Annotated in this window: 135 protein-coding genes, 1 tRNA gene, 14 pseudogenes and 2 riboswitches (1 of these 152 only partly in view); of the genes and pseudogenes, 76 read left to right on the forward strand and 74 right to left on the reverse strand. The window is 68.9% G+C overall.

The features are described from left to right. Positions 1–446, forward strand: the 3' portion of a protein-coding gene (locus ABZ808_RS07980) for a hypothetical protein (protein ID WP_357002422.1). It extends 19 nt beyond the left edge of the window; 446 of the gene's 465 nt are visible here — the last part of the coding sequence; its start codon lies beyond the left edge, outside the window; the stop codon is at positions 444–446. Between the two features lie 20 nt (positions 447–466). Here ABZ808_RS07980 and ABZ808_RS07985 read toward each other — a convergent pair whose 3' ends face one another. The 4 genes from ABZ808_RS07985 to ABZ808_RS08000 form a co-directional block, all read right to left on the reverse strand. Further along, a complete protein-coding gene (locus ABZ808_RS07985) occupies positions 467–1,183 on the reverse strand; it encodes an alpha/beta hydrolase (protein ID WP_357002424.1) in 717 nt (238 codons plus the stop codon). Between the two features lie 147 nt (positions 1,184–1,330). Continuing rightward, positions 1,331–2,398, reverse strand: a complete 1,068-nt coding sequence (locus ABZ808_RS07990; protein ID WP_357002426.1) for a glycosyltransferase family 2 protein — start codon at positions 2,396–2,398, stop codon at positions 1,331–1,333. A gap of 48 nt (positions 2,399–2,446) precedes the next feature. Continuing rightward, positions 2,447–4,291, reverse strand: coding sequence for a hypothetical protein (locus ABZ808_RS07995; protein WP_357002428.1), 1,845 nt, complete (start codon positions 4,289–4,291; stop codon positions 2,447–2,449). Further along, positions 4,254–4,640: a hypothetical protein gene (locus tag ABZ808_RS08000; RefSeq protein ID WP_357002430.1), complete on the reverse strand. Its 387-nt coding sequence runs from the start codon at positions 4,638–4,640 to the stop codon at positions 4,254–4,256. Before ABZ808_RS08000 ends, ABZ808_RS07995 begins: the two co-directional genes overlap by 38 nt. Between ABZ808_RS08000 and ABZ808_RS08005 the strand changes: the two genes are divergently transcribed. After that, complete coding sequence (locus tag ABZ808_RS08005) at positions 4,623–5,459, forward strand: MBL fold metallo-hydrolase (protein ID WP_357002432.1); 837 nt, start codon at positions 4,623–4,625, stop codon at positions 5,457–5,459. The genes ABZ808_RS08000 and ABZ808_RS08005 overlap by 18 nt on opposite strands. Positions 5,460–5,491: 32 nt before the next feature. Here ABZ808_RS08005 and ABZ808_RS08010 read toward each other — a convergent pair whose 3' ends face one another. The 6 genes from ABZ808_RS08010 to ABZ808_RS08035 form a co-directional block, all read right to left on the reverse strand. Next, entirely contained in the window at positions 5,492–6,499 is a 1,008-nt protein-coding gene (locus ABZ808_RS08010) for a 1-aminocyclopropane-1-carboxylate deaminase (RefSeq protein WP_357002435.1), read from the reverse strand. 265 nt (positions 6,500–6,764) lie between these two features. After that, positions 6,765–7,445, reverse strand: coding sequence for a GntR family transcriptional regulator (locus tag ABZ808_RS08015; RefSeq protein WP_357002437.1), 681 nt, complete (start codon positions 7,443–7,445; stop codon positions 6,765–6,767). A gap of 101 nt (positions 7,446–7,546) precedes the next feature. After that, a complete protein-coding gene (locus ABZ808_RS08020; RefSeq protein WP_357002440.1) occupies positions 7,547–7,912 on the reverse strand; it encodes a nuclear transport factor 2 family protein in 366 nt (121 codons plus the stop codon). 82 nt (positions 7,913–7,994) lie between these two features. Beyond that, a complete protein-coding gene (locus tag ABZ808_RS08025; protein WP_357002824.1) occupies positions 7,995–8,318 on the reverse strand; it encodes a GyrI-like domain-containing protein in 324 nt (107 codons plus the stop codon). Further along, positions 8,315–8,902: a TetR/AcrR family transcriptional regulator gene (locus ABZ808_RS08030; protein WP_357002442.1), complete on the reverse strand. Its 588-nt coding sequence runs from the start codon at positions 8,900–8,902 to the stop codon at positions 8,315–8,317. The genes ABZ808_RS08025 and ABZ808_RS08030 overlap by 4 nt, the downstream gene beginning before the upstream one ends. 13 nt (positions 8,903–8,915) lie before the next feature. After that, a complete protein-coding gene (locus ABZ808_RS08035; RefSeq protein ID WP_357002444.1) occupies positions 8,916–10,424 on the reverse strand; it encodes an MFS transporter in 1,509 nt (502 codons plus the stop codon). 204 nt (positions 10,425–10,628) lie between these two features. On the opposite strand from ABZ808_RS08035, the gene ABZ808_RS08040 reads away from it, so the two are divergent. Further along, entirely contained in the window at positions 10,629–11,498 is an 870-nt protein-coding gene (locus tag ABZ808_RS08040; RefSeq protein ID WP_357002447.1) for a DUF6745 domain-containing protein, read from the forward strand. Between the two features lie 170 nt (positions 11,499–11,668). Here the strand turns inward: ABZ808_RS08040 and ABZ808_RS08045 are convergent, their stop codons facing one another. The 5 genes from ABZ808_RS08045 to ABZ808_RS08065 all read right to left on the reverse strand — a co-directional run bounded on the left by ABZ808_RS08045 (position 11,669) and on the right by ABZ808_RS08065 (position 18,716). Then, on the reverse strand, positions 11,669–12,175 hold the full coding sequence (locus ABZ808_RS08045) for a CGNR zinc finger domain-containing protein (RefSeq protein WP_357002449.1): 507 nt from the start codon (positions 12,173–12,175) through the stop codon (positions 11,669–11,671). 616 nt (positions 12,176–12,791) lie between these two features. Further along, on the reverse strand, positions 12,792–13,775 hold the full coding sequence (locus ABZ808_RS08050) for an alpha/beta hydrolase (RefSeq protein ID WP_357002451.1): 984 nt from the start codon (positions 13,773–13,775) through the stop codon (positions 12,792–12,794). Next, complete coding sequence (locus tag ABZ808_RS08055) at positions 13,775–14,182, reverse strand: RidA family protein (RefSeq protein WP_357002453.1); 408 nt, start codon at positions 14,180–14,182, stop codon at positions 13,775–13,777. Before ABZ808_RS08055 ends, ABZ808_RS08050 begins: the two co-directional genes overlap by 1 nt. A gap of 47 nt (positions 14,183–14,229) precedes the next feature. Next, positions 14,230–15,474 carry a cytochrome P450 gene (locus ABZ808_RS08060; RefSeq protein WP_357002456.1) on the reverse strand — a complete coding sequence of 415 codons (1,245 nt, stop codon included), beginning with the start codon at positions 15,472–15,474 and terminating at the stop codon, positions 14,230–14,232. Then, the gene (locus tag ABZ808_RS08065) at positions 15,471–18,716 is read right to left on the reverse strand and encodes an AMP-binding protein (RefSeq protein ID WP_357002458.1); all 3,246 of its coding nucleotides are present in this window, start codon (positions 18,714–18,716) and stop codon (positions 15,471–15,473) included. The genes ABZ808_RS08060 and ABZ808_RS08065 overlap by 4 nt, the downstream gene beginning before the upstream one ends. A 174-nt stretch (positions 18,717–18,890) precedes the next feature. Here ABZ808_RS08065 and ABZ808_RS08070 point away from each other — a divergent pair, with 174 nt between their 5' ends. From ABZ808_RS08070 to ABZ808_RS08090, 5 genes are all read left to right on the forward strand, one after another. Continuing rightward, a complete protein-coding gene (locus ABZ808_RS08070; protein WP_357002460.1) occupies positions 18,891–21,899 on the forward strand; it encodes a beta-ketoacyl synthase N-terminal-like domain-containing protein in 3,009 nt (1,002 codons plus the stop codon). Between the two features lie 79 nt (positions 21,900–21,978). After that, entirely contained in the window at positions 21,979–23,928 is a 1,950-nt protein-coding gene (locus ABZ808_RS08075; RefSeq protein ID WP_357002462.1) for a non-ribosomal peptide synthetase, read from the forward strand. After that, positions 23,928–24,680 carry an alpha/beta fold hydrolase gene (locus ABZ808_RS08080; RefSeq protein WP_357002464.1) on the forward strand — a complete coding sequence of 251 codons (753 nt, stop codon included), beginning with the start codon at positions 23,928–23,930 and terminating at the stop codon, positions 24,678–24,680. Before ABZ808_RS08075 ends, ABZ808_RS08080 begins: the two co-directional genes overlap by 1 nt. Continuing rightward, positions 24,677–26,071 (forward strand): glutamine synthetase family protein, encoded by a 1,395-nt coding sequence (locus tag ABZ808_RS08085; RefSeq protein WP_357002466.1) that lies wholly within the window; start codon positions 24,677–24,679, stop codon positions 26,069–26,071. Before ABZ808_RS08080 ends, ABZ808_RS08085 begins: the two co-directional genes overlap by 4 nt. Before the next feature lie 207 nt (positions 26,072–26,278). Continuing rightward, positions 26,279–27,547, forward strand: coding sequence for a helix-turn-helix domain-containing protein (locus ABZ808_RS08090; protein WP_357002468.1), 1,269 nt, complete (start codon positions 26,279–26,281; stop codon positions 27,545–27,547). A gap of 187 nt (positions 27,548–27,734) precedes the next feature. On the opposite strand, the gene ABZ808_RS08095 is transcribed toward ABZ808_RS08090, so the two are convergent. Both ABZ808_RS08095 and ABZ808_RS08100 read right to left on the reverse strand, forming a co-directional pair. Beyond that, positions 27,735–28,871, reverse strand: coding sequence for an aminotransferase class V-fold PLP-dependent enzyme (locus ABZ808_RS08095; protein WP_357002470.1), 1,137 nt, complete (start codon positions 28,869–28,871; stop codon positions 27,735–27,737). Beyond that, entirely contained in the window at positions 28,868–30,061 is a 1,194-nt protein-coding gene (locus tag ABZ808_RS08100) for a fatty acid desaturase family protein (RefSeq protein WP_357002473.1), read from the reverse strand. Before ABZ808_RS08100 ends, ABZ808_RS08095 begins: the two co-directional genes overlap by 4 nt. A gap of 360 nt (positions 30,062–30,421) precedes the next feature. On the opposite strand from ABZ808_RS08100, the gene ABZ808_RS08105 reads away from it, so the two are divergent. Next, entirely contained in the window at positions 30,422–31,675 is a 1,254-nt protein-coding gene (locus tag ABZ808_RS08105) for a helix-turn-helix domain-containing protein (RefSeq protein WP_357002475.1), read from the forward strand. A 4-nt stretch (positions 31,676–31,679) separates the two neighbouring features. Beyond that, positions 31,680–32,561, forward strand: a complete 882-nt coding sequence (locus tag ABZ808_RS08110; RefSeq protein ID WP_357002477.1) for a GNAT family N-acetyltransferase — start codon at positions 31,680–31,682, stop codon at positions 32,559–32,561. 60 nt (positions 32,562–32,621) lie between these two features. Here ABZ808_RS08110 and ABZ808_RS08115 read toward each other — a convergent pair whose 3' ends face one another. Beyond that, positions 32,622–33,899 carry an amino acid deaminase gene (locus tag ABZ808_RS08115; protein WP_357002479.1) on the reverse strand — a complete coding sequence of 426 codons (1,278 nt, stop codon included), beginning with the start codon at positions 33,897–33,899 and terminating at the stop codon, positions 32,622–32,624. A gap of 259 nt (positions 33,900–34,158) precedes the next feature. Here ABZ808_RS08115 and ABZ808_RS08120 point away from each other — a divergent pair, with 259 nt between their 5' ends. Next, on the forward strand, positions 34,159–35,070 hold the full coding sequence (locus ABZ808_RS08120) for a TauD/TfdA family dioxygenase (RefSeq protein ID WP_357002481.1): 912 nt from the start codon (positions 34,159–34,161) through the stop codon (positions 35,068–35,070). A 207-nt stretch (positions 35,071–35,277) separates the two neighbouring features. Here ABZ808_RS08120 and ABZ808_RS08125 read toward each other — a convergent pair whose 3' ends face one another. The 3 genes from ABZ808_RS08125 to ABZ808_RS08135 are packed head-to-tail and all read right to left on the reverse strand — an operon-like array spanning position 35,278 to position 38,375. Continuing rightward, entirely contained in the window at positions 35,278–36,216 is a 939-nt protein-coding gene (locus ABZ808_RS08125; protein ID WP_357002483.1) for a GNAT family N-acetyltransferase, read from the reverse strand. Between the two features lie 4 nt (positions 36,217–36,220). Beyond that, entirely contained in the window at positions 36,221–37,474 is a 1,254-nt protein-coding gene (locus tag ABZ808_RS08130; protein WP_357002485.1) for a hypothetical protein, read from the reverse strand. 40 nt (positions 37,475–37,514) lie between these two features. Beyond that, positions 37,515–38,375, reverse strand: coding sequence for a TauD/TfdA family dioxygenase (locus ABZ808_RS08135; RefSeq protein WP_357002487.1), 861 nt, complete (start codon positions 38,373–38,375; stop codon positions 37,515–37,517). A 59-nt stretch (positions 38,376–38,434) separates the two neighbouring features. On the opposite strand from ABZ808_RS08135, the gene ABZ808_RS08140 reads away from it, so the two are divergent. The 5 genes and pseudogenes from ABZ808_RS08140 to ABZ808_RS08160 form a co-directional block, all read left to right on the forward strand. Further along, positions 38,435–39,928, forward strand: a complete 1,494-nt coding sequence (locus tag ABZ808_RS08140) for an MFS transporter (protein ID WP_357002489.1) — start codon at positions 38,435–38,437, stop codon at positions 39,926–39,928. A 2-nt stretch (positions 39,929–39,930) separates the two neighbouring features. Further along, a complete protein-coding gene (locus ABZ808_RS08145; protein WP_357002826.1) occupies positions 39,931–41,163 on the forward strand; it encodes an ATP-grasp domain-containing protein in 1,233 nt (410 codons plus the stop codon). A 275-nt stretch (positions 41,164–41,438) separates the two neighbouring features. Beyond that, complete coding sequence (locus ABZ808_RS08150) at positions 41,439–42,557, forward strand: IS630 family transposase (protein ID WP_357002491.1); 1,119 nt, start codon at positions 41,439–41,441, stop codon at positions 42,555–42,557. Between the two features lie 35 nt (positions 42,558–42,592). Then, positions 42,593–42,715: transfer RNA gene (locus tag ABZ808_RS08155), tRNA-OTHER, on the forward strand. 55 nt (positions 42,716–42,770) lie between these two features. Beyond that, positions 42,771–44,113, forward strand: a pseudogene (locus ABZ808_RS08160) (hypothetical protein); the annotation flags it as partial. 7 nt (positions 44,114–44,120) lie between these two features. On the opposite strand, the pseudogene ABZ808_RS08165 reads toward ABZ808_RS08160, so the two are convergent. Continuing rightward, a pseudogene (locus ABZ808_RS08165) lies at positions 44,121–44,810 on the reverse strand (transposase); the annotation flags it as partial. Between the two features lie 109 nt (positions 44,811–44,919). On the opposite strand from ABZ808_RS08165, the gene ABZ808_RS08170 reads away from it, so the two are divergent. The 5 genes and pseudogenes from ABZ808_RS08170 to ABZ808_RS08190 form a co-directional block, all read left to right on the forward strand. Continuing rightward, positions 44,920–45,408 carry a histidine phosphatase family protein gene (locus tag ABZ808_RS08170; RefSeq protein WP_357002828.1) on the forward strand — a complete coding sequence of 163 codons (489 nt, stop codon included), beginning with the start codon at positions 44,920–44,922 and terminating at the stop codon, positions 45,406–45,408. A gap of 112 nt (positions 45,409–45,520) precedes the next feature. Further along, positions 45,521–46,048, forward strand: coding sequence for a DUF6244 family protein (locus tag ABZ808_RS08175; protein ID WP_357002493.1), 528 nt, complete (start codon positions 45,521–45,523; stop codon positions 46,046–46,048). Between the two features lie 185 nt (positions 46,049–46,233). Next, complete coding sequence (locus ABZ808_RS08180; RefSeq protein WP_357002495.1) at positions 46,234–46,644, forward strand: hypothetical protein; 411 nt, start codon at positions 46,234–46,236, stop codon at positions 46,642–46,644. Positions 46,645–46,658: 14 nt separating this feature from the next. Continuing rightward, complete coding sequence (locus tag ABZ808_RS08185) at positions 46,659–47,114, forward strand: SitI3 family protein (protein WP_357002497.1); 456 nt, start codon at positions 46,659–46,661, stop codon at positions 47,112–47,114. Positions 47,115–48,354: 1,240 nt separating this feature from the next. Further along, positions 48,355–49,116: pseudogene (locus tag ABZ808_RS08190) on the forward strand (transposase family protein); the annotation flags it as partial. Positions 49,117–49,222: 106 nt separating this feature from the next. On the opposite strand, the gene galT reads toward ABZ808_RS08190, so the two are convergent. Then, positions 49,223–50,302: a galactose-1-phosphate uridylyltransferase gene (galT, locus tag ABZ808_RS08195; RefSeq protein ID WP_357002499.1), complete on the reverse strand. Its 1,080-nt coding sequence runs from the start codon at positions 50,300–50,302 to the stop codon at positions 49,223–49,225. Positions 50,303–50,528: 226 nt separating this feature from the next. Between galT and ABZ808_RS08200 the strand changes: the two genes are divergently transcribed. Then, the gene (locus ABZ808_RS08200) at positions 50,529–51,740 is read left to right on the forward strand and encodes an ISAs1 family transposase (protein WP_357002501.1); all 1,212 of its coding nucleotides are present in this window, start codon (positions 50,529–50,531) and stop codon (positions 51,738–51,740) included. A 109-nt stretch (positions 51,741–51,849) separates the two neighbouring features. Continuing rightward, the gene (locus ABZ808_RS08205; protein WP_357002503.1) at positions 51,850–55,110 is read left to right on the forward strand and encodes a toll/interleukin-1 receptor domain-containing protein; all 3,261 of its coding nucleotides are present in this window, start codon (positions 51,850–51,852) and stop codon (positions 55,108–55,110) included. A 1-nt stretch (position 55,111) separates the two neighbouring features. Here ABZ808_RS08205 and ABZ808_RS08210 read toward each other — a convergent pair whose 3' ends face one another. Together ABZ808_RS08210 and ABZ808_RS08215 are read right to left on the reverse strand one after the other, a co-directional pair. Then, entirely contained in the window at positions 55,112–56,377 is a 1,266-nt protein-coding gene (locus ABZ808_RS08210; RefSeq protein ID WP_357002505.1) for a hypothetical protein, read from the reverse strand. 37 nt (positions 56,378–56,414) lie between these two features. Next, positions 56,415–57,515, reverse strand: coding sequence for a hypothetical protein (locus ABZ808_RS08215; protein ID WP_357002507.1), 1,101 nt, complete (start codon positions 57,513–57,515; stop codon positions 56,415–56,417). Between the two features lie 187 nt (positions 57,516–57,702). Here ABZ808_RS08215 and ABZ808_RS08220 point away from each other — a divergent pair. Both ABZ808_RS08220 and ABZ808_RS08225 read left to right on the forward strand, forming a co-directional pair. Continuing rightward, a pseudogene (locus ABZ808_RS08220) lies at positions 57,703–57,967 on the forward strand (transposase family protein); the annotation flags it as partial. 94 nt (positions 57,968–58,061) lie between these two features. Beyond that, the gene (locus ABZ808_RS08225; RefSeq protein WP_357002509.1) at positions 58,062–60,179 is read left to right on the forward strand and encodes a restriction endonuclease; all 2,118 of its coding nucleotides are present in this window, start codon (positions 58,062–58,064) and stop codon (positions 60,177–60,179) included. Between the two features lie 81 nt (positions 60,180–60,260). On the opposite strand, the gene ABZ808_RS08230 is transcribed toward ABZ808_RS08225, so the two are convergent. From ABZ808_RS08230 to ABZ808_RS08240, 3 genes are all read right to left on the reverse strand, one after another. Further along, the gene (locus tag ABZ808_RS08230; RefSeq protein ID WP_357002830.1) at positions 60,261–61,004 is read right to left on the reverse strand and encodes an alpha/beta hydrolase; all 744 of its coding nucleotides are present in this window, start codon (positions 61,002–61,004) and stop codon (positions 60,261–60,263) included. 97 nt (positions 61,005–61,101) lie between these two features. Then, positions 61,102–61,671 (reverse strand): DJ-1/PfpI family protein, encoded by a 570-nt coding sequence (locus ABZ808_RS08235; RefSeq protein ID WP_357002511.1) that lies wholly within the window; start codon positions 61,669–61,671, stop codon positions 61,102–61,104. 88 nt (positions 61,672–61,759) lie between these two features. Then, on the reverse strand, positions 61,760–62,503 hold the full coding sequence (locus ABZ808_RS08240; protein WP_357002513.1) for a GntR family transcriptional regulator: 744 nt from the start codon (positions 62,501–62,503) through the stop codon (positions 61,760–61,762). Positions 62,504–62,806: 303 nt separating this feature from the next. Between ABZ808_RS08240 and ABZ808_RS08245 the strand changes: the two genes are divergently transcribed. From ABZ808_RS08245 to ABZ808_RS08280, 8 genes are all read left to right on the forward strand, one after another. Beyond that, the gene (locus tag ABZ808_RS08245; protein ID WP_357002515.1) at positions 62,807–64,192 is read left to right on the forward strand and encodes an extracellular solute-binding protein; all 1,386 of its coding nucleotides are present in this window, start codon (positions 62,807–62,809) and stop codon (positions 64,190–64,192) included. After that, positions 64,189–65,136 (forward strand): sugar ABC transporter permease, encoded by a 948-nt coding sequence (locus ABZ808_RS08250; RefSeq protein WP_357002517.1) that lies wholly within the window; start codon positions 64,189–64,191, stop codon positions 65,134–65,136. Before ABZ808_RS08245 ends, ABZ808_RS08250 begins: the two co-directional genes overlap by 4 nt. Beyond that, complete coding sequence (locus ABZ808_RS08255) at positions 65,136–66,047, forward strand: carbohydrate ABC transporter permease (protein ID WP_357002519.1); 912 nt, start codon at positions 65,136–65,138, stop codon at positions 66,045–66,047. The genes ABZ808_RS08250 and ABZ808_RS08255 overlap by 1 nt, the downstream gene beginning before the upstream one ends. Then, positions 66,047–67,114 carry an ABC transporter ATP-binding protein gene (locus tag ABZ808_RS08260; protein WP_357002521.1) on the forward strand — a complete coding sequence of 356 codons (1,068 nt, stop codon included), beginning with the start codon at positions 66,047–66,049 and terminating at the stop codon, positions 67,112–67,114. Before ABZ808_RS08255 ends, ABZ808_RS08260 begins: the two co-directional genes overlap by 1 nt. Further along, complete coding sequence (locus ABZ808_RS08265; RefSeq protein ID WP_357002523.1) at positions 67,114–68,190, forward strand: ABC transporter ATP-binding protein; 1,077 nt, start codon at positions 67,114–67,116, stop codon at positions 68,188–68,190. Before ABZ808_RS08260 ends, ABZ808_RS08265 begins: the two co-directional genes overlap by 1 nt. Before the next feature lie 252 nt (positions 68,191–68,442). After that, positions 68,443–69,903 carry an NAD-dependent succinate-semialdehyde dehydrogenase gene (locus ABZ808_RS08270; protein WP_357002525.1) on the forward strand — a complete coding sequence of 487 codons (1,461 nt, stop codon included), beginning with the start codon at positions 68,443–68,445 and terminating at the stop codon, positions 69,901–69,903. Beyond that, entirely contained in the window at positions 69,900–70,088 is a 189-nt protein-coding gene (locus ABZ808_RS08275) for a hypothetical protein (protein ID WP_357002527.1), read from the forward strand. Before ABZ808_RS08270 ends, ABZ808_RS08275 begins: the two co-directional genes overlap by 4 nt. Before the next feature lies 1 nt (position 70,089). Continuing rightward, a complete protein-coding gene (locus ABZ808_RS08280) occupies positions 70,090–71,298 on the forward strand; it encodes an iron-containing alcohol dehydrogenase (protein ID WP_357002529.1) in 1,209 nt (402 codons plus the stop codon). Between the two features lie 102 nt (positions 71,299–71,400). Here the strand turns inward: ABZ808_RS08280 and ABZ808_RS08285 are convergent. From ABZ808_RS08285 to ABZ808_RS08295, 3 genes and pseudogenes are all read right to left on the reverse strand, one after another. Beyond that, positions 71,401–71,598: pseudogene (locus tag ABZ808_RS08285) on the reverse strand (IS5/IS1182 family transposase); the annotation flags it as partial. Positions 71,599–71,694: 96 nt separating this feature from the next. Continuing rightward, positions 71,695–72,459: an SDR family oxidoreductase gene (locus ABZ808_RS08290; RefSeq protein WP_357002531.1), complete on the reverse strand. Its 765-nt coding sequence runs from the start codon at positions 72,457–72,459 to the stop codon at positions 71,695–71,697. An 82-nt stretch (positions 72,460–72,541) separates the two neighbouring features. Further along, positions 72,542–73,516 (reverse strand): NADP-dependent oxidoreductase, encoded by a 975-nt coding sequence (locus tag ABZ808_RS08295; protein ID WP_357002533.1) that lies wholly within the window; start codon positions 73,514–73,516, stop codon positions 72,542–72,544. Positions 73,517–73,715: 199 nt separating this feature from the next. Between ABZ808_RS08295 and ABZ808_RS08300 the strand changes: the two genes are divergently transcribed. The 5 genes from ABZ808_RS08300 to ABZ808_RS08320 all read left to right on the forward strand — a co-directional run bounded on the left by ABZ808_RS08300 (position 73,716) and on the right by ABZ808_RS08320 (position 77,903). Then, the gene (locus ABZ808_RS08300; protein ID WP_357002535.1) at positions 73,716–74,102 is read left to right on the forward strand and encodes a helix-turn-helix domain-containing protein; all 387 of its coding nucleotides are present in this window, start codon (positions 73,716–73,718) and stop codon (positions 74,100–74,102) included. Between the two features lie 30 nt (positions 74,103–74,132). Further along, complete coding sequence (locus tag ABZ808_RS08305; RefSeq protein ID WP_357002537.1) at positions 74,133–74,375, forward strand: hypothetical protein; 243 nt, start codon at positions 74,133–74,135, stop codon at positions 74,373–74,375. Between the two features lie 113 nt (positions 74,376–74,488). Further along, the gene (locus ABZ808_RS08310; RefSeq protein ID WP_357002539.1) at positions 74,489–76,894 is read left to right on the forward strand and encodes a nitrate reductase; all 2,406 of its coding nucleotides are present in this window, start codon (positions 74,489–74,491) and stop codon (positions 76,892–76,894) included. Then, positions 76,894–77,352, forward strand: a complete 459-nt coding sequence (locus ABZ808_RS08315) for a hypothetical protein (RefSeq protein WP_357002541.1) — start codon at positions 76,894–76,896, stop codon at positions 77,350–77,352. Before ABZ808_RS08310 ends, ABZ808_RS08315 begins: the two co-directional genes overlap by 1 nt. A 47-nt stretch (positions 77,353–77,399) precedes the next feature. After that, a complete protein-coding gene (locus tag ABZ808_RS08320; protein ID WP_357002543.1) occupies positions 77,400–77,903 on the forward strand; it encodes an HPP family protein in 504 nt (167 codons plus the stop codon). Between the two features lie 431 nt (positions 77,904–78,334). Here ABZ808_RS08320 and ABZ808_RS08325 read toward each other — a convergent pair whose 3' ends face one another. Then, a complete protein-coding gene (locus tag ABZ808_RS08325; RefSeq protein ID WP_357002545.1) occupies positions 78,335–78,658 on the reverse strand; it encodes a hypothetical protein in 324 nt (107 codons plus the stop codon). A gap of 162 nt (positions 78,659–78,820) precedes the next feature. Here ABZ808_RS08325 and ABZ808_RS08330 point away from each other — a divergent pair. Together ABZ808_RS08330 and ABZ808_RS08335 are read left to right on the forward strand one after the other, a co-directional pair. After that, positions 78,821–78,970 (forward strand): annotated as a pseudogene (locus ABZ808_RS08330) (IS5/IS1182 family transposase); the annotation flags it as partial. A 39-nt stretch (positions 78,971–79,009) separates the two neighbouring features. Beyond that, positions 79,010–79,993, forward strand: a complete 984-nt coding sequence (locus ABZ808_RS08335) for a S41 family peptidase (RefSeq protein WP_357002547.1) — start codon at positions 79,010–79,012, stop codon at positions 79,991–79,993. A gap of 426 nt (positions 79,994–80,419) precedes the next feature. On the opposite strand, the gene ABZ808_RS08340 is transcribed toward ABZ808_RS08335, so the two are convergent. From ABZ808_RS08340 to ABZ808_RS08350, 3 genes are all read right to left on the reverse strand, one after another. Further along, positions 80,420–81,685 carry a PHB depolymerase family esterase gene (locus tag ABZ808_RS08340; RefSeq protein WP_357002549.1) on the reverse strand — a complete coding sequence of 422 codons (1,266 nt, stop codon included), beginning with the start codon at positions 81,683–81,685 and terminating at the stop codon, positions 80,420–80,422. A gap of 312 nt (positions 81,686–81,997) precedes the next feature. After that, entirely contained in the window at positions 81,998–82,501 is a 504-nt protein-coding gene (locus ABZ808_RS08345) for an anthrone oxygenase family protein (RefSeq protein WP_357002551.1), read from the reverse strand. After that, positions 82,498–83,355, reverse strand: coding sequence for an NAD(P)H-binding protein (locus ABZ808_RS08350; RefSeq protein ID WP_357002553.1), 858 nt, complete (start codon positions 83,353–83,355; stop codon positions 82,498–82,500). Before ABZ808_RS08350 ends, ABZ808_RS08345 begins: the two co-directional genes overlap by 4 nt. Before the next feature lie 103 nt (positions 83,356–83,458). Here ABZ808_RS08350 and ABZ808_RS08355 point away from each other — a divergent pair, with 103 nt between their 5' ends. The 3 genes and pseudogenes from ABZ808_RS08355 (at position 83,459) to ABZ808_RS08365 (ending at position 85,007) form a co-directional block, all read left to right on the forward strand. After that, the gene (locus tag ABZ808_RS08355; RefSeq protein ID WP_357002555.1) at positions 83,459–84,418 is read left to right on the forward strand and encodes an AraC family transcriptional regulator; all 960 of its coding nucleotides are present in this window, start codon (positions 83,459–83,461) and stop codon (positions 84,416–84,418) included. Positions 84,419–84,550: 132 nt separating this feature from the next. Continuing rightward, positions 84,551–84,682: pseudogene (locus ABZ808_RS08360) on the forward strand (IS5/IS1182 family transposase); the annotation flags it as partial. Between the two features lie 91 nt (positions 84,683–84,773). Continuing rightward, entirely contained in the window at positions 84,774–85,007 is a 234-nt protein-coding gene (locus ABZ808_RS08365; protein ID WP_357002557.1) for a hypothetical protein, read from the forward strand. 146 nt (positions 85,008–85,153) lie between these two features. Here the strand turns inward: ABZ808_RS08365 and ABZ808_RS08370 are convergent, their stop codons facing one another. Together ABZ808_RS08370 and ABZ808_RS08375 are read right to left on the reverse strand one after the other, a co-directional pair. Beyond that, positions 85,154–85,636 (reverse strand): hypothetical protein, encoded by a 483-nt coding sequence (locus ABZ808_RS08370; protein ID WP_357002559.1) that lies wholly within the window; start codon positions 85,634–85,636, stop codon positions 85,154–85,156. Between the two features lie 891 nt (positions 85,637–86,527). Next, entirely contained in the window at positions 86,528–86,656 is a 129-nt protein-coding gene (locus ABZ808_RS08375) for a hypothetical protein (protein ID WP_357002561.1), read from the reverse strand. 187 nt (positions 86,657–86,843) lie between these two features. On the opposite strand from ABZ808_RS08375, the gene ABZ808_RS08380 reads away from it, so the two are divergent. Together ABZ808_RS08380 and ABZ808_RS08385 are read left to right on the forward strand one after the other, a co-directional pair. Continuing rightward, positions 86,844–87,320, forward strand: a complete 477-nt coding sequence (locus ABZ808_RS08380; RefSeq protein WP_357002563.1) for a hypothetical protein — start codon at positions 86,844–86,846, stop codon at positions 87,318–87,320. 33 nt (positions 87,321–87,353) lie between these two features. Continuing rightward, positions 87,354–89,216: a glycoside hydrolase family 15 protein gene (locus ABZ808_RS08385; RefSeq protein WP_357002565.1), complete on the forward strand. Its 1,863-nt coding sequence runs from the start codon at positions 87,354–87,356 to the stop codon at positions 89,214–89,216. Positions 89,217–89,263: 47 nt separating this feature from the next. Here the strand turns inward: ABZ808_RS08385 and ABZ808_RS08390 are convergent, their stop codons facing one another. From ABZ808_RS08390 to ABZ808_RS08420, 7 genes are all read right to left on the reverse strand, one after another. Continuing rightward, positions 89,264–90,865, reverse strand: a complete 1,602-nt coding sequence (locus tag ABZ808_RS08390) for a Fic family protein (RefSeq protein WP_357002567.1) — start codon at positions 90,863–90,865, stop codon at positions 89,264–89,266. A gap of 272 nt (positions 90,866–91,137) precedes the next feature. After that, positions 91,138–92,175: a DUF808 domain-containing protein gene (locus ABZ808_RS08395; RefSeq protein ID WP_357002569.1), complete on the reverse strand. Its 1,038-nt coding sequence runs from the start codon at positions 92,173–92,175 to the stop codon at positions 91,138–91,140. A gap of 623 nt (positions 92,176–92,798) precedes the next feature. Next, the gene (locus ABZ808_RS08400; protein ID WP_357002571.1) at positions 92,799–93,266 is read right to left on the reverse strand and encodes a hypothetical protein; all 468 of its coding nucleotides are present in this window, start codon (positions 93,264–93,266) and stop codon (positions 92,799–92,801) included. A gap of 424 nt (positions 93,267–93,690) precedes the next feature. Then, positions 93,691–94,470 carry an SDR family oxidoreductase gene (locus ABZ808_RS08405; RefSeq protein WP_357002573.1) on the reverse strand — a complete coding sequence of 260 codons (780 nt, stop codon included), beginning with the start codon at positions 94,468–94,470 and terminating at the stop codon, positions 93,691–93,693. 134 nt (positions 94,471–94,604) lie between these two features. After that, the gene (locus tag ABZ808_RS08410) at positions 94,605–96,404 is read right to left on the reverse strand and encodes a glycoside hydrolase family 15 protein (RefSeq protein WP_357002575.1); all 1,800 of its coding nucleotides are present in this window, start codon (positions 96,402–96,404) and stop codon (positions 94,605–94,607) included. 290 nt (positions 96,405–96,694) lie between these two features. Further along, positions 96,695–97,759: an aldo/keto reductase gene (locus ABZ808_RS08415; RefSeq protein WP_357002577.1), complete on the reverse strand. Its 1,065-nt coding sequence runs from the start codon at positions 97,757–97,759 to the stop codon at positions 96,695–96,697. Positions 97,760–97,835: 76 nt separating this feature from the next. Next, complete coding sequence (locus tag ABZ808_RS08420; RefSeq protein ID WP_357002579.1) at positions 97,836–98,561, reverse strand: SDR family oxidoreductase; 726 nt, start codon at positions 98,559–98,561, stop codon at positions 97,836–97,838. A gap of 114 nt (positions 98,562–98,675) precedes the next feature. Between ABZ808_RS08420 and ABZ808_RS08425 the strand changes: the two genes are divergently transcribed. Beyond that, positions 98,676–99,248 carry a TetR/AcrR family transcriptional regulator gene (locus tag ABZ808_RS08425; protein ID WP_357002581.1) on the forward strand — a complete coding sequence of 191 codons (573 nt, stop codon included), beginning with the start codon at positions 98,676–98,678 and terminating at the stop codon, positions 99,246–99,248. 75 nt (positions 99,249–99,323) lie between these two features. On the opposite strand, the pseudogene ABZ808_RS08430 reads toward ABZ808_RS08425, so the two are convergent. Both ABZ808_RS08430 and ABZ808_RS08435 read right to left on the reverse strand, forming a co-directional pair. After that, positions 99,324–99,751, reverse strand: a pseudogene (locus tag ABZ808_RS08430) (IS5/IS1182 family transposase); the annotation flags it as partial. Between the two features lie 111 nt (positions 99,752–99,862). Beyond that, positions 99,863–102,598 carry a S8 family serine peptidase gene (locus tag ABZ808_RS08435; protein WP_357002583.1) on the reverse strand — a complete coding sequence of 912 codons (2,736 nt, stop codon included), beginning with the start codon at positions 102,596–102,598 and terminating at the stop codon, positions 99,863–99,865. A gap of 276 nt (positions 102,599–102,874) precedes the next feature. Here ABZ808_RS08435 and ABZ808_RS08440 point away from each other — a divergent pair. Next, positions 102,875–103,033, forward strand: a pseudogene (locus ABZ808_RS08440) (IS3 family transposase); the annotation flags it as partial. Between the two features lie 89 nt (positions 103,034–103,122). Here the strand turns inward: ABZ808_RS08440 and ABZ808_RS08445 are convergent. Beyond that, a pseudogene (locus ABZ808_RS08445) lies at positions 103,123–103,332 on the reverse strand (integrase core domain-containing protein); the annotation flags it as partial. Positions 103,333–103,502: 170 nt separating this feature from the next. Here ABZ808_RS08445 and ABZ808_RS08450 point away from each other — a divergent pair. Then, on the forward strand, positions 103,503–104,606 hold the full coding sequence (locus ABZ808_RS08450; RefSeq protein WP_357002585.1) for a peptidoglycan recognition family protein: 1,104 nt from the start codon (positions 103,503–103,505) through the stop codon (positions 104,604–104,606). Positions 104,607–104,625: 19 nt separating this feature from the next. On the opposite strand, the gene ABZ808_RS08455 is transcribed toward ABZ808_RS08450, so the two are convergent. Continuing rightward, entirely contained in the window at positions 104,626–105,360 is a 735-nt protein-coding gene (locus ABZ808_RS08455; protein WP_357002832.1) for an IS5 family transposase, read from the reverse strand. Positions 105,361–106,092: 732 nt separating this feature from the next. Between ABZ808_RS08455 and ABZ808_RS08460 the strand changes: the two genes are divergently transcribed. Both ABZ808_RS08460 and ABZ808_RS08465 read left to right on the forward strand, forming a co-directional pair. Next, positions 106,093–106,578: a GNAT family N-acetyltransferase gene (locus tag ABZ808_RS08460; RefSeq protein WP_357002587.1), complete on the forward strand. Its 486-nt coding sequence runs from the start codon at positions 106,093–106,095 to the stop codon at positions 106,576–106,578. A gap of 390 nt (positions 106,579–106,968) precedes the next feature. After that, a complete protein-coding gene (locus ABZ808_RS08465) occupies positions 106,969–107,163 on the forward strand; it encodes a hypothetical protein (RefSeq protein WP_357002589.1) in 195 nt (64 codons plus the stop codon). A 45-nt stretch (positions 107,164–107,208) separates the two neighbouring features. On the opposite strand, the gene ABZ808_RS08470 is transcribed toward ABZ808_RS08465, so the two are convergent. Beyond that, positions 107,209–107,643 (reverse strand): glutaredoxin domain-containing protein, encoded by a 435-nt coding sequence (locus ABZ808_RS08470; RefSeq protein ID WP_357002591.1) that lies wholly within the window; start codon positions 107,641–107,643, stop codon positions 107,209–107,211. Positions 107,644–107,874: 231 nt separating this feature from the next. Here ABZ808_RS08470 and ABZ808_RS08475 point away from each other — a divergent pair, with 231 nt between their 5' ends. From ABZ808_RS08475 to ABZ808_RS08490, 4 genes and pseudogenes are all read left to right on the forward strand, one after another. Next, the gene (locus tag ABZ808_RS08475) at positions 107,875–108,198 is read left to right on the forward strand and encodes a hypothetical protein (protein WP_357002593.1); all 324 of its coding nucleotides are present in this window, start codon (positions 107,875–107,877) and stop codon (positions 108,196–108,198) included. Positions 108,199–108,361: 163 nt separating this feature from the next. Then, positions 108,362–108,625: a hypothetical protein gene (locus tag ABZ808_RS08480; protein WP_357002595.1), complete on the forward strand. Its 264-nt coding sequence runs from the start codon at positions 108,362–108,364 to the stop codon at positions 108,623–108,625. Between the two features lie 63 nt (positions 108,626–108,688). Further along, positions 108,689–108,851 (forward strand): annotated as a pseudogene (locus ABZ808_RS08485) (IS701 family transposase); the annotation flags it as partial. 309 nt (positions 108,852–109,160) lie between these two features. Beyond that, positions 109,161–110,207, forward strand: coding sequence for a hypothetical protein (locus ABZ808_RS08490; protein ID WP_357002597.1), 1,047 nt, complete (start codon positions 109,161–109,163; stop codon positions 110,205–110,207). A gap of 1,361 nt (positions 110,208–111,568) precedes the next feature. Here ABZ808_RS08490 and ABZ808_RS08495 read toward each other — a convergent pair. After that, positions 111,569–112,783: a low temperature requirement protein A gene (locus tag ABZ808_RS08495; RefSeq protein ID WP_357002598.1), complete on the reverse strand. Its 1,215-nt coding sequence runs from the start codon at positions 112,781–112,783 to the stop codon at positions 111,569–111,571. A 118-nt stretch (positions 112,784–112,901) separates the two neighbouring features. On the opposite strand from ABZ808_RS08495, the gene ABZ808_RS08500 reads away from it, so the two are divergent. From ABZ808_RS08500 to ABZ808_RS08510, 3 genes are all read left to right on the forward strand, one after another. After that, the gene (locus tag ABZ808_RS08500) at positions 112,902–113,477 is read left to right on the forward strand and encodes a hypothetical protein (RefSeq protein WP_357002600.1); all 576 of its coding nucleotides are present in this window, start codon (positions 112,902–112,904) and stop codon (positions 113,475–113,477) included. Positions 113,478–114,094: 617 nt separating this feature from the next. Then, the gene (locus tag ABZ808_RS08505; RefSeq protein ID WP_357002602.1) at positions 114,095–114,292 is read left to right on the forward strand and encodes a hypothetical protein; all 198 of its coding nucleotides are present in this window, start codon (positions 114,095–114,097) and stop codon (positions 114,290–114,292) included. A gap of 270 nt (positions 114,293–114,562) precedes the next feature. Further along, positions 114,563–114,766 carry a cold-shock protein gene (locus ABZ808_RS08510; protein ID WP_013283833.1) on the forward strand — a complete coding sequence of 68 codons (204 nt, stop codon included), beginning with the start codon at positions 114,563–114,565 and terminating at the stop codon, positions 114,764–114,766. 489 nt (positions 114,767–115,255) lie between these two features. On the opposite strand, the gene ABZ808_RS08515 is transcribed toward ABZ808_RS08510, so the two are convergent. After that, entirely contained in the window at positions 115,256–116,125 is an 870-nt protein-coding gene (locus ABZ808_RS08515) for a helix-turn-helix transcriptional regulator (protein WP_357002604.1), read from the reverse strand. A 311-nt stretch (positions 116,126–116,436) separates the two neighbouring features. On the opposite strand from ABZ808_RS08515, the gene ABZ808_RS08520 reads away from it, so the two are divergent. Next, positions 116,437–117,300 carry an SDR family oxidoreductase gene (locus tag ABZ808_RS08520; protein WP_357002606.1) on the forward strand — a complete coding sequence of 288 codons (864 nt, stop codon included), beginning with the start codon at positions 116,437–116,439 and terminating at the stop codon, positions 117,298–117,300. Here the strand turns inward: ABZ808_RS08520 and ABZ808_RS08525 are convergent. Further along, positions 117,297–118,469, reverse strand: coding sequence for a helix-turn-helix domain-containing protein (locus tag ABZ808_RS08525; protein WP_357002608.1), 1,173 nt, complete (start codon positions 118,467–118,469; stop codon positions 117,297–117,299). The genes ABZ808_RS08520 and ABZ808_RS08525 overlap by 4 nt on opposite strands. 205 nt (positions 118,470–118,674) lie before the next feature. Here ABZ808_RS08525 and ABZ808_RS08530 point away from each other — a divergent pair, with 205 nt between their 5' ends. From ABZ808_RS08530 to ABZ808_RS08540, 3 genes are read left to right on the forward strand one after another with little or no spacing between them, the layout of a single operon-like run. Beyond that, entirely contained in the window at positions 118,675–119,991 is a 1,317-nt protein-coding gene (locus ABZ808_RS08530) for an MFS transporter (protein ID WP_357002610.1), read from the forward strand. Further along, positions 119,988–121,457 (forward strand): NAD(P)/FAD-dependent oxidoreductase, encoded by a 1,470-nt coding sequence (locus ABZ808_RS08535; protein ID WP_357002612.1) that lies wholly within the window; start codon positions 119,988–119,990, stop codon positions 121,455–121,457. Before ABZ808_RS08530 ends, ABZ808_RS08535 begins: the two co-directional genes overlap by 4 nt. Further along, positions 121,454–122,632, forward strand: a complete 1,179-nt coding sequence (locus tag ABZ808_RS08540) for a zinc-binding dehydrogenase (RefSeq protein WP_357002614.1) — start codon at positions 121,454–121,456, stop codon at positions 122,630–122,632. Before ABZ808_RS08535 ends, ABZ808_RS08540 begins: the two co-directional genes overlap by 4 nt. Positions 122,633–122,984: 352 nt before the next feature. On the opposite strand, the gene ABZ808_RS08545 is transcribed toward ABZ808_RS08540, so the two are convergent. After that, positions 122,985–125,945: a hypothetical protein gene (locus tag ABZ808_RS08545; RefSeq protein ID WP_357002617.1), complete on the reverse strand. Its 2,961-nt coding sequence runs from the start codon at positions 125,943–125,945 to the stop codon at positions 122,985–122,987. Between the two features lie 169 nt (positions 125,946–126,114). After that, positions 126,115–126,468 carry a cupin domain-containing protein gene (locus tag ABZ808_RS08550; RefSeq protein ID WP_357002619.1) on the reverse strand — a complete coding sequence of 118 codons (354 nt, stop codon included), beginning with the start codon at positions 126,466–126,468 and terminating at the stop codon, positions 126,115–126,117. A 41-nt stretch (positions 126,469–126,509) separates the two neighbouring features. On the opposite strand from ABZ808_RS08550, the gene ABZ808_RS08555 reads away from it, so the two are divergent. Both ABZ808_RS08555 and ABZ808_RS08560 read left to right on the forward strand, forming a co-directional pair. Beyond that, on the forward strand, positions 126,510–127,469 hold the full coding sequence (locus ABZ808_RS08555; protein WP_357002621.1) for a helix-turn-helix domain-containing protein: 960 nt from the start codon (positions 126,510–126,512) through the stop codon (positions 127,467–127,469). Beyond that, a complete protein-coding gene (locus tag ABZ808_RS08560) occupies positions 127,456–128,064 on the forward strand; it encodes a zinc ribbon domain-containing protein (RefSeq protein ID WP_357002623.1) in 609 nt (202 codons plus the stop codon). The genes ABZ808_RS08555 and ABZ808_RS08560 overlap by 14 nt, the downstream gene beginning before the upstream one ends. Here ABZ808_RS08560 and ABZ808_RS08565 read toward each other — a convergent pair. Continuing rightward, positions 128,057–128,923 (reverse strand): NAD(P)-dependent alcohol dehydrogenase, encoded by an 867-nt coding sequence (locus ABZ808_RS08565; RefSeq protein WP_357002625.1) that lies wholly within the window; start codon positions 128,921–128,923, stop codon positions 128,057–128,059. The two genes, ABZ808_RS08560 and ABZ808_RS08565, sit on opposite strands and share 8 nt — an antisense overlap. Positions 128,924–129,080: 157 nt before the next feature. Between ABZ808_RS08565 and ABZ808_RS08570 the strand changes: the two are divergent. Next, positions 129,081–129,370: pseudogene (locus ABZ808_RS08570) on the forward strand (IS5/IS1182 family transposase); the annotation flags it as partial. A 189-nt stretch (positions 129,371–129,559) separates the two neighbouring features. On the opposite strand, the gene ABZ808_RS08575 reads toward ABZ808_RS08570, so the two are convergent. Beyond that, positions 129,560–132,466, reverse strand: a complete 2,907-nt coding sequence (locus ABZ808_RS08575) for an immunoglobulin-like domain-containing protein (protein WP_357002627.1) — start codon at positions 132,464–132,466, stop codon at positions 129,560–129,562. A gap of 390 nt (positions 132,467–132,856) precedes the next feature. On the opposite strand from ABZ808_RS08575, the gene ABZ808_RS08580 reads away from it, so the two are divergent. The 4 genes from ABZ808_RS08580 to ABZ808_RS08595 all read left to right on the forward strand — a co-directional run bounded on the left by ABZ808_RS08580 (position 132,857) and on the right by ABZ808_RS08595 (position 135,051). Further along, positions 132,857–133,189, forward strand: a complete 333-nt coding sequence (locus ABZ808_RS08580; protein WP_357002629.1) for a hypothetical protein — start codon at positions 132,857–132,859, stop codon at positions 133,187–133,189. Positions 133,190–133,448: 259 nt separating this feature from the next. After that, positions 133,449–133,970: a hypothetical protein gene (locus ABZ808_RS08585; protein ID WP_357002631.1), complete on the forward strand. Its 522-nt coding sequence runs from the start codon at positions 133,449–133,451 to the stop codon at positions 133,968–133,970. Between the two features lie 29 nt (positions 133,971–133,999). Then, positions 134,000–134,452 carry a hypothetical protein gene (locus ABZ808_RS08590; protein WP_357002633.1) on the forward strand — a complete coding sequence of 151 codons (453 nt, stop codon included), beginning with the start codon at positions 134,000–134,002 and terminating at the stop codon, positions 134,450–134,452. Positions 134,453–134,595: 143 nt separating this feature from the next. Next, the gene (locus ABZ808_RS08595) at positions 134,596–135,051 is read left to right on the forward strand and encodes a hypothetical protein (RefSeq protein ID WP_357002635.1); all 456 of its coding nucleotides are present in this window, start codon (positions 134,596–134,598) and stop codon (positions 135,049–135,051) included. Positions 135,052–135,114: 63 nt separating this feature from the next. Here ABZ808_RS08595 and ABZ808_RS08600 read toward each other — a convergent pair whose 3' ends face one another. From ABZ808_RS08600 to ABZ808_RS08615, 4 genes and pseudogenes are all read right to left on the reverse strand, one after another. Beyond that, entirely contained in the window at positions 135,115–135,969 is an 855-nt protein-coding gene (locus tag ABZ808_RS08600; protein ID WP_357002637.1) for an ABC transporter substrate-binding protein, read from the reverse strand. Between the two features lie 121 nt (positions 135,970–136,090). After that, complete coding sequence (locus ABZ808_RS08605) at positions 136,091–136,501, reverse strand: LysE family translocator (protein WP_357002639.1); 411 nt, start codon at positions 136,499–136,501, stop codon at positions 136,091–136,093. A 58-nt stretch (positions 136,502–136,559) separates the two neighbouring features. After that, a pseudogene (locus ABZ808_RS08610) lies at positions 136,560–136,661 on the reverse strand (LysE family translocator); the annotation flags it as partial. Positions 136,662–136,721: 60 nt separating this feature from the next. Further along, positions 136,722–137,168: an acyl-CoA thioesterase gene (locus ABZ808_RS08615; protein WP_357002834.1), complete on the reverse strand. Its 447-nt coding sequence runs from the start codon at positions 137,166–137,168 to the stop codon at positions 136,722–136,724. A gap of 193 nt (positions 137,169–137,361) precedes the next feature. Continuing rightward, positions 137,362–137,577, reverse strand: a riboswitch (cobalamin riboswitch). 133 nt (positions 137,578–137,710) lie between these two features. Here ABZ808_RS08615 and ABZ808_RS08620 point away from each other — a divergent pair. Then, a pseudogene (locus tag ABZ808_RS08620) lies at positions 137,711–138,051 on the forward strand (hypothetical protein); the annotation flags it as partial. A gap of 223 nt (positions 138,052–138,274) precedes the next feature. Here the strand turns inward: ABZ808_RS08620 and metE are convergent. Next, positions 138,275–140,524 carry a 5-methyltetrahydropteroyltriglutamate--homocysteine S-methyltransferase gene (metE, locus tag ABZ808_RS08625; protein WP_357002641.1) on the reverse strand — a complete coding sequence of 750 codons (2,250 nt, stop codon included), beginning with the start codon at positions 140,522–140,524 and terminating at the stop codon, positions 138,275–138,277. A gap of 115 nt (positions 140,525–140,639) precedes the next feature. After that, positions 140,640–140,853: riboswitch (cobalamin riboswitch) on the reverse strand. Positions 140,854–141,086: 233 nt separating this feature from the next. Here metE and ABZ808_RS08630 point away from each other — a divergent pair. Beyond that, a complete protein-coding gene (locus ABZ808_RS08630) occupies positions 141,087–143,150 on the forward strand; it encodes a copper resistance protein CopC (RefSeq protein WP_357002644.1) in 2,064 nt (687 codons plus the stop codon). A gap of 119 nt (positions 143,151–143,269) precedes the next feature. Here ABZ808_RS08630 and ABZ808_RS08635 read toward each other — a convergent pair whose 3' ends face one another. The 7 genes from ABZ808_RS08635 to ABZ808_RS08665 form a co-directional block, all read right to left on the reverse strand. Then, positions 143,270–143,959 carry an IS6 family transposase gene (locus ABZ808_RS08635; protein WP_357002836.1) on the reverse strand — a complete coding sequence of 230 codons (690 nt, stop codon included), beginning with the start codon at positions 143,957–143,959 and terminating at the stop codon, positions 143,270–143,272. Between the two features lie 211 nt (positions 143,960–144,170). Next, positions 144,171–144,566 carry an AtzH-like domain-containing protein gene (locus ABZ808_RS08640; protein ID WP_357002646.1) on the reverse strand — a complete coding sequence of 132 codons (396 nt, stop codon included), beginning with the start codon at positions 144,564–144,566 and terminating at the stop codon, positions 144,171–144,173. An 81-nt stretch (positions 144,567–144,647) separates the two neighbouring features. Next, entirely contained in the window at positions 144,648–146,276 is a 1,629-nt protein-coding gene (locus ABZ808_RS08645) for a regulator (RefSeq protein ID WP_357002648.1), read from the reverse strand. Between the two features lie 12 nt (positions 146,277–146,288). After that, a complete protein-coding gene (locus ABZ808_RS08650; protein ID WP_357002650.1) occupies positions 146,289–146,981 on the reverse strand; it encodes a cysteine hydrolase in 693 nt (230 codons plus the stop codon). Positions 146,982–146,990: 9 nt separating this feature from the next. Beyond that, complete coding sequence (locus tag ABZ808_RS08655) at positions 146,991–147,680, reverse strand: isochorismatase family cysteine hydrolase (RefSeq protein WP_334550611.1); 690 nt, start codon at positions 147,678–147,680, stop codon at positions 146,991–146,993. A gap of 39 nt (positions 147,681–147,719) precedes the next feature. Continuing rightward, positions 147,720–149,510, reverse strand: coding sequence for an allophanate hydrolase (gene atzF / locus ABZ808_RS08660; RefSeq protein ID WP_357002652.1), 1,791 nt, complete (start codon positions 149,508–149,510; stop codon positions 147,720–147,722). A 104-nt stretch (positions 149,511–149,614) separates the two neighbouring features. Continuing rightward, the gene (locus ABZ808_RS08665; RefSeq protein ID WP_357002654.1) at positions 149,615–150,280 is read right to left on the reverse strand and encodes a GntR family transcriptional regulator; all 666 of its coding nucleotides are present in this window, start codon (positions 150,278–150,280) and stop codon (positions 149,615–149,617) included. Positions 150,281–151,108: 828 nt separating this feature from the next. On the opposite strand from ABZ808_RS08665, the gene ABZ808_RS08670 reads away from it, so the two are divergent. Both ABZ808_RS08670 and ABZ808_RS08675 read left to right on the forward strand, forming a co-directional pair. Then, the gene (locus ABZ808_RS08670; protein WP_357002656.1) at positions 151,109–151,783 is read left to right on the forward strand and encodes a response regulator transcription factor; all 675 of its coding nucleotides are present in this window, start codon (positions 151,109–151,111) and stop codon (positions 151,781–151,783) included. Continuing rightward, the gene (locus tag ABZ808_RS08675; protein WP_357002658.1) at positions 151,780–153,216 is read left to right on the forward strand and encodes a HAMP domain-containing sensor histidine kinase; all 1,437 of its coding nucleotides are present in this window, start codon (positions 151,780–151,782) and stop codon (positions 153,214–153,216) included. Before ABZ808_RS08670 ends, ABZ808_RS08675 begins: the two co-directional genes overlap by 4 nt. A gap of 56 nt (positions 153,217–153,272) precedes the next feature. Here ABZ808_RS08675 and ABZ808_RS08680 read toward each other — a convergent pair whose 3' ends face one another. Together ABZ808_RS08680 and ABZ808_RS08685 are read right to left on the reverse strand one after the other, a co-directional pair. Beyond that, positions 153,273–155,420: an MMPL family transporter gene (locus ABZ808_RS08680; RefSeq protein ID WP_357002660.1), complete on the reverse strand. Its 2,148-nt coding sequence runs from the start codon at positions 155,418–155,420 to the stop codon at positions 153,273–153,275. A gap of 590 nt (positions 155,421–156,010) precedes the next feature. Then, a complete protein-coding gene (locus tag ABZ808_RS08685; protein ID WP_357002662.1) occupies positions 156,011–156,898 on the reverse strand; it encodes a LysR family transcriptional regulator in 888 nt (295 codons plus the stop codon). Between the two features lie 84 nt (positions 156,899–156,982). Between ABZ808_RS08685 and ABZ808_RS08690 the strand changes: the two genes are divergently transcribed. Then, positions 156,983–158,296 carry an aspartate aminotransferase family protein gene (locus ABZ808_RS08690; RefSeq protein ID WP_053652634.1) on the forward strand — a complete coding sequence of 438 codons (1,314 nt, stop codon included), beginning with the start codon at positions 156,983–156,985 and terminating at the stop codon, positions 158,294–158,296. A gap of 527 nt (positions 158,297–158,823) precedes the next feature. Here ABZ808_RS08690 and ABZ808_RS08695 read toward each other — a convergent pair. Further along, on the reverse strand, positions 158,824–159,546 hold the full coding sequence (locus ABZ808_RS08695; protein WP_357002664.1) for a hypothetical protein: 723 nt from the start codon (positions 159,544–159,546) through the stop codon (positions 158,824–158,826). 202 nt (positions 159,547–159,748) lie between these two features. Here ABZ808_RS08695 and ABZ808_RS08700 point away from each other — a divergent pair, with 202 nt between their 5' ends. After that, complete coding sequence (locus ABZ808_RS08700) at positions 159,749–160,432, forward strand: hypothetical protein (protein ID WP_357002666.1); 684 nt, start codon at positions 159,749–159,751, stop codon at positions 160,430–160,432. A 127-nt stretch (positions 160,433–160,559) separates the two neighbouring features. On the opposite strand, the gene ABZ808_RS08705 is transcribed toward ABZ808_RS08700, so the two are convergent. Next, a complete protein-coding gene (locus ABZ808_RS08705) occupies positions 160,560–161,036 on the reverse strand; it encodes a DUF6326 family protein (protein ID WP_357002668.1) in 477 nt (158 codons plus the stop codon). Positions 161,037–161,223: 187 nt separating this feature from the next. On the opposite strand from ABZ808_RS08705, the gene ABZ808_RS08710 reads away from it, so the two are divergent. Next, positions 161,224–162,357: a sensor histidine kinase gene (locus ABZ808_RS08710; protein ID WP_357002670.1), complete on the forward strand. Its 1,134-nt coding sequence runs from the start codon at positions 161,224–161,226 to the stop codon at positions 162,355–162,357. Beyond that, positions 162,354–163,010, forward strand: a complete 657-nt coding sequence (locus tag ABZ808_RS08715; protein ID WP_357002672.1) for a response regulator transcription factor — start codon at positions 162,354–162,356, stop codon at positions 163,008–163,010. The genes ABZ808_RS08710 and ABZ808_RS08715 overlap by 4 nt, the downstream gene beginning before the upstream one ends. 104 nt (positions 163,011–163,114) lie before the next feature. Here ABZ808_RS08715 and ABZ808_RS08720 read toward each other — a convergent pair whose 3' ends face one another. Next, a complete protein-coding gene (locus ABZ808_RS08720) occupies positions 163,115–163,324 on the reverse strand; it encodes a hypothetical protein (protein ID WP_357002674.1) in 210 nt (69 codons plus the stop codon). Positions 163,325–163,404: 80 nt separating this feature from the next. Next, positions 163,405–163,558 (reverse strand): transposase (locus ABZ808_RS08725; protein WP_357002838.1); only part of this gene is annotated, 154 nt, incomplete at its 5' end.

The following is a 163,558-nucleotide window of genomic DNA, read 5'->3' on the forward strand; positions in this document are numbered from 1 at the left end:
GCGCCCTCGTGCCCGTCGCCCTGCTGGCGGGCCTGGCGGCCTGCACCAGCGCCTCCCCCACTCCCGAGGCCGAGGGAAGCACCGCACCAGCCTCGGGTGCGGCGCTCCCCTCGGCCTCGAACGACACGGCGGCGACCCGCAGCGCCACGTCACCGACGCCCCGCACCACCGAGAAGGGCTGTCCGGTCAGCGCAGCGACCCTACAGAGGGCATCGGGGCTGACGAGCACCACCCACCGGATCGACCCCGATCACATCAAGTGCGCCGGGCGGTGGGCCACCGCCGGGGTGATCGCCGTCGACCCCGCAACCCAGGGCGACGGAGTGTTCCTGTTCGAGTACGTCGACAGCAGGTGGAAGAAGCTGGATGAGGGCAGCGCGCTCGAATGCAGCCCGTACGGCATCCCGAACGAGATCGGCGACCAGATCGGCTGCCACGACCGCTGAGGTCTCCGCTCGTCGGGGCGTCAGCCACCCACGCCACGGACCGCCTCGATGATCGTCTCGGCGACCTCGCTCGACCGGACCACCGCCATCGCGTGCGAGCCGCCGGCGATCTCACGCTGGCCCCGCGGGTTCGCCCGCTCGGCCATGAACCGATGCGCGGCGACCGGGATGTTCATGTCGGCGTCCCCGAACACGAACCAACTGGGCAGCGATCGCCAGGCGGGGTCGCCGGAGAGCCCGTCACCGAGGGCCGTTTCGGTGATCGGCCGCTGGGTTCGGGCCATCAGCACGGCCAGGTCGGCGGGCACGTCCGCGGCGAACTGCGCGTGGTAGGCGTCCTGGCCGATCGCCACCTCGTTGCCACCCGTGGACAGCGGATACTGCACCAGCGTGTCGGCGAGCGTGCTGCCGGGGAACTGCCCGGACAGCCCCAGCGCCGATTCGCCGGTGTCCGGGCAGAGGGCGTTGACGTACACGAGGGCGCGCACCGTTGGATCGCCCGCGGCGGCCTGCGTGATGACCATGCCGCCGTACGAGTGGCCGACGAGGATGACCGGGCCGCCGATCCCGCCCATCACATCCCGGACGTACGCGGCGTCGGCCGCGACGCTCCGCAGCGGGTTCGCGACGGCGACCACGTCGTACGCGGCACCCAGGCGATCGATCACACCGTTCCAGCTCGCCGACTCGGCGAACGCACCGTGGACGAGGACGATGGTGGGCTGCGGATCGGGCATCGCACGCACTCCTTACTCCGTGGCTGTTGACCCACCGGCCGCGGCGGTCCGCATGAATACCCGACACACGAGCGTGAAACATCCACCTGCCTCTGTAGGGCACGCCAGGTCAGCGCCGGCAACACCCCTTCGCGCCGCGTCGCCCCGTCAGGGATTTCCCGGCCGTCGACCGTCGGGAGGACGGCGGGACGGATCCTCCGGGACCGGGACCACCCGCTGGTCCCGGTCGGTCGACCGCGCCGAGGGCTGGTGCGGCAGCCGTGACGCGTCGCCGGTCTCGGCGACCAGACGCTCGGTCTCCTGCACCAGATAGTGCGGTCGGCGCTTGGTCTCGTAGTAAATCCGGCCGATGTACTCGCCGATCACGCCCAGGATCATCATCTGGATGCCGCCGAGCCCGATCACGCTGACGATGATGGTGGTGTAACCGGGAACGTCGATGCCCTTTTCGATGGCGTCCGCGACCACCCAGGCCATGTAGCCCACCGCGATGAGGGTGAGAAACAGGCCCCCGTAGATCGCCAGACGCAGCGGGCGGTTGTTGAACGACAGCAGGCCGTCGAAGGCGTAGTTGAAGAGCTTGCTGAACGTCCACCTGCTCTTGCCCGTCTGCCGGGTCTCGTTGTGATGCGCCACCACCACCGTCCGGAACCCGATCCAGGAGAACATTCCCTTGGAGAACCGGTTGTATTCGGGCATCGCGAGGATCGCGTCCACCGCGAGTCGGGACAGCAGCCGGAAGTCACCCGCCCCGTCCTGCAGGCGCACGTCGATCCACCAGTTGACCACGCGGTAGAAGGACCGCGAGGCGACCATGCGTATGAACCGGTCGCCGCGCCGGTCCCGGCGGGCGATCACCTGGTCGAAGCCCTGCCGGTACAGCGTGACCATCTCGGGCAGCAGCCGTGGCGGGTGCTGGAGGTCGGCGTCCATGATGACGACCGCATCACCGGTGGCCCGCTGCAGGCCGGCGAGCATCGCCGCCTCCTTGCCGAAGTTGCGGCTCAGCGACGTGTAGCAGACAGCGGGGTCGGCGGCGGCGAGTCGACGCAGCGCCGCGAGGGTGCCGTCCTCGCTGCCGTCGTCGACGTACACCACCTCGACGTCCACGTCGGACAACTCGGCGAGCGCGGCTGTCACGCTCTCGTGCAGCCGCTCGACCGACGCTTCCTCGTTGAAGCAGGGAACCACGACGGACAGGCGCATCGTCGTCACCCCGCCCGGCCCGTGCCCAGGCGCCCACCGGCGCCGGCACGCCCTTGCTCAGAGGCGATAGACCAACACACCATCAAGATCCTCTCGGGTGATGCCCAGTCCGTCGACCGGCCGGGCCTCGATGCCCTCCCACGGCGTCCCCGCTGCGCGGCTCGGCACGGCGACGACCGACCGCACGCCGATCCCCCGCAGGTACGCCACGCTGCCCGCGTCGGGGAACGACTCCACCGCGATCCGGGTCTGCGCCTGGGTGACCGGCTCGAATCCTGCCAGCCCGTTGGTCACCCGTGGGAACCCGTCGGTCGTCCACAACATGTACGTCAGGTCGCCGACGCCGCCGGCGGGGAGCACCAGCATCGGTTCCTGCGCTGACCGCATCGCGGCCGGCGGCTGCGGCACGGTCGGGTGGGGTGTCCGGTTGACGCCCTCCAGGGTGACCAGTGCCAGCGGCACGAGCAGGACCAGCGGCATGACGATCCGCGTCCAGCGGCGCGGCGACGTCTGGCCCGACGGCTCAGCCAGCTCCGTCTGGCCCGACGGCTCGGTCAACGCCGCCTGGCCCGACGGCTGGGCCAGCGCCGTCACCAGGCCGGCGGCCAGCACCGCCAGCAGAAGGCTGATCCAATGCATCATCCGGCCCGGTGTGCGCAACGCGTCCCAGCCGGGCAGGTGCACGGACAGGGTCAGATAGCCGGGATCCCCGTCCCCACCAAGGGTGGCGCCCAGGCCCAGCAGCACCGCGCCGAGCACGCCGAGCCCCAGCGCGACCCGGTGCCAGGGCCGGTAGACCGAGACGAACAGCCCCGCCGCCGCCAGCCCGATCAGCGTCATCCCCGGCAGCAGCGCCATCTCCGGTGGCCAGGACAACTGCTCCCGTGCGGCGGCGTGCGCCTCGCCCCACACCCACGAGTCGGCCGGCGCGGTGACGAACCCGATCAGCGGAGGGGAGAACATCTTCGTCCAGTCCAGCGTCCGCTCGGCCTGCGGGTTGATGTCGACAACGCGCAGGTAGACCAGACCGAGCAGCAGCGTCACCGCGCCGAACGCGGCACCGCCGGCCAGATCCGCGAGCAGCAGCCGCCGGCCGAACGGCGGGCGTTCCCGCTTGCGCCACCAGGACCAGCCGTAGCAGCCGGCCGCCACGAGCACTGCGCCCAGCAGGAAGTAGACAAGCGGCAGCCCGATGCCGAAGCCGAGGGTGACCTGCCAGGCAGCGACCAGCCACCCGGCCAACGCCCAGCCGGGCCGTCGTCGCTCCGGCCGGTATCCGTGGCGCAGCGACCAGCCGTGGCCACGGGCCAGCATCGCCAGGGCCAGCGCGATTCCCCCGCTGGACAGGATGTTCAGGTGGCCGGAGTGCGCCAACCGCCAGGGCGCGTACGCCCACGCGATGCCGGCGACTGCCCCGCCCCACCGGCTCGCTCCGAGCTGCCGGGTCAGCGCGTACGCCCCGAGGAACGCCAGTGCGTGCAGCAACACGTACAGCACGTTGTACCGGATCACGGCGGCCTCGAAGCCGGAACCGATCATCCCGAACGGGGCGTAGCCGAGCAGGGTGTCGCTGTAAACGTACGTGTATCTCTCGGGGTAGAACGTGTTCGAGTGCCAGAGGTCGGCCGGGCTGTTCACGAGGGCGTGGCCCGCCCAGGCGACCTGCCACGCCTGCAACGTCGGGTCGCCGAGGTCACCGGGGATCGTGCTCGCCGGATGCCGCAGTGTCGGCCAGGTCAGCACCACGGCCAGCAGCAGGCTGCCCAGTGTCGCCAAGGTCCATTCGTGGCGGGGCCAGCGCCAGCGCCATCGGCTCCGTCCGCCCGGAACCTGGTCGTCTGACGTCTGTTCGGGGCTCGCACTCTCAACTGTTGGCCGAGCGCCGGTGGACCGGATATTCACAAGATGGATGTTCTCCAATATTTTTGGCGTTGTCCACCGACTGCCCGATCCGTGGATCTACGCGCGGTGACGTGACCCGCCACAGGCCGCGATGTTTGCCCTGCGGCCGGGCCGGACGAACGTCGGCGTGCTCGGCCTGGACAACGGCAGCTACGAGCTGGCCGACGATTGTCACGCATAGGTGCCGCCGGGTCGGGAAGTGCCGGTAGCGAGTGCCGAAGCCCACGCCGGCGCGCCGGACGACCTCGTCGAACGGCGCGTCGGTCCTGCGGTCGATGGTGATCAGCGACGAGGACGCGTCGAGCCCGGACCACGAAACTGGGGAGCTGCGATGGAGTACGCCGTTCATCACGTACGCCGGCCGAGTATGACCCGTGACCTGCCGTACGGTCCGCAGGACCTGCTGTGGGTCGCCAACACCGCCACGCTCCTGGTGGGCGAGAGCGACGCGGTGCTCGTCGACACCTACGTCACGGTGGAGCAGAATCAGCAGTTGATCGACTGGGTACGGTCGTTCGGGCGGAGGCTGACCCACGTCTACGTCACCCACGGCCACGGCGACCACTTCTTCGGGCTCGGCCAGATAGCGGAGGCGTTCCCGGGTGTGCGGGCGGTCGCCACCGAGGCGACCGCGGCGGCGGCCGAGGTCCAGGCCGGGCCCGACATGGTCAGTTCGTTCTGGGAACGGCTGTTCCCCGGTCAGATCCCGGCCCAGCTGGCGACTCCGCAGCCGCTGGCCGACGATCACCTCGACCTCGAAGGTCAGAGGTTGGAGATCGTTGAGACCGGCTTCAGCGACACGGCGGGGAGCACGGTCGTGTGGGTGCCCGATCTCCGGTTGATCGTGGGCGGCGACGTCGTCTACAACGACACCCATCCGTACCAGTCTGAGAGCACCATCGCGACACGCCAGGAGTGGGCCGCGACGCTCGATCGGCTGCGGGAGCGCGACCCCGCCGCCGTGGTGGCCGGGCACAAGAACCCGGCCCAGCCCGACGATCCGCGAATCCTCGCCGACACGGCCGCCTACCTGCGGGAGTTCGCCGAGCTCGACGCCCGTACCGCCACCGCCGAAGAGTTGTACGCCGCGATGCTCGATCGGCATCCCCGGCGGCTCAACCCCGGCTCCCTCTGGGGTGCCGCGAAGCAGGCGAAGCAGGCGCCCTAGTGCTCGACGTGGTGGGCTCGGTGGGGTGACAGCTACTCGAACACGCTGCTGTAGGCGTTGATGGCCGGCTGGCCGCCGAGGTGGGCGTACAGGACGTTCGAGTCGCGGGGAATGTCGCCGTTGCGAACGAGGTCGATCAGCCCGGCCATCGACTTCCCCTCGTACACCGGGTCGATGATCATGCCTTCCAGCCGGCCGGTGAGCCGGATGGCGTCCAGGGTGGACTCCACGGGAATGCCGTAGAGGTCGCCGGCCCAGCCTTCCAGCACGGTGATCTCGTCGTCGCGCAGATCACGGCCGAGCCCGATGAGCGCGGCGGTGTTGTGGGCGATCTTCGCCACCTGGGTCCGGGTCGCGTCGATCGTGGCGGACGCGTCGATGCCGAGCACCCGCCGCGGCCGGTCCTGACCGGCGAACCCGGCGATCATGCCGGCGTGGGTGCTGCCGGTCACGCTGCACACGATGATCGTGTCGAAGAAGACACCGAGCTCCTGTTCCTGCCGCTGCACCTCGTAGGCCCAGTTCGCGAAGCCGAGGCCGCCGAGCGGGTGGTCGGACGCGCCAGCCGGGATCGCGTACGGCGTACCGCCGGCGGCACGGACATCGTCGAGCGCCTGATGCCAGCTCTGTTTGAAGCCGATGCCGAACCCGTCCCGCACGAGGCGTACGTCGGCGCCCATGATCCGCGACAGCAGGATGTTGCCGACCTTGTCGTTGACCGGGTCCGGCCAGTCCACCCAGCTCTCCTGCACGAGGACGGCCTTGAGCCCGGCCCGGGCGGCGACCGCGGCCACCTGACGGGTGTGGTTCGACTGGATGCCGCCGATGCTGACCAGGGTGTCGGCGCCCTGCTTCAGCGCGTCCGGCAGCAGGTACTCCAGCTTGCGGGTCTTGTTACCGCCGAAGGCCAGACCGCTGTTGCAGTCCTCCCGCTTCGCCCAGATCCGGGCACCGCCGAGGTGGTCACTGAGCCGGTCCAACGGATGGATCGGGCTGGGGCCGAACAGCAGCGGGTAACGCTCGAACGCGTCGAGGGGCATGGGCATTCCTTCCTCAGAGGGTCTCGAGCAGGAACTGCGCGCGAGGGCCGGCGCCGCCCCTCCGTCGATGTCACCAGCCTGGCCAGCGCCATCGACATGCAATATATTGCGTACTGCTCGCGCAGCTGTCAAGGAGAAGTCGACCCGGCCGAGGTGGACGGGACCACGGAATGACCACGATGGAGAGGAATCGTCAACGGTGCGCCGCGATGGCGGGCGCTACGAGCAGCGGGCGTGCCTCAGCGACGCCGAGGCGACGGATGCCTCATCGCGCGGGCGCGTCGTCAGACGCCCCGAAATCGAAGAGCGGATCCAGGCTCAACCAATTGTCCCGGGCGGCCAACGCGGCTCGCTCGGCATCGCCGGCCTCGCACAGAACGATGATGCGTTCATGCAGAGCGACCGAATCACGCCCGTTCAGCGAGGAGAAGCGCAGTCGTTCGAGCCGTCGCAGAATCGGCGTGAACTGCTCCAGCACCGACCTGATCGCCGAATTGGCGGAGGCCGTCACCGCTACGCGGTGGAATTCGTCGTCCGAGGCGATCGCCGCGTCGACATCGCCCGTCCGCAGAGCTGCCGCGAACCGCCGGTTGGCCGCCCGCATGGACTCGATCTCCTCGGCGGACAGATTGGGCACAGCCTGACGCACGGCCAACTCGTGCATCGCCGCAGTGACCGACTGCGCTGCCCGCGCGGCCTGGACGTCCAGCGGAGTGACCATCGTGTAGCGGCCGGGCTTGGTCTGGACCAGGCCCGCCTCCTCAAGCCGGGCCAGAGCCTCCCGCACCGGGGTGCGACTCACGCCCAGCCACTGCGCCAGATCCGCATCGTTGAGCCGCTCCCCCGGCGCCAGGGTGCCATCGACAATCGCGTCCCGGATGGTCCGGTACGCGTTGTCCCGCAGCAGGGCACGCGGGATCACACCCTGACGCTCGGGGATCGGCATGCAACATATCCCACACCGCGTCGGACCAGCCGTCAACGAGTGACGCGCCACTACCGATGCAGCTCTCCTCGGAAGAGAGTCAAGGGACGTGACGGCGTCGACTACGGTTCGATCACCAGCCGGGTGATCAGGGCGCCTTCCAGGGCGAACCGATAGTGAAGGTCGACCGACCCGCCCGGGAAGTTCCCTTCCAGGTGCTGAACGACATCGATGTGCGCCTCTCCGGTCCTGGCGGCACCAACGAACTCCGTGGTGTACGTGTACTCGCTGGCCCCGCTGTCCAGCCACGCCCGGATCTCGTCCCGGCCCCGGTAGGTACGGCCCTCGTCGGTCACCGCGGCGTCGGCGGCGAAGACGCTGATGGCTGCCTCCGTGTCGCGAGCCTGGTGCGCGGGGAGGTACGCCCTGATCGGGGCCGGCAGGTCCTCCCAGGAGATGACGGTGCCTCGGCCTGCGTTCGTTTCCATCCCTGCACGGTCCGGTCTCCCCCGGCGGGAGAGTCAAGAGGGCAGACGGGCTCCTCGTTCCGCAGCCCCGTGGCGGAGGCCGTCAGCCGGAGGTGAGACGGAAGACCGGCCAACCGAGCTCGGTCCGCCACCGCGTGGGGTCCCCGGTGTCCCGGGGGCCAACGAGGTATGTCTCGTCAACGGGCCCGGCGACGCCCAGCGCGTGGGAGACCACCCAGGCGCCCAGGCGGCCGTACGTGACGTCGATGTCGTCGTGTGGCCCCACGTGGACCACCACGGCGAGATCGACCGGCGGCAGGTCGACAACCTCGATCCGGCCAGGTTCCGCACGCTCAGATGACTCAGCGTGGCGAACTCGCCGATGGTCAAGCCCTTTCGCATGGTCACAGTGTCGCCGGTTCCTCAGGCCTCAGGGGTGAGCGTCTCCCACAGGTGTGGGTGCCGTGTCAGGTGTAGCAGCCGCTGCGCAAGCCGTCGGTTGGCGGACGTCCGCGTCGAGGCGCCCCACAGCGGTGCGGTGCTCATCCCGTCCACTGCTGCCACCACCAGCGCCAGCACGTCGGCGGGCAGCCCGTCAGCGGCAAGTGCCGCCTCCAGCCGTTCCGCGTCGGCCCGGGCGAGTTCGGCGACCGCGGGCAGGGTCATGAGCTGAGTAATCAGGGCAAGAGATTCGCGGGCCGCTGCTTCGTCACCGTCCGGCGCCAGTGCCGCCCGGACGTAGGCCCGGGTCAACCGTCCAGGCGCGGTGTCCGACGGGTCCAGTGCGGCGTCGACGCTGGCCTGGAAGGCGGCGAGCTGATCACGGGCCAATTCCAGGATCAACTCGTCCTTGCTGGCGAAGTGGTAGATCAGCCCGCCCTTCGACACGCCGGCGAAGCGGGCGATCTCGTCCAGCGACGCGTGGATCCCACGGACACGGACGGCGTCGGCGGCCGCGTCCAGCAACGCCCGTCGGGTGTCGTGCGGTGACCGCCCAGCTGTGCGTCCCACGGCGACACCGTACCTACGGCCGCGGCGTGCGCGGCGACGGGATCAGCACCCATGCCAGCACCGCCGCTACGAGGGTCAGCGCCGCCGCGACCAGCGAAGTGACCTGCATGCCGGTGATGAACGCGTCCCGCGCGCCGGCAGCGGCTTGCGGCGGCAGCACCTGCAGCGCCGAGCCCAACGAGTCACGTACCCGCGCCGCGTCCTCGGCCGGCAGCCCGGACGGCACGCTCACGTTGTTGCGGTACAGCAGCGACAGAAGGGAGCCCAGCACCGCGATGCCCAGCACCACGCCGAGTTCGTTGGCGGTCTCGGTGATCGCGGAGACGGAGCCGGCCTTGCGTGGTGGTGCGGCCGAGATGATGGCGTCGCCGGTCAGCGTCATCGCCAGCCCGATGCCGAGGCCGATGGGCACGAGCGCCAGACCGAGCCACAGGTACGGCCCGTGCGCCGCCGCCGCCACCGCTGCCAGCCCCACGGCGGCCAGGCCCAGGCCGAGCGCGATGGCCCGACCCCGGCCGAGCCGGGCCACGACCAGCGCGATGATCGCGATGACGACGATCGAGGCCAACGTCGCGGGCATCTCGGCGAGGCCAGCCTGCAATGGGCCGAACCCGCGGGCGAACTGCAGATACTGCGAGAAGAAGAACAGCAGCCCGACCAACGCGAAGATGGAGATGACGTTGGCGACGACCGCCCCGGAGAACGCCGCGTTGCGGAACAGGTCGACGTCGAGCATGGGCTGCTCCAGCCGCCGCTGGCGCCGCACGAACAGCACACCGGCTGCCAGTCCGGCGAGCAGGCAGGACACTGTCACGCCGTCGACGCCGGCCCCGACCACATGCTTGATGGCGTACACCAGGGGCACGATCGCCGCCATGGACAGCACCGCCGAGAGCACGTCGAAGCGGCCCGGTTGCGGATCGCGCGACTCCGGCAGCAGAAGAAGGCCGGAGACCACCACCAGGATCATCACGGGCACGTTGATGAGGAACACCGAACCCCACCAGAAGTGCTCCAGCAGGAACCCGCCGACGAGCGGCCCGATCGCCGACCCCGCCCCGAAGGCGGTGGACCAGATCGCGATCGCCCGGGTGCGTTCGCCGCTGTCGGTGAAGATGTTGCGGATCAGCGACAGCGTGGACGGCATCAGTGTCGCCCCTGCCACACCGAGCAGCAGACGCGCCCCGATCAGCGCCTGCGCGCTGGGAGCGAACGCGGCCAGCAGCGACGCCGCACCGAACGCCACCGAACCGATCAGCAGGATCCGCTTACGCCCGAACCGGTCGGCCAGATTGCCCATCAGCACCAGCAGACCCGCCAACGTCAGCGAGTAGATGTCACCGATCCAGAGGATCTGTTCCGCGCTCGGCGCCAGGCTCGCGGTCAGCGCCGGCACCGCCAGCGAGAGCACCGTCCCGTCGATGGCGAGCAACAGCACAGCCGCGGCCAGCACAGCGAGCGCCGCCCACCGCCGACGGGCCGACAGCGCCGGCTCTGGAGCCGACGTCACCAAGGAGGTCATCCCGAAACTGTACCGACCAGTCGGTTCGGTTCGTCAGGATGATCCTGGCCACACGGGGAGCGGCAGCGGTCCTGCGTCGGTCGTGGCGTCGACGTCGAGGACCAGGCGGCGTGGCAGGCGGGCAATCGCCTTGCGCCGGCGTCGCGTTGTGGGCCATAGTCGTTCCATGATCTCTTACCGGAAGGGCGGCGACGCCCTGGCGCTGTGAGCGCCCCCGCGCGGCGCGACGACGCCGCGAAACCCCCACAGGCCGTTCGCAGCGGCAACCCGCGCGACCTGTGGCAGCAGGCCATTCGAATCCGTCAGGAATGGCTCGACCACGCACTGTCCACCCAGCCGGCTGACAGGTCGGCCGCCGAGCGCTGCCTGACCGCCATCTACGCCAGGGCATCGCGGCCCCGACCCCGGTTCGAATGGGTCGACTCGCCAGCCAAGGCACTCCCCCTGATCACCGGCTGGCCCACCCTCGATCAACTCTACGAGCGCATCCGGGACCCCCGGCCGCGCGGAACACCGCCGTTGGCAAGCGGTATTGCCATGATCGCCTCCCAGTTGCGCGGCGCGCTGAGTGCGGGCGTCACCCACACCGATCCCGAACTGTCACCCGTGCGTGCGAGCAAGACCAAGGAACCATGGCCGGAACTGGCGCCGCCACACGCGCTCGACAGTGGCGTTCCGCTCGCTGTCGTGCTGCACCAAGGCGTACGCACGGCATTGCACCGAAGCCTCGCGCACGGGTGCTACCTGCCCGTGCGCGCGGTCCTCGCGGACGAAGCTCCAGTGCCCGTGTGCTGGTACGGGCAGCAGGACGCGTCATGGATCGCCTACTACGACGTGCTGCATCGGCTCGGCCTTGCCAGGTACGGGCCGGACGAGGCCGAACATCTCGACGCCTGGGCCGGCCTGGCCCGCTCCTGCGGCTGGTGGTGGCCCGGCGAGGACGTCTGCGTCGTGGTGGACCGGCCGCAGGCGATACGAACCGAGCCGGTCTCCGGAACAGCGCACGACCAGATTCGGCTCCACCCTCGCGGTCTGCGCTACCGCGACGGCTGGCAGCCGCTCCTGACCGGGTGACCTGACGAGGGCCGGCCGGGGCGGGCACTCGCCAGTCCCGGCCGGCCCGCCCGAGGTCGCACTCGACACCGACGACAACATCCCGCACGCGCTGTGCGCCGGGCCAGCGGCTTGCCGCTCAAGGGCACCCCGCCGGGCCGGATCGCCGAGGCGGTCCGGTCCCGGCGCTGTCAGCCGCTGGTCGACATACGGGCGCGGTACGCGGCGACGGCGGCACGATTTCCGCAACGACCGTCGCAGTACCTCTTGGATCTGTTCTTGGAGAGGTCCACCATCACGTTGTGGCATTCGGGGTGGGCGCACGCCCGTAGCCGGCGAAGCTCTCCCTGACGAAGCAGGTCGGCAACGGCGATCGATGTTCTGATGGCGAAGCGGGTCGCGAGTGGCGCATCCGCTGGAGCGACCTCCCAGCGGTAACCCCAGGTGCCGCGTTTCACCAGTTGCGGAAGCGCGTTGAACTCGTGGAGCAGTTGATTGACCACCTGTGCCGCGGCATCTCCGGTTGCCTGCCAGAGTTCACGGAGTCGAGGGTGGAGACTGCGGAGCGTCTGCAGATCGTTCCTGCCACAGGTCGACCCCTCGTCCCAGGCCAGGATCTGCACAATGCGTCTGAGCGCGGCATCATCGGGCTGGGCACCGTCTCCTCCGCTCGTGTTGACCAGCGCCGCGGCGGCCACCAGTGCCCGTGCCGCGTCCTGCGGGAGGACCAGGCTGGCCCCCTCGTGCCCGCCGATATCCGGTCCTGCCCGCCATCGGTGCGGACCGTACCCACCCGCCCGCGACGGCTGGCTCCCCGCGGGACCGGCGAGCCGAGACGTCATCGCGCGCTGGAGGGCGGGGCCACCGGCCAGTCGATGTCGGTGGCCGAGGCGGCGCTTGTCGTGCACAGCACGGAGACGAGGACGGCAACGGCGATCATGAGGAACCTACGCACAGTCAACTCCAGATGTGAGGGATGCGGGTGAGGGCAAAGCCGGCGGTCGTACCGCGTCGGGTTGTCCTCCCTGGTACGACCAACCTATCTGGGGCACCAGTGCTTGGCAATAAGTTGCCAGAAGATGGCATGAGTGAATATCCGTTTAGGCAACCGCGCTTTAGGTGCGGAAATACGCCGCAGATCGGGATAGGCCGGCACGGCACGGGCACGCGAGCACGCGTTCGTCGACCAGGGCGCAGCCACGGTAGCCCAGCCGTGTTGTCTCGCATGTGCCAAGTTGGTTGTCTCCCACGCGTCGAGCCGGGGCCGCCACACGGCGGTGACCCGGCTCCCCGGCGGCTGCTGACCGGCCTCGGTCAGCCGAGCACCCGCCTCAGCCAGCCGATGCGGGCCTGCTGGGCGTTTCGCGAGACCGTGGCGGTAGGCACCCACTCGTCGAAACTGTGGAACGCACCCGACCAGACGTGCAGCTCGGCCTGCCCGCCGGCACGCCAGATCCGGCTCGCGTACTCGATGCCCTCGTCGCGCAGCGCCTCGACCGAGCCCACCTCGATGAAGGCCGGCGGCAGACCGGACAGGTCCGTCGCCCGCGCCGGAGCGGCATAACAGGACACCGACGGCGTGCCTCGGCGCTCGCCCAGCAGCGCGGTCCAGCCCGCCTCATTGGACAGCCCGTCCCACAGGCCGACCCGGCTGAGCTGACGGCAGGAGTCCGAGGCGCACCGGTCGTCCAGCATCGGGAACTGCAGCAGTTGTCCCTTGGGCCGGAGGCCACTGCGGTCCCGCGCGAGCAGGGCCAGGCCGGCGGCCAGGGCACCACCGGCACTGTTGCCGCTCAACACGATCCGGTCAGGATCGAGGCCGAGGGAGCCGGCATGATCGGCGAGCCACAGCAGACCCGCGTGACAGTCCTCCACGGGTGCCGGATCGGGGTGCTCGGGCGCGAGCCGGTATTCGACCGACACCACCGCGAGGGAGAGCGCCTGAGCTCGGTCGAGCTCGCCGATCAGCTCGGTGCTGCGGTGGCTGCCGGCCACCATGCCGCCGCCGTGGGTGTGGTAAACCACCGGGACCGGCGTCGTGACGCCCACCGGCCGGCAGATCAGCAGGCTGATGTCAGGGGCGCCGGCCGGGCCGGGGACCTTCCGTTCCTCGATCTCGAACGCCCCATCGCGGCGGATCTGCGCGTCGGTCAAACGGCCGGTCCGGGAGCGTTGCCGTCGGTCGGCGATCAGGTCGGCGGTGAGCGGCATCGGCAGCTGGGACAGGATCTCCGCCAGCGGACCGGCCAGCTCGGGGTCGAACGGTGGTGGGGCTGCGGCGGTCACGGTCCCGGTCATCACGCCTCCTCCAACAGTGCCAGAGCGTCCACTTCGAGCAGCAGGTCCGGGCGGTAGAGCGCGACCACCTGCACCACGGTGCTGGCCGGCGGCCGGGAGGTGTCGATGAACTCGTCGCGTACCGCCAGCACCGCCGGCACGAACGCGACGTCGGTGACGAAACAGGTGAGCTTGACGACGTCGTCGAAGCCGCCGCCGGCTGCTGCCAGGCAGCGACCCATGTTGGTGAAGACCTGCCGCGCCTGCGCCTCGGGGTCGCCCGGGCCGACCAGCTCCCCATCGGCGTCGAACGCCATCTGCCCGGCGATCGCGGCGAGCCGGCCCCGCCCGAGCACGACATGGGTGTAACCGGAGCTTGGCTGCACGCCGGCGGGCTCGGCCAGGTGCGTGATACGTGGTGTTGGCACAGGTGTCCTCCCGAGGGGTTCGGTGATGGTGCGGGCGTACCCGCCGGTTAGCGCGCCCGCAGCCGGACCGGCAGGCTCTCCGTGCCGTTGACCGCGATCGAGCTGACCCGGCGGACCGGGCCGTCCAACTCGATCGCGTACGCCCCGTCGAGCAACTCGGAGAAGAGCACCCGCATCTGGGCCCGGGCCAGCGTGGCACCGATGCAGAAGTGCTCACCGACGGCGAGGGCGATGTGCCGATTGGGCGTACGCGTGATGTCGAACTCGTACGGGTCGGTGAACACGTCCTCGTCACGGTTGGCGGAGGGAAGCCAGAGCACGACCTTGTCGCCGGCGGCGATGCGCTGCCCGCGCAGCTCGTACGGGCGCGTGGCGGTCCGCACGCTGTGGGTGGCGCTCGACGTCCACCGCATGATCTCCTCGATCGCGCTGGGCAACAGCGTCCGGTCAGAGGCGAGGCGGTGCCACTGCTGCGGGTGTTCGAGTAACGCCTGCGCCCCGCCGATGAGGGCCAGCCGGCCGTTCTCGGTGGCGCCGATGAGGTTCTCGCAGTTGAGCACGACCTCGATCTCGGTGAGCAGGTCACCGCCCACGGTGCCGTGCAGCAGCGCGCTCACCAGGTCTTCGGTCGGTTCCTCCATCCGGCGGTACAGCAGGTCCATGAAGTAGTCGACGATGTCGGGGTGGGAGACGAGCGAGCTGTGGGCCGCGAAAGCCTCGTCGGTCCATCGGTACAGCTTGTCGTGGTCGGCTTCGGGCACCCCGAGGATGTGCGCGATCACCGTCAGGGACAGCCGTCCCGCCACGTCGGTGGCGAAGTCGCAGGTGTCCTGCTCCGCCGCGCGGTCCAGGACGCCTCGGACACTGGCGCGCACGTAGCCCTCCAACGCCCGCACCGCGCGGGTGTTGAACCAACCGGCCATCAGCGCCCGCAGCTGCTTGTGACGGGGGGCGTCGGTGAGCGCGAGCGTGAGGTTGCCGCCCGGATCGGGGCCGGCCGCGGCTGGCCGCAGCAGCACGCCCTGCGCCGAGCTGAACGTGGCGCTGTCCTGGTAGACGGCGCGGATGTCCGCATGCCTGGTCAGTGACCAGAACCCTGGCAGCTCGGTCGCGGGCTGCCAGTGCACCGGCGCTTGCGCGCGCATCCACGCCCACAGTGGGTGCGGATCGCCGGTGGCGTACAGGTCCGAGTCGGTGAGCCGGGACAGCGACGGCGTGCCGGCCACGGCCCGGCCGGGCGCGTCGGTCTCCGCTGGCTCGGTGGTGGTGGCCGGAACGGTGCTGATGGTCATGGCCGGACTCCCGTCGCCTGGCTGTACACGTACTCGGAAAAGTGCTTGGCGAGGTCGGCCGCGGTTTTCTCGGTGACCGCCGTGGGGTTGTAGGTGACCTCCAGCCGCAGGCCGTCGCCGTCGGGCCACAGCTCGGCGTGCAACTGGAGGGGCAGGTCGAGATACGGCTGTCGGACGAAGGTGACGCGGGCGTCCGGAATCCGCAGCTCGGGGACGGCATTGTTCTGGTAGGCGAACAGCGTCTGGTACGCCGGTGGCCGCCCGGCCTCGCCGAGCAGCTGGAACCCGGCCAGGCTCTGGGCCGCGAGCATCTGCTGGACGGTACGGCCCACGATCCGGACGGCAGCGGTGTCGCCGGCGCACGCGGCACCGCGCAGTGGCAGGCAGAGCATGGTGATGTGGCAGCCGATCGCGCGTTCCAGGGCGGGGTCGTCGCGGCGGGCCACCGGCACCCCGAAGGCGACGTCCCGCTGGCCGGTGACGTCGGCGACGCTGGCCGCCCAGAGGGCGAGCAGCACGACGAAGCGGGTGACGTTGGCAGCGGCAGCGGTGGCGTCAACGGCCGCGAGGGCGTCCGCGGCCAGCGTCGCCTCGACCCGCTCGGGTTGCCGGCGCCACCCGAGCGGCACGATCGCGGACGGTGCCGTCGTGCTGGTCGCGGCCTCGAACGCTGTCACGCCGTCGGCTGCGGGGCGCTCGGCGGATGCGACGCGGTCGTCGGATCCCGTGTCGTCGCCGTCGAGGGTTGACGGATCGGACGACCACCGCAACGGCGGCACACCGGCCAGGGCAGCGCGTACCTCGACGAGGCGGCGTTCGGGCTCGGCCAGCCGGCAGCGGGCCAGTTCGGCGTGGGCCAGGTCGGCCAGGGCCGGGCCGGGTCCGAGCGCGACCGCGAGCCGGTCGGGGTCGACATCGGCCAGGGCGATCCGGTAGGCGGTGCCGAGATCGTTGGCAAGGACGGCCTCGGACCACCCGTCGAAGGCGACGTGGTGCACCGCGCATCCGAACACGGCCGTGGGCGGTGCCGGCTCCGGCATGTCGACAGGCACGAGGACGGTCTGCCACACCTGGGCGTCGTGTGGCGCCAACGGCGCGGCGAGCGCCTCGCGGGCGGCGGCCAGGGCCGCGTCGACGTCGGCCCGCGGCGGCAGCACGGTCAGCGTGGGCGCCGGCACGTCGTCGGGATACGCCGCCGGTTCCGGGTCGAGCAGGTATGCCGCGCGCAGCGACTCGTGCCGCAGGTGTACGGCAGCGATCGCGGCGGACAGGGCCGACCGGTCGAGTTCGCCCTCGACGACCCAACTGAGCAGGCAGTGCCCGGTACGGTCGGCCGGGTTCAGCACTTCCCGGGTCAGTTGCATGACCTGGACGGCGGTCAACGGGGCGGCGTCGTCGTCGGGGACCGGCACGGCGGTCTCCCGCCCTGAGTCCGGGACGTCCGCCGCGTCGGACAGCCGGCGAGCGAGGCCGGTGACGGTCGGGTACTCGTACAGCCAGGACACCGGCACCGGAATGCCGGTGCGCGCCGAGAGTCGGGCACACACCCGGCCGGCGTCGAGCGAGGTCAGACCCATGTCGGGGAACGGCGTGTCCAGCCGGATCGTGCCGACACCGAGGACGGCGGCGACGCACTCCGCGACGTCGCGCAGCACCGGGTCGTCGAGGGTGGCCGGGTCGCGGCCAGCGGCCGGGTCGGAGGTGACAGCGGGGGGTTTCAGCAGCGCCAGCAGCGCCCGCTCGTCCAGCTTGCCCTGGGCGGTGAGCGGAAACGCGGCGACGCTGACCACCGCGGCCGGGCGGTGGTAGGCGACGAGCGCGTCGCGGATCCGAGACGTCGCCTCGGGCAGCGGGTCACCGTCGCGGACGGGCACGCAGAACGCGACCAGCTCCCGGTCGCCACGGCCGGTGGCGCGGGCCACCACTCGGCAGTGCCGTACGTCGACGAGCAGTTCCTCGATCTGGCGTTCGACCTCGGCCGGCTCCACCCGGTTGCCACGGATCTTGAGCTGACGGTCGGCGCGACCGGTCAGGTGCAGCAGACCGTCTTCGTCCCAGGTGCCGAGGTCGCCGGTGCGGTAGACGCGGACGTCCCGATCGCCGACGCGGATCCGGGTGAACTTGACGGCGGTGAGGGCGGGGTCGCCGAGGTACTCGATCGCCAGTCCATCGCCGGCCAGGCAGATCTCGCCGGTCTCGCCGACGGCGCAGGGGCGCTGACCGTCCAACACGTACACCTCGGTGCCGGGCACGGGTCGGCCGAGCGGGATGCCGCCGGGCCGCTCGCAGTCGTCGGCGCGGATGCGGTGGGTGGTGGCGAAGACCGTGCACTCGACCGGGCCGTACCCGTTGAGCAGGACGGTGTCGGGATGCAGCGCCAGGAATCGGCGTACGTGCGGCACGGACAGCCGCTCCCCGCCGATCATCACCTGGCCCAGGCCCTCGAACGCGTCGGGTGCCTCGTCCATGATCAGGTTGAACAGGCTCGCGGTGCACCACGCGGTGTTCGCACCATGCCGGGCCACCCCGTGGCGCAGGGCCGACGCCGACAGGTAGGGATCGGACACGATCACCGAGGTGCCGCCGTTGAGCAGGGCGGACCACAGTTCGAGGGAGAACGCGTCCCAGGGGGTGGCGGCGGCGAGCGGGATCACCGTCCGGTGGTCGAAGCGGGCGAAGCCGCCGGGCCGCAACAGGCGGGCGGTGGCCCCGTGCGGGCTGACCACCCCCTTCGGCCGACCAGTCGTGCCGGAGGTGAAGAAGACGCAGCACGGGTCGGTGGCGGCGACGGCCACCGACCGGAAGCCGGGGCCCGCATCTACCGGGGCGGCCGAGATCGGCCAGGCCGGCACCGCGAGGTCCCCGGCCGGCTCGGTGCCGGTGACCACCAGTGGGGGTCGCAGGTCGGTGAGCACGGCGTCGAGTCGCGGCGCGGGCCAGTCCGGCGGCAGCAGGCAGTAGGCGGCTCCGGTCTTGAGTACGGCCAGTAGCGCGACGACCAGGTTGGCGCTGCGCGGCAGCAGGATCGGCACCCGGTCACCGGGCCGCACCCCGGCGTCGACCAGGCCGGCCGCCCAGGCATCCGCGGCGGCGTCGAGCTGCGCGTACGTGATGGTGCAAGGGCCCTCGACGACGGCGGCGGCGTCGGGTCGATGCCGCGCCTGCCGGGCCACGGTCTGGTGGAGCCCTTCCGCCGGAGCGGTGTTGGGCGGGCCGACCGACCATCGCGGGTCTGCGTGCACGCTGTTTCCCCTCGTCGGTACCTCTCGGGGTGACCAGGCGACGTGCGCCGCCATGTTCGACACGAACGTTGCCATGACATTGCCTAGTCTGGCAACCTACTGGCAAGCCCGGGCAGGTAGACCGCATCGATCCACGCCGGACGGTGCTCCTGGTGACTGATCAAAGGTGGGTGCATGGCACGCGACCATTCCCTCGACATCGCCGTATCCGGCATGGCCGGCAGGTTTCCCGGCGCACCGGAGCTGACCCAGTGGTGGGACGCTCTCACTGCCGGCCGGGTGCTCACCCGGCGTTACCAGCGGCAGGAACTCGCCGCCGAAGGGGTGCCCCCGGACCTGCTCGACGACCCGGACTACGTGGCGGTCCACGGCCACCTCGCCGACGCCGACCGGTTCGACCACGTGCTGTTTCGGATGAGCCCGCGCGAGGCCGAGATGCTCGACCCGCAGCACCGGCTGATGCTGGAGTGCGCCTGGTCGGCCCTTGAGGACGCCGGTGCCAACCCGCTCGACACCGGGTTCACCACCGGCGTGTTCGCCAGCGCCAGCAGCAGCGACTACCTGCGGCGGATGGTGGCCGGCGGCCAGCTCACGCCGCTGACGCTGGAGGACGCGCTGCACGGCACCGAGCCCGACTTCCTGGCCAGCCTCCTGTCCTACCGGCTGAACCTGAACGGCCCCGCGCTGGCGGTGCAGACCGCCTGCTCGTCGTCGCTGGTGGCGGTACACCTCGCCGTGCAGGCGCTGCTTAACGGCGACTGCGACCAGGCGCTCGTGGTCGCCGCCGGGATGGCCTTCCCACAGGCGGGGCACCTGCACGTGCCCGGTGGTATCCACTCCCCCACCGGCCACTGCCGCCCGTTCGACGCGAGCGCCGACGGCATCGTCGCCGGGTCCGGCGTCGCCTGCGTGGTGCTGCGGCGCCTCGCCGACGCCCTCGACGACGGCCCCGCCCCGCACGGGGTCATCCTGGGTACCGCCATCAACAACGACGGATCCGCGAAGGCCGGCTACTACGCGCCGTCCGTCGAGGGCCAGCAGGCCGTCATCCGCGCTGCCCTGCGGGCCGCCGACGTCGACGGCGAGTCCATCGGATACCTGGAGAGCCACGGCACCGGCACCCGCATCGGCGACCCCATCGAGTGGACCGCCGCGTCCGCGGCCCTGCGCGCGAGTGGCGCCCGCCCCGGGCAGGTCGCGGTGGGTGCGCTGAAGGCGAACACCGGCCACCTCGACAACGCCGCGGGTGTGGCCGGCCTGATCAAGGCGATCCTGGTGGTCCGGGAAGGGGTGATCCCTCCGGTCGCCGGGCACACCACGCTCAACCCGCTCCTCGACCACGACGGGTCGCCGCTGTACGTACCGGATCAGGCTCGGCCATGGCCCGGCACGGAACCTCGGCGCGCCGGGGTCAGCTCGTTCGGCGTCGGTGGCACCAACGCCCACGTGGTCGTGGAGCAGCCCTCGGTCGAGAGCACCGCCCCTCGCAGCGCCCGCCCGGGCCGCCACCTGGTCGTGCTGTCCGCCGCCGACGGTGCCGCGCTCGACCGCGCCGCCACCCGGCTCGCCGCGCACCTGCGCACCCACGACGTCCTGCCGCAGGACGTCGTGCGGACCCTGGCTGCCGGCAGGGCACACCTGGCCGAGCGACTCGCCGTCGTCGGAACCGACACCGACGAACTCGCCGAGCGGCTGGCGTCCCGTCACACCGCCGTGCACGGCCGCGTGCCCGCGACCGGCCCGGCGCCACTCGTGTTCGCCTTTCCCGGGCAGGGCACCCAGTACCCCGGCATGGCCCGGCCACTGGCCGCTGACCTGCCCGGCTTCAGCGCCGCGCTGGCGACCGTGCTCGACGAGTACGACCCCACCACCGCTGAGCTGGTCGGCCGCGCGCTGCTCGACCCCGGGTTCCCCGCCGACGACCTGGCCGAGACCGCCCTGGCCCAGCCCGCCCTGTTCGCGGTGGAGTACGCCGCCGCGATGGCGCTGCGTGAGCTCGGCCTGCGCCCGGCGGCCGTCACCGGGCACAGCCTCGGCGAGATCACCGCCGCGTGCGTGGCCGGTGTGCTCGACCTGGCCGACGCCGCCCGGCTGGTGACCGTCCGCGGGGCGGCCATGCAGCAGTGCCCACCCGGTGCCATGCTCGCCCTGACCTGCGGCGAACAGGAAACCGCTGACCTGGTACGCGCATCCGGCCTTGCGCTGGAGACCGCTGCCGTCAACTCTCCCGAGCACACCGTGGTGGCCGGCCCGCCGGACGTCGTCGACGCCTTTGCGGCCTGGCTGAACGGCCGGGTGCGTGCGCGGCGGCTGCGCACCCGACGCGCATTCCACACCGCGCTCGTCGACGCCGTGGACGCCCCACTGCGGGAGGCACTGGCCGGGATGCGACTGCGACCGCCCACGCTGCCGTGGGCCGCGAACAGCGGCGAACTGCTCCTCCCGGGAGCCCCCGTCGGCGCGGCCCGGTTCACCGCACAGGCGCGCCACACGGTGCGGTTCGGACCAGCACTGCGGCGGCTGGCCGACCGGTTCGCCGATGCGGTGGTGGTCGAGGTCGGGCCAGGCCACGCGCTGTCCACTCTGGTGGAGAGCGGCGGCCTCACCGCCGTGCCGCTGTGCGGCGGTCGGCCCGGTGCCGACGACGAGGCGGTGCCCACTGCCCTCGGGCGTTTGTGGACGATCGGTCAGCCGGTGGCGATCGAGGCGACGTGCCCCACCGGGCGCCGCGTCCACCTGCCCGGCTACGCCTTCCACGGGCCACGCCACCTGGCCGCCGAGGCCAGACCCGCACCCGCCGCGCACCACCCGTCGGCTGCCGTCCCGCTGCCCGTCACCGCCCCGGCGCCGGATGCGACCGCACTCGCGACCGGGCGCGACAGCGGCATCGGCGCGACGCCCGGCGCCGACCACCCGGCTGGGGCTTGCGAGCAGGACGTGCCGGCGCTGCTCGGCCGGCTGTGGAGCGATCTGCTCGGTCGGGACCAGTTGCCCGATGACGCCGACTTCTTCGCGCTGGGCGGCGACTCGCTGGGCATCACCCACCTGGCTCGCCGGCTACGTACCGAACTCGGCATCCGGGTGCCGATCCGCGACCTCATGACCCGCCCGACGCTCGGCGATCACACGTCGATGTGCCGAGCCCTGGTCGACGGCGTCCGCGCACCTGTCGCGGTTGGCTGATCGACGCCGGGGCGACCGCCGTCCGCCGCTACCGCACCTCCGTCCGCACCCTTGTCACCAGGGAAGAAGGAGCTCGTCCATGACCACCCTGTCGATAACCCCACCGCTGGGTACGCCGGCCGAACTGCCGTACCTCGGCGGTCCCCTGCCGGACGGCCCGCTGCCGCCGGTGCCGGACCTGGTGACCGCGGTGGCCGCGCGCACGCCGTCGCGGCCGGCGGTGCGCTGCGGCACCGACGAGATGAGCTACGCCGAACTCGCCACACGCAGCTCCCGGATCGCCGCCGCGCTGACGAACGCCGGGGTGGGCCGCGGCGACCGGGTGGCGGTCCTCGCCGAGGCCAGCACGGCCACCGTCGCCGCCATCCTCGCCGTGCTGCGCTGCGGCGCGGCGTACGTGCCTCTGGACCCCGGCCAGCCCGACCAGCGGTTGGCCGAGATCCTCGCCGATGCCCAGGTCAGCGCGGCCCTGGTCAGTGACGGCACAGGCGACCGTCTGGCGGGCACGGGCCTGCCCGTGGTGCCGGTCACGGCGGGCGACACCGCCGCCGGCGACGACGGGGCACCGGTCGACGTCCCGGTGCTGCTCACCGACCCGGCGTACCTCATCTACACCTCCGGCAGCACCGGGGAGCCCAAGGGCGTGGTGGTCGAGCACGGGCAGTTGGCCGCCTCGACGCTGGCCCGGCGCATGGTCTACCCGGGCGAACCCACGTTCCTGCTGGTCTCCCCGCTCAGCTTCGACTCCTCGGTGGCCGGCCTGTGGGGCACGCTGACCGCGGGTGGCTGCCTGATCGTGGCCACCGGCGCGCAGGTACGCGACCCGGAGCAGTTGGTCGGCCTCGTCGACGACCACAGGGCCACCCATCTGCTGTGCATCCCGTCGCTGTACAGCTACCTGCTCGATGCCGCCGCGCGCCTGGGCGCGGGCCGCCTGGAGTCGCTGCGGACCGCGATCGTGGCCGGTGAGGCCCTGCCGCAGGAGCTGGTGGAGCGGCACTTCGTCCAGTCCTCCGGTCGCTGCGAGCTGGTGAACGAGTACGGCCCGACGGAGGCGACCGTGTGGGCGACCTACCAGCGCTTCACCGCACCAGCCCCGGTGACCATCGGCCGTCCCATCCCCGGCGCCCGGGTGTACGTCCTGGACGAGCAACTGTGCCCGGTCCCGGTCGGCCAGTCGGGCGAGCTGTACGTGGCCGGCGCCGGTGTGGCCCGCGGCTACCACGGGCGCCCCGAGGCCACGGCCCGGGCGTTCCGCGACGATCCGTTCGCGGCCGATCCCGGCGGGCGGATGTACCGCACCGGTGACCTGTGCCGGTGGACCTGCGACGGCACCCTGGAGTTCCTCGGTCGCCGGGACCATCAGGTCAAGGTACGCGGACATCGGGTCGAGCTCTCGGCCGTCGAGGCACAGCTGTGCGCGCTGCCCGGCGTCCGCGAGGCCGTGGCCGTCCCCGCCGCCGGTGACACCGAGCTGGTCGGCTTCGTCCTCTCCCCCGCCGGAGCTGCTCCGGAGTCCCTGCGACGGCAGTTGGCCGACCGGGTTCCGGCGGTCATGGTGCCGAGCCGGATCGTGGTCCTGGACCACTTCCCGCGCACCGCCAACGGCAAGACCGATCGGGCCGCACTGCGCGGCCTCGCCGACGCCGGCCCCGCGACCGCCGAGGCGGCGACGCCGGCCGGACCGGCCACAGCGGACCCGGCCGATCTGGCCGTGCAGGTGAGTGCGGCGTGGACCGATGTGCTGCAGCGCGACGACGTCCCCGCCGACGTCAACTTCTTCGACCTGGGCGGTCACTCGCTGGCGATGTTCCGGCTACGAGACACGCTGGAGCGGCGTACCGGGCGTCGACTGTCGGTGGTCGCCCTGTTCCAGCACACCACGGTGGCCGCGCAGGTGGCGTTGCTGCGCGACGGCGGCGACGCGGCCGACGCCGACGCGGCCAACGGCGCGGCCCGCTCCGCCCGTGCCCAGCGGGCCCGCGCGCTGCGTGCCCGCCGTACCGGCCTGATGCAGGAGGCAGAGTGATGACGATGCGCGAAACCACCACCTGGTTGCAATGCCCGGTCCCGCTCACCGACCCGAACGCGCGTCTGGTGTGCTTCCCCCACGCGGGCGGCTCCGCCGCCATGTTCCATTCGTGGGGCGGGCGTCTGCCCGGCGTCGAGGTGCACGCGGTCTGCTATCCCGGCCGCGCGCACCGGATCGCCGAACCGCCGCCCACCGACCTTCGCCGGCTCGCCACGCAGATCACCGACGCGCTGGTGCCGCTGGCGGACCGCCCGCTGATCCTGTTCGGTCACAGCATGGGCGCGGCCATCGCCCTGGAGACCGCTGTCGCGCTGCAGGACCGCGGGATCGAGCCGTTCCACCTGTTCGCGTCGGGATCGCGCGACGCGCCGTACCCAGGGCCGGAGCAGTTGTCGGACCCGGACGACCTGAACGACGCGGCGGTCGTGCAGCGCCTGCTGACGCTCGGCGGCACCGACCCGGAGTTGGCCGCCGACCCCGAGTTCCAGGAGTTGGTCCTGCCGTACGTGCGCGCCGACGGCCGGATGTTCCACGCGTACGAGCCGGGCGCGGGGCCGATGCTGCGGTGTCCGGTGACGACGATCGTGGGCGACGCCGACGACGACGCCGACTGCCGCCCGTGGTCGACGCTGACCACCGGGACGGTCCGCGCGTACGGCACCCGTGGCGACCACTTCTACCTGGTGGCCGAGCCACCGCTGGCGCTGCTGGGCGACTGCCTGCCCGCGCCGGTGAGGAGCGGGCCGTGACGATCACCTCCACCGACCTGCCCCGTTCTCCCGCCGTCGATGTCGGTCCCGTGGGCCGTTCGCCGCGCCGGACCGCGGCGGACGTCCTGGCGCTGGTCGAGCGGCACGACGTGGAGATCGTCCGCTTCCTGTGGGTGGACCACAACGGAATCCTTCGCGGCAAGGGCGTTGCCCGGGACATGCTGCCCGGCCGGCTACGGTCCGGGGTGCCGCTGTCGGTGGGTCGCCAGGCGGCGAGCCTGCTGGACCAGGCCCAGCCGGTGCCGGGGTTCGCGGTCATGGACGAGGTTCGCATCTCCGCCGACCCGGACACCCTGGCGCTGCTGCCGCACGCGCCGGGTTCCGCAGCCATGCTCGGTGACCTGCTCACCAGGGACGGCACCCCGTGGGGAGCGTGTCCGCGGGCGTTCCTCCGCGACGCCGTGGCCGCGGCCGACCAGGAGGGGTACGCCGTCGTGGCCGCGTTCGAACCGGAGTTCACCCTGCTGCGCGACGGGGTGCCGTTCGACGACGGACTCACGCTCGACAACGAGGCGTTCGACATCACCAACGGCTACGTGATCGCGCTGATCCGCGCCCTGCGCTCGGTCGGCGTGGCGGTGGAGCAGTACCACCCGGAGACCTCGCCGGGCCAGCACGAGGTCACGGTCCGGCCCGCCCCGGCGCTGCGGGCCGCCGACAACCACGTGTGGCAGCGGATACTCACCCGGGGTCTGGCCCGGCAGCACGGGCTGCGCGCCACGTTCGCCCCGGTGCCGCTGCCGGGGCTGCGCGGCAACGGCAACCACCTGCACGTGTCCCTCTGGCGTGACGGCAACGCGTTCGCCGCGCCCGGCGCGGGGCTGTCGGACGTCGCGCACCACTTCATCGCCGGGGTGCTGACGCACCTGCCAGCGCTCAGTGCCCTGCTGTGCCCCAGCGTCAACAGCTACGCGCGGCTGGTGCGGGGCAAGTGGGCCGGCGCCTACGGGTGTTACGGCTTCGACAACCGCGAGGCCGCGGTACGGGTCCCGTCGGTGCTGGGCGGCGACGAGTCCGGCACCACCAACGTCGAGATCAAGCCGTGCGACGGCACCGCCAACCCGTACCTGGCCCTGGGCGCCGTGATCCATGCCGGCTTGGACGGGGTACGGCGGCGGCTCGATCCGGGCCCGCCGCTGACCGTCGACCCGAACACCCTGTCCGACGCGGAACTGCGTTGCCGCGGGGTCACCGTCCTGCCCGGCAGCCTGGCCGAGGCGGTGGCCGCGTTGGAACGCGACGAGCTGTTGATGTCGGTGCTGGGCTCGCCCCGCCGGGACCTCTACACCGCGATCAAGCGCGCCGACGTTCGCGACCTGGCGGCGATGCCCGAGTCGGAGGTGTACGCCATACACCACACCCGGTTCTGACCCAGATACGCAGGGTTGCCGGCGCGGCAATGTGTCGGCAACCCGCCGAGGCAACGCCTGTGCCGCCACGCTGTCACAGCGCCTGTCGGCGTGGCTATACTCCTTTTCAGTCACATACCGTCGATGGCAACGCCGAATCATTACCGGCGGTCAGACCCGCGGCGCTTGATGTCGGTTGTCGGTGACCTTGGCCTTGGGGGTTTGGAGATGCTGCAGCAGTCCGAGTTCGGGCCCCGGCTCCGTGCACTGCGCGAGAAGCGCGGCCTTTCCCAGGCGGCACTGGCAAAGGGTGGAATCTCCACCGGCTACCTCTCCCGCCTCGAGTCCGGGGCCCGGCGGCCGACCCCCCGGGTGGTGGCGTACCTCGCGCAGCGCCTCGGCGTGCCGCCCTCGGTCCTGGAAGACCCGAATGCCGACCCGGTAGACGCCGTGCAAGCTTCTCCGTTCACCCAGATCCTGGCCGCGATGATCTCCGCGAGCGGTGACGACCGTGTCGCCGAGCCACTGGCCGAGGCGCTGCGCACCGACGGCCAGCGAGACCCTGCCGAGCGTTGGCAGGCGCTCTGGCTGCTCGCGGAGATCCGCGGTGACGCCGGCGAGCGCGACGAGCAGCGCCACCTGTTGGAGGAGCTGGTCAAGCTGAGCACGCAACTCGGCGTCGCGCCGCTGCTGGCCCGCGCGCAGACCCAACTGTCGCGGTGCCTGCGCACCCTCGGTGACACCACCGGCGCCCGGGAGTACGCGCAGCAGGCGCACAGCATCGCCGACGAGCTGTCGCTCACCGACCGCGCGGCGACCCTGCAGGCCCTCGTCTCCGCGCTGGCCGAGGCGGGCCAACTCGACGAGGCCCGTACCCACGCCGACGAGTTGTGCCGCCTCACCAAGCCCGCCGGGGGGACCCTGCACGTCGAGGCGCTCTGGTCGGCCGCGACGGTCCGCACGCGGCAGGGTGACCACGCCGGCGCCATCGCCTATCTGGAGGACGCGCTGTCCGGCGCGACCAGCCGCGACGACCTGCAACTGTGGATCCGGCTGCACCTGGCCGCCGCCTCGCTGTACCTACAGATCACTCCGGCGCGGCCGACGCAGGCCCGCACCGCGCTCGACGCCGTCGGCCCGGTCCTGAACCTGATCGGCACCGAGCGCCACCACCAGGAGTTGCAGAGCCTGCAGGCTCACCTGGCGTTCGCCGAGGGGCGCCTCGACGACGCACGCGTTCTGTGCGAGGCGGCCGCCGCCCAGCGTTCGCTGCTGTCGTTCCGCGACCGGCTCAAGCTCGCCGCCCTGCACGCGCGTCTGTCCATTCTGGGCGGCGACGCCGACGGCGGCATCCGGGCCCTGCAGGACGTCGCCCGCCAGGCCGAGGAGGCCCACAACGTCGAGCTCGCCGCCGAGCTGTGGCGCAACCTCGCGGAGACCCTCGCCAAGCCGTACGGTGACGGCCCTGCCCTCGCCGGCCGAGCCGCAACCGGCTGAACCGGGGCCAGCCGAACCGGCGGCCGGCCGGGCCGCCACCGGCTGAGTCGGGGCCGGCCGAGTCGGGGCCGGCTGAGTCGGGGCCGGCTGAGTCGGGGCCGGCTGAGTCGGGGCCGGCTGAACCGGGACCCGCGACCGCTCGCCCCTCGGTGGCACGCGCGTCGGGAGCGGCCCGGTCCCGTACCGGTCAGGCGGCGCAGACACGGCGCAGCGAACGGCCGAGCGCCTCGATGTCGGCGAGGCTGTTGTAGTGGTGCACCGACGTGCGCACGAACCGTTCGATCCCGGCCGTGGCCAGGTAGAGCGGGGTGTGTGCGCCGACGCCGACCCAGGTGTTGAGCCCGTCCTCGGCAAGGGCGTCACGGATCCGTTCCGGCGGCAGCCGGTCGTGCGTGAAGGACGCGATGCCGCCGTGTCGGCTGCCGGGCATCAATGGGCGGGCACCGGGCGTTTGCCGAATGGTGGCGGTCAGTGCCGCGTACACCTCGGCCGACGGCGCCGGCGACGTGGTGCGGGCGTACTCGGCGGCGGCGAGCAGGCCGAGTACCGCGGCGTTGCCACGCTCGGCGGTCTCGAATTGGGCCGCCGTGGCCACGTCGAGCCGGTGCTCGTGCAGCGAGAGCGCCTGCGCGACGTGCAGGTCGTAGAACACGGGGTCGATCCGTTCCCACAGGTCGGGGCGCAGGTAGGCGAAGCCGGTGCCGCGCGGGCCGCGCAGAAACTTGCGGCCCGCCGCGGTGAGCGCGTGGCAGCCGATCGCGTCGACGTCGACGCGGATCTGGCCCACCGTCTGGCACGCGTCCACCACGTACACGGCCGCGGAGCCGGCCAGCAGCGCGCCGATCTGCTCGACCGGCTGGATCAGCCCGACCGCCGACGGCATGTGGACCACGGACACCAGCGCCACCCGATCGTCGAGGTGGGCGCGCATCCACTCCAGGTCGAGGTCGCCGGCGCCGTCCACCGGGATCACCTCAAGGGCGCACCTGCGGCGAGCGGCAAGCCGCTGCAGGGCGATGAGGTTGCCCGCGTACTCGTACGGGGTCGTCCAGATCCGGCTTCCCTGGGGCAGGGTGAGATGGCACGCGATCCGGCACCACGCGTCGGTGGCACTGGCGAACAGGGCGATGTGCTCTGCTCGCGCACCGACGAGGTCCGCGAGCACGGCGTACACCCTGCTGGTGAGGTCGACGGCGCGGGCCTGCTCGGCTTCGTACGGCCCGGCTGTGGCCTCCGCGTCGAGGTAGCCGGTCATCGCGGCCGTGACGCCGGGGGCCGGCAGGCCCGCGCCGGCGGTGTTGAGGTGGATCATGCCAGCCGTCATCGCCGGGCTCTGGCCGGTACGGGCGACTCCGCAGGCTCCGGCGGCGCCACCGGTGGTGCCGGCGCTGGCACCGGCTCCGCTGGCGGCGTCCACGACTGCCTGGCCAACGCGGCGATCTCGGCGAAACTGCGCTGACCCGGGTCGCCGGGCTCGCCGCCGGTGCGACGCCACTCGCGGTATTTCCCCGCGTAACTGATCAGGGTCTCCTTGTCCCGGCGGCCCGGCGAGCGGGTCATGATGCCAGCCCACATCCCGTCCCACAACGCGTACGCCGGATCGCCAAGCAGGATCCGGTGGGCCTTCTTCATATTCCAGAAGGGCACGCCGGTGTTGAGGTGGTGAACCAGGTGGTAGTTGTCGTTGTGGCGCCCCAGCAGGAATCGTTCGATGGCCCAGCCGTGCCGGTTGCGGGTCATCAGGATCTGCCTGTTCTCGCTCTCCGGCAACGGGAAGTGCTCGGCGAGTTCGGACAGCCAACCGATGGCAACCGCGGTGGTGAACAGCGGCACAATCCAGAACAGGACGAATTCGAGCAGGTAGCCGCCGGACACGATCGGGGTCAGCAGCACCGTCCATACTCCGAGCAGCAGCCAGCGCTCCGCCCGCAGGCTGATCGGCATGGAGACGGCAATCTGGTCCTCACGGAACAGCAGTCGGTCCTCCACCACGTAGCGGACGTACTCGAAGGTTCGCAGACCCAGAGCCGCGAGAAGAATGTTGCGCAGAAAGAAGGCCCGGTTGGAGCCGCCCGGATCGTAGATGCCGCACTCCACGTGGAAGCTGTAGTCGGGGTCCTTGTCTCGGTCCCCGAGGTAGCGGTGGTGGAGGCCGATGTGTGAGCTGCGGTAGGGGTTGTGCATGTGGAACACCAGGTGCCCGGTGAAGACCGTGCTGAGGACCAGGTTCAGGGTCTGATTGCGGGCCAGCACCTTGTGCGACGCTTCGTGCAGGAGGTTGACCAGGGCACGCTGGGTGGACCCGATGAGCACCAGGGACACGGGGTAGAACCAGTACGACACGCCCACGCTCAGGTATACGGCGAACGCCACGACCGCGTAGTCGAAGAGGACGCCGAGTATTCCGTGGTGGTTGTCCAGCCGGCACAGCTTGCGCAGCTCGCGCCGGATCTCGGGAGACAGCTTGCTGAAGTCGAGGTCGGTGGGCGGGCTGAGGGTGTTCACCGAGGCCATTCGAGACTCCTCGCAGAGGGCACGCGCCGGAATGTGCACGTGGCAAAAAGCCGCCAGCAGTGGCGAACCCAGCGCCCGCTGACGACCGGCCGCGGGACCAGCCGGCGACTGGCGGAATGGATGGCGGGCGGGGACAGGGTGGCGCTCAGCGACGACGGTAGAGGACGGCAACGTCTTTGACAATGCTGTTGCCTGGCGTTGACAAGGCCGCTATTCCACGACTACCGTCAAGCGCACCAAGAGGCGCGGGGGGTCGCATACGTGACGCCGCAACCGTCTGCATTCTGTCGTGATTCCGTGTCTCGGCAGATATGAGTCGATGCCGAGTGGCGCCGCCTCCCACACCTCAGGGATGAGACATTGGATCAGCCGCAGTTCGGTCAACGCTTGAGGGCCCTCCGATTGGGACGCGGGCTGTCGCAGGCTGCGCTCGCGGGGGATTACATCTCCACCGGCTACCTGTCGCGGCTGGAGTCGGGCGCCCGGCAACCCACGCCACGTGTGGTGGCATACCTGGCAGAGCGGCTCGGGGTCGAGGAGGCCGCGTTCCTCTCCCAGGCGAGGTCGGCAACATTGGCAATCGTGCTCGCCTCGGTCACATCGGGTGTGCAGCCCGACAGCGCCGAACGCGTGGCCGAGGCGCTCCGCCTCGACGACGGGCGCGCGCCGGAGTTGCGCTGGCAGGCCCTGTGGCTGCTGGCCGGGCTGCGCAGTGATGAGGGCGCGCACGAGGCGGCGTACGCGTTGCTGACCGAACTGCTCGCGCTGGCCGAGGAACTCGACGTGCCCGAACTGCTGGTGCGAACGTGCACCCGGATGTCGCGCTGCCTGCGGGTCCTCGGCGACATCATGAGAGCCCGCGAGTACGCCGAGCGGGCCGTCAAACTGTCCACCGCGCTCGCGCTGCCGGACCGGACGGCCGCGCTGCACGTGCTGATCCCCACCGAGGCCGAGGCGGGCCGGCTGAGCGAGGCACGCCGGCACGCCGACCTGCTGTGCGCCCTCACCGAAGGCGCTCCGGGCACCGCGTACGTGGAGGCGCTGTGGGCCTCGGCGACGGTCAGCATGCGCCAGGGTGACTACCGTGCCTCGCAGGAGATGCTGGAACAGGCGCTGCGGCTGCTGGACAGCCACGAAGATCTCAAGCTGTGGATGCGGCTGAGGCTCGCCGCGGCTTCGCTGTACCTGCAGAGCACCCCGGCCCAGGTTGCGGCGGCACGTGCCCGCCTGGAGGAGGTCGCCCCCGTGCTGCGGATGATCGGCTCCGAGCTGCACCAGCAGGAGATGCTCTCCCTGCAGGCACACCTGGCGTTCGAGGAGGGGCGGTTCGCCGAGGCGCAGGAGCTGGCTGGCAGGATCGACGATTCGGGCGGGCGCCTGTCGTTCCGGGACCGGCTGCGGATCGAGGTGCTGCGCGGCCGCCTGTCCATCGTCGAGGGCGACACCGAGGCCGGCATCGCGCACCTGCAGCGGCTGGCGCACAACGCGACCGCGGCGCACAACCTGGAGTTGGCGGCGGAGGCCTGGCGCAGTCTGGCCGAGACGCTGTCGGCGCCGGCCAGGCTACGGGGTATGAGCGCGCGACCACCGGCGAGCAGCGGAACGGACGGGTGAGATCATGGGAGAGACGCAGATCAGGCCGATGCGGGTCGAGGACGTGCCCGCCGCCGAGCGTGCCTCGGCGGTGACCTTCTTCGACGGCGACCGGCTCAGCCGCCGGGTGAGCGAACCGGAGGTCCAGCCCCGGTCCGCCGCGGTGGGCAAGCAGTGGATCGATCGGATGTCGTACCTCGTGGAGACCGATCCGGGCGGCTGTTGGGCGGCCATGGACGGCGACGACATGGTCGGCTTCGCCATCTCGCAGAACCGGGAGCAGGTCTGGTTCCTCGCCACCTACGGCGTGCTGCCCCAGCACCAGGGGCGCGGGCTGGGCCGGCAGCTGATGGACGCCGTCCTCGCCCATGCCGATGGGCGGCCGGGGCTGTTCTCGTCGACAGTGCACCCGGGGGCCACCCGCCGCTACCGGTTGGCGGGTTTCCTGCTCTATCCGCAGATGCGAATGGTGGGCACCGTGGACCGGTCCACGCTGCCGGCGGTCTCCGGCCTGAGCGAGGGCGACGAGAACGACATCGAGTGGATGGATCGGCTGGACGAGAGCCGGCGCGGCGCCGGGCACGGCCCGGACCACGAATACATGATTCGCCGGATGCGTCTGGTGGTGTCCCGGCAGCCGGGTCGGCACGGGTACGTGTTCATCGACGAGGACCTCGGGCAGGCGAAGCTGCTGGCGGCCCAGGACCCGCAGACGGCGTCCTCGCTGCTGTGGGAGGCGCTGGCCTCGTCGCGCGGGTCGACCCTGATCAACTGCATCACCACGGCCAACCACTGGGCGATCGACGTGGGGCTCGCCGCCCGGCTGGACATCGGCCAGGAGGGCTACCTGGCGCTGCGGGGCATGGCGGAACCCGCGCCGTACCTGGCCAGCGGCCACTTCCTCTAGTCAGCGGGCCGTCCGGTGTGGGCGGCGTCGCCACGGCGGCGCCGCCCACGGGCAGCATCGTCAGAAGTAGGTCCGGACGAAGTCGACAACGGTTTCGTCCCGCACGACCGGGATCAGCTGCCACTTGTCGAAGGCCGTGCACGGGTAGGACAGTCCGAGCATGACCCAGTCCCCCACCGCGAGCCCGTGCCCGGCGGGCAGCGTGAGGAAGGCGTGCTGGTCGTTTACCGCGCGGATGGCGCAGTCGGCCAGCTCACGGATCTCGCCGTCGACGCCGCGGACCAGCTGCGGTTCCGGCGGCCAGGCATCGAACGACAGGTCCCGCTTGCCGGCGGTCAGCAGGGCCAACCCGGGCTCCGGCATCGAGGTGACCCGTGCCCACAGCTTCAGGGCCGGCCGTAGCGAGCCGTTGACGGCCTCACCCCGGGAGAACGGCGACATCCAGCGGTAGAAGCCGTCGTCGTGGGTGACATAGCACCCGCTGCGCAGCACGGTGGTCACCGACATGCCCGGCCACGGCCCGCCGAACACCTCGGCGACCTGGTCGAAGAAGCAGCTACCCCCTGCGGTGAGCAGGATCTCGTCGGTCTCGAACAGTCCCTCGTGATGCAGGGCGATGGTCAGTTCGCGCATGCGGTGCAGGAATTCGTTGACCACCGAGATGCTGTGTGGCGACGGGTCGTTGACCAGCACACCCTCGTAGCCGCCCACCCCGACGAGACGCAGCAGTGGGCTGGCCGCGGCCGCGCGGGCCACCGCCGTCGCTTCGGCCACCGAACGCGCCCCGGCCCGTCCGGCGGTGCGGCCGACCTCGACCAGGACATCCACCGGCGCGGCGCCCACCTGACGCAGCGAGGCTTCCATCTGGGCCACCACGTCGACGGAGTCGACGAAGCAGACGAACTCGAACGCGGGGTCCGCGGACCGTTCCTCGTCGATCCAGCGCAGCCCGGCAGGGTCGACCAGTTCGTTGGCGAAGATGACCCGGGACACCCCGAAGGCGCGGTACACCCGCAGCTGGGCGGTGTTGGCCGCGGTCAGCCCGTACGCCCCCGCCTCGATCTGACGAGCCCAGAGCTGCGGCGCCATCGTCGTCTTCGCGTGTGGGGCGAGCTGCATTCCCCGGTCGGCGCACCACTTCGCCATCGTCGTGAGGTTGTGGGTCAGGGCGTCGTCGTCGAGCACGAGCATCGGCCCGAGGAATCCGTCCTCGAACAGGTTGAGCCCACGTTCCGCGGCCTGCGCGACGGTGCAGCCGTCCAGCGCCACCGGCAGTCCCTTGTACCTCCAGGTGATCAGCTCCTGGCGGATCGCCTCCACGGCCTCGGTATCGATCATGTTTAGCCCTCCCACGAGACGACACGCTTTGCCAAAGCCTGCCAGACTTGGCAACAGCCAGCAAACGCCAGATCCGAGTCGACGTCGGCGAGGAGTTCTTATACTGCGGATTTAGGCATTGCCAGCACTGGCAAGACTTGGCAATATGGCTCTCAAGACCGGCGGCGTTGGCCATGCGCCCAGACGTGGAGTGTGTGCACCCCTCCCCAGGCTCCACGCGGGCAGAGCCGTCGACTCCGACAAGGAAGGGCAGGACCAGGTGACTCACACCATCGAGACCCCCGTCAACACCCGGGTCCGGATCCGGCAGGTGGCGGGCAACATCGGCGCTGAGATCCTCGGCGTGGACGCCGCCGAGGACCTCAGTGACGATGTGATCCGCGAACTGCGGCAGGCGCTACTGACCCACAAGGTGATCTTCATCCGGCGTCAGAATCTGGACTACGACCGTTTGGTGGCGTTCGGCAAGCGGTTCGGCACCCTGACGCTGGGGCACCCGATCTACGGCGGCCCGGAGGGCAAGCCGCTGCTGCGGGAGATGGACTCCCGCGGCGAGGGCACCCGCGCGAACTACTGGCACGCCGACTTCACCTACATGGACAACCCGCCGGCCTTCGCCTTCCTGCACAACGTAGTCTGCCCCGAGGTGGGCGGCGACACGATCTGGGCCAACACCGGTGCGGCGTACCAGGACCTGCCGGAGGGACTGCGCACGCTGGCCGACGGGCTGCGGGTCATCCACTCCAACGATTCGGACTTCACCGACGCCACCTACGACGGTGACGTGCGGACCAAGTACCTCAAGAACCGCTTCGCGGCCGAACACCCGGCCGTCCGGGTGCACCCGGAGACCGGTGAGCGCTGCCTGTTGCTGGGCGGGTTCGCGCGGGCTGTCACCGGCTACACCCCGCAGGCCGGCCGCGACCTGCTCCGGATCCTGACGGAGTACGCCACCAAGCCCGAGTACACGGTGCGCTGGAAGTGGCAGAAGGGCGACCTGGTGATCTGGGACAACCAGGCGACCCTGCACTACGCGATCAAGGACTACACCGAGCACCGCCGCGGTGAGCGGGTCACCGTCGCCGGCACCACCACGGTCGGTGTCGACGGCGCTCCCGCTGTCACGTTGCAGGGCAACACCTCCGACTTCGTGGCGGGCACGGGCATGTAGCCCACCGTCGACGTGAGCGGACCCGCTCCCCGGGCGTGCGCCGATCCACTGGCGCACACCCGGGGTTCGCCGCGTCACCCCCCATCCCGGCGAGCCACTGCGGGATCCATCAGGCAGCGGGGCTGGTGGAACACGACGACGGCTCCCGGCGGGACCGGGAGCCGTCGTGTCAGCCGAGGAGTCAGGCCGGGGAACAGACAGCGCCGCTCAGGGCGGCGGAGCCGGGCGCTCACCGGGCGGCACCTGGACCACCGCGTCCAGGAAGGGCGCGGCGATCCGCTTCACGTCCACCGGCTCGTCGCTGATGACGTACCCGGTCAGCTGCCGCTCGTGCCGACGGCCTGGCACATACCCGAGCATCAGCCCGGGCCCGCTCAGGTGCGTGCCGGTCAGGATCAGGTCCGCGAGGTCGCGGCCCTCGGGGTCGTGGTTGTCCTGCGACGGCACCGGGTGGAAGCCCATGGAGACCTTGAAGGGGAACAGGCCCATCTTGGTCAGGTGGCCGTACAGGTTGGGTTCATCGCCCAGCGTCACCCACTTGAAGCCCTTGTCGCGGGCCACCCGCATCGCGCCGAAGTAGAGGGTGCGGGCCAGGCTGGCCCGGCGCCATTCCTCGGTCACGGCGGAGAAACGGATACGCACCATCTCCTCGTCCGGGCACTCGCGGACCAGGCACCCGCCGGCGATCTCCGCACCGTCCATCGCGAAGACGCCGTAGTACTTGTCCGGGCCGTCCAGCATCGCGTCCCGGTACCGGCACGCGATCGTGATTCCGTAGGTCATCTCCGCCACACGCGAGCGGTACAGGTCCAGGAACCGGTCGAGCAGCGGCGCCGGCAGGGTGTCATGGACAGTCAGCGTCAGCGCGGCCTCGGCCCGGTGGATGGAGCGCCGGATGTCCTGGCGTGGCTTCGTGGCCAGCCGGGCCAGGAACTCCTCCTCGTCCGGGCCGAGCTCGGCGCGCCACGACAGCAGTTCCGGCTTGTGGACGAAGCCGAGCCCGGCGAGCTCGGGCAGGAGGCCGTCCGGGGGGTCTGGCAGGCGTACCACGTCGATGTGCTGGTCGCTGCCGCGCCACGGCCGCCGCGCCACCTCCTCCGGGGCGAGGTCAGCGACAGCCAGGCCGTGGTGGTCGGTGATCCGCACAGTGTCACCCCCTCGTCTCGGCCAGGACGGCCGTCGCCGGGGCGCCGACCGGCTCCGCGGCCACGTCGATGCGGTACCGGCGCGCGATCTCGGCGCATCGCTTCGCCACCTGCGCCTGGGTCTCGGCCCGGATCAGCACGATGCCGGCGTAGACCGAGGAGTCCACCGGGCCGGCAAGGTGATCGCCGACCTTCGTGGTGATCTCGGCGTACTCCACACCCGGCGCGGCGCGCAGGTCGGCGGCGGCACTGATCGCGGTGACGGTGCCCACCGGCCGGGGCAGCATGTACTGGATCAGGTAGTCGGATCGGGACGGGACGTCCAACTCGACCGGGTCGCCGATGGAGGTGGCGATGAGGGCGTCGGTCGTGTCCACGCCGTACTGGTGTTCGAGCTGGAGAGGGATGCCGCCGCCGGCGGTCCGGCAGGCGATCTCGCCGACCAGGTAGCCGCGCGATGACTTGAGAACCTCCAGGTGGGTGACGCCGTCGGGGAGCCCGAGTGCGGTGATCACCCGATCGTGCAGGTCGCAGATCAGGCGGGCGTCGGTGTCGTCGTCCGGCAGCGTGTACGAGCCGATCACGCCGCCGAGGCTGTCGAGGACCGGGGCGAGGTACCGGGAGGCGGCGGCAAACACGACCTTGCCGTCGACGACGACCCCATCGCAGTGGAACTCGGTGTCGATGTCGACGAACTCCTCGGCCAGCAGCGGGCTGTCCAGGTCGCCCAGTCGGGCCAGGGTCTCCCCCGCCATGATCGACCGGGCGTGTTCGGCGTCGCGGACGACGAACACGTTCTCCGAGCCGCCGCCGAAGGCGGATTTGAGCACGTACGGCCAGCCCAGCTCGTCACCGACGGCGACGAGCTGGCCGAGCGTGTCCACCCGACGGAACGTCGCCACCGGTAGCCCGGCCGCGGCGACCTTCTGCTTCATCACGAACTTGTTGGAGAACGCGTTCGCCACGTCATAGCTCGGCCCGGGGATGCCGAAGTAGGAACGGATGAAGCCGCCGGCAGGGACGCTCCACTCCGACGGGGCGACCACGTAGTCGAAGGGATTACGCTCCCGGATCCGCAGGGCGGCCGCGCGGACCAGATTCAGGTTCTCGATGGTGTCGACGACCTCCAGGTCGGTGTCCGCGTCGTACCAGTCGAGGTAGCCGGGCATGGAGATGACCGACAGCCGGATGTCGTCCCGTTCCTGGAGTGCGCAGCCGACGGCCTTGCGACCCGAGTTGATCAGCAGCACGTTCTTCATGTCACAGCCTCTTCCTCACGGTCCGACAGGGGCCGTGGCGTCAGCGCAGTCCGGCGCTGTATGCGGAGGTGTCACCGGCGATGGTGACGCTGGCCTGCCCGTCGATGCCGACCGGGGTCTGGCCGATGGTCGTCAGCCGCTCGCCACGACGGCGCTCCCGGCCGTAGTCGTAGATCGCGTAGTGCATGGTCGCCTGGTTGTCCCAGATGACGAGGTCACCGACGCGCCACTGCCAGCGGACGGTCTGCTCGGGCTGCGTCACGTACTCCTGCAGCAGCCGGATGAGGTCACGGCCGGCGGCCGGGGTCATCCCCACGACGCTGCGGGCGAAGCCGCCGAGCAGCAGCGCGCGCTCGCCGGTCTCCGGGTGCACCCGCACGGCCGGGTGCTCCGCGACGTAGGCGGTGGACACGTAGTCGTCGCGGTGGTCCACCGTGTCGTCGGTGAAGTCGGAGTCGTTGCTGTGCAGGATGCGCAGCTCGTCGGCGAGCGCGCGCAGCGGAGCGGGCAGCGACTGGTACGCGGTGACGCAGTTCGCCCACATCGTGTCCCCGCCCACCGGCGGAATGATTTTGGCGTGCAGGAGGCAGAACGCGGGTGGGCGTTCGATGAAGGTCAGGTCGGTGTGCCAGTGGTTGGCCTTCGTGCCGTGGGCGGAGTCCATCTCGCGCAACGCGGGACGGCGTTCCGGTGCGGCGTAGATGGGGTGGCTGAGCGTGAGCTCGCCCAGCCGCTCGGCAAACGCCTGCTGGCCGTCGTAGTCGAGGTTCTGGTCGCGGAGGAACACCACCTTGTGCGCGAGCAGGGCGGCACGGACGGCGGCGACGGCGGCGTCGCTGAGCGGTCCGCTGGTGTCGACACCACCGATCTCGGCGCCGATGTTTCCCGCGAGCCGGGTCACGGTGACGGACGATGGGGCCACGAGGGTATGCGCCACGGTACTGCCTCTCTCTCCGATGAGTGTGGGCGTGGATTGCGCCTGGCTCGCCTGGCACGTACAAGGCCTTGCCATTATTGCCAATCCTGCGACGCGGGAGCACCCCTCATCGCGCCATCATCGTGACCGCATTGCCAAGATTTGGCAAGGCATGGCAACATGACAGCCGGTGGATAGCCGCGCCGGACGATTTCCCCCACGGAGTCCGCCGCACCGACAAGGCCCTGCCCGACACAGCGAGAGCCGCACCCGGCCGCGACGGCGATGGGAAGATCATGAGAAAGTTCTGGTTGTACACCGGAGCCACGGCCATCTCCATGGCCGGAAACACGTTCCTCTACCTGGCCGTGCCCTGGGCGCTGCTCGAATCCACCGGCTCCAGCCTGCTCGCCGTCACGAGCATGGCCGCCCAGACCGCGCCCTTCCTGCTCGCCCCGCTCCTCGGCGCGTTCATCGATCGGCACGACCGGCGCACCCTGTTCATCGCCGGCGAGATCGTCCAATGCGCCTCCGTGGCGATGATCCCGTTGCTGCTCCTGTTCCAACAGGTCGCCCTGGTCTTCGTCATGCTCGCCGTCATGGGCCTGGCCAAGGTCGTCTCCGACGTGGCCGGCGACTACGGCCTGATCCCCGCCCTCGTCCCCCGCGAACGACTCGACCAGGCAGCCAGTTGGTTCAACTCCACGCAGCTCGTCGCCCGGTTCGCCGGCCCTGCCCTGGCCGGCCTGACCATCGCCGCAGCCGGCGTCACATGGGCCCTCATCATCGACGCCAGCAGCTTCCTCGTCACCGCCATCGCCGCCCTGTTCCTCCCCAAGGTGCGCAGCGTCATCGAACGCCACGGCCCCACCATGCGAGAGCAGATCCGCGAAGGGATCGCCTACTTCCGGGCCCGACCAGACCTGCGCCGGCTCACCGCAGCCGTCGCGCTCTACAACCTCGGAGCCGGCGCCGTCGAACCCACCATCCTCACGATCGGCACCAGCCAGTGGAACTGGTCCCCTGGTGCGCTCGGCATCGCCGTCTCCTTCGGTGCCGTCGCCGCTGCCATCGGCTCCTGGGTCAGCCCACTCGCACCGAACGGGCCGCACCGCCGCCACCTGCGCATCGGCGTGTGGCTCGGCGTCGCAGCCCTCGGCTCCCTCGGCCTGCTGCTCGTCGCGCCTATCCTCGTCGTCATCGCGTTCTGCCTGCTCTGCTTCGGCGAAGGCGGTGTCAACGCCACGACCATGGCCTACCGCCAAGCCGAGATTCCCGCCGAACTGTCCGGCCGGGTCAACGCCGTCATCCGTACCTTCATTACCGGCACCGTGCCGCTGTCGTCACTGCTGCTCGGCCTCACCGTCGGCCTCACCGGCTCCGCATTCGTCTTTCTGCCCGCCGCGGCCACCGCCGTGCTGGCCGTTGTCATCTGGACCAGGTCGCCCACCCGTGACAGCCGGCCCACCGACCCCCGACCCGTCCGGACGGAAACCCCCGCCATGGCCCACGCCGTGCCTCAGGAAACGGTGGGGTGACCATGCCCAACGTGCTGCTCATCAACTCCAACTGCCGCACCGGAGCCCGGCTCCTGCAGGACCGCCCCGACGTCCGGCTCTCCGTCATCACCATCGACAAGTACCGGCACTTCTACGACCCGGGCACCGACGTCGAACTCGTCGACTCCGTGGCCGACCTCACCGGCGTACGGCTCGCCGCCCTGCGAATCCGCGAGAGGCACCCCTTCGACTGGGTTGTCGCACCCTCCGAATGGAGCGTCCAGGCCGGCGGCTACCTGCGCTCCTACCTGGGCCTGCCCGGGCCCGGGTACGACGTCGCCAACGCGTTCTCCAACAAGTTCGTGATGAAGCAGAAACTCGCGGCGGCCGGTTTGCCCGTCACCGCGTTCCGGCGGATGGAATCCCTCGACGACACGGTCGAGGCCGCCCGGCACCTCGGCTGGCCCGTCGTCGTCAAACGCGCGTGCGGCGGCGGCGCCGGTTACGTCGTCGTCATCCGCGACCCCGACCACCTGCACGATGTCTTCGCCGACGACAGCCGCGCCGCCATGCGCTCCGCACCGTTCCCCCTGCTGGCCGAACAGATGGTCGACATCGAAGCCGAATACCACTGCGACGGCGTGGTCATCGACGGTCAGGTGCGGTTCGCGCCCGTGTCCCGCTACTTCGCCCCCGTCCTCGACAGCGTCGGCGGCGTCATCGGCTCGTACACCCTGCCCGACGACGACCCCGAAACCCACCTCATCGCCGACCTACACACCCAGGTCGTCGACGCCCTCGGGCTCCACGACGGCGTCACCCACCTCGAAGTCTTCAAGAGCCCGGACGGCTACCTCATCGGTGAGATCGCCTGCCGCCCCGGCGGCGGCGGCATCACCGCGCAGATCCGCCACCAGTACGGCATCGACCTGTGGGACACCTTCCTCGACCTCGCCACCGGCACCGGCGTCGACATCGCCCCCGCACCCCGCGACGACCACATGATCCAGTACATGCTGCCCCGCCCCACCGGCACCGTCACCGCCATCACCAGCCGAGAGGAACTCCTGCGCCTCGACTGCGTCGTCGACGCCACCATCACCACGCGCGTCGGCGACACCGTCAGTGGCCTGCTCGACTCCTCCGTCTACGCCGGCATCGTCATCATGCGGGCCGCCACCCCCGGCGACATCACCCGCAACGTCGCCGCTATCGACGCCGCCTTCCAGATCGACGTCACCGACGGTCGCACCAGCCAGGCTTGGTCGAGGTGACCCGCGAGTCAGCTCTTGTTGCGGCCGCCAGATGCGAACCCTGGCCGTCGCCGCCGGGGAGCGGCACTCCCATGTCCGCCGCGTCCGGTAGCGACCTCGAAACGGGATAGCCATGTCGGCCCGGCCGGTGCGATGATCGACATCTGGGTCGCTAGTGCGTTGTCCATGAACGTTGACCGGGTCGGGGACACGCCGGGCGGCGTGCGTTCGGATGAGGTGGTGAGGGCTCACTCTCGACGGCGGTGATGTAGATCGTTGAGAGTGAGGTGGGTGGATTGGCCGAGCCGGTACGGGCACGGCGGTTGACGCAGGACGAGGGCCGCAAGCTGCAACAACTCGTGCGACGGGGCAAGCACGACTCGGTGCGGGTCCGACGGGCGTTGATCGTCATGGCGTCGGCGTCCGGGACACCTGTCGCGTCGATCGCTCGGCTGGTCGCCGCGCATGAGGACACCGTCCGCGACGTGATCCACCTGTTCAACGAGATCGGACTACGCGCGCTGGACCCTCAATGGGCGGGAGGTCGTCCCCGCCGGATCAATGACGACGATGAAGCGTTCATCGTCGCGACGGCCACCACGCGTCCGAGCAAGCTCGGGCGTCCGTTCACCCGCTGGAGCCTGCGCAAACTCGCCGACTATCTCGCCACCGACGCCAGCCGGCAGGTAATCATCGGCCGGGAGCGGCTACGGCAGGTGCTGCGCGATAACCAGGTCAGCTGGCAACGCACGCGAACGTGGAAGGAATCATCGGATCCGAACTTCGACGCCAAACTCGACCGGATCGATGAGGTGACCAGGCGGTTTCCGCAGCGGTGTTTCGCCTTCGACCAGTTCGGGCCGCTGTCGATCCGCCCGCACCACGGTGGCGGGTGGGCGCCGCGATCGCATCCGGACCGGCTGCCCGCAACCTACAAACGCACGCACGGCATCCGCTACTTCCACGGCTGTTACAGCTTCGCCGATGACCAACTCTGGGGCGTGATGCGCCGCCGCAAAGGCGGCGACCACACCCTGTCCGCCCTGAAATCGATCCGGGCCGCACGCCCGGACGGCGCGCCGATCTACGTCATCCTGGACAACCTGTCGGCGAACAAAACCCCGGCCATCCGTCGATGGGCGGCCCGGAACAAGGTCGAACTCTGCCTGACCCCGACCAGCGCGTCGTGGGCGAACCCGATCGAGGCCCAGTTCGGGCCGCTACGCACCTTCACCATGGCGAACTCGAGCCATCCCAACCACACCATCCTGGCCCGTCAGATGCAGAAATACCTGCGCTGGCGTAACGCCAACGCCCGTCACCCCGACGTCCTGGCCGCCCAACGCCGAGAACGCGCCCGCGTCCGCAGCGAACGCCAACACCGCTGGGGCCGACCCCACACCAACGCCGCCTGACGACTCAGACCCGGTGAACGTTCATGGACGGCGCACTAGCTCAACTGGATAGAGCATTCGACTGAGTAGCGCGTCCGCTCTCCGCTCGCGCGGCGATGGGTGCGCTTCCTTCTCCTAGTTGGATCGAAGGGTTCGGGGTTCGAGTCCCCGGCGACCCACTGTGCCGCGCCTGCGGGCCGGCATCTACCGGAGTTGACCGGAACGGGGAACCACGTGCTCGAAAAGCTGATCATCCAGAAAACCCCGCGCGTGCCGGCCAGCACCGGCGCGGCTGGCGATGGCACGCCGGTAGCCCGGCAACTGGACGTGGCGCTGCTCGATGTCGGGTTCTCGGCGTCTCGGGCCCTGCTGGAGCACATCGGCACCCTGGCCCCCGCGCCGGCGATGGACCTGGCCGCCACGGTCGTCTCGGCGGTACGCGAACTGGTGGGCGACCATGTCCGGCACAACGCCTATTTCATCGGCTTCCCGGATGACGTGCCGGACACTGCCGAGTTCTGGACGGATCGGCTGCGGGCGGCCGTTTTCACCGGCGGAGGCACGGCAACCGACGAGCAACTGCGGGGCATCGTCGCCTCGGGTGCGGTGAACCTGCTGGATCTGCCGGCTTATGGGACCTACCAGCACACCCATGCCGAACTGTTGGCCGCGCACGACGAGCTGATCACCGCAGCCGGTGACCGGGTGACCGTGCTGCGCCTCGATGACGCCGTCGACGTGGAGGCAACGCGGCTGTATCTGGCCCTGGCCGGTAGCTCAACGCCGCATGGCGAGGCGGACCCTCGCGATTCTCAGCGAGCTCGCGGTCGCCTGCGTGGACGGCGCGCAGCCGGCCGAGATCCCGGTACGGGAGAACCGTGCCGTGCTCAACGGGATCCGGCTCGCCCTCGGCCGGCCGCTGGTCGGCGTGGACACGATGACCGACGTGCTGCGTCTTGCCTGCCAGGTCTCCGGCGGGGATGCCTCGCTCCGGACACCCACGCGATTCCGCGCCTTCCCGGCGCCCGGAGCGGCGGATGCTGCTGGCCGCGCTGAACGATGTCGTCGGCGCGAGTCCGGGCAAGCTCGGTGACGTCGTGCGCTACGCGGAGCGGTGGAAGCGGCTCGGGGAACGGCTGCACCCGCACGAGTACGACCAGTGGCCGCACGCACAGGCGGTGTTCGAGGTCGCGCGTGGCGAGCGGCGGGTACGCAACCTCGCCGGTCGCGCGGAGGCGGAGATCCGCGCCGGAGCCATCGGTTCGGCCGCGTCGGTGCTGTCGGCGGCGCCGGGCCTGCTCCTGCGATCCGCGGACCGGCTGCTGCGGCTGGCGTCGGAGCCGCAGCGAAGCGGTGTTGTCGAAGCGGTCGCTGGCGCGCTCGGCTCAGCGTCGGGCCGGGTGGTGCTCTCGCTGCGGGAGCATATGGACAACCGGCTGACGCCCATGTCTGCCCGGTTGTACGCGAGCCGCTCGCGCAGCGCGTGGGTGGGTCCCGACGAGCGGCCACCGCTGCCGGCCGAGCTGGTAGCCGAGCTGTCGTCGCTGCTCGACGCCGAGATCAGCGCCCGGCTGCCGCAGCCGGATCGTCGAGCATCTCCAGGGCCATCAGCCACTTTGGCCGATACCGCTCGGTGTCGGGGACCTTCGACGCCGCTCGCCGCCGGCGGATCTGCTCGATCTGCTCGGCGGGCGGCAGCCGCACACGCGAGTGTGGTTTCTTCGCCCCGGCCTGATCGAGGGTGACCGGCTGCTGGCGCAGCCTGCGAGCGTGCGCGTTCGCGGGCTTGCCGTCCGGGCCGGGGACGCAGGTGTCGTCCCAGGACTCCGGCACGAACAGTCGCCAGTTCAGCACCGCCGACGCCGTGTCGGTCGCCGCGTGGACGCTGACCGCGATCTGGCAGTTGGCGACCTTGCCGAGGGTGCCGGAGTACTGCCGGGCCACACACGCCGAGGCTTTGCCGCCCTTGGGAAATCCGGTGTCGTCCACCACCCACACCTGAGGTGTCACCAGGTCGACCGCGGCCGTGGCCAGCCGCCGACGCACACCGGCGACGTCCCAAGTGGAGGAGGTCAAGAACTGCTGCAACTGCTGGTGATCGACCCCGAGCCGTTCGGCCATCGGCTGCATCGACTTACGCCGACCGTCCAGCATCAGCCCACGCAGATACCGCAGACCGGTCGCCCGCTGGTCCGAACGCCGCAACCCCGCGAAGACCCCGGCCGCGAAGTCCTCCAGTTGGGCCCGCACCCGCACGAGATCCCGCTCATCCACGCACCGCAGCCAAACATCGCCACAACGCTAATACAAGCGACACGCCACAAAGACCTAACAAAGCACTACTAGCCCAACGACTCGGTCAAGAGCACCACGAGCGCCGCCGCTGCGCCGAGCCCAGGAAAGCGCCGCGATCATCGGGGCGTACCTCAGCTTGGACGCTGAGACCGTCGTCGACCTCACCGAGCAGGACTACGGCAGCGCCGACGGCCGGTCGTGGACCGACGTCGTCGCTGAGTACGGGGACATCCCTGCCCTCGATGCGGACCGTCCGCTCGCAGCCGGCGGCGAAACCTGGCGGGACTACCTGCATCGGTCCAGCGTCGCCATCGGCGAGATCACGACCCGGCATTTAGGTGAGCGCGTCCTCGTCGTCGGCCACGGCGAAACCATCGATGCCGCCTTCCACCACTTCCTGGCCGTGCCCATCGCCGGTCGGGCCACTGCGGCTGTCGCGGCGTACCACGCGAGCATCACGACCTGGGTACAGCAACCGCTCTCCTGGACCCTGCCCTCCGCTGGTTGGCGATGGACCTTGACCAGCCACAACGACACCCGGCATCTGTTCGCAGATGCAGAGATGACCGAAAGTTAGCGGGTCTGTCTGCGGTACCGACCGCCTCGCCGGTGTCTAGTGGCCTCGCGAGTAGCCCGGTAGTTTCAGCTGTCGAGCACTTTCGCTTTCATCGATTGGGGATGCCGGCCACGTGTCGCAGATCGAGAAGATCACCAGTGAGCTCCGCGCGTCGATGACCGGGGTCGAACGTGCGCAGGGGTTGGCAGCCGCTGCTGACAGGCAGGCACAGGAGGTGGCGTTGCGGGCTGCCAGCGCGGGCTTCGTCGCCGTGGCGGCGGGTGTGGCGCGAGTGCGTAACGCGATCACGGGCATCCACGGCGGCCTGGGAAGTCTTGCCGGTTCGATCGGTGAGGCGACGAAGGCCGCCGCGGCGGTGCCGAACGGAGCCACCCCGCAGGAGACGATCGCCGGGCTGGCGCCCGTGCAGAGCGCCGTGGACGCCGCCCGTGACGCGGCGACCGGGGCCATCACCGGAGTCGGTGAGGCGCAGCAACTCGTCGCCATGGTCCTGCAGGGCGGGCAGCCCGGGCCGCTGCTGCAGGCCCTGGACGGCATCAAGCAGGCCCTGGTGCTGGTCGTTGCGCGCACCGGCGAGACCCGGCAGGCCATCGAAGCGGCGATCGCGCAGGCCCGGCAGTTGGGCTCGTCGGGAAACTGACAGGGGCTGGCGGTCACCCACCGGCCAGCCCCACCCCTTCCCAGCACGGTGGCCCGCCGCCGACACCTCATGCCGCCGGCGACACCCCATCAGCTGACCATGACCACGGCACGCCCTGGACCAGACAGCCAACCGGTGTCCCGGGCGGGACGCCGACCGGTCCGAGAACCAGAATTCCGCCCCGGTTGGACGACGAAGGGCGGCGTCCGTTGGAGCTCGAGAACGAATGCGCCGATATAGTCGCCAGCAAGAGCTACCGGGTCCACCAGAACCCCACCAGGCAGGAGATCGCCGACGCCCGGCTCTGCACCGGCGACTCCGGCAACCCGAACAAAGACCCGGACTACCTGATCGAGGGTCACGTATTCGACTGCTATTCGCCCACTCTCGGCAAGCCGGTACGGGGCGTCTGGAGCGAGGTCCGCGCCAAGGTCGACAAGGAGCAGACCCAACGCGTGGTGCTGAACCTGCACGACTGGCACGGAGACCTCGCGGCCCTGCGGACACAGTTCGACACCTGGCCCGTCGAGAGGCTGAAAGAACTCGTCGCGGTAACGCCTAGCGGCGCGATCGTGCAGATCGTCCGTCGAGACTGAGGAGAGGCGCAGAGATGGCTGTCGAGTTCAGGTTGACCCTCTCCGGTGACCTGCCCCTAGACCACGTGGCTGATCTCGTGGCAGCCGAACCCGCCGAGAAGCCTAGGCCGAGCGGCACCAATGCACGGCTGCTCAGTGCCCGCCTCTACGACACCCGCGGGTACGCGCTGACCGTTTCCTCAGGCAGCCAGGGCTATTTCGATGCCGAGGCCGACGACGGTGCCCGCTGGGAGTGGGAGCCGGAGACGTACGTCGACATCGACTTCTCCATGCGGGCAGACGACCTGGTCGACAAGGGGATCCCGAACATGATGAAGGCCGTGGCCCGGGTGTTGGCCGCCCGGCAGGAGGACGCGGCGCTGGTCCAGAACGGCAACTGGCTCCTGCTGACCCGCGTCGGGGGCACACTCCGCAGACACCGGCCTACCTGGTGGAGCCACTACGGCATAGACGACCTCGTCACCCCATGAGCCAGCCGAGCGCGGTGATCCGCTGACGAACGAAGCGGCTTCGACCCGTCATCCGTGGGCGACGTCGACGTCGACTTCCTCGACCCGACGGACCTGACCCGCGACAACGACGACCAGCCGCCGCGCGGCTGATGGCGACCTAGCCGGATCTCCCGTGGGAGGCGGCGCCCAGCCGGGGAGCGGGCAGCCTCACGTGATCTTCGATGATGTGCGCGGTGTGTGCTCTCCAGCGGATACCAACCTGGGTGAACCGGTGCCAACGCGGGTCACCGCGGCCAACCGCCGGTCGTAAACGGGGGTTCGTGTGCTCCGGGTGTGGTCCTGGGCTGGGAGAACGGCGGTCCGGGGAACGTGGGTGAACGTGGGCCACTCCCTGCCACCCCAGGTGAACCCCCAGGTCGCGAGACTAGGCCCTCGCGCCCCCGTAGCTCAGGGGATAGAGCATCGGTTTCCTAAGACGATGCTCTATCTGTACCCATAGGCCCGCTACCTGCGGGTTCCTATTCTGCTTTCGCGTTAGCGGGTCGCGCACGCGCGTTGCTGTGCTCGCTTGCTGAAGATCAGCAGAACAGGCGTAAGCCCTGCTCAGGCCGTGCTTGGGTCGGTTCGATGCGTCCTTGCCGGGATCCGGCGAAGTTGCCGTGCCGTGTCAGTCTAGGGTGCCGCGAGAGCTTGGGCTAGCAGCGTGGCGCGTTTCGCTGTGCGTGCCGGTTGGTGGCGACCGACCCAGAAAACTTCTCCGATGAGGTATTGAGCGACGTCGGGGTAGCCGGTCCGGTTCTGCACGGCGAGGCCGATGCGGGCTGCGTTGTGGAGGATGGCGCGGAGCCGGTCGTACTGGTCGCGGGGTGTGGCGGGGTGTTGGTTGACGACGAGTCCGGCGAGGGGACTGCCCTTAACGAAGGGCCGAGGCTGGCCTACCCTCACCGGTCAGCTTCAACCCGTCACCACGAGCCCGATCGACCAGCATCGCGATCAACTGCTCATCCGTGACCGCACCCACCGAACCTCATGTGAGGCGCAGTCCGAGTTCTCGGTACAGCTCCGCCTTGAGCTTGACCCGGATTCCCGGACACCGATCCTGCCTTGGTGGGGCCCGACCCGACGGTGATCCCTGAGCCTTTTCCAAGCTGATCTTGCAGCTCGGGGCGGGTGCGGCGGGCCCGGTGATCGATGGGTGCGAGGCTCCAGGTAGGACAGCTGTCGACCAAGACTCGAAGCCCCGACCGGGAGCCTCGCCATGCTGTCCTACCCCGCCACGATTCCGTTGTCCAGCCGCACCCTGAACCACCTGGCCGAACGCATCCGCGGCCACCGTAAGCAGCGCCGATCCCGGTGGCGGCGCCTCGAACCCGGCCGGCAGGCGCTGCTCGCTCTCGCCCATCTGCGTAACGGCGACACCTACACCCAACTCGCTGCCGGGTTCGAGATCGGCGTCGCCACCGCCTGGCGCTACGTCCAGGAGGCGATAGCGCTGCTCAGTTCGGCAGCCGACGACCTGGACACCGCGATGCGACGCATCCGGCTGCTGGCGTACGCGATCCTGGACGGCACGCTGATCCCGATCGACCGGGTCGCCGAGCAGAAGCCCTACTACAGCGGCAAGCACAAACGCCACGGCGTGAACGTGCAGGTCATCGCGGACGCCGCCGGCCGGCTCGTGTGGGCATCACCGGCACTGCCCGGTTCGACACACGACCTGACCGCCGCCCGCAGTCACGGCATCATCGATGCCCTGACCAGCGCAGACGTGATGACCTTCGCCGACAAGGGCTACCAGGGCGCCCACGGCAGCGTGCGCACCCCGTTCAAACGGCGCCGCTTCCGGCCGAAGCTCTCACCCAGGCAAAAGGCAGTGAACCGGACCCACGCGAAGATCCGAGCCCGCGGAGAACGAGCGATCGCCACACTCAAGACCTGGAAAATCCTGGCCAAGCTGCGCTGCTGCCCACGCCGAGCCACCGCGATCGTCCAAACCATCCTCGTCCTGCACCAGGTCGAACCAACCGCTACCCAGGATGAAAATGGCTCACTTCATCCCGCCCCGTCATGCCACAGCCATCGACAGCCGCTACCTGAATAACGCTCTGAGTCAGCCGCGACCGTGATCACGAGGGTTGAGTTGGCGAGCGCGAGGCCGATGAACCGTGGTCCGTAGTCCGTTGATGTCCCGGTCCGGCATGTCGAAGCATGCTTGCTGCCTCAGCAGGGAGCACCTCGTTCACGAACGCGCCCATCGCCAGCTCCGAGCCGCCGAGATATTTCAGGCGTTCGGCACCGCTTCGAATGCTGATCAGTTGCAGGTGAAGGTAGCCGTATTCTCGGAGCGCCCGTACAGGCGCTTGATGCCAGGCCGACACATACGGCATCGCGATGCCGAAAATGCGATCAAGGCGATGTAGAACATTCTGATACATTGCGCAGAATTCATCCAATTCCGGATCCGTCAGGGATCGCAGATCCGGGACCTGTCGATGGGGGACGAGCAGTATCTCGAACGGCCATCTAGCGGCTGGTGGGACGAAGGCTGTCCAGTGCTGCCCGGCAGCCACCAGAAGCTCCCCGCGCTCGCGTTCCGTCCTGACCAGATCACCGAGTAGAGGGCGACCAGTGGTTTCGGCGTAGCGTCGAGCGGTGTCGAGCATGAGCTGGCTCCGGCCCGGAATGAAGGGGTAGGCGTAGATCTGTCCGTGTGGGTGATCCAGGGTCACCCCGATCTCGGCACCACGGTCCTCGAAGCAGAAGACCTGCTCGACCCCTGGCATGGCAGCAAGCGCATCCGTCCGATCCGCCAGGACGTTGACGACCAAGCGTGCGCGACGACTCGTGAGCGTTCCGAAAGACTCGGTATGTGAAGGTGAATAAGACACCACCTCGCAACGCGTGCCCAGTGAAGCGAACCGGTTTTCGAACACGACAACTTCGTAGTCGGACTCCGGCACCTCAGTGAGGCGAAAGGGCGTCGACGGACAGAGGGGGCACTGCTCGGTCCCAGGGCGAACGCCCCGATGGCGGCGGTGCGGCGCCATGATGACCACCTCGCCCGTCAGCGGGTCGACGCGGGTATGGCCGGGGGTTGCGCGCGCGGGTAGCACACGGACGTCACTGGACACTCGGGCGTAATTCGACGACTCGTCGAAGTAGATGATCTCACGGCCGTCCGCCAGTCGAGCGTGGGTCTGCCGCATGGGAACACGTTACGCGATGCACTCTGTAAGGACGTCTCATCGGTGGCCGCCCGCGACGGCGACAGCCGTGATGACCGCAGGGCGATTGCGTAGTCGGCCGGCGGGCCGTTGAACAGGGATTTCGAGACGAGTTCGGCCTCTGTTGAGGCGTAAGAAGCGGGTGAGGCCGCATCGGTGATCATGGAGTTGCGACGCTTCACGACTCCGAGGAAGACCCCACCCGCCGATGGCATCATCTCTCATCCCTGCACTGGCCGTAGCAACACCCACCTCCACCGCCGACGCCGCGCCGGTCACCGATGGTGAGCACGGCGGGCTGCTGCAGGCGCTCGCTGCGGTTCCTGATCCACGCGATCCACGGGGCGTGCGTTACCCGCTGACCGCGCTGCTGGCGGTGGCGGTCTGTGCCGTCATGGCCGGGGCGTCGTCGTTCGCCGCGATCACGGATTGGCTGCACGACCTGGACGAACAAGCTCAGGAACGGCTCGGGTTCACCGCAGGAGTGCCGGTCGGCAGCACTGTCTGGCGGCTCCTGACGCGCATCGACGACACGCTGCTCGGCACCGTCCTGGCCGGCTGGCTGCGCACCCGCACTCCCGTCGCGGTGAGCAGGCAGAGGCGGTACCGCACGGTGATCGCCATCGACGGCAAGACACTGCGCGGCGCCCGAAGAGGTGACGGCCGCCAGGTGCATCTACTGTCCGCGCTGGACACCACCACCGGGATCGTGCTCGCCCAGGTCACCGTGGACGCCAAGAGCAATGAGATCCCTGCGTTCGCGCCGCTGCTCAACGCCGTCGAACAGGTGCTCGGTTCTCTGGCCGGGGTGCTGTTCATCGCCGATGCCCTGCACACCCAGACCGGGCACGCCGACGAGGTCACCACCCGCCGGGCGCACCTGCTCGTCCAGGTGAAGGCCAACCAACCGACCCTGTTCAAACAGCTCAAACAGCTGCCCTGGGCACAGATCCCGGTCGGTGACCGGACCCGCAACCGCGGCCACGGCCGCCGCGAGACCCGCACCGTCAAAGCCGTCACCGTCGCCACGCCCGGCGGCATCGCCTTCCCGCACGCCCAGCAAGCCGTGAGGATCACCCGCACCCGCATCGTCACTGGAAGGACCAGCCGCGAGACCACCTACCTGACCGCGTCACTACCCGCAGGCCAGGCTCTGCCCCGTGACCTGCAGACCTGGATCCGCCGGCACTGGCACATCGAGAACCGGCCCCACCACGTACGCGACGTGACGTTCCGTGAAGACCTCCACCAGGCCCGGACAGGCAACGGACCCGCCGTCATCGCAACACTACGTAACACCGCGATCGGCTGGCACCGCACCACCGGCGCGACCAACATCGCCCGCGCCACCCGCCAAGCCAACCGCCGCTCACACGACCTGATCACCGCCGTGACCAGCAGCTACCCGACAACGCAATGACCCTGGTGATGACCGCAGTCTGTATAGCCCAATGCCTACCTTGCGTCTGCACGGCATGATAGTGGGGCCTGCGACGACGACGCGCTATCGGCACGGAGGACGAGCTGACATGGCCGACAGAGGCGATGCCTACGTGTTCATCAGCTACAGCCGTGAAGACATCGATTATTTGCGCCGACTCGTTCAGTTCCTCGAGGACAATGCCGTTCCGACGTGGTATGACGAGCACATCTCGATCGGAGCGCAGTGGCGGCGAATGCTGGCATCGAGGATCGAGGACGCATCGGCGCTCATGCTTGTCGACTCCCCTGCCGCCCAGAACTCGCGCTGGGTCGACGAGGAGCTCCAGTATGCGCAGCGCCTTGGCAAGACGATACTGCCGATCCTGGTCGCCGGAAAGCCGCGTTTCGGCCTTCTCGGAACTCAGTACGAAAAGGTGGTCCGCGAAGCGATGCCCGGCCCGCGGTTCCTTCAGCTCACCCAGGTGCTCATCACCGACCATCGAGCCACATGGGCTGGGACTCCCGAACCACGCGACAGGCGCCGGCCGCTCCTGTCCTGGTTGCGGCGCACCCGAAGCGGTGCGCCAGAAGCCCGCGAGCCCGGGCGTCTGCTGCTGGAGCCCTACTCCGAATTCCCACCCCGTTGGCCGGCGCCCTGGCTCCTGAGTGCCGAATTCGGAGTGGTCCCATTCATCGACGAAGCCAACCGACTCCGCGACCTGAAGAAATGGTGCCTGTCACCATCATTATTGAGTATTTGCTCCATCGCCGGTGAAAGCGGGACGGGGAAGTCGCGCCTAGGCCGCGAACTGTGTAGCCGCATGAGATCGCAGGGCTGGAGTGCGGGACCGGCCGCGACGACTTCAGCGGTGGACTGGGAGGAGTTCGTTCCGCAGGCACCCACCATCGTAATCTTCGATTACGCGGAACGAGCTGTCGACTGCGTCATCTCCATCGTCAACCGGATGGCTTTTCGGCAGAACGGGCCTCCCGTGCGTCTGCTGATGGTCGCGCGAAAGCCGACCCTGTGGCAGGACGAACTTCGGCTTGGGACGAACGGCCTGTCGAAATACCTGACGGATCTTCACATTAACCTGGAAGGCGACGTCTCTGCGACAGCGGGCGCGTCGCACGTGGCGCATGCATACGATGTGTTCCGCCGCCACCTCAACTTGCCGATGCAATCGATCAAGGTCGAGGAGGCCCAGGTGGAGGGAACACCTCTGGTACTCCACGCGGCAGCGCTCTTGAAGCTCCAGGGAGAAGACATGGACGACGACTCGACGGATGACCCTGCCGCCGACACGCTACGTGCGCTTCTTGATCGTGAAGAACGGATCTGGCTCTCTCTGTTGTCGACCCGCGGTGTCGATCTCGACCGCCAGGAAGCGCTTCGCCTGATTGCCGCGATGTCCCTCGTGAAACCGTCAGGAGCGTTCGTCGGAGCGGTCACTGACGTCGTCATCGGCTCGGCGCTGCCCGGTAGACATCGCAACCGAGTCCGCAGGTGGCTTGGCGACCTGTCGCCGGGTGAAGCTGTGGATCCGCTCAAGACTGATCTGCTGGTGGAAGAGCTGCTAGACCGCACGCCCGACCTGGCTGATCTAGTCGAGAATCTGTTCCTCGCCGTGGCCCCGGAGGACACCGACCTGCTCGCCAGGTTTCTGGAACGACTGGCGCTGAACAGCGGCCGCAAGCGGGTACTCGAAGCTCTGGGATCGTGCCTCGCAGGACACCTCCGCGAGCTTCTGCACGTGGTTCGCGAACCATCGAGTCGCGCTCTCGTGTTGGCCGTTGAAAGTGCCCTCAGGGCCTGCGCCGGACTTCAGGGAGTTCAAGACGCATGTCTCGACCAAGTCTGGGATCTCCCCGAAGAGAGCGTCGCACTCATTTCGCTGTCGGTTACGGTGGCCGAGGTCGCGCTGCCCGCGCTGGAGCGTGGCACCCGCGAGAATCAGGAGCGGGCGGTCGTGGTCGGAACTCTCGCATCTCGCCTCGCCTCGGCTGGACGCCTCGCTGAGTCACTCCAGTACACACGCACGGCAGTGGCCGCCGCTAGGGAACTCACACCGTCTGATTCGACTCGGTCGGAGCAAATTCTCGCAGCGAACGTCGGCAACCTCGGACATCGACTGTCAGCTGTCGGTGACGTTGCCGGCGCATACGAGACCTCCCGAGAGGCCGTCAGCCTGTACGGGTCCCTCAACCACCGCCATGCCGGCCGCTACTTGACCGAGCTCGCAGCAAGCACGAGCAACATGGCGTCCTACCTCGCCGCGCAGGGGCGTCAACGCGAGGCGCTCGAACCGGCCGCGCGCGCGGTCGAGATGTACCGGACGCTCTACGCCGGCAGAGGCCAGGCCTACCTCCCCGAACTCGCCCGGAGTCTACACAACTACGCGTACCAGTTACTTGTGGCGTACGAGGTTGTTGCGGCTACCGAAGTCGCGCAGGAGTCGGTCCAGCTCTATCGGCACTTGGCCGCGGAGCACGACGAACTGGCCGTGCCCGACCTGGTACGCGGGTTGTCGAACCTGGCTGCGATGCTGTCCGAACAATGTCTGCATGCCGAAGCATTGCCCTTGACGCTGGAAGCGGTGGAACGCAGGAGAGAGTTGGCCGCCGCAGTGCCGAATCGCTATGAGCAGGGGCTGGCCGCGAGCTTGGACAACCTGGGCATTCAGTATCGGCGGCTCGGCAGGGTCGAACTCGGCACGGCGGCGGCTCGCGAGGCTCTGACCAGCTATGAGCGGCTTGCCGGGCGCTACAGCCAACGGTTCACGTCCGATGTCGCCCGGGTCAAGGGCAACCTCGCCACGCTCTGCGCCCTATCCGGATCAACTGACGAGGCACTCGCGCACGCTGAGAACTCGGTTGAACTGCTTGAAGGGCTGGCGCACACCAACGAGCGCTACGTCGCTGACATGGTGAAGGCGACGGTTAACCTGGGGATTCTTCTCACCGCGACGAATCGAACCTCGGCGGCGGTGTTGCTTCTTGACAAGGCGATTTCGATGCGGCGGTCATTGCATGCGAGCGACCCCGAACTGCACACCCTGCCGCTGCACACGGAGGTCCGCATAACCGACGTCTGTCGATCGCTGGCCGGTGTGCCCGCTTTGGCAACGGAACAGGACACCGCGCTGAGGCTTCACCAACACTCGGCCACGTCGCACGCGCAGTGTGAGCTTCGCACCGTGCGCATGGCGCTGGGCGAGCCCGCGCTCGAACTGTCGCTGGAGTCCTTCCCCGGCAGAGGGGCTCCCTTCTGCGACATCGAGGGATCGAGCCCGTTCCAGCTTCTTCGGATGTCGCTCTGCGCTGCCCCGGCACTCGTGACCGTGCCCCAGCCGCAGCCTCGGCAGTGAGTCACGCCCGCGTCGAGCAGGCGATGTCGATGACTGCGGCAGGACCTGGTAGTTCGCTGAACCTAGCGGCCAACCCCGAGGCGCGCTCGGCGAACGACGGAGAATTTCGCAAGCGCTCGATGGATCCACCAAGGACCCGGGCGTCGAGGTCGGTATCCCAGTACCCGAATCTGCGGACCTGTGGTCCAAGCTCAGGTGCGTCCATTGCTTGGAGCGGACCGTCGGAGTGGTTCAGTATCAGACCAGCTCCCGCGCGGCTCACCATCGTGGCCGTCGTGGAGCAGCAGGTCTGATAGGGGCCGACACACAACACCGGCTTGCCTAGGGCAATCGCCAGGGTGACCGTGCCATGGCCGCCGTGTGTCACCACTAAATCACTTGTTGCGATCATGGTTGCCGCCGGCAGGTGGCGTTCCACAAGAAGACGACCGGAGTGACGCGCGGCCTTGAACGTCTCCTCTTCATAGTGGGCCGGATCATCCACCACGCGCCACGAGAACTCGGGGTTGCTCGCGACCAGCGACTTGAGCCATTCACGGTAACCGTATTCGGGTCTTCGGCCTGCTCCTATGTAGCTGTAGATCGTGTACTGTGCCCCTTGCGGAATGGCGGGACCAGGGGCCCGGCCGCGCTGCCAGCCAGACAGAAGCCCGACGTAGCTCGAGCGATCCGAAGGCGCGGCCAGGGGATCTATCTCAGGCACGCTGGGAATGACGCTCACGTCTCCGCTGAACATCTCACGCTCGTCGTCGACTGGATCGAGGCCATGATGAATTCGTACGTCGTTGAAACTGTCCCGGCAGTCTGCCAGAGCCGTGCCAGGGGCCGGAGGCAGCCACCAGCCCAACGTGTACCCGTCGACATTGCCCGTTGAGTGGGTGATCCCCACAACTGGGACGGAGCGCACCTGCGCCGCGGTCCAAATCGTGTCCCGGTAGTCGTTGACCAGCACCCATGGACGAAAGTCATCGATAGCACTAATTTCTTCCTGAGTGATTCGCAATAGCCATGGAACGTCGTGGAAGCCTAGTGCTCGCAGGCGTTGAGCGTGTCGGTAAGCGTGGTTGTACAAAGGCATGCGGTGCTGCGGCTGCTTGAACGGGGGGCGATTGTCGATCTCGTAGACCTTCAGGCCGTAGCCCCTCAGCTCGGGAGCGTATGTCGCTGAGGAGATGAACGCCACCTCGTGGCCACGTTGCGTTGCCGCCTGGGCGACCGCCAGCACGCGTGTCAGATGACAACGTCCACCGTCCCAGAAGGAGAACATGATCCGCCGCCGTCGGTCGGACATCCTGGCTCGGGCTCTAGGCACGGGATCGTAACCCCATTCGTTCTAGTAGTTCGTCGAGTAGTTGCACGCCCCGAAGAAACAGGGCCAGAGCTTCGTCGGGAATCCTGCTGTGGTGTCCTGCCATCGATAGGAAGTGGACTGCCTCGGCAAGTCGCACACGCAGGTGAGTGCCCTCCGAAATCCGGGAGTCAAGCTGCCTCAGGGCGCTCTGGTAGGCCTTCGGCTGGTGTATCCGGAGCTCATACCGGCGATATCCCTCGCTTGCTACGGCGTACTCGCCGTGCATGATCGATCCGTAGCCGCCGCGGATTGACTGGAACACCTTCCCAAGGTCGTATTCAATGGGAATTTCTTCAGATCCTCTGGGGTCTATAGGGTGTGCGTGAGTGCCGTTGCTGAGAATGTTCCCGCAGTGAAGGTCGCCGTGTGACAGCCCGGCAGTTGTCGGCACCAGATCCCTCCACAGCACGTTCTGTCGACGAAGGGTCGTGAGGCCGGCGTCGGGGCCGAGATGTGGTTTGTCGTTGATCACGATGCGCGGGGCACTGTACAAGGACCTGAGCCAATGAGGGACGTCGCGGGAAGACTTGCGTGCCTCGTAGCGCCCCACGTACAACCGGTCGGCGGCAGCGGCGCTCATCTCGGTCGTTGAGGAAGCGTAGGCGACGTCGTTGACCTGCAGCGCCTTCTCGATCAGGACTGTCGCACCGGGTCCGTCGACTGCTCCGGCAAGCACGAGACTGTCAAGATCTTGGCAGTCCCTCAGATAGTCGGTGGCGAATACCGTGAACCGGGGCCCGCGCACCAGGAAGAGCGGGCGGATCTGGTCAACCAATGCCTCTGATATTACGGAATGCCATCGCAGTTCCTTCGTGCTCGACGTCGTGGGCTCGAACTCCGCTTTGAGGGCCATGCGAAACGGCTCGTCGTCGACCAGAAGCACCACCGACGGGGTGTTGTGAGAATCGACGATTCTGAACCGTGAACCTGCGAATGCGTTGCTGACTTGAAAGACCAGATCGGCCCGGGACCGCGGCCTGATGCGCGTAAACTGGAATAGCAATGATCGGAGCGCCGTGCAGTCACCGGAGCCGAATTGGGTAGGGGTGACCATGCTCCTCCCTCTCCGGTCCTGAATGGTTACTCTCATGGTGCATGTCGTCGTCGACTCTGTCAATCGCCGCGATTCGCCCGTTTATTGAGGTGATCTCAACAAGGAGCCTTTTCCAACCTGACCTTGCAGCTCATGGCGGGTGTGGCAGGCCCAGTGATCGATGGGTGCGAGGCTCCAGGTAGGACAGCTGTCGACCAAGACTCGAAGCCCCGACCGGGAGCCTCGCCACGCTGTAGTACCCCGCACGATCCCGTTGTCCAGCCGCACCCTGAACCACCTCGCCGAATGCATCCGCGGCCACCGCAAGTAGCGTCGTTCCCGGTGGCGGCGCCTCGATCCCGGGCCGGCAGGCGCTGCTGGCTCTGGCCCATCTGCGCAACGGCGACACTTACGCCCGACTCGCGGCCGGCTTCGAGATCGGCGTCACTACCGCCTGGCGCTACGTGCAGGACGTCGCGGGTGGGGACTCACACTGCTCCCTAGCCGGGTTGACGCCGCCCTTGATGGCATTGAGTATTTCTTTGAGTGTCTCTAGGATTGGCGTCCATGACGCAAGGTGATACGTCCGACCGGTCCCAGGATCTCGCCGAACAAAGGGCGCTCTGGCGCAAGCAGGCTAGCGCGATCCCGGGTCTGCTCGGTGGTAAGGCGGTGTGGCTCCCGCTAGTCCTTGAGCTCGTCAAGCAGGTTGGCGAGGGCCACGCTGTCGGCCTCGACACAAGGCCTAGGTTGTCGTTCGACATTGAGAGCTTCGAACGACGCCAAGGTGGCGCAGCCCCCAAGTTGGAGCCCGCGACATGGCGTGACTACTACGGCTTCCTTCGCGGGCTCCAACTCGTCGAAAACACCGCCGACGAGCTTCGCCTGACCGCGACGGGGCTGCAGCTCCACTCCGATCCGACACCTGCCCGTCTCGCCGCGATCTTGGCCGATCGCATCAGGTTGTTCGCAGAGGTCCTGTCGCTGATCGTGGCGGAGCCGCTCACCGTCGACGAGGTTGATGAGCGTATTCGAGCGCGTTACAAGCAGTCCTGGAAGAGTAAGGGGAACACTCGCATCCGGATGGACTGGCAGGAGGTCCTCGACCTGATCGAGGCAGTCGGCAACCGGCGGTGGGGCATCACGCAGGCTGGACGGACTGTGCTTGCGAGTCGTGTGCTGGTGGAACCGGATGCTTTCGACGAAGCACCTGTGAGCGTGGTCGAACTTCCTGAGGCTCCGGCCGAGATTGCTGCTCTTCTGGAGGAATTTTCGACATCGGCCCGCACGCACGAGTCGCGCAACACATACAACATCTGGGTTCCGAGTCCGCCGTCGAATCCCAACAAGGTTGAGAATCTCAGAACCGTCATGAATGCGGCTCTGGGAAGGATCGAGCGGAAAGAGCTCTTCTCGTTCATCAGCGAGACGTTCGACCTGAGGAGCAGCAGCGTGGAGTCGATGCTGCCGTTTCTGCGGGCGTCAGGGCTTCTCGTCGAGGTCGGTCGAGGGGTTTTCGAGGCCACGCCAGCGGCGAGAGCCTGGGTCGAGTCGGGCGAAGATCTAAACTTCGTGCGAATCCTGCACGCGAACATGCGGTTCGTCGGCGAAATGATCCATGCGGTCGAAAGCGATGTCACCCGGAGCACCTTGTACTCCGAAGCTGCCAAATTTGGTCTAAATACCGAAAAGTGCCGATGGATTGCCAGCTTTCTGCTCAACACGGGGCTGATTGAGGAGCCGCGCTACGGGAGTCTCCGGGCCACGCCACGGGGAACTGCGCTTTTGGCGGAGTTGCCCTTGGCTGACACGCCTAATCCTCCGGAGGAGCGTTCAGCTCATACCCAGGACGCTCCGTCGGCACCGGGAGGACCCCAGCCGCTTCAGGTGAAGCAGGACCTGATCCGCTTCTCCAGAGAACCTCTGACCGGAAGCGAGGGCGCCGGTCGGGCTTTCGAGAGAGTCGTCTGTGACGCCTTTCTCGCTATGGGCTTCGAGGCCCGGGAGATCGGCGGATCCGGCGACACGGACATCCTTGTCCGGTGGCGCAACGCCGACGGCTCACACTCGACGGCGATCATCGAAGCGAAGGCGCGATCGTCTGGCCATATCACCCACACCGACGTCAGCGATGTCGCGATCGAGACCCACAAAGGGCGCCATCATGCCAGTTTCACCGCGATCGTTGGCCCCGGTTTCAGCGGCGACACCATTAAGAACATGGCGTCGCAGAAGAAGTGGGTGCTGCTGGACGCCGACCGGTTGGGAACGCTGGCGGAGGCCTCGATCGCCTTGGGGCTCCGGCCGTACGAGATAGGACAGTTGTTCCTCGTTCCGAACGGGCTCTCGGATCTCGACGACCTGATCGCAAATCGCCGGCGGGAGCTGGACATCGTGTCGTTCCTCCTCACCAAGCTTGTCGAGGAGGAGAGCGAGGCGGGCGAGGCGATTTCCGCCCGAGACATTTCCCGGGACGGGCGCAGAACGGAACTCCGCCCTAGCGTTGAAGAGGTCGTTAATGCGATCGATGTCATGTCAGGCCTGCACGTCGGCGCCCTGCGGTTGGTCGACGCGGCCGACGACCCGAAGTTCGCTACGTACGTTCTCGGCGATGCTCTAGCGGGAGCGAGGCACCTCCGGGCACTAGCCGACGCCATCGACCGCCATCCGAGCGAAGGCCAGTAGGCCCGTTGCCCCTACAAGTCCGCACAGCTCGGGTCTCGGGGAGGACGTTGGATTCTGCGTGCTGCGGACCTGCCGCAGCAGTTAGCGACCTCGGTCCGGGCGGAGGAAGCACGACAGCAGTTGCCTGAACTCGTGTGGGTGCTCGATCGCCGGCACGTGCCCGCATCGACCGAGCGCGTGCAGACGGACGTCGGCCAGGTGTTCGAGCAGGGGCTGGGCTGCCGTCTCGAGCGGGGTGACCCGGTCCTGGGCGCCGTGGACGAGCAGCACGGGCGCGCGGATCGTTGCCAGCGTCTGCGCCGAGAGTGTGAGTTCGTTGGCCCATCGTGCCCTGGGTGGAGGGAACAACGACGCGAATGCGGCCTCCCCCGCGCGCATCGCAGCCGCACGGGCATCGACGGCCGAATCGGTCACGAGCGCCTGGTCGAGGACGAGGCGACTCAGCATGTCCCGTGCCCCGAGCGGGCCGGCGGGGGCGGCCCAGATCGCGTCGAGCTCGGCGGACAGCGGTGCCCCGGGGGCGCCCATCGTCGAGACCGCCACGACACGGGTGACCTGCTGGGGGCGCGCGGCCGCCAACGCCAGCGCCACGGCACCGCCCATGGAGTGACCCACCACGGCGTAGTGCTCGATACCGAGAGCATCCATCAGGCCCGCGGCCTGCTCCGTCCACAGCCGGAGCCCGCCCTTGGAGCCCTCCGGGACAGGTGTACGGCCGAACCCCGCCTGGTCAGGAGCCACCACGTGCAGGGACGTACCCAGCGCCTGCGCCGTCGTTGCCCAGGCGCCGGACCCGGTCGTGCCGGGTCCGGAGCCGTGCAGCATCAGCACCGAGGGCCCGGTGCCGCTCTCCAGGACGTGTACGGGAGACCCGTCGACTGTGACGGTCCGAAGTGCCGTCACCGGGGCAGGCCAGGTGCGCTCATGCCGGGGCGGAGCCGACGGACTTCGAGAAGAGCTCCATCATGGCCCGGCCGAATTGCGGCATGTCGGGCCACCCCCGGCAGGAGACGAGGTTGCCGTCCACGACGTCGGGAGCGTCGATGACCGTCGCGCCCGCGTTCTCCATGTCACCGGTGATGGGCGGGAAGCACGCCGTCTTTCGGCCCTTCAGCAGCCCGTACACCGCAGGGACCTGCGCGCCGTGGCACACCAGCGCGATGGGGAGGTTGCGGGCGAAGAAGTGCTCGGTGATGCGCCTGACATCGGCGTCGACCCGGATCCACTCGGGGGCACGGCCCCCGGGAATGATGAGGGCGTCATAGCGCTCGACGTCGACCTCGGCCCAGGGCACGTCGACAGGCAGCTTCCGACCGTTCTTCTCCACGTAGGCGTCGGAGTTGGGGTCGAACTCGTGGATGACCAGTTGCACGTCACGCATCGTCCGGGACGAGACGTCGACGTCCCAGCCGCCCTCCTGCACGCGGTAGTAGGGATACATGGTGTCGAGTTCCTCGGCGGCGTCGCCGGTCAGGAGCAGCGCTCTGGGCACCTGCTTCTCCTCGCATCTGGTGGTGGGTGAGGTAGATCCAATCCGATCCGATCCGGTTGAGCAAGCATTCCCCGGCCCATCTCCACCGTCAAGCCTCTACCGCCATCGCGTCCGCGTCCTTGACCTCGTCGAACAATCGTCGGAAACGCTCACCGGAACGCAAGATGTGCCGTCGCATCGCGTAGGCGGCGCCGTCGGGGTCGCGCGCGGCGATCGCGGCCACCACTTCCTCGTGCTCGGCCATCGCCAAGTGAGTGACCTGGGCGTCGCGGTGTAGCCGGAAGAGGTGCACGTGGCTGTGCAGGCGAGCGAGCGCTTCACGGATGACCTGGTTCTCCGCGCTCAGGGCGACGAGATCGTGGAGAGCGGCGTCGCGCAACCCGAAGGCGCCGTAGGCCATGGGCCCCTTGCCCCCCTCCAACTCCGCCATCTCCTCCAGCATTCGTCGCAGATCGGCCACCTGCTCCGAGGATGCGCGTTCGGCGGATCTGCGCGCCGCTGCCGGCTCGAGGAGCAGGCGGACCTCGATCATGTCCTCGAACCGGTGACGGGTGATCTGGGGCGGAATCCGGTAGCCGGCATGCGGCACACGCACGACCAGGCCCTCGGCCTCCATGCGGTTCAGAGCGTCTCGGATCGGCGTCTGCGAGACCCCCAACTCTCGCGCCAGGACGTCGATCGTGACGCGAGAGTCAGGCTCGATCCGTAGCGACATCAGCTGTTCGAGCAGCGTGTCGTACACCTCGTCAGCAAGCCGGCCGCGAGCTCTTCCCGACGGCATTCCGTCCGTCGCGGCCCTACGGCCCCGCGTGATCATCGCTTCGTCGTCCATCGTGACCTGAGGTCCTCTCGTGCGCCTTCGGGAGCCTATTGACATCAGTCACGACGCTGCGGCATGCTGACGCCCCCAACCGGATCGTATAGGAAAAGTGGCGGATGATCCTCCTCCACATCGCGGCGTACTCGTGACGCCGGGCCGCAGGTCGGCCCTCGCGACCGCCCGGCAACACGCCTTGGCAACCCAGCAACTGCTCGGCGAAGCACATAGCGAGGCCTAGAAGTCCCCATCCAGAAAGCAGGCCAGGATATGCGATACCCGAAGCGATTAGGACGATCGGCTACTCCCCGGCGAAAGGTGCAGTTGGCGGCGGCGGCCATGCTGCTGCTGGCCACGACCGTGGCGGCGTGCGGCGGTGGCGAGGACGACGGCGGCAAGACCAGCGCCCCCAAGGCGCCCGCGACGATCCCGGAACTCACCACCGACCCGCTGACCCTCAGCTTCATCTGGTTCGACTGGCCGCCCGCCCACGCCCTGGAAGACTTCGCGAACGCGGAGTACAAGAAGGAGCGCCCGAACGCGACCATCAAGGTCAACACCGTGCCGAACGCGAACTGGCACGACGCGATGTTCACCCAGTTCGCCGCGCGCAAGACCGACTTCGACATCGCGATCCTGGACTCGCAGCACATCGGTGAGGCCGTGACGAACGGCAACATCCTCGACCTCACCGACTACGTCAAGGGCAACATCGACGTCAACGCCTACAACCCGTACCTCCTGGCGGCCTACGGCCAGTTCCCGCAGGCGGAGACCGGTAAGCGTGACGAGAACGCAAGCCTGTACGGGCTGCCGCTGCTCGGCGACACCTGGACGATGATCTACCGCAAGGATCTGATCGGCGACAAGCCGCCGCAGACCTGGGACGAGATGATCTCCGTGGCCGCGAAGTGTCAGGCGGACAACCCCGGCGTCAGCGGGCTGGCCTTCCACCAGGCCAACGGCTCCGACGCGGCGGCCGTCACCTACAACACGGTCAACGGCGTCTACGGCGGCAACCTCTGGGACGCCAAGACGCGCAAGATCGATGGCGTCCTCAACGACGCCGCCGGCCACGAGGCCATGGACGTCCTGGTCAACAAGATGAAGCCGCTGACCGCCAAGGGCTCCGGCAACTGGTTCATCGACGAGGTGAACGCGGCGGTCGCCCAGGGCAAGGCCTGCATCGCGTTCAACTGGATCGCCGCGAGCGGCGGCCTGCTCGATCCGAAGCAGTCGACGCTCGGCACTTCTCGTGAGCAGATTCTCGACAAGCTGGGTTTCGCCACCCTCCCGAGCCAGAAGACGAACCTGGTCCCTCTCGGCGGCATGGGAATGCACGTGTCGGCCTACTCGGCGAAGGCGAACCAGGCGGAGGCCCTGAACTTCATGAAGTGGTTCCAGCGGGCCGATGTCCAGAAGAAGTGGGCCGCGGCCGGTGGGGTGCCGTCGCGTACGGACGCCCTGCAGTCGCCTGAGTTCCTCAACGCCGGGCCGTTCAACCAGGTGTACGCCGACTCGGTTCCGCGGATGCGGGACATGTGGAACGTGCCTGAGTACGCACGCCTTGTCGACATCGAGAACACCAACGTGAACGCGGCGCTCAACGGCGCGAAGGACCCGAAGGCGGCGCTGAACGACATCGCCAAGGAACAGCAGGGCGTGCTCGACTCCAGCGGCCGCAAGGGCGGCGGCGGACTGTGAGCGACGTCCCTCTGACGACCGACCAGCCCGGGCAGGTGGCGTCCACGACGCCGCCTGCACCGGGCCGGTCCCGCCGGTTGACCGACCGAGGGCTCGCCGTGGCCTTCATCTCCCCCGCGCTGCTGCTGTTGCTCGGCATGTCGGTGTTCCCGTTGCTGTGGGCGTTGTACCTGTCCTTCACCGACTACTCGGCCACCCGCGGTGGGCCCGCCAACTTCGTCGGATTCGGGAACTACACGGCCATCCTGACGTCGGCGCAGGTCCACCAGCGGGCCCTCACGACGTTGATCTACGTGATCGGCGCGGTCGGGCTTCAGACCGTGCTCGGTTTCGGCATCGCCTACCTGATCTCACGGCGTACGCGCGGACGAGGAGCGCTGACCACCCTGTTCCTGGTGCCGATGATGCTGTCACCGGTCGTGGTCGGGCTGTTCTGGAAGTTCATGCTCGACGCGCAGTTCGGCGTGGTCAACAGCATGCTCGGCTCGCTCGGCCTAGGGCAGGTGGAGTGGCTCACCCGGCAGCGAACGGCGTTGCTCTCACTGATCGTGGTCGACACCTGGCAGTGGACGCCGTTCATCATGCTCATCGCACTCGCGGGCCTCACCGCGGTGCCGAAGTACCTGTACGAGGCCGCCTCGATCGACCGGGCGTCCGAGTGGTTCAAGTTCCGCACCATCACTCTTCCGCTGGTGTGGCCGTTGCTGCTCATCGCCGTGATGTTCCGGGCCATCGAAGCGTTCCGGCTGTTCGACCTTGTCTACATCCTCACCAGCGGCGGCCCGGGTGTCTCCACCGAGACGTTGTCGTTCCACGTCTACAAGGTCGCGTTCCTGGGCTTCAACACCGGAACCGCTTCGGCGTACGGGATTCTCATGGTCCTCGTCGTCATCGTCCTCACGCAGTTCTACCTGCGCTACCTGAACAAGCTCAAGGAGGACTGATGGCCGTCTCCGTCGACGAGACCGTGTCCACGGGTCCTACCCCGGATCGCACGCGGCCCGCGCGCCGCAGTGGCGGCCGAGGCCGCTCCGCGCTGGAGATCCTGCTGCTGATCGTCCTGGCCGTCGTGATGCTCTTTCCGGTGCTCTGGATGATCGAGACATCCATCAAGGAGAACCGGGACGTCTACGCCATCCCGGCCAAGTTCTTCGGCTTCACGGTCACCATGGACCACTTCAAGGATGTGTTCGTCGCCCCCGGCGGCGGTCGCTCGGCCCTGTCCGTCGCGTTCCTCAACTCCGTCGTGGTCGCCGGGGTCTCCACGGTGCTGGCCACGGTGCTTGGGGTTCCGGCGGCCTGGGCCTACTCGCGCTTCGCTGTGAAGGCCAAGAAGGACCAACTGTTCTTCATCCTGTCCACCCGCTTCATGCCGCCCGTGGTGGTCGTGGTCCCGATCTTCCTCATGTACCGCCAGGTCGGACTCATCGACAGCAAGATCGGCCTGATCCTCATCTACACCGCGTTCAACGTCCCGTTCACGATCTGGATGATGAAGGGATTCGTCGACGAGGTGCCAGCCGAGTACGAGGACGCCGCCATGCTCGACGGCTACACCCGCTTGCAGGCGTTCTGGAAATACACCCTTCCCCTGCTCCTACCCGGCATCGCCGCGACAGCGGTCTTCGCACTCATCTTCTCGTGGAACGAGTTCGTGTTCGCCATCTTCCTCACCTCCAGCGACAACGTCCGGACGGCCCCACCCGCCATCGCCGGCCTCATCGGTGGCACCACAGTGGACTGGGGTCTCGTGGCCGCAGCCTCCGTGGTGTTCGCCCTACCAGTGCTCGTCTTCGCGTACCTGGTGCGCAAGCACCTCGTCGCCGGCGTGACGCTCGGGGCGGTGCGACGCTGATGGCGGGCATCGAGGTAACCGCCCTGCACAAGCGCTACCCCGACGGGACGGTCGCGGTTGATCGCGTGGACCTGTCCATCGACGACGGCGAGCTGTTCGTGATGCTCGGCCCTTCGGGTTGCGGCAAGACGACGACGTTGCGGGCCATAGCCGGTCTGGAGAGGCAGACGACGGGCGACATCCGCATCGGCGACACGCTGGTAAACGACCTGCCGCCCGCCGAGCGCGACATCGCCATGGTGTTCCAGTTCTACGCGCTCTATCCGCACTTGAGGACCCGCGACAACCTGGCGTTCCCACTGCGGGCCGAGGGACTGCCCAAGTCGGAGGTGCACAAGCGGGTCGACGAGGCCGCCCGGCTGATGCGGCTCGGACCGCTGCTGAACCGGCGACCGCGCCAGCTGTCCGGCGGGGAGCAGCAGCGCGTCGCGCTCGCTCGTGCCCTGGTGCGACGGCCGCGCGCCTTCCTCATGGACGAACCTCTCACCAATCTGGACGCGGAGCTGCGGGCGGACATGCGCACGGAGATCAAGCACCTGCAGGGGGAACTGGGAGCGACGATGGTCTACGTCACCCACGACCAGGTCGAGGCGATGTCGCTCGGTCACCGGATCGCCATCCTCAACAAGGGTCGCGTCGAGCAGATCGGCACGCCGCTGGAGGTCTACGACCGTCCGGCGAGTCTTTTCTGCGCCGCGTTCATCGGCTCCCCGCCGATGAATCTGATCGATGTGGAGGTGGACGACGGGAAGCTGCGCGGTCAGGGCGGACTGGTCCTCACGCCACCGCCGGGCGTACCGCGTGACCGTCGCCTGGTGGCGGGCGTCCGGCCGGAGGCGCTGGAAGTCACCGCACCCGGGGCGGACCGTTCGGTCCCGGCCCGCGTGGTCTCGGCGGAGTGGCTGGGCGACGAAATCATCTACGTGGTCGACCACAGCGGCCAGCGCGACGTACGGGTTCGGATGCCACCGACTGTCCGCTTCGCCACTGACGCACAGGTCGGGCTGCGGCACACCGGCGGGACCCCGGCGGTCTACGACGTGAGCACGGAAGAGCTGGTGGCCTGATGGGAACCGTGGCAGTGCAAGGGCTGCGCAAGTCCTTCGGAAAAGTCCAGGCCCTGGACGGGGTGACGTTCGATGTGCCGGACGGCTCGTTCTTCGTCGTGCTCGGGCCCTCCGGGGCAGGCAAGACGACGACCCTGCGAGCGATCGCCGGCCTCGAAAAGCTCGACGCTGGGTCGGTGCATCTGGACGGCAGGGACGCGACAGGTGACGCCCCTGCCGCACGCGACCTGGCCATGGTCTTCCAGAGCTACGCCCTCTACCCGCGACACACGGTGTACGAGAACATCGCCTCGCCGCTGCGGGCACGCCGCTGTTCCTCGAGCGAGATCGCCGCTGCCGTCGAGCAGATGTCGAGCCTGCTGCACATCGAACGTCTGCTGCAGCGTCGTCCCGCGCAGTTGTCGGGCGGCGAGATGCAGCGTGTCGCCCTGGCCCGGGCGCTGGTCCGTCGCCCGCGCGCGTTCCTCATGGACGAGCCGCTGACGAACCTCGACCTCAAGCTCCGCGTCGAGATGCGCACCGAGCTGACCCGCATTCACCGGAGCCTCGGAGCAACCTTCATCTACGTGACGAACGATCAGGTCGAGGCCCTGTCCATGGCCGACCAGGTCGCAGTCCTCAAGGAGGGGAAGGTGCAACAGGTCGGAACGCCGACCGAGGTGTACGAGCGTCCCGCCAACAAGTGGGTCGCAGGGTTCGTCGGGAGCCCGCCGATCAGCCTGCTCCCCTGCCACGCCGAGGGGGATCGTCTGGTCGGCGCGGGAGGCTGGACGCTGCCACGGCCCCGCTGGACCACTGCCGAGGACGGTCGTGCGCTGCTGCTGGGCCTGCGCGCGGAGGATCTGTCCGTCGAGCAGCGTGGGAACGCGTCGTTGTCGGGGGAACTCTACGGGCTCGAACCGCTCGGTGACCGAACGGTGGTCGACGTCCGAGTGGGGACGGCGATCCTCAAGGTCAAGGCACGACCTACCGTCGCCGGTACGCCGGGCGAGCGGCTGTCCGTGACTGTCGACCTGGACCGCGCGCACCTGTTCGATGCGGACACCGGGCTGTCGCTGTCCGAGGCCGGGCGGTAACCACGCCGGGCGGCGACGGCACCATGCGCCCGGACGTGACCACCGTGCCTCGACAGACCGTCACCGGTGAGGACGGCCTGACGACGCTGAGACGGCCCCGTGCCCGAGAGGGCGATCAGTGGCGCGGGGCGTCGCCCTGCGGACAGGGCCAACCTCGCCCCCGACGAGGGCGTGGGACCCGTCCGTCTACGCGCACAGCGCGATCACTGAGGCGCACCGGACATCACCACGTAGATCACAGGAGGCGACGCAATGAGTGACCCGACGACCGTCCTGGCCCCCGAGCACCGGCGGCTCCGGATCGGCGATGCCTGGCGCGACGCCGCAAGCGGAGCCACCTTTGCCGTCGAGGACCCGGCCACCGGCAAGACCATCGCCGAGGTGGCGGACGCCGACGTCGTTGACGGGCTCGCCGCTCTGGACGTGGCGAGCAGTGCAATGGCGGAGTGGGCGGCGACCCCACCGCGGAAACGGTCAGAGTTGTTGACCGCGACGTACCGGGCGCTGACCGAGCGATCCGAGGAGGTCGCCCGGCTGATAACGGTCGAGATGGGCAAGCCGCTCGCCGAGGCTCGGGCAGAGGTGGCCTACGGCGCCGAGTTCTTCCGGTGGTTCGCCGAGGAGGCAGTGCGCGTCGAGGGGCGCTACAGCACCGCTCCCACAGGTGGATACCGCATCCTCACCGTGCCGAAGCCAGTCGGACCGTGCGTCTTCGTGACGCCCTGGAACTTTCCGTTGGCCATGGGTGCCCGCAAGATCGCTCCTGCGTTGGCTGCGGGCTGCACGACGATCACCAAGCCGGCAGCCCAGACGCCACTCACCATGCTGTTCCTGGCCCGCATCATGGAGGAGGTCGGCGTTCCCCCGGGCGTCGTCAACGTGGTGACCACCAAGCGTGCCGGCGAGGTGGTGTCCGCACTGCTAGCCGACAGTCGGACCCGCAAGCTTTCGTTCACCGGGTCGACCGAGGTCGGGCGCGTGCTGCTACGACAGGCTGCGGACAACGTGCTGCGTACCTCCATGGAACTGGGCGGCAACGCGGCCTTGATCGTGTGTGCCGACGCCGACCTGGACGTCGCGGTCAACGGCGCCATGGTGGCCAAGATGCGCAACATCGGGGAGTCCTGCATCGCGGCCAACCGGATCTACGTCGAGGAGCCGGTACGCGAGGAGTTCACGGCGCGCTTCGCCGAGCGGATGGGCGCGCTCTCGGTGGGCCATGGTCTCGACGACGGCGTGGACGTCGGGGCGTTGATCGACGAGGATTCGGTCACCAAGATCGACGCGCTCGTCGCCGACGCGGTCGACCGCGGCGCCCGGGTCGTGGTGGGCGGCGAGCGTCCGGATGGGCCGGGCCACTTCTACCCGCCTACGGTCCTCGTCGACGTGCCCGACGACGCGCGGATGCTGAAGACGGAGATCTTCGGCCCAGTGGCGCCGATCATCTCGTTCACGTCCGACGACGAGGTGCTGGCGAAGGCCAACGACACCGAGCACGGCCTGGTCGGATACGTCTTCACCCGTGACCTCCAGCGGGCGCTCCGGTTCACCGAGGGGCTGGACACAGGGATGATCGGCGTCAACCGGGGCCTCATATCGGACCCGTCAGCTCCGTTCGGAGGCGTGAAGCAGTCCGGCATCGGCAAGGAGGGGTCGCACGAGGGCATCCGTGAGTACCTCGACCTCACCTACGCGGCGATCGACCTACCGTGACCGGCCTGCCGCCCCGGGCGTCCACCGAGGATCGCCGCGCCCTGTGCACACGTGACCTGACCGGCCTCAGCCCGGGAGACGCCCGCGCCACCCGGACGGCCAACCTCGCCGACGCCGTCCCAGTCCCGCAGGTGACCTGGACGTCCGCCCAGCACATCGCCGCCGACGTTCCGGAGAGGCACTGACATGCTTGAGACCGTCCGCGGACCACGCCAGTTGATAGTGGGCGAAGGTGTCGCGCAGAACATCCCACGGGTGGTGGCCGAGAGCGGTTCGCGGGTCCTCGTCGTGACCGACCGGGTTCTCCTGGGGCAGCCGGGCGTGGCCGAGATCGTGGCCGCCGTGCGGGAGAAGGTCGAGGCCGTCGAGGTGTTTTCCGACGCGACCCCGGACGTGCCACTCACCGATGTCGCACTGGCCGTCTCGGTCGCCGCCGAGGTGGACGCCGACGTCATCCTCGCCATCGGGGGTGGCACAGTGATCGACCTCGCCAAGATCGTCGGCGTCATCCGCCGCCACGGTGGGACGCCGCGCGACTTCTACGGCGAGTCCCGGGTGCCGGGGCCGACATTCCCTCTCATCGCGGTCCCGACGACGTCCGGAACCGGCTCGGAGCTCACGCCCGTCTCGGTGTTGACCGACCCGGACCGCGCGCTGAAGGTGGGGGTTTCCAGCGTCCACATCGTGCCTGACTTCGCCATCGTCGACCCCGAACTCACCTACACCTGCCCTGCGAACGTCACCGCCCACTCTGGCATCGACGCGTTCTGTCACGCGGTGGAGAGCTACACCGCGCGACCCCGGGCCCACGGACCGCGCGACCCGGTGGAGCAGGTCTTCCTCGGCCGCAACCCGATCACCGACCACTACGCGCTCCTGGCCGCGGAGCGGATCGCCCGTAGCTTGCGTCGTGCTGTCAGGGACGGAGGCGACACGGACGCCCGCGCGGACATGTCCTACGGGTCCGTGCTCGCCGGGCTCGCGTTCTCCCACGCGGGCAACGCGGCTCCGCACGCCCTCCAGTACCCCATCGGCGCAGCCACGCATACGCCGCACGGCCTGGGAGTCGGGCTGCTACTGCCCTACGCGCTGGACGCGGCCAGGGATGCCATCGGCGACCGGTTGGCCATCCTCGCCGGGGTGTGCGGGCTCGACGTGGCCGACGCCTCGGATACCGAGGCCGCAGACACCTTCCTCACCTGGCTCGACGAACTCCTTGCCGACATCGGCATCCCTCCTACCTTGGCGGACATCGGCGTGGCACGCGCCGACCTCCCCCGCTTCGCGGAAATGGCCAGTGGCGTCACCCGCTTGATCCAGAACCATCCAGGCCCGGCCGACACCGCCAGCCTGACCGCGATCCTCGAAGCGGCCTGGGCCGGGGACCGGACCTGACACGTCCTGACTCCGAACAGAGACAGTGACCGGCCTTCCACGTGACGACGAGTTCCCTCCCCCACCCTGGGTGTCGGGATGCTCGGCTACGCGATCGCGAGCGCCCTCAGACGGCTTGCGGTACGGCGTGATCACCTCGGGGTTGCCGCGGTAGCCGCCGCCGGTCATCACCGGCCGCCCGTGAAGCTTCTCCCGGATGCCAGAGCTGCGGTAAACGATGGTGTCGTTGCGGTTGCCCGGCTGCGGGTCGCCGACGGCGATGACCAGGCGGGTACTGGCGTCGATCGCAACCTGCAGGTTGACGCCCAAGCCGTCGCTGAGCGTTGAGGGGCGGAACCCGCCTCTCGGCGGGAGCCCAGGCGGCCTCGAGACTCGGACCGCCTGGGCTCGACGGGCTCAGGCGGCGGTCATGCCGCCGTCGATCGCCAGCGCCGCGCCGGTGATGAACTTGGCCTCGTCGCTGAGCAGGAACGCGACGAACGCTGCGATCTCCTCGGGCTGCGCGATCCGTCCGACCGGGTGCATGGCGCCTGCGGCCTTGATGGCCTCGTCCGGGTTGGGGCCCATCGCGCCGCGCAGCAGCGGGGTGTCGACCCCACCGGTTACGAGCGCGTTGACCCGGACCCCCGTCGCGGCCGTGTCGAGCGCGGCCGAGCGGGTGAGCCCGACGACGCCGTGCTTGGCGGCGCTGTAGGAGGCCATGCCGGGCGCGCCGGTGACGCCGAGGTTGGACGAGTTGTTGACGATCGAGCCGCCCCCGGACGCCTGGATCGCAGGGATCTCGTACTTCAGCCCGTAGAAGACGCTGTCGAGGTTGAGCGCCTGGTCGGCACGCCAGGCGTCTTCGTCGATGTCGGTGACCGGGGCGTACGCGGTGGCGGCGCCGACGTTGTTGAACGCGCCGTCGAGACGGCCGTAGTGGTCGACGGCTTGGCGGATCAGCTGCGCGACCTCGGCTGCGACCGTCACATCGGTCGGCGCGAACAGCGCGTCATGCCCGGCGGCGCGCAGCTGCGCGGCGAAGGCGTCTCCGGTGTCCTTGCCGCGGGCGGCCAGGACGACCTTGGCGCCCTCGGCGGTGACCCGCTCGGCGACGGCCCGGCCCATGCCGGAGGTGGCGCCGGTGATCAGGATGACTTTGTCGGTGAAGCGTGCGGGCACGGTTGTTCCTCCTTCGGATGTGTCTTTCGGTTGCGGCGAACTGTCACCAGACGGTGAGCTTCTGACAGAAGGTGAGTTCTTGTCAGAAGGTGAGTACGAACCGTCCGCGCACGCCGCCCGCCTCGAGCCGGCGGTGGGCGTCGGATGCCTGGTCTGCGGGCAGCACTTCGGCGATCCGGGGCGTGAGCACACCGGAGCCGGCCAGGCGGCGGATCTCGTCGAGCCTGTCGGTGCGTCCGTCGTATTCGGGCACGAACGGCGACAGCACCTTGATCCCGCGGGCGATGTCGGCGGGGTAGCCGCCGGGCTCCTCGGCCTGGCGGAACCGGATGAAGGTGCCGCCATCGCGGACGGCGTCGAGCAGCTGCGGCCCGACCAGCGCCGGGTCGGCGACCGCGTCCACGCCCCCGGGGTAGCGCGCCCGGATGCTGTCGACGACGTCGGGACCCCTCGGCACGACCTCGGTCGCGCCGAGCTCGCGGACGAGCTGCTCGTCGGCCGGGGCGGCGTCGGCGATCACGGTCAGGCCGGCGTGGGCGGCCAACTGGACCAGGTAGCCGCCGAGCGCTCCGGCGGCCCCGATCACGGCCAGGGTCGAGCCGGGCGGCAGCGCCAGCTGGTCGAAAGCCAGCAGCGCGGTCAGGCCGTTCATCGGCAGCGTCGCCGCGGCCTCGTGGCCGAACCCGTCCGGCGCGCGGACCACTGACGTGGCAGGCAGGACCGCGTACTGCACGTAACCGCCGCCGCGGTAGGCCACTGATCCGTCGTCGGCGGGCAGGAAGGGCAGCAGCATCGCCATCACCGGATCGCCGGTTCCAAGGCTGGTGTCGGTATCGGGGCCGATCTCGTCGACCACGCCCGCGACGTCCATTCCCGGCACGTACGGCGAGGGCACCCCGGCCAGCGCCCATTCCTGCGTGCCGTTGCGCATCAGCACGTCCGCCGGGTTCACAGCGGCAGCGCGCACCCGGATCCGGACCTGGCCAGGGCCGGCATGCGGTTCCGGGACGTCGACGACCCGCAGCACCTCGGGACCGCCGAACTCGCGTAGACCCACAGCTTTCATGATCTTCCCCCGTCTATCTGGCTCAATCTGTGTGGTTTCTGTCACGTACCTGGTACCGGACCCGTACCGTCCTTCGAGTGTGCGCAATACCGGCAAGTCCGACAAGAAGGCACTTCAAAGTGCCCTGGTATAGCCAGAGGTACCGACTGGACCCCAGGCCAGCACCCGGTATACGTCATATACTGGGTGCATGACGCACCCGACCACCTCTGCGAGCGAACAGGAACTGGTGCTCTGCGGTCAGGGCCGCGAACTGGTGCGCGACGTGCTGGAGCGCATCGGCGACAAATGGTCCGTCGTGGTCATCTGCCAACTGGGGCACTCCACGAAGCGCTTCAACGAGCTCCGCCGGCTCAGCGAGCCGATCACCCAACGCATGCTCAGCGCCACCCTGCGAAGCATGGAGCGCGACGGACTCGTCACCCGAACCCTGCACGACACCAAACCTCTGCGCGTCGACTACGCACTCACCCCGCGCGGCCTCAGCCTGCTTGCCGTCGCACGAGACCTCGCCCGTTGGGCGATCGACAACGCCGCCGGCATCCAGCAATCGCGGGAGGTCTTTGACGCCCCGTAGCCCGCGCGGCATGGGTGGTCGCGGCGCGGTTTGGCCGACCAGGACGATGCGCGCGAACCGTCCACTGATGCCACCAGCCTCGCGACGGTCATCCCTGTCCCCTACGAACCCGCCACCGGGGCAGTCGCTGAGGCCGTTGAGGACCGGCTCGAACCGCATGCCCTCGGCCATCACCGGCGCACCCCGGCCCAGATCGACGTGCGTGCCCGGGACGCGCCGGGTGCCCCGGCCGGGTTCGACGAGTTGCCTATCGCCTGGCTCGTCGCGCACTAGCGTTACTGCTCGACACATGTGCCGGGGCAAGCGTGAAGTAGCCGACCGCCAGCAGAAACTCTCAATCGTGAGATGTGCTGCCTGACGGCGGCTCGCCGATGGGGGGGCGCGAGATGACCGATCGCATCGCGGACATCTGGGGGGTCCGCACGCCGCATGCCCCGCAGCAGCCGTGGCCGGTTCGGGTCGACACGATGCTGGACGCGGGCGTCAGCGAGGCCACCGTGAGCTGGGTGCCGTCGGTATGCGTGCTGTGCAGCAACGGCTGCGGGTGCGAGATCGCGGTGGCCGACGGCCGGATGGTCGGTATCCGCGGCCGTGACGTGGACCGGGTCAACCACGGCCGCCTCGGGCCCAAGGGCCTCTACGGCTGGCAGGCCGCGAACTCCCCAGACCGGCTCACCCGGCCCCTGGTCCGCCGCGACGGCGTGTTGACCGAAAGCACCTGGGATGAGGCCATGGCTCTCATCACCGACACGTCGCGCCGCCTGCTGGCCGAAAGCGGCCCGCTGTCGCACGGCTTCTACAGCACCGGGCAGATGTTCATCGAGGAGTACTACACCCTTGGCGTGATCGGCAAGGCCGGGCTGGGCACCCCGCACATGGACGGCAACACCCGGCTGTGCACCGCCACCGCAGCGGCGGCGTTCAAGGAGAACTTCGGCAGCGACGGCCAACCCGGCAGCTACACCGACCTCGACGTCACCGACGCGATCTTCCTGTACGGCCACAACATGGCCGAGACACAGACCGTGCTGTGGGCCCGCATCCTCGACCGGCTGGCCGCCCCCAACCCGCCGGTCCTGGTCTGCGTCGACCCACGCCGCAGCAACGTCGCCGACGCCGCCGAAGTCCACCTGCCCATCCGCCCAGGCACGAACATGGCGCTGCTCAACGGCCTCATCCAGCAGCTGATCGAACTCGACGCCGTCGACCATGACTGGGTCGCGGCGCATACGATCGGCTACGACGACCTGGCTCGCACCGTTGCGGCCTATCCGCTGGACAAGGTCGCCGACATATGCGGCGTGCCCGCCGCCGACATTCGCCGCGCTGCGGAGATCTTCGCCACGGCCCCAAGTGTCATGTCGACCGTGCTGCAGGGCGTCTACCAATCGAATCAGGCCACCGCGTCAGCGTGCCAGGTCAACAACCTGCACCTGCTGCGCGGCCTGATCGGCCGACCCGGCAGCGGGTTGCTGCAGATGAACGGCCAGCCCACCGCGCAGAACAACCGCGAGACCGGCGCCGGCGGAGACCTGCCCGGCTTCCGCAACTGGGACAACCCCGAGCACATCGAGCAGCTGGCGCGGCTGTGGAACGTCGACCCGCTGAAGATCCCACACTGGGCCGAGTCCACCCACGCCATGCAGATCTTCCGCTACGCCGAGCAGGGCTCCATCCGGCTGCTGTGGATCGTCGGCACCAACCCCGCGGTCAGCATGCCCGACCTGGCCCGCATCCGGCGCATCCTGGCCGACGAGCGGCTGTTCGTGATCGTGCAGGACTGCTTCCCGACCGAGACCACCGCGCTGGCCGACGTCGTGCTGCCCGCCGCGATGTGGGGCGAGAGGACCGGCACCTGCACCAACGTCGACCGCACCGTGCACCTGAGTGACAAGGCCGTCGACCCGCCCGGTCAGGCCCGCTCCGACCTCGACATCTTCTGCGACTACGCCAAGCGCATGGACCTGCGTGACCGCGACGGCAACCCGCTGATCGGCTGGCACGACGCGGAGGGCGCATTCGCGGCCTGGCGCGAGTGCACCCGCGGCCGGCCCTGCGACTACACCGGTATCAGCTACGAGCAGCTGCGCGGCGGCGGCGTGCAGTGGCCCTGCAACGACGCCCACCCCGACGGCACCGAACGCCTCTACACCGACGGCGTGTTCCCGACCGCCGCCGATGAGTGCGAGACCTACGGCCATGACCTGCTCACCGGCGCGGGGGTCAGCCCACAGCAGTACGCACTGCTCGACCCGGCCGGTCGCGCGATCCTGAAGACGGCCCACTACCAGCCCGTCGATCCCACCAGCGGCGACTATCCGCTGGCCCTGACCACCGGACGCACCGTTTACCACTTCCACACCCGCACCAAGACCGGCCGCGCCCGGCAGCTCAACGACGCCGCGCCCGGGCCCTGGATCGAGGTCAGCACCGCCGACGCGACACAGCTGGGGCTTGCCGAAGGAGACCTGGCACTGGTGGAGACCGAAAACGGCGCAGTACGCCTGCCCGTGCGCGTCGGCCGCGGTCGACCCGGCACGGTGTTCATCCCGTTCCACTACGGCACCTGGGACGACTCCGACGAGCTACCACGCGCCGCCAACGAGCTCACCGACACCGTTTGGGACCCGGTGTCCAAACAGCCCCAGTTCAAGCTCGCCGCCGCCCGCATCACCCGCCTCGGCCCCGGCGCCCAGCCGACACCCGCACCGGCGAACACCGCCTCGGCCCCGGCGAAACCGGAGCCCTCCCTGGCCGCCGGCGCAGGCGGGCCGCGCAACGGTGGTGCGTGATGCATCTGGCGACCTACGTCGGGCTGCTGCACGGCGGCGAGGGCACCCTCGCCGACGCCTACGACATGATCCGCGCCGGGCACGCCGAGGAGAAGGAGGTCGCCCGCACCTGCCGCCTGCTCGCGGCCCAGTGCCGCGAACACGTCGCCATGCTCGCCCCGATCGTCGAACGCTACGGCGAGCACCACGAAACCGCACCGGAGCGCCTGCACGCGGACACCCTGCCCAGCACCCGCACCGGCGGTGTCGGACTGCTGCGCGACCTGCAGGACCTGCTGCTGCTGGCGACCCTGGTCGACTGCACGTGGACCGCCGTGTACCAGGCCGCGCAGGCGTTACGCGACCACGGCCTGATCGCCGCGGTCCGCAGCTGCCAGCCCGAGACGAAGATCCAGCTGGCGTGGTTGACCACCCAGCTGAAGGCCGCTGCACCGCAGGCGCTGCTGGTGGCGAAGTGACCCATGCGGGCAGCGGTGACGGTGCGCAGCCCACGAGCAGGGGCAAGGTGGGCACCGAGACGGGCAAGGCGTTCTCCGGCAGCGTCGTGGCAATAGCGGTCGCTGGCACCGCCGCACTTGTGACGCAGCAACCGTGGCTGTTCCCCAGCCTCGGACCGACGGTCATGCTGCACGTCGAACAGCCGCGCGTGCCGCAGTCCACACCCCGCAGTACCTTCTATGGCCACGGCATCGCCCTGCTCGTCGGCTATGCGGCCCTGGTCGTCTTCGGGCTGACAGATGAGCCGTCGGCGCTGCAGGCCGGCGTCAGCGTCCCCCGGATCGCCGCAGCCGCCGGGTCGCTCGGCCTGACCGCAGCGTTACTGGTGCCACTGCGGGCGACACACCCGCCCGCAGGCGCCACCACGCTCATCGTGAGTCTCGGTCTGCTGCACACTCCGTCCGAGCTGCTCGTGGCGTTCGCCGCCGTGGTGCTGGTAACCGTGGTGGACGGCCTGTTCTGCCGCGTCACCGGACTCCCCATGCCGCTGTGGCGTGTCAAAGACCGATGACCGAATACCGTCGCCGGGACCATCCGATCCGCTGACCAGCGCTACAGCATGGCACTCCGCGACATTCTTCGCGGCACTGCGCATACGTTCACGTACCGGCTACCGTGACCGCGGCGTCATTGCCATGCAGCCCTCAGGGGGACGAGTCACCGCTCGCGAGTGTCCTGACAGCACCTTCGGGGGTAAACGGGGGGGGCGGCGTCGGACCGTTCACGCCCCACCGCACCCCACCACTGCGCACTCCGGCGCACAAACGAGGGCCGACCCTCACCTCAGCGACGCCGGCACCGACGGCTCACCATCCAACACGGCCAAAACCTACGAGCCCACCGCCGATCGACCTCTACAACCGGAGCCGCCCGGCACTCGTCTGCGACTCACGCCCGTCGCCACCGCTGCGGTCGCCGCGCGATGCGGCGGGCGCACCGAATTCACGGGGTCGTCGAGCTCGCCGAGGTCAGGTCTCGTTCGAATTCCACGAGGAGGTCCGCCGGCGCCTCCAGGAACGCGTGGTGGCCGCCGTCGATCAGGACGAGCCGGTAGTCGTCGGCAACGTCCTTCCAGCCGGCCATCGTCGTCACCGGGATCTCGTGATCGTCGCCCCAGCCGATCGCCGTCACCCCGCACGGCAGCGTCGGCGCATGGTCGAACCGGTACTGCCGGTTGGCCTCCAGATCGGCTGCCAAGAGGCCCAGCCCGAGCATCCAGGCCCTCGAAGCCGACATCCGATCCTGGATCGCCAACTGGAACAGCAACCCCCGACCGTTCATCTGGACCAAGACCGCCGAAGAGATCCTCGAATCACTCGCCCGATTTTGTAGGCGAACTTCCGGCGCGGCACACTAGAAGGTCGCGGCCATCGGTTCGTTCCGAGCCGATCAGGGGTGCTCTACAAGATCCGGGGCGGTTCAACCCGACGCTGGGTCGTGGAGCAAACCATCGCTCTGCTTCACTGGTTCCGCCGCCTGCGGACCCGTTGGGAGATCCGTGACGACCTCCACGAAGCGTTCCTCACCCTTGCCTGCGCCATTGTCTGCTGGCGCCGGCTGCAGCGCTCAAAGAGTTAGGAGTGCCGAATAGCGCCTGCGCCCGGCCATCATGGCGGGTTGCCGGCGGGCGGGGCGGCTGCGGCCACGCCTTGTGCCACCCGGGCCTGCGCGAAATTCGGTGGTCGTGAGGCTGTTTGCGGCCTACCGTGGCCCGCCGTGCTCTCAAACGAACAGATCATCGAACAGGCCCTGGATCGGATCGAGGCAGGGTACGTCTTTCCTGCGAAGGTCGAGGACATCGACGCCGCGATCCGGCGTCGTCTCGCAGCAGGCGAGTACGACGACCTGGACGGGCCGGTGCTCTGCGAGACGGTGACCGCCCACCTTCAGGAGGTGTGCCCGGACAAGCATCTGCGGCTGCTGTGGTCGGACCAGCCGCAGTCGCTGGATCCAGCGGACGAAGACGGAGGGCGGGCGGCGTTCCTCGCGCTGCTCAGGACAGAAAACCAGGGAATCCGCCGTGTCGAGCACCTGGACGGAAACGTCGGGCTCATCGACGTGCGGCGCATCGCGTACGCCGACGAAGGCGCCGTCGCGATCGGCGCGGCCATGCAACTGGTCGCCCTCAGCTCCGCCCTCATCCTGGACTTGCGGGCATGCGCCGGCGGCGCACCGGAGGGAGCCGCGATGTGGTGCAGCTACTTCTTCCCCGACGATCAGGTGCACCTCAACGACTTCTACGAGCGGTCCACCGGCGCCACACGCCAGTTCTGGACGACCGCGCACCTTCCCGCGCCGCGCTATGCGGACCGCCCGGTCTATGTGCTCACCAGCGCGATGACGTTCTCCGGGGGCGAGGACGTGGCATACACCCTTCAGGCGCACGGCCGAACCGTCGTCGTCGGTGAGACGACACGTGGCGGCGCGCATCCGACGGCCCGCCACGCGGTCACCGAACACATCCTCGTGACCGTGCCGACCGCCCGTTCCATCAACAGCGTCACCGGCACCAACTGGGAAGGCGTTGGAGTGGTCCCCGATGTACCCGTACCGGCAGACCAGGCACTCGACACGGCTCTCAAGGCCATCTCGGGCGCATAGGCGCGGCTGCGTCGGCGGCCGTTCGCTCGAACGCGGGGCTCGGGGCGACCCGAGGACTGTCACCCAACAACGTCCGCCGTCAGTGGCGAGAGGCCGCGCCGACATCGACCTCGCCTGGGTCAATCCCCACACCTCCCGCACGACCGTGGCCACCCTCATCCCACGGCGCTAACGCGTCCCCCCGTTCCCGCTATAGGGCACGCCGCCGCCGGATGAGGCGCTGCTGCGTCGGGTCCGTGGCCAGTTTCACGATCACGGGTTGACGGTGTACTGACCGCTTACTGGCCTGGTCTGGCCGGGACGGGAGGCGACAGGAACCGCATGCTCTTCTCCCGTCGGGCACACGCACCCCTACCGCGTCGCGCCGATCTCGTACGAGAATCCCAGCACGAGGTGGAGACCTAAGCTGGTACCGCAGGCGGCGGATTATCGATGACGGCGGGCCATCCACTGCCAGACGTGGGTGCCGTTGCGGCTCGTCTCGTTGCGGGCCACGTAGATCCAGGACCAGTGACCGGGGAACTGGTAGCCGTTCCATACGACGTGGTCGTACAGGGTGATCAGTGATCCCGGGATGAGGTCGTGGGCGTGGATCGTGTTGGTCTCGGGTGGCACGGTGTCGTCGTCGCGTGAGGTGACCAGCCAGGTCGGAGTATGGATCTTCGTCAGCTCCGCGTCGGTGATCAGGGGCGGGCCCTCCCCGCCGAGCGGCTCGATAACGCCGCAGATCGGTACCGACGCGGCGAACAGGTCGGGATAGGCAACGGTCATCTCCAGGGACATGTAGCCGCCGTTGCTGCAACCGGCCACGTAGATCCGGTCGGGGTCGACACGCTTGCGGCGTACGAGGTCCTGGACGATTTCGCGGATCAGCGGGGCGAACCGGGGGCCGTCCTCCATCCAGTAGGAGGTGCTCTGCGGAGCGACGACGTACGCGTCGGAGAAGATCCGTTGAGCCTGCGGGGTGGCGAAGCCAAGCGCGCCGCGGTTGGCGCGCAGCGTGGTCTCGTTGTCGTAGTAGTCGTCGGGCAGGGAGGCGCCCTCGCCGCCGCCGTGCAGCCAGAGGATCAGCGGCAGCCGACCGTGGCGGGGCGAACGCTCCGGGGAGTACAACCGGTACTTCAGGCCCGAGCCCGAGACGTGGTGGCTGAAGGCATCCACCTCGGGGTTCGACAGCCGCCCCTGCACGAAGCGCGTGATGGTGACCGGCGAGCCGTGACGCCGGACGAGCGGGGTGTTCTGCCTGATGGTGTAGACGAGGTCCAGCCGGACGTTGCGGCCCCTGCTCACGATGTAGCCGAGGGTGCCACCGCCTGGTTGACCTTCGGCGTGGCTCAGCTCCAGCACGATGTTTCCGTGCCGGTCGAGCCGGGCCGCGGTCACCGTGCGGTCCAGGTCGTACTCGCTGAAGATCAGATCGCCGGGAGCGATCGGGATCGGGCTGGTGGCCTTGGCATGCACGGTGAACGTGTCGGAGGTGAGCCCGGCGGCGTCGATCGGCCCCAGCCGGCCGGTGTGGAGAGTGACCGAGGTGACCTGCTCACCACCGTCGAGCGTTGTCGCGTCGAGGGTGAAGCTCACGCTTGTGGGGTGGTGGCCACCGGCATGGGCGGCGGGGCCGGGCAGCGCTAGGCCGATGGCGGCACCGGCGCCACCGGCCAGGACGGTGCGGCGAGTGACAGACGTTGACATGCGGGCCCCCGGGCACCTTGTGATGTAGACGTTCGTCGATGATTTTCAACCTAGTGTTGCCGAGATCCGCTGGCAACCGGTGCCGCCACGGGAGATCAGGGCGCCCAAGGCGCCCTGCCCTGATCGCCGTCGCCGCGTTCATTCCGTTCCAGCGGCTACCGATCAACAGCGAAGTCGCCAGGCGCTGGCCTCGGACGACGGCCTCCAGGGCGAACTGCCGAGGGCGGCTGACGGAACTCCCAGAGCGGGGACGACGTTGGGCATCGCCTTGATCGACGGGCCGCGCCGGATCGCACCCGCCGGACGGCGACGTCATCGGGACGTGCCCGAGAGGTAGACCCCGAGACCAGCCAGCAACAGGCTGATCAGGCTGGCACCGGCGCGTACGGAGTTCCACCACGTCCAGGCGGACGAGTAGGAAGCCCACACCCGGACCGCCTCCGCAGGATCGGTCGGCACGCCTGCGGTGTCGAGCGTCTCGTTCATCGGCACGTTGACGACCACCGTCGGGATGAACGCGCCCACCAGGTACACCCCCGCGGCCACCAGGAACAGGACACCCGCCGACCGCTTCCCGAGGATCAGCAGGAACACACCGGTCGCCGTGGCGGCGACGAGCGGGCCGAAGAACGTGACAAAGAACAGCGGATTCTGGATCCTCTGGTTGATGCTCGTCATGGCCCGGATCGCGGTGCCAGCGTCGGCGGCGTTCAGACCGGGCATCACCGCCACCGAAAAGGCGTAGTAGACACCGGTGATCGCACCCGTCACCACCAGGGTCACCGCCGCCGACCAGGCAGCCAGGGTGGCGTTCATGCCCAGTCTCCACCGGGTGACGTGTCCCATGCACCAGCGGCGGCGGCGTCCCGGGCATAGTCGGTGAAGTCGCGCGGCCTGCGGCCCAGCGCCCGTTGCACACCATCGGCGAGCTGTGCATTGCGGCCGTCCAACACCTTGCCGAACAGCTCGGTCAGCACCGCCGTGAGCTCCGCCGGCACGTCGTACCCGGCCATCACGGTGGCGTACTCCTCGGGCGATACCGACCGGTAGCGGATCTCCCGCCCGAGCGCGTTGCCGATCTCCGAGGTCGCCTCGGCGAAGGTGAGAAGCCGCGGGCCGGTCACCTCGTAAAGCTGCCCCGCGTGCCCGTCGTCGGTCAGCGCAGCGACCACGATGTCGGCGATGTCGAGGGCGTCGACGAACGGCTCCGGCACGTTCCCGGCCGGGAGGGTGACCTCGCCGCCGCGTATCCAATCGGTCAGGAAGTCCTCGCTGAAGTTCTGGCTGAACCAGCTCGCCCGCACGATCGTCCAGTCCACTCCGGAGTCCTGGACCACCCGCTCGCTGAGTTTGGCCTCCTCCTCACCCCGGCCGGAAAGCAGAACCAACCGTTCGATCCCGCCGGACACCGCCTGTTCGGTGAACGAGCGGATCCTCGCGAGGGCGTCCGGCGCGACCAGATCCGGGTAGTACACCAGGTAGACCGACGAAACCCCGTCCAGTACGGGTGCCCAGGTGCGCTGGTCGGTCCAGTCGAACGGCGGCTCGCCGGAGCGGGAGCCGACCCGTACCGGCCGGTCGAGTTTGGCGAGCCGGTCCACCACCCGGCGGCCGGTCTTGCCGGTGCCGCCCAGTACGAGGATTGGCTGCTCATCAACGGTCTTCGTCATGCCAACCAGTCAAGTCGAGGGCGAGCGCACCGGGAATGGGCGAGACTCTCGATCGCATGTCCCGGCGTCTCGACCGCCCACGTCACAGGGCTAACCTGAGCGCATGGATGCGCTCGCGGGGCTGCTGGACGGGCCGAGGGCGCGCGGCGCGTTCCTGATGCGGTCGGTGTTCGACCCGCCCTGGTCGGTACGGATCCAGGATCGCGCGCCCCTCACCCTGGTCACCATGCTGCGCGGCACGGCGTGGGTGGTGCCGGATCAGGGTGCTCCGGTGCCGCTACGCCCCGGCGATGTCGCGATCATCCGTGGCCCGGAGCCGTACACGATCGCCGACGACCCGGCCACGGCGCCGCAGGCAGTGATCCATCCCGGTGAGCACAGCACCACGCCCACCGGGGACGAGTTGTGCGAAGTGATGGACCTGGGTATCCGGACTTGGGGCGAACGCGCTGACGGGATGGCGGTGCTGCTCAGTGGCACGTACCAGTTGCAGGGCGAGGTCAGCCAACGGCTGCTGAGGGTCCTGCCCCATCTCCTGGTGCTGCCGGCCGGAGCACTGGACAGCCCGCTCATCCCGTTGCTCGGCGACGAGATGACCAAGGACGAGCCGGGGCAAGATGTGGTCCTGGACCGGCTGCTCGACCTACTGCTCATCGCCGTACTTCGGGCCTGGTTCTCCCGGCCGGAGGCGGCGGCGCCCGCCTGGTACCGAGCGCACGGCGATCCGGTGGTCGGCAGGGCGTTGCGACTGCTGCATGACCACCCGGCAAAGCCCTGGACGGTGGCCACCCTCGCGGCCGGCACCGGTATCTCGCGGGCGGTGCTGGCCCGCCGGTTCACCGAACTGGTCGGCGAGCCTCCGATGGCGTACCTCACCAACTGGCGGCTCGCGCTGGCCGCCGACCTGTTGCGCGATCCAGACGCCACCGTCGGCGCGGTGGCCCGCCAGGTCGGCTACGGCAGCTCATTCGCACTCAGCGCGGCCTTCAAACGGGTACGCGGTCTCAGCCCGGCCGAACACCGGCAGGCCATCGGGTCGCCTGACCTCACCTCAGTGGGATGACCGTGTCGAGGCTGACCGTGGGCATCCGTTCCTCATCGTGGACTGAGCCTTTCCAGGCTGATCTTGCAGCTCAGGGTGGGTGCGGCGGGCCCGGTGATCGATGGGTGCGAGGCTCCAGGTAGGACAGCTGTCGACCGCGCGATCGCCACCCTCAAGACCTGGAAAATCCTGGTCAAGCTGCCCTGCTGCCCACGGCGAGCAACCGCGATCGTGCAGGCCATCCTCGTTCCGCACCACGTCGAAGCCAACCGCTACGCAGGATGAAAATGGCTGTGAGAGTTGTCGTTGGCTGGCCTGGACGCGGATCCGCTGCGACGAGTGCCGTTTGCGGGCCGCGCCGTGCGCGGTCATCGAGATGCCGAATCGGCCGGGACATCTGCGTCCACTGATCCTGCGGAACGCCTGGTCCCCGGATCGCGCTGACGATGGAGGTCACCGACTGGTGCTCGGCGAGCTGAGCACTTGCAGCGCCCACGCCAACGCCTACGTCACGAAGCCCATCGACGTGGACGCGTTCGAGCGCATGGTCAGCGAGATCCACCGGTTCTACAGCAAGATCGCCGCGTTGCCGCTGCCCAGGGCGGCGTGACTCTGGGGCAGCAGCGACGCGCAGGCGGGGTCCCGATTACTTACAACCTCACCCAGATGCAGGGGTGACGCCACAGCCACCGCGCAGCGGCCAGTTGGCCGACGCGGCCGGCGTGAACCGTCAGGCGCTGCGGTACTACGAACGCCTCAAGCCGCACGACGGCCATCGAAGGCGTTGTCCAGCGGCGCGACAGCTACATCACGTTCATCAGACAAGGGTCGGTCCGCCACCACCTGCAACGGTTCTGCCTGCTCGCGCCGCACCTGCCGGACCTGCCGCAGGAACCGGTAGCCGATCCCGAGGACCCCACCGAAGCCGATCACCACGGCGTACGACCAGGCACCGTCGCCGCCGGTCAATTCGCCGAATTGGTTCGCCAGAAACCCGACGAACGTGGCCATGGCCAAACCGGTGACCGCGGCCACGGCGCGCAGGTCAGGAACCCTCGCCGCAAAGGCACCGGCCGCCACAGCGACAACGAGCACCCGCCCCGGCATCTCCGAGCGCGAAAACAGCGCCGCCGCCACGAGGGACGCGGCGATCATCGCCGTCCAGCCGATCGCAACGCTGACGCCCGTCGGCGTCTGCTGCGCGCCCCTTGCTTCCCACAGATTGCGATCCACCGCCATGGCAAGCCCCCGGACCGTGCGGACCCGCGCATCGAGTCCACCTGGTGCCATCTCAGTCCGTCTGGCCGACCACCGTCGACGGCTTTCACGCACCCGTTACGACCACGGGCCGATTCTTGACACGGCCATAACGGCAGCCACTCGGCCCCGGCTTCTCCGAAGGTAGGCACACCTCGGAGGGACGGTTGGTCCGGAGCGCCGGGAAGCCTGGTCGGCATGGGTCTTGATGACGAGAACCGACGGCGGCGACCCTCACCGCTCGGACACATGGCACTCCCACGTGCGGCCTACGCAGTCACGCCAGGCGGTTGGTGCCGGCGCCAAGATGCGCGCATCGGCCGACACGATCCGCCGCAGGCACGATTCGTTACGGAACCGGCGGTCCCTTACGGCAAGCTGGCGTATCGGCGGCGTCAATTCCCGGCCGGGTTCCGTATCAGCGGTGTGAAGAGCCTTGTGGCGCACACCCCGTACGCGATGTGCTCGTTGTCGGAAGGACGAGGTGAAAGGAACGACGGTGGCCAGATTGACTTGGCGCACCCCGGCGGGGCTCGTACGAGCCCAGCCGCAGTGGACGGGCGACCGGTGCGGTCCAGACAGGGCATCGCCGTCCCCCACATCCGGGCAGCGCATGTCGCTAACTGCTCTCGGCGCCTCCACCCCGTCGCGCGGCGGGTTCGGGCCGATTCGGCTTCGAACCCGCCGCAGCTTCCTTATCTTTCGAAAAGAACCAACCCAACAGCTCACAGCACACCGGTGTTGAGGAGCCTCGCGTACGGGCTGTCCCGCACCGGCCGCGACGCGGACGCCGCGCCGGTCTTCGCGTCGATCGCCGGTACATGACCGGCGTTCCCTGGTCCTGGTGGGGCGGCATGCGCGGCGACGCCGCCTTCATCCATGCCCACCGCCGCGCCCGCCGAGCTGCCTGACACCGACCTCGGGTAGCGCGGGCCGGTCCCGCTCCGGGTCCCGGGGCAGCACCGCACCCACGTGCACGGCGCGTCGCACCGCCAGCTGCATCTCGGCGAGCAGACCACATCTCACAGCACTGTGACTTATGGTGAAAATCCGACACAGCCACCATCGTCCGATGCGCGCCGCAGGCGTCCCGACCAGAGCCGCCGGCTTTCACGTTTCCAGTCGAAGAACGGACCGATGACCGAGGGAACATTGACTGCCAACGCTCGCGTCGCCCACCCCTGCTGAGATGGACTGGGCCGGATGGGCGTTGTTCGGGGTCGTCGCCACCGCGGTGCTCACCGCGGCGCTGATCACTGCTCAACTGGCCGGACTCACTCGCCTCGACTTTCCCCTGGTACTCGGAACCCTCGTCACCGAAGATCCCGACCGGGCCCGGGTCATCGGGTTTTTTATCCACCTCGGCGCCGGTCAGGGCTTCGCGCTCGGCTACGCTGCCACGTTCGCCCTGCTGGGCCGCGCCACGTGGTGGACCGGGGCACTGCTCGGGGCCGTCCACGTCGGGATCGCGCTGACGGTGCTCCTGCCGCTACTTCCGGGTGTCCACCCGCGCATGGCGTCCCAGCGGGCGGGCCCAGCCAGCACGGCCGTCCTGGAGCCACCCGGCGTCTTCGCCGTCAACTATGGCGTCCAGACCCCCGTGGTCGTCGGCATCGTCCATGTCATCTACGGGGTGGTCCTCGGACTACTCCTTCACGCCGGCTGACCCGCGCGCCAAGTCTCGTCAGGAGCGATCTGCATGACCGGTGGGTTCGAACCGACATCGGTCCGCCCCCCAGTGCCGATCAGCGAGTACGGGCTGCTGGGTGACACCCGCACCGCCGCCCTCGTCGCCGGTGACGGCGGGATCGACTGGCTCTGCGTGCCCCGCTTCGACGGCGAGCCCCTCTTCGGCCGGCTGGTCGGGGGACCCGAGGCGGGAACGTTCCGGGTTGGCCCCGCTCGACCGGCCACGATCGTGCAGCGACGCTACCGGCAGCACACCGCCACTCTGGAGACGACCTGGGCGGTGGGCGGTGGGCGGCTCACCCTCACCGAGGCCATGGTGGCCGAGGTCAGCGGCCGCCTGCTGCCGACAACGCTGATCGTGCGACGGCTTTCCGCCGAGGACACGACGGGCGACGCCGTCGTCGAGTTCGATCCCCGCCTCGGCGAAGGGCACCGCCGGCCTCGAGTTCACCACCGGGGTCCGGGCCTGGTGTGTCAGTGGGGGTCCCTCGCGGTCTCACTGGGCAGCTCGCCCGAGCTCACCATCGAACCGGGTCGGCCCGCCCTGATCAGGGTGCGACCGGGCCGACCGGTCACCCTCGTGCTGGCCGTGGCATACCGCGAACCGCTGATCCACGTCGAGCCCGCATGGGCCTGGGAACTGCTCGCCGAGGACGAGGAGCGCTGGCGAGCCTGGACCGCCGAGATCGACGGGTCGCTTCCGTTTCGGGAAGAGGTGGTACGAAGCCTGCTGACGCTGCGGTTGCTGACCTACTCGCCGTCGCGAGCGCCGGTGGCCGCACCCACCACGTCACTGCCCGAAGATCCCGGCGGGGTACGGAACTGGGACTACCGCTATGTCTGGCCCCGGGACGCCAGCATCGGCGTGAGCGCGTTCCTCAGCGTCGGCAAACCGGACGAGGCCCGCGGTTTCCTCGCGTGGCTGATGCACGCGAGCCGGCTACAGCGGCCACGCCTGCCGGCACTGCTCACCCTTCACGGCCGCGACGTGCCAGCAGAACGGGAACTACCCGGCTGGCCCGGCTATCTCGGCAGCGTCCCGGTACGGATCGGCAACGGCGCCACCGGGCAACACCAACTCGACGGCTACGGCTGGCTGATCGATGCCGCCTGGGCGTTCGTACAGGCCGGACAGCGCCTCTACGCAGAGACGTGGCGGGCGGTGCGGGGCTTCGCCGACGTGGTCGCCCGCTGCTGGCAGGAGCCCGACGCCGGCATCTGGGAGGTCCGCCAACCCGCCCAACACGTACATTCGAAGCTCATGGGGTGGCTCGCTCTGGACCGGGCTCTGCGCATCGCCGATACTCACCCCCTGCCACGCCGTCAACGTCGGCGCTGGCGGGAAGCACGCGAGGCCATCACCGCCGAGGTCCGGTCATCCGGCTTCGACCCGACGGCGGCCAGCTACATGCGCACCTACGGCTCGACGGATCTGGACGCGGCCCTGCTCGTCCTGCCGCTGCTGGACATGGAGAGCATCGAGTCACCCCGGGTGCGCGGCACCATCGACGCCGTTCGAGACGAACTGTCCGCCGGCGGTCCGCTGCTCTACCGCTACCCGCCGGGACGTGACGGTCTCCCGGGGACCGAAGGCGCGTTCCTGCCCTGCTCGTTCTGGATGGTGCAAGCCCTCGCCCGCACCGGCCGCCGCTCCGAGGCGATCGAGCTGTTCGAGGCCATGCTCGGCTATGCCAGCCCCCTCGGCCTCTACGCCGAAGAGCTGGATCCCGCGACCGGCGCCCAGATCGGCAACTACCCCCAGACGCTCACCCACGCGGCGCTCGTCCAGGCCGCGCTCGCCATCCGGGACGCCCCGCCGGAATGTTCGCCGCCGCCTCCGGTGCCGCTCTCATCGCCATCGACGGCGCCATGATCGCCAAAAGAACTCGTACGGAAATGGGCCGTCGCTGACCCGTCTCGTCACGGTCGCCGCGTGCCAGGGCCGAGCCGAGCCACGACGACCGGCCCGATTACCACCATGCGATCCATCTCGTCGCCATCGCAGGCACCCCGCTGACAGTTTCGTCCGCCGTTTCCGCGGCTGCGGGCGGTGACCCGTGCGGTAGAGACGGACCTCGCCGCGCTCGACCCAGCGTGTGGGGCTGCGACGCGGTGCGAACCTGCAGCGTCTGCGATGGGCCAGTTGACGGTGAGCTTCGCCAAGTCTGGATCTCTGGCCTGGTCGCCACCGACGTGTTGCCGTTGCTGGTAAACGCATGCTCCGCGGCCTGCGTGGCGGCACTGCCGCAGCCGTACGCCGGCTACCTCCCGACGCCGCACACCGGCGGCCCGGACATCGTTCAGCCGGCCGCCAGGCGATGAGGCGGCTACCACGAGACCACCCGAAACTGTAACGACGGCAGTGGCCGGGGCTTGGCCTCGCCGTCGGTACGGGTCGATGATTTCCTTTGGGCGCAGCGCGGGGGCGGCGAGCTCGCGGAGTTCCGGCGAGGTGAGGTAGAACCTGCCTCGGGTTTCGCCGTGCTGTTCGAGCATGTCCGCCCGGACGAGGGCGCGTAGGTCGCGGGTTGCTTGGTCGTCGGTGAGGTTCTCGTCGCGTTGATAGACAGTGCGGCGTACTCGGCCGCCGGTAGCGGCGAGGTGCAGAGCGCTGACTACCCGCTCGGGCAGCCCGTTGCGCCGGACCCAGGTGTCGAGCAGTTCCCAGAGATGCGCGGCCTGATCGAGGCGTTGCCGGACCAGTTGGGCTTGTTGGTGGTGGGCGCTCAGGCAGAATCGGATCCACTTGCTGGTGTCGTTGTCGGGCTGCCAGGTTGGGCCGCCGACCTCACCGAGCGCGTCGTAGTAGGCGTAGGTGTTCCGGCCGACGCCGAGCCACTCCTCAATGGAGGAGTACTCCGGGGCGAGGACACCGTCGCGGGCGAGCACGAGGGTGTGTAGGCAGCGCGACATTCGGCCGTTGCCGTCCCGCCAGGGGTGGATCTTGGCCAGGTTCAGGTGGGCCATTGAGGCTCGGACGAGCAGTGGGGTCTCCGGTTCGCCGTCGGCCAGCCAGTCGATCAGTTCGGAGATCAGAGGCGGAACGTTGTCGGCGTCTGGCCCGGTGTAGACGCGTCGGCCGGTGTGCGCCTCGTCGATGTAAATGTCTCCGGGACGGAAGCGGCCCGGCCATTTGCTGAGGTCATGGCGAAGCATCATGAAGTGCAGTGCGTTGATCAGCATGTGCTGCCAGGTGAACTCGCGTGAGCGGGCGAGTTGTTGCACGTAGGTCAGGGCGTCCCGGTAGCCGGTGATGACCTCCCAGGTTTGCGGGTTCGTCTCTACCGGTTCGTCGCCGGCGACGGCCGCGGCTGCGTCGTCCAGGGACACCTGGTAGCCCTCGATCGAATTCGAGCCTTGGATGGCGTGGGCGATCAGGGTGCGTCGGAGTTGCCCCGTCCGGCGGTGCGGCTCGGCGATCTGATACCGCAGGTTGTCCCGCATGGTGTCCAGTTCGCCGAGCACGCGCTGGTCGTCATCGGCGAGCGCGGGTGTCTGATACAACATGCGCCAATCCTGCAACCGTTTCTGCTTAATCCTGAGGTTCCCCCGGTTTGCCGGAGGGTTTGATGTTCCCCGGGTTCGGTGGGCTCAGGCTGAACGAAGGCTGTCTCGTCGTGTCGGGCCTGGTGGGTGTGCCAGGCGGTTTCGTACTCGTCTGGGGATCGCCAGCCGAGGTCTTTTGGGCTGCGGCGGGTGTTGTACCAGCCATAATGGCAACCGAGGACGCCCGTACCAGCCGATGGCCGTTGAGCCGGGGAATCGAGAGCGGCGCCTCGTTGAGGATTTTGCGGTCAACCGCGAGGCGCTCGGTCCGCAGGAGCGTCGCGACGCCGAGCTGCGCGGCTCGGCGGCGCGGGGATGGTGCCGTCAGTACGAGTCGTGGCCGCCGCAGTCGCAGCCGCAGCCTTGGATGTGCGGCGGTGGAGCGTGAGAGTCATGACCAGCACGACCAGCACTCCGACGATCAGCCCGAGGATCGCGCTGGCCGCCGTGTTGACGAGCCAGCCGACGAGCCCGCCGAGAACACCCGTGGCGTCGTGGGCGGCGACCTCCACGTGGTGCACGGCCTCGTACAGGAAGTGCAGGTTCAGCTCGTTCGTGCCGAGCAGCAGGATGTGCCCGCCCACCCACAGCATCGCCGCCGTGCCGACTACCGTCAGCACGGTGAGGACCACCGGCATCGCCCTCACCAGACCGCGGCCGAACGTGGCGACGGCGCCGGAACGTTGCGACAGGCGCAGCCCGACATCGTCCATCTTTACGATCAGGGCCACCACGCCGTACACCAGGACGGTTATGACGACGGCGACGATAGCCAGGATCGCCAGGCGGGACCAGAACGCCTCATCGATCACCTCGTTAAGGCTGATGACCATGATCTCCGCCGAGAGGATCAGGTCGGTTCGTACCGCCCCAGACACCAGTGTCGTCTCGTCCTGCACCTTCTCCTCGCCCGCGCCGGAGGCACCGTGATGGGCGATCTTGGCCCACACCTTCTCCGCGCCTTCGTAACAGAGGTAGGCGCCGCCGAGCATGAGGATCGGAGTGAGCAGCCAGGGCACGAACTGACTGAGCAGCAGCACCGCCGGCAGGATGATGAAGAACTTGTTGCGCAGCGACCCCACGGCAATGCGCTTGATAATCGGCAACTCGCGCTCGGCCGCCAGGCTCCGCACATACTGCGGCGTGACGGCAGCATCGTCGACGACGACGCCCGCAGCCTTGGCGCCGGCCTTCGCGGCGGCCGCCCCGATGTCATCGATCGACGCGGCAGCGGCCCGGGCCAGCACCGCCACGTCATCCAACAGGGCTACGAGTCCACCGGCCAAGGGAGGGTCCTTCCAGGGTTGCGCGAGGTTCGAACTGGACCATTCTCGCTCAGGTCCCTGCGCGCGGCACGCCACCGCCCGGTCGTATATCGGGCGAGAGCTCGAGGTGAGCGGCTATCGCGCTCGGCCGACGATCGCCACCACCGCGCCCGGGTCATCACCTGGCGCCAGGCGTGGGTTCGTGTCGGTGACCGGTACATCACCGGTGGTGATTCACCATGACCGGATGCATGTTCTTCGAGGTGTCTTGATTTCTGTGTTTGCGGCAGTGGCGACGGGCGGGTGCTCCGGCGGCCAGGAGCCGCCGCAGGCCAGGCCTTCACCGTCAGCGGTCACGCCTGCGGGGTCGGGCGAGCCAAGTCAGCCGGATGACTTGACGCTCGTAACGGAAGGCCCGGCTGCGGCCGGCGCAGCATGGGGGGACGGGTTGACCACGAAGCTCGTCGCGGTTGAACGCAAGATGCTAGATGGCGGTAGCGCAACAGCAGTCGGGTGCGCAACCCGCGACGGGCAGTCGTCTGCGACGGCGGCCCGCAACAACAGGAGAGAAGAACGCAACGACTCGTGAGCACCCTGCCGATCCGGCAGAACAACGCTGTCCCCGGCCTGAGTATCCGATGGGCTCAGGCTTTGGGGGCCACGCGGACGACGCTCGCTCCGCCTATGACTCCGCCATCCTCTCGTACGGCAAAGATCAGGTTGTAAGACCCGGGCGGCGCGTCCTCCGCGATGGGAATGACGCTGACCGGTCGTTCGCCCGCCGCACCGGATGGCCGCACCGGCTGGGCCTCGAACGTTACCTCTCCCAGAGCGGGCCGAGCTGTACCCCCGGCAGCGTTCTTCAGTTCGCTGACGTCCCCGTACGGGCCAGTCAGACGCGCAGTCAGCTCGACGTGTGTCGGCTTCGCGGCGGGGCCGGTCCCCGGCTTGACGATCCAGTGAACCGTCATTTCCTGGCCAGGCTGGTAGACCGTGTCCACGTCCTCGCCATCGCAACACGTGTAGGTCGTCGGGGTGCCTGCTGCGGTGGTGGACCGCCCGGAGCCGCAACCCGATATGACCAGCAAGGCCAGGCAGGCAACGACCGCCATAGGCCGGCACGTTTTCATGAGCAGGAGCATAACGAGCACTACTCTCGAACGTCTCCGGACAGACCTGGCCCCGCCAGCATCCACCTGATGGGCCGGTGCTGAAGTGAACGCTCACGGGCGATCCGGCCGAGCGCAGTGCCGGGCGGCTGACGCTCACCACCATCCGTGCCGAACTGGCCCGGATCGTCGGAGAGCGCGCGGCCGACGACCCGAACCTGCACTACCTCGACGGACGCGACCTGTACGGCGAGGCGGACTACGCCGAGATCCCACTGCCCGACGAGGTCCACCCCGACCCTGCGGGGCACCGCCGCATCGCTGAGAACTTCGCGCGGCTCGCGTTCGGCGACGGTGGCCCCTTCGCCACCAGCACCGGCTGACCGTCGCAGGGCCGGACCGGTGCGGTGGTGTTCCTGGGCAGGGTCTACGCGCCCTGTCCCTGGTTCTGCATCAGACCGCCGTCCATGAAGTACGTCGAGCCGGTGACGTAGTCGGCGTCGTCACTGGCCAGGAAGACGGCGAGCTTGGCGATTTCCTCCGGCTGCGCGGCCCGCTTCCACGGGATGGACTGCACCTGCTCCTGAAGGAACTTCGGGTCGTCGATCGCCTGCTGGTTGAACGGCGTGAGCACCATGCCGGGCCCGATGTTGTTGACGTTCATGTGCATCGGGGCGACCTCCAGGGCGATGCTCTTGGCCAGCTCCAGCATGCCGCCCTTGCTGGCGTCGTAGTCGGAGCCGCCGGCCCGGGCCACCTCCTGATGGACGGAGGTGATGTTGATGATCTTCCCCTGCCCGCCCTGGTCGCGGCGGTGCCGGATGAACCGCCGGCAGCAGAAGAACATCCCGTACAGGTTGGTGCGGATCGCCCGGTCCCAGGTCTCGGTGTCCAGGTCGGCCACCGGGATGCCGGAGGCGTCCACGCCCGCGTCGTTCATCAGGATGTCCAGCCTGCTGAACTCCCCCAGGGCCTCGTCGAACATCGCCTCCACCTGGTGCTCGACGCTGATGTCACCCTGCACCACGACAGCCCGCTGGCCGGTCCGCTCGATCTCGGCCTTCGTGTGGTTGGCGCCCGCGTGATCGTGCAGGTAGTGCACCACCACATCGGCACCCTCTCGGCCGAACTCGATGGCGGTGGCCTGCCCGATCCCCGAGTCGGAGCCGGTGATCAGGGCGGTCTTGCCTGTCAGGCGTCCGGTCATCAGCACGCTCCTTCCGTGGCTGTCACGTCGGCGCGCATACCCGCTGGTCGTGGGCGTAAGCCCACCGTGATCAGCGCCGACGCGGCCAGAGGCGGCGCGGCAGGCCGGCCTGCGGTCTGCCGCCCTGGCCGGGCTCAGTGCACCGGGTCACCCCCGGACTGGACCTGATCGATGATCCAGGCCGCGTTGATGAGACCGATGTGGGACAGCGCCTGGGGAAAGTTCCCGATCAGGGTGCCGTCGCGGTGGTCGACCTCCTCCGACAGCAGACCAACATCGTTCGCCCGGGCGGTGATCCGCTCGAAGATTCGCTTGGCCTCGTCGACCTGCCCGGCGAGCGCCAGAGCCTGGACCAGCACGTACGAGCAGACGATGAAGGTGCCCTCCAACCCCGACCCCGTCCAGCGCTGCAAGAGGCCGTCGTGTCGCACGTCGAGTTCCCGCCGGATGGCGTCCACGGTCGCGATGACCCGGTCGTCGTCGGCGGGGAGGAACCCGAGGGGCGACATGGCGAGCACCCCGGCGTCGAGGTGGTCAGACCCGAACGCGCCGGTGAACGTCCGGGCCTCGGCGTTCCAGCCCTCGGTGAGGATGGCCGCGCGGAGCTGCTCCCTGGCCTGCGACCACCTCGGGACGTGCGCCTCCGCGTCCAGGACCGGCGCCAGCCTGATAGCACGGTCCAATGCCACCCAGCACAGCAGCTTCGACGTCAGGTAGTGCCGCTCGCCCTCGCGCCCTTCCCAGACGCCGGCGTCGGGCTCCCGCCAACCGTCGACGACCCGGTCGGCCAGCGAACGCAGCAGACCCGCGGCGGCGGGCGACAGGTCCGCGAGTTCGTCGCGCAGGACCCAGGCGCACTCCAGGATTTCGCCCAGGACGTCGAGTTGCTTCTGCCGCCAGGCGTCGTTGCCGATCCGCACCGGCCGGCTGCCCTGGTAGCCCTCCAGGTGCTCCAGGGTGTGTTCGGTCAGGTCCCGCTCGCCACCCGCGCCGAACATGATCGGCACGTGGTCCTCCGCTTCCACCGACCCCATCGAGGCGGCCATCCAGTCGAAGAAGCGGTGTGCCTCGTCGGGACAGGCCGCGACCCACAGAGCCTTGAGGGTGAAGCTGCCGTCGCGGAGCCATCCGAACCGGTAGTCCCAGTTCGCCGCACCACCGACCTCCTCCGGCAGAGATGTGGTGGCCGCAGCGATCACCGCACCGGTCGGCTGGTAGGTCAACGCCTGGAGGACCAGGGCGCTGCGCCGGACTTCCTCCCGATAAGCCCCCTGGTAGTCCTGGTGGAGGGTGGCCCAGGACAGCCAGGCGGCGACGGTGTCCCGCAGCGCCGCACGCCCGTCGATCGGCGCGGTCGGCGGGTCGGCGGATCCACGGTGATGTAGCGCGAACATGGCGCTGTCACCCGCCGTGAGAGTGAATCGCCCGGTCACGAGTGCACCGTCGACGGCAAGATCGCGGTCAGCGACCAGGGTCAGGCGGTCTGCGCCTCCGGAGATCTCGATCCCCACCGGAGTTTCGACGATCGTGGGCGTGACCAAGCCGTACTCGGGCCGGGCCGCGACCTCGACGGCCACCTCCACCGCGCCGGAGACCACCTCGACCTGCCGTAACAGCACGTGCGCGGAGGTGACGCCGATCCGGTGACCGCGTTCCCCGGCACCTAGACTCAGGGCGTCGGTCACCCGCAGCACGCCGTCCTGGGTGTGGAACTCCGTGCGCAGCACCATCGTCCCGTCGAGGTAGCGACGGGCGGTGTGGTACGGCCTGAGTGGTCGGATCGACCAGAAGCCGCCGGTGGAGCCGAGCAGACGCGCGAAGACGCTCGGTGCGTCGAACCGGGGCGGGCACCACCAGTCCACCGACCCGTCCGAGGAGACCAATGCCGCGCCCTGACAGTCTCCGAGAAGTGCGTAGTCACTGATCACAGCCACGTCCGGCTCTACCCGCGGTGGCGCTGCCTACGCCCCGCCCCGTCGCGACACACGCGGGTCGCCCTACCGCTCCAGCCCGAAACTACGGGTTGAAAAACGGGCCGTCATCCCGGCGGTCGCGTGACGCAGCTATCCGCTGGGGTCGGCTGCCGCGGTAGGCGGCGGGAACGGCCCTGCAGGGATCGTTGTCCGCCGCCTGATCCTTTGAGTTGTTGATCTATTGCGGACTTAGGTCGGACCTGCCGGAGATCACGATGACGAAGGGGAATCGGCGCTTCTGGGACGTGGTGTCAGCGGTGGGTTGCGAATGTGATGTCGCCACGGGTTTGGGCTCTGATGTGGTCGCTGGCGAGCATCGCGTGCGGGAAGCCGAGCTCGATGGCGCTGGCTTGGTCGAGCCGAGTGAGCTGCGACGGCGTGAACTCGACCTCCAGTGCGCCGAGGTTTTCCTGTAGCTGTGCTGATGTACGGGCACCGATGACTGGGGAGGTCACCGCGGGGTTCTGCAGGGTCCAGGCCAGGCCTACCTGAGCGGGCGTGCGGTTCAGATCGCTGGCGATCTCTTTGACCACGTCGACGATCGCGAGGTTGCGTTCGGTGATCCCACCGAGTGCCAGATTGAAGCTCTTACGGACGCTTTCGGCGGCTGTGGCATCTGGCGTGGTCAGGTCTTGGCGGCTGTATTTGCCGGTGAGCACCCCGCCGGCGAGTGGTGACCAGAGGACCGTTCCCAGCCCCAGTTCCCGGGCCATGGGAAACAGGTCGCGTTCCGCGGTGCGTTCGATCAGGTTGTACTCCAGTTGCACCGCGGAGAGCGGCGACCATCCGCGCAGGTCGGCGATGGCGTGCATGCGGGAGATCTGCCAGGCCGGGGTGTTGGAGATCGCCACGTACAGGACCTTGCCTTGGCGGACCAGGTCGTCGAGGCCGCGCAGGATCTCCTCCACGGGTGTGGTGAAGTCCCAGACGTGCAGGTAGAGCAGGTCGATGTAGTCGGTTCCCAGCTGTCGCAGGCTGGTCTCGACGGCGCCGTTCAGGCTCTTGCGGCTGGCGCCGCCGGAGTTTGGGTCGCCTGGGGTGCGCAGTGTCGTGTATTTCGTGGCCAGCACCAGGCTGTCCCGGCGGCCGTGGGCGAACTCGCCCAGCATCCGCTCGGAGGTGCCGTTGGTGTAGGTGACCGCGGTGTCGATGAAGTTGCCGCCACGCTCGACGTAGAGGTCGAACAGCCGGCGCGCCTCGTCCTTCTCGGCGCCCCAGCCCCAGTCGTTGCCGAAGGTGGCAGCGCCGAGCGCGAGCGGTGAGATCCACAGCCCGGAGCGGCCGAGTTGGCGGTAGGTGTCGAGGGTGAGTGACATCAGGTTCTCCTGAGTTGGTGATGGCATGCGGTGAGAAAAGCCGGGTGTGCCGCGGCTGGTTGCGCCGAGGGAACGGTCAGGCGCTGAGCCCGTAGCCGCCGGCCACGACGATGTCCTGTCCGGTCAGGTAGCTGGCGGCGTCCGAGGCGAGAAAGGTGACGACTTCCGCGATCTCCTGGCTGGATCCGAAGCGCTCGAAAGGGATGTTCGCGCGCATGGCGTCGCGTCCGGCTTCGGGAACGCCGAGCTTGTCGAAGAGCGGGGTGGCGATCGCTCCGGGACTCACGGTGTTGACCCGGATCCGGCGCGGGGCCAGTTCGAGCGCGAGGGAGGGCAGCATCGCCAGCAGCGCTCCGCGAGTTGCCGCGCCCATCGTGGCGCCGGGGCTGCCGCGCCGGGCGCCGATCCCGACGGTGATGACCACGGAACCGCCGTCGTTGATTAGAGGGAGCGCCTTCTGGAGGGTGAAGTATTGGCCCTTGAAGTTGATGGCGACCTGTTCGTCGAACGATGCCTCAGTCACCTCGGCGACCGGTGCCGGGCGGAAGACGCCGGCGTTGAGGAACAGCAGGTCGAGGGAGCCGAAGTGGTCGGACACCGTTTGGACGAGGGCGTCGGTGTCAGCAAGGCTGCGCGCGTCGGCGCGGGTCACGAGCACGTTGTCGGGGAGTTCGGCTTTCGCCTTGGCGATCGTGTCGGGGTTCTGACCAGTGACGGCGACCTCGTACCCCCGGGCGTGCAGTAGTTCTGCGGTGGCGCGGCCGATCCCGGACGTTCCGCCGGTGATGAGCGCTGTGGGCATGGTGGCTCCTCGGGTCCGAAACGGGGAGGTCCCCGTTTTGCCTGGCCTACACTAAACGGGGATGCCCCCGTTTTGCCAACCCTGACCCAGCCCGACTCCGCGATTGTGAGGACCATGACTTCTCGATCGGCCGGTCTGCGCGCCGACGCCCGCCGCAACCGCGAACACCTGATAGCCATCGCGGCTGAAGCCTTCGCTGCCGGCAACCAGACGATCTCGCTCGACGCGATCGCCAAACGCGCCGGCGTCGGCAGCGCCACCCTCTACCGCCACTTCCCGACGCGCGAGGACCTGGTCGAAGAGATCTACCGCGATCAGATCCGCCCGCTACGCGAGGACGCCCACGCCCTGCTGGCCGGCCAGCCACCGGACCAGGCGCTACACATCTGGATGAGCCGGTTCGCCGCATGGGCCACCGAGCGGCGCGGCATCTGTGAGGCCCTGGTCGCCATGAGCGCCTCGGGCCGCTTCGGCAGCGGCCCGGTCTGCGACGAGGTCCAGCAGATCCTGGGAGAACTACTAAGCGCCGGGGCACAGACAGGGCACCTGCGCGCCGACGTCGACCCGATCGATGTGGGAAGCATGCTCGCCGGCTTGCTCTCCGTAGCCGGCACTGCGGAACATCGCCCCCAGTTCGACCGCATGCTCGCGATCGTCGTCAACGGCCTGCGGCCCCACGGATCTTGAGTGTGTCCGCCATGTCCTCAATGACAAGAAGGCCGTAGATCACAGCCATTTCATTTGATGACGGCGGGGTATTGGGCCGTCGACGCCGGTGGAGCGTTTCATGCCGCCTTTGCCGCGGTCGACCGGGGACCGGCCAGCCCGATCTCTGCCGCGTGGGGCCTTCGTGATGGCGCCGTCGGCGTTGACGTCGGCCAGGTTCAGGCCGATCATGCGGTTCGTAGGCGTCCAAGGCCAGCTCGTGGAGTTGCTCGCCGAGACCGGCCTGGGCCCATGACCGCAGCCGGCGGCGGCGGATCGTACGGTCCGAGCAGTCATCCGAGGCGACGCGTTCGTAGCCGGAGCCGTGTACCAAAGCGGCGATGACGTGCTCGAACACGACCCGGTCAGGGATCCGACGGCGGTGGCAGCCAGCGGATGCGTCGGGTCGACTCGGGTTGCTCAGGCCACAACGCGGCGAACACGACCCAGACGGGCTCGAACAACGAAGATGGCAGCGCAGGCACGGGACTCCATCGGTCACGAAGCGTAGAGAACTCCGATGATCAATGGACCCGTGCCTGCTTGCTACCTCGGGGTCCCTTCCGTCCAGCCGCCCTACCTATTGCCGGTCGCTCTTAGTTCAAGCTTCCGGTGCAGGTGAGGGTGGCGCCGTTGCCGTTTCCGGTGCTCTGGAATCCGAAATTGGTGGTCTGGCCTGCGGCCAGCCGTCCGTTGTAGCTCTGGTTCGCGACGGTGATGGTCCCGCTGGTGCCGCTGTTGACACCGTTCCAGAGCGAGGTGACCGAGGCGCCGCCCGGCAGGTTGAGGGTGACCCGCCAGCCGGTGAGCGGGGTGGCTCCTGCCGTGACGTTGACGTTGACGACGAACCCACCGTTCCACTGGTCCTGCACGGAGTAGACGGCGGTGCAGGCGGGGCTCCCACCGGGGGGCGGGGTGGTGGGCGGCGGGGTGGTGGGCGGTGGCGTCGTGGGCGGTGGCGTCGTGGGCGGAGGCGTGGTGGGGGGAGGCGTGGTGGGCGGTGGCGTCGTCGGAGGCGGCGTGGTGGGCGGTGGCGTGGTGGGGGGAGGCGTCGTCGGAGGCGGCGTAGTGGGGGTTGGTGTGGTGCCGCCGTCTAGGGTCAGCTTCCAGCCTTCGAACACGCCCTCATAGTCGGCGACGTTCTCGACCCGCAGTTTCCAGGTGCCGGCTGTGGGCTTGCTTGACAGATCGGTGATGAAGGTTTCGCGGACGTTAGCCCGGTACGACCCCACGTAGGCATCCTTGAGCAGGATTGCCTGCCCGTCCGGCGCGACGAGGGAGACTCGGAGGTCTCGGCCGTACTGGTGACGGATGTTGGGCTCGATGTAGCTCTTGGTCGACGGCGCCCGGCCGCATTCGGCCACGCTGATTGACGATTCGACAGTGCCGGCGGCCGGTATCCGTAGGTTGGTGGTGGTGCGGCCACCGCATGCTGGTGCCGGCAGGTCGGCGCCCGCGAGGTTGATCCGCCACGAGTCGAGGAACCCGGTGCCGGAGTGCAGGAGGTCGTTGAGCCACAGCATCCAGGTGCCGTTCGCGGTCTCGGACGACAGGTCGTGGGTGAAGGTGTAGTCGATGTCGTCGCTGTCGCCGCCGGCGCGGTCCAGCAGGTAATACCAGGTGCCGTCGGGTGAGAGCAGCCGTATGTCGAGGTCACCGATGCCGGAATGGTCGATGTGCAGCTCGATGGTGCTGTTGCGAGCGGCGGCGCCGGGACAGTCGGTGATCGTGATGGGGACCAGAGGGCTATCGCCCTGGGTGATCGGCGTGTCGGTGCCGTTCGAGCCGACGCAGCCGGCCGGGTCGTTGAGGTGTAGCTGGAATGCCGTCGCGCGGGTCGCACCCGTCCCGGTGCCGATCACCGTGATGGTGTAGTCGCCGGCCATGGTTGTCGACGCTGTGTTGATGGTGAGGGTGGTGCTGCCATTGGAGGAGACGCTCGCGGGCTGGAACGTGGCGGTGGCGCCGTCGGGTAGGCCGCGGGCCACCAGGGAGACCGGTTGGGCCGCGCCGTTTGTGACGGTCGCGGTGATGGTGGTGGAGATGGTGCCGCCGACAGTGACGGTGCCGCTGGCGGGGGTAGCGGTCAGTGCGAAGTCGTTGGCCGGGGTGGTGGCGCTGACATGGAGCAGCCGGTTCGGCGAGCCGACGCCCGGATTGGTCACCACGCCGGGGGTGGTGTCGGCCAGCAGTGCCTGGGTCACCTGCGCCGGGGTGTAGGTGGGGTTGTCGGCCAGGATCAACGCCGCCGCCCCGGTGACGTGCGGGGTGGCCATCGAGGTTCCGGAGGCGGTACGGGTTGCGGTGTTGCTGCCGATGTAGGCCGAGGTGATGTCGACGCCCGGCGCGAACAGGTCCACGCACGTACCGATGTTGGAAAACGTCGCGCGGGCGTCGGTGGCGTCGGTGGCGGCGACGGTGATCGCCTCCGGGACGGAGGCCGGGGTGTAGGAACACGCGTCGGCGCCGCTCTCGTTGCCCGCGGCCACCACGTAGCTGACGCCGTCTGCGATCGACCGCCGCACGGCGTCGACCATGGGCGCGTACGGCGGGCCGCCGAGGCTCATGTTGGCCACGGCCAACTGCCCGGGGTCATGATCACCGGTCACCCAGTCGACCCCGGCAAGAACATTCGAGGTGGTGCCGCGGCCGTCGCAGTTGAAGACGCGTACGGCCACCAGTTGGACGTTCTTGGCCACCCCGTAGGTGGTGCCGCCGACCGTGCCGGCGACGTGGGTACCGTGCCCCTGACAGTCAGTGGCGTCGGCGTCGTTGTCGATGAAGTCCCAGCCGGACACCGCCCGCCCGGCGAACTCGGTGTGGGTCAGATTGATCCCGGAGTCGATGATGTACGCCCGCACACCCGGTGACACGCGAGGATAGGTGAACGAGTTGTCCAGCGGCAACGCGCGCTGGTCGATCCGGTCCAGGCCCCAGGACGGTGTCGGGCTCTGCACGCCTGCCACGGACATCGTGTGGTTCTGCGTCACGGAGGCGACGGCCGGATGGGCGGCGAGGCGGCGAGCGCCGCGCTCGGAGAGTCGGGCCTCGAAGCCGCGCAGGGCGTGCCGGTAGACCGGGCCGACGCCGCCGCCCTGCTGTGCGGTGAGGTCACGGGCGGTGGTGTCCACGGCGGTGGCTCTGACGGCGGAGTCCCGCAACACGACGATGTAGGAGCCGGCCACGGCGGTCGGGCCGCCCGCGGCGAGGATGTCACCTTCGGCTGGGGCGGCCATCGTGGGTAAGGTGCTCGCGGCGAGTGCCAGCACGGTTGCTGCGGCCACGATGCCGGACCGGAGCAGGGCGAGCCTGCGTGGTCCCGTCGGTGTCATGACTACCTCCCTGTCGAAAGCGACGCGCCCGGGGACCGGCCCTGTCGAGCACGTCATCCGACAGGGTGGGCGGATCTCCGGGCAGCCGTACCGCCAACATCATGAACGCACGACCACTTCCAATGCCAGAGATGAACGTCGAATTTTTGACTCAGCAACAAAAATCTTCGCGCGTCGCAAGGCCGAGGCGGCCCGCCTCAAATCGAAGGGCAGGAAGGCCGCTCGGCCCGCTCAACCCCGGGGAGGACGGCCGGCAAACCCGCGACCGGCAGAGCAAACTCCGGGATCGGCCTACACACCCCCGCCGAGGTCCACCACGGCCGCCACCACACCGTGCGCGCCGGCCGAGAGGACACCCTCGCCGCAGCCCGCGCAGCACACCCGGAACACTTCGGCGCCAACCGGCCCTTGCCCAAGATCCTCGATCTGCCCGAGCGCCCGCAGCTCGGGCAGGCTGCGTGGCGAGGAGGTGGTGTCGGGCATGTTCGGCAGGGTGCCAGAACCGTATGGTCACGCGCCATCGGGTGTCGGTGGCAGTTGTTGTACCAGGTCACGAAGTCGGCCATGAACGCCCGGGCCTGGGCCAGGGACGCGAACCGGTCCGGGAAGACCGGCGCGTACTTCAACGTCTTGAACCAGGCTTCGCTGTACGGGTTGTCGTTGGACACCTTCGGCCGGGAGTGTGACCGGGTCACGGTCAGGTCTTCGAGCAGGTCAGCCACCGATTTCGACGTCGGGTCCTATTCGTCGATTGTGGATGGTACGGTCTACGCCGACCCGGCCGGCCACCCTTCCGCCTGGTGCCACCCCTTTCGCCTGGTGCCGCGCCGCCCCCCGGCTCAGTCGACCATCGGCGGTGTTCCGGAGCCGGGGCGGAACCCCCTCCATTCCGAGGAGACCGAGAATGCCAAGCAGACGTGCCATCCTCACCACCGGCCTGACCGCCGCCTCGGCGGTCCCCTTGGCCGGTCTGTTCGGAGGTCACGCGTCGGCCGCCGAGCCGACCGTACCCCGCACCCTCACCCGGCGTGGGGCGCTCGCGGGCGGGAGCGCCCGGGTGGACCGCACCGCGTTCCCGCTGAGTCATCTCGGGATCCGCTGGACCGGTACGGGCCAACCCGGCATCCGCTTCCGGTCGGAGTCGGGCTGGGCTTCCTGGCAGCCGGTGCACGGCTGCCAGGGGGGCCGCGACGGTGCACCCTCCGGTGCGCGCTCGGCGCTGCTCGCCGCGCCAGCCGCGATCGGCTACGACCTCGACGCTGACGGGGTCACCGGAGTCGAGGTCGTCGAACTCAACACGGTGGACGGCCCCCGGCGACGTCGGCGCGCCAAACCCCGGACCGGGATGCCCGTGGGCGAGCACATCGTTCCGGTCCGCTATCTGAGCCGGGCAGCCTGGGGCGCCGACGAGTCGCTCCGGTTCACCGAGGACGGCACGCCGCTGTGGGGTCCGGAGCAGTTCTACCCGGTGCAGACCGTGACGGTGCACCACACCGCCGACGCAAACGACGACCCGGACCCGGCCGCCTTCGTGCGTGCCCTCTACGAGTACGACACCCTGGTCCGCTACGGCGACCTCGGCTACCACCTGCTCATCGACGAGGCCGGCACAGTCTACGAGGGCCGCTGGTCCGGCGACGACCGCCAACCGGTCTTCGGGCCGATCGGCACCGACGGCCGCCCGCTGATGATCAGCGCCGCCCACGTCGGCGGAATGAACAGCGGCAACATCGGCATCGCTCTGCTGGGCAATTTCACCGAGCGGCAGCCGACGCGGGCGGCCCGACGCGCGCTGACCCAGGTGCTCGCCGCGTTCTGCGCAGTGCAGTTGCTGGACCCCCGCGCACGAGTCACCTTCGTCAATCCCGTCAACGGCGTGCAGGCCGAGGTGCCGACGATCCCGGGACACCGGGACTGGGCAGCGACCGAATGCCCCGGCAACGCCTTCTATCCCAAGCTGCCCTCGGTCCGCGCCGACGTCGCCCACCTACTGAACCACCACGACTAAGGCGTGTTTCATAAGCGGGTCAAAGCCACTCGCAGATGATGACGATGGTCAGGACGGCTTGGAATCGGACGGCCAATTTGTCGTAGCGGGTGGCGACGCCGCGATGGCGTTTGAGCCGGGCGATGCCGTTCTCGACGGCGTGACGCTTCCGGTAGAGGTCCTTGTCGAACGCGGGTGGGCGACCACCGCGGGAGCCTCTGGCCTTGCGGTGGGCGTCTTGGTCCTTCTTGCTCGGGATGCACGCCTTGATTCCGCGTGAGCGCAGGTAACGGCGGTTGCCGCGGCTGGTGTAGGCCTTGTCGGCCAGGACCAGATCGGGGCAGGTCCGGGGTCGGCCCACGCCAAGGCGGGTCACCCGGATACGGCGTAGGACCGGGATGAACTGCGGGCTGTCACCCCGATGGCCGGCGGTCACGACCATCGAGAGAACCTTCTGTCCTTGCTCGCAGGCCAGATGGGTTTTGGTGGTCAGCCCGCCGCGAGATCGTCCGAGGGCGTGATCGGCGGGTTCGTCGTGCACCCCGCCGGGTGGCTCTTTCTGCAGGTGGCCGTCCTTACGGGCGCCAGCGGCATGCTGATGGGCGCGACTGGTCATCGAAGCGGCCGCCAACCGCAGCGGGAACCTGGCTACCCCGCTGGCCCGAGCCCTGTTCGAAATCGCCCCGACTCCTGCCGCAGCGCTCACGCTGTCCAAAGCCCGCATCGCCGCCGCGCTGCGCCGAGCCGGCCGCTCCCGCAACATCGACCAGGTCATCACCGACAACGCGCTGACGGCCGAAGGCCAGAGGCGCGGCGGCGGACCATCGGCCCGGCCCAGGTTCGGCGGCGCGAGCGGCCTGCGAAGCGGGCCGCCTTGATCAATGAGCCGTTGCTGTACTTCGCTGCTGTACAAGATCAGAAATGGCCACCCGGGAGATTCCGAATGGCCTCTGACCTGCGTCGGGACGGCCGGATTCGAACCGACGACCCCTTGTTACCATCCGTAACCAAATCGAGCTGTCGTTGATTGTCAATAATAGGCATTGAGCTACACAGACACATTCAGCCGCTGGTCCGTTCTTGTCACTGATTGTCAACGGCAGACGGGGTTTTCGGGGGGCAAACGGGGGGCCGACCGACGTGGCAGCGCTGGGTCCCACCGCGCCCCACTCCCCCACCATCGGGGACGTGCCGTCACCAGGAAACAGCGTGCGCCTGCCCGTCGCGACTCACCTACCCCCGGGCAAGGGGTTCGTGCCGGTGGACCGCCACGGACCGATGCCCGACGTGGGATACGCCTTATCGGCGCCATCCCGCTGAGCTGAAGATCAGCCCACCTTGATGGGTCCCGAGCCAGGCCTTCGGGATCCGTCTTTGCGCACGAGCCCTCTCAGCCGGACGCGCCTGCACGACCCGGCGCGATGCGCGCTCATAGCCGAGGAGAGCGCAGTGCTCGCGGGGTTTTCGCCTTGATGTCCACGCCTGTGCTGGCGGGTATCGTCGTCGCATGCCCGAGTTGATCGCACCTGCTGCCCGCCTGCACGGTGCCTGGCGCGAGGCTCATGCAGAGTGGGGCCCGGGGTTGCATGAGGACGGTTTCGGGCTGGGCCCGTCCGACGAGGTGGATTCGCCGGCCGGGTTCGCGGCCTGGGTGGCGCAGCTGGCGGAACACCGTTGCACGTATCGATGGATCGTCGAGGGCGATCACGTGCTCGGTGGAATCGCACTGCGGCACGGTAGTAGTGACCACGTGCGGTGGGTCGGCCACCTCGGTTACGGCATCCGACCGTCCGCACGTCGGCGCGGGCTGGCCACCTGGGCGATGGGCCGGATGCTCGACGAGGCCCGAGTGCTCGGCCTGGATCGGCTGTTGGCCGTCTGCGCGGTCGACAATGTCGCCTCGGTGAAAGCGATCGAGCGGTGCGGCGGCGTGTTCGAGTGCATCCGGGACACCAGGATCGGCCCCGCTCGGCGTTATTGGATCGAGCTTTAACGATAGGACCAGGCGCACCCATGTGGCGCTGAGCGGGCGCCCGCCTCTGCATCCCGTTCAGGATGGTGTGGCGCTGGCCTTGAGGCTCCGCAGCTGTTCGATTACGCGCTCGGCGTCCTGCCGTGAGTACGAGCCGAGCGCCGAGAGAGGCATGGCGTCGTCACCGAGACGGAGGACGGGAGCGTAGAGCGGCAAGCCTCTCCGTACGTCGATCTGCACGCAGTCTCCCGACTGGATTGCGCTCCACGGTGTGGCCTGGTCACGGCTATCGAAGCCGCGGGCACGGACACCCTCTCCGTTGATTAGCACGCCGAGTCGAAGAGCCCGCCAGATCCCGGCCATGTCGCTCGTGACGAGTAGGCATCCCGGCGCACCTTCGGACCGGGCAGGGTGCCGCGCGGCACCCCGACCGGCCACGCCTGGCAGGCGGACGGGGTCTCTGTCACGACGCCCACCCGCACGGTCGTCCTCGACTTCGGAGACATCCCGAGCGGCGCCGTGCTGGCGATGCGGCAGCTCTTCCAGGACATCTCCGCGCTCGCCACCGAGTACCTTCCCGCCGAGCCACCAGCGACAACGACGTGAACGGCGGCGATGCCATCCGTCAACCCCACCGGAAAACGGGCGTTCTCAGGACGGGCGGAGCTGCTCGCGGAGCCAGGCTCGGTCGGGGTTCACAACGGCCCGGCCGCCAAGCACTACGGTGGGCACGGTCTCGTTGCCGCCGGCCACCGCCCGGACGACGGCAGCTCCCGCCGGATCGCGCCAGATGTCCACCCAGTGCGCACGCCCGGCGAGCCGGCCGAGGGAGAACCGGAGCTGGAGACAGTAGCGACAGCCGGGGCGCCAGTACACGATCGGTCGTTCGTCCGCCGCGCTGGCCCGCTGTGCTTCGGCGGCGTCCACGGAGCGGGGGAAGGCCCACGGCGACAGCAGCAACGCCAGCGCCAAGAAGATCAGCAGTTCGGCGCCGCCTACGATGGGCAGGCCGTCGGCTAGTTGCGACACCGCCACCAGCACGCCACATGCCGCCATCAGGATCGTCAAGGTCCATCGCCGCAGCACCTCTGGACCCTACATCCGGTAGGCGGATGCGCTGTCTTCGGCGGCTGCCACTGGCAGTGGACGCCTCGGCATGCGCGACGGGTCGGCCGATCAGCTAACGTCTCGGGGGTGGTGGCCCAGGCAGCGGGTGCGTTTCGTCGGACGGCAATTGAGCGATCGGATCAACGCATCGCCTGGGAGCGGACGGACCAGGCTTTTTTCGCCGCCGGAGCATGTCACATCCTGGCCTGGGTGTGCCGGGACTCCTACCCCGATCAACCGATCACGATCGCGGGAGTACGCCTGGCAGGTGGCTGGCAGGTCTTCCACGTCTATGCCCTCTGGGACGGCTGGGCGTTCGACCATTCCGGCTGGAACCCCGAGCAGGAGTTGCTCGCGGTCAACACTGCCTTCGAGGGCCGCCCGCTGGAGAGCGTCAAGATAGTAGAGAGTCTCGCCGACTTCTGCGCGAGGCACTACTCCCGTCTGCCACACCAGTACTGGCGGGACCCGATCCCCCGTGCTCGCGACTACCTGAGCCGTTTCCGTACTCCAACCTCACTTCACCCCTCTTGACCGCCGGCGGTGGCCACCCGGTCGATCAGGGTGCGCAGGTGCGCTTCGCCGAGGCCGTCGGGGCGGAACAGGATGCGGTACATGATCGGCGCGACCAGTTGGTCCATCACCGCTTCCAGGGGAGGTGCCGGGTTCCTGCCGTTCGGTGGCGCGGGCGAGGATGATGTCGATCTGTTCGGCGGCGGACGACGAGCTCTGGCGGCAGCACTCGTGGGGTGCGGATCCCGACGGCACGCTGGTGGAAACCACGGATGAGCGGCGCGCCTACGTTGGCATCGTGCTGCCAGCGAGGGCGCCGAGCATCCAGTTCGCCGGGCGCAACGCCCAGGAACACCTCAAAACAGTGTTACGGCTACGTGGTCCCCGCGCCGCAGAGCTGATCAACATGATCCGCGAGCTGGCAAGTTCGGGGATGTCTCGCTCCTAGCTGACGTCCTTCCGCTGACACTCAACGTTGTACCCGGCTTCGGACACCAAGGTGGGCGATCGAGAATGCTTCCAACAGGCCAAGAACGAAGCCGCCTCGACGAGTACCAGGTCCGCGACTGGCGAGCCTGGTACGCCCACATCACCCTGTCCACGGCCGCCCACGCCTGGCTGTCCGTGACCCGATCCCTTACTACAATGGGGATCCAGTCCCGGAGGCGACATGATGATCGGCTACGCCGTACCGGAGATCCGAAGGCTGCTCACCGCACTCGTAGTCCGATCAACCCACCCACCCGAGCGCGTCTGGGCCTGGTCCCACTGGCGCAGAAGACGCCAACGCCAGGCCGAACCTGCCACTACCGACGACACGGCTACGCTGGCCAACTGCCCGTTGCAGTACCAGTGCCGCACCCACCCGTTAGGCCGGTCCGGCCGGCCAGTGGCACCGGTGAAGGCGTGAGCTGAAGGCATCCCCGGGTCCGATTGAGGACTACTCGATTATTCGCGGCGTTGGCTATGCGTAACGTCACGGAATGCAGCCGAACCATCTACCCACCGAGCAGACTTCTCGGCCCCCACTGGTGCCCGTCCAATCCGGTGCCCCCACGGTGCCCGTCCATCCCGACGAGCCGACCCGCCCGCGCGGGGGCGCCGCCACTGACTTTGCACGAGCGCAACTACCGGTCCCGCTCCCGGATCAGACACTGTCCGCGCGTCTGGCGCACTGGCTCGCGGCCGAGCAGGTAGTCGCCGACGTGGTGAGAGCTCTCGAAACCAGATACGGCATGCCACTGACGGTGGGGCTTCTCCACACGCCCGTCGGCAGCGAATACGTGCCGGGCACCAACACCATCGTCCTGTCCCCGAAGTACGCCACGCCAGAGCTCGTCGCCGTCGCGGACAAGCTGATCCTGTACCGGTTGGCCACGGCATCCGAGCACCTCGGCGTGAACACACTCGACGAGGAGGCGCTTCGGAGGCACAACGACGTGCAACAACGGCTGTGGCGGTTGGCCAACCCGCCTCAGAATCCGCCGCCCGCGGACGTCTACCGGTTCTACCACGGCACCAACCGGGGCAACTATTACGGTGACGGCATCCAGGTCACGGGGCTGATGCCGGACAAAGCCGGCAGCGACATCGGTTGCAAGCGCTGGGAGAAGCACGACGTCGCCAGCGAGAGCAAGGACCAGGGCTGGAACACCGTCACCCTCGACTTCGACCTGGCACTGTCCTACGCCCGGCAGCACACCGAATGGGCCATGGGGAAGAAACGCGGCGAGCCGACCCTGCGCGACGTCGCCGACGAGGGCGGGCTCGTCCTCGCCTTCGACATGCCGAAGAACGACGTCAACGGCAACGACGCGTGGCGTCACGACCGCAGCGGCGACGCGAACAACTTCCAGACCAAGGAAGAGATACCGGCGGCGAGAGTCGTGGTGGTGGAGGAGTTGGGTATCCCGGGGCCGTTGACGGCCATCGCGCCACCGCCGAGATCCACCCAGGCCCCGAAGGCCACGAGCAACTCGGCGCCGGGCACCAGGCGACGCCTCTACCCGGGATCGCAAGTCGGGAAGTGATCTCGTTCTCCAGCTGACAAGAGCTGAGACGCTCCGCTAGGGCACCACCCGGAGGACGCTTCCCCCACTGACCCTCGCTGCACCGCCGACATGGAGGCGCCGGGTTGTAGTAACCCGGCGCCTCCCTACCGGAGGGCGCCGCACTGAGGCTTCCCGCGCAACAACTGCACGTCCGAGCGGGGCGACGCCATCGATCAAACCGAGACAGCAGGCCCAGGCCGGCCAACGCCGCGGGCCAGCCGGGTCATGATCTCCGAGGAGTGGCTTCAGGCCCAAAGGACGATTTCGCCGAGATTCTGCCGATCACTGAGGGGCTGGCGGGCTGGGCCTGAAGCACCGTCGAGGCTCGTGGTGTACCGGCCATTGGAGTCGTTGATCGCCACCCGTTTCCTGTCGGGAGCGGGCAGGACCGTCGGTCGGGAAGCCTTACTCGCTGGCGCGACCTGCTTTACCGTCACCGTCCCAGCAGGCACGTCGACCGTAGCCAGGGCGACGCGACCGTAATACTGGCGCGAAATGTCGAGGGCCAGTAACAGTCGGTACCGAGATCAACGACAGTCCCCCGCCGCCTCTCGACCTCGTCGAACGACCGCGACAGGGCTCGCCGCAGGTCTGCCATAGACACCAAGGTTCGCCGCTCATGGACATAGCGTGCCGGACAAAGCGTGAGCTTGATCCAGTGCCCTCATCTGGCTCCCCTCTGTGTCACGACACCGCCGGGAGGAGAGTTCTATCCTGGGTTTCGGCGGGTCCGGGAAGTGACCTTCCCGAAGATCCGGCTGGGGGATGCAAGTCGGTCACGCTGGAGTCAGTAGTCGTTCCCCGTTGTCCTCCCGGGCCCGCCGCCACGGCGACCGCATCGCTGATCATGCACCGGTAGACGATGTCGGACAGGCCTCGTTTGAGCGCCCGCATCGCCTCCATTGATGTCTTGCCCGTGGCCTTCTTGCGGTCGAAGTAGGCGCGTCCTTCGATGGGGTTGCGTAGTTGGACGGTGGCCATGATGTGCAGCACCCGGTTGATCTGCCGGTTCCCGGCTCGGGAGAGCCGGTGTCGTACCTGCTGGGCGACCTGCTCACGACCTTGCCCGTACCGGTGTCTCAGGTGACGGACTTACAGCGGGCTGCAGTCCCTTGACGTGCAAGCTCTACGTCGATCTATAGCACGCTGGCCGACACAATCCTGGTTACACGAGCCGACCCAGGCGGTAGCCGCCACCGCCTCGGGCAATCGGACAGCGTTCTTGACGTGGCCGCGCCGAAGCAGGTGACCCGGTCGACGCTCACGTGCGGATTAACACCGGGGCTCCTCAGCAAGCGAGGAGCGTCCTCGACCTGGGTGCTCGACGCGACGGGTACGCCTCAGCGTGGTGGCGAGGCCTGCTCGAGAGGGCGTCCGTGAGCTCGGATCGTGTCCGAGATGGCGACGGCGAACAGGACGGCGACAGCTGCTGCGACGACCCCGAGTGGCGGTAGGCCGACCATCACCGGCGCCATGGCCGCGAGGACAAGGATCCCGATCGGCCGTGGCCAGGACACCCGGGCGAAGGCCGCATACTCGAGGAAGGAGCGTCCGGCGAGGTAGAGCGCGGGCCCGCCGACGATGGCCCCGACCCACGCGCGCTTGGCATCGCCGAGTGGATCTATCAGGACGAGTTCGGAGCCGGCTGAGGTGGCGAGGATACCGGCCACCATGAGCAGGTGCGAGAACTCAGCCAACCGTCCGAGCCGGCCGGGGTCAGCGGATGAGGCAATGGCCTCTCCCAGAATCTGGCCGGCTCGGTAGAAGTAGATTCGCCACAGCAACACCGTGGTAAGGAACGACAAGGTGAGGGCCAATATTCGCTCAGCCACGATCGGACCGCGTAAGAGACTCGACCCAGAGGTCAGGATCGTCTCACCAAGCGCGACGATGACGAGCAGCCAGTAACGTTCGGCCAGGTGCTCGCCCGCGACGGCCCACGGGGACACCCGCGAGCGACCCAGCCCAGGCAGCGGCCAGCCGAGCCTGCCCCCCAGGTAATCGATCACCAGGGCCAGCGTCCATAGCGAGTTCCGCGTCAGCTCGGGCGCGAAGGCTCCGGCGAGCCACGGCACGGCAGACGCACTGAACCACACGAGCGCCAGCAGGTTGACTCGGCGAAGATCGTGACCCCGCACAATGAGCACGAAGAAAAGGCTGCGGCCCACCTGTATCGCGACGTACGTGCTCGCGAAGAGCAGGCCGGTCTCGGCGAGAGCCCCCGAAATCGCGACCGCCAGGAGCAGGCTCCCATACATCGTCGTAAGCACAACGAACTGGACTGGGGGCTGGAACGGATCGAATCTGCTGGTCAGCCAGGCGGTCTGGGTCCAGATCCACCAGACAGCCAGCAACAGCAGCAGCGTCTCGCCGTTCTCCGCAAGGGAGGTGGTCAACCTCTCCGCGACGTGATCCCTGGTGTAGTCCAACACCAACTCGTGCACGACCCGGGTGAGCGCGAAGACGAACACGAGATCAAAGAACAGTTCCAGAAACGTCGGCCGCTGCGGACTCTCACGCCTGCGCAGCAGATTGGCCGCCCTATTCGTCGTCACCGCCCCGCTCGCTTCGTCGGCTTGTCAGTGAAGCAGTCGTACCACGTCGCCCACGGATAAGACGCACTTCTCTTGCACAAGAGGTCGTAACTTCCTGAGTGGTGGCGGCGTCACGTCGTTGACCGCCCGCTTCACGGTTCAGATTGCCACCGAAGGTCGGGAGATTCTTTTCATCTTTGACGTGCTGGCCGTCGTCACCGTTGATTGCGCCGCGCCAGCAACTACCTGCGCGTCCCTGACCTTGATCGTGCTGCTCGCCGGGTGCGGTGGAGGCGAACAGGTCGATCCGCAAGCTCCAGCCCCGGTTTGGCAGAGCGCCGCGCCGACCACCCCGGCCGCGCTGACGCCTGCTGAGGCGAAGAGCCGCTACCTGTCAACCGTGGCGTCGTACAACACGGCGTTGGAAGAGCTGGAGGACGCGGTCAACGCCGGGAAGGCGAGGCGGACGGTCCGTACGCTGGCCGCCGATGTGGCCCGGACGAATGCGGCGCACGCGGTTGCGCTGCGCGAGACGGTCTGGCCGGAAGAGGTCCGGGCATCGATGGGCGCACTCCTCAAGGAGAACGACGTCGCGTTACCGCGAGCCGGCGAGGCGGCGAGGCGAGAGATCCGCGCAGCAGCGGCGCACAGCGGAGCCAAGGAGGCCGGCAGGGTCCGCGCCGCGCTCGGGCTGCCCGCCTACCGGGAAGACTGATCGCCTGCTGCCCGCCGATCATCGGCCAGGTGCCGCCGCAGCGCCGGGCGCAGCTGCATACAAGGTTCGCGTGGCTGCCAGCGCCGGAATCGCCGCGTGGGTCAGCTACTGGCACATGGCCGCGGGCCAAGTCTCGCTACGTAAGAAACCGCAACATCGTGCCGGAGAGGGCCAATCCGCCTCTCCGGCCCAATCGTCGTTGAAATGTTGCCGCGTCCACAGGCGCAACAAGGATCGGTCCGGCTCGCAATCCCCACTACTCGGGCCGATCAAAAGTCTCCACGTTCGTTCTGAAGACCGCACTCTTGGAATCAGGACGGATTTCGACAATGAAATCAGGGAGAGCATTTTCACCGGGCTTGCCATCAGGCGTCGTTGAGCCCGGCTCCGCACGCCAATCAACTAGATGGATTGTCACCATATGACGACCTGGCATCAAGGGAATTATCAACTTCTCCAGGTCGAGGTCGGCACCTATAGCCTCAATCCCACCTATAGGGCAACCGGACTACGGGCGATAAGAAGGTAGGGCTCCGAAGTAACCGCCACAGACCCTAGCCCCTCTGCTGGTTGATCAGGTGGTATGGATTCGCGGTGCCTGGCCAGCGGCGGTTGCGGTGATCCAGCCCTTGGCGCAGGAGTTGGTGGGTGAGGTCGTCCAGTGGCCGGACCCAGCCGGCGACGACGATGCGCCGGTTGCCGAGGTCGACGTCATCAAGGCGCAACGCGCGGATCTGACTGGTGCGCGCAGCGTGCGAGGCGGCCACGGCGAGCACGAGCCGGCCGCAGGGGTGGTCGCGGCGGCGACGGCCTGATCGACGTTCGCTTCACGGTTGTGGCCAGGACGGCATCGATGAAAGCAGGCAGGTGACCAGGTCCACCCGCCTCCATGGGATCGACGACGAATCATGTGCTACGGTAGCCAAGTTGCAGTTTTGATTTCCGTAGACGTTTTCCAGCGCCTGATGGGGTATCTGAACCCATCCAGGCGCTTTTCGTTTTTTGTGTCGTTTCGACGCAGGTGATCAACGCGGCGGCGTATGGGTCCGCACAGTGCGGTCTCTAACAGCCTGCGAGGAGCAGACATGACTACAGGTACCGTGAAGTGGTTCAATGCCGACAAGGGCTTCGGCTTCATCAGCCCGGACGACGGCGGTGCCGACGTCTTCGCCCACTTCTCCGCGATCTCGGCGAGCGGCTTCCGCAGCCTCGACGAGAATCAGAAGGTGGAGTTCGACATCACCCAAGGCCAGAAGGGCCCGCAGGCGGAGAACATCCGCCCGCTTTGATCCATGCTCTGCGAACGGCGGCCCGACTGATTCAGCGGGCCGCCGTTCGGCGTTTCATGCGCTCACCGCAGCATCTCAAAAAATCGTCTGATCGGCAGAAGTCCGGCCAACTCGGTGTAGCGAGTGGGTGGCGCAAGCGAGCGCTGCAGCGACGCTGCCTGTGGCCGAAATGGATCGGCTACTCACCCTCGCAGCTGTCTAACCAGACAGCTCAGCGGACCGAGGCGATTTGAACCCACGAGAACCTCTTGTGGATCCTCATTCAGGACTTGTCATTACTTGTCAAAGCCCCTTGTTACGAACCGTAGTCATTGCGCGCCTGTCATTGATTGCCACAAGTTGGCGATGAGCTGCACAGACGCCGGTAAGCGAGGTATCCCGTCTGGGCAATGGGACGTTGCCGTCGCAATCTACATCCTCCCGGTTCAGGAGCGGCATTCTCGTCCTACGCCATGTGAACCACAGCGGTCAGCACCGGTGGATCAGGACTCAGCTACCCGAGAGTTCCGACGAGCCCGGCGCCGGCTGAGTGCCGATGGTTCCCAGTAGCGCGAGTTTACTCTCGGACTCGCTGCCAGGTTCGGCGGTGTATATCATGATCCGGAGGTCATGGCGCTGGGTGCTGAGAATGTCGCAATCCAGGTCAAGGGTCCCGACCTCCGAATGAACAACCCTTCTGATGGTCGGGCCGTGTTCGTCGATCTCATGACGCAGCCAGAGTTCACGAAACTGCGTGCTTGTCTCGTTCAGCCGTGCGACGAGCTGTTGTAGCTGGGGATCGTCGGGGTAACGCCCCGCACTGCGGCGCAGGTCGGCGACCAGGGAGGCGTCGAGGGTTTCGGCGCTCTCGGGGCCGTGCAGGTGGCAGTCGGAAGGGCCGGTGAAGTGCAGCCACAACAGGTTGCGGTCAGCTTCGCGCACCGGGGAGGGGTCACCTGGCAACGCCGCCCATACGGGATTCCAGAGCAGGAGGTTCCACATCGCGTCGAAGACGGCCATGGGGCGTTCGCTGGCGCGCTCCACCAGTCGGCGAATACTCGCGGGCACTATCTGACTAATTCGTCCACCGCCGGTGGCGTGCCCGGCAAGACGGAACAGGTGTTCCTGTTCGGTGTCGCTGAGCTGCAACGCCCGGGCGATCGAGACACACACCTGCACTGAAGGTGCGGAGGAGCGTCCCTGCTCCAGGCGCACGATGTAGTCGGCGGACACAGACGCCAGCACGGCGAGCTCTTCGCGGCGCAGACCTTTGGTCCGCCGGGAGGCGGTCGCCGACATACCTGCCATCTGCGGTGAGAGACGTTCCCGCCACACCCGCAGAATCTCTGCCAGCTCTCCTGGTGCACTCATCAATTCCATTGTTGCAGTCGACGGATGGAAGTGACTGGTACTCCTGCTCACAGGATGTTCCGCCCCTGGCCCCAGCCGAACGAGCGCCCTACGTTCGTGGAGCATGACCGCCAGGTCGAACTGCCGGTCTCCGAGGGCCGAGATCCAAGTCGGGGCCCGCACTCCTTGGCGGAAACCCAGCGGGTGAGGCGCTCAGCAGGTCCGTGCTGGACACAGTCTGAAGAGCAACGTCATCGCTTCCGACTGCACCAACTGGTTCGGCGAGAGCGGATCAAACCTGGTTGCCATGTGTGCATCCCACTACCAGAAGGAACCCAATCATGATTGCTGTCACCGGAGCCGCAGGTCAGCTCGGACACCAGGTCATCAACCACCTACTCCTGCAGGGAGTACCCGCCGGTCAGATTGTTGCCGTCGACCTAGAATCCGCCAAGGCAGCAGAGTTGGCCACCTTGGGAGTTGATGTCCGATTCGCGGACTACGACCAGCCCGAGACCCTGCGACCGGCCTTCGCGGGCGCTGACAAGGTTCTGCTGGTGTCCGCTCCCACAGGTCCAGACGCCACGCGTATTCGGCAGCACCAGGCGGTGATCGACGCGGTAATCGAGTCCGGAGTAGGCATCCTCGCCTACACATCAGTGACTCACGCCCCCACCAACACCATGGGATTGGCACCCGTCCACCGGGTCACCGAGCAGGCCATCGCCGCATCCGGACTGCCCGCTGTCATCCTGCGGAACGGCTGGTACGCCGAGAATCACACGGCCGCACTGCGCAATGCCGTCAGTAGCGGCACCCTCGTCGGCAGCGCGGGCAATGGCCGGATGGCCGCGGCAAGCCGAGCGGACCTTGCCGAAGCCGCAGCCATCATCTTGACCCGCGACGATCAGGCCGGGAAGGTCTATGACCTCACCGGCGATACCGCCTGGACCCTCTCCGAACTCGCAGCCGAGGCAGCAGCGCAGTCGGGCACACCGCTCACCTACGCCAACCTTCCAGCCGAGCAGTACCGACAGGTCCTGCAGCAGGCAGGAATGCCCGAACCCGTCGTAGAGCTCATCGTCGACGCTGATGTCGCGATCTCTCAAGGCACCTTGGACTACATCACGAGCGACTTGTCCACCCTCTTGGGTCGACCCACCACTCCCATGTCCTCCAACGTCGCATCGGCTCTGCAGGCCTAAGGGATGTCTCGTAACTGACGACGATGCAGCAGCCACCACGCCGTGACCAGATCCTCGGTGCGGCGCAGGTCGAGGCCGGTGAGTTCAGTGAAGCGGCGCACCCGGTAGCGCACCGTGTTCTGGTGCACGGCGAGCCGCTGGGCGGTGTCGCGGACCTGCTGATCGCAGTTCAGGAAGACCCTTGTGGTCTCGGCGATGTCCTTGTTCGCCCGGCCGGAGTGATCGAGGGCGTCCAGGTGACGCGCAACGAGGCCAGCCGCGATCTGCGCACCGGCCAGCACCAGGGGCCGTGGCCCGAGGTCCGCCAGCCGTACGACGCCGGATTGGCCGAACCGTTCGGCGGTATCCAAAGCCAGCACCGCCTCGGCGAACGCCGCATGAAGTTGATCCAGCGGGACCGCCGGGCCGGCCGCCACGAGGTGGCCGGTGAGATGGTCGGGCACCTGCGGGGCGATGAAGCCGAGAGTGGCGCCGACCTCGGCAAAGAGTAACCGGTCCGCGGGTATATGCAGCGCGGACGCGATCGCGCGGCGGATCGTGTCGGCGTCGCCGGTCGACGCGGCCCGCGCCGCGAGCGGCACGTGGCGTACGCGCGGATCGAAGCCGAACAGGTGGGCATCGCGGTTGACCTGCTCGGCGGTGAACGTGCCGCGCAGCACCCCACCGGCGTACGTGGAGCGGCGTTCGGCGTCGAAGCGTGCCCGTTCGAGCGCGAGGTCGTGGTGCACCCGCGCGAACACTGCGGACGCCTCGTTGGAGAATTCCCAGGTGTTGTCGTGGATCGCCAGAACCAGATCCGGCGGCAGGCCGACCTCAACGCCCACCTCGTCCAGCACGCCCAGCATCGCACGTGACCCCAACTGGTAGCCGGTGGCCAGCACGTCCGGCGGGATCCCGCGAACCGCGCTGCGCGCGGCAACCGCCTGGACCAGCCCGCGCAGGGCCTCATCGGGGACGCGCAGGTCGGACAGTTCGGCGACCAGGGTGTCCATGAAGCGCTGCGCGGTCGCCCGGATTTCGTCGTCCGGCAAATCCCGGTAGCCGGGCAGGTGCTCCCGCGTGATCTTCAGGAACTGGTCACCGTACGCGTCCTTGCGCGCCCGCAGCAGTTTGACGGCTGTGGCCACCTTCTTCCTGGTGGCCTTGTCGAGCGTGACGAGATCCGGCATTCGGCGCCGTACCGGCCACATCACTTGGGTCGCATCCGTCACCGCCCGAGCCTATGGCATGGACTTTGTTCCCCGGCACAAAGTAGCGCTTCACAATCTTGGTTGACGCTCCGTAGCTAGCCGTGTCCTTGCCGGCAAGACTGTGACACAGCTCATGGGCGAGTGCACCGTCGTCCCGAGCCTCCTCCTCGGCGAAGGGAAACCCATGACGAAATCCCCCGTGGAGGCTCCACGCTCGCACTCCAAAGCCGGTTATGTGCTGGCGCTGCTGTTCATCGGCAACCTGCTCAACTTCTACGATCGGGCGTTGCCGGCGGTTGTGCTGGAGCCGATCAAGGAGGAATACGGGCTCGACGACACCCAGGTCGGCATCCTCGCCTCGGCGTTTGTCCTGGTCGCCGCCGTCGCCGGGGTTCCGCTGGGCCGCCTCGCCGACCGGATCCCGCGCACGATGGTGGCGGGCTGGGGCTTGATCGTGTGGAGCGCGTTCACCGCCGCCGGCGGCGTGCTGACCAGCTTCTGGAGCTTCCTCGCCTCCCGCGTCGGCGTCGGGGTCGGCGAGTCGAGTTACGGGCCAGCGACCGGTTCACTGATCTCCGACCTCTACCCCAGCGAGCGCCGCTCCCGGGCCAACTCCCTGTTCATGCTGGGCTTCCCGATCGGCACGCTGCTGGCGTTCTTCACCGCCGGCGCCCTCGCCGTCGCATTCGACAGCTGGCGGGCACCGTTCCTCATCGCAGCGGTCCCCGGCTTCGTCGTCGCGGTCCTGGTCCTCCGCATCCGTGAACCTCAGCGCGGCGCCGCCGACGACATCCCCGTCACGGCCGCACCGCACCGGCCGTCACTGCGGTCGCTGCTGCGGATCCGCTCCATGTACGGCCTGATCATCGGCTTCGCGGGCTACAACTTCGCGGCGTACGCGATCGGCACCTTCCTCACCCCGGTCCTGCAGCGCTACTACGGCCTCGACCTGGTCGACGCGGGCGTGATCGGCGGGGTCGTCATCGGCATCACCGGGCTCATCGGCCTGCTCATAGGCGGTCGCCTGCTGGACCGCGCAGCCCGCAGGTCGTTCACGGCACGGGTACGCGTCGCCGCTTACAGCCTCGCCGCGGCGGCCGTATTCGCGCTTGCGGGCTTCGCCGCGAACCGGGACAGGCTGTGGCAGCTGGTGCTGTTCCTGAGCCTGGCCTATCTGCTCGGCATCATCTACCTGGCCGCGGCCGTACCCATCCTGTCGGACGTGATCCGGCCGCAGCAGCGCGCCAGCGCGCTCGGCCTGATGTTCGCCATCGGCTACCTGCTGGGTGGCGCGGGCGGCCCGATCGCCGTCGGCATCCTCTCCGATGCCCTCGCCGCGCAGTCGGCGGATACCGCCGACGCCACCGCACAGGGTTTGCAGACCGCGATGATGATCGGCGTCCCCGTAGCCTTCGCCGTGGCGGCGATCGGCATGCTGGCCGCCTCCCGCTTCATCAAGACGGACCACGAGGCAATGGTCGCGGGAGAGGTGTCGGCGTGAACCAGCACGTACGGGTTTTGATCGTCGGCGGCGGATTCTCCGGGATCGGGCTCGGCCGCGCCCTGATCGAGGCCCGGATCACCGAATTCGCCATCCTCGAACGCGAACCCGGGGTCGGCGGCGTCTGGCAGACGAACACCTACCCGGGCTGCACCTGCGACGTCCCGTCCCACCTGTACTCGTTCTCGTTCGCCCCCAACCCGGACTGGTCCTCGACCTACTCCCCGCAGCCGGAGATCCGGGCCTATCTGCGGCGCTGCATCGACGACTTCGGGTTGCGCCCGCACCTGCGCACCGGCATCAGCGTCGAGGCAGCTCGATGGGACGAGGATGACCAGCTGTGGCACGTCGCCACCAGCGCGGGCCCGTGGACCGCCCAGGTGCTGGTCAGCGCGGTAGGCCCACTGACCGAACCCAAGCTCCCCGAGGTGCCGGGCCTCGACATCTTCGACGGCAAGATCATGCACTCGGCGCGGTGGGACCACGACTACGACCTCACCGGCAAGCGGATCGCGTCCATCGGCACCGGAGCCTCGGCGATCCAGTACGTGCCGCACCTGGCCACCGTGGCCAGCCGGCTATTCGTGTTCCAGCGCAGCGCCCCGTGGATCACCCCACACGACAAACGGCCGATCAGCGACGCGGAGCGGGCCAGGTTCCGGGCGCAGCCGTGGCGGCAGAAACTCGAACGTGGCAAGGTCTACGTCGGCAAGGAACTGCTCGTGCTCGGTATGGCCAAGCGCCCCAAGCTGATGACTGTTCTGGAAGGCGTCGCTCGCAAACACCTGGAGCGGCAGGTCGCCGACCCGCGGCTGCGGCGGCTGCTCACCCCTGGCTTCACGCTCGGCTGCAAACGGATCGTGCCGTCGAACACCTGGTATCCGGCGCTACAGGAGCCCAACGTCGAGCTCGTGCCACACGCCCTGCGGGAGATCCGCGAGGACGCCGTGGTCGGTGCCGACGGTGTGGAGCGCAAGGTCGACACCATCATCTTCGGCACCGGCTTCCACGTCACCGACATCCCGTTCGCCGACAAGGTACGCGGACGCGACGGCCGTCTGCTGAACGACGTCTGGGCCGGCTCCCCCAAGGCGTACCTCGGCGTCTCCGTGCCCGGCTTCCCGAACTTCTTCATGTTCCTCGGGCCAAATTCGGGTCTGGGTCACAGTTCGATGGTCTACATGATCGAGGCGCAGATAGAGCACGTGACGAACGCCATCTGCGCCCTCGAACGGTCGGGGGGCACGGCCATCGAGGTGAAGCGGCCAGCGCATGAGGCGTACAACGCCGAGCTGGACCGCAAAATGGCCAGAACGGTGTGGGAGGTGGGCGGCTGCCGCACCTTCTACCAGGACGCAAACGGCCGTAACGCGACCATCTACCCGGACTGGACCTTCCGCTACCGCCGGCAAGCCGTCCGCTGGCGCGAGGACGTCTACCAACTCACCACCGGAGACCCCCGATGAAAGCCGTGACCCTCACCGGCGGCCGCCTCGAAACCGTGGAGCTGCCCACCCCGCAGCCCGGCCCCGGGCAGCTACTCGTGGCAGTGAAGCGATGCGGCATCTGCGGTTCGGACCTGCACGCCCGTACGCACGCTGACGAACTGGCCGAGACGTTGACGCTGTGCGGCTACCCCCGCTACCTGCGCTCGCACGAGAGCGTCGTGCTGGGCCACGAGTTCTACGGCGAGGTAGCTGGCCGCGGCCCGTCGACCACCGGCCGCGTCAGGCCAGGAGCGCCGGTCGTGGCCGTCCCGCTGGTCCGATGTGACGGCCAGGTCGACGGCATCGGCCTGTCCGCTGCCGCCGCCGGCGGGTACGCCGAGTACGTCGTGGTGCAGGAAGCGCTGACCATGGTCGTACCCGATGGGCTCGCCGCCGACGTCGCCGCACTCACGGAGCCGGTGGCGGTGGCCTGGCACGCCGTCAACCGCGGCGAGGTGACGAGGAAGGACGTAGCGGTTGTGCTGGGCTGCGGCCCGGTCGGGCTGGCGGTGATCGCCGTGCTCAAGGCGCGGGGCGTGGCGACGGTCGTCGCCAGCGACTTCTCCGCCGGCCGGCGGGCGCTGGCGAAGGCATGCGGCGCCGATGTGGTCGTCGACCCGGCTGTCGAGTCACCGTGGGCGGCCACCGGAGGGCACGGCTTCCACGAGACGATGACCGCGGAGTACGACGCCGGCATCGACGCGATGCAGGGCCTGCACAAGCTGCCCGTCCCCTGGTGGGCGACCTGGCGGCTGCTGGACAAGGCCGGCAAGACCCGTCCCCAACGGCCGGTCGTGTTCGAGTGCGTCGGCGTACCCGACATGATCGACAACATTCTGGCCGCCGCGCCGCGGCACTCACGCATCGTCGTCGTCGGCGTGTGCATGGGCGCCGACACGTTCCGGCCCTCGCTGGCCGTGAACAAGGAACTGGACCTGCGGTTCGTGGTCGGATACACGCCGCTGGAGTTCCGCGACACGCTCCACGCACTGGCAGCCGGCACCATCGACGTGGCACCGATCGTCACCGGGCGGGTCGGGCTGGCCGGCGTCCCCCGCGCCTTCGAAACCCTGACCGACCCGGAGACCCACGCCAAAATTCTCATCGACCCTGCACTGCCGGGCGACACGATCGTCGCGTCGTCACACCGTTGACCGCACCATCCAATGCTGCCAACCCCGACCTGTCACCCGGCAGCACGGCTCGGGTTCGCGCGCCCGGCGATGGACGGCGGGACACTTATCCACTCCGACCTCAATCCGGCGAACCTGATCGTGACACCACTCGGCCTACGCATCGTGGACTGGGCGTGGGCAACCAAGGCCGCCGCATGGGTCGAACGCGCGCTGCTCGTCCCGTGGCTGATCGGCAGCGGCCACAGCGCCGAGCAGGCAGAAGAGTGGATAGCGCAGCTTCCCGCCTGGACCGCGACCGACAGGTCTTGGACGACTTCGCGTCACAGGACGCAGCGAAGTGGGCGGCCAAGTCCCGGCAGAAGACCGAGCGCTATCCGAGGGTGAAGCGGAAGAAGCGAGGACGGTAGATGCTCGGGTCACGGTAGTGGTCGGCGTCGGGCGAGACGCGGGTGTCCATGCTGTTGACGTTGTACGACGCGATGAACGTGTCGCCGGAGCTGAACGCCGCGTGCACGTGGGCGTTGTACGAGATGACGTTCGGGTTCCAGTAGCTGCCGTACGGACCGGGTTCGGGCATCCGGTAGACAGGGGTCTTCTGGGTGAAGGGACCGTAGGGTGAGCAGGACGTCCAGGCGTTGATCTGGCCGCTGAACGCCTGGGTACTGTCCTGGCTGAGCAGCAGGAACTGTCCGCCCCAGGGGGTGACGCTGTATTCGTTGGCGATGCCGGTCAGCAGGTTGCGGGAGTTCTGCTCACGCATCGTCCAGCCCCACGGCGTGTGGTACTGCCAGGTGCCGGTGGCGAGGTCGCTGCCGTGCACGCGGGCGATGCGCATCTGTTTGTTGATCGGCGAGTCGTCCACGCCGTAGACGTAGGTGTAGCCGTCGCCGCTGCGGCTGGCCGGCAGGAGCGCCGAACCCCAGGCGACGCCGCTGGCCGAGGGTAGCTGTCGGACGCTGGCAGGGGTTCGGAGGTTGGACAGGGCGAAGTTCGCCACCACGTTGCGGTTGAACCGCCAGTCCCAGGCGCCGGAGCCGAAGCGCTCGTATTCCTGGTACACCACCTGGAGTTGCCCGCCGGAGAGGTGACCGTCACCGACCCAGTACCACTTACCTGGTCCGGAGGGCGGCATCAACGCTCGCGGAGCCCCGGCAGTGCCACCCTGGTAGGTGGTCAGGGTCCCGCCGCTCTGCACCACGAATGTGTTGTTCACCAGCGGTGCGCTGACCGGTCGGGTGCCGTCGCCGTTGAGCGGTCCCATCCAGGTGTCGGAGAACAGCCAGACGATCCGACCGTCGGGCAGCTTCACCGAGTACGTGGAGTCACCGCCGGTCCAGCCGTCCCGCGTGCTGGCGGCGTACCGGTTGAATGTGCCCTCCGGCTCGACGGTGGTCTCCACGCTGCGTACCGACAGCGGCCGCAGGACGCACGAGCGGCTTGTGAGCGGCAGCGTGGTCTCCACGTAGGTGCTGAACGTCTTCGGGCTGCTGTCCGCGTCGGCGGAGTGGATGTCCAGCTCGGTCCAGGTGCTCACCAGGGTGGCGACCATGGGGTACGCGAAGTCCGGCACGGTGATCAGGCCGCCGGCGTCGGGGTAGCGCATCGTCTGGATGCTCGGGTACTTCACCTGCGTGCCAGCGCTGCCAGCCGGCGACCAGATGATCACCGCGGAGCTGCGGTTGGCGTCCTTGGTGGTGTCGATCAGCAGCGTCGAGCAGTACCCGCAGCCCGGGTCGCCAGAATTCTGAACGGCCCGGAAATCATGGTAGACAGCGCCGCCCTTACGCAGGATGTCCTGGTACTCCACGTGCGTGCCAGCGGGTGTCGAGTGACTCTTGCGGGCCGGCCTCGCGCCGCCAAGAACGTCGCCGCTCGTCCCGCTCAGGGCGGAGATGTTGTCACGCCACAGTTTCGTGTCGGTATCCGTGTAGCCGTAGCTGCGCCACGCGTCCACCGTCGGGGCGGGGGCGGCGTTCGCCTTGGCCAGCCGATAGTTGGCAATGTGGTAGCCCAGCAGCATGTCCTTGAAGTTCAGGCCGTAGCCCTGCGCGGCGTGCCGGATCGCCTCGATCGGCAGATGCCCGTGGTCCCGGATGCTTTCCCAGGTCCGCCGCACGAAGACCGGGTCGATCTGCTCAGTAAGGTAGGTGGGCAGCAGGAACGCGCCGTACTGCGGACCGCCTCCCAGGCCACCCCACGAGTTGAGCGCTGAGCCCGGCATGCTGAGCACGTCGTAGACGTTGCGCGCATATAGCTTCTCCTCGCCGGGGATGGGCAGGTACGGCTCCCGGACGTAGGTCTGGTGGGCGGCCCACTCCGCGGTGGCCTCCATCCACCAGTTCATCGAACCGAACTCTGTACCGCGCACGAGAGTGGCGAGGAAGTCGAGACTGACGTCAGACTTGTCCCAGTACTGGTACTGCATGACGTGGAACAGCTCATGCCGGGGTAGGTAATCCCAGTCGGTCTGCCCGTTTGGCACCAGGATGGTGGCCTGCTGATTGAGCCCGAACGGCAACACGAAAGGCGCGTCAATCTCCAAGCCGACACCGCCGACGACAGGGATTTCGTCAACGCCGTAGACCAACACCCACGGCTTGCCGTCGCGCACCGGCAGCGGGTAACCCATCTCGCGATACTCGTCGACAGCGATCGCGAGCGAATTCAGCATGTGCTGGACGGCCTTGGCCCGCCCGTTGGAATGGTAGTCCGCCGGAATGCCCGGTCGGCCTGCTCCGGCGATGTTGAACAGGATGAGGAACTCGCCGGCGGATGCCCGGCAGCGGTAGGTGACACCGAGATAGTCGAACGGGTCGGCGGCGCAGTCGTCGTAGCCGGCCGCCGCAGGGGCGGCAGCCGGCGCGGCGACGTCCGGCGCGATCATCCTCGCCGCCTCGGGCTCAACGCTCGCCGCCAGCATCGAGAGGTAGGTCAGGTACCGCTGCGGGTCGCGGATGGCACCGGTCTGCCGTAGGTGGGCGGGTACTGCCCGGGGTGAGCGAAGCGCGGTGAGTCCGTACCGCACCGCGTCGTCCCGGGAGAGCTTGCCCCGGTGGTACGCCGAGAGGATCCGTTCGTTCGGTCCGAAGTCGGGCGGAGTGACTGCCTTGTCCGGCGCAATGCTGGGCGGGGCCTCCTCGAACGGCTTGGGCCTCGGGACCGGCGGGGTAATCAGGTCCGGCTCGGGGGTGTGCGGCGCTGGAGCGGTGCCAACGGCACGGCTGGCGGCTCGCGCGGCGGCCGGGTCGGGTGCCGCCTGCGCAGCGCCACTGGTAGACACTGCCCCGGCCAGAACTACCGTCGCTATGACCAGAGCCAGGGTCTTCCTCATCTACCGCTCCTAGCTTGGGTTGTTGGACGTATCAAGTTGCACGTGCGGATTCAAGGAGCCTTGGGATGACACTGTGGATCGTTTCGACCGCCACGTGGGCCGATCTTCCGCCCTTGGGTCGCCGGCAGATCACGAGCCCGCTCTCCGACGGCGTGTGCGGAAATCTCGGCTACTTCGCGACGATGCTGATGCCGATCATGCGTGCGCCGGTCTCGGTACGCGGGCGGTGCGTGCTGCCCGGAGCAAACACCACGTAACTGCCCGGGCCCAGACGGTGGCCTCGATCGATGAACTCACCCGACACCACGTAGTAGCGTTCCTCGCCCTCGTGCACGTCCACCTCTGGCCACTCCGTTCCCGGGGCGAAGTCGTACATCCAGCCACGGGCCCGCTCGGTTGCCGGCAGGCGCCGCCGGATGATGCCGGGCACGACCTCGACGGGTTCCACCTCGTCGACCTGCAGGATCTGCACATCATCGGATGCATTAGCCATGCAGTCATGATCGTCGTGTTCGCGCCGCACCGGCTAGTGTCTGCAATGACGTTGACAGGTACATTCCTGCCATGATCATTCATCGGGTGGTCGCCCTGGTTCTGCCGCCGCAGTCCACCTTCGAACTCGCCTGTGTCGCTGAGGTGTTCGGCGTGCGGCGCCCCGGTCTACCAGTCAACTACCGGTTCGACGTGTGTGCCGAGCAGCCGGGCATCGTGCCCACCATGGCTGGTTACGACATGGCGGTCACCAGCGGGCTGCACGCGCTCGAGGCCGCGGACACTGTGGTGATTCCGGGCTGGCAACGCCGCGAGCAACCCGCGCCGTCCGCCGTGATCGATGCGCTGCGGCGGGCTCACCGGCGCGGTGCCCGCATCGTCGCCATCTGCTCCGGCGCTTTCCTGCTCGCCCACGCCGGCCTGCTCGATCACCGCAGGGCGACGACTCACTGGCGGATGGCGGCCGAGTTCGCCGCCCGTTTTCCAGGCGTGCATGTCGAAGCCGACAGTCTGTACATCGACCTCGGCGACGTCGCGACAAGCGCGGGGACCGCGGCCGGCATCGACCTGTGCCTGCACCTGGTCCGCAATGACCACGGCGCCGCTCACGCCAACCAGATCGCCCGGCACATGGTCATGCCGCCACATCGCGAGGGCGGGCAGCTGCAGTACGCAGCAGCATCCCTGACCGCGCACACTCCGGTGTCCCTGGGCCCAGTGCTCGACTGGGCCACGGAGAGATTGCAGGACCCGCTCACCGTGAACGACCTCGCCACACAGGCCAGAATGTCCCCGCGCACGTTCGCCCGCAGATTCACCGCGCAACTGGGTACCAGCCCGGGACAGTGGCTGCTCCAGCAACGGATCACGGCGGCACGAGCGCTGTTGGAGGAGACCGATCTGCCGGTCGAGACAATCGCGACCAGAGTCGGCCTGTCCACGGCCACCAACCTGCGCCGCCGTTTCCGCACCACGGTGAACACCACACCAACCGCCTACCGCCGCTCCTTCGGCCGCGGTGGGAGCACGTAGACCGCACGCCACCACACTTGGCCCAAGCTGCCCGTTCGGCACGTGGAGACGGGGAACCGGCGGGCAACACGTCAGGCAGCGCACCCGCAACCCGTACGTCTTCCGCGGCCTGATCTACTGCGCCGCCTGCGACCGACGCATGCAAGGCCAGTACAGCCACGGCGACGCCTACTACCGCTGCCGCTTCCCGCAGGAGTACGCCCTCGCCAACCAGGTCCCCCACCCCCGCAATGTGTACCTACGCGAGAACGCCCTCACCGACCCCTTCGACACCTGGCTGGCCACCGCCTTCGCGCCCGAGCGGATCGAACAGACGATCACCGCGATGGCCGACGCCCAGTCCCTGGATCATCCGCCGCAACCGCAGCAGCCCAGACGATCATCACCGAGTGCGACGCCAAGCTGTAGCGGCGAACTCGACGGCAGTGAGCCCATTGATGACCCACCGGCCGGATTCGCCAGATGGGACGAGTGGCGCGTACACCGCTGGCCGCGATCGGTTTCCTGGCGCCCGATCCTCGCAGCGCTGCCACGACCGTTCAGCGGTTGTTCGCCGGGCCGATCGCGGAAGAATCTGCGATCGTCGGTCAGTTGAGGCTCACGACGACCTTTCCAAGGGCGCGTCCCTTCCCCACGTGGGTCAACGCCTCGGGCGTCTCGTCTAGCGTGAAGAACCGGTCGATGTGGATGACCAGGTCGCCCGCTAGGCAGAGATCGGCCACCGGTTCGAAGTGGGTCGGGCCTTCCCGGACGGCGAGCACGCCCAGCCGGCGGTGGGTGAGCCGGCCGGCCACCGCGCCGATCGTCAGGACGCGCAGCAGCGCCGGGACCGATCCGCCGACGCACCGGTAGCAGCCAGCGGGGGCCAGTGCCCGGCGGTAGGCGAACACCGATCGGTGCGCGACCAGATCGAGGATGAGATCGTACGGGCCGCTGCGGGTGAAGTCCTGGCTGAGGTAGTCGATCACCTCGTCCGCGCCGACGGACCGCATGAAGTCGAGCTTGCCCGCGTTGTCCACGCCGCATACCTGGGCACCAAGTCGTTTGGCCATCTGGATCGCGAATGCGCCGGATCCTCCGCCGGCGCCGTTGATCAGGATCCGGGTGCCGGCTGCGGCGCCCGCGGTGCCCTGTTGTGCGATCACGCCCGCCTGTGGGATCGCCGACGCCTCGGCGAAGGTCAGGGCGGCGGGCTTGCGGGCGAGGACCGATTCGGGCGCGATCGCGTACTCGGCGAACCCGCCCTTGAGCACGAGGTTGTCGCCATACACCTCGTCACCGGGTCGGAACCGAGTGACGGCAGAGCCCACCGCTTCGACCCATCCGGCGATGTCCGAGCCGAGGGTCCGGCGTGCCGGGGAGCGCAGCCCGCCGATGCGCGAATACAGTGGAGAACCCTGCAGAGTCTCCCAATCGCTCAAATTCACCGAGGTCGCCGCGATCTTGACGAGCACCTGTCCGGCAGCGGGGGACGGCTTCGGGACATTCTCGATTCGCAACCCACCCGGGGACCCGTACCGGTCGTACACGACTGCTCTCACCTGGCACCACCCGAGTTCGACCCGACGCATCCGCTGGGCTGCCACCGCATTGCTGTCGGGGACCCTCAGCCCGGGCAACCGCAACGACACTATCGTCTACCGGGCATCGCCGAGAAGCTGGACGGGGGGCCCGTGATGGCCTGCGGCGGTTACCGGCGCAACCCCGGGGTGATCATGCCGTACCGCAAGCCTGTCGACGGCAGCGATCTGCCCGCCTGGAAGGAGGCCCTCAACGTCGAACATCGAACCATCCGAGCAGGCGTCGAACGCCCTGGCCAGAATGAAGTGCTTCAAGATCCTCGCGACTACCGCCGCGCCGCCCACACATTGACCGACGCCGCTTCCAACATTGCCCTGCACCGAGCCCGCCTGGGTCACGCCGTCAGCGCCGGAGTGTCAGCAGACCCGGCCGGTACGGCAAGAATTTGGCTGAGCCGTCAGCTCGGCCGCTTCACCGGGTGGTCGCCGGTGGCGAGCCGAACCGGAAACGGGCGAGATCCGCAGATCTCGCCCGTTCCTGCTCGTGGCGCGTCGATGCGCCCGGGGCGCCTATCTCGGCTTCCGCACCGTCAACGTCTGGTAGTCGGCGGCGTGGGGCCGGTAGGTCGGGTTACCGGAGTAGGCGACGTGAACCCGGTAGTTGCCGGGCTGCAGGTCGACTGTCCGCAGGTCGACGACGGCCTTGCCGTCGGCCAGTGGTACGACCTGCTCGCTGCCGCCGAAGGTGACGGTGACCTCGCCGGTCGGGGTCCCCGCGTTCTGCTTCGGCCCGCCCGCGGGTCCCACCGTCACGTTCAGTCGGAACGTGTCCCCACGGACAACCGACGCCGGCGCGGCCTTCGCGTGGACCTTCACGGCGGCCGGGCCGGAGGGCACCTCGAACGACGCCGTACCGTCCGACGCCGTCAGGTAGTCGAAGCCGAGGTACTCGGCCTTGACCGTCCGGGCGCCCGAGGGCAGACCCGCCGGCAGCGTGACAGTTGCCGCGCCGTCGCTCAGGTGGGCGAGCGTCGACCACGAGCCGATGCTGAACCGCACCTGACCGCCGGTCTCGAACCCGTCGGCTGCCGTGACAGTGGCGGTGGCCGTTGTCGTCTTGGCCCCGCTCGCGTACGGCTCGACAGCCACCTGGGTGGTGGTCGTGACGCCGCTGTTGGGGATGCCCCGGATGTCGTTCCACTCGCGCACGGTCAGCGGGATCACCGTGCCGTGCCGCGGACGGACGACACCCGCGTTGGTCATCGTGATCGCCTTGGCGTTCCAGGTCGGAGCCTCGATGTTCTCGTGGCACGCCGCCTGGTAACCCCCGCCGTTGGTGTACCTGTCACCCCAGAGGTAGAACTGGCCGGGGCAGGAGGTGTCACCGGGGTTGGCCTTGAAGATGACAGGTCCCTCGTACCCCTGGTTGGCGACCCATGTCGTACGTCCCAGAGCCGGCGCGACCAACGTCCAGTTGTCGATGTCGCTGTCCAGGAAGTCGGTGTGCTTCTCGGAGAAGATGTCCGAGCCCTGGTTGCCGGCCTCGTTCTTGGTCACCCGGTAGTAGTGGTCACCGACCCGGATCGCGGTCGTGTCGATCCGCGACAGTGGGGCAGGGTCCTGCCAGACCTTGGGGGCGGAGAACGCCTGGAAGTCCCGCGTCGTGGCGTACCACATCTGCGCGTTGCCCTGACCTGTGCGGTTCACCGGGTCGTTCCACAGCGACTGCGCCCAGAACACAACGTAGGCGCCGATCTCCTCGACCCACAGCGACTCCGGCGCGAAGGCGTTGCCCGCGTTGTCGGGCGCGACCTTCACATGCCGCTGCGGGGTCCAGTTCACCAGGTCGTGCGACTCGAACACCTCGATGTACTGGGTGTCGTTGATGGCGTATCCGCCCTGGTCGTACCAGTTCAGGTCGGTCGCGATCATGTAGAACGTGTCGCCGTCGGGTGAGCGCACGATGTGCGGGTCACGGAGGCCCTGGTCGCCGAGCTGGGAGATGAGCGACGGCCGGCCTCCGGTCAGACCTGTCCAGTCCAGAGCGGTGTTCCCGTTGGACGTGGCGAACATGATCTGCTCGCCGTCGGCTATCCCCTCGCCCTTGAAGTACCCCATGAAGTACCGCTCGTACTCCTCGGACCGGGGCATGGCCGTGATGGTCACCGGGAACGACTTCGTACGCGACGCTGATCCCTTGGTGACGGTCGCCGTGAGGGTGGCGGCGACATCGTCGTGGCCGAAGGCCGGGCGGGTCACCTCACCCGTCGGGGTGACGAGGTCAGTGGTCGAGCGCCACGTGATCGTGGAGCCGAACTCGCCGCGCGCGGGGAGGTTGAGGTTTCCGCGTACGTCGCCGGTGGCGTACAGGGACAGGTCGAAGCTGTCCCTGTCGACGGCCTGCCCGTCGTTGAACTCGGCCTTCACCACGACGGGGATCTCCCGAGTGGTGATCTCCTGGGCGCCCTTGCGGACCGTCGCCGTGAGCGTGGCTGTCGCGTCGGGCTGCCCCTGCGCGGGCCGGGTGATCCGGCCGGTCACCGCGACCTTGCGTGCGCTGGGGACGGCCGGCGGGGTGTAGACCGCGACGACCGACGGGTCGGAACTCGTCCACGTGATGGTCGAGCCCGCCACGGAGCCCACCTTCGGCAGCGTGATGTCGTGTACGACGGCACTGGTCAGACCGAGGTCGATGGCGGCGGCGTCGGCGCGGACGCCGTCGGCTACGGTGCGCTGCGCCAGCGCGATCGTCTCGTCGAGGCTCACCGCCCGGTCGTACACCCGGAAGTCCCGGAGCGTGCCGCGGAACGAGTAGTGGCCCGACGTCTGCGAGCGACCGAGGAAGTTGCAGTTGGTCCCCGCGGCGTTCACCGACGGCGGCGTGGTCAGGTTCGTCGATGTCGCGTGTAGCACGCCGTCGAGGTAGAGCCGACCCGTCCAGCTCGTGCCGTTCGCGTTGAGCGACTGGGTGTAGGTGACGTGCGTCCACGCTCCCTCGAGCATGCGGACCCGGTTCTGCTGGAGGTTCGCCGACCCCACCGCGACGCGGAACCGCTGCGTGTTCGACGCGAAGATGGAGCCTTGGGCGCCGGTGTCGACGTCGCACGAGCCGGACTTGCGACCGAAGCTCCACATCTGGTGCTCGCCGACGTTCGCCGGGTCGATCCACACGTCGTAGTCGACGGTGAGGTTGGACATGCCGGCGGTGATGTCGTCCGGCAGTCTCACGTACGCGCCGTCGAGCGCGCCCGCGTAGGCGTCGGGGTTGAATCTGACCCCCTCGCCGGTCAAGGTCGCCTTCCCGGGGTTCACGAGCGTGGCGTTCGCCGCCGCACCCGCGCTCCCCGAGTTGACAAGCGTCGTTCCGCTGGTCTCGTCGAGTCGGAGATGGTGCACCAGACCCTCGGTGAGCTGCCCTTCGGCAGCGTGCGAGGGCGTCGCCGCGAACGAGACCGACAGAAGTGCACCCAGTGCCACGATCGCGGCACCTCTGCCCTTCCGACTCAGCCTGGGACGGGGCCTTCGCTGTCGCCGTCTCAATTGATCCTCCTTGACCGGTGGTGGGGCGTGGTGGTGGGGCGTGGTGGTGGGGCGTGGTGGTGGGGCGTGGTGGTGGGGCTCCCTCTGGAGTGGACGGAGTTTGTTAACGCTAACTATGGTGCGCAGCAAGGTCAACGCACTGCGTTGCGACCTGCGGCCACGCCGCTTGTTCGGCGCTGCCGCGATCGCCCCATGGCGACGTGGTGCGGGGCTGTCGGACCGTCGTGCCATGATGCCGATCACCTCGAGGCAAGGGAGCGCGACGCAATGGCCACGGTGACGGTGCGGGACGAGACAGCGACGGGCAGGGCCATCGATCGGTGACCGTTGACCGGGTTGCCGGAGCGCATCACCGTGCGGGAGCTGGTCCGGTTGCGCGTCCGCGAGGAGGTGACGCGGTTCAACGCCGACCAGGCCGAGGTCTTCCGGGGTCCGGTGCGGCCGACCGACGCGGAGGCGACGTTGAACGGTTATCGGGTCGGTCGCGGCCGACGGCTGGACTGGGAACGTCAGGCGGACGCGGCGTGTACCGCCTTCGCCCGTAACGGCTCGGTGCTGCTGGTGGGTGACCGCCAGGTCGAGGATCTGGACGAGGAGATCGACCTGCTCGCGGATCCCGAGATGGCCTTCGTGCGGCTCGTCCCGCTGGTGGGTGGCTGACGTGGGTGACTGGCCGTCGTTGCTTCCCGCTCTGACCCCGTCGGAGCGTCGGGAGGTGGAACGACCTGGAAGACCTGCTCGTGCTGGCCACCGGACTCGGCGTAGAACGGCGTCCGGTCGAGGAACACCCCGACGATCTCACCGAGCCCGGCGACCTGGAGCGGCGCGCCGTCGCTGCCGAGGAGCCGGCCGGTACTCCGACCGGTCGGCGTTCGGCGACTACAGCAACACCTTCACGCAGTCCTTCGCGGTGCTGGCGGTGGACCGGGCCGGAGGTGCACCGTCGGCGGCGGTGTCGTTCCTGGCCACGAGCCGGTGCGCCGACGGTGGCTTCCCGCTGTTCCTCGCGCAGCCGACCTGTGTCAGCGACGTCGACGCGACCGCCTTGGCCCTTCAGGCCCTGCTGGCCGCGGACCGTCCGTTGGTCGCGGCTTCGGCTGCGCAGTGGCTGGTCTCCGTACAGAGCAATGATGGCTCGTTCGCCGCGAACGGCGTGACTAACGCGAACAGCACCGGGCTCGCCGCCCAGGCGCTCTTCGCCGCCGGTCGGTCGTTGGCCTGGCTACGCGCCCGTCAGTTCCTGGTCAGCTTGCAGGTCACCTGCACGGGCGCACCGGCCGACCGCGGCGCCATCGCGTACACCCCCGGCGGGTTCGATGCGAGCACCGCCGCCCGGGCCACCGCTCAGGCCGTGCCTGGCATCGCCGGCGCCGGGTATGCGACGTTGTCGGCCGCCGGCGCTCAAAGTGCCGCGCCCATCCTGGCGTGTGCGCCATGGTGACCCGCCGGCGAGCGACGATTCGCCGACGGATGGCGCTGCTGTCAGCGGCCACCATCGTCAGCGTCGGCCTGGTCGCCGTCGACCCGGTGCCACGTGCCGCGCACGCGGCGGCGTGCGCCCCGGGTGCGGGCGTCACGGTGGTGGTCGACCTCACCGCGTTCGGCCTTGGTGTCCAGACCGGCTGCCGTCTGGGTGATCCGCCGACCGGCCTCGCCGCGTTGCAGGGAGCCGGCTTCGCCGTGACGGGTACCCAACGGTGGGGTCTCGCCTTCATCTGCCGAATCAGCGGCTATCCCACAGCCGCCTCTGAACCGTGTGTCAACACGCCGCCCGCCAGCGCGTACTGGTCGTACTGGCACGCCGTACCCGGCGGCACCTGGTCCTACAGCACCCTCGTCGCGAGCAGCTACTACCCCGCCCGGGGCACCGTCGAAGGATGGCGCTTCGGCTCCGGGCAGGCGCCGTCCATCTCCCCGCCGTAGCGGGCCTCGGTCGGGAGTCCGGGCCCAACCGGACTCCCGACCGGTCCAGCCTTGGGCGGAACGGGCGCAACATCTGGCGTACCGGCCTCCGCACCGCCACCGCGACCGGTGCCGTACTGACCGCCCTGGCCGACCATGTCGCGGTGTCGACATCCTGTTCGCTGCTGCACGTGCCGGTGGACCTCGCCGCCGAACCTGACCTGGACCAGGACCTGCGTGTCCGGCTCGCGTTCGCCCAGCAGAAGGTCCACGAGGTCGTCGCTCTCGGACGCGCACTGCGCGACGGTGTCGGTGGCCTGCCCACTGCTCTGCCGGCGATCCCGGCGGCGTGGCGTAAGGACGGTGTCCGGGCCCGACTCGACGCGCTTCGCCCGGAACACCTACGACGCGGGCCTTACGCGCAGCGGGCCGCCATCCAGCAGGCCCGACTGAACCGTCCACCGCCCACCACCACCGGATCGTTTCCCCAGACCACGGAACTGCGCCAGGCGCCGGGGCAACCCGGACTGCGGCCTGAGGACCGCGGCTACCCGGAGGTCGAACAAGCCCTGACCCGACTCGTCGCTGGCGCCGCCGAAATCCGCAGCACGCTCACCTGAGCCCAGGGCGGGACGGCGGCGTGCCGCCGCCGATGCCGCACCGGCCGCTCGGGCACGGCAGCGTCAAACTGCCCCGACGGAGATCCGCTGAGCGCGGGAGTCCGGGCGGCCGGCGAGTATCGCGGCGAGGATCTCCGCGCCATCGACGACCCTCGGGCCGGGGCGGTTGAAGTAGGCGGGCCCGTCAACGACCCACACCTGCCCCCGACGAACGGCAGGCAGATCGGCCCAGCCGGGCTGCCCGGCCGCCACAGGCAGCTCGTCGACGGTCCGTTCAGGCGTGAACCCACACGGCCCGAACACCACCACGTCGGGGGCCAGGTCGGCGACCACCGACCACCGATGTGGGGTGCTGTGCGCCCCCGGGCCGAGCAGCAAAGACCGTCCGCCCGCGAGCGTGATCTGCTCCGGTACCCAGTGCCCGCCTGGCATCAACGGGTCGAGCCACTCGACGAACAGCACAGTCGGCGCACCGGTCCCCGGGCCGGGCAACGCGGCGAGACGACGTTCGGCGTCCGCCCGGATCTCGGCCGCCCTGCCCGCGGTGTCGGTCAGGGCGGCCACGGCGTCGACCGTGTCCAGTATCCCGCCGATGGTCCTCGCCTCCAGGGACACCACCCTGGTATCGAGATCGATCAACCGAACCGCGTCGTTGACCCTCGCATAGGAGACCGCACACACATCGCACAGGTCCTGGGTCAGGATCAGATCCGGCTTCAAGTCCTCCAGCATCGGAACGTCGAGCTGGTACAACGAGGACCCTCGGTGCGCATCGCCAGTGATCGCCGCCGATATCTCCCGGCTCGTCAACGCCTCGGGCAATGATGTCCCAGTCACCACCGGAACATCCACCAGGGCACCCGGCGGCCAGTCACATTCGTGCGTGCGGCCAGCCAGGTTCCCGGTCAGGCCGAGCATGGCCACGATATCCGTGGCCGCTGGCAGCAGTGAGACGATGCGCACACCCGCCTGCCTACCAGGCATGACCACGCCGCGTCCACTCCGCGAGCCGGACCACGGCGGCGGCCACCGGCCCTCGCTACGACCCGAACGCGAGGCGTACCCCGAGCGCGACGAACGCCGCCGCGCAGATCCGGTTGATGCGCCGCGACCAGCGACCGTCAGTCATGCGACTGCCGAGTCGCCCGGCACCGACGCCCAGGGCGATGTCGACGGCGAGTTGCACCGCAACGAAGACCGCACCGAGAAGCACCAGTTGGGCGGTCGCGTTGCCCTGTGCCGGGTCGACGAACTGAGGCAGGAACGCCACGCTGAACAGGATCATCTTGGGGTTGAGGAGATTGGTCACCAGTCCACGCAGGAAGGCCCGCCCGGAGCTGCCACCCTGCTCCGGCTTCCCGGTGGGCGCAGCGCCGGCGCCGCGCAGGGCCCGCACCCCGAGGATGATCAGGTACGCCGCACCGACCCAGCGGATCACTGTGAACAGCACCCGGCGAAGCGGAGATCACCGCGGCGAGTCCGCAGACGACCGCCGCGATGTGTACCGCCTCCCCGGCAGCGACGCCGAGCGCGGCCACCACCCCCGCGCGGGTGCCGTAGCGGGTAGCGTTGGCCAGCACGAACATCATGTCCGGACCCGGCGTCACCATGAGCACGACGATCGCGGCGAGGTACCCGGCCAGCGCCGCAATGGACAGCCCGAGCACGTCTCAGCCCTCCTCGGTGCCGTCGAGCAGCGCCCGCCGCAGGGCCAACCGGTGCTCGCGGCGGATCTCCGCCTCGCGGTACCGCCGCCGATCACCGTCAGTCTCCGGCAGCAACGGCGGCACCGAACGCGGCTGACCGTCGTCGTCGATCGCGACCATGACCAGATGAGCCGTGGCCACATCGGTGGGCGGCACCGCCCGGTCCCACCGGTCGGCGGTCACCTTGACAGCCACCTCCATCGAGCTGCGTCCGGCCCAGGTGATCCGGGCGTCGACGTGCACAACGTCACCGACCCGGACCGCGCGCAGGAACGCGGTCTCGTCGATCGCGGCGGTCACCGCCGGGCCGTCGGAATGCCGGGCGGCGACCACACCGGCCACCGAGTCGATGAGGTTGAGGATCCGGCCGCCGTGCACCGTACCCATCAGGTTGGTGTGATGCTGGTCCATGATCTGCGACAGGGTCAGGTGCGAGGCCGACGGCGCTCGGCCGGCGGTCGTGGTGGTGTCGTGCACAGCGGTAGTCCGTCCCTCGGGAAACCACACCGCCGGAACCGCGGACACGCTGACGAGGACGCACCGGCGCACACCGCGCGGCATGTCACCCGCTCAGCCCACCCGCGAGGCCGACGGCAGCGCACACGGTTGTGTACGCAGCGCGGGCAGGTCTTCGGACTCGCGGGCCTGACCGGTCGTGCCGGTCCCCTACTGGCCGTCGCTTCCCAGGCCGGCTGGCCCAGTGCTGATGACGGCGGTCGTTCCCACTCACCGCTGCGGGGCAGTCCCGGACTTCCACCGGGTTCCCTCTTACGACGCCCAGCCGGTCACGACCAGGCGAACCAGCGCCACCAGCCAGTCTAGTTGATCGTCAAGGACTTACCGCCGCCGAGGCAGGTGGGCCTGACGTCGACTGGTTCGTCGACCGGTCGTGGCCAAGCTGGCTCGGTTGCCCGCCTGACCGGTCCGACCGCTCGGTACGCGGCAGGGCGAAGGTCGCCGCGACGATCACCTACAACGTCGTCGAGGCGGTCATCGCCATCAGCGCCGGGACGATGGCGTCCTCGACCGCGCTAATCGGGTTCGGGCTCGACTCCGTCATCGAGGTGGCCTCGGCCGGCGCCGTCGCCTGGCAGTTCTCCGGCCCCAACCACGCACGAACGCACCGCCCTGCGGATCATCGCTGTCGTTCTTCGCCCTCGCCGCGTACGTGTCCGTCGAGTCGGTACGCGCGCTCGTCGGCGCCGACCGCGCGGAGCACTCCACGATCGATCTGGCCCTGGCCGCGGTGTCGCTCACGGTGATGCCGTTACTGTCGGGCGCGCAGCGGCGTAGCGACTGCCTCGACCACTAACGATCGCGGTATTGGATGACCGCCGTCCGGCATGCCCGCCGCCAGGGCAAGCCAACTCGGATGTCACCTATCGGTGCAGCAGACCCATACATTCGCTGCAGGTGGTGGCGAACGTGCCGGCCGTGAGCGGCGCGTCGGATCACTACCGAACCCACCGTGCCGACGTGCCGGGCGGGACCAGTCGATGGTCCGCCCGGCACGGCCCTCACCTGTCGCGAAGCTCGTTGGCAGCGACGACCAGGTGCTCGAGAGATGCCTCAACTTCGGCATAGCCGCGGGTCTTGAGACCGCAGTCGGGGTTAACCCACAGCCGCTCCGCGGGGACCGCCGCCACTGCCCGTCGTAGCGCCTCGACGACCTCGGCATGCGAGGGCACCCGGGGAGAGTGAATGTCCCACACCCCGGGGCCGACACCCCGGCGGTATCCGATCGCGGCGAGGTCATCAAGGACTTCCATCTTCGAGCGGGATGCCTCGATGCTGGTGACATCGGCGTCGAGAGCGTCGATGGCGGTGATGACCTCCCCGAACTCCGAATAGCACAGGTGGGTGTGGATCTGGGTGTCGTCGGCGACGCCGGAGGTCGCCAGGCGGAACGCGCCGACAGCCCAGTCCAGGTACGCCTTCTGGTCGGCCTTGCGCAACGGCAGCGTCTCACGCAGGGCCGGCTCATCGACCTGGATCACCCGGATAGCGGCCGCTTCGAGGTCACGGCACTCGTCACGCAAGGCGAGCGCGACCTGGTCGGCGGTGTCGCCGAGCGGCTGGTCGGCCCGAACGAACGACCAGGCCAGGATCGTCACCGGACCGGTGAGCATCCCCTTGACCGGCCGGTCGGTCAACGACTGGGCGTAGGTGGACCAGCCGACCGTCATGGGCGCCTTGCGGGCCACGTCGCCGTAGATGATCGGTGGGCGTACGCAGCGGGAGCCGTAGGACTGCACCCAGCCGTGCTCGGTGGCGGCGAACCCGCTCAACTGCTCGCCGAAGTACTGGACCATGTCGTTGCGTTCGGGCTCGCCGTGCACCAGCACGTCCAGACCCAACCGCTCCTGAAGTCGGATGACCCGCTCGACTTCAGCCCGCATCCGCTCGGTGTAACCAACCTCGTTGAGCCGGCCAGCCCGGTACGCGGCGCGGGCCCGGCGCAGTTCGTCGGTCTGCGGGAACGAGCCAATGGTCGTCGTTGGCAGCGGCGGCAGGTTCAGCCGGGCCTGCTGTGCGGCGGCGCGGTGCGGGTAGGCGCCGCGTTGCCGGTCCGTGCCCCGCAACGCGGCAAGGCGCCCTCGCACGCTGTCGTCGTGCCACGTCGCCGGGGCCGGCGGCAGCTGCGCGGGCAGGGACGTGGTGCCGTTGCGCAGCGCCCGACCCAGCAGGACGACCTCATCAACCTTCTGCCGGGCGAAAGCCAAGCGGTCGCGCAGGTCCGGATCAAGGGCGGTCTCGACGGACAGGTCCACCGGCACGTGCAGCAGCGAGCACGAGGTGGACACCGCGACGTGGTCGGCGAGCCCCGTCACCGCGGCACCGGAGCTGATCGCCGCTCGCAGGTCGGTGCGCCAAATGTTACGTCCGTCGACGAGCCCCGCGACGATTGTCTTACCACGTAGCTGACCCGCTCCGGCGAGCCGATGCAGGTTGCCGGGCCCGGCAACCAGGTCCAACCCGATCGCCTCGACTGGCGTGTTCAGCAGAGCGGGCAGCGCGTCACCGAGTTCCCCGAAGTAGGTGGCGACGAAGATCCTCGGCCGCTGCGGCACGGCGCACAACCGGGTGTACGCGTCGCGGAGGGCGGCGATCTCTGCGGGGCTGCGGTCGCTGACGTAGGCGGGTTCGTCCAGCTGTACCCACTGCACCCCAGCCTCGGCGAGGGTCCGCAGGAGGTCGGCGTACACGTCGATGAGGTCCGTCAGCCGATCGAACGGTTCACCGCTCCCGTCGGTGGGCTTGGCCAGCAGCAGGAACGTGGCCGGTCCCACCAGCACCGGACGGCTCTCGATGCCCAGCTCACGGGCTTCCCGGTACTCACGCAGCGCCTTCGCGGGGTTCGCGGCGAAAGCGGTGTCGTCACCGATCTCCGGTACCAGGTAGTGGTAGTTCGTGTCGAACCACTTCGTGAGCTCCAGCGCCGGCTCGGCGTCGACGCCACGGGCCATCGCGAAATAGGTGTTGAGCGCGGAGAGACCGAGGCGGGAGAAACGTTGCGGGATCGCGCCGACGGCCACGGCGGTGTCGAGCACGTGGTCGTAGTAGGAGAACGTGTTGGACGGAATCGTGCCCAGACCTGCGTCCCGAAGCGCCCGCCAGACCTCGGCCCGCAGGGCGGCGCCGGTCGTCTCCAACCCCTCGGCGTCGATACCTCCCGCCCAGTAGGCCTCCACCGCCTTCTTCAGCTCACGGTTGCCGCCGATACGCGGATAGCCGAGCACGGTGCTCTGACCGAATGCAGTGTTCATGGGTTCCTTCCCTCGAAGTGCCCGAGGACCCAGGAGACAGCGGGAAGGAAGGGGTACGACAACGCACCGGCTTCCGCCCCGGTCGTCCCTAGAGACCGTCGGCGGCGCACACCGGGGTGGTGTGCGCGGCGCTGGCAGGTCTTCGGACTCGTGGGCGTGACCTGTTCGGTCGCCTACTGGCCGTCGCTTCCCAGACCTCGCGGCCCAGTGCTTGATGACGGCGGTCGTTCCCACTCACCGCTGCGGGGCAGTCCCGGTTTCGCACCGGGTTCCCTCTTACGACGCCGCGACCGATCGGGCCGCGGCGAACCAACACCGTTATCTATCGTAAGGGCTCGCGAACACCCCGGCGGCGGTGAACCCGCCTGTCGGGACGGTTCCACGGTGGCGAACCCAACATCCCGCAACACGAGAGGGACCAGGGTAGAACAGGAGATCGCCAAGGTCACGGTCGTCGTCAACGGCAGCGAGTGGACGACCCCGAGAGATGGCCGACTTTTGTCAGCTGAGGAAAAAGTCCAGCACCTCTTGAAAAAAGTCTCACCACGGCGAAGATATTCAGATGCGTCGTCTCCCTCAGACTCCGGTGCGGGCGCTCTCGGGCCTCCTCGCGCTCCTCCTCGCCTCGGCGGTCGCTCTGCTCGCGTCCGCCCAACCCGCCGGAGCTCACGGGACCCTCGCGATGTCCACGCCAGCGGGGGGCACCACGGTGAGCGAGCCGTTGACGTCGGTGCAGCTGTACTTCACCGAGAAGGCCGCAGCCAACGCGTTCTTCACCATCACCGCCCCGGGCGGCATCCGGGTCGACAACGGCTGGTCGTACGGGGAGCCGAAGCCGCTGGACAAGCCGGTACGGGAATACTTCCTGGTCAACGGCCAGTTCGAGCCACGTGAGTACACGACCGGGTTCCCCGCGACGGTGGCGGTCGCGCACCTACCGGCCAAAGGCCAGTACTCGGTGAGCTACCTGTCGGTCGCCTCGGACGGCGACACCGTGCGCGGCACCCTGACCTTCCGTTACAACGGGCGGGTGACGGCAGCGCCGCAGGGGTGGAGCCCTCCGACGACCCAGCCGGACCCTGCGCTGTTGGCCGCCACGGAGCAACACGGATCATCCGGGCAGGTCTCGGCAGTGCCGACCGTAGCCGCCGAGACGGCGGTACCGCCGTCCGCAGTCGCGGCCCCATCGACCGACTCCGCAGAGGAGAACGGTCCGGGAGCGCTCGCCTGGGCCGGCATGGCGGCGGTGGCCGCGGCGGCGGTGGCCGGATTCGTCGTCTGGCATCGGCGGACGGCTCCCACCGGCAGACCCACCGGCCGGGGCCGTACCTCGTCGGCAGCCTCCGGTCGCGGCGCCGGCGCTCGCCCCATCAACAAGACCGGCGGCGGCAGGACCGGCGCGGGCAAGACCGCCGGGCGCAAGGCCGGCAACGGCGAGACCTCCGGGAGCAAGGCCGGTGCGGCGACCGGCAACGGTACGCAGAGCACGGGCGGTAAGCGCCGACCCAGCACCGCGCCGGCCGCGCGTAAGGACACCGCGGTCGTCGTGGCTCGCACGGGCGTCGCGGTCGATCCAAATCCGACCGATGAGGACGCGACGGCCCCCGCCACGACGGACACTCGACCGCCCGTCCACTCCGGAGCACGGCCCGACCCGGACCCCGCCACCGTGACACCCGGGTCCGGGCTGAGCAACACTCACCTGGCGCTGCTGGTCGGTGGTCTGGTGCTGGTCTTGCTCGCCGGGTTCGGGTTGGCCCGCATCGGCGGCACCGAGACCCCGGCCGCCGGCACCACCCGGCCCCCGGCGGGCGGCCCGGCCGCCTCGGATCCCGCGCTGTCCGCGAACGACGGACACCAACACCCGGCCGGCACCGGACCGCACACGCACCGGGGTGACGGCGCGACAGGCGAGTCGCTGGTCACCGGGACGACGGTCAGCGCCGGCGGGTACACCCTGCAACCGCTGGAACGAACCCAACCCGTCGGGCTACGCGCCGACTACCGCTTCCGCATCGTCGGCACCGACCGACAACCGGCGACGCGCTTCGCGGTCGTCCACGACAAGCCGTTGCACATGATCGTGGTGGGCCGCGACCTGAGCGGCTACCAGCACCTGCATCCGACAATGGCACCCGACGGTACCTGGAGCGTCCCCCTGACGCTGGCCCGGCCCGGCGGCTACCGCGTCTACGCCGACTTCTCCGTCACCGCGGCCAACGGCACTCAGGTGCCTCTCGTGCTGGGCGTCGACCACACCGTGCCCGGCGCGCACACCCCCGCCGCGCTGCCACCGGCGCAGGCGCAGGCGACGGCTGGTCCGTACGCGGTGTCGATGACCGGCACGCCGACGGTGGGCGTGACAGCGCCGATGGAATTTCGGATCAGCCGCGCCGACACAACCACGCCTGTACAGCTGGAGCGATACCTGGGCGCGTACGGGCATCTGGTCGTCGTCCGTGAGGGCGACCTCGGATACGTGCATGTTCACCCTGAGCAGGAACTCATCGACGGAACCGTCCAGTTCTGGCTGACCAGTCCGAGTTCCGGCCGCTACCGGGCCTTCTTCGACTTCCAGGTCGACGGGAGGGTGCACACCGCCGAATACACGATCGACGTACCCTGATCGAAGGTTGGTTATTTACTGCTCCCCGTTACGGGAACTGGCGCCCTCGTCGCCCGACTGATACGGCGCCGTTGCGGTATCGGATCGGCGGACTGTTGAGCCGGGTGTCGGGTCCGTGGTCAGATCGCTTGGGCGAGTTCGGCGAACGCCGCAGCGACCCGCAGAGAGGGCGGGGCGTCGACGGCGAGTTCGCAGTGGCCGCGGCGGAGGTTCTGTATGAAGGCGTGGCCGGCGATGATCACCTGTGCTGTCTTGTCCGTTCGTAGCCCGCGCATCGGTCTCAACCGCTGTTTCAGCTGGCTGTGATCAGCCTCTATCGGATTGTTGGCGTACTGCTCGACGTGGCGCCACACGGACGGGATCAGCTCGTCGAGCACACCGGGGTAGACCGCGGCGGCATCGGTGACCACCTCCACGGGTGTCACCTTCAACGTCGACAGCGCCCGTCGGACGAACCGCCGGCCCCCGCCGGCGTCCCGGCGAGCCGAGACCAGCACGTCAATGACCTGCCCGTCCTGGTCGACCGCCCGGTACACGTACCGCCAAACACCGTTCACCCTGACGTACGTCTCATCAACGAACCACCTGTCACCTGGCGAGTGCCGGCAGAAGCGAGCGGCGTCGGCCACCAGCGGCGTGAACCGCTGCACCCACCGGAACACCGTGACGTGATCGACCTCCACGCCACGTTCGACCAGCAGCTCCTCCACATCGCGATAGGACAGGTTGAACCGCAGATACCAGCGCACCCCGACGACGATCACCTCTGGCGGGAACCGGAACCCGGCGAACGCCGACTTCGGTGGCAGCCACGGGTCAGGCTGGCTCGATGACTGCACTGCTCAAGCCTGCGTCGATCTTGCCGACGCTCAATGCAACAGAGCCGCACATCCCCGCTAGTTGGGTACGCCTACTCGGACTACACCTATGCGATGAACGGCCGCTGCACCAGTGCGGCCGGCCTCCTGTGGTACCGGGCTGCTGGCTCACCTCCGTTGTACATCTACAGCGCCCACCGAATCAGCTAACTCCCGGCACCGGGCAGTGTGGAACGGAGACGTGGGCGGTGACGATCCGCCAGCCGACGGGCAGGCGTACCCAGGTCTGGGTCTGCCGCCCGGTGGGCGCGCCGCCGGCGTACCCGAAGCGGGTCGTCACCACCGCGAGGTCCCTGCCGAACGTGGTGACTGCCGGGTCCACCAGCCGGCGACCGGCGGGCAGTGGCGGCTGCGTGGCCCGCCACTCGCGTTGCTCGTCCAGCCCGTACTGGTGGTCGGCGAGGCCGAAGCGCACGGTCCGCTCGGAATCCCAGAAGTACGCGCAGATCCGGTCCGCGTCGCCGTCGACCAGCGCCCGCTCGTAGTCGGCGAAGGCCGCCGCCACCTCGGCCACGACGTCGGTCCGGTCGATCTCCATCCGGTACGTCCCTTCGATTCGTCGGGTCGGGCATCGGTCGGCCCGGTCGGGAGCCGTGACCTTCCGACCGGGCTCGCCCACTCAGCCGGGCAGCGCGGACGTTCTCCGGTCGGTGTCCGTCCGCTCGCTGGCGGGGTCAGCTCGATCGGGCTGCTGGTCCGGTTCGTCCTCCTGCGGGTCGGGCTCGCGGGGCGTCGGGCGGCCGAGTGCGAAGACCGCACAGATCACCGCCACGAAGAGATAGCCCAGTGCCACCTGGCCGTTGGCGTTCCACTCGATCCGCTCGCCGTGGATCAGTCCAATGAACGACAGCACCGCGCCGGAGCTGGCGAAGATCGCGGCTCGGACGAAGCGTCTGTCGATGATGAAGACCACCACCGCGCCGAGCACCAGCCCGGCGAGGATCGCGCCCTGACCGAGCACCAGCAGCCCGTCGTAGATCACCCCGGCGCCGTTGAGCGCGTCGTCGCCGACCGCCGCGGCGGTGGTGCCGGCCGCGGCCAACGCGTTGTCGATCTGACCGGTCGCCCAGGCCGCGATGTTCGGGATCAGCGCGGCGACCACGGCGGCGGCGTGCGCCCGGGGGGTGGCCTGGAAGGCCTGCGCCCCGATCAGCAGCCCGATGTAGAGCAGGATCGGCACGATGGCCGCGGTCGGGAAGATCGCGCCGAGCAGCCCGAACATGCCGAGGAAGCAGAGCACCGCGATTACCACACCGGTCGCCATCGAGTATCCGCTGCGTCCACCCGCCGCTTTCCAGCCCGGGTGCCCGACGTAGACGGCCGGTGGGAACGGCGAGCCGAGCGCGGCGCCGATCACCGCGCCTGCACCGTCGGCGAGCAGCACGCTGCGCAGGTTGTAGTTGTCCCCCGCGGTGGCGGCGCTCTCCACGTTGGTCATGCCCTCGGTGAAGTTGTAGACGCCGAGCGGGATCGCCGTCGCCAGCAGGGGTGCCATGTCGGCCAGGCCGGTGAAGAGCAGGTCCAGCTTGAACGAGGGTACGGCGACCGCGATGTCGCGGGCCGCGGCCGTGACGTCCGGTACCGACATCGCCCCGCCGGCCCAGCCGATCGCGGTGCCGAGCAGCAGCGCGGCGAGCCCGATCGGGAAGTTGAACGGCAGTTTCACGTCGGTGAGCAGGCCGATCAGCAGCAGCGCGAAGACCGGCAGGGCGACCCAGGCCATCCGCCACATCTGACCGGCCGGGTTCATCGAGATGAAGGTGATGGAGATTCCGGCGAGGGTGCCGAGCAGCGCGGCCCGGGGGGCGTACCGGCGGATGTACGGCCCGACGAACGCGCCGATCAGCACGATCACGCCGATGATGAAGGCCCACGCCAGCCCGGCCTCCCAGGCTCGCAGCGGGTCCTGGGTGCGCAGGTAGATCGGCAGCATGATGACGAAGATGACGATGAACATGTGCGGCACGCTCGGCCCGTACGGCAGGGCGGTCACGTCGGTGCGGTTCTCCCGTCGGGCCAGCCGGCGTGCCAGGTAGGTGTAGTAGATGTTCCCGGCGACCAGGGCGATGCCGAGCGCCGGCAGGATCGTGCCGAACACCTCCCCCTCGGGAAGGTTCACCACGGCGAGGCAGAGCCCGGTCAGGGTGAGCACGTTGACCAGGACGTTGACGCCGAAGCCGAAGAATGCGTTGGTGTCGCCGCGTACCCAGTACGGGAGCGGGGCGACTGTCGGTGTGGTCGAGGCCATGACTACTCCCGGTCAGGAGGAGGGCTGCAACACGGGGGTGGCGGGCAGCGCGGCGCGCACCTGCGCCGAGTCGGCGACCCAGCCGAAGATGCCGCCCTGGGCGGCGATCATGTCGAGGCCGACCCGCTGGAACTCGGGAAAGTAGGACCCGACGCAGTCGGCGAGCACGAGGCACTCGTACCCGCGGTCGTTGGCCTCCCGGACGGTCGTGTGCACGCACACCTCGGTGGTGACCCCGGCGACCAGGAGGCTGCGGATGCCCCGCTCGGCGAGCAGGGCGTCCAGGTCGGTGGCGTAGAAGGCACCTTTGCCGGGTTTGTCGATGACCGGCTCGCCGGGCAGCGGCCTCAGCTCGTCGACGATGTCGTGGCCGTACTCGCCGCGGATCAGGATTCGGCCGTTGGGCCCGGGGTCACCGATGCGCCTGCTCGGCGCACCTCGACGGAGTTTGGCCGGCGGGCAGTCGGACAGGTCGGGCAGGTGCCCCTCGCGGGTGTGGATGATGCTCAAGCCGATGGCGCGGGCGTCGGCCAGCAGCGCCGCGAGCGGGGCGATGGTGCAACGCAAGTGGCCGACGTCGTTGCCGAGGCTCTCACCGAACCCGCCGGGTTCCAGGAAGTCGCGCTGCATGTCGATGACGAGCAGCGCCGTGGTGGCGATGTCGAAGGCGTACGGACCGGGCCGCGCGGTGGCGATGGTCAGCATGGGCGCACCTCACTTGGCCGTGGCGGCGATGACGTCGTCGGATGTGGTGACGCAGCCGAAGACGCCGCCCTGCATGGTGACCATGTGCAGTGCCGCGTCGTGGTTGGCCTTGTCGGTGGCGCCGGTGCAGTCGGCGAGGATGAGGCACTCGTACCCCCGGTCGTTCGCCTCGCGCATTGTGGTGTGTACGCAGACGTCGGTGGTGATACCGGTGAGGATCAGGTGGGTGATGCCCCGGGTCCGGAGGACCAGGTCGAGGTTCGTGGCGTAGAAGGCGCCCTTGCCCGGCTTGTCGATGACCACTTCGCCGGGCAGTGGGGCGACCTCGGGCACGATCTCCCAGCCGGGCTCGCCCCGGACCAGGATCCGACCGGCCGGACCGGCCGAGCCGATCTCGGCGCCGATACGCGCCGAGCGCCACCGCTTGTTCGCCGGGAGGTCGGACAGCTCCGGCTCGTGCCCCTCCCTGGTGTGTACGACGAGCATGCCGAGCGCGCGGGCGTGCTCCAGCAGGCGGGCGGTGGCCGGTAGACCGGCCCGGGTGAGCCCGATGTCGTAACCCATCGCGTCGACGTAGCCGCCCGGTCCGCAGAAGTCGGTCTGCCAGTCGATGCAGAGCAGTGCGGTATGCGCGGTGTCCGCCACGCCGTCGTACGGCCACGGATAGGGGTTGGCCGGTACCGGTCCGATGCTGCCCATTCTCTCGCCTCCTGTCGTGATCGCGGTTGTCTGTCGGCCCTATTGCCGGACGGGCGCGCCCCGGTACGCCCGCCATCCGCCGGCGGCGCTGATGTCCTCGGCCGGCGGGCCGGCCGCGTACGCCTCACAGAGGAAGCCGAGCACGTCCCGCCCGTCGTGCAGCCGGACCCAGCCGAGCGAGAGCGGAGCCGGCACCCCGGCCAGCAGCCCGCCGACCGCGTGCCCGGGCAGTCGCCACAGTTCGACCTCGATGCAATGGCCGGCGGGCCCGTCCGGCGCTACCCGCACCAGACCGGGCAGCCCTTCGCCGTCCGGGGTGTCCATCCGGAACAGCCGGTAGAGCGGGGCGGTGTGGGCGGCGCCGACGAGGAGTGCCCCGCGCCCGACCAGCTCGGCGTTACGCGACTCGCCCGTCAGGTGCCGGCCGACGACAGCCACCAGCAGTTCGGCCGCTGCTGGGACGACCTCGACCGCTGCGCCGGGCGCCTCGCCCTCGGTGAGGGTGGCGGCCAGGCGGGCCAGTGTGGTGTCGGTGAACGCCGGGCCGACCAGGGTCAGGCTCGCCGGTCGTCCGGCGCTGGTGAAGCCGTTGGGCACTGTCACCGCGGCCAGGTCGAGCAGGTTCGCGAACTGGGTGTAGCGGCCCAGCATGGCGTTACGCCCGATCGGGTCCTCGGCGATCTCGTCGAGCGTGAACGTGGTGCCGATGGTGGGCACCACCAGCACGTCGATGTCCTGCCAGAGCTGGTCGACCTGCGCGCGTAGCTCACGCAGGCGGTGCTGGCCCCGGAAGGCGTCGACCGCGTCGTGGCGCCGTCCGGTCTCCAGCACGGCCCGGGTGACCGGGTGCACGGAGTCGGGGTGCGATCGCAGGAAGCCGTCCAGGGCGACGAGTCGCTCGGCCACCCAGGGCCCGCGGTAGAGCAGGTCGCCCGCGTCGAAGAAGGCGCCCAGCGGTACCGACCGGGGCGACCCGACGAAGGTCCGCAATCGTTTCACCCCTGCGGCGAACCGGGCCTCCTGTCCGGTGTCGCCGAAGAACTCCAGGTCTGCTGAGTCGGGCACCCCGAGGCGTAGCGTTCCCGGCGTGCGGGCAACCACCTGCTCCGTCGGCAGCGGACGCCCCCAGGGGTCTGCCGTGGTGACCGCACGGGCCGCGTGCAGCACCTCGACGGCCCCGGCGACGTCGGCGGCGAAGACCGACACGCAGTCCAGCGAGCGGCAGGCCGGGACCACGCCGGCGGTGCTGAGCAGTCCCCGGGTGGGCTTGAGGCCGACGATCCCGTTGAGCGCTGCGGGCACCCGACCGGAGCCGGCGGTGTCCGTACCCAGAGCGAAGCTGACCTGGCCCGACGCCACCGCCACGGCGGAGCCTGAGCTGGAACCCCCGGAGATCAGGCCGCCGCCGAAGACGCTCTGGCAACTGCCGTACGGCGAGCGGGTCCCGGTCAGGCCGGTGGCGAACTGGTCGAGATTCGTCTTGCCGACGAGCAGCGCGCCGGCGTCGAGCAGCCGGCGCACCACCGGGGCGTCCTGGGCGGCCAGGTACCCGAAGTCGGGGCAGCCCGCAGTGGTGATCATGCCGGCCACGTCGATGTTGTCCTTGACCGCGAAGGGGATGCCGTACAGCGGCAGTGCAGGGTCACCGTGACGGGTCAGCGACCGGGCGCGCTCACGCAGCCGGTCGGCCGGGACGGTACTGATCCAGACCGGCCCCCTGTCGCGTCCGACGAGCCCGTCCAGAACGCGTTCGGCCTGGTCCGCCGGGGTCAGGCTGCCATCGCGGTACGCCGACCGAAGGTCCGAGATCGATCCCACTGGATCTGGCATACAGTCGATTGTCGACTGTTCTGTTACGGCAAACCGCGCGCTACGTAACGACGAAATGACGGCGCCTGGCCCGAGCCATCCGGCCGACCTTGGCGCTGCGCACCTCAGCCGAGGTACGAGCGGGCTCCGTGCCCGGTAAGCACCGTGAGCACCTCCTCCGGGTCTCCCCCGACGACAGCCTCGTACAGCCGCTCGTGCCGGTGAACCCCGTCCAGCGGCTGCGCCATCTCCGCCTCGCGGCGCAGGTTGACTGCCATGTAGAGCTGCAACTTCACCAGGACCGAGCCGTACACGGCGGAAAGTTGCCGGTTGCCGGCGAGCGCCACCAGCTCGACGTGGAACTGCCGGTGCGACTCGGCGACCGCCAACCGGTTGCCGGCCCGGGTCGCCTCCCTCATCCCATCCAGCGTCGCCCGCAAAGCGGCGAGATCGCCCTCCCGGCCGACGGGGATCCCCGCCCGCACCGAGAAACGCTCCAGCACGTCACGCAGCTCGTACAGCTCCCGCACGTCGCGGTCCGACAATGTGGCTACCCGCACCCCACGCCGGGGCACGTGCTCGACCAGACCCTGCTGAGCGAGCAATCGCAGCGCCTCCCGCAACGGCGCCCGACTGATCCCCAGCCGACGGGTCAGCTGCTCCTCCACCAGGCGTTCACCCGGGTTGCTCTTACCGCTGAGGATCTCCCGGGTCAGCCGGGAGACGGCGAGGTCCACCAGACTGACGCTCTCCAGCTCACCATCCACCGTCGATGCGACCCCGTCGTTCACTCCGATAAGTCTGCCACCTGCTCCCCGGCGGCCACCCGTCGGCGGCGGTCTGCCAGACATCGGCGGGGCGTCGTCCTCTTGTTGGTCTTGTGGCGGTCCGATTCGGATGACAGCCCGTCGGTCAAGCAGCGCTAGGCACGCTTCAACTTCACTGATCTTGGTCCCCAGAACGGCGAAAGGGCCGACCCGATATCCGGATCAGCCCTCTGACCTGCGTCGGGACGGCCGGATTCGAACCGACGACCCCTTGTTACCATCCGTAACCAAATCGAGCTTGCCATTGGTTGTCACAAATAGGCGTTGATCTGCACAGAAACGATCAGACACTAGCCGCTTCTTGTCACTGATTGTCAACGGCAGATGGGGTTTTCGGGGGGTAAACGGGGGCCGGCCGACATGACAGCGCTGCGTCCCACCGCACCCCGCTCCACCACCATCGGGGACGTGCCGTCACCAGGAAACAGCGCGCGCCTGTCCGTCGCGACTCGCCTACTTGGGCAAGGGGTTGGTGTCGGTGGATCGCCACGGGCTGATGGCTCACGTGGGATACGCCTTATCGGCGCCATCCCGCCCAGCTGAAGATCAGCCCACCTTGACGGGTCCCGGGCCAGGCGTTCGGGACCCGTGTTTACGCACGAGCCCTCTCAGCCGGACGCGCCTCCGCGACCCGACGTGGTGCGCGCTCATGCCGAGAACGGTGCACCTGATCATGGCAACGGGATGCTGCGGTCCACCGTGCGCCCAGACCTTTAATCCTGGCCTCAGGTTGATCGGGGACAATGAGCGGCAAAAGCATCGATTGGGAGGGGGCGCGTCGGCGTGCGGATCATGATCGCGGATGATGACGTGGCCATCCGTGAGTCGCTGGAGCGGGTTCTCCAGGTCGAGGGTTACGGCACTAGCACCGTCGCCAACGGTCTCGCCGTGCTCGACGGGATCGGTGGCGCGGAGCCGGATCTGCTGATCCTCGACGTGATGATGCCCCGCCTCGGCGGGTTGGAGACCTGCCGGCGGTTGCGGGCGGCGGGTCGCGATCTGCCGGTGCTCATGCTGACCGCCCGGGATCAGGTCTCCGACCGGGTCGCCGGGCTGGACGCGGGTGCCGACGACTACCTACCCAAGCCGTTCGCCACCGAGGAGTTGCTGGCCCGGGTCCGGGCCCTGCTGCGCCGCCGCTCGCCCGGCGACGACGAGTCGCAGCTCCTGACGTTCGCCGACGTCCGCCTCGATCCCGACAGGTTCGAGGCGTGGCGGGGCGGGCGGTCGCTCCACCTGACCCGGACCGAGTTCTCCCTGCTGCACGTTCTCATGCGCAACGCGACCCGGGTGTTGACCCGGGACGCGCTGTTCGAGGCGATCTGGGGCTTCGACATGAGCACCACCGCCAACAACCTCCAGGTGTACGTGAGCTATCTGCGCCGCAAGATGGAGGCCGAGGGTGAGCCGCGATTGATTTACACGCTGCGCGGCTTGGGATACACGTTGCGGGAGACCCCTCCGTGAGTGGGCCTACCGGCCGGGAACCGCGCCGGCTGACCCGATGGTGGCGCCGGCGGTCCCTGCGGACCAGGCTGACGGTGATCGCGGCGACGGCCATCGCGGTCAGCGTGTTCATGGCCTTCCAGGTGGCCAGCGAGCTGCTGGACTCGGAGCTGCAGGACAACGCCGAGAATCAGCTACGCGCGGACTCCCGCGTCCTGGCGGCGACCGTGGAGCCCACCGGTCTGGCGCAGGTCCAGCTACCGCCGTATCCCGGATCCGGTCGGCTGGTGCGGGTCATCCTGCCCGACGGCTCGACCCGGACGCCGGCCGGCCAACCCGCGCTGCCCCCGGTCAGCGAGCACGCCGGGCGGGTGGCGCAGGGCGCGTCGGCCGACCTGATGGAGTCCAGCGACAGCGACGACGACGGCTACCTCATCTACACGCTGCGGGCGGGCGACGGCGCGGTCCAGGTGGCCCGCGACACCGACGACAGCCCGATCAACCGGTTCGGGTTGGGCATGCTGCTGATCGGGCTGCTCTGCGTGGCCGGGGGCGCCCTTGTCGGGCGGGCCGTGGCGCGGACCGGGCTGGCGCCGATCGACCGGCTGACTGCCGCCGCGGTTCGTGTCGCGCAGACCCGGGACCTCGACGCCGCCATCCCGGACGAGGGCGGCGGGGAGATCCGGCGGCTGATCCAGTCAATTAACGACATGCTCGCCGCGCTCCGGGACTCTCGGCAGGCCCAGCGGCTGCTCGCCGAGGATGCCGCCCACGAGCTCAAGACCCCGCTCACCAGCCTGCGCCTCAACGTCGAGCTGCTGATCCGGCTCGATCGGCGCGACACCCTGGACAACGCACTGCCGGCGGAGAGCCGGACCCGGCTGCTCAACGATCTCGGTGCCCAGGTGGCCGAGTTGAGCACCCTTGCCGCCGAACTGACCGACCTGGCGCGCGGCGACGTCAGCGACGAGAGCACCGAGGTGCTCGACCTCGCCGACGTGGTGGTGGCCGCCGCGGCCCGGGCGCGTTCCCGCGTGCCTGACATCGAGGTCGCGCTCGACGTGACCTCCGTGTGGGTGAGCGGGCGTCCCGCTGCGCTTCAGCGAGCGGTGCTCAACCTCATCGACAACGCCGGCAAGTGGTCCCCCGCTGACCAGCCGGTCCAGGTCCGGCTCCGTGCCGAGGACGCGTCGGCGGTCCTCGAGGTCGACGACGCTGGGCCGGGCATCGACGCTGCCGACGTACCGCGGGTGTTCGACCGGTTCTACCGTGCCGACAGCGCCAGGGCGTTGCCAGGTTCCGGTCTGGGGCTGTCGATCGTGCAGCGGGTCGTCGACGCCCATGGCGGCCGGGTCACCGTCGCCCGCTCCGCGCGCGGTGGTGCGCTGCTTCGAGTCGACCTTCCGGCCGCGGCCCCGCCCGGTCGAATCACGCGGCCCACCGCCGGGTCATGAATAAGATCCGGGACGGGCCTGAGGCTCCGTCCCGGATCTCGCCCGTGCCGCCGCGCTCACCGTTGTAGCGCGGGCTCCTCGTCGTCGTCGAGCGACTGTCGCCCGTCCGGCGGCTCCACCGGTTGGGACAGCCGGCTCGGCCACCACATCCGCCGGCCGATCAGCAGGGTGAGGGCGGGAACCAGGACCGATCGCACCAGCAGGGCGTCGAGCAGCACGCCGAAGGCGACCAGGAACCCGACCTCGATCAGCATCACCAGCGGAAGTGAGGCGAGGACTGCGAACGTGGCCGCTAGGACCAGGCCTGCCGAGGTGATGACGCCACCGGTGGCGGAGAGGGCTTTGAGCATGCCCTCTCTGGTGCCGAGACGCACGGCTTCCTCCCGGGCCCGGCTGGCCAGGAAAATGTTGTAGTCGATGCCGAGCGCCACCAGGAACAGGAATGCCAGCAGCGGCACCGAATAGTCGACGCCCTTGAACCCGAGGATCGTGTCGAAGACGAACACGCTGCCGCCGAAGGCTGCGGCGAATGAGGCGACCACTGTGGCCATCAGGACCAGCGGGGCCACGACCGCGCGCAGCAGCAGCCCGAGCACGATCAGGACGACGGCGAGCACCAGCGGGATCACCAACTTCTCGTCGCGGCTGGTGGTCACCTCGGTGTCGAGGTTCTCCGCACTCGGCCCGCCGACGATCGCCTCCGCCCCGCTCACCGCGTGCACGGCGGTACGCACCCGCTTGATCGTGTCGTACTCTGCGACGCTGTCCGGCGCGTCCGTCGGGAACACGGAGATGTCGGCCCAGCCACCCTTGGTCTGACCCGGGATGGCCGTGGCCACACCTCGGGTGCCCTTGACGATGTCGAGGACCCGCTCCTGGTACGCCGGCCGCGTGAAGATCGTCATCGGCTGGCCGCCGAGCTCCGGGAAGTGCTGGCGGAGAACGGTGAAGCCGGTGACCGACTCCGGCGCGGACAGGAACTGGTCCTGCTCCCGCAGTGCGCCGGTATTGCCCGCCAGCCCGAGGGCGAGCACGCCGAGGACTCCGAGCGAGCCGAGTGTCGCCACCCACCGGCGGCGGCTGATGGCGGTGCCAAGCCGTCCCCACAGCCCCGGCTTCTGCTCCACGGCCGTGCTGAACCGCGGGATGGCCGGCCAGAAGATCCGTCTACCGAGCACCACGAGCATCGCCGGGAACAGCGTCAGCATGGCCACCAGCGCGCACAGGATGCCGGCCGCGCCGATCGGGCCCAACCCGCTGGTGCTGTTCAGGTCGGCGACGAGCAGGCAGAGCAGGCCGGCGATCACGGTGGCCGCGGACGCGACGATCGCCGGCGCCGCGCCGCGCAACGCGTGGACCATCGCAACCCGGACGTTCTCGTGGTGGTGCAGTGCCTCCCGATATCGAGCGATGAGCAACAGCGCGTAGTCCGTGCCGACGCCGAATACCAGGATCGTTAGCAGCGCCGAGTTCTGGTCGTTGATCACGATGCCGAAGCCTTTGACGAGCAGGTAGACGGTGGCCATCGCGGTCAGCGCGGCCATGCCCACGGCCATGAGCGGGATGAACCACAACACAGGGCTGCGGTAGGTGAGGATGAGTAGGAGCGTGACGACGACGACGGTGGTGAGGAAGACCTGCAGGTCGATGCCGTCGAAGACGGCGTCCATGTCGCCGTCGATCGCGGCGGGGCCGGTCACGTCGAGTTCCAGGCCGGCGGGGCGGTCCTGCGCGGCCTCCCGCAACGGGCCGACGATGGTCTCCGGTGCGCCGTAGGTCGTGCTCACGTCGAGGGTGAACATCATCGCCTTGCCGTTGATGGAGAGTCTCGTCGATGGGCCCTCGTCGTCCTCGCCGCCCGCCGCCGTCGCCTTCGGCGGGTACCGCTTGGCAAGGGTGTTGTAGTGGCGCTCGACCGACGCGCGGTCGGCGTCGGTCATGCCGCCGGCGCGGTGGTACACGAACACGAACGTGTTGTCCTCACCGCCGGGGAGACTGTCCTCCAGCACCGCCACCTTGGTGGACTCGGCGCCGGCCGGCAGGGTGTCCACGGCTCTGTCGGTAGTGACCGAGCTCAGCTTTCCGCTCAACGGCACCATCACCGCCGCCAGCGCCACCCACAGGCCAATCACCAACCACGGCACCCACCGGCCTGCCAACCGACCGGCCGGCGCTTCCTTGGACGGCGCTGCGTTGACTGCCATCACTAGCCTCCTACGAGACGGTCCATCGCTTATCTGATGCCGACTTCGTACCGAGCGAATCTGAGACGACTGTTAAACGGCGCTCAGGCCGGTTGGCCGAGCCAGGTGCCCGAGCGCACGCACCACCGTGGCGGCGTCGAGGTCCTGCCCGGTAGGCAAGGCCCAGGCGACACAGCCGCCGGGCCCGGATGAGCAACGCGTCGACGGCCACCGGGTCCGTGCGGGCGGGGACGATGTTGATCCGTCCGGTCCACGCGGCCGCGGCGGTGTCGATCCAGGGGGTCCGGGACGACATCGTGGTGATCGTGACGTCGGTGCCGCTAGATGGCTGGACGCTGTCCTGACCGGCGAACGGCTTTTTCGCTAACAGCGCGCTGGTCCGGAGGCTGAGGCGCAGCTTTCACGGCATCCGCAAATAGCCGCGATCCGGGTGCTGCCATCTCACGTCCCCAGTTACTGGTTGTTGGCGGACGTGGGTGGCCGATCCGCCGCCGTCGCAGAGGCGGCCGGCGCGCGAACAGCGCCGTCTGCGCATCGCCCTGGTACGCAAGGGGTGCTACCAGCACACTACAGAGACGGTCCGGCCAAGGTCAGTCACCTGCTCTCAGGGCATTGAGCACGGCCGTCACCTCGGGGCGTGACGCGGCCGGTCGCCGGACCCCGGCAGTGATGCGCCGGGTCAGCGGCGGGCTCAGTGGTCGGGTCACCACCCGGTATCGCGGGTCCACCGCCAGCTTCGGCAGCATGGTGATCGAGCGGCCGTTCTCCACGTGCTGGAGGGCCAGCATGTAGTTGTTGAACCGACAGATCACCGCGGGCTCGAAGCCGGCCTCCCGGCACAGCCGGGTGGACAGCTCGGACATGTACGAGCCGGCGACGTCGAACGTCCAGCGCTGCTGCGCGCACGCCTCCAGTGCGACCGACTCGGCGCTGGTCAGCGGATGCCCCGGGGGCAGCACGAGCACGACCGGGTCGGTGGCGAGCGGCACCAAATGGATCTCCGGGGAGAGCTCGGCGCCGGCGAAGTCGGCCGTCGTGATGATCAGGTCGACGTCGCCGCGACGCAGCGCCGGCATGCTCTCGTGCGGCTCCAACTCCAGCAAGACCACGCTCACATCCGGGTGTCGGGCGGCGAGACGGACAAGTGCCGGTTCGGCGAGGGCTTGCACCGCACTCTGGAACGCGGCCACGGTGACGGTGCCAGCCGGCTCGTCGGCGAGGCGGCGCAGCTCCGCCTCGGCCGCGTCCATGGCCGCGAGGATCTCCCGTGCCCGGCCGGCAAGCAACATTCCGGCCGCAGTGAGTCGCACCCGCCGCCCGGTGCGTTCCAGCAGCGCGGTCCGGGTCTCCCGTTCCAGTGTGGTCAGCTGCTGCGACACCGCCGACGGGCTCAGGTTGCCGCGCTGCGCAACGGCCCGGACGGTGCCGTAGGTCGCCAGGTCGGCGAGCAGGCGCAGCCGCCACGGATTCAGCGTCATGACCGCCGACTGTACGGCTTTGCTTAACAGCGACGGCGGAAATGTGCGATGGACGTGTCTGTCCGGGCTGCCTAGCGTCGGTTCATGGCTGATTCGTTCTGGTCCGACGCCGATCGTCACCTGGTCCGCTACATCGGCGCGGGCAGCTTCGTACGTGAAATCATCGAACGCGCCGAGGGCAGTTTCGTCTTCACCGCCGACGGCCGCCGACTGCTCGACTTCACGTCGGGGCAGATGAGCGCGATCCTTGGCCACTCTCACCCGGCCGTAGTAGCCACGATCCAGCGGCAGGCAGCCACTCTCGACCACCTGTTCAGTGGCATGCTGAGCCGGCCCGTGGTCGAGCTGGCACGCCGCCTCGCCGGCTCGCTGCCTGCGCCGCTGGACAAGGTCCTGCTGCTCACCACCGGCGCGGAGTCCAACGAGGCGGCGATCCGGATGGCGAAGCTGGTCACCGGCCGGCACGAAATCATCTCGTTCGCCCGGTCCTGGCATGGAATGACGCAGGCTGCGGCGAGCGCCACCTACAGCTCGGGGCGCAAGGGGTACGGGCCCGCGGCGCCCGGCAACTTCGCCATCCCCACGCCGAACGCGTACCGACCCGACTTCACCCTTCCGAGCGGCGAACTGGACTGGCGGCATCAGCTGGAGTTCGCGTTCGAGCTGTTCGACGCCCAGTCGGTGGGCAGCCTGGCGGCGTGCGTCGTCGAACCGATCCTCAGCTCCGGCGGGGTGATCGACCTGCCGCCGGGATACCTCGCGGCGCTGCGCGACAAGGTGCACGAGCGGGGCGGGCTGTTGATCCTCGACGAGGCGCAGACCGGTCTGTGCCGCACCGGAGAGTGGTACGCGTTCCAGCGGGACGGCATCGTGCCGGACATCCTGACCCTGTCCAAGACACTCGGCGCCGGCCTGCCGCTGGCCGCTGTGGTGACCAGCCCGGAGATCGAGCAGACCGCCCACGAGCGCGGCTTCCTCTTCTTCACCACGCACGTCTCGGACCCGCTGGTGGCTGCGGTCGGTAACACGGTCCTGGACGTGCTGGAGGCCGACCGGCTCGATGAACAGGCTGCGCAACTGGGCTCGTACCTGCGGAAGGGCCTTCAGGAGATCAGCCAACGGCACCCTGTGGTCGGCGACGTGCGGGGCCGCGGGCTGCTGGTCGGGCTCGAGCTGGTCAGCGACCGGGAGTCGAAACGACCGGCCGACGCGCTGGGCGCGGCAGTGACAGGGCGTTGCCTGGAACTGGGCCTGCACATGAACGTGGTGCAGCTGCCGGGTATGGGCGGCGTCTTCCGCATCGCACCAGCGCTCACCTCCAGTCACGCGGAGCTGGACCTGGGCCTGGAAATCCTCGACCATGCACTCGCCGACGTGGTGCCGCAGTTCATACCTTGAGCACCAGCCAGGGGTCATGATCATGGAAGTCTTGGGGGCGTTCAGCCTGCGGCATGGGGGAATCGATAAGGGCGCGGCTGCCGGCGTCGTGGAACAGGTCGGTCAGCGGGCGAGTGACCAGAACCCACAGATAGGGCGGCTCCTCACCCGGGCCGACCCGTACAGGGCAGACTTCCACGCCTCGAAGGGCGGTACGAACCTCGGGCTGCGCCAAGGTCCGGGGACGGCGAGGCGGCGTCCGGGTGTCTCGGATTCGACGAGCAGCCGTTTTCGTCAGCAGCGCCGAGCCGAGGTCGGCCAGTTGCCGGTCGTCCCAACCGTTTTAGCGCAATAGGTTCTGCTCGGTCGGGTCTGGCAGCACCATGACTTGCAGATGCAGCGACGCTTCGGGTCGGTTCAAACCGAGCCGGGCAGCGATCCGTTCGACGGTATCCGGCGCGGACAGCAAAGCGTTTCTGGCCGTACGCGCCAGCGGGCAAACCACTCGTCAACTCACCGATACTCGTCGTCAACCGGCAGTCCTCACGTCACGACCACGTGCATCCATCGTCTGCATTATGAGTTGCCCTGCCGACATGCGCCTGCTCGCCGCGTCGGGGCAGCCGGTCGGCCGCCACGATGTGCTGCAGATACGCCAGCCCGGCCCGCTTGGCGGCGATGACGACGTCGACCGGCAGGGCGACGTCGCCGTGCGCCAGCACCACCGCCACGCAGCCGCCCGGCACGAGATGGGCGCGGCAGCGGCGGAAGAACTCGACCGGAGAGGCGTCGGCAACCGGCCAGCCAGTGACGATCAGCGTCGCCGACTCGCGGCCCCACCCGACCGGGCGCGCCGCGTGCAGATGACTACGGCGGTGTGCCGCGATGATCGCGCGCGCCAACTGTGGTCCTTCGGCCAGGTCGATGATGAGGTCGGACGGGTGGGTGAGGTTGTGGACCAATCGCACACCCATCGCGTTGGACATGGCCTCGCCCTCGTGCGGGGCGGGGACCGGCCAGACAGTGATCGGCACGGGCGGGTCGCCGGGCACCACGTCCCCCACGGGAACCGGTGCACGGCGGTGGTTTCTGTCGGTCATGGGCACGGTGGCCCCCGGACCGGCGGGCGTACTGACGATTCCCAGTGCGCCGCTGACAGGCCGATCGAACCCATCCCTGACCTGACAGCACCGGTCACCAGACCGGTCGGACAGCGGCATCAGCGAACCGGCGGTGGTGAATACAGCGGCGAACCTGACACGACCGGTCACGACCTATCCGGGTCTGACAAACACTCGTCGTGTCAGGTCGGACTGTCCCAATCGGAGGCCTCGGAGCCTTCGCACCGGGCGAAGCGCTCCCGGCAAGGGGGACATCACCATGGCAACGACCACGCGCACGAGGACGGCCGACACGGCTCTGACCACCGCCGAGAAGGCTTTCGCACTGCTGACCTGCGAACCCGCGCCGCTGGTGTTCGACGCCCGGCCGGTGCCGGGCCTGCCAGACACCACGATGGCGCTGGACGAGCTGCGCAAGCTACTCATGGTCGAGCGCTACGACAGCGACACCACCGACGAGCTGTGGCGGCAGCTGGCCCACCACGCCCGCGAATGGGGACCGGCCTGGGTCGTCGGCGCGATCGGCGTGGCGCTGCCCGCGTTGACGCACCTCGCGGCGAAAATCAGCCGCGGCTACGCGCGTCACGCCGACGACGTGGACTCCGAAGTCCTGGCCGGATTCCTGCAATCGTTGCGCAGTGCGGATCTCGCCCCGCCCCGACTGTGGCTGCGGCTGTGCTGGGCAGCCTGGCGCGCCGGAACCGCGGTCATCAAGACCCACGACGGCGAGGAACTGCCGCTGGACCTGCCCACCGGGTCACGCTCACCAAGGATGCCGTACGGGCATCCGGACCTGCTGCTCGGTCGGGCAGCCGCCGCCGGCCTGATCACGGCCGAAGCCGCTGAACTGATCAGCGCCACCCGGTTCGGCGACGCGCTGATCGAGCAGCTGGCCGCCGAGAAGGGCGTGACCGGACCAGCCCTGCGGATGCGCCGCCGCCGCGCCGAACGCATCGTGGCCGACGCGGTCACGCGCGGCGACCTGTCCGGTCCGAGCTCTTCGGTCAGCCGCCGCGAAGGCGCCATAGCCGCCTGAGAGCACCACCCGGTCGGCAACAGCTGAGCGACGTCGGTGCCGTCCCGCTCTGGATCGTGCTGCTGCTCGCGGTCGCTGCTGCCGGAGCCGCTGTAGCCGACCCCGCGGACGGGGCCCGCCTCGAGCGTCATACCCGGGTTTGGGCGAGGTCGCGGCTGGCGGTGGCTGGAATGGCCCGGGGCCAGGTCCATGCGGCGCGCAGGATGAAGGCTAGGAGCAGCAGTTCGAGCCCGATGGAGAAGCCGTAGAAGTAGAGGTAGGTCCAGGACTCGCCGTCCGCGTTGTACACCGTGACGGGGATGTAGAGCGTTGCCACGACGAGGTTGGTGGCGCGGTTGACGCGGGCGGGGAGTGTCGTGGAGAGCAGGATCATGAGGATCGGGATGGCCATGAGTGTGAGCGCGAGGGCGACGAAGGTTGGGCCGGTGTCGAACTCGTGCACGGCGCCGGCCAGGATGTGGTTGATGAAGCCGGGCTTGTACAGGGCGAGGTAGTCGACGTAGATGTAGAGGAACATGAAGCTGGCCCAGGCCGCGGCGAGCTTCGCCTGGACCGGGATGTGCGCTTCCTGGAGCGCACCGGCTGGTCTGCCGGTTCTGGTCATCACGTCTCCTGTTTGCTGGCGTCAGCCGGGTCGGCTCACTCGATGTCTCCACCATGACCAGCGTTGGCCGGCGCCACATCCGCTTGCGGGCTCCGGCTGTCCTGGCCCCAGGCGCGGGACACTCGCCGTACTTTCGGCTGATCCGCCCTGAGGGGCGGCCCCCTTACGTTCTCTGGGAGGGGGAAGCATGCTTGCTGAGCTCTGGGCTGAGCCTCGCCCCACACGTCCGCCGGTGCGGGTGTGGCGGGACTGGGCGCTGTCCTCGGCTCTTGTCGTGATCTCGGTCGTCGAGTTGCTGCTGCGCGACGACAGGGCATGGGCGCCGCTGCTGGTCGGTGTCAGCGTCGTGGTCGCGGCGTGCCTGCTGTATCGACGCACGCGACCGCTGGCCGCAGTAACCGTTGCCTTCGGAGCCGTTCTCGTCTTCGACATCGCGAGGATCGCGGTCATTGACGCCACCGGCCTGCTGGGTATCGCAGGGCTGCTCGTGTTGCCCTACGCCCTGCTGCGCTGGGGGGCAGGTCGCGAGGTTGCCCTCGGACTCGGCATCATCCTCGTCTGGCTACCCGTCACCCTCGTCGCGGAGTCGACCTCACCCGCGGAGAAGGTCGCCGGTTACGGCTTTTTCTTGTGCTCGGCCGCGCTCGGAGCGGCAGTGCGCTACCGCACCAGAAGCCACGACCGCGATGTCGAGCAGGTCCGGCTCCACCAGCGCAACGAACTCGCCCGCGAGCTGCACGACACGGTCGGCCATCACGTCTCGGCCATCGCCGTCCAGGCACAGGCAGGTCGCGCGCTGGCCGCCACGGATCCGGAGCGCGCGCTGGCCACCCTGGTCACCATCGAGGAAGAGGCGTCCCGGACGCTCAGGGAGATGCGAGCCCTCGTGGGCGTGCTGCGCGACGGTACGGACGCCGATCTCGCCCCTCGGCGAGGAGTGGTGGACATCGAACGACTCGCTCGTCCCGGCGGCGAGGTGCTGGGCGTCCGCGTGCAGGTCTCCGGTGACGCCGAGGCCGTTGAGCCGGCAGTCGGCACCGCCCTCTACCTGATCGCCGCCGAGGCGGTCACCAACGCGACCCGCCACGCCTGCGGCGCCACCCACGTCACCGTCGACGTCACCGCATCCCGCGGCCAGGTGCATCTGCGGGTGCGCGATGACGGCGAGGCGACCAGGACCAGCTCCCCGCACGCCGGCTACGGGCTGCGCGGCATGGCCGAGCGGGCGAGCCTGCTCGGCGGCACCCTCCGGGCGGGACCTGCCCCGGACGGCGGCTGGAGCGTCGACGCCTCGCTTCCTCGGACAGTGCGCGCGTCATGACCATCCGCGTGCTGGTCGCTGACGACCAGGACATCGCCAGGGCAGGGCTGTGCATGATCCTGGACGCCCAACCGGGCATCGTCGTCGTCGGCGACGCCGCCGACGGCCGCCGGGCGATCTCCATGGCCCGTTCGCTGCGTCCCGATGTGTGCCTGCTGGACATCCGCATGCCCGAGGTCGACGGGATCGAAGCCACCCGCCAGCTCGCCGGGGCCGACATCGCCGATCCTCTGGCCGTCGTCGTCATCACCACCTTCGACCTCGACGAGTACGTCTACGGCGCGCTCAAGGCAGGCGCCCGAGGCTTCCTCCTCAAGGACGCCGGCGCCGAGATGCTCACCCAGGCCATCCATGCCGCCGCCCGCGGCGACGCCCTGATCGCACCGAACATCACCGCGAGGCTCCTGTCCTCCTTCGCGAACAGCCGCTCGCGCTCGGTGCCACCTGAGCCTGTCGAGCCGCTGACCGCTCGCGAGGAACAGGTCCTGCTGGCTGCCGCTCGCGGGCTGACCAACAGCGAGATCGGCGGTGAGCTGTCCATCAGCCTCAGCACGGTCAAGACCCACATCGCCTCCCTGATGCGCAAGCTCAACGCCCGCAACCGCGTCGAGATCGTGATGTGGGCCTACGAGACACGCCGCGTCGGCACCTGATCGACGCCCGCATACGCGAGTCGCGGAAACAGGAGTGCCGGGGGCCCGATATGAATTGCTCCGGGCCCGGCGCCGGCCGTGATCGGCCGGCGCCGGATGCCGGTTCAGCGCGTTGCGGTGCGGTGCAGCTGGACGGCGCCGGAGGTCAGATCGCGTGGGGCGATCCGGTCGACGTCGAACTGGGTGCTGCCGGGGCTGTGGTCGTAGATGACCGTCCCGGTGGTGGTTTCGAAGACGACCAGGCGGGCCCGGTCGGTGGGGATGGCCACGCAGTCGGTGCGGCCCGGCGAACAGGCGTCCCAGCCGTAGATCACCCAGGTGTGGGAGTGTGTCGATTTCGGCTCTGTCTCACATTCGGCTCTGTCTCACATTCGGTGGTGACGGAGGGTGCTGGCTAGCCGAGCAGGATTCGATGGCGCAGGAGAGCGAAGCCCGCGCGTCCGTACATCTGTCGCTTGATCAGTTTGGTTTTGGTGTTGACGCCTTCGGTGCCGCCGTTGTGGAAGGGGTAGGTCAGGGCGGCGTTGACGGCGTCGCGGTCAAGGCCG

It is taken from the genome of Micromonospora sp. NPDC047527 (genome assembly GCF_040643015.1).
GTDB lineage: Bacteria > Actinomycetota > Actinomycetes > Mycobacteriales > Micromonosporaceae > Micromonospora.

Coding starts and splice junctions, on each gene's coding strand:
- ABZ808_RS07985 (WP_357002424.1), bottom strand. CDS start 1,183: ATGCCCGATCCGCAGCCCACCATCGTCCTCGTCCACGGTGCGTTCGCC.
- ABZ808_RS08005 (WP_357002432.1), top strand. CDS start 4,623: ATGGAGTACGCCGTTCATCACGTACGCCGGCCGAGTATGACCCGTGAC.
- ABZ808_RS08000 (WP_357002430.1), bottom strand. CDS start 4,640: ATGAACGGCGTACTCCATCGCAGCTCCCCAGTTTCGTGGTCCGGGCTC.
- ABZ808_RS08010 (WP_357002435.1), bottom strand. CDS start 6,499: ATGCCCCTCGACGCGTTCGAGCGTTACCCGCTGCTGTTCGGCCCCAGC.
- ABZ808_RS08015 (WP_357002437.1), bottom strand. CDS start 7,445: ATGCCGATCCCCGAGCGTCAGGGTGTGATCCCGCGTGCCCTGCTGCGG.
- ABZ808_RS08020 (WP_357002440.1), bottom strand. CDS start 7,912: ATGGAAACGAACGCAGGCCGAGGCACCGTCATCTCCTGGGAGGACCTG.
- ABZ808_RS08035 (WP_357002444.1), bottom strand. CDS start 10,424: ATGACCTCCTTGGTGACGTCGGCTCCAGAGCCGGCGCTGTCGGCCCGT.
- ABZ808_RS08050 (WP_357002451.1), bottom strand. CDS start 13,775: ATGACCGGGACCGTGACCGCCGCAGCCCCACCACCGTTCGACCCCGAG.
- ABZ808_RS08060 (WP_357002456.1), bottom strand. CDS start 15,474: ATGACCATCAGCACCGTTCCGGCCACCACCACCGAGCCAGCGGAGACC.
- ABZ808_RS08070 (WP_357002460.1), top strand. CDS start 18,891: ATGGCACGCGACCATTCCCTCGACATCGCCGTATCCGGCATGGCCGGC.
- ABZ808_RS08075 (WP_357002462.1), top strand. CDS start 21,979: ATGACCACCCTGTCGATAACCCCACCGCTGGGTACGCCGGCCGAACTG.
- ABZ808_RS08080 (WP_357002464.1), top strand. CDS start 23,928: ATGACGATGCGCGAAACCACCACCTGGTTGCAATGCCCGGTCCCGCTC.
- ABZ808_RS08090 (WP_357002468.1), top strand. CDS start 26,279: ATGCTGCAGCAGTCCGAGTTCGGGCCCCGGCTCCGTGCACTGCGCGAG.
- ABZ808_RS08095 (WP_357002470.1), bottom strand. CDS start 28,871: ATGACGGCTGGCATGATCCACCTCAACACCGCCGGCGCGGGCCTGCCG.
- ABZ808_RS08100 (WP_357002473.1), bottom strand. CDS start 30,061: ATGGCCTCGGTGAACACCCTCAGCCCGCCCACCGACCTCGACTTCAGC.
- ABZ808_RS08110 (WP_357002477.1), top strand. CDS start 31,680: ATGGGAGAGACGCAGATCAGGCCGATGCGGGTCGAGGACGTGCCCGCC.
- ABZ808_RS08115 (WP_357002479.1), bottom strand. CDS start 33,899: ATGATCGATACCGAGGCCGTGGAGGCGATCCGCCAGGAGCTGATCACC.
- ABZ808_RS08130 (WP_357002485.1), bottom strand. CDS start 37,474: ATGAAGAACGTGCTGCTGATCAACTCGGGTCGCAAGGCCGTCGGCTGC.
- ABZ808_RS08145 (WP_357002826.1), top strand. CDS start 39,931: ATGCCCAACGTGCTGCTCATCAACTCCAACTGCCGCACCGGAGCCCGG.
- ABZ808_RS08185 (WP_357002497.1), top strand. CDS start 46,659: ATGGCTGTCGAGTTCAGGTTGACCCTCTCCGGTGACCTGCCCCTAGAC.
- galT (WP_357002499.1), bottom strand. CDS start 50,302: ATGCGGCAGACCCACGCTCGACTGGCGGACGGCCGTGAGATCATCTAC.
- ABZ808_RS08200 (WP_357002501.1), top strand. CDS start 50,529: ATGGCATCATCTCTCATCCCTGCACTGGCCGTAGCAACACCCACCTCC.
- ABZ808_RS08205 (WP_357002503.1), top strand. CDS start 51,850: ATGGCCGACAGAGGCGATGCCTACGTGTTCATCAGCTACAGCCGTGAA.
- ABZ808_RS08210 (WP_357002505.1), bottom strand. CDS start 56,377: ATGTTCTCCTTCTGGGACGGTGGACGTTGTCATCTGACACGCGTGCTG.
- ABZ808_RS08215 (WP_357002507.1), bottom strand. CDS start 57,515: ATGGTCACCCCTACCCAATTCGGCTCCGGTGACTGCACGGCGCTCCGA.
- ABZ808_RS08225 (WP_357002509.1), top strand. CDS start 58,062: ATGACGCAAGGTGATACGTCCGACCGGTCCCAGGATCTCGCCGAACAA.
- ABZ808_RS08230 (WP_357002830.1), bottom strand. CDS start 61,004: ATGCTGCACGGCTCCGGACCCGGCACGACCGGGTCCGGCGCCTGGGCA.
- ABZ808_RS08240 (WP_357002513.1), bottom strand. CDS start 62,503: ATGGACGACGAAGCGATGATCACGCGGGGCCGTAGGGCCGCGACGGAC.
- ABZ808_RS08255 (WP_357002519.1), top strand. CDS start 65,136: ATGGCCGTCTCCGTCGACGAGACCGTGTCCACGGGTCCTACCCCGGAT.
- ABZ808_RS08260 (WP_357002521.1), top strand. CDS start 66,047: ATGGCGGGCATCGAGGTAACCGCCCTGCACAAGCGCTACCCCGACGGG.
- ABZ808_RS08265 (WP_357002523.1), top strand. CDS start 67,114: ATGGGAACCGTGGCAGTGCAAGGGCTGCGCAAGTCCTTCGGAAAAGTC.
- ABZ808_RS08270 (WP_357002525.1), top strand. CDS start 68,443: ATGAGTGACCCGACGACCGTCCTGGCCCCCGAGCACCGGCGGCTCCGG.
- ABZ808_RS08280 (WP_357002529.1), top strand. CDS start 70,090: ATGCTTGAGACCGTCCGCGGACCACGCCAGTTGATAGTGGGCGAAGGT.
- ABZ808_RS08300 (WP_357002535.1), top strand. CDS start 73,716: ATGACGCACCCGACCACCTCTGCGAGCGAACAGGAACTGGTGCTCTGC.
- ABZ808_RS08310 (WP_357002539.1), top strand. CDS start 74,489: ATGACCGATCGCATCGCGGACATCTGGGGGGTCCGCACGCCGCATGCC.
- ABZ808_RS08315 (WP_357002541.1), top strand. CDS start 76,894: ATGCATCTGGCGACCTACGTCGGGCTGCTGCACGGCGGCGAGGGCACC.
- ABZ808_RS08340 (WP_357002549.1), bottom strand. CDS start 81,685: ATGTCAACGTCTGTCACTCGCCGCACCGTCCTGGCCGGTGGCGCCGGT.
- ABZ808_RS08345 (WP_357002551.1), bottom strand. CDS start 82,501: ATGAACGCCACCCTGGCTGCCTGGTCGGCGGCGGTGACCCTGGTGGTG.
- ABZ808_RS08350 (WP_357002553.1), bottom strand. CDS start 83,355: ATGACGAAGACCGTTGATGAGCAGCCAATCCTCGTACTGGGCGGCACC.
- ABZ808_RS08355 (WP_357002555.1), top strand. CDS start 83,459: ATGGATGCGCTCGCGGGGCTGCTGGACGGGCCGAGGGCGCGCGGCGCG.
- ABZ808_RS08365 (WP_357002557.1), top strand. CDS start 84,774: ATGCCGAATCGGCCGGGACATCTGCGTCCACTGATCCTGCGGAACGCC.
- ABZ808_RS08370 (WP_357002559.1), bottom strand. CDS start 85,636: ATGGCGGTGGATCGCAATCTGTGGGAAGCAAGGGGCGCGCAGCAGACG.
- ABZ808_RS08375 (WP_357002561.1), bottom strand. CDS start 86,656: ATGCAGCTGGCGGTGCGACGCGCCGTGCACGTGGGTGCGGTGCTGCCC.
- ABZ808_RS08380 (WP_357002563.1), top strand. CDS start 86,844: ATGGACTGGGCCGGATGGGCGTTGTTCGGGGTCGTCGCCACCGCGGTG.
- ABZ808_RS08385 (WP_357002565.1), top strand. CDS start 87,354: ATGACCGGTGGGTTCGAACCGACATCGGTCCGCCCCCCAGTGCCGATC.
- ABZ808_RS08400 (WP_357002571.1), bottom strand. CDS start 93,266: ATGGCGGTCGTTGCCTGCCTGGCCTTGCTGGTCATATCGGGTTGCGGC.
- ABZ808_RS08405 (WP_357002573.1), bottom strand. CDS start 94,470: ATGACCGGACGCCTGACAGGCAAGACCGCCCTGATCACCGGCTCCGAC.
- ABZ808_RS08415 (WP_357002577.1), bottom strand. CDS start 97,759: ATGTCACTCACCCTCGACACCTACCGCCAACTCGGCCGCTCCGGGCTG.
- ABZ808_RS08420 (WP_357002579.1), bottom strand. CDS start 98,561: ATGCCCACAGCGCTCATCACCGGCGGAACGTCCGGGATCGGCCGCGCC.
- ABZ808_RS08425 (WP_357002581.1), top strand. CDS start 98,676: ATGACTTCTCGATCGGCCGGTCTGCGCGCCGACGCCCGCCGCAACCGC.
- ABZ808_RS08435 (WP_357002583.1), bottom strand. CDS start 102,598: ATGACACCGACGGGACCACGCAGGCTCGCCCTGCTCCGGTCCGGCATC.
- ABZ808_RS08450 (WP_357002585.1), top strand. CDS start 103,503: ATGCCAAGCAGACGTGCCATCCTCACCACCGGCCTGACCGCCGCCTCG.
- ABZ808_RS08455 (WP_357002832.1), bottom strand. CDS start 105,360: ATGACCTGGTCGATGTTGCGGGAGCGGCCGGCTCGGCGCAGCGCGGCG.
- ABZ808_RS08460 (WP_357002587.1), top strand. CDS start 106,093: ATGCCCGAGTTGATCGCACCTGCTGCCCGCCTGCACGGTGCCTGGCGC.
- ABZ808_RS08480 (WP_357002595.1), top strand. CDS start 108,362: ATGTCGATCTGTTCGGCGGCGGACGACGAGCTCTGGCGGCAGCACTCG.
- ABZ808_RS08490 (WP_357002597.1), top strand. CDS start 109,161: ATGCAGCCGAACCATCTACCCACCGAGCAGACTTCTCGGCCCCCACTG.
- ABZ808_RS08510 (WP_013283833.1), top strand. CDS start 114,563: ATGACTACAGGTACCGTGAAGTGGTTCAATGCCGACAAGGGCTTCGGC.
- ABZ808_RS08515 (WP_357002604.1), bottom strand. CDS start 116,125: ATGGAATTGATGAGTGCACCAGGAGAGCTGGCAGAGATTCTGCGGGTG.
- ABZ808_RS08520 (WP_357002606.1), top strand. CDS start 116,437: ATGATTGCTGTCACCGGAGCCGCAGGTCAGCTCGGACACCAGGTCATC.
- ABZ808_RS08525 (WP_357002608.1), bottom strand. CDS start 118,469: ATGCCGGATCTCGTCACGCTCGACAAGGCCACCAGGAAGAAGGTGGCC.
- ABZ808_RS08530 (WP_357002610.1), top strand. CDS start 118,675: ATGACGAAATCCCCCGTGGAGGCTCCACGCTCGCACTCCAAAGCCGGT.
- ABZ808_RS08540 (WP_357002614.1), top strand. CDS start 121,454: ATGAAAGCCGTGACCCTCACCGGCGGCCGCCTCGAAACCGTGGAGCTG.
- ABZ808_RS08545 (WP_357002617.1), bottom strand. CDS start 125,945: ATGAGGAAGACCCTGGCTCTGGTCATAGCGACGGTAGTTCTGGCCGGG.
- ABZ808_RS08555 (WP_357002621.1), top strand. CDS start 126,510: ATGATCATTCATCGGGTGGTCGCCCTGGTTCTGCCGCCGCAGTCCACC.
- ABZ808_RS08590 (WP_357002633.1), top strand. CDS start 134,000: ATGGCGCTGCTGTCAGCGGCCACCATCGTCAGCGTCGGCCTGGTCGCC.
- ABZ808_RS08600 (WP_357002637.1), bottom strand. CDS start 135,969: ATGCTCGGCCTGACCGGGAACCTGGCTGGCCGCACGCACGAATGTGAC.
- ABZ808_RS08615 (WP_357002834.1), bottom strand. CDS start 137,168: ATGGACCAGCATCACACCAACCTGATGGGTACGGTGCACGGCGGCCGG.
- metE (WP_357002641.1), bottom strand. CDS start 140,524: ATGAACACTGCATTCGGTCAGAGCACCGTGCTCGGCTATCCGCGTATC.
- ABZ808_RS08630 (WP_357002644.1), top strand. CDS start 141,087: ATGCGTCGTCTCCCTCAGACTCCGGTGCGGGCGCTCTCGGGCCTCCTC.
- ABZ808_RS08640 (WP_357002646.1), bottom strand. CDS start 144,566: ATGGAGATCGACCGGACCGACGTCGTGGCCGAGGTGGCGGCGGCCTTC.
- ABZ808_RS08645 (WP_357002648.1), bottom strand. CDS start 146,276: ATGGCCTCGACCACACCGACAGTCGCCCCGCTCCCGTACTGGGTACGC.
- ABZ808_RS08650 (WP_357002650.1), bottom strand. CDS start 146,981: ATGCTGACCATCGCCACCGCGCGGCCCGGTCCGTACGCCTTCGACATC.
- ABZ808_RS08655 (WP_334550611.1), bottom strand. CDS start 147,680: ATGGGCAGCATCGGACCGGTACCGGCCAACCCCTATCCGTGGCCGTAC.
- atzF (WP_357002652.1), bottom strand. CDS start 149,510: ATGCCAGATCCAGTGGGATCGATCTCGGACCTTCGGTCGGCGTACCGC.
- ABZ808_RS08670 (WP_357002656.1), top strand. CDS start 151,109: ATGATCGCGGATGATGACGTGGCCATCCGTGAGTCGCTGGAGCGGGTT.
- ABZ808_RS08680 (WP_357002660.1), bottom strand. CDS start 155,420: ATGGCAGTCAACGCAGCGCCGTCCAAGGAAGCGCCGGCCGGTCGGTTG.
- ABZ808_RS08685 (WP_357002662.1), bottom strand. CDS start 156,898: ATGACGCTGAATCCGTGGCGGCTGCGCCTGCTCGCCGACCTGGCGACC.
- ABZ808_RS08690 (WP_053652634.1), top strand. CDS start 156,983: ATGGCTGATTCGTTCTGGTCCGACGCCGATCGTCACCTGGTCCGCTAC.
- ABZ808_RS08705 (WP_357002668.1), bottom strand. CDS start 161,036: ATGACCAGAACCGGCAGACCAGCCGGTGCGCTCCAGGAAGCGCACATC.
- ABZ808_RS08710 (WP_357002670.1), top strand. CDS start 161,224: ATGCTTGCTGAGCTCTGGGCTGAGCCTCGCCCCACACGTCCGCCGGTG.
- ABZ808_RS08715 (WP_357002672.1), top strand. CDS start 162,354: ATGACCATCCGCGTGCTGGTCGCTGACGACCAGGACATCGCCAGGGCA.